Annotated in this window: 199 protein-coding genes, 7 pseudogenes and 1 riboswitch (1 of these 207 cut by a window edge); of the genes and pseudogenes, 93 read left to right on the plus strand and 113 right to left on the minus strand. The window is 64.3% G+C overall.

Annotated elements, in window-relative coordinates:
* From AB3X98_RS01505 to AB3X98_RS01515, 3 genes are all read right to left on the minus strand, one after another.
* On the minus strand, nt 1-89 hold the beginning of the coding sequence (locus AB3X98_RS01505; protein WP_069262261.1) for a hypothetical protein. 181 nt of this gene lie to the left of the window's left edge; 89 of the gene's 270 nt are visible here — the first part of the coding sequence; it begins with the start codon at nt 87-89; its stop codon lies off the left edge, out of view.
* A gap of 323 nt (nt 90-412) precedes the next feature.
* Nucleotides 413-838, minus strand: coding sequence for a DUF4399 domain-containing protein (locus AB3X98_RS01510; RefSeq protein WP_368604649.1), 426 nt, complete (start codon nt 836-838; stop codon nt 413-415).
* A gap of 51 nt (nt 839-889) precedes the next feature.
* The gene (locus AB3X98_RS01515) at nt 890-1,315 is read right to left on the minus strand and encodes a DUF4399 domain-containing protein (protein WP_069262263.1); all 426 of its coding nucleotides are present in this window, start codon (nt 1,313-1,315) and stop codon (nt 890-892) included.
* A 527-nt stretch (nt 1,316-1,842) separates the two neighbouring features.
* On the opposite strand from AB3X98_RS01515, the pseudogene AB3X98_RS01520 reads away from it, so the two are divergent.
* The 4 genes and pseudogenes from AB3X98_RS01520 to AB3X98_RS01535 form a co-directional block, all read left to right on the plus strand.
* Nucleotides 1,843-2,970 (plus strand): annotated as a pseudogene (locus tag AB3X98_RS01520) (formylglycine-generating enzyme family protein); the annotation flags it as partial.
* 36 nt (nt 2,971-3,006) lie between these two features.
* Nucleotides 3,007-5,736: a xanthine dehydrogenase family protein molybdopterin-binding subunit gene (locus tag AB3X98_RS01525; protein ID WP_368604650.1), complete on the plus strand. Its 2,730-nt coding sequence runs from the start codon at nt 3,007-3,009 to the stop codon at nt 5,734-5,736.
* Entirely contained in the window at nt 5,733-6,254 is a 522-nt protein-coding gene (locus AB3X98_RS01530; protein ID WP_069262265.1) for a (2Fe-2S)-binding protein, read from the plus strand. Before AB3X98_RS01525 ends, AB3X98_RS01530 begins: the two co-directional genes overlap by 4 nt.
* Nucleotides 6,182-7,267, plus strand: coding sequence for a hypothetical protein (locus tag AB3X98_RS01535; protein ID WP_368604740.1), 1,086 nt, complete (start codon nt 6,182-6,184; stop codon nt 7,265-7,267). The genes AB3X98_RS01530 and AB3X98_RS01535 overlap by 73 nt, the downstream gene beginning before the upstream one ends.
* An 11-nt stretch (nt 7,268-7,278) precedes the next feature.
* On the opposite strand, the gene AB3X98_RS01540 is transcribed toward AB3X98_RS01535, so the two are convergent.
* Nucleotides 7,279-8,220: a flagellar brake domain-containing protein gene (locus AB3X98_RS01540; protein WP_368604651.1), complete on the minus strand. Its 942-nt coding sequence runs from the start codon at nt 8,218-8,220 to the stop codon at nt 7,279-7,281.
* A 176-nt stretch (nt 8,221-8,396) separates the two neighbouring features.
* Here AB3X98_RS01540 and AB3X98_RS01545 point away from each other — a divergent pair, with 176 nt between their 5' ends.
* From AB3X98_RS01545 to AB3X98_RS01560, 4 genes are all read left to right on the plus strand, one after another.
* Complete coding sequence (locus AB3X98_RS01545; protein ID WP_342948367.1) at nt 8,397-8,966, plus strand: sigma-70 family RNA polymerase sigma factor; 570 nt, start codon at nt 8,397-8,399, stop codon at nt 8,964-8,966.
* A 16-nt stretch (nt 8,967-8,982) separates the two neighbouring features.
* Nucleotides 8,983-9,285, plus strand: coding sequence for a hypothetical protein (locus AB3X98_RS01550; protein WP_368604652.1), 303 nt, complete (start codon nt 8,983-8,985; stop codon nt 9,283-9,285).
* Nucleotides 9,286-9,353: 68 nt separating this feature from the next.
* Nucleotides 9,354-11,135 (plus strand): ABC transporter transmembrane domain-containing protein, encoded by a 1,782-nt coding sequence (locus AB3X98_RS01555; protein WP_368604653.1) that lies wholly within the window; start codon nt 9,354-9,356, stop codon nt 11,133-11,135.
* 268 nt (nt 11,136-11,403) lie between these two features.
* The gene (locus AB3X98_RS01560; protein ID WP_368604654.1) at nt 11,404-13,164 is read left to right on the plus strand and encodes a peroxidase family protein; all 1,761 of its coding nucleotides are present in this window, start codon (nt 11,404-11,406) and stop codon (nt 13,162-13,164) included.
* Between the two features lie 8 nt (nt 13,165-13,172).
* On the opposite strand, the gene AB3X98_RS01565 is transcribed toward AB3X98_RS01560, so the two are convergent.
* Nucleotides 13,173-13,913, minus strand: a complete 741-nt coding sequence (locus AB3X98_RS01565) for a hypothetical protein (protein ID WP_141710579.1) — start codon at nt 13,911-13,913, stop codon at nt 13,173-13,175.
* 265 nt (nt 13,914-14,178) lie between these two features.
* Between AB3X98_RS01565 and AB3X98_RS01570 the strand changes: the two genes are divergently transcribed.
* Nucleotides 14,179-15,549: an MFS transporter gene (locus AB3X98_RS01570; protein WP_069262271.1), complete on the plus strand. Its 1,371-nt coding sequence runs from the start codon at nt 14,179-14,181 to the stop codon at nt 15,547-15,549.
* Nucleotides 15,550-15,644: 95 nt separating this feature from the next.
* Here AB3X98_RS01570 and AB3X98_RS01575 read toward each other — a convergent pair.
* A pseudogene (locus tag AB3X98_RS01575) lies at nt 15,645-17,204 on the minus strand (phospholipase C); the annotation flags it as partial.
* Nucleotides 17,205-17,448: 244 nt separating this feature from the next.
* On the opposite strand from AB3X98_RS01575, the gene AB3X98_RS01580 reads away from it, so the two are divergent.
* Nucleotides 17,449-17,634 carry a hypothetical protein gene (locus AB3X98_RS01580; protein WP_368604655.1) on the plus strand — a complete coding sequence of 62 codons (186 nt, stop codon included), beginning with the start codon at nt 17,449-17,451 and terminating at the stop codon, nt 17,632-17,634.
* Between the two features lie 35 nt (nt 17,635-17,669).
* On the opposite strand, the gene AB3X98_RS01585 is transcribed toward AB3X98_RS01580, so the two are convergent.
* The 9 genes from AB3X98_RS01585 to sufB form a co-directional block, all read right to left on the minus strand.
* Nucleotides 17,670-18,416, minus strand: a complete 747-nt coding sequence (locus tag AB3X98_RS01585) for an SDR family NAD(P)-dependent oxidoreductase (protein ID WP_368604656.1) — start codon at nt 18,414-18,416, stop codon at nt 17,670-17,672.
* A 69-nt stretch (nt 18,417-18,485) separates the two neighbouring features.
* Nucleotides 18,486-18,701, minus strand: a complete 216-nt coding sequence (locus AB3X98_RS01590) for a hypothetical protein (protein WP_069262273.1) — start codon at nt 18,699-18,701, stop codon at nt 18,486-18,488.
* 143 nt (nt 18,702-18,844) lie between these two features.
* A complete protein-coding gene (locus tag AB3X98_RS01595; RefSeq protein WP_069262274.1) occupies nt 18,845-19,177 on the minus strand; it encodes a non-heme iron oxygenase ferredoxin subunit in 333 nt (110 codons plus the stop codon).
* 1 nt (nt 19,178) lies between these two features.
* Complete coding sequence (locus AB3X98_RS01600; RefSeq protein WP_368604657.1) at nt 19,179-19,505, minus strand: SUF system Fe-S cluster assembly protein; 327 nt, start codon at nt 19,503-19,505, stop codon at nt 19,179-19,181.
* 27 nt (nt 19,506-19,532) lie between these two features.
* Nucleotides 19,533-19,985, minus strand: coding sequence for a Fe-S cluster assembly sulfur transfer protein SufU (gene sufU, locus AB3X98_RS01605; RefSeq protein WP_069262276.1), 453 nt, complete (start codon nt 19,983-19,985; stop codon nt 19,533-19,535).
* Complete coding sequence (locus AB3X98_RS01610; RefSeq protein WP_368604658.1) at nt 19,982-21,235, minus strand: SufS family cysteine desulfurase; 1,254 nt, start codon at nt 21,233-21,235, stop codon at nt 19,982-19,984. The genes sufU and AB3X98_RS01610 overlap by 4 nt, the downstream gene beginning before the upstream one ends.
* Complete coding sequence (sufD, locus tag AB3X98_RS01615; RefSeq protein WP_368604659.1) at nt 21,232-22,557, minus strand: Fe-S cluster assembly protein SufD; 1,326 nt, start codon at nt 22,555-22,557, stop codon at nt 21,232-21,234. The genes AB3X98_RS01610 and sufD overlap by 4 nt, the downstream gene beginning before the upstream one ends.
* Nucleotides 22,554-23,366 carry a Fe-S cluster assembly ATPase SufC gene (gene sufC, locus AB3X98_RS01620; RefSeq protein WP_368604660.1) on the minus strand — a complete coding sequence of 271 codons (813 nt, stop codon included), beginning with the start codon at nt 23,364-23,366 and terminating at the stop codon, nt 22,554-22,556. The genes sufD and sufC overlap by 4 nt, the downstream gene beginning before the upstream one ends.
* A gap of 13 nt (nt 23,367-23,379) precedes the next feature.
* On the minus strand, nt 23,380-24,828 hold the full coding sequence (gene sufB, locus AB3X98_RS01625; protein ID WP_368604661.1) for a Fe-S cluster assembly protein SufB: 1,449 nt from the start codon (nt 24,826-24,828) through the stop codon (nt 23,380-23,382).
* A gap of 157 nt (nt 24,829-24,985) precedes the next feature.
* On the opposite strand from sufB, the gene AB3X98_RS01630 reads away from it, so the two are divergent.
* The 4 genes from AB3X98_RS01630 (at nt 24,986) to AB3X98_RS01645 (ending at nt 27,434) form a co-directional block, all read left to right on the plus strand.
* A complete protein-coding gene (locus AB3X98_RS01630; protein ID WP_368604662.1) occupies nt 24,986-26,242 on the plus strand; it encodes an MFS transporter in 1,257 nt (418 codons plus the stop codon).
* Nucleotides 26,243-26,325: 83 nt separating this feature from the next.
* Nucleotides 26,326-26,589, plus strand: coding sequence for a hypothetical protein (locus tag AB3X98_RS01635; RefSeq protein ID WP_069262282.1), 264 nt, complete (start codon nt 26,326-26,328; stop codon nt 26,587-26,589).
* An 81-nt stretch (nt 26,590-26,670) separates the two neighbouring features.
* On the plus strand, nt 26,671-26,931 hold the full coding sequence (locus AB3X98_RS01640) for a DUF1488 domain-containing protein (RefSeq protein ID WP_028204289.1): 261 nt from the start codon (nt 26,671-26,673) through the stop codon (nt 26,929-26,931).
* 347 nt (nt 26,932-27,278) lie between these two features.
* Nucleotides 27,279-27,434, plus strand: coding sequence for a hypothetical protein (locus tag AB3X98_RS01645; protein ID WP_169739106.1), 156 nt, complete (start codon nt 27,279-27,281; stop codon nt 27,432-27,434).
* Here AB3X98_RS01645 and AB3X98_RS01650 read toward each other — a convergent pair.
* Together AB3X98_RS01650 and hpnJ are read right to left on the minus strand one after the other, a co-directional pair.
* On the minus strand, nt 27,431-29,125 hold the full coding sequence (locus AB3X98_RS01650; RefSeq protein ID WP_368604663.1) for an ATP-binding protein: 1,695 nt from the start codon (nt 29,123-29,125) through the stop codon (nt 27,431-27,433). The two genes, AB3X98_RS01645 and AB3X98_RS01650, sit on opposite strands and share 4 nt — an antisense overlap.
* A 250-nt stretch (nt 29,126-29,375) precedes the next feature.
* Nucleotides 29,376-30,797, minus strand: a complete 1,422-nt coding sequence (hpnJ, locus tag AB3X98_RS01655; protein ID WP_342948275.1) for a hopanoid biosynthesis associated radical SAM protein HpnJ — start codon at nt 30,795-30,797, stop codon at nt 29,376-29,378.
* Between the two features lie 279 nt (nt 30,798-31,076).
* On the opposite strand from hpnJ, the gene AB3X98_RS01660 reads away from it, so the two are divergent.
* The gene (locus tag AB3X98_RS01660) at nt 31,077-31,433 is read left to right on the plus strand and encodes a hypothetical protein (protein ID WP_069262285.1); all 357 of its coding nucleotides are present in this window, start codon (nt 31,077-31,079) and stop codon (nt 31,431-31,433) included.
* Here the strand turns inward: AB3X98_RS01660 and AB3X98_RS01665 are convergent.
* From AB3X98_RS01665 to AB3X98_RS01675, 3 genes are all read right to left on the minus strand, one after another.
* Nucleotides 31,426-32,019: a recombinase family protein gene (locus AB3X98_RS01665; protein ID WP_069262286.1), complete on the minus strand. Its 594-nt coding sequence runs from the start codon at nt 32,017-32,019 to the stop codon at nt 31,426-31,428. The two genes, AB3X98_RS01660 and AB3X98_RS01665, sit on opposite strands and share 8 nt — an antisense overlap.
* A gap of 34 nt (nt 32,020-32,053) precedes the next feature.
* A complete protein-coding gene (locus AB3X98_RS01670) occupies nt 32,054-36,133 on the minus strand; it encodes a CheR family methyltransferase (RefSeq protein ID WP_342948277.1) in 4,080 nt (1,359 codons plus the stop codon).
* A gap of 73 nt (nt 36,134-36,206) precedes the next feature.
* Complete coding sequence (locus AB3X98_RS01675) at nt 36,207-37,196, minus strand: chemotaxis protein CheB (RefSeq protein WP_069262288.1); 990 nt, start codon at nt 37,194-37,196, stop codon at nt 36,207-36,209.
* A gap of 213 nt (nt 37,197-37,409) precedes the next feature.
* Here AB3X98_RS01675 and AB3X98_RS01680 point away from each other — a divergent pair, with 213 nt between their 5' ends.
* From AB3X98_RS01680 to AB3X98_RS01695, 4 genes are read left to right on the plus strand one after another with little or no spacing between them, the layout of a single operon-like run.
* The gene (locus AB3X98_RS01680) at nt 37,410-38,279 is read left to right on the plus strand and encodes a hypothetical protein (RefSeq protein WP_368604741.1); all 870 of its coding nucleotides are present in this window, start codon (nt 37,410-37,412) and stop codon (nt 38,277-38,279) included.
* Complete coding sequence (locus AB3X98_RS01685; RefSeq protein ID WP_368604664.1) at nt 38,276-38,947, plus strand: gluconate 2-dehydrogenase subunit 3 family protein; 672 nt, start codon at nt 38,276-38,278, stop codon at nt 38,945-38,947. The genes AB3X98_RS01680 and AB3X98_RS01685 overlap by 4 nt, the downstream gene beginning before the upstream one ends.
* Nucleotides 38,937-40,598, plus strand: coding sequence for a GMC family oxidoreductase (locus AB3X98_RS01690; protein WP_368604665.1), 1,662 nt, complete (start codon nt 38,937-38,939; stop codon nt 40,596-40,598). Before AB3X98_RS01685 ends, AB3X98_RS01690 begins: the two co-directional genes overlap by 11 nt.
* 60 nt (nt 40,599-40,658) lie before the next feature.
* Nucleotides 40,659-40,811, plus strand: a complete 153-nt coding sequence (locus AB3X98_RS01695) for a DUF6496 domain-containing protein (protein ID WP_176732830.1) — start codon at nt 40,659-40,661, stop codon at nt 40,809-40,811.
* A 55-nt stretch (nt 40,812-40,866) separates the two neighbouring features.
* Here the strand turns inward: AB3X98_RS01695 and AB3X98_RS01700 are convergent, their stop codons facing one another.
* Nucleotides 40,867-41,049, minus strand: coding sequence for a hypothetical protein (locus AB3X98_RS01700; protein ID WP_342923528.1), 183 nt, complete (start codon nt 41,047-41,049; stop codon nt 40,867-40,869).
* A gap of 101 nt (nt 41,050-41,150) precedes the next feature.
* On the opposite strand from AB3X98_RS01700, the gene coxB reads away from it, so the two are divergent.
* The 4 genes from coxB to AB3X98_RS01720 are packed head-to-tail and all read left to right on the plus strand — an operon-like array spanning nt 41,151 to nt 46,558.
* Nucleotides 41,151-42,176: a cytochrome c oxidase subunit II gene (gene coxB, locus AB3X98_RS01705; RefSeq protein ID WP_368604742.1), complete on the plus strand. Its 1,026-nt coding sequence runs from the start codon at nt 41,151-41,153 to the stop codon at nt 42,174-42,176.
* 1 nt (nt 42,177) lies between these two features.
* Nucleotides 42,178-44,832, plus strand: coding sequence for a cytochrome c oxidase subunit I (gene ctaD / locus AB3X98_RS01710; protein WP_368604666.1), 2,655 nt, complete (start codon nt 42,178-42,180; stop codon nt 44,830-44,832).
* The gene (locus AB3X98_RS01715; protein WP_368604667.1) at nt 44,829-45,263 is read left to right on the plus strand and encodes a cytochrome C oxidase subunit I; all 435 of its coding nucleotides are present in this window, start codon (nt 44,829-44,831) and stop codon (nt 45,261-45,263) included. Before ctaD ends, AB3X98_RS01715 begins: the two co-directional genes overlap by 4 nt.
* On the plus strand, nt 45,260-46,558 hold the full coding sequence (locus AB3X98_RS01720) for a cytochrome c (protein ID WP_368604669.1): 1,299 nt from the start codon (nt 45,260-45,262) through the stop codon (nt 46,556-46,558). The genes AB3X98_RS01715 and AB3X98_RS01720 overlap by 4 nt, the downstream gene beginning before the upstream one ends.
* Before the next feature lie 76 nt (nt 46,559-46,634).
* Here AB3X98_RS01720 and AB3X98_RS01725 read toward each other — a convergent pair whose 3' ends face one another.
* The 4 genes from AB3X98_RS01725 to AB3X98_RS01740 all read right to left on the minus strand — a co-directional run bounded on the left by AB3X98_RS01725 (nt 46,635) and on the right by AB3X98_RS01740 (nt 52,067).
* Nucleotides 46,635-46,934, minus strand: coding sequence for a hypothetical protein (locus AB3X98_RS01725; RefSeq protein WP_342948283.1), 300 nt, complete (start codon nt 46,932-46,934; stop codon nt 46,635-46,637).
* 293 nt (nt 46,935-47,227) lie between these two features.
* Complete coding sequence (locus AB3X98_RS01730; RefSeq protein ID WP_069262295.1) at nt 47,228-49,015, minus strand: glycoside hydrolase family 15 protein; 1,788 nt, start codon at nt 49,013-49,015, stop codon at nt 47,228-47,230.
* Nucleotides 49,016-49,286: 271 nt separating this feature from the next.
* Entirely contained in the window at nt 49,287-50,252 is a 966-nt protein-coding gene (locus AB3X98_RS01735; protein ID WP_069262296.1) for an NADP-dependent oxidoreductase, read from the minus strand.
* A gap of 21 nt (nt 50,253-50,273) precedes the next feature.
* Complete coding sequence (locus AB3X98_RS01740) at nt 50,274-52,067, minus strand: thiamine pyrophosphate-requiring protein (protein ID WP_368604670.1); 1,794 nt, start codon at nt 52,065-52,067, stop codon at nt 50,274-50,276.
* Between the two features lie 254 nt (nt 52,068-52,321).
* Between AB3X98_RS01740 and AB3X98_RS01745 the strand changes: the two genes are divergently transcribed.
* The 3 genes from AB3X98_RS01745 to AB3X98_RS01755 are packed head-to-tail and all read left to right on the plus strand — an operon-like array spanning nt 52,322 to nt 56,655.
* Entirely contained in the window at nt 52,322-53,494 is a 1,173-nt protein-coding gene (locus AB3X98_RS01745; RefSeq protein ID WP_368604671.1) for an HlyD family secretion protein, read from the plus strand.
* A gap of 10 nt (nt 53,495-53,504) precedes the next feature.
* On the plus strand, nt 53,505-55,085 hold the full coding sequence (locus tag AB3X98_RS01750) for a DHA2 family efflux MFS transporter permease subunit (protein ID WP_368604672.1): 1,581 nt from the start codon (nt 53,505-53,507) through the stop codon (nt 55,083-55,085).
* Nucleotide 55,086: 1 nt separating this feature from the next.
* On the plus strand, nt 55,087-56,655 hold the full coding sequence (locus tag AB3X98_RS01755) for an efflux transporter outer membrane subunit (protein WP_368604674.1): 1,569 nt from the start codon (nt 55,087-55,089) through the stop codon (nt 56,653-56,655).
* Here the strand turns inward: AB3X98_RS01755 and AB3X98_RS01760 are convergent.
* Entirely contained in the window at nt 56,652-57,476 is an 825-nt protein-coding gene (locus AB3X98_RS01760; protein ID WP_368604675.1) for a CHAD domain-containing protein, read from the minus strand. The two genes, AB3X98_RS01755 and AB3X98_RS01760, sit on opposite strands and share 4 nt — an antisense overlap.
* A gap of 24 nt (nt 57,477-57,500) precedes the next feature.
* Nucleotides 57,501-59,597: a catalase HPII gene (gene katE / locus AB3X98_RS01765; protein WP_368604676.1), complete on the minus strand. Its 2,097-nt coding sequence runs from the start codon at nt 59,595-59,597 to the stop codon at nt 57,501-57,503.
* Nucleotides 59,598-59,768: 171 nt separating this feature from the next.
* Here katE and AB3X98_RS01770 point away from each other — a divergent pair, with 171 nt between their 5' ends.
* From AB3X98_RS01770 to AB3X98_RS01790, 5 genes are all read left to right on the plus strand, one after another.
* Entirely contained in the window at nt 59,769-60,761 is a 993-nt protein-coding gene (locus AB3X98_RS01770; RefSeq protein WP_256094502.1) for a cation diffusion facilitator family transporter, read from the plus strand.
* A gap of 122 nt (nt 60,762-60,883) precedes the next feature.
* Nucleotides 60,884-61,465, plus strand: coding sequence for a (2Fe-2S)-binding protein (locus AB3X98_RS01775; protein ID WP_368610202.1), 582 nt, complete (start codon nt 60,884-60,886; stop codon nt 61,463-61,465).
* Nucleotides 61,462-62,493, plus strand: coding sequence for a xanthine dehydrogenase family protein subunit M (locus AB3X98_RS01780; RefSeq protein ID WP_368604678.1), 1,032 nt, complete (start codon nt 61,462-61,464; stop codon nt 62,491-62,493). The genes AB3X98_RS01775 and AB3X98_RS01780 overlap by 4 nt, the downstream gene beginning before the upstream one ends.
* Nucleotides 62,490-64,769, plus strand: coding sequence for a xanthine dehydrogenase family protein molybdopterin-binding subunit (locus AB3X98_RS01785; protein WP_368610203.1), 2,280 nt, complete (start codon nt 62,490-62,492; stop codon nt 64,767-64,769). The genes AB3X98_RS01780 and AB3X98_RS01785 overlap by 4 nt, the downstream gene beginning before the upstream one ends.
* Before the next feature lie 19 nt (nt 64,770-64,788).
* Entirely contained in the window at nt 64,789-65,886 is a 1,098-nt protein-coding gene (locus AB3X98_RS01790; RefSeq protein WP_069262307.1) for an enolase C-terminal domain-like protein, read from the plus strand.
* Between the two features lie 11 nt (nt 65,887-65,897).
* Here the strand turns inward: AB3X98_RS01790 and AB3X98_RS01795 are convergent, their stop codons facing one another.
* The 4 genes from AB3X98_RS01795 to AB3X98_RS01810 all read right to left on the minus strand — a co-directional run bounded on the left by AB3X98_RS01795 (nt 65,898) and on the right by AB3X98_RS01810 (nt 70,000).
* On the minus strand, nt 65,898-66,554 hold the full coding sequence (locus tag AB3X98_RS01795; protein ID WP_368604680.1) for a hypothetical protein: 657 nt from the start codon (nt 66,552-66,554) through the stop codon (nt 65,898-65,900).
* 111 nt (nt 66,555-66,665) lie between these two features.
* Nucleotides 66,666-67,634 carry an ROK family protein gene (locus AB3X98_RS01800; protein ID WP_368604681.1) on the minus strand — a complete coding sequence of 323 codons (969 nt, stop codon included), beginning with the start codon at nt 67,632-67,634 and terminating at the stop codon, nt 66,666-66,668.
* Between the two features lie 43 nt (nt 67,635-67,677).
* Entirely contained in the window at nt 67,678-67,995 is a 318-nt protein-coding gene (locus tag AB3X98_RS01805) for a hypothetical protein (protein ID WP_176732832.1), read from the minus strand.
* A 42-nt stretch (nt 67,996-68,037) separates the two neighbouring features.
* Nucleotides 68,038-68,141: riboswitch (SAM-I-IV-variant riboswitch) on the minus strand.
* A 104-nt stretch (nt 68,142-68,245) separates the two neighbouring features.
* Entirely contained in the window at nt 68,246-70,000 is a 1,755-nt protein-coding gene (locus tag AB3X98_RS01810) for an IlvD/Edd family dehydratase (protein WP_368604682.1), read from the minus strand.
* A gap of 223 nt (nt 70,001-70,223) precedes the next feature.
* On the opposite strand from AB3X98_RS01810, the gene zwf reads away from it, so the two are divergent.
* Both zwf and AB3X98_RS01820 read left to right on the plus strand, forming a co-directional pair.
* On the plus strand, nt 70,224-71,858 hold the full coding sequence (gene zwf, locus AB3X98_RS01815; protein WP_368604683.1) for a glucose-6-phosphate dehydrogenase: 1,635 nt from the start codon (nt 70,224-70,226) through the stop codon (nt 71,856-71,858).
* Between the two features lie 22 nt (nt 71,859-71,880).
* The gene (locus AB3X98_RS01820; protein ID WP_083245078.1) at nt 71,881-72,720 is read left to right on the plus strand and encodes an ROK family protein; all 840 of its coding nucleotides are present in this window, start codon (nt 71,881-71,883) and stop codon (nt 72,718-72,720) included.
* A gap of 16 nt (nt 72,721-72,736) precedes the next feature.
* Here AB3X98_RS01820 and AB3X98_RS01825 read toward each other — a convergent pair whose 3' ends face one another.
* Complete coding sequence (locus AB3X98_RS01825; protein ID WP_069262312.1) at nt 72,737-73,681, minus strand: LysR family transcriptional regulator; 945 nt, start codon at nt 73,679-73,681, stop codon at nt 72,737-72,739.
* A 138-nt stretch (nt 73,682-73,819) separates the two neighbouring features.
* Between AB3X98_RS01825 and AB3X98_RS01830 the strand changes: the two genes are divergently transcribed.
* Together AB3X98_RS01830 and AB3X98_RS01835 are read left to right on the plus strand one after the other, a co-directional pair.
* A complete protein-coding gene (locus AB3X98_RS01830) occupies nt 73,820-75,037 on the plus strand; it encodes an FAD-dependent monooxygenase (RefSeq protein ID WP_368604684.1) in 1,218 nt (405 codons plus the stop codon).
* 99 nt (nt 75,038-75,136) lie between these two features.
* The gene (locus tag AB3X98_RS01835) at nt 75,137-75,661 is read left to right on the plus strand and encodes a cytochrome b (protein WP_176732836.1); all 525 of its coding nucleotides are present in this window, start codon (nt 75,137-75,139) and stop codon (nt 75,659-75,661) included.
* Between the two features lie 3 nt (nt 75,662-75,664).
* Here the strand turns inward: AB3X98_RS01835 and AB3X98_RS01840 are convergent, their stop codons facing one another.
* From AB3X98_RS01840 to AB3X98_RS01885, 10 genes are all read right to left on the minus strand, one after another.
* Entirely contained in the window at nt 75,665-76,093 is a 429-nt protein-coding gene (locus AB3X98_RS01840; protein WP_069262315.1) for a biopolymer transporter ExbD, read from the minus strand.
* The gene (locus tag AB3X98_RS01845) at nt 76,090-76,788 is read right to left on the minus strand and encodes a MotA/TolQ/ExbB proton channel family protein (protein ID WP_368604685.1); all 699 of its coding nucleotides are present in this window, start codon (nt 76,786-76,788) and stop codon (nt 76,090-76,092) included. The genes AB3X98_RS01840 and AB3X98_RS01845 overlap by 4 nt, the downstream gene beginning before the upstream one ends.
* Before the next feature lie 13 nt (nt 76,789-76,801).
* Nucleotides 76,802-77,563 carry an energy transducer TonB gene (locus AB3X98_RS01850; RefSeq protein WP_069262317.1) on the minus strand — a complete coding sequence of 254 codons (762 nt, stop codon included), beginning with the start codon at nt 77,561-77,563 and terminating at the stop codon, nt 76,802-76,804.
* Nucleotides 77,564-77,576: 13 nt separating this feature from the next.
* The gene (pqqE, locus tag AB3X98_RS01855) at nt 77,577-78,695 is read right to left on the minus strand and encodes a pyrroloquinoline quinone biosynthesis protein PqqE (protein ID WP_368604686.1); all 1,119 of its coding nucleotides are present in this window, start codon (nt 78,693-78,695) and stop codon (nt 77,577-77,579) included.
* 1 nt (nt 78,696) lies between these two features.
* Nucleotides 78,697-78,984: a pyrroloquinoline quinone biosynthesis peptide chaperone PqqD gene (gene pqqD / locus AB3X98_RS01860; protein ID WP_069262319.1), complete on the minus strand. Its 288-nt coding sequence runs from the start codon at nt 78,982-78,984 to the stop codon at nt 78,697-78,699.
* Nucleotides 78,981-79,700 (minus strand): pyrroloquinoline-quinone synthase PqqC, encoded by a 720-nt coding sequence (gene pqqC / locus AB3X98_RS01865; protein ID WP_368604687.1) that lies wholly within the window; start codon nt 79,698-79,700, stop codon nt 78,981-78,983. The genes pqqD and pqqC overlap by 4 nt, the downstream gene beginning before the upstream one ends.
* A 2-nt stretch (nt 79,701-79,702) precedes the next feature.
* Nucleotides 79,703-80,626, minus strand: coding sequence for a pyrroloquinoline quinone biosynthesis protein PqqB (gene pqqB, locus AB3X98_RS01870; RefSeq protein WP_368604688.1), 924 nt, complete (start codon nt 80,624-80,626; stop codon nt 79,703-79,705).
* Nucleotides 80,627-80,692: 66 nt separating this feature from the next.
* Nucleotides 80,693-80,767 carry a pyrroloquinoline quinone precursor peptide PqqA gene (pqqA, locus tag AB3X98_RS01875; RefSeq protein ID WP_006410019.1) on the minus strand — a complete coding sequence of 25 codons (75 nt, stop codon included), beginning with the start codon at nt 80,765-80,767 and terminating at the stop codon, nt 80,693-80,695.
* A gap of 228 nt (nt 80,768-80,995) precedes the next feature.
* Nucleotides 80,996-82,984, minus strand: a complete 1,989-nt coding sequence (locus AB3X98_RS01880; RefSeq protein WP_368604689.1) for a sigma-54-dependent Fis family transcriptional regulator — start codon at nt 82,982-82,984, stop codon at nt 80,996-80,998.
* 280 nt (nt 82,985-83,264) lie between these two features.
* Entirely contained in the window at nt 83,265-85,580 is a 2,316-nt protein-coding gene (locus tag AB3X98_RS01885) for a TonB-dependent receptor (RefSeq protein WP_368604690.1), read from the minus strand.
* 406 nt (nt 85,581-85,986) lie between these two features.
* Between AB3X98_RS01885 and AB3X98_RS01890 the strand changes: the two genes are divergently transcribed.
* The 3 genes from AB3X98_RS01890 (at nt 85,987) to AB3X98_RS01900 (ending at nt 89,363) form a co-directional block, all read left to right on the plus strand.
* A complete protein-coding gene (locus AB3X98_RS01890) occupies nt 85,987-87,714 on the plus strand; it encodes a methanol/ethanol family PQQ-dependent dehydrogenase (protein ID WP_368604691.1) in 1,728 nt (575 codons plus the stop codon).
* A 94-nt stretch (nt 87,715-87,808) separates the two neighbouring features.
* Nucleotides 87,809-89,029 (plus strand): c-type cytochrome, encoded by a 1,221-nt coding sequence (locus tag AB3X98_RS01895; RefSeq protein WP_368604692.1) that lies wholly within the window; start codon nt 87,809-87,811, stop codon nt 89,027-89,029.
* 19 nt (nt 89,030-89,048) lie between these two features.
* Complete coding sequence (locus tag AB3X98_RS01900; RefSeq protein WP_069262325.1) at nt 89,049-89,363, plus strand: high-potential iron-sulfur protein; 315 nt, start codon at nt 89,049-89,051, stop codon at nt 89,361-89,363.
* Between the two features lie 20 nt (nt 89,364-89,383).
* On the opposite strand, the gene AB3X98_RS01905 is transcribed toward AB3X98_RS01900, so the two are convergent.
* On the minus strand, nt 89,384-89,542 hold the full coding sequence (locus tag AB3X98_RS01905; protein WP_368604693.1) for an SDR family oxidoreductase: 159 nt from the start codon (nt 89,540-89,542) through the stop codon (nt 89,384-89,386).
* Nucleotides 89,543-89,552: 10 nt separating this feature from the next.
* Between AB3X98_RS01905 and AB3X98_RS01910 the strand changes: the two are divergent.
* Nucleotides 89,553-90,153 (plus strand): annotated as a pseudogene (locus AB3X98_RS01910) (metallophosphoesterase); the annotation flags it as partial.
* A 37-nt stretch (nt 90,154-90,190) separates the two neighbouring features.
* Here AB3X98_RS01910 and AB3X98_RS01915 read toward each other — a convergent pair.
* Both AB3X98_RS01915 and AB3X98_RS01920 read right to left on the minus strand, forming a co-directional pair.
* Nucleotides 90,191-91,180: a zinc-dependent alcohol dehydrogenase family protein gene (locus tag AB3X98_RS01915; RefSeq protein WP_368604694.1), complete on the minus strand. Its 990-nt coding sequence runs from the start codon at nt 91,178-91,180 to the stop codon at nt 90,191-90,193.
* A 366-nt stretch (nt 91,181-91,546) separates the two neighbouring features.
* Nucleotides 91,547-93,268 carry a dihydroxyacetone kinase family protein gene (locus AB3X98_RS01920; RefSeq protein WP_368604695.1) on the minus strand — a complete coding sequence of 574 codons (1,722 nt, stop codon included), beginning with the start codon at nt 93,266-93,268 and terminating at the stop codon, nt 91,547-91,549.
* Nucleotides 93,269-93,653: 385 nt separating this feature from the next.
* Between AB3X98_RS01920 and AB3X98_RS01925 the strand changes: the two genes are divergently transcribed.
* Together AB3X98_RS01925 and AB3X98_RS01930 are read left to right on the plus strand one after the other, a co-directional pair.
* Nucleotides 93,654-96,401, plus strand: a complete 2,748-nt coding sequence (locus AB3X98_RS01925) for a putative bifunctional diguanylate cyclase/phosphodiesterase (RefSeq protein WP_368610204.1) — start codon at nt 93,654-93,656, stop codon at nt 96,399-96,401.
* A complete protein-coding gene (locus AB3X98_RS01930; protein WP_368604697.1) occupies nt 96,376-97,875 on the plus strand; it encodes a diguanylate cyclase in 1,500 nt (499 codons plus the stop codon). The genes AB3X98_RS01925 and AB3X98_RS01930 overlap by 26 nt, the downstream gene beginning before the upstream one ends.
* A 9-nt stretch (nt 97,876-97,884) precedes the next feature.
* Here AB3X98_RS01930 and AB3X98_RS01935 read toward each other — a convergent pair whose 3' ends face one another.
* The 4 genes from AB3X98_RS01935 to AB3X98_RS01950 all read right to left on the minus strand — a co-directional run bounded on the left by AB3X98_RS01935 (nt 97,885) and on the right by AB3X98_RS01950 (nt 104,141).
* On the minus strand, nt 97,885-99,360 hold the full coding sequence (locus AB3X98_RS01935; protein ID WP_368604698.1) for an efflux transporter outer membrane subunit: 1,476 nt from the start codon (nt 99,358-99,360) through the stop codon (nt 97,885-97,887).
* On the minus strand, nt 99,353-102,541 hold the full coding sequence (locus tag AB3X98_RS01940) for a multidrug efflux RND transporter permease subunit (protein ID WP_069262333.1): 3,189 nt from the start codon (nt 102,539-102,541) through the stop codon (nt 99,353-99,355). The genes AB3X98_RS01935 and AB3X98_RS01940 overlap by 8 nt, the downstream gene beginning before the upstream one ends.
* Nucleotides 102,542-102,553: 12 nt before the next feature.
* Nucleotides 102,554-103,714: an efflux RND transporter periplasmic adaptor subunit gene (locus AB3X98_RS01945; protein ID WP_342948303.1), complete on the minus strand. Its 1,161-nt coding sequence runs from the start codon at nt 103,712-103,714 to the stop codon at nt 102,554-102,556.
* A gap of 295 nt (nt 103,715-104,009) precedes the next feature.
* Nucleotides 104,010-104,141: a hypothetical protein gene (locus tag AB3X98_RS01950; protein WP_256094503.1), complete on the minus strand. Its 132-nt coding sequence runs from the start codon at nt 104,139-104,141 to the stop codon at nt 104,010-104,012.
* A 24-nt stretch (nt 104,142-104,165) separates the two neighbouring features.
* Here AB3X98_RS01950 and AB3X98_RS01955 point away from each other — a divergent pair, with 24 nt between their 5' ends.
* Nucleotides 104,166-104,495: an RcnB family protein gene (locus AB3X98_RS01955; RefSeq protein ID WP_069262335.1), complete on the plus strand. Its 330-nt coding sequence runs from the start codon at nt 104,166-104,168 to the stop codon at nt 104,493-104,495.
* Between the two features lie 85 nt (nt 104,496-104,580).
* On the opposite strand, the gene AB3X98_RS01960 is transcribed toward AB3X98_RS01955, so the two are convergent.
* Entirely contained in the window at nt 104,581-104,961 is a 381-nt protein-coding gene (locus tag AB3X98_RS01960; RefSeq protein WP_069262336.1) for an SHOCT domain-containing protein, read from the minus strand.
* A gap of 131 nt (nt 104,962-105,092) precedes the next feature.
* The gene (locus AB3X98_RS01965) at nt 105,093-105,653 is read right to left on the minus strand and encodes a hypothetical protein (RefSeq protein ID WP_368604699.1); all 561 of its coding nucleotides are present in this window, start codon (nt 105,651-105,653) and stop codon (nt 105,093-105,095) included.
* 114 nt (nt 105,654-105,767) lie between these two features.
* Between AB3X98_RS01965 and AB3X98_RS01970 the strand changes: the two genes are divergently transcribed.
* Nucleotides 105,768-107,579: a beta-galactosidase gene (locus AB3X98_RS01970; protein ID WP_368604700.1), complete on the plus strand. Its 1,812-nt coding sequence runs from the start codon at nt 105,768-105,770 to the stop codon at nt 107,577-107,579.
* Here AB3X98_RS01970 and AB3X98_RS01975 read toward each other — a convergent pair.
* Nucleotides 107,576-109,498: an enterotoxin gene (locus AB3X98_RS01975; RefSeq protein ID WP_368604701.1), complete on the minus strand. Its 1,923-nt coding sequence runs from the start codon at nt 109,496-109,498 to the stop codon at nt 107,576-107,578. The two genes, AB3X98_RS01970 and AB3X98_RS01975, sit on opposite strands and share 4 nt — an antisense overlap.
* Nucleotides 109,499-109,795: 297 nt before the next feature.
* On the opposite strand from AB3X98_RS01975, the gene AB3X98_RS01980 reads away from it, so the two are divergent.
* From AB3X98_RS01980 to AB3X98_RS01995, 4 genes are all read left to right on the plus strand, one after another.
* The gene (locus tag AB3X98_RS01980) at nt 109,796-110,092 is read left to right on the plus strand and encodes a hypothetical protein (protein WP_069262339.1); all 297 of its coding nucleotides are present in this window, start codon (nt 109,796-109,798) and stop codon (nt 110,090-110,092) included.
* 375 nt (nt 110,093-110,467) lie between these two features.
* Nucleotides 110,468-111,244: an ABC transporter substrate-binding protein gene (locus AB3X98_RS01985; RefSeq protein WP_368604702.1), complete on the plus strand. Its 777-nt coding sequence runs from the start codon at nt 110,468-110,470 to the stop codon at nt 111,242-111,244.
* A 94-nt stretch (nt 111,245-111,338) separates the two neighbouring features.
* Nucleotides 111,339-112,454, plus strand: coding sequence for a succinylglutamate desuccinylase/aspartoacylase family protein (locus AB3X98_RS01990; RefSeq protein ID WP_069262341.1), 1,116 nt, complete (start codon nt 111,339-111,341; stop codon nt 112,452-112,454).
* A 334-nt stretch (nt 112,455-112,788) separates the two neighbouring features.
* Nucleotides 112,789-113,484: a phosphatase PAP2 family protein gene (locus AB3X98_RS01995; RefSeq protein WP_368604703.1), complete on the plus strand. Its 696-nt coding sequence runs from the start codon at nt 112,789-112,791 to the stop codon at nt 113,482-113,484.
* 43 nt (nt 113,485-113,527) lie between these two features.
* On the opposite strand, the gene AB3X98_RS02000 is transcribed toward AB3X98_RS01995, so the two are convergent.
* The 3 genes from AB3X98_RS02000 to AB3X98_RS02010 are packed head-to-tail and all read right to left on the minus strand — an operon-like array spanning nt 113,528 to nt 117,980.
* Nucleotides 113,528-114,970 (minus strand): aldehyde dehydrogenase family protein, encoded by a 1,443-nt coding sequence (locus AB3X98_RS02000; protein WP_368604704.1) that lies wholly within the window; start codon nt 114,968-114,970, stop codon nt 113,528-113,530.
* 23 nt (nt 114,971-114,993) lie between these two features.
* The gene (locus AB3X98_RS02005; protein ID WP_368604705.1) at nt 114,994-116,172 is read right to left on the minus strand and encodes a fumarylacetoacetate hydrolase family protein; all 1,179 of its coding nucleotides are present in this window, start codon (nt 116,170-116,172) and stop codon (nt 114,994-114,996) included.
* Nucleotides 116,173-116,195: 23 nt separating this feature from the next.
* On the minus strand, nt 116,196-117,980 hold the full coding sequence (locus tag AB3X98_RS02010) for an IlvD/Edd family dehydratase (protein WP_342948370.1): 1,785 nt from the start codon (nt 117,978-117,980) through the stop codon (nt 116,196-116,198).
* A 325-nt stretch (nt 117,981-118,305) separates the two neighbouring features.
* On the opposite strand from AB3X98_RS02010, the gene AB3X98_RS02015 reads away from it, so the two are divergent.
* From AB3X98_RS02015 to AB3X98_RS02025, 3 genes are all read left to right on the plus strand, one after another.
* Entirely contained in the window at nt 118,306-119,658 is a 1,353-nt protein-coding gene (locus tag AB3X98_RS02015; protein WP_368604706.1) for an MFS transporter, read from the plus strand.
* Nucleotides 119,659-119,965: 307 nt separating this feature from the next.
* Entirely contained in the window at nt 119,966-120,748 is a 783-nt protein-coding gene (locus AB3X98_RS02020) for an ABC transporter substrate-binding protein (RefSeq protein ID WP_069262347.1), read from the plus strand.
* Nucleotides 120,749-120,756: 8 nt separating this feature from the next.
* A complete protein-coding gene (locus AB3X98_RS02025; protein WP_368604707.1) occupies nt 120,757-123,504 on the plus strand; it encodes an EAL domain-containing protein in 2,748 nt (915 codons plus the stop codon).
* Nucleotides 123,505-123,533: 29 nt separating this feature from the next.
* On the opposite strand, the gene AB3X98_RS02030 is transcribed toward AB3X98_RS02025, so the two are convergent.
* Both AB3X98_RS02030 and AB3X98_RS02035 read right to left on the minus strand, forming a co-directional pair.
* Entirely contained in the window at nt 123,534-124,439 is a 906-nt protein-coding gene (locus AB3X98_RS02030) for an SDR family oxidoreductase (RefSeq protein ID WP_069262445.1), read from the minus strand.
* A 40-nt stretch (nt 124,440-124,479) separates the two neighbouring features.
* Complete coding sequence (locus AB3X98_RS02035) at nt 124,480-125,232, minus strand: SDR family oxidoreductase (protein WP_368604708.1); 753 nt, start codon at nt 125,230-125,232, stop codon at nt 124,480-124,482.
* A gap of 117 nt (nt 125,233-125,349) precedes the next feature.
* Between AB3X98_RS02035 and AB3X98_RS02040 the strand changes: the two genes are divergently transcribed.
* Both AB3X98_RS02040 and dkgB read left to right on the plus strand, forming a co-directional pair.
* Nucleotides 125,350-126,264 carry a LysR family transcriptional regulator gene (locus AB3X98_RS02040; protein ID WP_368604709.1) on the plus strand — a complete coding sequence of 305 codons (915 nt, stop codon included), beginning with the start codon at nt 125,350-125,352 and terminating at the stop codon, nt 126,262-126,264.
* Between the two features lie 223 nt (nt 126,265-126,487).
* Nucleotides 126,488-127,293, plus strand: a pseudogene (gene dkgB / locus AB3X98_RS02045) (2,5-didehydrogluconate reductase DkgB).
* Between the two features lie 14 nt (nt 127,294-127,307).
* Here the strand turns inward: dkgB and AB3X98_RS02050 are convergent.
* Complete coding sequence (locus AB3X98_RS02050) at nt 127,308-128,447, minus strand: iron-containing alcohol dehydrogenase (RefSeq protein WP_368604710.1); 1,140 nt, start codon at nt 128,445-128,447, stop codon at nt 127,308-127,310.
* Between the two features lie 174 nt (nt 128,448-128,621).
* Between AB3X98_RS02050 and AB3X98_RS02055 the strand changes: the two genes are divergently transcribed.
* The 6 genes from AB3X98_RS02055 to AB3X98_RS02080 all read left to right on the plus strand — a co-directional run bounded on the left by AB3X98_RS02055 (nt 128,622) and on the right by AB3X98_RS02080 (nt 133,906).
* On the plus strand, nt 128,622-129,557 hold the full coding sequence (locus AB3X98_RS02055; RefSeq protein ID WP_069262352.1) for a LysR family transcriptional regulator: 936 nt from the start codon (nt 128,622-128,624) through the stop codon (nt 129,555-129,557).
* A 117-nt stretch (nt 129,558-129,674) separates the two neighbouring features.
* A complete protein-coding gene (locus AB3X98_RS02060; RefSeq protein WP_368604711.1) occupies nt 129,675-130,196 on the plus strand; it encodes a 2,4'-dihydroxyacetophenone dioxygenase family protein in 522 nt (173 codons plus the stop codon).
* Nucleotides 130,193-130,930, plus strand: coding sequence for an SDR family NAD(P)-dependent oxidoreductase (locus AB3X98_RS02065; RefSeq protein ID WP_368604712.1), 738 nt, complete (start codon nt 130,193-130,195; stop codon nt 130,928-130,930). The genes AB3X98_RS02060 and AB3X98_RS02065 overlap by 4 nt, the downstream gene beginning before the upstream one ends.
* 48 nt (nt 130,931-130,978) lie before the next feature.
* The gene (locus AB3X98_RS02070; RefSeq protein WP_342948317.1) at nt 130,979-132,280 is read left to right on the plus strand and encodes an MFS transporter; all 1,302 of its coding nucleotides are present in this window, start codon (nt 130,979-130,981) and stop codon (nt 132,278-132,280) included.
* Nucleotides 132,281-132,307: 27 nt separating this feature from the next.
* The gene (locus tag AB3X98_RS02075) at nt 132,308-133,036 is read left to right on the plus strand and encodes an SDR family NAD(P)-dependent oxidoreductase (protein ID WP_069262356.1); all 729 of its coding nucleotides are present in this window, start codon (nt 132,308-132,310) and stop codon (nt 133,034-133,036) included.
* Between the two features lie 54 nt (nt 133,037-133,090).
* Nucleotides 133,091-133,906, plus strand: coding sequence for an IclR family transcriptional regulator (locus tag AB3X98_RS02080; RefSeq protein ID WP_069262446.1), 816 nt, complete (start codon nt 133,091-133,093; stop codon nt 133,904-133,906).
* A 31-nt stretch (nt 133,907-133,937) separates the two neighbouring features.
* Here AB3X98_RS02080 and AB3X98_RS02085 read toward each other — a convergent pair whose 3' ends face one another.
* Together AB3X98_RS02085 and AB3X98_RS02090 are read right to left on the minus strand one after the other, a co-directional pair.
* Nucleotides 133,938-134,372, minus strand: a complete 435-nt coding sequence (locus tag AB3X98_RS02085; RefSeq protein ID WP_069262357.1) for a phosphate-starvation-inducible protein PsiE — start codon at nt 134,370-134,372, stop codon at nt 133,938-133,940.
* A 291-nt stretch (nt 134,373-134,663) separates the two neighbouring features.
* A complete protein-coding gene (locus AB3X98_RS02090) occupies nt 134,664-134,891 on the minus strand; it encodes a hypothetical protein (RefSeq protein ID WP_256094505.1) in 228 nt (75 codons plus the stop codon).
* Between the two features lie 572 nt (nt 134,892-135,463).
* On the opposite strand from AB3X98_RS02090, the gene AB3X98_RS02095 reads away from it, so the two are divergent.
* Complete coding sequence (locus tag AB3X98_RS02095) at nt 135,464-136,747, plus strand: sensor domain-containing diguanylate cyclase (protein ID WP_069262360.1); 1,284 nt, start codon at nt 135,464-135,466, stop codon at nt 136,745-136,747.
* Between the two features lie 44 nt (nt 136,748-136,791).
* Complete coding sequence (locus AB3X98_RS02100; protein ID WP_069262361.1) at nt 136,792-137,178, plus strand: MAPEG family protein; 387 nt, start codon at nt 136,792-136,794, stop codon at nt 137,176-137,178.
* A gap of 48 nt (nt 137,179-137,226) precedes the next feature.
* Here AB3X98_RS02100 and AB3X98_RS02105 read toward each other — a convergent pair whose 3' ends face one another.
* Nucleotides 137,227-138,582: an aspartate aminotransferase family protein gene (locus tag AB3X98_RS02105; RefSeq protein ID WP_368604713.1), complete on the minus strand. Its 1,356-nt coding sequence runs from the start codon at nt 138,580-138,582 to the stop codon at nt 137,227-137,229.
* A 33-nt stretch (nt 138,583-138,615) separates the two neighbouring features.
* A complete protein-coding gene (locus AB3X98_RS02110) occupies nt 138,616-139,875 on the minus strand; it encodes an MFS transporter (protein WP_368604715.1) in 1,260 nt (419 codons plus the stop codon).
* A 118-nt stretch (nt 139,876-139,993) separates the two neighbouring features.
* On the opposite strand from AB3X98_RS02110, the gene AB3X98_RS02115 reads away from it, so the two are divergent.
* Nucleotides 139,994-140,440 carry a helix-turn-helix domain-containing protein gene (locus AB3X98_RS02115; protein WP_342948371.1) on the plus strand — a complete coding sequence of 149 codons (447 nt, stop codon included), beginning with the start codon at nt 139,994-139,996 and terminating at the stop codon, nt 140,438-140,440.
* 12 nt (nt 140,441-140,452) lie between these two features.
* Here AB3X98_RS02115 and AB3X98_RS02120 read toward each other — a convergent pair whose 3' ends face one another.
* The 5 genes from AB3X98_RS02120 to AB3X98_RS02140 form a co-directional block, all read right to left on the minus strand.
* On the minus strand, nt 140,453-141,853 hold the full coding sequence (locus AB3X98_RS02120; protein ID WP_368604716.1) for an amidase family protein: 1,401 nt from the start codon (nt 141,851-141,853) through the stop codon (nt 140,453-140,455).
* 43 nt (nt 141,854-141,896) lie between these two features.
* On the minus strand, nt 141,897-143,087 hold the full coding sequence (locus tag AB3X98_RS02125; RefSeq protein ID WP_342948324.1) for an MFS transporter: 1,191 nt from the start codon (nt 143,085-143,087) through the stop codon (nt 141,897-141,899).
* Between the two features lie 149 nt (nt 143,088-143,236).
* Entirely contained in the window at nt 143,237-144,025 is a 789-nt protein-coding gene (locus tag AB3X98_RS02130; protein ID WP_368604717.1) for an alpha/beta fold hydrolase, read from the minus strand.
* A gap of 51 nt (nt 144,026-144,076) precedes the next feature.
* Nucleotides 144,077-144,442: a DUF4148 domain-containing protein gene (locus AB3X98_RS02135; protein ID WP_368604718.1), complete on the minus strand. Its 366-nt coding sequence runs from the start codon at nt 144,440-144,442 to the stop codon at nt 144,077-144,079.
* 270 nt (nt 144,443-144,712) lie between these two features.
* A complete protein-coding gene (locus AB3X98_RS02140; RefSeq protein WP_368604719.1) occupies nt 144,713-146,545 on the minus strand; it encodes a redoxin family protein in 1,833 nt (610 codons plus the stop codon).
* Nucleotides 146,546-146,861: 316 nt separating this feature from the next.
* On the opposite strand from AB3X98_RS02140, the gene AB3X98_RS02145 reads away from it, so the two are divergent.
* Nucleotides 146,862-147,425 (plus strand): thioredoxin family protein, encoded by a 564-nt coding sequence (locus AB3X98_RS02145; RefSeq protein WP_368604720.1) that lies wholly within the window; start codon nt 146,862-146,864, stop codon nt 147,423-147,425.
* A gap of 136 nt (nt 147,426-147,561) precedes the next feature.
* Nucleotides 147,562-147,972 carry a GFA family protein gene (locus AB3X98_RS02150; protein ID WP_368604721.1) on the plus strand — a complete coding sequence of 137 codons (411 nt, stop codon included), beginning with the start codon at nt 147,562-147,564 and terminating at the stop codon, nt 147,970-147,972.
* Nucleotides 147,973-147,977: 5 nt separating this feature from the next.
* Here the strand turns inward: AB3X98_RS02150 and AB3X98_RS02155 are convergent, their stop codons facing one another.
* Entirely contained in the window at nt 147,978-148,385 is a 408-nt protein-coding gene (locus AB3X98_RS02155) for a GFA family protein (protein WP_368604722.1), read from the minus strand.
* 291 nt (nt 148,386-148,676) lie between these two features.
* On the minus strand, nt 148,677-149,720 hold the full coding sequence (locus tag AB3X98_RS02160; protein ID WP_069262374.1) for an alpha/beta fold hydrolase: 1,044 nt from the start codon (nt 149,718-149,720) through the stop codon (nt 148,677-148,679).
* Between the two features lie 412 nt (nt 149,721-150,132).
* Between AB3X98_RS02160 and AB3X98_RS02165 the strand changes: the two genes are divergently transcribed.
* Both AB3X98_RS02165 and AB3X98_RS02170 read left to right on the plus strand, forming a co-directional pair.
* Nucleotides 150,133-150,381, plus strand: a complete 249-nt coding sequence (locus AB3X98_RS02165; protein ID WP_368604723.1) for a DUF4148 domain-containing protein — start codon at nt 150,133-150,135, stop codon at nt 150,379-150,381.
* A 40-nt stretch (nt 150,382-150,421) separates the two neighbouring features.
* A complete protein-coding gene (locus AB3X98_RS02170; protein ID WP_069262376.1) occupies nt 150,422-150,844 on the plus strand; it encodes an organic hydroperoxide resistance protein in 423 nt (140 codons plus the stop codon).
* 81 nt (nt 150,845-150,925) lie between these two features.
* Here AB3X98_RS02170 and AB3X98_RS02175 read toward each other — a convergent pair.
* A pseudogene (locus tag AB3X98_RS02175) lies at nt 150,926-152,227 on the minus strand (NAD(P)-dependent oxidoreductase); the annotation flags it as partial.
* Between the two features lie 195 nt (nt 152,228-152,422).
* Between AB3X98_RS02175 and AB3X98_RS02180 the strand changes: the two are divergent.
* The 3 genes from AB3X98_RS02180 (at nt 152,423) to AB3X98_RS02190 (ending at nt 155,517) form a co-directional block, all read left to right on the plus strand.
* Nucleotides 152,423-152,548, plus strand: a complete 126-nt coding sequence (locus AB3X98_RS02180) for a hypothetical protein (protein WP_256094506.1) — start codon at nt 152,423-152,425, stop codon at nt 152,546-152,548.
* 666 nt (nt 152,549-153,214) lie between these two features.
* Entirely contained in the window at nt 153,215-154,759 is a 1,545-nt protein-coding gene (locus tag AB3X98_RS02185; RefSeq protein ID WP_368604724.1) for a nodulation protein NfeD, read from the plus strand.
* Nucleotides 154,756-155,517 carry a slipin family protein gene (locus AB3X98_RS02190; protein ID WP_069262378.1) on the plus strand — a complete coding sequence of 254 codons (762 nt, stop codon included), beginning with the start codon at nt 154,756-154,758 and terminating at the stop codon, nt 155,515-155,517. Before AB3X98_RS02185 ends, AB3X98_RS02190 begins: the two co-directional genes overlap by 4 nt.
* Before the next feature lie 204 nt (nt 155,518-155,721).
* On the opposite strand, the gene AB3X98_RS02195 is transcribed toward AB3X98_RS02190, so the two are convergent.
* Nucleotides 155,722-156,063: a DUF4148 domain-containing protein gene (locus AB3X98_RS02195; protein ID WP_368604725.1), complete on the minus strand. Its 342-nt coding sequence runs from the start codon at nt 156,061-156,063 to the stop codon at nt 155,722-155,724.
* A 272-nt stretch (nt 156,064-156,335) separates the two neighbouring features.
* Complete coding sequence (locus AB3X98_RS02200; protein WP_368604726.1) at nt 156,336-157,532, minus strand: zinc-dependent alcohol dehydrogenase; 1,197 nt, start codon at nt 157,530-157,532, stop codon at nt 156,336-156,338.
* 744 nt (nt 157,533-158,276) lie between these two features.
* On the opposite strand from AB3X98_RS02200, the gene AB3X98_RS02205 reads away from it, so the two are divergent.
* The gene (locus tag AB3X98_RS02205) at nt 158,277-158,960 is read left to right on the plus strand and encodes a hypothetical protein (RefSeq protein WP_368604727.1); all 684 of its coding nucleotides are present in this window, start codon (nt 158,277-158,279) and stop codon (nt 158,958-158,960) included.
* A 334-nt stretch (nt 158,961-159,294) separates the two neighbouring features.
* On the opposite strand, the gene AB3X98_RS02210 is transcribed toward AB3X98_RS02205, so the two are convergent.
* From AB3X98_RS02210 to AB3X98_RS02240, 7 genes are all read right to left on the minus strand, one after another.
* Nucleotides 159,295-159,504, minus strand: a complete 210-nt coding sequence (locus tag AB3X98_RS02210) for a hypothetical protein (protein WP_368604728.1) — start codon at nt 159,502-159,504, stop codon at nt 159,295-159,297.
* 187 nt (nt 159,505-159,691) lie between these two features.
* Complete coding sequence (locus tag AB3X98_RS02215; RefSeq protein ID WP_368604729.1) at nt 159,692-159,946, minus strand: DUF6723 family protein; 255 nt, start codon at nt 159,944-159,946, stop codon at nt 159,692-159,694.
* 203 nt (nt 159,947-160,149) lie between these two features.
* Nucleotides 160,150-160,908, minus strand: coding sequence for a ParB-like protein (locus AB3X98_RS02220; protein ID WP_368604730.1), 759 nt, complete (start codon nt 160,906-160,908; stop codon nt 160,150-160,152).
* 605 nt (nt 160,909-161,513) lie between these two features.
* Nucleotides 161,514-161,684, minus strand: a complete 171-nt coding sequence (locus tag AB3X98_RS02225) for a hypothetical protein (protein ID WP_368604731.1) — start codon at nt 161,682-161,684, stop codon at nt 161,514-161,516.
* On the minus strand, nt 161,681-162,589 hold the full coding sequence (locus AB3X98_RS02230; RefSeq protein ID WP_368604732.1) for a manganese catalase family protein: 909 nt from the start codon (nt 162,587-162,589) through the stop codon (nt 161,681-161,683). Before AB3X98_RS02230 ends, AB3X98_RS02225 begins: the two co-directional genes overlap by 4 nt.
* Nucleotides 162,590-162,671: 82 nt before the next feature.
* The gene (locus tag AB3X98_RS02235; RefSeq protein WP_368604743.1) at nt 162,672-163,172 is read right to left on the minus strand and encodes a ferritin-like domain-containing protein; all 501 of its coding nucleotides are present in this window, start codon (nt 163,170-163,172) and stop codon (nt 162,672-162,674) included.
* 247 nt (nt 163,173-163,419) lie between these two features.
* Nucleotides 163,420-163,647, minus strand: coding sequence for a DUF2795 domain-containing protein (locus tag AB3X98_RS02240; protein WP_368604733.1), 228 nt, complete (start codon nt 163,645-163,647; stop codon nt 163,420-163,422).
* An 855-nt stretch (nt 163,648-164,502) separates the two neighbouring features.
* Here AB3X98_RS02240 and AB3X98_RS02245 point away from each other — a divergent pair.
* From AB3X98_RS02245 to AB3X98_RS02260, 4 genes are all read left to right on the plus strand, one after another.
* Nucleotides 164,503-166,362 carry an HAD hydrolase family protein gene (locus AB3X98_RS02245; RefSeq protein ID WP_368604734.1) on the plus strand — a complete coding sequence of 620 codons (1,860 nt, stop codon included), beginning with the start codon at nt 164,503-164,505 and terminating at the stop codon, nt 166,360-166,362.
* Nucleotides 166,363-166,552: 190 nt separating this feature from the next.
* Nucleotides 166,553-166,720, plus strand: coding sequence for a hypothetical protein (locus AB3X98_RS02250; RefSeq protein ID WP_342948337.1), 168 nt, complete (start codon nt 166,553-166,555; stop codon nt 166,718-166,720).
* 595 nt (nt 166,721-167,315) lie between these two features.
* Nucleotides 167,316-167,768 carry a nuclear transport factor 2 family protein gene (locus AB3X98_RS02255; RefSeq protein ID WP_342948338.1) on the plus strand — a complete coding sequence of 151 codons (453 nt, stop codon included), beginning with the start codon at nt 167,316-167,318 and terminating at the stop codon, nt 167,766-167,768.
* A gap of 246 nt (nt 167,769-168,014) precedes the next feature.
* Nucleotides 168,015-169,130, plus strand: a complete 1,116-nt coding sequence (locus AB3X98_RS02260; RefSeq protein WP_368604735.1) for an FAD-dependent oxidoreductase — start codon at nt 168,015-168,017, stop codon at nt 169,128-169,130.
* A gap of 1,258 nt (nt 169,131-170,388) precedes the next feature.
* Here the strand turns inward: AB3X98_RS02260 and AB3X98_RS02265 are convergent.
* From AB3X98_RS02265 to AB3X98_RS02290, 6 genes and pseudogenes are all read right to left on the minus strand, one after another.
* Complete coding sequence (locus tag AB3X98_RS02265; protein ID WP_368604736.1) at nt 170,389-170,676, minus strand: hypothetical protein; 288 nt, start codon at nt 170,674-170,676, stop codon at nt 170,389-170,391.
* Between the two features lie 57 nt (nt 170,677-170,733).
* Nucleotides 170,734-172,758 (minus strand): ATP-binding protein, encoded by a 2,025-nt coding sequence (locus AB3X98_RS02270; RefSeq protein WP_368604737.1) that lies wholly within the window; start codon nt 172,756-172,758, stop codon nt 170,734-170,736.
* A 255-nt stretch (nt 172,759-173,013) separates the two neighbouring features.
* Nucleotides 173,014-173,166 (minus strand): annotated as a pseudogene (locus AB3X98_RS02275) (Hsp20/alpha crystallin family protein); the annotation flags it as partial.
* 857 nt (nt 173,167-174,023) lie between these two features.
* Nucleotides 174,024-175,148, minus strand: coding sequence for a VIT1/CCC1 transporter family protein (locus AB3X98_RS02280; RefSeq protein WP_368604738.1), 1,125 nt, complete (start codon nt 175,146-175,148; stop codon nt 174,024-174,026).
* A 1,328-nt stretch (nt 175,149-176,476) separates the two neighbouring features.
* Nucleotides 176,477-178,138: an Nramp family divalent metal transporter gene (locus tag AB3X98_RS02285; protein WP_368610205.1), complete on the minus strand. Its 1,662-nt coding sequence runs from the start codon at nt 178,136-178,138 to the stop codon at nt 176,477-176,479.
* Nucleotides 178,139-178,249: 111 nt separating this feature from the next.
* Complete coding sequence (locus tag AB3X98_RS02290) at nt 178,250-178,399, minus strand: hypothetical protein (RefSeq protein WP_176732903.1); 150 nt, start codon at nt 178,397-178,399, stop codon at nt 178,250-178,252.
* A gap of 1,514 nt (nt 178,400-179,913) precedes the next feature.
* Between AB3X98_RS02290 and AB3X98_RS02295 the strand changes: the two genes are divergently transcribed.
* Entirely contained in the window at nt 179,914-181,401 is a 1,488-nt protein-coding gene (locus tag AB3X98_RS02295) for a carbohydrate porin (protein ID WP_368605068.1), read from the plus strand.
* A 266-nt stretch (nt 181,402-181,667) separates the two neighbouring features.
* Here AB3X98_RS02295 and AB3X98_RS02300 read toward each other — a convergent pair whose 3' ends face one another.
* The 5 genes and pseudogenes from AB3X98_RS02300 to AB3X98_RS02320 all read right to left on the minus strand — a co-directional run bounded on the left by AB3X98_RS02300 (nt 181,668) and on the right by AB3X98_RS02320 (nt 185,825).
* Entirely contained in the window at nt 181,668-181,970 is a 303-nt protein-coding gene (locus tag AB3X98_RS02300) for a hypothetical protein (RefSeq protein ID WP_368605069.1), read from the minus strand.
* Nucleotides 181,951-182,700 (minus strand): SDR family oxidoreductase, encoded by a 750-nt coding sequence (locus tag AB3X98_RS02305; RefSeq protein ID WP_342948343.1) that lies wholly within the window; start codon nt 182,698-182,700, stop codon nt 181,951-181,953. Before AB3X98_RS02305 ends, AB3X98_RS02300 begins: the two co-directional genes overlap by 20 nt.
* A gap of 48 nt (nt 182,701-182,748) precedes the next feature.
* The gene (locus AB3X98_RS02310; RefSeq protein WP_368605148.1) at nt 182,749-183,594 is read right to left on the minus strand and encodes an alpha/beta fold hydrolase; all 846 of its coding nucleotides are present in this window, start codon (nt 183,592-183,594) and stop codon (nt 182,749-182,751) included.
* Between the two features lie 231 nt (nt 183,595-183,825).
* Complete coding sequence (locus AB3X98_RS02315; RefSeq protein ID WP_368605070.1) at nt 183,826-185,025, minus strand: MFS transporter; 1,200 nt, start codon at nt 185,023-185,025, stop codon at nt 183,826-183,828.
* Between the two features lie 63 nt (nt 185,026-185,088).
* A pseudogene (locus AB3X98_RS02320) lies at nt 185,089-185,825 on the minus strand (SDR family NAD(P)-dependent oxidoreductase).
* Between the two features lie 150 nt (nt 185,826-185,975).
* Between AB3X98_RS02320 and AB3X98_RS02325 the strand changes: the two are divergent.
* The gene (locus AB3X98_RS02325) at nt 185,976-186,857 is read left to right on the plus strand and encodes a LysR family transcriptional regulator (RefSeq protein ID WP_069266910.1); all 882 of its coding nucleotides are present in this window, start codon (nt 185,976-185,978) and stop codon (nt 186,855-186,857) included.
* 848 nt (nt 186,858-187,705) lie between these two features.
* On the plus strand, nt 187,706-187,978 hold the full coding sequence (locus tag AB3X98_RS02330) for a hypothetical protein (protein WP_368605071.1): 273 nt from the start codon (nt 187,706-187,708) through the stop codon (nt 187,976-187,978).
* Between the two features lie 45 nt (nt 187,979-188,023).
* On the opposite strand, the gene AB3X98_RS02335 is transcribed toward AB3X98_RS02330, so the two are convergent.
* Both AB3X98_RS02335 and AB3X98_RS02340 read right to left on the minus strand, forming a co-directional pair.
* A complete protein-coding gene (locus tag AB3X98_RS02335; protein WP_342948348.1) occupies nt 188,024-188,671 on the minus strand; it encodes a glutathione S-transferase in 648 nt (215 codons plus the stop codon).
* Between the two features lie 75 nt (nt 188,672-188,746).
* Nucleotides 188,747-189,493, minus strand: coding sequence for an SDR family NAD(P)-dependent oxidoreductase (locus AB3X98_RS02340; RefSeq protein WP_069266914.1), 747 nt, complete (start codon nt 189,491-189,493; stop codon nt 188,747-188,749).
* Nucleotides 189,494-190,078: 585 nt separating this feature from the next.
* Between AB3X98_RS02340 and AB3X98_RS02345 the strand changes: the two genes are divergently transcribed.
* The gene (locus AB3X98_RS02345; RefSeq protein WP_368605149.1) at nt 190,079-190,471 is read left to right on the plus strand and encodes a VOC family protein; all 393 of its coding nucleotides are present in this window, start codon (nt 190,079-190,081) and stop codon (nt 190,469-190,471) included.
* A 193-nt stretch (nt 190,472-190,664) separates the two neighbouring features.
* Here the strand turns inward: AB3X98_RS02345 and AB3X98_RS02350 are convergent, their stop codons facing one another.
* Complete coding sequence (locus AB3X98_RS02350; protein WP_342948349.1) at nt 190,665-191,534, minus strand: helix-turn-helix transcriptional regulator; 870 nt, start codon at nt 191,532-191,534, stop codon at nt 190,665-190,667.
* Nucleotides 191,535-191,626: 92 nt separating this feature from the next.
* On the opposite strand from AB3X98_RS02350, the gene AB3X98_RS02355 reads away from it, so the two are divergent.
* Nucleotides 191,627-192,511: an SDR family oxidoreductase gene (locus AB3X98_RS02355; protein WP_368605073.1), complete on the plus strand. Its 885-nt coding sequence runs from the start codon at nt 191,627-191,629 to the stop codon at nt 192,509-192,511.
* Between the two features lie 232 nt (nt 192,512-192,743).
* On the opposite strand, the gene AB3X98_RS02360 is transcribed toward AB3X98_RS02355, so the two are convergent.
* On the minus strand, nt 192,744-193,082 hold the full coding sequence (locus AB3X98_RS02360) for an ArsR/SmtB family transcription factor (protein ID WP_368605074.1): 339 nt from the start codon (nt 193,080-193,082) through the stop codon (nt 192,744-192,746).
* A 90-nt stretch (nt 193,083-193,172) separates the two neighbouring features.
* Between AB3X98_RS02360 and AB3X98_RS02365 the strand changes: the two genes are divergently transcribed.
* Nucleotides 193,173-194,387, plus strand: coding sequence for an MFS transporter (locus AB3X98_RS02365; RefSeq protein ID WP_368605075.1), 1,215 nt, complete (start codon nt 193,173-193,175; stop codon nt 194,385-194,387).
* 421 nt (nt 194,388-194,808) lie between these two features.
* Here the strand turns inward: AB3X98_RS02365 and AB3X98_RS02370 are convergent, their stop codons facing one another.
* Together AB3X98_RS02370 and AB3X98_RS02375 are read right to left on the minus strand one after the other, a co-directional pair.
* Nucleotides 194,809-195,501: a CBS domain-containing protein gene (locus AB3X98_RS02370; RefSeq protein WP_069266918.1), complete on the minus strand. Its 693-nt coding sequence runs from the start codon at nt 195,499-195,501 to the stop codon at nt 194,809-194,811.
* Between the two features lie 889 nt (nt 195,502-196,390).
* Nucleotides 196,391-197,191: a LuxR C-terminal-related transcriptional regulator gene (locus tag AB3X98_RS02375; protein ID WP_368605076.1), complete on the minus strand. Its 801-nt coding sequence runs from the start codon at nt 197,189-197,191 to the stop codon at nt 196,391-196,393.
* A gap of 332 nt (nt 197,192-197,523) precedes the next feature.
* Between AB3X98_RS02375 and AB3X98_RS02380 the strand changes: the two genes are divergently transcribed.
* From AB3X98_RS02380 to AB3X98_RS02395, 4 genes are all read left to right on the plus strand, one after another.
* Nucleotides 197,524-198,399, plus strand: a complete 876-nt coding sequence (locus tag AB3X98_RS02380) for a sulfite exporter TauE/SafE family protein (RefSeq protein WP_368605077.1) — start codon at nt 197,524-197,526, stop codon at nt 198,397-198,399.
* Nucleotides 198,400-198,873: 474 nt separating this feature from the next.
* Complete coding sequence (locus tag AB3X98_RS02385; protein ID WP_342949458.1) at nt 198,874-199,188, plus strand: hypothetical protein; 315 nt, start codon at nt 198,874-198,876, stop codon at nt 199,186-199,188.
* A gap of 10 nt (nt 199,189-199,198) precedes the next feature.
* Nucleotides 199,199-200,098, plus strand: coding sequence for a papain-like cysteine protease family protein (locus AB3X98_RS02390; protein ID WP_069266922.1), 900 nt, complete (start codon nt 199,199-199,201; stop codon nt 200,096-200,098).
* Nucleotides 200,099-200,199: 101 nt separating this feature from the next.
* A complete protein-coding gene (locus AB3X98_RS02395; protein WP_368605078.1) occupies nt 200,200-200,760 on the plus strand; it encodes a Type 1 glutamine amidotransferase-like domain-containing protein in 561 nt (186 codons plus the stop codon).
* A 134-nt stretch (nt 200,761-200,894) separates the two neighbouring features.
* Here the strand turns inward: AB3X98_RS02395 and AB3X98_RS02400 are convergent, their stop codons facing one another.
* The gene (locus AB3X98_RS02400) at nt 200,895-201,902 is read right to left on the minus strand and encodes a serine hydrolase domain-containing protein (protein WP_368605079.1); all 1,008 of its coding nucleotides are present in this window, start codon (nt 201,900-201,902) and stop codon (nt 200,895-200,897) included.
* A 183-nt stretch (nt 201,903-202,085) separates the two neighbouring features.
* On the opposite strand from AB3X98_RS02400, the gene AB3X98_RS02405 reads away from it, so the two are divergent.
* Nucleotides 202,086-202,889, plus strand: coding sequence for a lipid II flippase Amj family protein (locus AB3X98_RS02405; RefSeq protein ID WP_368605080.1), 804 nt, complete (start codon nt 202,086-202,088; stop codon nt 202,887-202,889).
* 291 nt (nt 202,890-203,180) lie between these two features.
* On the plus strand, nt 203,181-203,660 hold the full coding sequence (locus AB3X98_RS02410) for a Type 1 glutamine amidotransferase-like domain-containing protein (RefSeq protein ID WP_368605150.1): 480 nt from the start codon (nt 203,181-203,183) through the stop codon (nt 203,658-203,660).
* 284 nt (nt 203,661-203,944) lie between these two features.
* Here AB3X98_RS02410 and AB3X98_RS02415 read toward each other — a convergent pair whose 3' ends face one another.
* Complete coding sequence (locus tag AB3X98_RS02415; RefSeq protein ID WP_368605081.1) at nt 203,945-204,166, minus strand: hypothetical protein; 222 nt, start codon at nt 204,164-204,166, stop codon at nt 203,945-203,947.
* A gap of 176 nt (nt 204,167-204,342) precedes the next feature.
* Between AB3X98_RS02415 and fusA the strand changes: the two genes are divergently transcribed.
* The 3 genes from fusA to AB3X98_RS02430 all read left to right on the plus strand — a co-directional run bounded on the left by fusA (nt 204,343) and on the right by AB3X98_RS02430 (nt 208,070).
* Entirely contained in the window at nt 204,343-206,397 is a 2,055-nt protein-coding gene (fusA, locus tag AB3X98_RS02420; protein ID WP_069266940.1) for an elongation factor G, read from the plus strand.
* A gap of 118 nt (nt 206,398-206,515) precedes the next feature.
* The gene (locus AB3X98_RS02425; RefSeq protein ID WP_069266941.1) at nt 206,516-207,073 is read left to right on the plus strand and encodes a TetR/AcrR family transcriptional regulator; all 558 of its coding nucleotides are present in this window, start codon (nt 206,516-206,518) and stop codon (nt 207,071-207,073) included.
* Between the two features lie 76 nt (nt 207,074-207,149).
* Nucleotides 207,150-208,070, plus strand: coding sequence for an alpha/beta fold hydrolase (locus AB3X98_RS02430; protein ID WP_368605082.1), 921 nt, complete (start codon nt 207,150-207,152; stop codon nt 208,068-208,070).
* Nucleotides 208,071-208,082: 12 nt separating this feature from the next.
* On the opposite strand, the gene AB3X98_RS02435 is transcribed toward AB3X98_RS02430, so the two are convergent.
* From AB3X98_RS02435 to AB3X98_RS02445, 3 genes are read right to left on the minus strand one after another with little or no spacing between them, the layout of a single operon-like run.
* Nucleotides 208,083-208,826 carry a response regulator gene (locus AB3X98_RS02435; RefSeq protein ID WP_069266943.1) on the minus strand — a complete coding sequence of 248 codons (744 nt, stop codon included), beginning with the start codon at nt 208,824-208,826 and terminating at the stop codon, nt 208,083-208,085.
* Entirely contained in the window at nt 208,789-208,953 is a 165-nt protein-coding gene (locus AB3X98_RS02440) for a hypothetical protein (RefSeq protein WP_176732956.1), read from the minus strand. The genes AB3X98_RS02435 and AB3X98_RS02440 overlap by 38 nt, the downstream gene beginning before the upstream one ends.
* Nucleotides 208,950-209,333, minus strand: a complete 384-nt coding sequence (locus tag AB3X98_RS02445; protein WP_368605083.1) for a GFA family protein — start codon at nt 209,331-209,333, stop codon at nt 208,950-208,952. Before AB3X98_RS02445 ends, AB3X98_RS02440 begins: the two co-directional genes overlap by 4 nt.
* A gap of 232 nt (nt 209,334-209,565) precedes the next feature.
* Between AB3X98_RS02445 and AB3X98_RS02450 the strand changes: the two genes are divergently transcribed.
* Nucleotides 209,566-209,931: a hypothetical protein gene (locus tag AB3X98_RS02450; RefSeq protein WP_133181087.1), complete on the plus strand. Its 366-nt coding sequence runs from the start codon at nt 209,566-209,568 to the stop codon at nt 209,929-209,931.
* Nucleotides 209,932-209,977: 46 nt separating this feature from the next.
* Here AB3X98_RS02450 and AB3X98_RS02455 read toward each other — a convergent pair whose 3' ends face one another.
* Nucleotides 209,978-211,294, minus strand: a complete 1,317-nt coding sequence (locus tag AB3X98_RS02455) for an ATP-binding protein (protein WP_069267047.1) — start codon at nt 211,292-211,294, stop codon at nt 209,978-209,980.
* 186 nt (nt 211,295-211,480) lie between these two features.
* The gene (locus AB3X98_RS02460; protein ID WP_368605084.1) at nt 211,481-212,401 is read right to left on the minus strand and encodes a LysR family transcriptional regulator; all 921 of its coding nucleotides are present in this window, start codon (nt 212,399-212,401) and stop codon (nt 211,481-211,483) included.
* 142 nt (nt 212,402-212,543) lie between these two features.
* Between AB3X98_RS02460 and AB3X98_RS02465 the strand changes: the two genes are divergently transcribed.
* Entirely contained in the window at nt 212,544-213,527 is a 984-nt protein-coding gene (locus AB3X98_RS02465; protein ID WP_368605085.1) for an aldo/keto reductase, read from the plus strand.
* Between the two features lie 295 nt (nt 213,528-213,822).
* Here AB3X98_RS02465 and AB3X98_RS02470 read toward each other — a convergent pair whose 3' ends face one another.
* Complete coding sequence (locus AB3X98_RS02470) at nt 213,823-214,113, minus strand: hypothetical protein (protein ID WP_368605086.1); 291 nt, start codon at nt 214,111-214,113, stop codon at nt 213,823-213,825.
* A 72-nt stretch (nt 214,114-214,185) separates the two neighbouring features.
* Entirely contained in the window at nt 214,186-214,578 is a 393-nt protein-coding gene (locus AB3X98_RS02475) for a LysR substrate-binding domain-containing protein (RefSeq protein WP_368605087.1), read from the minus strand.
* 656 nt (nt 214,579-215,234) lie between these two features.
* Between AB3X98_RS02475 and AB3X98_RS02480 the strand changes: the two genes are divergently transcribed.
* Both AB3X98_RS02480 and AB3X98_RS02485 read left to right on the plus strand, forming a co-directional pair.
* Nucleotides 215,235-217,157: a hypothetical protein gene (locus tag AB3X98_RS02480; RefSeq protein WP_368605088.1), complete on the plus strand. Its 1,923-nt coding sequence runs from the start codon at nt 215,235-215,237 to the stop codon at nt 217,155-217,157.
* Nucleotides 217,158-217,502: 345 nt separating this feature from the next.
* On the plus strand, nt 217,503-217,940 hold the full coding sequence (locus AB3X98_RS02485; RefSeq protein WP_368605089.1) for a hypothetical protein: 438 nt from the start codon (nt 217,503-217,505) through the stop codon (nt 217,938-217,940).
* A gap of 5 nt (nt 217,941-217,945) precedes the next feature.
* Here AB3X98_RS02485 and AB3X98_RS02490 read toward each other — a convergent pair whose 3' ends face one another.
* The 3 genes from AB3X98_RS02490 to AB3X98_RS02500 all read right to left on the minus strand — a co-directional run bounded on the left by AB3X98_RS02490 (nt 217,946) and on the right by AB3X98_RS02500 (nt 222,666).
* Nucleotides 217,946-219,316, minus strand: coding sequence for a sigma-54-dependent transcriptional regulator (locus tag AB3X98_RS02490; RefSeq protein ID WP_368605091.1), 1,371 nt, complete (start codon nt 219,314-219,316; stop codon nt 217,946-217,948).
* The gene (locus AB3X98_RS02495; protein ID WP_368605151.1) at nt 219,306-221,171 is read right to left on the minus strand and encodes an ATP-binding protein; all 1,866 of its coding nucleotides are present in this window, start codon (nt 221,169-221,171) and stop codon (nt 219,306-219,308) included. Before AB3X98_RS02495 ends, AB3X98_RS02490 begins: the two co-directional genes overlap by 11 nt.
* A gap of 118 nt (nt 221,172-221,289) precedes the next feature.
* A complete protein-coding gene (locus tag AB3X98_RS02500; RefSeq protein WP_069266951.1) occupies nt 221,290-222,666 on the minus strand; it encodes a 2-hydroxycarboxylate transporter family protein in 1,377 nt (458 codons plus the stop codon).
* 359 nt (nt 222,667-223,025) lie between these two features.
* On the opposite strand from AB3X98_RS02500, the gene AB3X98_RS02505 reads away from it, so the two are divergent.
* A complete protein-coding gene (locus tag AB3X98_RS02505; protein WP_368605093.1) occupies nt 223,026-223,325 on the plus strand; it encodes a hypothetical protein in 300 nt (99 codons plus the stop codon).
* 79 nt (nt 223,326-223,404) lie between these two features.
* Here AB3X98_RS02505 and AB3X98_RS02510 read toward each other — a convergent pair whose 3' ends face one another.
* The 5 genes from AB3X98_RS02510 to AB3X98_RS02530 all read right to left on the minus strand — a co-directional run bounded on the left by AB3X98_RS02510 (nt 223,405) and on the right by AB3X98_RS02530 (nt 228,383).
* On the minus strand, nt 223,405-224,544 hold the full coding sequence (locus AB3X98_RS02510) for a porin (protein WP_342949473.1): 1,140 nt from the start codon (nt 224,542-224,544) through the stop codon (nt 223,405-223,407).
* Between the two features lie 183 nt (nt 224,545-224,727).
* Nucleotides 224,728-225,408: a response regulator gene (locus tag AB3X98_RS02515; protein WP_069266954.1), complete on the minus strand. Its 681-nt coding sequence runs from the start codon at nt 225,406-225,408 to the stop codon at nt 224,728-224,730.
* Between the two features lie 18 nt (nt 225,409-225,426).
* Complete coding sequence (locus tag AB3X98_RS02520; RefSeq protein ID WP_368605094.1) at nt 225,427-226,803, minus strand: sensor histidine kinase N-terminal domain-containing protein; 1,377 nt, start codon at nt 226,801-226,803, stop codon at nt 225,427-225,429.
* Between the two features lie 64 nt (nt 226,804-226,867).
* Nucleotides 226,868-227,890: an ABC transporter substrate-binding protein gene (locus tag AB3X98_RS02525; protein WP_368605095.1), complete on the minus strand. Its 1,023-nt coding sequence runs from the start codon at nt 227,888-227,890 to the stop codon at nt 226,868-226,870.
* A 364-nt stretch (nt 227,891-228,254) separates the two neighbouring features.
* Nucleotides 228,255-228,383 (minus strand): hypothetical protein, encoded by a 129-nt coding sequence (locus tag AB3X98_RS02530; protein WP_342949443.1) that lies wholly within the window; start codon nt 228,381-228,383, stop codon nt 228,255-228,257.
* Nucleotides 228,384-228,489: the final 106 nt, after the last annotated feature.

Below are 228,489 nucleotides of genomic sequence, written 5' to 3' on the forward strand. Positions count from 1 at the left end.
CACAGGCCCAGGCCGCCGCGCACGGCGCTCATTTCACGGCGGTCGAGTTCTTGCGCGACGCTCAGGTCGGCGATCATCAGCTTGCTCATGGCAGTTCTCCAGGAATGGATGCAACACTGTTGGGATTGTGAGCTGCATGGTTGCGGGCTCGGGTCCAACAAGGCATGAGGCGTGCCAGATGCACGAGTGCGCGTGCGCACGGCGCGCATCGCCCGTCGCATAAGGACTGTTCTGGAATTCCCGGAGTCTCACGCGCGGCGCGTGGCGCGTGCGCGTCGTGCGTGGTGATGGGCGCGCGCCAACGCGTCGATCGGCTTATGTTGGCACGCTACGAACACTGTTTGCTGGGGGAAAGTGAAAGCGTCGCAAACGTTCGAATCATCCCGCAACATTCGCGGTCGATTCGTATGGATCACTTAACGTAAATGGTGATCTTCTTCGAGTACACCGGCGGGTTGTGCGGCACGTGGTGGGCGTCGCCCATCAGCAGCTGCAGCGTATGTTTGCCCGGCGGCAACTGCAGCATCGTTTCGGTCTGGCCAGCGCCGAAGTGAAGGTGATTGCGATCGGATGGAATGGGCTGATCCATCGGCGGCAAGTCCGTATCGACGAGCAGGTGGTGGTGGCCCGTATTGGGAAACTCGACTTCCGCGGGCGCCACGCCCATGTTGCGCAGGCCGAACCAGACGCGAAATGGCCGCCCGGCCGGCATGACCTGGCCGTCGTTGGGCCAGCCGATATAAACGTGCGCGTTCGGGTCGACCGGCGTCGTGCCTGCTTGCGCCGCACCGCCCGCGAGCAGCACGAGGCTGGCAGCAAAAACGAGGAACCTCTTCATGGCGTGCACTCCCGCTTCTTTTGCGCTGCGGCTAAAGCCGGATGTCCTTCGCTACTTGACCGTGACCGTGATCTTCTTCGAGTAGACCGGAGGATCGTGCGGCACGTGATTGTAGTCGCCCATCAGCAACTGCAGCGTGTGCTTGCCCGGCGCAAGCTCGACCCGGGCTTCCGTTTCGCCCGCGCCGAAATGCAAATGATTGCGATCCGACGGGATCGGCTGATCGAGCGGCGGCAGGTCCGTGTCGATGAGCAAGTGATGATGGCCCGTGTTCGCCTTGTTGATCCCCTTGGGGCAAACGCCCATGTTGCGCAGGCCCATGCGAACCCAGAACTTGCCGGTGGGAATCGTCGCGCCGTCGGGCGGCCAGATGATGTAGACCTCCGCGCCGGGCGGCGACGGGGTGCGCTCGGCAAACGCGAGGCGCGGCATCAGAACGGCCGCTGCCAGGGCCAACAGGGTTGCTCTTCGTTGCATCTTCGTGCTCCTTGTTCGGCAGACGGCGCGCCGCTTTGGAGTTCGGTGCGTGTTCTACAGCTTAGGACGGATTCAAGCGGACGGAGATAAATCGGCGCGGCGCGTGCGGGTGCCACCGAGTTACTGCATCGCGCGGCGTGCGTGCTATTTTGTAGTTGTGCGCAGGCAGTGCCTGTGCCGGCGGCGGCCCGCGTTTCATGCGAGCGCGGCTGGCGACTGCAGCGGGGTAGCGCACCGTCGGCATTGAAAGGCGATGACGCCTGGGTATGCACCCGGGTTGGCACCTGATAGGGAGAACGAACATGTGGCGGCTAGTGTTGCCTGTGTGCCTCTTGATCTCGCTAGGCCTGACTTCGACGCTACGTTCGGCCGCGCCGGCAGCGCATGACCGTTCGGCTCCGGCACGCGAGCAGCCGCGTCTCGAGCCGCAAGCTCCTGGCCGGTACGCAAGCGCCCACGCCGGACATGAGCGCCTCACCGAGGCCGGCGCAGCGCGGCAACGCTATGGCGTCGCGATCGTGCGCGTGGGCCTGATGCCGAAAGACACCTCCCAGGAATACGAAATCACGTTCTGGAATTCGATCAAGGACAGTCAATACGCGAGCGACTACGAGGCATATCTGAAGGCCTATCCGAACGGACGCTTCGCGCCGCTCGCGCAGGCCCGCCTGACGCGTTTGCGTGCGGAGGCATCGAAACCCGCTGCAGCCTCCGCCACGCCCGCTACGTCCACCCCGCACCCGGCTAGCAGCCCCGCTGCCGCCGCTCCCACACCGGCACCCGCGCCAGCGCCTCAGGCAAAGACACCGCCGCCCCCACCCGCGCAGACCACGGCAGCGCCCGCCTCCGCACCGCCGGGCGCCGCGACGACCGCGGCAACGGCTGCAGCTGCGGCGGCAGTTGCTGCCAAGGGCAATCCGGCCATTTCGAAGCCGGGTCCCCACGACATTCAGGACTGCCCATCTTGCCCGGTGCTGGTCGCGGTGACGCCCGGCAACTTCACCATGGGCATCGACACCGACGACGTCTCGGAACGGCCCGCGCACCACGTGACGATCAGCCATAGTTACGCGCTCGCGAAGTATGCGGTGACGGTGGCGCAGTGGAACGCGTGCGTTGCCGCGAGCGCCTGCCCGCGCCTGTCGAACGAGAACAACGCCTCGCCGAACGCCCCCGTGCGCGACCTGAGCTGGGACGACGCGCAGCAGTACGTGAAATGGCTTTCGAAGATCAGCGGCAAGCCCTACCGCCTGCCGACGGAAGCGGAATGGGAATATGCCGCGCGCGCCGGCACCGAAACGCGCTACTGGTGGGGCAACGACATGCGCAAGGGCACGGCGAACTGCAAGGACTGTGGCCCGCCGTGGCACGTCGAGGCGCCCGACGACGTCGGCTCGTTCCCGGCCAATGCGTTTGGCTTCTACGACATGGCCGGCGGCGTTTGGGAATGGGTCAGCGACTGCTGGCACAACTCGTACAAGAACGCGCCGAATGATGGCCACTCGTGGGACGAGCCCAACTGCCAGACGCGCGTGATTCGCGGCGGATCGTGGCGTGACGGCGCGGGCTATATGCTCGCCGCCACGCGCTTCAAATACGACAGCAGCGTTCGCTACGAAGCCAATGGATTTCGCGTAGCGCGCGACATGAAATAATGCGGATCGCGCTGCGGGTCTCGCCTGGAGACGCACATGGCTTGCGATGTTCCGATCACTCGCCGGACATTCCTCAAGGCCATGGGGAGCGGCGCGGTCACGATGTCGGTCAGCTCCATCACCGCGTTCACGGCCGCCAGCCCAACCGTACCTGGCGCGACGCGCGCCCACTCCGCACTATCGCCGCCGAACGGCACACCCGACTGGGCGCCGGAGCCTGGCAAGGCGCGCTGGCGCATCGAGGGCGTGAGCAAGGTCACGGGTGCGAAGATCTACGCGCGTGATTACAAGGCGCGCGACTTCGAAGGCTGGCCGAAAGAAGAAAACTGGCTATATGCGCTGAGATGCAATTGCGTCGACAAGAATTTCGAAGGCTTCGATCTGAGCGTATTGCCGCGCAATCTTCGCCCGATCGCCGTGGTATCCAACCAGACGTTGAATGACAATCGCATCTATCTCGCGGCCGAAAAGGATCCGGTCGCTAGCCAGGATATCTATCTTTTCGCGCAGAAGGGCAAACCTGCCAATTGCTACGGCCAGCCCGTCGCCTTGTTGATCTTCGAAGACTTCGATACGTATCGCCGCGCAAAGAAACTGCTCGATTTCAACGAGTCCGTGATCCGTTACGGCGCAACGGTACCGGAAAGCGCCATCACCACTTTGTATCCGTCCGCGTCCAAGGTTTATGTGCGCGACGACGCGAGGTCGTTTTCGAACCTCCAGCGTAGCAGCCTCCCCTTTGAGAAGTTCACCAAGGCACGCGACAGCGCAAGTAAAGAAATTTACGATCTGGCCAGCGCCAGGGTCGACAGCAAGGCCTGGCACCAGTTCGATGGCGCCTTCAGAACGCCCGCAATCGATCCCGTCTTCATGGAACCGGAGTCGGGACTCGCGTGGTTTCAGGCGGATTCCGGTTGTCTGAACCTGGTGCTCGGCACACAATCGCCGCGCGGCGACTGCATATCCGCATGTAAGTTGTTCAAGGACAGCAGTATCAACGTCAAGCACGTTCACGTGATCAGTTGCTACCCAGGCGGCGGATTCGGCGGCCGCGACGAATCGTATTTTCCTGTTTATCTCGCGCTCGCCGCCCCCTTCGCGAAGGGGGCGTTGCGCTGGCAGCAATCGCGCTATGAACAATTCCAGGTCGGATTGAAACGCGCGGAGACGGATTTCACGGAGTCCATCTGGCTCGACGAGAGCGGCAAGCTCCAGGCGCTCATCAGTTCCTTCAGCTTCAATGGCGGCGCCAAGGAAAATCTCACAGGCCCCGTTGGCGACCTTGCTGCCATGAGCGCCATGAGTTGCTACGACATTCCGCGCGCCATTGCGCAAAGCTCCGTGAGTTATACGCCCGCGTTGTTCGGCGGCTCGCAGCGCGGCTTCGGCGGTCCTCAGGCTTACCTCGCCATCGAAACGCTCATGGACGAGGCCGCCCAGGCGCTGCACAAAAGTCCATTCGACATCCGACGCACTAACCTGCTCCGCAAGCAGCACGGCAAAACGCTCACTGGCGCACCCATTCTGTTCCATCTGCAACTCGCCGAGCTGCTGAACCAGCTTGAGGCCCACGAGTTATGGCGCAACAGGGAAAGCGTGCGCGCGCAACGCCACGCGCTCGGCTTACGGTATGGCGTTGGGCTCGCCATGTCGAACCAGGCCTACGGTACCGGCAAAGATGCCGTATTCGCGATGGTGCAGATTCAGCCGAACGCGGGCCTGCATGTGCTCACGCATTACACGGACATGGGCAATGGCGCGGCGACGACGTTGGCCCTGGCTCCTGCGGCGTGCCTTGGGCAGAACGCGCAGAAAATCACCATGAACGAAGTCGAGGCGTTTCAGATACCGGGTTTCGATTACACAAAGCTGGGCATCCTGGATGCTACCGGAAGCAAAGCGATCTCGGCCCCCTTCGGTTCTTCGAGCGCCTGCCTCGGTGCGTTCCATCACTTTCAGGCCGTAGATCGCGCCGCGATGGTGTTGATGCTGCAAAGCGTGCTGCCTGCCGCACGCGCAATATGGAACAACCCGCACATCGAGCGGCATGACCTCACGTGGACAAATGGCAAGCTGACCGCGGCCGGTCACCCGGCAATCAGCTGGCCCGCGTTGCTCGACGAGATCAACCGCCAGCAGTTGCCTACCGTGGCCGCCGCCCATGTGACCTATGCCGGCGGATTCTGGAGAAGCCGGTACACGTTCGCCTCGGGCGCCGTCGAGATGGACTGCGACTTCATAGCCGTTGGCCCCGATACGCACCATCTCGAGGGCTTGCCTCACGGCAAGTTGCTGCCGCCACGCGATACGTTCAATTTCGGGCGCACGAACTATGCGCCTTCGGCAGCGCTCGTCGCGGTGTCCGTGAACCCCGAAAGCGGCCACGTAAAGGTCGAAGAGGTCGTCACGACACTCAGCGCCGGCCGCCTGATCTGTCCTGAAATCGTGCAAGGCCAGTCGCAAGGCGCGGTGGCCATGGCGATGAGCAATGTGCTGAGCGAAGCGTGTCCGCTGGGCAATCACGGCCCCGGCGACGGCACATGGAATCTCGACCGCTACCTCATCACGCGCATGACCGACGTCCCGCGGCAGGAACTGATCGCGCTGCCGCCGCCGGAAGGGAACCATCACAGCGCGCGCGGCATCGGCGAGGCCGTGATGTGCCCCATTGCGCCGGCACTGCTGAATGCGCTGGCCATGGCAACCGGGCATCGCTTCAGGGAAACCCCCGTCACGCCCGACAAGATACGCGAGGCCCTGCAGTGAGCGAAGCCGACGTCAAGATTCACGTGAACGGACGCGCCGTGACGGTACCGGCCGCCGATACCGATATGAGCCTCGCCGAATTCCTTCACGAACGCCTGGACCTGACAGGGACCAAGGTGTGCTGCGGCATTGGCGCGTGCCGTGCGTGCACCGTGGGCCTGCGCAGCAGCCAGGACACGCTGATGGAGAAGACTCTGGCGTGCGTCACACCAGTAAGCGCTGTCGCGAATCAATATATCTTTACCGTGGAGAGCCTCGCGGACGGCGACAGGCTTTCGCCGCTGCAGCAGACTTTCCTCGAATCTTTCGCGTTTCAGTGCGGCTACTGCACGCCCGGCTTTCTGATGGCCGCGACCGCCATGCTCGAACATGTGAAGGCGTACCGCATCAGCGGAGACCAGCTAGAAACGGAAATCGACACCTGGGTGGGCGGAAACCTGTGCCGATGCACAGGCTACGTGAAGTATCGCGAGGCGATTCGCAAAGTCGCGCAAATGCAGATGAAAAGCGGAGGATGACCATGTCTGTCCGCGTCCGCCTGTTCGCTCTATGCTTCCTCTTCGCCGTGCCGCTTGCCGCTTTTACGCATGAGCAGACCTTGCTCGAATACGCCGATCAGTGCGTGAAGGAAATTGGCGAAATCCCCCCGTTCAACTGCAATGACGGAACGGAGATTCCCATTACGATCGATGGAAAGCCGCCCGGGCCAAACGAGTCCCCGACGCGATGCGACAAGCCTTCATTGCTGAGTCCAACTTCGGAAGCAAAAGGTCAATGCATTCCGTTTTCGAAGATCCTGAATCTATCGCGCGGCAACACGCAAATTTCCGCGTATTGCCGGCGCGACGCGCTGCGCCCCGATAACGACCCGCACTATGACGGCGTAGTCGTCGTGATGCATCACTCAGGCAACGGCAAGACCTGCTGGTTCGAGGCGAAGCCACAACCGAAATCGCAAGCCAGCGTGTCCGCGAGTGGTGGATTCGTGGCGACCCGCGTGCCGCCGCCGAACGAGAGAAAGCCACCTGCAGGACACACCTCCGCAGTCGAATTCTGGGCGACACCCGCAGTGGTCGCCTCCGAAAAGCCCACCTGCCTCCAATGCCACGACGCAGGCCCCTTCATCTTCAGCCCGTATATCGGGCAAGTGTGGGACAAGGTGCCCACCGACCCATGGGGGAAGTATTCGAGCATCGGGCAGGCTTTCTCGTCGTTTCACCTCATGACGATGAGCACACCGGGCAACACCTGCATTGGCTGTCACCGCATCGGCAGCGAGCAGAGCTGCACCGCCTTTCTCGGGCTCTCTGTGGGCAATCAGAAAGCGCCTGGCAACGACCGGCTCGCCAACAGCTATCCATGGGACCACTGGATGCCGACCGACAACGCCATGAGCAATGAACAATGGGACAAGGCAAATCTCGCGTCGGTCAAGGCCTTGCTGGACTGCTGCAAAGACGCGGCGCACAAGGACCCGAATTGCACGTTCACACCCATGCCTTCGAGTTCGAACAACCGGTCATTGCATTGAGCGCGCCCGGTTCAGGTCGGCATGCCGGCCCAGTAAGACACGGCGTCCTGCCGATCGAACACGAACGTCTTGAGCGCGACCTGGCTCTCGGGAGAAAGCGTGTCGAATTCGAGTCCGTGCAGGGTGAGTCCTGCCTGCGGGTTATCGGCGCGCAGATTGCGAATCACGGCGACGGCCTGGAACGTCGACCCGACGCTCCCCGCTTCGATCGGAAACACCACGCATATGCGCTCGCCGACCTCGCCGATCTTGCGCCCGGCGGCGAGCGACATCCCCAGCACGCTGATATCGCAGCCAATGCCGAGCCGGTTCAGTTCCGAGCCCGTCAGGTCCACGCCATAGCGCACCGCGAGTTGCGTACGCACGCGCACGGCCCGGCGTTCGCGCAGCCGGCGTATCGTGCCCGGTTCGGAGAGCACGAGATAGCGGAACGGATGCGTGCAGACCGCCTCGACGGTGCAGACGAGCCAGAACACGGCTTGTGTTGCGATCGCAACGATCTCGACCTGTTCGCCCTGAAATGGCTCCCACGCGGGTTTGGCCGCGGCGGGCGGCGTGACGAACATCGCGCCGCCGGGCCGGAAACCGATCAGCCGGCACGGCAGCATCTCGCGCCCCATGCCCGCCTGGCTGCGTATGCCTAGCAGCGCGCCAATGGCGAGATTCATGTCGTCCAGCGTCAACGGCCCTTTGCCACGCTCGCCACGGTCGGCCAGGCTGTCTTGCGTGCTCGCTAGACTCGCCTCGTCTGCCGTGTTGCGATAAGGCTGGAAGTGCGCGAAGAGGAAGTCGCGCTGCTCGCCGTTCAGCATCCCGCCTTGCGGCAGCAGCATCGTTCCATCATGGTGAAACACCGCCAATGGCAGCGGCGTTTCGAGGGGCAACTGCCCGGGGTCCGCGAGCAGTTCCAGCGTTTTAGACGCAGTACCGCTGCCAGGCTCGTGAAGGTGCATGACCGATAGCGTGTGAATTTGTTGGTTTTGTTCGATGCTGCATTGTGACCGAAATATAGTGACAGATGTCAATAAATATGCGGCTATCTCGGGTCTTGTTTAACGAAATATCCATGCCACATAAAACCCGCGATTACGCGCCACAATATTTCTATTTCCGGATCGTCTACACGGGTATGGAACCGCCGCCCACCCCCAGCCCGCCGAGTACGCAGGACCGCGAAATCGCCGACACCGTCGCCCGCGAGCGCCCCAGGCTGCGCAATTTCATCCGCCGCCGCGTGATCGACCAGGACGAAGCCGACGACATTCTTCAGGACGTGTTCGAAGAACTGGTTCAGGCGTGGCGGCTGCCTGAGCCCATCGAGCAGGTTGGCGCGTGGCTCTTTCGCGTGGCGCGAAATCGCATCGTCGACCGGTTTCGCAAACGCAAGGAAGTGCCGCTCGTCGAGCCGCAAGAGGGCGAAAGCGAGTATCGCCTCGACCTCGCGCTGCCCTCGCCCGACGCCGGCCCTGAGGCCGCTTACGAACGCGCAGCGATGCTCGACGCACTGCGCGCCGCGCTCGACGAATTGCCCGCCAGTCAGCGTGAGGTGTTCATCGCGCACGAACTGGACGGGCGCAGTTTCAAGGAGCTGGCCGCCGCGAGTGGGGTGGGCGTGAACACGCTGCTCGCGCGCAAACGTTATGCGGTGCTGCATCTGCGCGAACGTTTGCGTGCGTCATGGGACGACCTCGAGATTTGAACCGAAGGAGAATGGAATGAAGTTTCGCCGCAAAATATTCGCCAAGGCGCTGCTGATGGTGGCGGTCATCGCACTGCTGGGCGCAATCGTCATGGGCCTGTGGAACTGGATCGCACCGGCGATCGTCGCCAATGCGCATGCCATCGACTATCCGCGCGCAATCGGACTGCTGGTGCTGTGCCGGATCCTGCTCGGCGGTTTCCGCGGGCATGGCGGCTGCCGCCGACGCATGCACTGGCACCAGTGGCAACAATGGCAGCACATGACGCCCGAGGAGCGCGAGCAACTGCGCAATGGCGCCGCGCCGCCCGCGCAATAAACCCGTGCCAGCCTCGCCCCGCCTCGGGCTGGCACAATCCCTTCATTGTCGATCCGCCAGGAAGCTCCATGCCAGATGTCGCCGCCCGCCGCCCTTCCCGCGTCGCGCCCCTCTTCGCCCTTTTGCCCTTCCTGCGCCCCTATGCGGGACGCTGGGCGCTTGCTTTCCTCGCGCTCCTGACCTCGGCGGGCGCGACGCTCGCGCTGCCGGTGGCATTCAAGTACCTGATCGACCGTGGGTTCGCGAGCGGCGATCGCACGCATATCGACCGCTATTTCATCGCGCTCTTCGTGGTTTCGCTGATCCTCGCCGCGGCGACGGCGCTGCGCTTCTACTGGGTCTCGTGGCTCGGCGAGCGGGTGACGGCCGACATGCGGCGCGCCGTGTACGACCACGTGATACGCATGAGCCCGCAGTTCTTCGAGACCACGCAGACGGGCGAAGTGCTCTCGCGCCTCACCACCGACACGACCCTGATCCAGACGGTGGTGGGCACCAGCCTCTCGCTGGGCCTGCGCAACGTGCTCCTCACGGTCGGCGGCGTGGCGATGCTCGTCGCGACGAGCCCGGTGCTGTCCGGCTACATCATCGCGACACTGGTCGTTGTGGTCGCACCTATCGTCATCTTCGGGCGGCGCGTGCGGCGGCTTTCGCGCGCGAGCCAGGACAAGGTGGCGAGCGCAAGCGCCCTGGCTGGCGAAGTGCTCAACGCCATGCCCACGGTGCAGTCGTATGCCCAGGAGTCGTTCGAGACAAAGCGCTTTGGGGGCGCCGTGGAAGCGGCCTTCGAAACGGCGCTCACACGCATTCGGGCGCGTGCCGGATTGACGGCCGTGGTGATCGTGTTCGTGTTCGCCGCCGTCGTGTTCGTGCTCTGGCTCGGTGCGCAGGCGGTACTGGCCGGGCAGATGAGCGCCGGCCAGCTCTCCCAGTTCATTCTCTACGCGGTGTTCACGGCCGGCGCCGTGGGCGCCGTTGCCGAAGTGTGGGGCGATCTGCAACGGGCCGCGGGCGCCACCGAACGGCTGCTGCAACTGCTCGCCGCGCGCTCGCCGGTGGCGCAGGCGGCGGCAACCGTGCCGCTGCCCGCTCATGGCGCGGGCATCCGCTTCGACAACGTTGGCTTCTCCTACCCTTCGCGCCCTGGCATTGCCGCGCTCGACGCCTTCTCGCTCGACGTGCGCCCGGGCGAACATGTCGCGCTGGTCGGTCCGTCGGGCGCGGGCAAGACCACGCTCTTTCAATTGCTGCTGCGCTTTTACGACCCGCAATCGGGCAGCCTCAGCATCAACGGTGTGCCGACGCAACAGGTGTCGCTCGCGGCACTGCGCCAGGCGATCGGCGTCGTGCTGCAGGAGTCGGTGATCTTCTCGGGCAGCGTGCTCGACAACATTCGCTACGGCTCGCCCGACGCGACGCTCGAAGCCGTGCAGCGCGCCGCCTCCATGGCGGCGGCAGCCGGCTTTATCGAGGAACTGCCGCAAGGCTACGACACGTTCCTCGGCGAGCGCGGCGTGCGCCTTTCAGGCGGTCAGCGTCAGCGCATTGCCATTGCGCGCGCGATCCTCAAGAACCCGCCCATTCTGCTGCTCGACGAGGCCACCAGCGCCCTCGACGCCGCGAGCGAACGCCTTGTGCAAACCGCGCTGGACAACGCTGCCCAAAACCGCACGACGCTCGTCATCGCGCATCGCCTCGCCACCGTGCAGCAGGCCGACCGCATCATCGTCATGGAGCAGGGCCGCATCGTGGCGCAAGGCCGGCATGCGGACCTGCTGCAGAGTTCGCCGCTTTATGCGCAGCTCGCGGCGCTGCAGTTCGGCGCGCAGCACGCGAATACCGTCACGTAACCATCAACCGGGCCGCCTGGGCGCGATTCGCGATTGCCTGCCTGCGTTGTCGAACGTTCGCAAATCGAAGCGCCGCCCAAGCGTGGGTTAGCGCACATTCAAAGCTTTCAGAAAAATTAATCCTGCTTCCTGTCAATCCGCCCTCTCCGTTTGCGGCGATCGTCGCCGCCATCACCTCAAAATAATCCGCTCAGCCTGAAGTCGAACGGGGTCCTTCGCCAGCATGCTTGCGAAGTGTCTTTTCTGCGATGAATTACTTAGGAGAACGATGATGAATCCCCAAGGTACACCGCGCAACCTCGTCGGAGCCCATGCGGGAATGAGCGGCCTGAACGAAGAGTTGACTTCGATTTTCCCGCCGCGCTTCAATCACTATGACCCTGCGCACCTCGCCGTACTCGCGCGAGGCATGCAGTCAGCAGCGGACACCGTATCGAACGATCCCGACCCGGAGGAGAACCTTTATGTACCGGCCGGCTACACGTATTTCGGCCAGTTCATCGATCACGACCTGACGCTCGATACCACGTCGCAGCTAACCTTGATCCAGGCGCGCAAGACCGGGCAGCTGCCCACGAACCTGCGCACGCCGCGCTTCGACCTCGACAACGTGTACGGCCCGGGACCCGACGACGCGCCCTACATGTATGCGGACGAAAACCACCCGCACAAAGGGATTTATCAGGGCGCCTCGCTGATCGAAGGTCACGACGATCTGCCGCGAACCGGGAATGCCTATAACGCTCGCGCGATTATCGGCGACAAGCGCAACGACGAGAATTCGATCGTCTGCCAAATCCAGATGCTGTTCCTGCGTTTTCATAACCGCGTGGTCGCGCGGCTCGCGAAAGCCGACGTCACGCTGCGCGGAAGCGATCTGTTCGAAGCGGCGCGCGCACAGGTGCGCTGGGCGTATCAGCGCGTGCTGGTCGAAGACTTCCTGCATCGGATCGTCGATTCGTCCGTCGTCGATGCATTCGTGACCGCGCACGAGCAGGACCGCGCGCATGCCTACAAGCTTTATGGTCCGGGCCCGGCGAGACGCAACCTGCCGCGCGAATTCACCGGGGCCGCGTACCGGTATGGCCACTCGGGCGTGCGCAACGGCTATGTGCTGAACGACAACTTCAGTGCACCGATATTCGACGGCACGAATGCCAACAAGGACAGCCTCGTCGGTTTCGACCGGCTGCCCGAAACACACGTGATCGACGACTGGCAGCGCTTCTTCCCGCGCGAGCATCCGTTGCCGGGCGAGAAAGGCGGGCCCGGACTCGATGGCGCGAACAAGGCCGCCACCGGCGTTGCCGACAATGCCTCGAACGACGTCAAGCGTCTGCAATACGCGTACAAGTTCGATCCATCGATCGTCGATCCGCTTTCGAAACTTCCGCACAGCGTGTCCGATGTGCCGATTCCCGACGCGGCAAACAATCTCGCATCGGCGAAGGGCTTTCGTTCGCTGGCCATGCTCAACCTGTTGCGCGGCAACGTCTATGGCCTGCCAAGCGGTGAAACGGTGGCGAGCGCGCTCGGCGTGACGCCGCTCGGTCCCGACGAACTCGTGGTGCGCACCCAGGTTTCGAGCGATCCGTCGAAGACCTTCCGCTTCGATCGCATTGCCTCGCTGAATGCGGATGGCGAGAGCCCGGCGCTTGGCGACACGTTCAAGGACGATACGCCGCTATGGTTTTATATCCTCGCTGAAGCGCAACGGCCGGTGCTCGAACTCGCGCCCGTCGGCGAGACGTTCAGTGAAGACGACATGCTCGGCACGCAGGACGGCAAGCTCGGCGTCGGCGCATTGACGCGCCTTGGCCCAGTGGGGGGCCGCATAGTCGTCGAGGTGTTTTACGGGCTGCTGGACGAGGACCCGGATTCGATCATCCATCGCATTGGTAGCGCGCCCGCGCTCGAAGCCGAGATCTTCAGCAACGCGCCCGCCACGTTCTCGCAGATCATCGCTTTCGCGACCGCCGGCGAATGGCGGCTGATACCGCTGAAGGCGGTCGTCGACCTGGCGGCCTGAAGTCCCCGCTACCGAGGGGCGGCCAGGCGCGCGACGCTGCGCACCTGGCGCGGCAGCACGATATACATGCCCCATGCCACGAGCAGTATCGCGCGCAGTGCGTTTGCAAGTGGCTGCGCAGAGGAGACCCCTACATTGGTAATGGCGAGGCTGGCCGGCAAGGTCCACGCATACGTGATCAAGCCGAGCAGCGTGGCGCGCCAGAAGCCGAAACGCCTGGGTGCGGGCATGGCGTGCGCGGCCAGTCCGCGCCGCACCATGTACCCCACGAGCGGCAGGCTGAGCAGCAAATATGCGAGCATGGGCACGATGAAGGGCATGCCGGCAATCGCAAGCGAAATGGCCGGCGAAGATTGCGCGAGGTCGTGCGGCACCCGGTTCGCGGCGAACGCCATGAGCGGCGTCGCGATCTTTCCGAGCGATAAGCGCAACACGGAGAAGGCCACCACGAAGAGCAGCGCGCTCGCGAGCCACTGACGCCAGGCGCAGGACCACCAGAGATAAAGACGCCGGCCGAACGACACCCCGGGATTCAGCGTAAACAGCGCCCACTTGTCCCGGCGCGCGCCGATGCACGCGAGCACGACGAACAAAATGCCGGCGACGACGAATACGTGCTCATTCCATACCGTCAATTGCGCGTGCTGATCGACACTCGCCGAAGCCGGCGTGTTCGAGGCGAAATTCTGCAGATGCCGCGCAATATACTCAGAAGGGCTGAGGGCCTGCGAGGATAGCGGTGGAGTCATCGCGCCTCCGTCTTCCGTGATGCACTGCCGCATGGCGATTTCGTTCAAAAGCGCACACTGCATCACAACGTGATATATCATCGAGCTGTATCACGACGTCTCAACCCATGCCGATCAGGATGGAGCGATAGCGAGGGACGTATCACTTCCACCCGATCCGGCGAAGCCAACATCCCGGCCGATCGGGGCACGTTTTTTGCGCACCACCGGGACCCTGGTCATGCGTTTTGCATTGGCCATATCGCCCTTGCCTTGGGGGTGCGAAATGAATGCCGATCAACCGGGAGCCACGCTCCTTTCGGACGAAGACGCCCAACGCCAGTTGCGCCGCGCCGTAATTGCCAGCACCATCGGCACGACGATCGAATGGTACGACTTTTTCCTCTACAGCATTGTCACCGGGCTTATCTTCGCGAAGCTGTACTTTCCTGAATCCGACCCGCTAGTCGGCACCCTGCAGGCCTTTCTGATCTATGCCGTGGGCTTCGTCGCACGGCCAGTCGGCGCGGCCATTTTCGGCCACTATGGCGATCGCGTCGGCCGCAAAGCCACGCTGATCGTCACGCTGCTGCTCATGGGAGTCGCCACCTTCGCCGTGGCCTTCGTTCCGACCTATGCCTCGATCGGCATCTGGGGCGCCGTTCTGCTCACGGTGCTGCGCTTCATCCAGGGCGTGGGCGTGGGCGGCGAATGGGGCGGCTCGGTCCTGATGTCGATGGAGTGGGCGCGCACCAATTCGCACCGCGGCTTCGTTGCTTCCTGGCCGCAATTCGGCGTGCCGGCGGGACTCTTCATCGCCAATCTCGTGGTGCTCGCCGTCAGCGCGTTCTCCGGAGACGCCTTCATGACGTGGGGATGGCGGGTGCCGTTCCTGCTGAGTATCGTGCTCGTCGCGATCGGCCTCTATATCCGGCTGAGCATTCTCGAAACGCCGATCTTCGCGAAGCTCCTCGCCGAGAACAAGATCGAGAAAACGCCGATGCTGGAGGTCATTCGCCGCCAACCCAAGGACATTCTCCTCTCGGCGTTGGCGCGCATGGCCGAACAGGCGCCGTTCTACATCTACACGGCCTTCGTCTTCACGTATGGCGTGAAGACACTGCACGTTTCGCGCGACCTCATGCTCACTGCGGTTCTGGCTGCCGCCGTGCTGCAGTTCGTGACCATTCCGTTCTTTGGGCACGTGTCCGACCTGATCGGACGCAAGCGCATGTACATGATCGGCGCGTTGGCCGCGGGCATCTTCGGCTTTATCTACTTCGGCATGCTGGATACGAAAAACACGGCTTTGATTTTCGCGGCCGTGGTGCTTTCGCTCGTGCCGCACGCCATGCTCTATGGTCCGCAGGCGGCCTTCATCGCCGAATCGTTCACGGGGCGGCTGCGGTACAGCGGCGCCTCGCTCGGTTATCAGCTGGCTTCCGTGATTGCGGGCGGCCCGGCGCCGCTGATCGCAACGGCGCTCTTCGCGTATTACCGCACGGGTTATGCAATCGCGATCTATATCGCCGTGTGCGGTGTGATCAGTCTGCTCGCCGCCTGGCGCATGGGCGATTACACGAACAAGGATATTTCGCGCGAATACGACGACGCGCGCGGAACAGGCGATCACGGGCACGCTTCCCGCCCCGCATGATCGGCTGCTGAAAAACACAGCGCGCCCCTTCCCGACGAATCCGGCAGGGGCGCGCTTCTTTCTACCGATCAACAACGATCAGCGATCCTCAACGGTCAAACCTTCGGTGCCTTGTCGAGCACCACGCCCGTCGTCGGATCGAGGTACAGCCTGCGATCTTCGTGGCCGCGGCCGCGGCGGTCGAAGTCGAACATGCCCATGATGCTGCCTGCCGTCGCATCGAACGAACCGCCGCCGATGCGCTGACCGTCAAGCCAGTTGTCTTCGATGAAACGCACCACGGAAGACTGGTCGATCAGCGTATGGTCGACGTAGTTCTCGCGCGCCCACGGCGAGATCACGACGAACGGAATGCGCGTGCCCGGACCGCAGCGGCCGTTCACGGGCTTGCCGTTCAGGCCGGCGGGCGCCGAACCCGTGCCGCAGATGCCGGCGGCCGTCAGCTGGTCGGCCACGCTGTCGTACGAAGCGCTGGTGGGCTGCGCGTAGGCATGGTCGTACCAGCCGTCCGAGTCATCCCATGCCACGATCACGGCCGTATCTTCCCAGTCATGCTGATCCTGCAGGAAGTTCACGACCTTCGTGACGAAAGCCTGCTCGTCGAGCGGGTCCGAATAACCGGCGTGGCCGTCCTGGTAGGCCGGAGCCTTCAGGAAGCTCACCGACGGGAAATTGCCCGCCTTCACGGCAGCGAAGAAGTCGTCGGTATCGTACTGGTGATTCGCCGGGTCGGGGTTGCCGTTCTTGCCCTCGGTGTGACCGATTGCGGCGAGCGAGCTCGGACGCAGATGCTGCGGGTTCGAGGTCGAAGCATAGTACTGGAACCAGTTGTGGTGCGGAATATAGTCGGCGGTAGCCGAGCCCACCACCGGCGAGACCGTGCTGCGCTTGCAGCCGGTCGTGCCGTTGCTGTTCGTCGTCGCGAGGTTGAAGCCTCCCATGAAGCCGCCCCACGAAACGCTACGCGCGTTCAGCAGGTCGCCGATATTCTTGCCGGTCATCTGCGCCTGGTCGGTCGCGCTCGAGCAGAGGTCGTAGGCCGGATCGACGTCGTTGATCATCGTAAAACCGTTCTGCCCGTCGTTCACATAGTACGAACCGGCGGTCGAAGGCTTCTTGGTCGTGAGCACAACCTTCATGCCGTTGGTCTGGCCCGAGACCACTTCGAGCGCACCGGGCGTCGACGGACCGTAGGTCGAAGTATAGGCGTTATCGCTCATCGCGAAGTGCTGCGCGTAGTTCCACAGCGCCGTGACGGTGTTGCCGTCGTAGTAGCCCATCACCTGGCCCTTCGTGCCGAACGCGCCGGCGCCGCCGCTCGTGCCGTTACCCGTGTACAACGGGAAGAGGTCGGCATGGCCGTCGTCGTACGCCTGCTGCTCGGCCGTATAGGCGTGGTTCTGGTCGGCCGTGGCCGCCTGGGTCCGATCCAGACGGAACGGATTGGCAGCGCCCGTGCCATTGGCCGCATTCGTGAAGTTCGGATTCTTCGTCAGCAGCGTGCCCGTCAGACCGTTCACTTCGGGCGTGCCCGGTTGCGCCTTGAATGCTGGCTCGCCGGACGGGTTGGTCGCATGCGGGTAGGTCGCGAAGTAATGGTCGAACGAGACGTTCTCGCCATAAATCACGACCAGGTGCTTGATCGGAGTGGCGGTGTGATTGTGTTCCGGATGATTCTTGTCGTGATCGTCACCAGCACTCCACGCAATTGTCGATGCGAATGCTGCGGCTGTGAGCGAACCAACTGCGACGTGACGCCATTGCATTTTCGGCTCCTGGTTGGTTTCGTATTGTCGGGATCACCGTGAAGCCGGGTGAAGGCGTTATGCAGCTCGCATCGTGGCGCTCATGCCAGCTGAATGCGGAGGCTACACGGCATGAGGATTAAAGCATCGGGTTATGAATGCTCAGCGTCAGACTCCTTACGAAATATTTTCGATTGGAAAGTTTGGCGCTGAATCGGGACTCGGCATTCGATTGGCACGCTCAGTTGCCGACGCAACGATAAAGGCCACCGGGATTTCAGGTATGAAGATTGCTAACCGCGCGCGCCGGTTAGCAAACGAGCTGAATAAAATGAATTGAGCCGCAGTGCGGCGGCCGGCAATGGAACAGGCGGCCTAGATGAAACTGACGCCGCCGTTGACGGCAATGGTTTGCCCCGTGACGAAGCCGTTGCCGACCACCATCAACACGACCTGTGCGACCTCATCGGCTTCACCGAGGCGGCCGACGGGCAGCCGCTCGGCGATGTTCGCGGCTTTCAGCGGCGCGGCCATCTCCGTGTCGATGGGTCCCGGCGCCACGGCGTTCACGGTCACGCCTTCCCGTGCCACGCGTGAGGCGTAGCCACGCGTCAAGCCTTCGAGACCCGCCTTCGAAGCGTTGTAATGAACGCCGACGAGGCCTGCGCCGCGCGCGGCGACGGACGAAAGATTGACGATGCGGCCCCAGCGGCGTGCGCGCATGCCGGGCAGCACCGCCTGCGTGCAAAGAAACGCCGACTTGAGATTGACGGCGAGCGTATGGTCGAATTCGGCCTCCGTAATCGACTCGATGTCGCTGAACGTGCCCGTGCCGGCGTTGTTCACGAGCACATCGACCGCGCCGAGGCGGCGCTCGATCTCGCCAATCATGCTGGTGACCTCACTCGCCGACGACACATCGGCGCGCACCGCGAGCGCGCGGCCGCCGGCGCTTTCGATCTGCGCGACGACCTGGTCCGCTTCGTCAGCGCGCTGCCGGTAGTTCACGCCAACCGCCGCGCCAGCCGAAGCCAGTGCCAGGGCAATGGCCCGCCCGATCCCGCGCGAGCCGCCGGTCACGAGCGCAACGCGATGATTCAGGTCGGGCAACAGAGCGGACATGGTGGGCTCCTTCTGCGGTCGGTTTGCATTTTACAGCCGCCGTTGCGCAAGACGCTCGCCTCGACGCGCTCACGGCGCCGTGCCAATGCCGCCGCCCGGGCCCGCCAGTTCGCCGTCTACGCCCAGCTCAGCCGCGTGGCCGTGGGCGTTCACGCGGCCGCCACGGCGCGAAAACGGCGGCGTGCGCAGCTTCGCGCGGCGACGCGGCCCGGAAACCGGGTCCAGATAGAACATGACGAGCGTGCCTGCCGCGGCGGCCGCTGCGAGATGGAACAGTGCCTTCATGGATGCCTCTCGATAGTTGCAACGCATGCAAAGCGCGGAATGCGGCGCGGTCGACTTGATTGAGTCGACCGGCCATTGCATCGATCCGCGCAGCCATTATGCCGCTGACAACTGTGCGTGAGGCGCCTGCATGGCTTCCGCTCTCAGGAAAAGCCCTCGTCCCAGCGTGTATCGCGCACTTGCACCATGCCCGCTTCCACGCGCACTGCGAACACCGCGACGTCCTCATACGCGGGCGGCGCGAGAACCTTGCCCGTCTTGATGCAAAAACGGGCGCCATGGCGCGGGCAAATCACCTCGTCGCCCTCCACGGCGCCGCCCGTCAGCACGCCGCCGTCGTGCGGACAGGTATCCTCGATCGCATAACAGGTCCCTTCGAGATTGAATACGGCGACCGCCGTGCCGTCCACATCGACGCTGCGTACGGAACCCGGTTCAAACTCGGCGTATGGCGCCACGTCCACCCAGTCGGCCATATCAGAGCATCCCCAGTTGCAGCAGCGCCGCTTCGGACATGCGCGCTCTCGTCCACGGCGGGTCCCAAACCAACTCGACGTTCGTTTCGCTCACGCCTTCCACCTCGTTCACGTATTCTTCGACCGTGCCAGGGAAGGTTTGCGCGACCGGGCAGCCCGGCGCGGTCAGCGTCATGCGGATCATCACGTGCCCCGTTTCGGCATCCACGTCGAGTTGATACACGAGCCCCAGATCATAGATGTTCACCGGTATCTCCGGATCGAACACCGAGCGCAACGCGTCGATCACGCGTTCGCGCAAGTCGTTGCTCGCCGTTTGCGTATTCATCGTCATATGCCTCCAGGCCGCGCGGCCTTATTCCGTCGATACGGTTCCGCGCTCGTCGCGCAACGCGGCGTGCAGCGTGTGCCACGCCAGCGTCGCGCATTTGATGCGCGCCGGAAATTCGCGCACGCCCGCGAGCACCGCGAGCTTGCCGAGACCTTCGGCAGAGGCCGGGCGGTCCGAAGGCGCCGTCGCCATCGCGTGGAAGCGTTCGAACAGCGCCTCGACTTCCGCCTGCGTGCGGCCCTTGAGCGCTTCGGTCATCAACGAAGCCGAAGCCGTGGCGATCGCGCACCCCGCGCCCTCGAAGCCGGCGTCCTTGACCACGCCGTCCTCGATACGCAGATACAACGTGACGCGGTCGCCGCACAACGGGTTGTAGCCTTCGGCGCTATGCGTCGCGCCGGGCACCGTGTGGCAGTTCCGCGGCCGCCGGTAGTGGTCGAAGATCGTTTCCTGGTACAGGTCGCGCAAGTCGCTCATAGCGGGAACACCTCTTCTACACGCGCGAGGCCGTCGAGCAGCGCGTCGACTTCGGCGCGTGTGTTGTACAGCGCAAACGAAGCGCGCACCGTGGCCGGCACGCCATAGCGGTCCATCACCGGCATCGCGCAATGATGGCCCGTGCGCACCGCCACGCCGCACTGGTCGAGTATCGTGCCGATGTCGTGGGCGTGCGCGTTCTCCATGACGAACGAGAGGATGCCGAGTTTTTCTTTCGCCGTTCCGATCCTTCGCACGTTAGGCATCCCACGCAATGCTTCGTCGGCATACGCGAGCAGATCGGCCTCGTGCCGTTGCGCGACTTCCAGGCCAATTGCACTTATATAGTCCAGTGCCGCGCCGAGCCCGATCGCCCCCGCAATGTTCGGCGTGCCCGCTTCGAACCGCCATGGAATCACGTTGTACTCGGTCTTCTCGAACGTCACGGAGCGGATCATGTCGCCGCCGCCCTGCCATGGCGGCATGGCTTCCAGTAGCGCAGACTTCGCGTACAGCGCACCAATGCCGGTCGGGCCATAGACCTTGTGACCCGAGAACGCATAGAAGTCGCAATCGAGCGCGACTACGTCCACGGGAACATGCGCGATCGCCTGCGCGCCGTCGACCAGCACCGGCACGCCGCGCGCATGTGCAAGTTCGATCATCTGTGCAAGCGGATTGACACTGCCCAGCGCGTTCGACGCATGCGACACCGCCACCATGCGCGTGCGTGGGCCGAGCAGGCGCGCGTAGGCGTCGAAGTCGAGCGTGCCGTCGTCGTCGATCGGCGCCACCTTCAGCACCGCGCCGGTCTGCGCGCAGACAAGTTGCCACGGCACGATATTCGAGTGATGCTCCATCGCGGTGATGAGCACTTCGTCGCCGGGCTCAAGGCGCGGCCGCGCGTAGCTTTGCGCCACCAGATTGATCGCTTCCGTGGTGCCGCGCGTGTACACGATCTCCTGCTCGTGCGTCGCGTGAATAAAACGCGCAATGCGCGCGCGGGCGCCCTCGTAGGCATCGGTCGCGCGCTGCGACAGCAGATGCACGCCGCGATGCACGTTGGCATTGTCGTGCTCGTAATAGGCCTGCTCGGCGGCGATCACGCTCGCGGGCTTCTGCGTGGTCGCCGCGTTGTCGAGGTACACGAGCGGCTTGCCGTGCACGCTTTCCCGCAGAATCGGAAAGTCGCGGCGCCAGGCCATGACCGCTTCGGCGTCGGGAATGCCCACCGGTTCGAGTAGATTCATGACAGTCCCCGCAGGTACTCGCCACCGGGCAGGCGCGCGAGCAACTGTTGCGTGAGCCGGCCGCGCAGCGCGGCGCTTTCCACGCGATCCACGCTCACGCGCGCGAACGACCACACGAGGAGCGCGCGCGCCATGCGCTCGTCTATGCCGCGCGAGCGCAGGTAAAAGAGCGGGCTCTCGTCGAGCTGGCCGACGGTCGCGCCGTGCGTGCACTTCACGTCGTCGGCGTGAATCTCCAGTTGGGGCTTCGTGTCGATCTCGGCGTTGCGCGAGAGCAGCAGATTGTCGTTGCCTTGATGCGCATTCGTCTGCTGCGCGTCCTGATGCACGATCACGCGGCCGTCGAACACCGCATGCGACGCGCCGTCGAGCACGCCGCGATAGTATTCCCGGCTGGTGCCGCGCGGCATCTCATGGTCGATGCGCGTGTGATGATCCACGTGCTGCCGCGCGCTGACGAAATACAGGCCGTTCAGGTCGACTTGCGCGTCTTCTGCGTCCAGACGCGTGTCGATCTGCGTACGCGACAACGCGCCGCCGAACGCGAACGAGTGCGAGGTGAAGTGGCTCGCCCGCCGCTGCGAAACACCGACATGCGCGATATGAAACGCGCTGCGCGCCTCCTGCTGGATGCGGCAATGCTGAACGTCGGCCTCTTCGTCGGCGACAATTTCCGTGGCGGTGTTGACGAAATAGGCTTCGTCGGTAATGCCCGCGAACTGCTCGACGATCGAGCAACGCGCCCCGCGCTCCGCGACCACCGCGTTGAACGGATGCATGGCAAGCGCAGCCTCGCTGCTGAAGAACAGCACGTGCAGCGGCCAGTCCAGCGCGCAGCCGGGCGGCAGCACGACCATGTAGCCGTCGCTGCGAAACGCGCCGTTGAGCGCCGCAAAGCCGTCCTCGGGCGCACGCCGCGCCATGATCGATTCGACCCGCTCAGGAATCCTGCGCATTGCCTGCGCGAGCGTGCCGACGAACGCGCCTTCCGGCAAAGGCGGCAACGACGAGAGCTTCGGCACGTGGCGGCCGTTCACGAACACGATACGCCCGCCCGCATCGGCGGGCACGAGGTCGTCGATCAGGCGGGCGTAGTTGGTCTGCTCGCCGTCCGAAGGCATGAAATGCCAATGCGGCTTCGCAATCGGCATCACATTGGTGTATTTCCACGCTTCGAGTTGCGTGCCGGGAAAGCCCAGCGTCTCGAACCGGTCGAACGCGTGCCGTCTCGCCTTGCGCAACCACGGCAGCTCGACGCCAGCCAGCGTCCCCGCCATCGTGCGGAAGGCGTCGCGGTAATGCTCGCGCGTTGATTCGCTCATCGTTGCTCCCTGGCGGCTGCCGTGTGTTGCGTGCCGGCGCCCTGCCCCGCTGCCGGTTCGTCGCCATCCTGGCCGCCGAGCCAGCCATAACCCTTGCGCTCCAGCTCGAGCGCAAGCTCATGCGAACCCGAGCGCACGATGCGCCCCTGTGAAAGCACGTGTACCTGGTCCGGCACGATGTAGTCGAGCAGGCGCTGATAGTGCGTCACGAGCACGATGGCCCGGTCCGCGCTGCGCATCTGGTTCACACCACGGGCGACGAGTTGCAACGCGTCGATATCGAGCCCGGAATCGGTCTCGTCGAGAATGGCGAGACGCGGCTCCAGCACCGTCATCTGCAGCACCTCGTTGCGCTTTTTCTCGCCGCCCGAAAACCCTTCGTTCACGCCCCGGTAGAGCAGGTCTTCCTTCATCTCCATGGCCGCCATTTTTTCCTTCACCAGTGCGAGAAAGTCCATGGCGTCGAGTTCCGCCTCGCCACGATGCTTGCGCTGCGCGTTGAGCGCGGCCTTGAGCAGATAGATATTGCTCACGCCCGGTATTTCCACCGGATACTGAAACGCGAGAAAGAGCCCGCGGCGCGCGCGCTCGTCGGGCGCCAGCGCGAGCAGGTCGCAGCTGTCGTACTGCACGCTGCCCCCCGTGACCACGTATTGCTCGCGCCCCGCCAGCACATGGGCGAGCGTACTTTTGCCGGAGCCGTTCGGCCCCATGATCGCGTGAACCTCGCCCGCATTCACGCGTAAATCCACCCCGCGCAGAATCGGCTTGCTTTCCACTTCGGCATTCAGATTGCGAATTTCCAGCATTCTTTCCTCCTTCTCAACCTACGCTGCCTTCCAGGCTCACGCCCAGCAGCTTCTGCGCTTCCACGGCGAATTCCATCGGCAATTCCTTGAGCACGTCCTTGCAGAAGCCGTTGACGATCATCGACACCGCGTCCTCTTCACTGAGCCCGCGCTGCCGGCAATAGAACAACTGGTCTTCGCCGATCCGCGACGTCGATGCTTCGTGCTCGACTTTCCCGCTCGGGTTCTTCACCTCGATATAGGGAAACGTGAAGGCGCTGCAGCGATCGCCGAGCAGCAGCGAATCGCACTGCGTGTAGTTGCGCGCGTTCTCGGCCGAGCGAGCCATTTTCACGAGGCCTCGATAGGCGTTCTTGCCGCGGCCGGCCGAGATGCCCTTCGAGAGAATCGTGCTGCGCGTGTTGCGACCGATATGCACCATCTTCGTACCGGTATCGGCCTGCTGATAGTGATTGGTGAGCGCCGCCGAATAGAACTCGCCGATCGAATTGTCGCCCTGCAAGATCACGCTCGGATACTTCCACGTAATGGCGGAGCCGGTTTCCACCTGGGTCCACGAAATCCGCGCGTTCGCCTCGCGGCAGTCGCCGCGCTTCGTCACGAAGTTGTAGATGCCGCCGCGCCCTTGCGCGTCGCCCGGATACCAGTTCTGCACCGTCGAATAGCGGATTTGCGCGCCTTCCAGCGCAACGAGTTCCACCACGGCGGCGTGCAGCTGGTTTTCGTCGCGCATCGGCGCGGTGCAGCCTTCCAGGTAGCTCACGTAAGCGCCCTTGTCGGCCACGATGAGCGTGCGCTCGAACTGGCCCGTGTTGCGCGCGTTGATGCGGAAGTACGTGGACAACTCCATCGGGCAGCGCACGCCCGGCGGGATATAGCAGAACGAGCCATCGCTGAAGACGGCCGAGTTGAGCGTCGCAAAGAAGTTGTCGGTGTACGGCACGACCGAGCCGAGATACTGGCGCACGAGGTCCGGATGGTCGCGCACCGCTTCCGAAAACGAGCAGAAGACGATGCCAAGCTCGCCCAGCTGCCGCCGGAACGTCGTGGCAACCGACACGCTGTCGAATACCGCGTCCACGGCCACCCCCGCGAGCATCTCGCGCTCCTGCAGCGGCACGCCGAGCTTTTCGTAGGTGCGCAGGAGTTCCGGATCGACTTCCGCGAGGCTCTTCGGGCGGTTTGCCTGGGTAAGCGGCGCCGAGTAGTAGGCGATGTCCTGGAAATCGATGGGCGGGTGTTCGATGCTCGCCCAATGCGGCTCGGTCATCGTGAGCCAATGCCGGTAGGCGGCGAGCCGCCATTCGAGCATGAAGTCCGGCTCCTGCTTGCGCGCCGAGATAAGACGGATCACGTCCTCGGACAAACCGCGCGGCAACGTGTCCGACTGCACGTCCGAAACGAAACCGTGACGATATTCCCGCCGCAGCAATTCCTCGAATGTTTTCGCTTGTGTATCCATGACGTTATTACGGTCTCCTTTACACTCATGACCTCATTCTAGAACCCCTGGCAAAACCCTGGCATGGCCGGGGTTTAAGCAGAGCACATGAGGCGCGAAGCAGGCACGCGCGATGCGGAAGACCCTGTTGACAAGAGAGAAATGACAACGCATCCGCGTGAAGCCGACCCTTCCACTACTGGCCGTCAGTTTCTTCGCCGCGGACGTGCAGGCGGGTGCGGGCCCCTTTCTCGGCATCTATCTCCAGGCGCATGGCTGGACGCCGGAAACGATCGGCACCGTGCTGACCATGGGCGCGGTGATCGGCACGCTCGCGACAGTGCCCGGCGGCGCGCTCGTCGACGCCATTTATCACCGCCGCGCGGTGATCGTCGGCGCCAGCCTGTTGACCATCGTGGCCGCTTGCGTCATCTGGCTTTCGCACGGCTACTGGCCGATCGCGTTTTCGCAGATCGCCACAGCCGTCGGGGGTTCGGTCATGGGCCCCGCGTTGACGGGATTGACGCTCGGCATGGTCGGCCGCAAGAACTTCGACCGGCAATACGGGCGCAACCAGGTCGCGAACCATGCCGGCAACATCATCGCCGCGGCGTTGTCCGGCGCGCTCGGATGGTGGCTCGGCATTGCCTATGTGTTCGTGCTGGGCGCGGCATTCGGTCTCGCGTGTATCGCGTCCGTGCTGCTCATTCCCCCGCGTTCGGTGCACCGGCACTACGCGCGCGGCCTCGTGCACGACGACGAAAAAGATCGTTCGCAGGTGCGCGCCGAACGCATGCGCATGTTGTTGCATTGCCGCCCCCTGCTGTTGCTCGCGGCGTCGCTTGCCGCGTTCAGTCTCGGCAATTCCGCCATGCTGCCGCTCTATAGTCTTGCCGTCGCGGCAGCCCATCACGGCGACGCTAACCAGATCACCGCCGCCAACATCATCATCTCGCAGATCGTGATGCTCACGGCCGCGGTCTTCGCAAGCCGCATCATTCGCCGCTGGGGCTTCTGGCGGGTCATTCTCGCGACGCTCCTCACGTTGCCGCTGCGCGGCGTGTTCGCCGCGTGGCTGGCGTCGCCGTGGGGCATCCTGCCCGTGCAGGTCCTCGACGGTCTCGGCTCCGGTTTGCAGAGCGTCGCCATCCCCGCGCTCGTGGTGCATTTGCTGCATGGCAGCGGCCGCGTGAATCTCGGTCAGGGTGCGGTGCTCGCGGTGCAGGCAGCGGGCGGCTGCCTGAGTCCGCTGCTGGGCGGGTGGCTCGCCAACCGCTTCGGCTATCCAGCGGCGTTTCTCGCGCTCGGCAGCCTCGCCGTCGTCGCGTTGGCCATCTGGGTCACGCAGGGCGCGACCATCCGCGGGTCGTGCGACATGCGCCGCGACGAACTGGAACAACTCGCCGACGTCGACACGTCGGCGTTGTTTCACTGACGACGATGGCCGCACGTCCACGCTTGCGGGCACGCGATTCGCGGCACCTTGCAGGGCATGACGATGAAGACCAGGGAGGAGCCATGAAGCCACTGCATGTTCCCGTCTGGGGCGCGATCGCCTGTTTGGCGCTCGCCGCCTCCTCGTTGTCCGTCAACGCACAGACCCAAACGCCCGCTCATCCCCCTGCGCCGCCGATGGTGAAACCGCCGGCAGCCGTGCCAGGCACGGCAAGCGAATCGAACCCCGCCAACCCCGATAACATGCCTGTGAAGAAACCCAAGGGGCCCGCCACCCACGACAAGATGATGCGCAGCGACCCCGCCAGCGACGCTCAGGCCAAATAGCACAAAAAGAAGCGCAAATAGGACTCACCCCTGGCTGCGCCAGGCTCTACCCTTTAACAATAGAACTCACGGAGGACCAGGATGAGAATCGAATTCACGAGTCGCCGTCACGCTGTGGCTGCCGCACGCGTCGCGTTCGAAGCCAACGTGGACAACCGCCCGGTATGGTGCAGCGTGTCGCTCGACGCGCTGAACGACCGCTTCGGCAACACCGGCACATCGGCGCATGCGCTATTGAGCGCCTTCGAGGCAAACCGCCCGAGCATCGAACTGGCCGCGCGGCACGCGCTGGAGAAAAACGGGGGCCAGTCCGTGGAGCTCGAAACGCGCGATCTCGAGTAAGCGCGCCGACGCAAGCGCAATGGCAATCGCAACCGGGTTCGAGTCGTCAGCCGAACGGGCCTGCTCCCGGCAGGGCTCGAGACTTCCCAAAGAACTGAAGAGCGCTCGCCCGAGTGCAAGTCTGGCGAAGCCGAGGTGTCCATAATGGCTGGCATCCGTACACTGCCGCTCGGTTCAATTGCGCATCGCAATCGGCTAATCTTTTCTTGCGTCCGCGACCAGCGCCACCCTTTCGTGTGCGTCGCGTTGTTTCCCCCGGCGCTTGCCGCGGAACGCACCTGCCAGCCGCACTACGCTTGAACCCGTTCGCCTCGACGCGACGGCCCTGACGTGACAAGGAGGCAGACATGGACGCATTACAGTGGGGAACCGCCATCGGCGTCATGGTATTGGTCATCGCGGCCACGGCCGTGATTGCGCACTATCGCCGCGAACGGCGCCGCGCAAGTCTGTTGCGCAACCTCCACCACCACAACGGCATCCGCTCTTCGCACCTGCGCTAGCCAGTCATACGCCAGCCGTCTTGCGCGCACATCTGGAGCATGGTGCGCAGCCGTCCGATATCGGCGGGCTTCGCGAGATGCGCATGGAAACCGGCCGCCAGCGCCGCCGCCCGGTCGCTGTCCGAAACATGCCCGCTCAGCGCGACCAGCATCACGTTGGCGTGATCCGGCATGGCGCGCATGCGCTCCGCCAGTTCGTAGCCGTTCATGCCCGGCATGCCGATATCGACGAGCGCAAGATGCGGCTTCCATTGCCTAAGCATAGTCAGTGCGCTCGCGCCGTCGCCGGCCGTTCTGACTTCATGCCCTTCCAGTTCGAGCAACGCGCCGAGTGCGAAACACGCGTCGGCATTGTCGTCGACGATGAGCACGCGCGCCGGGCCGTTGCCCGCCAGCACGGCGGGGAGCGGCTTGACGGTTTCGGCGCTGCCGGTTCGCACGGGAATCGAGAGGCGCGCCAGCGTGCCGCGTCCGATTCCCTCGCTCGTCACGAGAATCTCGCCGCCATGCAACTGTGCGAGACGCTGCGCAATGGGAAGGCCGATGCCGAGGCCCCCTTCCAGCCGCGCGCTCTTGCCCGCGAATTGCGCAAACGGCTCGAAAATGCGCGAGAGCACGGCCGGGTCGATCCCGATGCCGTTGTCGCGAATCGAGATCTCGACGCAGCGCGCGCCGCCCGTGCTCTTCTGTTCGACGACGAGCGCAATCTCGCCGCCGTCGGGCGTATAGCGCACGGCATTGGAAAGCAGGTTCACGATCACCTGCGTGAGCCGCGTCGGGTCTGCGAACAACCGCAGGTCGCCGGCAAGCGGCCGCACGCTCAGCGTATGCCTGCGCGCCTGCACACGCTCGCGGATGGAGGCGAGCGCGTCGGAGAGGATTTCGTTCAACGACGCGTCGGTGGGATCGACGTTCAACTTGTCATGGTCCAGGCGCGACGCATCCTGTAGTTCGTCCATCAGACGTTTGAGCTGCGCGATCTGGCGCTGCGCAACCGCGAAGTATTCGCGCTGCGGCGCGCGATCTTTGCAGATCATCTGGAGCGCCTGAAACGCGTTTTCGAGCGGCGCGAGCGGATTGCGGAACTCGTGTGCGAGCACGGCGATCACTTCCGAATAGCGCTGTGTCTGCATGCGGCTATGGTCGCGCGCCTCGACCAGATCGAGCGCCGAGCCGGCCACGGCGGCAAACTCGCCGAGCACCCGCTGGTCTTCGCGGGAGAAACGCGATCGTTCCTCGAGCGAGGCGACCCAGATCGCGCCCAGTTGCCGCCCTTTCGAAACGATAGGCAGAATGAGCGCCTCCTGGACGTCGGCGCATGCGGGGGCGAGAATTGGGAAATCGTCGCTCAACGCGGTGAAAAGCAGCGGCTTGCCGGCTTCGAGCACGGCGGCGCACGGACAGTCGCTCCAATGGATTCGGCTTCCGCACAGGTTCGCGAACTTGCCGGCCACGCTGTGCCAGCGAAAGTAGCGCTCTTCGCCTTCGCGCTCCAGCAAACTGATGCCGGCCGATTGCGCGCAGCACAGACGCATCGCAAAGTCTGCAATCCTCTGCAACAGCACTTCACGCGAGTCCAGTTGCGCGGTGACCAACGCGAGAAGCGCCTGGTTCTCGCGCGCATGGTCGGGCGCGCGAGACGGTCGCGCATCGATATCGGCGATAGCGGGCGACCTGCCTTTCGGTGCCATTGCGGTCTCCTCCGGTGGCCCGATGAAGCTATTTGTGTCGTGGTAATGGGGCTGAGACATTTTATGCACCGCCGAAGAGAATGTTAATTGCCGCAGGACGTTCGTAATGGCAGCATTCCGGACAGGTGCTCACTGCACACCGCAGCGCGAATGACGCGCAATACAGCGGACGAAAAAAACGGAAACAGTGACGGCGAGTGACAAAAACGCCCGGAATTCCGGGCGTTTTTTCGAAGGGGACGCTGCTGCTTCAGACCTTGCGCGCGCGGAGATATTTGAAGAATTCTGCGCCCTCCTGCAGGCGCCGCTTCATCATTTCCCAACTCACCAGCATCTCGCGGACGATCTCCCAGATCTTCGACGGCCGGAAATAAAAGCGCTTGTAGAACTCCTCGACGCCAAGGTAGATCTCTTCGCGCGACAGGTGCGGATAGCCGATCGTCGAGGCCTGCGTACCGGCCGAATTGATGAGCGTGATGACCTTGGTATCGTTCAGCCAGCCATTTTCGACCGCCTGCTTATGAAGCACGGTACCGGGATAAGGCGCGGCGAGCGAGACCTGGATGGTATGGGGATTGATCTCTTTTGCGTACTGAATGGTCTTCTGGATCGTTTCGTGCGTCTCGCCCGGCAACCCGAGGATGAAGGTCCCGTGAATCTTGATGCCGAGCTTGCGGCAATCCTCGCTGAACTGGCGCGCGAAGTCCGTGCGCACGCCCTTCTTGACGTTCACGAGAATCTGGTCGTCGCCGGATTCGAAGCCCACGAGCAACAGACGCAAGCCGTTGTCCTTCATCACCTTGAGCGTCGAGTACGGTACGTTCGCCTTGGCGTTGCACGACCACGTCACGCCCAGCTTGCCCAGCCCGCGCGCGATCTCTTCGGCGCGCGGCCTGAGATCGGTGAACGTGTCGTCGTCGAACATGATCTCCTTGATTTCGGGCATGTTGTCCCGAATCCATTTCACCTCTTCCAGCACGTGCTCGACCGAGCGCGTGCGATAACGATGCCCCCCCACCGTATGCGGCCAGAGGCAAAAGGTGCAGCGGGACTTGCAGCCGCGCCCGGTGTAGAGCGAGAGATACGGATGCTTGAGATAGCCGCTGAAATAATGCTCGGGCGTGAGGTCGCGCTTGTAGATCGGCGAGACGAAAGGAAGCTGATCCATGTCTTCGAGGATCGGCCGCGCGTCGTTGTGCATGATGCCGCCGTCGGGCAGCCGATAGCTCAGGCCCAGGATCGATTCGAACGGCCGCCCCTGGGAAATCTCGAGGCAGGTGAAATCGAATTCTTCGCGGCACACGAAATCGAGCGCGTCGCTCGCAGTCAGTGAACCATGCGGATCGACCGCCACCTTGGCGCCGATCATGCCGATGAGGACCGTGCTCTTGCGCCGCTTCAGGTGCTCGGCGAACTGGATGTCGCTCTGGAACGAGGGCGAACTCGTGTGAATGATAATGAGTTCGTATTCCTGTGCAATATCCAGGGTCGCTTCGAGCGTCAGGTCGTCTGCGGGGGCATCCACCACGCGACTGCCTTCGACCAGCGCGGCGGGCTGAACGAGCCACGTGGGATACCAGAACGAGCGGATTTCGCGCTTCGTTTGAAAGCGCGAGCCCGCGCCGCCATCGAAGCCTTCGTAGGAAGGTGCCTGCAGAAACAGCGTTTTCATGAATGCCCTCGGAGAAAAATCGTGAATTTGTCTCGAAGCCTACAAAAACATGACACTTTGCTGGATGGCAGCTTTGCCCGGGTCAAGAATACTACGACTTGCTGCCGCGGCACGTCGAAATAATGTCTGTACCACTTATCGAAACCCCCACTTAACAAGGCCGCCGCCGGTTGGAACACTGCAGAACAACCGCATTCGTCGGCATGAGCGATGCTTTCTGTACTATATTTTTTGACAGCCGCAGCAGCATTCACAGCGCTCCAACGCGGGAGGCGAAGTATGTCGCGACATCACGACATGCCGGAAGGCGTGCCGGTTGGCAATGGCCACCGTATCAGCCCAGCGGACTTTCTGTTGATGGCGGGCTTTCTCGCCTACCGCGCCCCGCTCGCGTCGGTCGATGCCCGCGCGGCGGCCCGGCGTATTCTCGATGCGGTTCTCTGTGCAGCGGCCGCGCACGGCTTCGCGGACTCGGCAGCGCTGGAATCCATGATGGCGAGTGCCGAGAAGTCGGCAGATGTGCGCAGTCTCGCGGAGCAAGCCAGCGCTGCAGTGGGTGACACGTTCGCTTACATGCAGGTGATCCGCGGGGCGGGCGTCGCGCTGGAAGCCGACCCTTATACGCTGATTACTTGAGATCCGGCGTTCCCGCGGCGGCGCGTATGCGCAGAACCGTCTGCCGCGAAGTGCCGAAACGCCGTGCCACTTCGCTCACCGAGAGTCCGCTGCCCAGCGAACTCATCACGCGCGCGCGGTCGTGCGCCGAAAGCGAGGCGGGCCTGCCCGTGGGACGCCCGCTGCGCTGCGCGAGCTTCAGGCCGTTGCGGCTGCGTTCGCTGCGCGCGGCCGCCTCCATGCGGACCACGGCGCGCAGCATCTTGACCGCTTGCGGCTCGGGGCGCCCCGTGAGATCGACGCCGCCCAGTTCGACACAGCGCACGCCAATCTTCCCCTTGCGGCAGTTGAGCAGCGTAGCGAGCACGTCGCGCGCGTTGCAGCCCAAAGCGGAAAGCTGCAGGACCACCAACTCGTCCTCGGCATCGATGCGTCCAAGCAGCCTCGTCAACGCGGGCCGTTCGGCGGCGGCTACATACGGCGCCACCGCGTCGATGGCCACGCGGCTGAGCGCCACGGTGTAGCCCGCCTTGTCGAGCTGGATCAGCTCCCGCTCGGGAAACTCGCCGTCGCTCGCGCCGTTGATGTAGAAGAACGTCCGTTGCACACGTGGCTCCCGTACTCGCCCGGAGGCTCGCGAACTAGCGTCTCAAGCGCGCGAAAGTCGCCAGCAGATCTTCGAGCTGTACCGGCTTTTTGAGGTGCGCGTCGAAACCCGCCTGCTCGGACTGCTCCACATCGGCCTCCTGGCCAAAGCCGCTCAGCGCGATGCAGATCACGGATTCGAGCGCGGGCTGCGAACGCAGCTTGCCAATGAACTCGTACCCGTCCATGCCCGGCATGCCGAGATCGGACAGCACGAGATCCGGCGCGTTGCCGTTGAGCAGCGTCAGCGCTTCCTCGCCGCTCGTGGCCGTCTGCACATTCGCGCCTTCGCTCTCCAGCAGCAGCTTGAACGTCTCGACCGTGGTGGCGTCGTCGTCGACCATCAGGATATGGAGCCCCTGCAGCGACGCCACGGCCGCGCCGTCGTGGCTTTCCGCATGCGCGAACGAACGCTGCATCGGCAGCGTCACCGTGAACGTCGCGCCGCGCCCCAGGCCCTGCGACTCCGCGCGCACGCTGCCGCCGTGGATCGTCACGAGTTCCCGCACGAGCGCAAGGCCAATGCCGAGACCCGAGCGCCGCGCGGCGGACTGCCGGCTTTGCTTGTACATGTCGAAGATATGCGGCAGGAGCGCCGGTTCGATGCCGGTGCCGGTGTCTTTCACGCGCAGCACGGCTTCGTCTTCGGCGACCTCCAGCGAGACGTCCACCGAACCGCGATGGGTGAACTTCATCGCATTGCTGATGAGGTTCCAGACAATCTGCTCGATGCGCGTGAAATCGGCATGCAGGATCACCGGCGTCTGTGTGACCGAGACGTTCAGCGCAATGCCGCGCTGCTGCGCCTCGAACTGCACGGCGTGGCAAACGCGCTGCACGATCTCGCGCATGTCCACCGCCGAGCGCATGACCGAAAGCTTGCCGGTACGCACGCGCGAAATATCCAGCAGGTCGTCGATGATCTGCGCCTGGCCGACCACGGTGCGCCGGATCGTGTCCGCCGCGCGCGTGAGGTTCAGGCTCTGGCGCGTTTCCGGCGCCCGCGCAATGAGTTCGGCGCTCGCCGAGATCAAGTTCAGCGGATGCTTGAGTTCGTGCGACACCACCGCGAGAAACTCGTCCTGGCGCCGCTGCCCGTCGCGCTCGCCGGCGTCGCGCACCTGTTCGAGCGTGGCGTTGTGCAGGTCCGCGTCCGCGGGCACGAGCTCGCCCAGGTCGCGCGCGATCTTGGCAAAGCCGCTGACGCCCGCTTCGTCGAGGCGCGAGAGCACGCCGCTCGCGAAAAAGCGCGTGCCGTCCTTGCGCAGGTGCCAGCGTTCCTCGTCGGTGCGGCCATGCTGGCGCGCGAGCGCGAACTCGCGGTCGGCGACCTTGTTCACGCGGTCTTCTTCGGTCGAGAGCAGATCGGCGGACTGACCGATCATTTCGGCCTCCGTATAACCGAAAATGCGTTCCGCGCCCGCGTTCCAGCTCGTGATGTAACCTTCGTCGTCGAACGTGATGATCGCGTAGTCCTTCGTGCCCTCGGCGACGATGCGCATGCGCCGCTCGCCTTCGCGCAACTGGTCTTCGGCCTGGCGGCGCCCGGTGATGTCGATGAACGAGAGCACCGCGCCGTCGATACGGTCTTCGGTCGTGCGATACGGCACGAAGCGCGCGAGATACCAGCGCCCGTCGTTGCTCTTCAGCTCGCGCTCGATCAGGCGCAGCGAGTCGAACGCTTCGGCGGCGTCGTCGGCGAGCTTGTCGTATTCGAGCCTGTGCGTGATGTCGAGCAGCGAGCGGCCGATATCCGAAGGAATGATGCTGAACACGTCGGTCGCGCGCGGCGTGTAGCGCTTGATGCAGATGTTGCGGTCCACGAAGATCGTACCGATATCGTTCGCCGCGATCAGGTTCTGCAAGTCGTCGTTGATCTTGCTGGTCTCTTCGACCTTCGACTTCAGCTCCGCGTTGACGGTGGTGAGCTCCTCGTTGATCGACTGCAGCTCTTCCTTGCTGGTTTCGAGTTCCTCGGTCGCCGAGCGCAGTTCCTCGTTGATCGCCTGCAGTTCCTCGTTGGACGCCTTCAGTTCTTCCGTCGAGGTTTCCGACTGCTCGATGGTCGACTGCAGCTGCTCCTTGGTGCGCTGCAGTTCGCGTTCGAGCTGGGTGATGATCGGGTCCTTCTGCACGTCTACGGAAGCCGTTTCCACCCCGCTCATGCTGTCTTCGACTTCGTCGAAGAGCACGAGCACGAAGTCGGCGTTCGCCTCGGGGTCGTGCACCGGCCGCGCCGTCATGTTGACGAAATACGAGCGCCCGTCGCGCTCCAGACGTACGCGCCGTGCCTCGACGCTGCGGTTCGTGTGCAGCGCCTGGTAGATCGCGGTGCGCAGCTCGAGCCGCAATTCCGGGCGCACGGCGGCGACGATGTTGTGCGAAGGCTCGCCGCCCGAATACTGGAGGAAGCGGCCCGCGCGGTCGGACAGATGCACGATTTCCGAATCGCGGCTCACCAGCACGCTAGGCGGCGCGTACTGTTCGACGAGGCGCTGGTGCAGGTCGCCGAACGAAAAGCGGCGGCGCCCCGGCGGCTGCACAGTCGCGACCACGGGCCGCGCGTTCATCGTGCCGGCAATCGCCACGGGCACGGGCGTGTCGCCGCGCACCGCCATGTTCGCCCGGTAAATGCGGTTGCGTTTGTCCACCACGGTGAACATCGAACTCACGCTGTCCGCGGATTCGGAACTGCCGAGGAACAGCACGCCGCCCGGCCGCAGCGCGAAGTGGAACATCTTGAGGATTTCGATCTGCGCTTCGCGGTCGAGATAGATCAGCAGGTTGCGGCAGCAGATCAGGTCGAGGCGCGAGAACGGCGGATCGCTCAGCACGTTGTGATGCGCGAACAGCATGTGCTCGCGCAGTTCTTTCTTCACACGATAATGCGCGGCGTCCTTGGAGAAGAACTGGCGCACGCGTGCCGGCGTGACGTCGGCGAGGATCGAGTCAGGGAAGAGCCCCGTGCGCGCGAACGAAATCGCGCGTTCGTCGATGTCGGTTGCGAACACCTGGAACGAGGTGCCTTCCGTCGACTTGAGCGAGCGCTCCTGGAGCAGCATCGCCAGCGAATAGGCTTCCTCGCCCGTGGCGCAGCCCACGGACCACACGCGGATGCGGTCCTGTTCGCCGCGCCCTTCGAACAGCTGCGGCAGGACCTCGCGCTCGAGCACGTCGAACGCTTCCTTGTCGCGGAAGAAGTTGGTGACGCTGATGAGCATGTCCTGCAGCAGCGCCTGGGTTTCCTCGGGATGCAGATGCAGATGGTCCCGGTACGCCTGCAGGTCGGTGATGCCGTTGACCTGCAAGCGCCGTTCGATGCGGCGCAGGACGGTGGCGCGCTTGTAGTGGCGGAAATCGTGCGCCGTGCGCGTGCGCAGGATGATCATGATCTCGCGCAGCGCCCGCTCGGCCGCCTCGTTGATATGCTCTTCGCGCCGCTCCTCGCTTTCCGCGACCGGCAGTTGAATTTCCTTCGTCGTCGACCAGAGGTCCATCAGCCGCTGCGGCATCTCCGCCGCCGTGGTGACGAAGTCGACCATGCCGGTGGCGATGGCGCTGCGCGGCATGCTGTCGTATTCCGCCTCCGAGGGATCCTGGGCAAACGTGATGCCGCCCATTTCCTTGACGCGCGAGAGGCCGGCGGAGCCGTCCGAGCCCGCGCCCGATAGCACGATGCCGATGGCGCGCTCGTGATGCGTTTCGGCGAGCGTGCGGAAGAACACGTCGATCGCCGCGCGGCGGCCCTCCTGAGGCTGACTGGGAGAAACGCGCAGATAGTCGTCCACCATCGCCAGATCGAGTGACGGTGTGATGACATACACATGGTCGGGCTCGATGGGCGTCGGGCTCGTCACCTCCACCACGGGCATGTCCGTCGCCTTGCGCAGCAGCGCGGCCATACTGCTTTCGTGGTCGGGCGCGAGATGGACGACCACGACGAACGCCATCGAGGTGTGGGAGGGAAGGGATTCGAAGAAGGCCAGCAGCGCGCTAAGGCCGCCTGCCGATGCGCCGATACCGACGATCGGATAATTGGTCTGGCTGCGGGGCATATGGCCACGTCGTTTCGGCATGATCGCCAGGTCCTGAAGTTGGAATGAATCGCGTTCGCACTCGCGCGCTCAGGCCGCGGGTGCTGCGCCGACATTATCCCTCCAGGAGCATCGACTGCAATAGTCCTGCCGCATCGCCCGCACGCCGCGCGGTTTCCTCCTCCCGCTGCTGCGCATCGCGGTCGCCGCACTGCCGGTAGTGTTCGCTCTGGGCACGGCTCATCGATTCGCGCTCGCGCAGCGCGCGCAGCGCGTCGCGCAGCGAGCGCTCCACGTCGCGGCTGCGGCCCCGGTTGAGCGAGGCCGCCGTGTAGGCGTGGCCCGTATGGCAGCGGTAGCGCAGCAGACGCGAGTAGTCGAGGCGCCAGAGCGTGCCGTTGCACTCGGGGCACGTGAACGTCGAAGGCGTGCCGATGCTGGTCAGATCGCCGGCCAGTCCATTGCCCTCGCGCCAGGCGCGCAGCTCCGTGCTGACGAGCCCGGCGGCGCGGCGTCTCGCGACGCCTTCCTCGGCCGTTGCGGGCGGCGCGCGGTCCGTCAATTCCACGAGCCGGTGGGCCACGCCCGCGAGCGGCAGGATGTAGTCGGCGAACGGCGCAGCGTTGAGCGGCATTTCGCTGGCGAAGGCGTCGGACGGGTCCTGGACGATCCCGGTGCCGCCGCAGGCCTGGATGGCCTCGAGACCGGCCGCGCCGTCGTCCAGCAGGCCCGTAAGAATCACGCCGATGCTGCGCGGGCCCAGTTCCGCGGCCACGCTGCGAAAGAGCGGGTCGATGGCCGGACGGGCAAAGTTTTCCTTCGCGGCATGCACGAGCCGCAGATGCGAGCCCTCCACGATCATGTGCTGGTCGGGGGGCGCCACGTAAATCCTGCCGCGCGCCCAGGTTTCGCCGTCCGCGGCATGCACTGCGCGCAGCGGGCCTGCGCTGTTGAGCAGCGAAGGCAGATGGCTGTAGTGGCTGCCCACATGGAGCACGATTGCGATCGTCGCCCGCAAGTCTGGCGGAAGCGCGGACACAAGACTTCGAAGCGCATCGACGCCGCCCGACGATGTGCCTATGGCGATGAAGTCTCGGTAGATCAATTGGTGTCCAGGCTGGCAGGTGAATCGGGATCAATCCGTCACTTTGCGCAATTGCCGTGCCTGCACGGGTGGCAGAGAGCGAGCGCGGGGGCCGCGGCATCTGCCTTGCTGTTTCGTCGGGGACTGACGAACAGGACGGAGGGCAGGCCGATGACACGATCCACGCGCGCCGCCGCGGCCATCGCGAGCGTCGCGGCGGGCGCCGCGCTCGCCATGTGGTCCACGCGCAGCCTGCGCGAAGCGGCGCACGCACGTGCGAGCGGCAACCACGTGGCCGCAGCGCGCAGCTTCAATCATGGGTCGGCGCTGCTCGCGCTCTCCGTACTGGCCGACAGCGCCATGGAGCACTATCGCGGCTCGTTCGAAAACCGTGCGATGTACCTGCCGCCCGCCGTGGCGCTCTGCTCGCTCGCCGCGGCGCTGCATGGCGGCGCGGACCGGCGCGCGGCCTCGCACGGGCTGCGTCACGCGATCCAGCTCACCAGCGCCGCGACCGGCGTGACGGGCACCGCCTTCCATCTTTACAACGTGACGAAGCGGCCCGGCGGATTCAGCTGGCATAACGCCTTTTACGGCGCGCCGGCGGGCGCACCCTTTGCGCTGGTGCTCTCCGGCGTGCTGGGCGCAGTCGCCGAGCAGTTGCGCGACAAGCCCGGGCACGACCCGCAGCTCTTCGGCATGCCCGCGGGCAAGGCGCTCGCGCTGGTGGCGGGCGTGGGGCTGCTCGGCACAGCGGCCGAGGCGGCGCTGCTGCACTTTCGCGGCGCGTTCCAGCATCCGGCGATGTACGCGCCCGTGACCATCGTGCCTGTGAGCAGCGCGTTGCTCGCGCATGCGGCGTGGGCCCCGCCCCGCCATGCGGCCCGCGCGAGCGTGTTCGCGCGCTTCTGGCTGCGGCTCACGGCGGCGCTCGGTTTTGCGGGCTTCGGCTTTCATGCGAACGGCGTGGCGCGCGCGCAGGGCGGCTGGCGCAACTGGTCGCAAAATCTGTTCGCGGGGCCGCCCCTGCCCGCGCCGCCCGCCTTCAGCGCGCTCGCGCTCGCGGGGCTTGCGGCGTTGCGCATGCGGGAGACCGAACGATGACCCGAACGCCGACCTATCCCGGCTACGACGTGCTTGCCAAACGCGACACGCCTTCGTGGGACGCCCCCACGCGTGCGGTGATCGCGGCGCGCCTGAACACCCCGAACCAGGCGCGCTATCTCGGTCCATCGCAGTGGCAAACGCTGCTCGCGCTGTGCGACACGATCGTGCCGCAGCCCGGCAACGTCAATGGCGTGCACGCTCCGCGCGTGCCGGTCGCCGCGCTCGTGGAAGGCAAACTGCTCGACGACCGCCGCGACGGGTTTCGCGACGCCCGCCTGCCGCCGTTGCGCGCCGCCTGGGAGACGGGGCTCGCCGCCCTCGATGCGGAAAGCGTGAAAGCCTGCGGGGAGCCCTTTGCACAGTTGGACGACGAACGGCGGCGTGCGCTCGTCGCCCGCATGCAGCGTGGCGAGCTGCGCAGCCGGGCCTGGCACGGCATGCCGTGCGACCTGTTCTTCGCGAAGCGCGTGCTGCACGACGTGAGCGCCGCGTACTGGTCGCACCCGCTCGCGTGGAATGCGATGGGCTTTGGCGGCCCGGCGAATCCGCGCGGCTACGTGCGCCTCTATACGAACCGGCGCGATCCTTGGGAAGCCGTCGAAGCCGCCGACGAAAGCGACGCGGCGCACGAGGCGGCCCGCAGGGAGAACGAGCGTGTGCGCTGATCTCGCCGACTCGACCGACGCCAGCGAAGCGCCGCGTGGCAAGCACGGCCGCGCGCCCGACGTGTTCCGGCGCGGCGGCTGGATGCGCATGCGCGAATACGCGCTCGACGATCCGGTCGATTTCGCCATCGTCGGCACCGGCGCGGGAGGCGCGACGCTCGCCTGCCGGCTTGCGGAGGCGGGCTTTCGCGTGGTGGCGTTCGACGCGGGCGCATGGTGGCGGCCCCTCGAAGAATTCGCCTCCGACGAGACCCACCAGGCCAAGCTCTACTGGACCGACGAACGCATCTGCGACGGCGAAAACCCCTTGCAGCTGGGCAGCAACAACAGCGGCCGTGCGGTGGGCGGCAGCACCGTCCACTTCGCCATGGTCTCGCTGCGCTTTCGGCCCGAGTGGTTTCAATCGCGCACCAAACTCGGCTATGGCGTGGATTGGCCGCTCGACTGGCGCGAGATGTGGCGCTACTACACCGAGGTCGAGCAGGCGCTCGGCATCTCCGGACCGGTGAACTATCCGTGGGGACCCAAACGCCCGCGCTATCCGTATCGCGCGCATGAAATCAACGGCGCGGGCCTCGTGCTCGCGCGCGGCTGCGAGGCGCTCGGCATTCCCTGGGCGCCCACGCCGCTCGCGACGCTCTCCGCGCCGCGCGGCGACGCGCATCAGTGCGTCTATCGCGGCTTTTGCGTGTCGGGATGCGCGACCAACGCGAAGCAGAGCGCGCTCGTCACGTGGATTCCGCGCGCCGTGCGCGCGGGCGCGGAAATTCGCGATCTCGCGATGGTGGGCCGCATCGAAACCGACGCGCTGGCTCGCGCCGCCGGCGTGCATTTTCATCGCGAGGGGCGCTGGCATTTCCAGCGCGCGCGCAACGTGGTCGTGGCGGGGTACGCCATCGAAACGCCGCGCCTGCTGCTGCTCTCCGCGAACGGTCGCTTTCCCGAAGGCCTGGCGAACCGCTCGGGACTCGTCGGCAAGAATCTCATGGTGCAGACGAACCAGGCCGCGTGGGGCGTATTCGACGACGAAATCCGCTGGTACAAGGGGCCGCCTTCGCTGGCGCTCACCGAACACTGGAACTATCAGGACGAAGGCAAGGACTTTCACGGCGGCTATTGCTACATGAGCCAGGGCCCGCTTCCGCTCGTCTGGGCGGCGACGCAAACGAGCCGCGGCCTGTGGGGCGACGCGCTCATGCGCGAGATGACGAAGTACAACCATCAGGCGGGTCTCAAGATGGTGGGCGAGACGCTCCCGCAGGAACGCAACCGCGTGACGCTCGCCGACGAGAAAGACGCGCTCGGCCTGCCCGTCGCACGCGTCACGTGGTCGATGGGCGAGAACGACCGCCGGCTCGTGAACCACGCGCTGGACTATATGAGCCGTGCATTGGAGGCGGCGGGCGCGCGCGACATCTGGACCCAGGACGACGACACCTGCCACCTGAACGGCACGGCGCGCATGGGCAGCGACGCGCAAACGAGCGTCGTCGATGCGGACTGCCGCTCATGGGACATTCCGAATTTATGGATCTGCGACGGCTCCGTGTTTCCGACCGTAGGCGGCGTCAATCCTTCGCTCACCATCCAGGCCGTTGCGTGCCGCACCGCCGACCGCATCAAGACGCTGGCCGCGCGCGGCGAGCTTTGATGACCATCGCGCGGGCACGCGTCGTGCGTTGACGCAGATGTTTTTCAAAAGGAGGCCATCATGCCACTCAGCAAGGGAAAAACCCGCGAAGCGATCTCGAAGAACATCAAGACGGAAGTGAAGCAAGGCAAGTCGCAGAAGCAAGCCGTTGCCATCGCGCTGAACCAGGCGCGCAAATCCGGCGCGAAGATTCCGAAGAAGAACCAGAAGTGATCGGGCGCGCCGCGCACGCGGCGCGTCTTTCATCACGCGTTTCGTGTTTCGTGAGTTAGCCATCCTCGCCGACTTCGGCAGGTTCCGGCAGGTCCGGCAACTCGTGCGGCTCCGCCTGAGGGGCGCCAGATTCGCGCTCGTCGGGTTCTGCGCCGCCGCCCGGATCGTTCTTTTTCGGCGGCGTGGCGGGCTCCATCTGGACGCGTCGAAAACGGGGCAGGTCGTAAGGGCTTTGCATGCTCGATCTCCATAAAAAACGCCGGTAAAAGCGCGTAGCGGGCCTGCCGGGATCGCGCAGCGCGTGTGCCTGGCTCGCACAGCGATGAGGCGTGCATGGGCATGCCGGGTGCGCAGGCGAAAAACGTTCTGGACGCCTACGCTGCTGCGCCGCTCATGACCCCACTTGCCTACTTCCTGCACAGCGCGGGCCCCGCATCGGGTCCGCTGCAGGCGCTCGACTGGGGCCTCGCCGTCCTGTGCGTGGGCGTGTGCATCGTCATAGCGTTGTTGCTCTATCTGGCGATCCGGCGCAGGCGTCGCGGTGGCGCGGCGCAAGATGAAGCTTGGTTACAAACCAACGTGGCCGACGAGCCAGGCGAGCGCACGGCGAACCGCATCGTTGCCGTCGGCACGGCCATTTCATCGGTGCTGTTGCTGGGCGCGCTCGTGGCGATGCTGCGCGTGCTGGCCGCCGTGGCCGACCCGCCGCGCGAGCCTTCGCTCACCGTGACCGTCACGGCTTACGACTGGTGGTGGAAAGTGAGCTATCGAACGCCCGAGGGCGCGAGCTTCGAAACCGCCAACGAAATCCACATTCCCACGGGCGAGCCCGTGCGCGTCGATCTGCAAAGCGCAGACGTCGTGCACGCGTTCTGGGTTCCGGCGCTCGCGGGCAAGACGCAGGCCATACCCGGCCAGGTCAATCACCAGTGGATCGAGGCCGACCATCCCGGCGTATGGCGCGGGCAGTGCACGCAGTTCTGCGGGGCCCAGCACGCGCACATGGCCATGGAAGTGGTGGCGCAAGCCCCCGCCGATTTCTCGAGCTGGCTCGATGCGCAACGGCAGCCCGCAGCGGCCGCGCAAAGCGGCGCGGCGCAGCGCGGCGAGCAACTGTTCGCCGCGCGCTGCGGCGGCTGCCATGCCGTGCGCGGCACGCAGTCGGGCGGCATGCAGGCGCCCGACCTCACGCATCTCGCCTCGCGGCGCCTGATCGCCGCGGGCACGCTCGCCAACACATCCGTCAACCGGCTCGACTGGGTCGCGCACGCGCAGCAGCGCAAACCCGAATCGCTCATGCCCGACATTGCCCTCACTCCGGCCGAGGCGAGCGACCTCGGCGCGTGGCTCGACACACTCCAGTGACATGAACGATATCCCGGCCTCCCCCGCAGCTTCCGACCGTCCCGCCAGCGCGACGGTGCCGCGCCGTCCGCGTGCCGGGCGCCTCTCGCGCGTGCCGGAAACGGGCACGGCGCCGCTCGACGAAGCCACCCTGCGCCGCCTCCAGGAGATGTGGGAAACGCGCGCCGGCTGGCGCGGCTGGCTCTCCACGGTGGATCACAAGACCATCGGCCTCCGCTATCTCGTCACGGCGTTCGTGTTCCTCGTGCTTGGCGGCGTGGAGGCGCTCATCATGCGCGCGCAACTCGCGCGCCCCAACGAAACGCTGCTCACGCCCGAGCAATACGACCAGCTGTTCACGATGCACGGCGTCACGATGATCTTTCTCTACGCGCTCCCGGTGCTGAGCGGGTTTTCGAACTACCTGTGGCCGCTCGTGCTCGGCTCGCGCGACATGGCGTTCCCGCGCCTGAACGCGCTCTCGTACTGGGTCTTTCTCGGCGCGGGCATTCTGCTCTACGCAAGCTTTCCCGCGGGACAGGGCGCCAATGCGGGCTGGTTCAACTACGTGCCGCTTTCCACGGCCGCCTACGACCCCGGGCCGAACATCGACGTCTACGCGCTCGGCATGGTGCTGCTCGGCATTTCCACCACATTGGGCGCGGGGAACTTCGTCATCACGTTCCTGCGCATGCGGGCCAGCGGCATGTCGGTCGCGCGCCTGCCCATCCTCGTCTGGGGCACGCTCACGGCTTCGGCCGCCAATCTGCTCGCCGTGCCCTCCGTGAGCCTCGCGTTCTTTATGCTCTGGCTCGACCGCAACGCGGGCTCGCACTTCTTCGATACGACAGCCGACGGGCGCCCCCTGTTGTGGCAACACCTCTTCTGGATCTTCGCGCACCCGTGGGTCTACGTGGTCGTGCTGCCCGCCATGGGCATCGTGTCCGACGCGCTGCCCACTTTCTGCCGCCGCCCGATCGTCGCCTACGCGGCCGTTGCGCTGTCAACGGTCGCGACCATGCTCGTGGGCTTCGAAGTGTGGCTCCATCACATGTTCGCCACGGGCCTGCCGCCGCTCGCCCTGGCCTTCTTCGGTGCGGCGAGCATGGTGATTTCCGTGCCGAGCGCGATTGCGGTGTTCGCGTGGATCGCCACGATCTGGACCGGCAAGCCCGTGTTCAAGACGCCGTTCTACTACTTCGCGGGATTCGTGCTGATGTTCACCGTGGGCGGCGTTTCCGGCGTGATGACCGCCGCCGTGCCGCTCGACTGGCAGCTCACCGACACCTACTTCGTCGTGGCCCACCTTCACTACGTGCTGCTCGGCATCAACGTGTTTCCGGTGCTCGGCGGCCTCACGTACTGGTTTCCCAAGTTCACCGGACGGCTCATGCACGAGCGCTTCGGCAAGTGGACCTTCTGGGTCACGTTCATCGGCTTCAATCTGGGTTTCTTTCCGATGCACATCTCCGGGCTCCTCGGCATGCCGCGGCGCATCTATACCTACCCGGAAGGCATGGGCTGGGACACGGCCAACCTGCTCACGAGCATCGGCGCATTCGTGTTCGCGATCGGCATCGCCATGTTCATCGGCAATGCGCTCGTGAGCGCGCGGCGCGGCGCACGCGCGAGCGCGAACCCATGGAATGCGGCGGGCCTCGAGTGGGCGACCTCGTCGCCGCCGCCTCCGTACAACTTCGCGATCCTGCCGAGCGTGCGCTCGCGGGACCCGCTCTGGCAGCCCGATGCAAATGTGCCGCGTCCCGGCTATCTGCTCCATCGCGGGCGCGAAGCGCTCGGCGTCACGCCCCTCATGGGCGAGCCCGACGTCATCCTCAAGATGCCCGAGGACAGCTACGCGCCCTTCGTGCTGGGCGTGGCTTCGACGCTCGTGTTCGTGGGGTTGCTGTTCCATTCGACTCAGTTCACCGCGCTTGCCGGGCTCGCGTGCGGACTCGCGCTGCTCTCGTGGCTGTGGCCGCGGCGCTCGCTAGGACAGCGCGAACCGTTCGCGCCGCAAGGCACCACGCCCGCCGGCAAAGTCGCCGAGACGACTGCCGAGTCGATCACGACAGGAAGCGAAGACGAAACCCTTGCCTTGCCCGTGGGCAGCGCCGGCGAACATGCGGGCGGCTGGTGGGGCGTGCTCACGCTCGTCGTGACGGAAACCGCGCTGTTCGGCTACCTGATCTTCTCGTACCTCTATCTCGCTTCGCAGAGCGCACAGCCCTGGCCGCCCGATGGCCTGCCCAAGCTCGGCATGAGCGGACTGAACACGGCGCTGCTGCTCACGAGCAGCGTGTTCGTATGGCTCGCGGGCGCGTTTGTGCGGCGCGCGCGCTCCTGGCCCGCGTTCTGGTCGATGATCGCCGGCATTGCGCTCGGCATCGCGTTTGTCACGATCCAGTTCTTCGAGTGGCACGACCGGCCCTACGGGCTCGCGACGCATCTGTATGGTTCGCTCTACTTCACGATCACGGGCTTTCACATGGCCCACGTGATGGCGGGTGTGCTGATGCTCGCCGCGCTCGCGTTCTGGATCGCGCGCGGCTACTTCGACGGCAGACGCGATGCGGCGCTCACCATTGGCGGCCTGTACTGGCACTTCGTCGACGTGGTGTGGCTCTTCATCTTCTCCGTGCTCTATCTCTCGCCTTACTGGATGCGAGGACGATGATGCAATCCGCCGCGTCTCCAGCATCCGTGCCCGCACGCATCCGGCCCACGCTGCGGCAGCATATTGCCGTGTGGTACGGCATTTTTGGCGTGCCGGCCATCTGGGCGGTCCACGTGCTGGTCTGCCAGACGCTCGCGGCCACCGCGTGTGCCGGCGGCGTCCCGCAACGCAATGGCGAGCCCTGGGAGGTCGTGCACTGGACGCTTGCGCTCGTCTCCGCCGCTGCGTTCGCTCTGGCGCTCACCGGCGCGCTGCTGGCGCGGCGCACGTGGCGCGAAAGCGCCGCCGTCGACACGCCGCAGCGCGACACCTTCCGCTTTCTCGCCTGGAGCAGCACGGCCGTTGCCGTGGCGTTCACGATCGCGCTCGTATTCACGATATCGGTGCTGTTCGCGTTGCCGCTCGAACGGCTATGCGGGGCGTTGCGATGAACTCCCGCGCCGGTTCGAGCGCTGTGCTCGCCGCCCTCGTGCTGCTCGCCGGCTGCCACCGCGACGAGCCGTTCGCGACGACGAAACCGCCGCCCGATGCCGCCCAGATCGCACTCGGGGAAAAGCTCGCGAAAGCGGGCGATTGCGCCTCGTGCCACGATTCCGCCAAACGCGAACCCTTCGGCGGCGGTCTCGCCGTGAATTCGCCGTTCGGTCCGATTTACGCGAGCAACATCACGCCCGACCCCGTGCACGGCATCGGCGACTACACGCCCGCGCAGTTCGCCGCGGCCTTGCAGCGCGGCGAAGCACGTGGCGGCAAGCGGCTCTATCCCGCGATGCCTTATCCGTCGTTTGCGGCGCTGGCGGCAAGCGACGTGAACGCGCTCTACCAGTACTTCATGTATGGCGTGAAGCCGGTGCCGAATGCCGCGCCGCAAACGCATCTGCCGTTTCCGTTCAACCAGCGCTGGGTGATGATGTTCTGGCGTCTCGCGTTCGCACAGCATGGCCGCTTCGAGCCCGACCCCGGGCAGACCGCGCAGTGGAATCGCGGCGCCTGGCTCGTGCAGGGTCTCGGCCACTGCGGCGCGTGTCACACGCCGCGCGGGCCCGCCTACAACGAAATGGGCTACACGCAAAGCAGCCCGCTCTACCTCACGGGCGGCGTGAACGACCACTGGTACGCGCCGAATCTCACGGGCGACCCCGGCAGCGGCCTGGGCCGCTGGAGTGCCGACGACATCGCCGCGTTCCTGCGCGACGGGCACAACGACCGCGCCTATGCATTCGGCGCGATGGCGCCCGTGGTGGGCGCGAGCACGCAATACCTGGGCGACGACGATCTGCACGCCATCGCCACTTATCTGAAATCGCTGCCCGCACGCGAGGCGAGTGGCCAGTATGCCGATTCCCCGGCCGCGCGCGCCTCGACCATGGCGGCATTGCACGGCGGCACGCCGGAGCGGCCCGGCGCCGGCCTCTATCTCTCGTACTGCGCAAAATGCCACGGCGCCGACGGCGCCGGCAAACCCGACAAGGCGCCGCCGCTTGCGGGCAGTTCGCTCGCGCTGTCGTCCGACGCGACAAGCGTACTGCGCCTCATCGTCGAAGGCAGCCAGAGTCCGCAAACCAGTAATGGCGGCACATCGCGCAAGATGCCCGGGTTCCGCACCCAGTTCACGGACAGCGAGGTCGCCCAGGTGGCGAGCTTCGTGCGCGGCGCGTGGGGCAACAACGCGCCGCCCATCGCACCCGCCGAAGTTACGCGGCTGCGCGGCGCGATCCACCGTTGAGCGTGCCTCCCAGTCAAGCATGGCGCGAGGTGGGGAACGACCGCGCGCCATCCGGGTCAGGGGCTATCTGACGAGCTTATTGCCCCTTGCTGTCGCTGCTTGCGTCCGCACCCGGGGTGTTGGTCGTGTCGTTCATCGGTTTGGACATCGCCTTCGTGTGCTTCTTGTGATGAGTCGACTTGTGTGTCGTACCGGTAGCGGCAGGATTCTGCTCGACGCCCTGAGTCTGCGCCGGATACACGTCACTCGCGCCGCCGGTCGCAGCGCCTGGACTCGTGCTGCTGCTGCCGCCGCCTGAACCCTGGGCGAGCGCGAGACCCGATGTAGCAAGCGTCACGCTCGCTAGTGCAGAAATGAAATAGTGTCGTGGCTTCATGGTTGGCTTTCCTCGTCATCGTCTGGATAGAAAAAACGGGCGGTGCGTGCTGAAAACCACCCGCGCGCTAGCCCTTCGCAGCGCACATGGTGTGCCACGCATGCGAGCGGCTGCCGCAGCGCAGGGGCATACGGCTTGCGCGCACGTTTGCGTCGCCGTGGGCCGAGCCTGCAATGAACCCCGCCGCACTCATGAACCCGATGCCGCTCGTCGTTACCTGGCCCGATTTCGCGGCGCGGCTGATCGGGGCGATCGTGGCCGGCGGGCTGATCGGCCTGACGACCCGCGCCGGCTCACCTGGCGCGGCGATGGCCCTTCGCCGATCCGCTCAGCAGCATTGCCGTCTTGACCACGGCCAGATGACTGAGCGCCTGCGGGAAATTGCCCGCCAGCCGCTGCGCCCCCACGTCATACTCTTCGGCGAGCAAACCGACGTCGTTGGCCACGGCCAGCACGCGCTCGAACTGGGCGATGGCCTCGTCCACGTCGCCGCGCAGGTAGAGACAGTCGGCCATCCAGCACGAGCACGCGAGGAAGGCGCCTTCGTCGGGCGCTTCGTCCCCGCCGAGCCGCCAGCGACGAATCAGGCCGCCTTCGCCAAGTTCGGCGCGAATCGCGTCGATGGTGGCCGACATGCGCGGCTCGTCGGCGCGCATGAAGCCCACGAGTGGCATGAGGAGCACGCTCGCATCGAGCGCCTCTTCGCCGTAACCGCGGACGAAGGCGCCGCGCCGCGCGCTCCAGCCGTGTTCGCAGACCTCCTCGTACAGGGCCTTGCGCATCTGCAGTGCGCGTTGCACCAGCGGGTCGCCTATGCCCGGGCCGTCTTCACACCAGTGTTTGATGAAGCGGTCGAGCGCCACCCACGCCATGACGCGCGAAAGCGTGTAGTGGCGCGCGTGGCCACGCGTCTCCCAGATTCCCGAGCCCGGCTTCCCGCCATGATCGAGCAGCCAGCCGATCAAGCGCGCTTCGAGTTCGGCCTCCTCCTGCGCCGCGACGATGCCGGCGCGCCGCGTGAGATAGAGGCAATCGAACGCCTCGCCGAACACATCCGGCTGATATTGCATGCACGCCGCATTGCCGAAGCGCACGGGCCTCGCGCCCTGCCAGCCCGCCAGGGCGTCGACCTCGCGCTCGCGCGGCACGTGGCAGCCATCGACGCAATACATGACGTGAATGTGTCCGCGCACATGGCCGATCGTACGCAGCAGCCAGTCGCGCCAGGCGCGCGCTTCGTCGTGAAAGCCCGCTTCGAGCAACGCTTCCAGCGCGAAACTCGCGTCGCGCAGCCAGCAATAGCGATAGTCCCAGTTGAGTTCGCCGCCCGGCGCCTCCGGCAAAGACGTGGTGGGCGCGGCGACCATCGCGCCCGTCGGACGGTAGACCAGCGCGTAGAGCGTGAGGAGCGAGCGCCGCACCGCTTGCGGCCAGAGCGTTCGATCGTTGTCGAAGTGGTCGATCCAGCGGCGCCAGTGACGTTGCGTGTCGTGCAGCGCCGTGACGGCCGATGCCGGATCGACGCCCACGGCCTCGCCCGGGCATAGCGTGAAAACGAAGCGCTCGCCCGCGCGCACCGTGAACGCGGCTTCGAGCGCCTGCGCGTGGACACGCAACGGCACCTCCGCGCGCAACGTCATCGGGCCACACGCGGCGTGCACGGTCGCCGCGCCGCTTGCGTCTATCGTGTGTGGCGCAGCGTGCCCATCCGCGCGGCGCGGCTGCGCGATCATGTGCATATCCACACTGCCGTCCACGCCTTCGACGATGCGCATGATGCACGGTTCAGCGCTATCAGCCGCCATGAAGTCGATCACACGCGCGCTGCCGTGCGTGCCCTTCCAGGCGGTTTCGACCATGAGCGTGTCGCGCCGGTAGCTGCGGCTCGCGCGGCGCGCCGGATCGGCGGGTGCAAGGCGCCAGTGGCCATCCTCTTCGCGGCCGAGCAGCGCGGCAAAGCAGGGTTCGCTGTCGAAACGCGGCCAGCAGAGCCAGTCGATCGAGCCATCGCGAGCGAGCAGCGCCGCGCTGCGGCCATCGGCAAGCAATGCGTAATCTTCGATGAGGCGTGTTCGGGTCATGGACGATAGCGCTACCCGCGCACGAATGGGCGCGCTCGAATCCGAGCGAGCACTTCGGATTCCCGAAAGGTTTGCAAGCCCAATGAGGGCGCGTCCCTTTGCAATGGCTGCGCACACCGTCTTTTCGCGCTGCAGTCGGCCGCGCGCGAACTTGCATCGATTACGTGTAAGGCTTGAAACGCGTGCGCAGCCCACACCCGGCTTGCCAATGCGACGAATACACTCCAGGACATCTCGCAGCGTCGCGTGCGCGCCGCGTGAGCATCGAAGATCAAAGGGCGTCGTGCCACTGACGCATCACCACGAGCTTGCCGCGCAGGTGCCCCCCGGCGAGCCGCTCGAAGCCCCTTGGCGTGTCGTCGAAGTCGAAGCGCTCGACCACTTCGGCCTTCACCGCGCCCTTCTCGACGAGCTCGACGATATGGGCGAGCTGCGCGCCGTCCGCTCGCGCGGTGTAGCGCGTAGCGCGCGCGCCGTGGCGGCTCGCTTGCGCCTGCGAAGGTTCGCCCAGCGTCGAGACCATCGCCCCGCCGTTCTTGACGACCTGCCACGAGCGTTGCTGGGCTTCGCCGCCCACGAGGTCGAACACGAGGTCCACCTCGCCTGCCTCCTCTTCGAAGCGCTGCGCGTGATAGTCGATGACTTCGCTCGCGCCGAGCGCTAATAGCGCGTCGCGTTCGCTCGCCGAGGCCGTCGCGACGACGCGCGCGCCGCAATGGCGCGCGAACTGCACGGCGAAGCGCCCGACGCCGCCGCTCGCGCCTTGAATCAGCACGCGCTCGCCGCCTTGCAGCTTGCCGTGCTCGAACAAACCCTGCCACGCCGTGAGCGCGGCGAGCGGAATGGCGGCCGCCGCGTCCACGGCGCAGGTTGCAGGCGCGCCCGCCAGCGCGGTTGCGTCGACCACCACGTAATCGGCGAGCGCGCCAGACCCCTGGCCCACGAACGCGCAGACGCGCGCGCCTTGCGGCCATGCCTGTGCGCCCTCGCCCCTGCTCACTACCACGCCCGTCACGTCGCGGCCCAGCGTATATGGCAAATCGCCTTCCGTAACGAGCGGATAGCGGCCTTGCAGCGTCTTGAGATCGACGGGATTGAGCGCGGCAGCCTGCACTTCGATCAGCACTTCTCCATGCGCGGGCTCGGGCACGCTCAGGCTTTCCTGGCGCAACGACTCTACGCCGCCAAAGCGCGGCACGCGCCACGCGAGCATCGTCTCGGGAATATCAGCGTCCATCGATGGCTCCTTGTGCGCCCATCACTTCTTGCCCGGAATGACGCTCGCCATCACCTGGCGCGCCGTGTTGGCAATCACGCCGCCCTCGTCCGGGTCGCCTTCCATGAGCGCGCGCGCGAAATGGCGCGCCTGCTCGATCGTCACGTGCGGCGGCAGCGGCGGCACGTCGGGATCGGTCTTCACTTCGAGCACCACGGGGCGCGGCGATGCGAGCGCCTGGTCCCAGGCGTCGCCCAGCTGCTCCGCGTTGTCCACGTAGATGCCCGTGAGCCCCACCAGTTCCGCAAACCGGTGATACGGCACATTGGGAATGTCCTGCGAGGCTTCGAATTTCGCGTCGCCCTGCATCACGCGCTGCTCCCAGGTCACCTGATTCAGGTCCTCGTTGTTGAACACGCAACAGATCCAGCGCGGGCTCGCCCATTGGCGCCAGTACTTCGCCACGGTCACGAGTTCGGCCATGTTGTTCATCTGCATGGCGCCGTCGCCCACGAGCGCGATCACGGGCCGTTCGGGATGCGCGAACTTCGCCGCGATGGCATAGGGAACGGCCGCCCCCATCGAGGCGAGACCGCCCGACAGCGAACACATCATGCCGCGCCGGATCTTGAGGTCGCGCGCATACCAGTTCGCGCACGAACCCGAGTCGCTCGTGACGATCGCGCCATCGGGCAGACGCGGCGACAGCTCGGTCACCACGCGCTGCGGGTTCACCTTGCCGCTCGTCGCCGCGTGCGCGCGATCCTCGAGTACGCGCTGCCAGCGCTCGCCAGCATGGATGAGGCGGTTGCGCCAGCTCCCGGCGTTCTTCTGCTCGAGCAGCGGCAAGAGCGCGCGCAGCGTGGCCGCGCTGTCGCCCACGAGGCTCACCTCCATCGGATAGCGCACGCTGAGCATGCCCGCGTCGATGTCGATCTGCACCGCGCGCGCGTCGCCTTCCTTCGGCAGGAATTCCGAATACGGGAAGCCGGAGCCAATCATCAGCAAGGTGTCGCAAGAGGACATCATCTCGTCGGTCGGCTTGGTGCCGAGCAAGCCGATGCTGCCCGTCACCCAGGGAATGTCGTCGGGCACCACGGCTTTGCCGAGCAACGCTTTGGCAACGCCCGCGTGCAGGCGCTCGGCCACGGCGAGCACCTCGTCGCCGGCGTGCATCGCGCCCGCGCCGACGAGTATCGCCACCCGGTGGCCCGCGTTGAGCACCTCGGCCGCGTGCTTGAGGTCGGCCTCGCGCGGCACCACTTCGGGTGCGCTATAGCCCACGCCGGAATGCGCCGTGCCGTGCTTGCGCGCGGGCGGCTCATATTCGAGTTCCTGCAAGTCGTTGGGCAGCACCATGGCCGTGACCGTGCGCCGCGAGAGTGCGATGCGCACTGCGCGGTCCACCACGTGGCGTACCTGCGCAGGCACGCTGGGCTGCTGCACGTAGGCGCCCGCGACGTCCTTGAACATCGAGACGAGGTCGAGTTCCTGCTGATAATGCGCGCCGAGCGCGGCGCGCGCCTGCTGGCCCGCAATGGCCAGCACGGGCATGTGGTCGAGCCGCGCGTCATAGAGCCCCGTGAGCAGGTGCGCCGCGCCCGGCCCCGACGTGGCGATGCACACGCCCAACTCGCCCGTGAACTTGGCGTGGGCGCTCGCCATGAAGGCGGCCATTTCCTCGTGGCGCGCCTGCACGAATTCGATCTTGCCCTGCGCGCGCTGCAGCGCGCCGAACATGCCGTTGATGCCGTCGCCGGGATAGCCGTAGATGCGTCGCACGCCCCATTCGTGCAGCCGCTCGATGATGAAGTCGCTCACCGTAGTCGTCGCCATGTGCCGTTCTCCTTGCGGATAGTCCGAGTCGTTTGCCGTGTTGGCGTCACCCGCGCAAACGCCGAACCTGGCGCCGGGTGAGACTGGCGGCTTTTGCGCCTCGACGCGCGTCTTTTTTCGTTCGACACCCTCTGCATAGGCATAGCGATTGCTGCCTGCAGGGAGTTGCCCTTTCGCGCAAATCGAATCCACCGGGAGCCGCATGAAAGCCTTCCCCCATTCAGCCGATTTCAACGGTGAGCCAGGAGCCGCGCATGGCTGAGCAAGAAGGCTCGGGCGGCGTGGGCGCCTGGTCGCGCGCACACCGGGGCAAAGCGCGCCGCACGGATGCCGAAAAATCGAAAAACGGTGCGAACCGCAGTGAGAAGAATGACAATCAGGGCCGCAAGCGACCCGGCAAGAAGCCGCTCATCGTGATCGGCATCGTGCTGCTCGTGATCGCCATTGGCGCGCTTGTCTGGTGGTTCGTCACGCGCAACGAGGTCAGCACCGACGACGCCTATACCGACGGCAACGCCATCACCATCGCCCCGAAGGTATCGGGCTATGTGACGCAACTCAACGTCGACGACAACGTCTACGTGCACAAGGGCGACCTGATGGTCGAGATCGACCGGCGCGACTACGCGGCCCAGGTCGACCAGGCGCGCGCGCAACTCGGCCTCGCGAAGGCCCAGTTGCTTTCCGCGCAAGCGCAGCTCGACATCGCGCGCGTGCAGTACCCCGCGCAGTACGACCAGGCGCGGGCGCAGATCGAAACAGCCAGCGCGAACTACGCGCGCGCGCAGGCCGACTACGAACGCCAGCACGGCGTCGATCCCCGCGCAACCACGCAACAGAACATCGACACGGCCAACGACCAGCAGCGCGTGTCGCATGCCGGCGTCATGAGCGCCCGTGCCCAACTGAAGACGGCGAGCCTCGTGCCGCAGCAGATCCGCCAGGCCGCGGCCGCCGTGGAGGCGCGCCGCGAAGAGGTGGCGCAGGCCGAGGCGCAGCTCGACACGGCGGAACTGAACCTCGCCTGGTGCGACATGCGCGCGCCCTCCGATGGCTGGGTCACGCGCCGCAATGTGCAGTACGGCACGTTCTTGCAGGCGGGTACGTCGCTTTTTTCCATCGTCACGCCGCAAATGTGGATCACCGCCAATTTCAAGGAGTCCCAACTCACGCGCATGCGCCCGGGCGACAAGGTCAAGATCAGCGTGGACGCCTACCCGAAGCTCGAATTACGCGGCCACGTGGACAGCATCCAGCTCGGCAGCGGCTCGCGCTTTTCGGCGTTCCCCGCCGAGAACGCGACGGGCAATTTCGTCAAGATCGTGCAGCGCGTGCCGGTGAAGATCGTGATCGACAGCGGCTTGCCGGGGAACCGGCCGCTGCCGCTGGGGCTTTCGGTCGAGCCTACGGTGTATCTGGCAGACTGAGGGCGCGGCCATGAGCGATTCGCAGAGCAACTGGCGCCCCGCCGGCAACCCCTGGCTCATCGCGATCGCGGTCACGCTCGCCGCGTTCATGGAAGTGCTCGACACGACCATCGTGAACGTCGCGCTGCCCCATATCGCCGGCACGATGTCGGCGAGCTACGACGAGGCCACCTGGGTGCTGACGTCCTACCTCGTCGCCAATGGCATCGTGCTGCCCATCTCGGCGTTCTTCGCCCGCGTGCTCGGCCGCAAGCGCTATTTCATGCTCTGCATCGTCGCGTTCACGGTGTGCTCGTTCCTGTGCGGCGTCGCCACGAGCCTCGGCCAGCTCGTGATCTTCCGCGTGGCGCAAGGCTTCTTTGGCGGCGGCCTGCAGCCGAACCAGCAGTCCATCATCCTCGACACCTTCGAACCCAGCCAGCGCGGCCGCGCGTTTTCGATCTCCGCCGTCGCCATCGTCGTCGCCCCTGTGCTCGGCCCGACGCTGGGCGGCTGGATCACCGACCACGTCTCATGGCGCTGGGTCTTCCTGCTCAACGTGCCGGTCGGCATTCTCACGACCCTCGCCGTGTTCCAGCTCGTGGAAGACCCGCCATGGGTCAAACGCGAGACACACCAACGCATGAACTGGCGCACGGTCGACTTCTGGGGCATCGGGCTCATCGCCCTGGGTCTCGGCTGCCTGCAGGTCACGCTCGATCGCGGCGAGGACGACGACTGGTTCTCGTCGCCGTTCATCGTCACCTTCGCCGTGCTCGCGGTGCTCGGCATCGTGGGGGCAACCTTGCGCCTTATCTACGCGAAGCATCCCGTCGTGGATCTGCGCTGCCTGCGCGACCGCAATTTCGCGCTGGGCTGCTGCATGATCGCTGCGTTCGCCGCCGTGCTCTATGGCAGCGCCGTGATCATTCCGCAACTCGCACAGCAGCAGCTCGGCTACACCGCCACCCTCGCGGGCCTCGTGCTGTCACCGGGCGCGCTGCTCATTACGATGGAGATTCCCATCGTCAGCCGGTTGATGCCGCATATCCAGACGCGCATGCTCATCCTGACCGGCTTCATCATGCTCACCATGGCGCTCATCTACGCGCGCACGCTCACGCCCGATATCGACTACCTCACGCTCGTGAAGCTGCGCAGCGCGCAGTCGCTCGCCATCGGATTCCTGTTCGTGCCTGTCACGACGCTCGCTTACCTCACCGTGCCGAAGGAGCTCAATAACGACGCCTCCGCACTGTTCACCATGTTCCGCAACGTGGCCGGCTCGATCGGCATTTCGGTCTCCACCGCGTTGATTCGCGAGCGCTCGCAGGCATGGATGGCGCATCTTTCGGCCCATATGTCGCCGTTCTCGCAGAACTACCAGGACACACTCGCGCGCGAGGCGCAAACGGTCATGCAAAGCACCGGAGCGCCGCTCGCGCACGCCATGCAGACGGCGAACGGCCATCTCTACGAGACCTTCGTTTCACAGGCCACCATCCTTGCCTATATCGACGTATTTGGCATACTCGCCTGCTTCTGCGCGGTGTTCGCGCCGCTCGCGCTGTTGTTCTCGCCCTCGAAAGCGGCGGGTTCAGGAGGCCATTGACATGCGAGCGCTCGCCGTCATTCTCGCCGCTTCACTGTGTGCCTGCACCGTAGGCCCCGACTTCCAGCCGCCGCAGGCCAACGCGCCCGCAGACTGGCATGCGACGCAACGCACGGCGAACGGACCGGGCGGCGCATCGACGCCCACCGTCGAATCGAATCCCGATCCGCAGTGGTGGCGCGGCTTCGGCGACCCCGCGCTCGACGCCCTGATCGAGCGCGCATTGAGCGACAACCCCGATCTGCAGATCGCGGTCGTGCGCATCGCGCAAGCACGCGAACGAACCCAGCAGGCCGCCGCACAAGGTCTGCCGAACGTGCGCGCGAGCGCGAGCTACAAGCGCGAACAACTGGGCGCGAAGGGCCTGCTCGAATCGGCGGGCGTCTACAACAAGGTCGATGCGCTCGGCGCGCCCAACTCGCCCATCAACCAGATCGCGCCGGGTGCGGGCCCAGGCGTGGAGCGCGGCGCGCAAAGCGCGCTCGACCGGCTCACCGCGCCCGTGGACCTGTGGCAAGCGGGCTTCGACGCGTCATGGGAACTCGACCTCTTCGGGCGCGTGCGACGCTCGGTCGAAGCCGCAAATGCGCAGGCCGATGTCGCGCTCGAGTCGCAACGCGATGCGCAGGTCTCGCTGGAAGCCGAAGTGGCCGAGACCTATCTGCAGCTGCGCGGCGCCCAGATGCTGCACGCGACGGCCCAGAACCTCGTCGCCGAGCAGCGCGAGACCGAGGACCTCGCGCGCAGCGCCGCGATGCACGGCCTCGAAAGCGAGCTCGATGTAGCGCGCGCGCACGCCGAGCGTACGCAAACCGAGGCGCTGCTGCCGCAATACGATCAGCAGATCGCGCAGTCGCTCAACGCGCTCGCGGTGCTCGTAGGCGAAGCGCCGGGCGCGCTCGACACCGAACTCACGCCGCCCGGCATACTGCCCGGCACGCCGCCCGCAGTGCCGGTCGGGCTGCCCGCCACGCTCGCGCGCCGGCGCCCCGACATCCGCCGCGCCGAAGCTTCGCTGCACGCGGCCACGGCCAACGTGGGCGTGGCCGTGGCGCAGTTCTATCCGGACATCTCGCTCACTGGGCAGGTCGGCACGCGCGCGACCTCGCCGCACGATCTCACGCACTGGGCGAACCTTTTCTGGTCATGGGGGCCGAGCGTATCGCTGCCCGTCTTCCAGGGCGGCGCGCTCGTGTCGAACTTGAGGCTGTCGAAGCTCCAGCAGGTCGAAGCCGCGCTCGATTACCGCAAAACCGTGCTCGATGCGCTGCGCGACGTGAACAACGCGCTCGATGTGTATCGCACCGATCAGACGCGCCTCGTCTCGCTCGACGAGAGCGCGGCAGCCCAGCGCCACGCGTTCGATCTCGCACGCGAGAGCTATCGCAAGGGCATTGTCTCGTTCATCGACGTGCTCGATGCGCAGCGCCAACTGAGCAGCGCCGAGCAGAACGCGCAGCAGGAGCAACTGCAGGTATGCACCGACCTCGTGGCGTTGTACAAGGCGCTGGGCGGCGGGTGGGAGCAAGCGGGGCCGATCGCCTCGTCCGCCCCTCCACCGCCGCGCTAATCGAGCAGCTTTGCCGCCATTCGCCGGCGCTTCTTGCGTTCGCGACGCAGCGTCGCGAGCGCGGCATCGGCCTTCGCACCGTCCGGGAAGATCTCGCGATGTTGCGCGAGCAGGTGTTCGCTCGCGACCGCATCGTTTAGCTTGCCGAAACGATCCTGAAGTTTCTTGAGCGACTTCATGCCCCGGTTTTCGCGGCGCGGCAGTATCGATCCGAAGAACTCGAGCAGATAGCGCAGGCGCTTCGCCCCCTTGCGCACCTCGTGCCACGAGGCGTAATCGCGGCGTTTTGCGCTGCGCGCTCGCCGCATGCGCTTAGCCAGCGACCGGCGCGCCGCTCGCACGCGTTCGCGCGCGAGGCGCTTGAGCGGCGTGCGGCGCGGCGACGTGTTCAACGCCCGGTTCACCTCATGCAGCATGTCGCGCAGCGCGTGCTTGAGATCGGCGGCAGAGAGCGTCTGCCGGGCGTGCTCGCGCGCCGCTTGTCGTACCGGCGCAAGGTGCCCGTTCGCGAGTGCGCCGCCGTCCGTGCCGAGCAGCGCGACGGCAATATCCCAATCGCGCACCTCGCCCGCGGCCGACGCCGCACGCTTGAGAAACGCCCGCTGCGGCTCGATGCTCGCGCGCCCGAGCAGCGGCCGCCACGCCCACAACAGCGTGCGCAGCCGCCGCAACGCGACGCGCAGCTGGTGCATCGTTTCCGGCTCGGTGTCGAGCGCGGTGACACGCGCAAGCGCTTCCCTCACCAGCGGCTGCGCATAGCGCGAAAACTGCGATTGCGCGTCGCTGCGCGCGTTCTTCGATCGTGTAGCCGGCTTGTCCATTTGCTTGTGCCCTCCCGTTGACGCTCACGCCGGCACCGCCAGCGTCTGCGCCACGCGCGACCATACGCGATGCTGCCCTGCCGCTTCGATGAATTCCTTGAGCACGCGCTCGAGTTCGGCTTCATCGCCGTTCGCGACGCCGTCCGCGTGATCGGGCAACTGCGCGGCGGACAGCACGAGCCGCCCCGTATCGACCGAGCCGATCGCCTTCAGATGCTTGAACGCTTCGAGCACGAAGTGACGCGCGTCGCCCGACTCGGCCAGTGCCTCCGTGGCCTTCTCGCCGCCGGGGACGAACACCGCGTCGAACATGACGGAGGGCATGCCGGTGATAGTCGCATCGGGCGCGAGATCGCCGATCGGCGCGAGCGTGGGCGCGATGACGAGCGCCGTTGCGCCCTCCAGCGCAAAGGCATCGCGCAGCCGCGTGAGCATGGCGGGGTCCGCGCCGGGCGCGGTGAGCAAGGCGATCTTGCGCGCCTTGATGCCGGGCTGCACGCGGTTGAGCAGGCTGAGCGCGGGCGAACTGGCCGTGCGCGGCTTGCCTGGTTTGGCGCCGGCTTTTGGTTTCGGCAAGCCGAGCGCCTGCGCCACGCTCGCAGCGAGGTCCGCGTCGATGTTCGCGAGAATGGCGTTGACCTGGCGTTCGCGTATTTCGGGCTTCGTGACCTTGCCCAGTTCGAAGGTATAGGCGGCCTTGATATGGTCCTTCTCCGGCTCCGACATGCTGTGGTAGAACATCGTGGCCTGCGAGAAGTGGTCCGCGAACGACTCGCTGCGCACGCGTATCTTCACGCCGTCCATGCGTTCCTGGTAGCTTTCGAAGCCGCCGTCCTTCGGCTGCGTTTCCTTCGGCCACCCGCCGCTCACCGAATTCGGTTCGTACGAAGCCTGGCCGACGTTGACGGTTTGCCGGTGCATCGCATCGCGCTGATTGTTCTGGTACGGGCAAACCGGCCGGTTAATCGGAATCTCGTGAAAGTTCGGGCCGCCAAGACGGCTGATCTGCGTATCGGTATAGGAGAACAAACGCCCTTGCAGCAACGGGTCGTTCGTGAAATCGATGCCCGGCACGATATGGCCCGGATGGAACGCGACCTGCTCCGTTTCCGCAAAGAAGTTGTCCGGATTGCGGTTGAGCGTCATCTTGCCGATGATCTTCACCGGCACCTCTTCTTCGGGCACGAGCTTGGTCGGGTCGAGCAGATCGAAATCGAAGCTGTGTTCGTCGCTCTCTTCGATGACCTGCACGCCCAGTTCGAACTCGGGATAGTCGCCGCGCTCGATCGCCTCCCACAAGTCGCGCCGATGAAAGTCGGGGTCCTTGCCAGCGATCTTCTGCGCTTCGTCCCACAGCAGCGAGTACGAGCCCAGCACGGGCCGCCAGTGCCACTTGATGAAGCGCGCGTGGCCCTTGGCATTGACGAAGCGAAACGTATGCACTCCGAACCCTTCCATGGTGCGCAGGCTGCGCGGGATCGCGCGGTCGGACATGGCCCAGATGACCGTGTGCGCGCTTTCCGGCACGAGCGAGACGAAGTCCCAGAACGTATCGTGGGCGGTGCCGCCCGTGGGCATTTCGTCGGGGGCCTCGGGCTTCACCGCATGCACGAAGTCGGGGAACTTGATCGCGTCCTGAATGAAGAATACGGGCACGTTGTTGCCCACCAGATCGAAATTGCCCTCGTCCGTGTAGAACTTGGTGGCGAAGCCGCGTATGTCGCGCACGGTGTCCGACGAGCCGCGCGGCCCCTGCACTGTCGAAAATCGCACGTAGACAGGCGTTTCCTTGGCGGGGTCCTGCAAAAAGCCCGCGCGCGTGAGTTCGGCTTGCGACTCGTATACACGAAAAACCCCATGCGCAGCGGAACCGCGCGCGTGAACGATGCGCTCGGGAATCCGTTCGTGGTCGAAGTGCGTGATCTTCTCGCGCATGATGAAGTCTTCGAGCAGCGAAGGGCCGCGCGCACCTGCACGCAAGGTGTTCTGGTTATCGGCGATCTTCACGCCCTGGTTGGTGCGCAGCGCCTCGCCGTCCGCATGCGCGCGAAACGATTCGAGGCTCTGCGATTTCGCGTCGGTGGGCTGATGCTTGCCTTGAGGGCTTTTGTGTTTTGTCATGGGGTGGCTCCTGGTGAGTGTTCCGAATGGCTCGCCACAAGGTGAAGGCGAGCGACAACATCATCCGGAGCGCAAGCGATGTGCCCTCGCAATCGCGCCGGCGCACGCGCGCAGGGGGCATGCGATTTGCGCGCCCGCAATAAGGGGGTGAACGGGAGGCACGATGGCTGCATGGACCAAGACGATAGACGTTGCGGCGCGCGACATCCCGGGGTCCTGATGGAGCGCGGCGCGACTGGGCAGGCCAGCGTGAAGGTCCCGCGCGCCGTCTACTACGCGCTCGCGTCCAACGTCGTGGTGGCGCTGTGCAAGTTCGCCGCCGCGGCCTACACGAATTCGGGCGCCACGCTTGCCGAGGCCGCGCACTCCAGCGCCGACTGCCTGAATCAGTTTTTGCTCATTGCGGGCCGGCGCGCGGCCCGCAACCGGCCCGACGAACAGCATCCGCTTGGCTTTGGCCGCGAGACGCACTTCTACGCCATGCTCGTCGCGCTGCAGTTTTTCTTCGTGGGCGGCCTGCTTTCGATGGCGATCGGTGCATGGCGGCTCTGGCATCACAGCGGCGTCGATCATGTGCAGATCGCCCTTGGCGTGCTGGCCGTTGCGGCGCTCGCCGAGGGCACCGCGTTGCGCGCATCGATCCGCTCCGTCGACCGGCGGCGCCGCGCGGGCGGTCTATGGCGCTGGTTTCGCGAAACCGGCGAACTGGAGAACATGCTCTCGATCGGCGAGGACGCCGCGGCGCTCGCAAGCCTCGTCGTCTCGATTGCCGGCACGGGGCTGGCCGCCCTCACCGGCTGGCCGGGCTTCGACGCGCTCGGCAGCATCGGCGTGGGCGGCGTGATGATGGCGGCGGCCGTGTTCGCGCTTCGCGAGATCAAGTCGCTGATCGTGGGCGAAGCGGCGCGCGCGAGCGTGCGCCGGGACATGCGCGCGTGGCTCGAAGCGCGCCCCGAGATCGGCCGCGTGGTCAGCCTCGTCGTGCTGCGCTGGTCGGACAGCCTGCTGGTAGCAGTCCAGGCCGAACTCGCCGAGCGCTGCGACGCCGTCGAGCTGGTGCGCATCATCGACCGTGTCGAAAACGACTTGCAGGCGGCGTTTCCTGCGGCGCGCTGGGTGTTTTTCGAGCCCGAGTTGCCGGAACACGGTGAGCATCCGCTATAGGTTCGAGGTAGGTTCGAGGGCGCGATCGGGCCCCCGCACGCACCCGAACCACCAGGCAAGCGCATTGCGCATTGCATGATCGCGACCATTCCAGCCCAACCCGCCCTGATAACGAGGCCGTTATGCACACAGCCACCCGCAACCCCGCGCCGCGCGCACACGACGCAAAGGCGAGGCACGATGACACGCATCTTCGCAGCGAAGCCGTACCGATCGAACTCACGATCAACGGCGCGCACCATGCGCTGCACGTGGAACCGTGGACCAGCCTGCTCGACCTGCTGCGCGAGCAGCTTCATCTCACCGGCACGAAGAAAGGTTGCGATCACGGCCAATGCGGCGCGTGCACGGTGCTCGTGAACGGCGTGCGCATCAACGCGTGTCTCGCGCTCGCCGTGTCGCACGACGGCGCGGAAGTCACGACGATCGAGGGACTCGCGCAAGACGGCGCGCTGCACCCCGTGCAGCAGGCCTTCATCGACCACGATGCGTTTCAGTGCGGCTACTGCACGCCGGGCCAGATCTGCTCGGCCGTGGGGCTGCTCGCCGAAGGCCACGCGCATTGCCGCGACGACGTGCGCGAGCAAATGAGCGGCAATCTTTGCCGCTGCGGGGCATACGTGAACATCGCGAACGCCGTGGAAGGCGTGCGCCGCGCGCAGGACCTCGCCGGCGGCGAAGAGGACGAAGGAGACGCACCATGAACCGCTTCTCGTACGCTCGCGCGAAGAGCGTGGACGACGCCGTGCGGCTGCACTACGCCACCCCCGGCGCCGAATTCCTCGCCGGTGGCACGAATCTCGTCGATCTGATGCGTGAGGACGTCATGCGCCCCGCCGCGATCATCGACATCACACGGCTGCCGCTGCGCGACATCGAGGCGACGCAGGACGGCGGCTTGCGCATTGGCGCGCTCGCCACCAATAGCGCGCTGGCATGGGACGCGCGCGTGATCGAGCGCTATCCGCTGCTCGCGCAGGCGCTGCTCGCCGGGGCGTCCGCGCAGATCCGCAACGCGGCGACCGTGGGCGGCAATCTGCTCCAGCGCACGCGCTGCCTCTACTTCTACGATCCCGCCACGTGCTGCAACAAGCGCGCGCCGGGCACCGGCTGCGCCGCGCTGGACGGCGTCAACCGCATGCACGCGATCTTCGGCGCGAGCGAACACTGCATCGCCACGCATCCATCGGACATGTGCGTCGCGCTCGAAGCGCTCGACGCCACGCTGCACGTGGCGGGCCGGCGCGGCACGCGCACGCTGCCCTTCGACAGCCTGCACCGCCTGCCCGGTCACACACCGCACCGCGAAACGACGCTCGCCGACGAGGAACTCATCACCGCCGTCGAATTGCCGCGCGAGGGCTATGCGCAGCACTTCACGTATCTGAAGCTGCGCGATCGCCAGTCGTATGCGTTCGCGCTCGTTTCGGTCGCGCTCGGCGTACGCGTGGAGGACGGCACGATGCGCGCGCTAGGCTGCGCGCTGGGCGGCGTCGCGCACAAGCCCTGGCGGGATCGCGAAGCGGAACAGCGTCTGATCGGCCGCGCCGTCGACGATACACGCGCCATCGAACGCTACGCCGACGCCGTGGTCGCGCGCGCCGACCCGCGTCCCGGCAATGCGTTCAAGGTGGATCTCGCGCGACGTGCGATCGTGCGCGCATTCGAACAGGCGCTGGCGCCCCGAGCCGAGGGCGACGGCGCAGAAGACTCCGGGGAGGAATCAGCATGAGTACCGCCTATGAAGCTCGCCGCGACGCGAACCCGGTCGCACGCATCGGCGCGCCGCTCTCGCGCGTGGATGGCCGCAGCAAGGTCACGGGCGCCGCGCGCTACGCCGCCGAGTTCACGGCCACAGGGCTCGTGCACGGCGCGGTCGTCAACGCCACCATCGCGCGCGGCAAGATCGTCGCCATCGACGCGTCCGCGGCGCTCGCGCTGCCAGGCGTGCTGCACGTGCTCACGCACGAGAACCGCCCCACGCTCGCCGAAGACGACGCGGCCTGGAAGGATCAGATCGCACCGGGCGGCAAGCCGTTTCGCCCGCTCGCCGACACGCACGTCGCCTTCGCGGGCCAGCCCGTCGCGCTCGTGGTGGCGCAGACGCCCGAACTCGCGCACTACGCGGCTTCGCTCGTGCGCGTGCGTTATCGCAGCGAGGCGCATCAGACTGAACTGGCCCGCGCCCTGGAGCATGCGGTCGACCCCTCCACCGAGAAGGGCGGCTTCGAGCCGCCGCCGGCACCGCGCGGCCACGCGTACCGGGCGCTCGCGCGCGCCCCCGCCCGCACCGACGCGTTTTACAGCATACCCGCGGAGTTTCATCAGCCTATGGAGATGCACGGCTGCACCGTCGTGCCTTCCGCCGACGGGCGTTACATCGTCTACGAAAAGACTCAAGGCGTGAGCAATACTCAGCAGTACCTGATGAAGGTCTTCGGCCTGTCTCAGGACCGCGTACGCGTGATTTCGCCGTTCGTGGGCGGCGCGTTTGGCTCCGGCCTGCGGCCGCAATACCATCTGCCGCTGGCGATGATGGCGGCGCGCGTGCTGCGCCTGCCCGTGCGGGTGGCGCTCACGCGCGCGCAGATGTTCACCTTCGGACACCGGCCCGCCTCGATCCAGCACGTTGCGCTTGCCGCGCAACGCGATGGCCGCCTCGAAGCGATCATCCACGAAGCCGTGGGAGAAACCTCGCAGTTCGAGGACTTCACCGACGTGGTCGTCAACTGGTCGGGCCGGCTGTATCGCGCGCCGCACGTCCAGCTCGGCTACAAGCTGGGGCGGCTCGACGTGTACACGCCGCTCGATATGCGTGCGCCCGGCGCCGCGCAAGGTCTCTACGCGCTCGAATGCGCCATGGACGAACTGGCCGTCGCGCTGGACATGGACCCGCTCGAACTGCGCATCCGCAACTACGCCGACGAGGACGCGAACAAGCAGTTGCCGTATTCGAGCAAGGCGCTGCTCGACTGCTACGCGCAAGGCGCCGAGCGTTTTGGCTGGGGCGCGCGCATTGCCACGCCGCGCGCCATGCGCGAGGGCCACGAACTGGTGGGCTATGGCATGGCCACGGGCATCTGGGAAGCGCTGCAGACCGAAGCGACCGTGCGCGCCGTGCTCAATGCGCAAGGGCGGCTCGAACTCGCCAGCGCCACGGCCGATATCGGCACCGGCACCTACACCGCCATTTCGCAGATCGCCGCCGACGCGCTGCACATGGCCATCGACGATGTCGAGTTCACGCTCGGCGACACATCGCTACCGCCCGCGCCGATCGAAGGCGGCTCGTGGACCGTGGCTTCCGTGGGCAGCGCCGCATCGCTCGCCTGCACGCAGCTGCGCTCGCGCCTCGCACAACTGTTGCCCGCGCACGGCGGCGTGGCGTTCGCCAATCTCGACCCCGGCATGCTGGACGAAGCGCTCGTGATCGAAGGCGGTGAGGTGAGGTTGAGCGAGAGCGCCGGCCGGCCCCAAACGCGCGCCCGCATTGCCGACGTTCTCGCCGACGCGGGCATGAAAACGCTCGAAGCGCAGGTCACACTGAAGCCCGAGGCGCTCCAGAAGCAGTATTCCATGGCGACGCATTCAGCCGTGTTCGCCGAAGTGCGCGTGGACGAAGCGCTCGGCATGGTGCGCGTGGCGCGCGTGGTGAGCGCCGTTGCGGCGGGCCGCATCGTCAACCCGAAGACGGCCGCGAACCAGATCGCCGGGGGCGTGGTATGGGGCATCGGTATGGCGTTGCACGAAGAAGCGCAGTTCGACCATACGCTCGGGCGCATCATGAATCACAACCTCGCGGAATATCACGTGCCGGTGAATCGCGACATCGGCGAGATCGACGTGCTGTTCGTGGACGAGCACGACGACGTGGTGAACCCACTCGGCGCGAAGGGGGTGGGCGAGATCGGCGTGGTGGGCGTGGCCGCCGCCGTGGCGAACGCGATCTACAACGCCACGGGCAAGCGCGTGCGCGATCTCCCGATCACGCTCGACAAGCTGCTGTGAGCCACGCGCGCGAGACATCATGAATGCCACCCGATTGACGCGCCTCGAAGCGCGCGCCTATACGATCCCCACCGACCTGCCCGAAGCGGACGGCACCATCGCCTGGCGTTCCACCACGCTCGTGCTGGTTGAAATCGATGCGCTCGGCTTCACCGGCGTGGGCTATACCTATGCGCATGCGGGCGCCACAGCGCTCGTGGAGAGCGTGCTCGGCGACGCCGTGCGCCAGCACGACCTCTTCGACACCGCGCGCATCAACCTCGAAATGCAGCGGGCCGTGCGCAACATCGGCCGGCCGGGCCTCGCGGCCTGCGCAATATCGGCCGTCGATGCCGCGCTCTGGGACCTCAAGGCGAAGGCGCTCGGCATCCCGCTGTGCGCGCTGCTCGGCATGCAGCGCGAGCGCGTGCCGGTGTACGGCAGCGGCGGCTTCACGAGCTACGACCTGAAAACGCTCACGAAGCAGTTGCGCGGCTGGGTCGAGAACGACGGCTGCGCGTGGGTCAAGATGAAAGTCGGCTCGCACCCGGCCGACGATCCGGCGCGCGTGGCGGCGGCGCGCGAGGCGATAGGCAGCACGGCGGGCCTGTTCGTCGACGCCAACGGCGCCTATGAGATCGAGGAGGCGCAGCGGCTCGCGCAATGCTTCGCGCAAGAGGACGTGCAGTGGTTCGAAGAGCCGCTTTCTTCGGACGACCGCCGCGGCCTCGCCGCGCTGCGCGCCGCCCTGCCCGCGCGCATGGCGCTCGCCGCGGGCGAATACGGCTATACGGCAGACGACTTCCGCGCGCTGCTGGAAACCCACGCCGTGGATGTGCTGCAGGCCGACGCCACGCGCTGCTGCGGCATCACCGGCTTTCTGCAGGCCGACGCGCTGTGCGATGCGTGGCATACGCCGCTCTCGGCGCATTGCGCGCCGGCGCTGCATCTGCATGTAGCATGCTCGGCGCGGCGCCTCGTGCATATTGAATGGTTTCACGATCACGCGCGCATCGAGGCCATGCTGTTCGAGGGCGCGCCGCGCCTGCACGCCGGACATATCGCGCCCGACCTCGCGCGCCACGGCCATGGCCTGACGTTCCGGCACGCCGACGCCGAACGCTACGCGGTGCGCTGACGCGCAGTCATTCAACTGTCAGGTGGCCGCGCGGGCACCTGCTGCCAGCCGCCTGGGCAGGTCCGCACGTACGGGTAGTAAGTCTGCGACGCGACGCAGTAGTACCAGACGCCGTAGGGCGCCTCGCCGCCCTGGCCGGTTTGATCGCCTTGCCCGTACTGCTCGTTTTGATCGTACATATTGGCGCCGCCGTACTGGGGCTCGGCCTGGGCCTGACCCTGGCCTTGTTCGATCCACTGCGTGGGCTGCGAGAAGTCGCCGGAAACGTAGGGGTAGTAGACGCTCGCGACGTACGGCGGATAGTAGTACGGATAGAACGGATAGCCGTAGATGAAGCCGGGGCCGAAGTAGAAGCCGACGCTCGCCGATCCGCAGCAGCCATACCAGCCGTGATAGTGGCCGCCGTGATACCAGCCGTAGCCGTGGTAGTAGCCGCCATGGTAGTAGCCGCCGTGGTAATAACCGCCGTGATACCAGGCGCCGCCGTTATAGCCACCGTGGTAGCCGCCGCTCCAGCCGCTGCTGTGATTCGCGCCGCCACCGCCACCGCCGCCCCAGCCACCACCGCCGCCATGCACCCAACCGCCGCCTCGACCCGCGCTTGCCCCGGCGCTGATGCATAGCGCCACGAGCACGAGCAGGAGCCTGCACAATTCACGCGCTTTCATGATGCTTACCCCGGTAGCCGCTGACCGAAACGCTGACCGATAGCCGTCTGGCTTCATAGATTAGTTTAGGCGTCGGAAGCCCATTTTTCCTGTGCGGGCGAACACGGCGCGCTACGGCTCGCGCCAGTCGTCCTGCCGCGCGATGATGGCCGCACCGATGAGTCCGCCGTCCTGCCGGAACGCGCCCGGAACGACGACGCGTTCGCGAAACTGCCGCAGCGTGCGCGTGCGCACGGCCGCGTCCAGCGCGTCGATCAATGGGGCCACATTTGAAAGGCCGCCGCAAACCGGGACGACCGAAGCGCCCGTGATATTGACCACGGCTGCGAGCGGTTCGGATACCAGCGCGAGCCACGCGCAAACGGTGCGCCGCGCGCGCTCGCCGCCTTGCTGCCAGTCGTCGAGAAGGGTGTGGCTGTCTTTCTGCTCGTCGTTCAGGAGTGCGTGGAGCCGTTCCAGACCGCGTGCCGCGCCGATGGTGTCGACGCATCCCACTCGCCCGCAGCCGCAACGCAATGCCATCACGGGCTCCGCGTGGCCCATGCCGTCGAAGTCGACGTGCGTGCTGACCGGCAGCCCGTGGCCCCACTCTCCCGCGATGCCGCTCGCGCCGCCCACCACGCGGCCGCCCACGACCAGCCCGCCGCCGACACCCGAGCCGAGGACCACGCCGAACACGACATCGCGGCCGGCACCCGCGCCCTCGACGGCCTCGGCCAACGCGAGGCAGTCCGCGTCGTTTGCAATGCGTATGCGCCGCTTGAGCCGGGAGGACAACTCCGCGCCGAGCACGCGGCCCGAGACACATGGGACGTTGGACGCGCAAATCACGCCGCTTGCGGGATCGATCGCGCCTGCCATCGAGATGACGAGAGGCGAGCGGGTCTCGCCAATATGCCGGGCCGCCAGGGCTTCGAGGGTCGCGCCGAACGCCTCCCAACTGTCGACGGGGGTCGGCACGCTTTCGACGAGGCGCACGCTGCGCGGACGGTCCGATACACCGAGCCTGATGTAGGAGCCGCCGATGTCTGCGACAAAGACGCGTGAGTGTTGCCCTTGTTCAACGCTGATGTCTGGCACCCTGGCTCCTCGTTAAGTGCATCGGCGACGCCGGCCTTTGGTTTCAGCGGGCGCGCACGAAATGATGCTCTATCTTCGCGCGCAACACGCCGTCGACGGCCGCGAGTTGTTCGCGCAGCCGGGCCGCCCGCCGTTCGGTCATGTCGCCAAATACGATTTTTTGCTCGAGCACGTCGCCGAAGCGGGTCACGGCCCATCGGTCGACGACCACCTGTTCGCCGTCGAGCACGCCGGCGGCGGTCGACACGACGCCGAGATCCAGACCGGACACCAGATGCACGGTGTGAGTGAGCGTGAAACCGGGGAGGCAGTGCGACAGGTCTTCACAGACGGTCGACGAGGAGGAGATATCTTGATGCATGGTGGCTCCGGATGAAGGTTGATCGAACCGGTGCCAGCCAGGCTGTTCCCGTTTCGTTGCCGTGAATCGGCCGCATCGCCTCGAGGGCTTCCACCTTGCCCGGGAGGGCAGGTTGGCGTCGGTCAGTCCGACTCTGGATGCTTTGCTGCTGCATGGTGTTTCTTGTTCGATATTCCGAACGAGCTTTCATTATACCGAAATCAGGACGCCGGGCAAGAAGTGCGGCCACCCGGCTCTCCCGGCCCGCAAGCTACTTCCTGGGCACTGCGCCACGCGATTCGACCGCCCTGAGGAAATCGAAATCGGCGCCCTTGTCTGCCTGGGTCACGGTGTCGAGAAAGAGCTTGTGATAACCGCGGCTTGCCGTGGGCGCAGTCACCGGGTTCGCCTGCGCCCGGCGCCGCAGTTCTTCGTCGTCCACGAGCAGCGTAATCTCGCGGTTGGCCACGCTCAAGCGGATGCGGTCGCCGTTACGGACCTGCGCTAGCGGGCCGCCGATGGCGGCTTCCGGCGTGACGTGCAGCACGATGGTTCCGAATGCCGTGCCGCTCATGCGTCCGTCCGAAATCCGCACCATGTCCTTCACCCCGGCCCGCGCCAGCTTCTTCGGGATCGGGATGTAGCCGGCCTCGGGCATGCCCGGCGCGCCTTTGGGTCCGATGCGCTTGAGGACGATCACGTCGTCGGCGTGGACGTCGAGATCGTCGGAGTCGATGCGGTTCGCCATATCGGTCGCGTCCTCGAACACCACCGCGCGGCCCTCGTGCTCCATGAGCGCCGCCGAGGCGGCCGATTGCTTGATGACCGCGCCACGCGGCGCGAGATTGCCGCGCAGCACGGCCAGGCCGCCCTGCGGGTAAATGGGCGCGCTGAGCGGCTTCACCACGTCCTGCGCGAAGCGCGGCCCGGCGCGCTCCATCTCCTCGCCGAGGGTGCGGCCGGTCACGGTCATGGCGTCGAGATGCAGCAAAGGCTTCAGTTCGTGAAGCAGCGTGGCCATACCGCCCGCCCGATGAAAATCTTCCATGTAGTGCTCGCCGGACGGCTTCAGGTTGAGCAGCACCGGCGTTTCGCGGCCCATACGGTCCACGGCGTCCAGATCGATGTCGAAGCCCATGCGCCCGGCAATCGCTGCGAGATGCACGATGCCATTGGTCGACCCGCCGATGGCCAGCAGCACCCGCAAGCCGTTTTCGAACGACTCGGCGCTGAGCACCTGGTCGATGGTGAGCCGCCGTCGCGCCATCTCCACGACTTGCGCGCCGGCCTGCTCGGCCACGCGCATGCGGTCCGAGCTCACCGCTGGAGGCGAGGCCCCGCCCGGCATCGTCATGCCCATGGCTTCCGCCACGCAGGCCATCGTGCTGGCCGTGCCCATGACGGCACAGGTGCCGACGCTCGGCACGAGGCGGTCGTTCACCTCGACGATCTCGTCCGCCGTGACTTCGCCCGCGCGAAACTTGCCCCAGTAGCGGCGGCAATCCGTACACGCGCCGACGCGCTCGCCGCGATGCGCGCCCGTCACCATCGATCCGGTAACGAGCTGAATGGCCGGAATGCCCGCCGACGCCGCGCCCATCAACTGCGCGGGCACCGTCTTGTCACAGCCGCCGATGAGCACGACCGCATCCATGGGCTGCGCGCGAATCATCTCCTCCGTATCCATCGACATGAGGTTGCGCATGAACATGCTGGTTGGCTGCGAAAAGCTTTCGTGGATGGAAATGGTCGGGAATTCCATCGGCAAGCCGCCCGCCAGCAGAATGCCGCGCTTGAGCGCCTCGAGAAGCTGAGGCGCGTTGCCATGGCACGGGTTGTACGCGCTGCCCGTGTTCGTGATGCCGATGACGGGTCGCGCCAGCGCGTCGTCGGTATATCCGGCGCCCTTGATGAAGGCCTTGCGAAGGAACAGCGAGAAGTCGGTGTCGCCGTAGTTCGTGAGTCCGCCGCGCATGCCCTGCGGATCATGGGGATCTTTTTCGTCGGGGGAGTGCTTATCGGACATAGCCACCATCCTCGGGTCGGTTCAATCAGCCTGGTCGAAGTTGCCGCCGCCGGTAAGGGTACTGCGAATTGCGCAATCAGCGCGGGGGAGAACGGCGTGACATGAGTGCCCACGATATTACAAAACGCCTTCGATGGCGGAATGAACTCAATGCGCGCAAACTCGGTCAGTCAAGGAACCGGACTTGCTCGCTGTATTCATTTCGGCCCACTGAAGCGAAATCATGTCGACGAAACCGACTCACCCCGCGACCCAGCCCCACGCTTCCAACGAAGCTTCCCGCGCGGCCCCCAGCGCGAAAGTGCCTGCGCATCCGCACGGCGCACCGGCCGCGCCCGCCTCGCCCGTTGGCAAGCATCCCGCACCGCCCTGCACGCTCGTGATCTTCGGCGCGGGCGGCGATCTGACCAAGCGCCTTTTGATGCCGGCGCTCTACAACCTCGCCGTCGACCGCCTGCTCGACGACGGCATGAAGATCATCGGCGTGAATCATGGCGAGCGCGAAACGAAGGCGTGGGTCGACGATCTGCACGCCGCGCTGGAGAAATTCGCCGCCGACAAGGCGAGTACCTTCCACGCCGGCAAGCTCGACGACGAGGCGTGGGACTGGGTCGCGCAGCGGCTCACCTACATGGCAGGCGAATTCGAGGACGACAGCGCGTTCGAGCGCCTCGCGCAGCAGCTGAACGGCAAGTCGCGCGGCAACGTCGTGTTCTACCTCGCCGTGGGCGCGCGCTTCTTCAAGCCGATTATCGAGCGTCTCGGCAAGGCGGGGCTGCTCGACGAGGGCAACGACCGCAACGGCGCGTTCCGCCGCATCGTGATCGAAAAGCCCTTCGGCGCCGATCTCGCTTCGGCGCGCGACTTGAACGAGCATGTGCTGCGCTTCGCGAGCGAATCGCAGGTCTATCGCATCGACCACTTCCTCGGCAAGGACACGGTGCAGAGCATACTCGCGCTGCGCTTCGCCAACGCCATGTTCGAGCCCGTCTGGCGGCGCGAGTACATCGACAGCGTGCAGATCACGGCTTCGGAAGTGATCGGCGTGGAAGGCCGCGGCAAGTTCTACGAGCAGACCGGCGCGTTTCGCGACATGGTGCCCAATCACCTGTTTCAGCTGCTCGGCATGGTCGCCATGGAGCCGCCCAACTCGTTCGACGCCGAAGCCGTGCGCAACAAGAAGGCCGACATCTTCGATGCGCTCAAGCCGCTCACGCCCGACGACGTGGTGTTCGGTCAATACGCGAAGGGCCCGGCGGGCGTGGGCTACCGCGAAGAACCGGACGTGGCGCAGGACAGCCGCACCGAAACCTATGCCGCCGCGCGCGTGCAGATCGACAACTGGCGCTGGGCGGGCGTGCCGTTCTATCTGCGTACCGGCAAGCGCCTCGCCGCGCGGCGCACGGAGATTTCGGTGCAGCTGAAGAGCGTGCCGTTTCTGCTCTTTCGCGACACGCCGGTCGATACGCTCACGCCCAACGTGCTGACGCTGCGCATCGATCCGTCGCATGGCACGAGCTTCGACTTCAACGTGAAGACGCCGGGGCCAGTCGTGCAGATCGGCCCGGTGCATTCGTCGTTCGACTACGACGACTTCTTCGCGGAGCGTGCCAATGTCGGCTACGAAACCCTGCTCTACGATTGCATGCTCGGCGACCAGACGCTCTTTCAACGCGCCGATGGCATTGAGGCGGCATGGTCGACGGTGGATGGCGTATTGCACCCGGAACTCGACGCCGCGCTTCCCGTGTACGAGTACGCCGCGGGCAGCGAAGGCCCGGCGCAGGCGGATGCACTGCTCGCGCGCGACGGCCGCGCGTGGCGCACCCTCGCGCCGGCGCCGGCGAAGAAGACGTGAACCAGACAGCCAAGGAGAACGTATGACCAAAATCGAAAAAGCGGTCAAGAAAAGCGCTGTGAAAAGCGCGGTAAGTGCAACGCACACCTCGAACGACATCGAAAATATTCTCGCGATCGACGTTGGCGGAACGGGCCTGAAGGCCGCGATCATCGACGCGAGCGGCGCAATGCGCACGCAGCGCGTGCGCGTGGCGACACCCCATCCGTGCCCGCCCGCCTTGCTGGTCGAAACGCTCGCGACGCTCGTCGGCCCGCTGCTCAAGCAGTATCCGGCGACCCACGTTTCGATCGGCTTTCCTGGTGTCGTGCGCAACAATCATGTGATCACGGCGCCGCATCTCGGCCCCGACGACTGGAACGACGTGCCGCTCGCGCAGATGCTCGGCGAGCGCCTGGGCATTGCGTCGGTGCGCATGATCAACGACGCGGAAATGCAGGGCCTCGCCGCGATCGAAGGGCAAGGCCTCGAATTCGTGATGACGCTCGGCACGGGGGTAGGCACGGCCATGTTCCGTGATGGCGAACTGATGCCGCACCTCGAACTCGCGCATCATCCGGTCAGCCGGAAGCGCGCCTACGACGAGTACATCGGCGACGCCGCGCGCAGCAAGGCGGGGAACAAGCGCTGGAACGCGCGCGTCGAGAAGATCATCGGCATACTCGACTCGCTCGTGCACTACGACAAGCTCTGGATAGGCGGCGGCAACGCGGCGCGCCTCACGTTCGATCTGCCGCCGAACGTGGCCACCGTGCCGAACGACCGCGGCATCGAAGGCGGCGCGCGCCTGTGGCATCCGCGTTCGGTGCGCGAAACGCGGCAGTTGCCCGCGGCCACGCAGCGCGCAGGCAAATTCCGCTAGCGGGATCGCTCGAGGCTTAGGCGCGGGCCGCGCCGCTACCCTTGCGCGCTTGCCCGCCGCCATCCGCGAAGAGTTCGATCACGCGTTCGCGCAGCCAGCGATTGCCTTCGTCGTGCTGCACGCGCGCGTGCCAGAGCAAATGAATCGGCGCGGCGGGCAGCTTCATGGGCAGCGCGCTCAGGCTCAGCGAAAACGGCTTCGCCAGTTGCAGCGCCAGCCGCTCCGGCACCGTGGCGATCAGATCGGTGCGCTCGAGGATGTAGCCCACGCTCATGAAGTGCGGCACCGAGAGCCGCACCTGGCGCTTCACGCCGCGCCGTTTCAGCCATTCGTCGACCTGTCCGTGCCCCGTGCCCGCCGACACCACCACCAGATGCTCGGCCTCGCGCCAGGCCGCGAGCGTGAGCGGCGCATTCTCCAGCGGATGCCCGCGCCTGAAGAGGCAGACATAGCGCTGATCGAAGAGACGCCGCTGATAGAAGCCGCCTTTGAGTTGCGGCAGCAATCCGATGGCGAGATCGACCCGGCCGTCGGCCATCTCTTCGCTGAGATTGACGCCCGTATTGCGCACGGTGTTGAGCGCGACGCCCGGCGCTTCGCGCGCGAGGCGCTCGAGCAGCGCGGGCAGGAACACGACCTCGCCGATGTCGGTCATGCCGATCGTCATGGTGCGCGTGGCGCGCAACGGATCGAACCCGGTCACGGGATTGAGCGCGCCGTGCAGCGTGGCGAGCGCCTGCGCGACCGGCTCTGCGAGACGCAGCGCGAACGGCGTGGGCACCACGCCGCCCGGCCCGCGCACGAAGAGCGGATCGCCCAGCAGGCGGCGCAGCTTCGCGAGCGCGTTGCTCACGCCGGGCTGGCTCATGTTCATCTGCTCGGCCACGCTCGCCACGCGCCGCTCACGCATGAGCCGATGAAAAAGCAGCAGCAGATTGAGATCGATGTCGCCCAGTTCCATTCATTCAATCCAGTGATGAAGCAGATTCCTTCCATTTTATTGTGGAATGAGAAGCGGCTGCCGAGAATACTGACACGGTGTGAGCGTGATGAAGCAGCGCCAGCCGACCCCACCTATATGAATATCGGAGACACAGTCATGAAATCACGTGATCTGAAGATTGCGATCGTCGGCGCTGGCATCGGCGGCCTCACACTGGCTCTCGCGCTGCGCGAGCATGGCATCGACGCGCAGCTCTTCGAGCAGACCGACGAGCTGCGCGAAGTGGGCGCGGCCGTCGCCCTCTCGGCCAACGCCACGCGCTTCTACGAGCGCATGGGCCTGCGCCCGGCCTTCGAGAAAGTCTGCGCGGAAGTGCCCGGCCTCGTCTATCGTGACGGCCGCAGTGGCGCGGTGATCGGCCACCATCGCGGCGCACCGGACTCCCGCGGGCAATTCGGCGGCTCGTACTGGGGCGTGCATCGCGCCGATCTGCAAGCGGTGCTGTCGGGCGCGGTCGGGCTCGAGCGCATCAAACTCAGCCATCGGCTCGTCGATCTCGCGCAGCAACCCGACCACGTGAGCCTGACGTTCGCCAACGGTGAACACGTCGATGCCGATCTCGTGATCGGGGCGGACGGCGCGCGCTCGGTCATCCGGCGCTGGATGCTGGGTTACGACGACGCGCTGTATTCGGGCTGCTCGGGCTTTCGCGGCGTGGTGGCCGCGGAGCGCACGGACCTGTTGCCCGATCCCGAGACCATTCAGTTCTGGGTCGGGCCGGGCGGCCATCTGCTGCACTATCCGATTGGCGACAAGGGCGACCAGAACTTCCTGCTGGTGGAGCGCCATCCGTCGCCGTGGCCGTCGCGCGAGTGGGTCATGCCTGCCCAGGAAGGCGAGCAACTGCGCCTTTTCAGGGACTGGCACCCGGCCGTCGTGCAGATGATCACCGCTGTGCCGATCAGCCAGCGCTGGGGGTTGTTCCACCGCCCGCCGCTCGGCCGCTGGAGCAAGGGCCGCATCACGTTGATCGGCGACGCCGCGCATGCGCTCGTGCCGCACCACGGCCAGGGCGCGAACCAGTCGATCGAGGATGCCGTGGTGCTGGCCGACCAGCTGGCGAAGGCGGGCTCGGGTAACTGGCGCGAAGCGCAGCAAGCCTACGAGCGCCTGCGCCGGGGCCGCACGCGCAAGGTGCAGTACGCTTCGATCACCACGGCGGACGTGCTGCATCTGCCCGCCGGCCCCGCTGCGCAGCAACGCAACGCCCGGCTCGGCTCGCGCGAGGGCGTGCTCAATCATCTGGACTGGATCCACGATTTCGACGCGCTTGCCCAGGAGCCGAACGAGCGCCAAGGGGGAACGTGGCTTTAAGGGTGACCGGCAAGCTGCACAGTTAATGATCCGTTAATCTCGGCACGCTAGAATCGGCGCTTTCAACCGACCCTTTCTGAGCACGGAGCGCCCATGCAAATCGCTGCCGATTCGCGCTACGACCTCGTAGCGCGCCTGCTTCACTGGCTCGTCGTCGCACTCGTCGCGGCGCAGTTCGTGATCGGCTGGACCATGCCCGATGTGCACCGCGACACGCGCCCCGTCGGCGAAATTGCGTGGCACCTGGGCGTCGGCACGGCGCTCGTCGCCGCCATGGTGTGCCGTCTGCTCTGGCGCGCCACCCATCGCCCGCCGCCCGACGACCAGACGCCGTTCATGCGTGCCGTGGCAGCCCTCACGCATGCCGGCCTCTACGCCCTGCTCATCGCGGTGCCCGTGCTCGGCTGGATCAACGCGTCGTCGCGCGCGTGGGACGTCACGCTGTTCGGCGCCATCCCGCTGCCCGCGCTCTCCCCTGCGGGGTCGTCGTTCGGGCACGCCATGGGCGACGTCCACAGCGTGCTCGCGTGGGTGCTGTTCGCGTTCATTTGCCTGCATGTGGCCGCGGCGCTGTTTCATCGCTTTGTGCTCAAAGATCGTGTGCTGCAGCGCATGAAGCTTTAGTCGTTACTGGCCACGCCGCGGCGGGTCCGGCTCGGTCACGAAGCCGACCTTCGCGAGTCCCGCGGCGCTCGCCGCCGAGAGCTGCTTCGCGACACGCCCGTACGGCGTGGCGCGATCGGCCGAGAGCCGGATTTCAGGCTGCGGCGTGAGCCGCGCGGCTTCTACCAGCCGCGCCGATAGAGCGGACTCCTGAACAGGCTGCCCGTTCCAGCTCATGTGGCCAAGCGCATCGACGACGATGTCGACGTGCGGCGCGGCCAGGTCCTCACGCTGGCTGCTCGCGCGCGGCAACGCCAGCTGCGCAGCATGGTGCAGAACCGGCAGCGTCACCATGAAGATGACGAGCAGCACGAGCATCACGTCGATGAGCGGCGTCATGTTGATGTCGGCCGTCGGCATCGCTTCGTCTTCCAGATCGCGATCGTCGTTCATACCCGTTCCTTCATCGTCCCACGCGGCGCAGGCGCGCTGCCTGTGAGCAACAGCGCGTGTACGCCGTATGCGAAGCGGTTGAGCTGCGCGACGATATCGCGCGAAACACGCGCAAGCGCGTGATACCCAAGCACGGCGGGAATCGCCACGCACAGGCCGAGCGCCGTCATGATGAGCGCCTCGCCAACCGGCCCCGCGACGTGTTCGAGACTGGCGTCGCCACTCGCGCCGAGTGCGAGCAGCGCATGGTAGATGCCCCACACGGTGCCGAGGAGGCCGACAAACGGCGCCGTGCTGCCGATCGAGGCAAGCAGGCCGAGACCCCGCTGAAGACGCGTCGAGCTCTCGTTCACCGAAGACCTGAGGCTGCGCAGCAACCACTCGCTCAAGTCGACGCGCCCGCGATGCGCAGCGCCGCTCGCCCCGTGGTGCGCCAGCGCGCGCTGGCCTGCGCTGGCCAACTCGAAGAACGGCGTGCCCGCGGGCCCCAATGCATCGACGCCATCGTCGGCGTCGACGGCTTCCCGGAAGCGTCTTTGCGCGAAGCCCGAATGGCGGCGCAGACGCGCGAACTCGAACGCCTTCACTACGATCACCGACCACGACACGACCGACATCGCGATGAGCAGCGCCGCCACGAAGCGCGTCATTGGATCGCCCTGGGTCCACAGGTGCGCGATTCCATAGGTTGGCATGAGATCCTCCGTTTCATTCGCTGAGGGTGAACGTGAACGGCACGTCGGCACGCGCTGGCGCCGCCTTGCCGTCCTCGGCATAGGGCTGGCAGCGGCTCGCGAGCGCCGCGTCGCGCGCCGCTTCGTCGAGCCTCGCGTAGCCGCTGGTCGTCGCTACACGCGCGGCGACTACGTGGCCGTCCGCTGCGGTATCGACTTCGATGATGGCCGTGCCCGCCTCGGCGCGGCGCAAGGACTGCGCGGGGTAGTCGGGCTTCGTGAGGGCGCAATCCAGATGGGCGACGCGGCGCGGCACGTCCACAGCAGGTGCCTGAGCGACGGGCGCAGGTTGCGATCGCGGCTGCGGTCCAGCTATGCGCTCCGTCGGCGTCGCGGCTTCGGGGGCAGCATGTGCGGACGGTGGTGGCGTTAGCGGTGGCGGCGTGCGTGTAATGCTTTGCGCACGCACAGGCGCTGGTGGACGGGTTCTAGCCGACTGCACACGATTATTCTGGATTGCTTCGTGAGTGGGTCGGCTCGGCGAAGACGTTCGCGCAGGCGCTTCGTTCTTGTTCGACACAGGCGGAATCGGCGCGATCAGCACGGCGTCAATGACCCTCACGCGCACCGGCATCGCGTGCGACGCGGGCGCCTCCCATCGCGCCACCGCAATCAGCGCGGCATGCAGCGCGAGCACGCCCGCGACCACACCGGCGATGGCGGCACGCCGCCCGAACGGGTGCTGGCCGAACGCCGCAGGCTCACCGCGATCGAAGCGCGCAACGACCGACGCCATGTCGATTCTCCACTCAAAGCGCGAGCGAGTTCTGCCGGCTGCGGAACACGATCGGCCGCTCGTCGTCGCGCGTTGGCCGTCTTGCGAATTCCACGGCCTGCACGATGCGGTCGTGATGCGGCGACTTCCCGCACACCGGGTCGACCGCGGCGGCGTCGCCGGTCAGCAGGTAGGCCTGGCATCGGCAGCCGCCATGATCGGCGTGACGCTCGTCGCAACTGCGGCAGGGGTCGCGCATCCAGCCATCGCCGCGAAACGCGTTGAACGTTTCGCTCTCGTACCAGATCTGCCGCAGCGGCACGTCGCGCACGTTCGGCAACACGAGGCCCGGCAACGAACGTGCCGCGTGGCAAGGCAACGCCGCGCCATCGGGTGCCACGCCGAGAAACACGCTGCCCCAGCCGCTCATGCACGCTTTGGGCCGCTGTTCGAAGTAGTCGGGCACGACGAACAGAATGCGGCACCGATCGCCAATCCGGGCGCGATAGCGGTTCACGGTCTCCTCCGCTTCGCGAAGCTGCTCGGCGGTGGGCATCAACTGATCGCGATTCAGCATGGCCCAGCCGTAATACTGCGTGTTCGCGAGCTCCAGATAGTCGGCGCCCAGTTCGAGCGCCATGTCGATGATCTGCGCGATGTGCGGCAGATTGAAACGATGCAGCACGCAGTTGAGGACCATGGGATAGCCATGCGCCTTCACGAGCCGCGCAACGTTGCGCTTCAGTTCGAACGTGCGCGTGCTCGTGAGAAAGTCGTTGAGTTCGCGTGTGGAATCCTGCATCGACACCTGAATATGATCGAGCCCGGCCGCCTTGAGCCTCTCGATGCGCTCAACGTTCAAGCCGATCCCGGACGTGATCAGGTTCGTATAGAAGCCAAGCTGGCGCGCATGCGCGACGAGCGCTTCCAGGTCGTCGCGCAGCAGCGGCTCGCCGCCGGAAAAGCCGATCTGCGCCGCGCCCAGTTCGCGAGCGGCGCTGATGGTCGCGCGCCATGTTTCGGTGTCGAGTTCTTCGCCGTGCCGCGAGAAGTCCACCGGGTTGTAGCAGAACGCGCAATGCAACGGGCAGCGGTAAGTCAGCTCGGCGAGCAGCCAGAGCGGCTTGGGCAGGGGGGCAGGAGCGGTCGCCATGTCAGTCGAGCCAGCCGCGCAGCCGCGCGTGATCGAGAAAGCGATAGACGTCGGGCGCCAGCTCGGAGGTACTGAAAAGCCGCTCCAGCTCGCCGATGATCTCGTCGAGTTCATGCGCGCCGTCACAACGCGCGAGTATCTCGCCCGCGCTCGAATTGAGCTGCACCATCCCTTCGGGATAGAGCAGAACGTAGGCGTCCTGGGCCGCCTCCCACTGCAAGCGGTACATGCCGCGCAAGCGCGGGCGCAGCGGCACGCCGCTGCCTGCATCGGGCACTATCGGATTCATATGGGCCACGCCTTTTCGACTGCATCGAGGATCGACCAGAGAATGTCGAGCTTGAACTGCAGGATCTCCACCGCACGCTGCTGTTCGGCGGGCGTGCGGAAATGGCTCAGCGTCACTTCGAGCCCGTGTTCGACGTCGCGCTGCGCGAGCGGCACGCGGCTGCGAAAATACTGAAGGCCTTGCGGCTCGATCCACGGGTAATGCGAAGGCCAACCCGCGAGCCGGTCCAGATGAATCTGCGGTGCGAACATCTCGGTAAGCGACGAACACACACCCTCCTGCCACGGCGCGCGCCGCGCGAAATTCACGTAGGCATCGACCGCGAAGCGCACGCCGGGCAGCACGAGTCGTTGCGACCACATCGTGTCCGGATCGACGCCAACGGCATCGCCCAGGCGCACCCAGGCTTCGATGCCGCCTTCGTTCTCGCCTTGCCCGTCGTGGTCGGTCAGACGCTGGATCCAGCGGCGGCGCGTGGCACGGTCGGGGCAGTTCGAAAGAATCGCCGCATCCTTGAGCGGAATGTTGATCTGATAGTAAAAGCGGTTCGCGACCCACCCGCGGATCTGCGCGGGCGAGCAACGCCCGCCGTTGAGCATGCGGTTGAATGGATGGTGGATGTGATAGCGCGATTCGAGGGCACGAAGACGCGATTCGAATTCATTCGCAGTCCATGATATTTCGTGCGGGTTTTCAAGCTTGAGAGGTGCGTTCATCGTCATACCTGAAACTGCATACCGTCGTGGGCCACGTCGATGCCGTGTGCACGCAGTTGGGCGTGCTCGACGGAATGCGGGTCGAGAATCGGATTGGTGTTGTTGATATGCGTGAGCACCTTGCGCGTGCCGCGCGGCAACGTGTCGAGCCAGTCGATCATGCCCGGCCGGCCGTCGTCACTGCGCTGCGCGAGATGCCCCATGTCGACCGCGTGCTTCGTCGAGAGGCCGAGGTCGATCATTTCAGTGGTGGTCCAGAACGTGCCGTCCACGAGCACGAGGTCGGCTTGGCGCATGGTGCCGAGCACGTCGGTGCTCATCTGCGCCAGACCCGGCGCATAGAAGGCACGCGTGCCCGCTGCGATATCCTCGATCAAGAGTGCGATATTGTCGCCCGGCGCGGATGCCTCGCGGCGTGGCGAATATGGCGGCGGCTTGCTCTCCACGGGCAGCGCGGTAAAACGCAGGCCGGCGCAAGCGGCAACCGTGAACGGCTCGCCCGGCGCGACCGTATGTGCCTCCACGCCGCAGTAGTGGCCGAGCAGCGGTACGAGCGGCAACCCGCTCGACAGATCGTCGAGCACCGGCGCACACGCATAGAGCGGCAACGGCGACGTGCGTTCGCGCAGCATCAGCAGGCCCGTTACGTGGTCGATCTGCGCGTCGGTCAGCACGACAGCCGCTAGCGCGCTATCGCGCGTTGCGCGAGCGGGCTGCAGATCGGGGTGCGAGCGCAACTGTGCAAGCAGATCCGGCGACGCATTGACGAGCACCCAGTCCACGCCGTCGCCGCTCACAGCGATCGACGACTGCGTGCGCGGCAGCACATCGCTGCACGCCTGCCGCGCGCGGCGGCAATTCGCGCAGTTGCAGTTCCACTGCGGCAGGCCGCCGCCCGCGCCTGAACCCAGTATCCTGATCTTCATGATCGTTCTCGCTGCATGCCGCCCGCCACGCCCTGATAGCCGCGCGGGCGGCACGCTGCCGTGCGCTCAGCGGTTGGCGATATACATCGTGATTTCGAAGCCGAAACGCAAGTCGGTATAAGCGGGGGTCGTCCACTGCATGACATGTCTCCTTGTTTGAGATTGAGGCTGCATACCGCATCGAGAATGTGCGGCCAGTCTCTTTAAAGCAAGGGGCATGCCGGTGTGAGCCAGCGTTCGCTCGATGCGGCCAGTGCTGCCGGCGCGGGAAGGAGTGTTGCGTTTCGGAACACGGGTGCTACAGGATGCAACACCCGTGGGACAGAGGAGGAGACAGGAAGTGGCCTGGCCGCGCGCGCGAATGGCGCTTCAGGCGTCGCCCGAACCGCGACCGGGATCGGCAGCGGGCATCTTGCGGTAGATGGTATTGCGCGACACGCCCAACGCCCGCGCCGCAGCCGATACGTTGCCGCCATGGCGCGCGAGTGTGGCCGCGATCGTCGAGGCGGTCACGTCTTCAAGGCGCGCATCCTCCGGCACCAGCGGCTCCGCGCGGGCATGCGCCGGGGGCAATGCCTGGGTCTGGCCGCAGCAGCGCAGATCGTCGAAGAAGTCGTCGGGCAGGTGCTCGCGCCGGATCTGGCCGTCATCGTCGACCATGGCTGCGGCCGTGCGCAGCAGGTTGCCGAGCTGGCGGAAGTTGCCGGGCCACGCGCAGCGCTCGAACAGCGCCATCACCTCCGCTGCGACGCTGAGCGGCTGCACGTTGGTACGCCCGTGCGATTCCCGGTGCAAGAGCTTTTGAATCACGACCGCGAGATCCGTGCGGTCGCGCAGCGGCGGCAGCCGCACCACGAGGCCATTGAGCCGGTAATACAGGTCCTCGCGAAAACGGTTCTGCGCGATCATCTCTCGCAAGTCGCGGTGCGTCGCGCAGATGATCGAGATATCGACGGGGATGGTCTTCGTCGAGCCGAGCGGATTGACCATGCGCTCCTGCAGCACACGCAAGAGGCGCACTTGCAGCGGATACGGCATGTCGCCGATCTCGTCGAGAAACAGCGTGCCGCCGTTCGCCTGCAACAACTTGCCCACCGCGCCCTTGCGCCGCGCGCCGGTAAATGCCCCCTCCTCGTAGCCGAACAGCTCCGATTCAATCAGCGTTTCCGGAATCGACGCGCAATTCACCGCCACGAACGGCTGGTCGCGGCGCGGCGAATCGTTGTGAATGGCCTGGGCGAGCAGCTCCTTGCCCGTGCCGGTTTCGCCGGTGACGAGAACCGGGATGTCCTTGCCGATCACCTTGCGCACCTTCGCGATCACGAGCGCCACTTGCGGATCGCCCGTGTCGAGGTAGCTCAGGCGCGAGAGGCCCATGGAAGGCGGCTGCGCCGTTCCATAGGCGGCCGGCTGCACAGCCGAGCCATGCACCGCAACGGGTCGGGCGCCTTCGGCCAACGTGGCGCGCCTGAACTGCACGCGCGCGCAAACCACCGCCCCGCTCGCCAGATTGAGCATGAAGTGCGATTCCAACCCCGCACGCATACTGTCGATCAGCTGCGCGCTGGTGGTCTGGAATAGCGACGAGAGCGTATGAGCGCGCAGCGCGGCGAGCGAGAGGCCGAGCTGAAACTGCGCGCTGCGGTTGGCCGAGAGAAAACGCCCGTCGCAGGTGAAAGCGGCGATGCCTTCCATGAGTGTGCCGAGGAATTCCGGGCGGCCATGAAACGAGACCTGCAGCGTCTCCTGAAAAGTCGTCGCAAACAAATGATTCTCAATCATTTGCACGGACATGCGCGCGAGCGCCATGGTGTGCTGGTGATAGCTGCGATGATCGCCCGTCACGTCCAGCACGCCGATCACGTCGCCGTATGGGTCGAAGATCGGCACGCTCGAGCAGGTGAGGAAGCGGTTCGCCGCGAGGTAATGCTGGTCGCCGTGCACGACCATCGCGCAGCGCTCGGCGAGCGCGGTGCCGATCGCGTTGGTGCCCTGGCGGTCCTCGGCCCAGTTGGCGCCCGGCCGCAGCGCGACCTTTTCGGCGCGCTGGAGGAAATCGTCGTCGCCGATCGAATGCAGGATCAAGCCTTCGGCATTGGTCAGCACGATCATGCTTTGCGTGTTGACGATCTGCTCGTGCAGCGTCTCCATGACCGGCGTGGCATGCATGCACAGCACGCGGTTCTGCTCGCGCTTGAGCTCGAGGCCCGCACCCGAAAGCACGTCGTAATCCGGTCTCGCGCTCGCGCGCAGACCGAAGGTCTCCGAGCGCTCGTGTGCCTTCTGGATGGCCGGTGCGGGCCAGCCATTGGACACCTGGACCGCTTGCCCCGCGGCCATCTGTACGTCGTCGCGCATGCTCTCCTCCACGATTGGCCGGTACCTTGCCGGACACTTCGGTATTTCTCGGTGTCCTCTATTAGCAAGCTCCGGGCCATCCGGCCATCGAATCCAGCCAGCCGGTTTGCGCCGAACGCACACGCGACGCGCAACACGCTGTGTAAGCGAACCGTATGCAACGCAACGTGCGTCGATCGAAACACGCGCCGCAGCGATTCGCCAGCCTGTGTATTACCGCAAATGGCCCGCGTGGAGGAATGCGGACTCACCCCGATGCGCGCATATGCAGCACATCCCTTCAATCCCATGCGTAATGCAGGCCCACCCAAAAACCGCGCGGCGCGCCTTGTCCGACGAATTGCTCGTTCACCGGATTCGCGCCGTCGAACGTGTGGCCGGGCCCGTTGAAGAAGTTCTGGCCCAGCACGCCGAAGCTCGCATAACGCTTGTCGAACAGGTTCGTCACGTTCGCGTAGACCTCCAGCCGCTTTGTGACGCGATAGCGCGTGTCGAGATCCACGAGCACATAGCCCGCGATCTTTCCATTGGCATCCTGATTGTTTTCGTCGCCTTGCGCATACACGCCGCTGCGCCATGTGATGTTCGTGCCGATGCTCCATTGCGCCGTGGCCGCGTAATCGAGCCGCAGCTTGACGGCATGCGCTGGAATGCCGGGCACGTGGTCGCCCGGCCGCACCGTGATGACGCCGTTCGCATCCGCCGACGAATTCGCGGAGCTTTGTTCGGTCCATGTCGAGCGGTAGGTCGCGTCCACGTAGCTGTAGTTCAGGCTGATGCCAACGGGGCCGAACGCCGTGTGACCCGCCAGCTCGACACCCTGGCGGCGCGTCTTGCCGACATTCTGAAAGTAGCCCTGCGTGCTGCCCGCCGCGCTCACGAACTCGATGTCGTTGGAGAGCGTGGTGCTGAATGCGGCGGCGCTCCACGTTGTCTGCGAGCCGATACGACCGCGCGCACCGGCCTCGAAAGTCTTCGAGACCACAGGCTGCAGCGCCGGATCGGCCACGAAGTCGTTCGGCAGCGAGCACGGCGCAGCGGGGTCCGCGCACGCAAGCTCGATTGCGGTGGGCGCGCGCATGCCTTCGTTGTAGGTCGCGTAGACCGTGACGGTGGGCAGCGGATTCCAGTTGAGCCCCACTGCGGGATTGAAGCGCGAGAACGTGTGATAGCCGTCGAGCAGCGGCTGCACGCCGCTTTCGTCTGCGATGCGCGCGCTCGCCCAGTCGTAGCGCCCCGACAGCGTGAGCGTCCATTGCGGCGTGAGCGTGAGCGTCTCGTTCAGGTAGAGGCCATAGTTAGCGTTGCGTGTTTTTGCATCGGTCTGCTGAACGAAATCGCCGATACCGACCGTCGCGCGGTCGGGCGTGAAGGCGGCATCCTGCGAAGACGAGACGTAGTGCGAGTTCGCGAAGTCCGCCGCCACGCCCGCAACGAGCTGGCTCCCGATGCCGCCCAGCTTGCCGAGCAGCGTCAGCTGCAGGCTCGCGCCAAAGCTGTCCGTCGTGACGATGGAATCGACGTTGCTGCCCTCCAGCGTATCGACGTTGCCGTCCGCGTCGATCGAGCCGTAATCGGTGTTGTTGTTGCTGCTCACGTTCTCGTTGCGCAGGTGCCGATAGTAAGCGTTGCCGCTCAACTCCACGTTGTCGTTGAAGAAGTGTTCGCCCGAGAGTGTGAGGTAGCCCACGCTGTTGCGGTTCAGGTCCGGAAACGTGTAGGCCTGTTTCGGGTTGTCCAGAAACGAGCGCGGAATGGTCTGGCTGCCGTATAGCTGGTTGTCCGCGCCGCCGCCCGAGATCGAGAGCGTCGTGTCGTCGTCGGTGTAGCGCAGCTTGCCGAATCCCTGGCGCACGCGGCTCGCGTTGTGGTCGGCCCAGCCGTTGTCGTTTGTGACGTTCGCGTTCGCATAGTAGTCAACATGCGGCCCGAGCGTGCCGCCCTGCTCGAACTGCGCACTCTTGCGTCCCCATGAGCCGCCCGATAGATCGATGTCGCCGCCGGGGCTCGTGCGCCCGTTCTTCGTCGTGATCGCGATGGCGCCGCCCAGCGTGTTGAGGCCGTAGACAGGATTCGAGCCTGGAATGAGTTGGATCTTGTCGATCGCGCCGGTCGGTATCAGGTCCCAGTTCACCACGTCGCCAAACGGCTCGTTCACGCGCACGCCGTCGACGAACACCGACAATCCCTGTGGGGTGCCAAGCACCGGCGAGGCCGTGAAGCCGCGATAGTTCAGGTTCATCTGGAAAGGATTGCCTTGTGCGTCGGTCACACTCACGCCCGGCAGGTTCGCGGCGAAAAAGTCGGTCAGCGTTTCGCGGTGCTGTGTCGCGATGTCCTGCGCGTTCACGGTCTGCACGTTGGCCGGCACCTTCGCTAGCGGCGTACCGATGCCGAGCAGCGGCGTCGTGCCGACCACCACGACAGCGGGCAGAACGAGCGGGGCCGCCGTCGCGCTCGCCGCGCTGTTATCCGCTGCGCTCTGTGCCTGCGCGATGGCCCGCGTGGATGTACCGCTGCACAGCGCGCCCAGGGCGAGGCTCGTGCCGAGCGTCGCATACGCGCGCCTGGCGCCCACCGCCTTCTTTGGAATCAACTTTCGTCTCCACCTGTTTTTTTCGCGCTCGTGTAGCTCGACGCCGTAGCGTCGAGCGCCGACCGCTGCGCACACAACCGTCTCCTCTTTGCCGTGATCTAGCCAGGAACGTGCCAGCGTGCATCGGCACGCGCGATTGCGCGCAGCGTCCTTCGGCGCGACCGGCCCACTGTCACGTTCGCCAACACTTTTCGCGGCGGCCTGTACCGGAATGCAACACATCGGCCACGCACGGGGCGCCTCGCCGGGAAGCCGGTCAACGGGCTGCATCGCCCGACACGCAACGCTTCGCGGCTAATGGCATACGACTTGCAAGAACGGCAGCGCACCCGGACCGGCCCCATCCCCCGCACATCCAGCCTGACCGCTTCCCGGCCGTGCATCGACAAATATTCAGGAGACGAAGATGAAGAGACGCTCGGCTGCGGCAAGCCGGCTTGCGACCTGCGCCATGGCCATCGCAGCGGCGATGTCCTTGAACGCGGGCCCAGTGGATGCCGCCTCGGACTATCCGCCCGTGACCTATGACCGCCTGACCCGCGCGCAAAGCGACCCGGGCTGGCTCACGTACTACCGCAGCTACAACGGCCAGTCGCACTCGCCGCTCAAGCAGATCGACGCGTCGAACGTCGGCGAGCTCAAACAGGCGTGGAGCTACCAGTTCCCCGCCGAACTGAAGCAGGGTTTCGAGGCGACGCCCATCGTCAACGGCAACTATCTCTTCGTCAGTACGCCGAAAGACAACGTCTACGCCTTCGATGCGAAGACGGGTACGCAACTCTGGAAATACGAGCCGAAGCTCGGCGCGGAGTCGTTCAAGACCGCGTGCTGCGACGTGGTGAACCGCGGCGTGGCGCTGTACGGCAAGAACGTCTATATCGCCATGCTGAGCGGCGAAATCGCCGCACTCGACGCGAAGACCGGCGACGTGGTCTGGAAGAAGCAGATGTTCGAACCGGGCCTCGGCTACGCGTTCTCGCTCGCGCCGCTTGCGCTCGACGGCTCGATCGTCGTGGGCACCTCGGGCGGCGAATACGGCATTCGCGGCTATATCGCCGCGCTGAACCCCGACGACGGCGCGATCGTGTGGAAGCGCTACACCATTCCGGGCTCAGGCGAAAAAGGCGCGGAGACCTGGCCCGACGGCATGCAGGCGCACGGCGGCGGCGCCGCGTGGCTAACCGGCACCTACGACGCCGCGAGCCGCACGCTGTACTGGGGCGTGGGCAACCCCGGCCCGTGGCTCGCCGCGCTGCGCCCCGGAGACAATCTGTACTCCGATTCACTACTCGCGCTCGACCCGAAGAACGGCAAGCTCAAATGGCATTACCAGTACACGAGCAACGACACATGGGACTATGACGGCGTCAACACGCCGATCCTCGCGAACATCCAGTACAAGGGCAAGGATTACGACGCCATCATCCACGCCGACCGCAACGGCTTCTTCCACGCCATCGACCGCCAAACGGGCAAGCTGATCTACGCGGAGCCATTCGTGAAGGCGAGCTCGGTCACGGGCTACACGGACGACGGCAAGCCGATTCAGGACCCGTCGAAATACCCGAAGGCCGGCACGACCATCGATACCTGCCCGAGCTTTCTGGGCGGCAAGAACTGGTGGTCGGTGTCCTACGATCCGGAGCGGCACATTGCCGTGGTGCCTTCGTTGCACGCGTGCATGAGCCTCTCGGGCAAGTCGGTGAGCTATATGGAAGGTCTCCCCTATCTCGGCGAAGGCTTCGAAATCAAGCCTGAACCGGGCAGCGAAGGCTACGGCGAGCTGCAGGCCATCGACGTGAACACCGGCAAGAAGCTCTGGGGCCACTGGAGCAAGATGCCCTGGAACGGCGGCGTGGCGACCACAGCCAGCGGTCTCGCGTTCAGCGGCTCGCTCGACGGCCATCTCTATGCGTTCGACGTCGCGACCGGCAAGGTGCTCTGGGAAAGCCCGCAGCTCGCGAGCGGCATCATCGCGCAGCCTTCCGTGTTCGAAGTCGACGGCAAGGAGTATGTCGCCGTGCTTGCGGGCTACGGCGGCGCGAATCCGATTTGGGGCGGCCCGATGGCCGATGTGGCAAAGGATGTCCCGCGCGGCGGCACGCTCTACGTGTTCGCACTGGACCGGGGCTGAACCTGGGCTGAACGACGTTCTCGCCTTTCGCCGCACGCTTGTGCGCAAGCCACCGCGCTTGCGTGCGGCCCCGACTTCACTGGAACACACGATCATGAATATCCGGATCACCTGGCTCGCCGTGGCCGCCGCGCTCGCGGCAGGCGGCGCGCATACCAGCGCCCATGCGGCGGCGAACGCCGTGCGTGTCTGCACGTTGCCGGGCAGCCCCACGGCCGCGCTCGACCAGGCCGTCGCGCGCGCCGTGCTGAAAACCGCTGGCGTGGTTGCGACGTTCGTCACCCACGGCATCGACGACGATGGCGGCGACGACGGCATCTCGGCGCACGAACTCGCCAGCGCGCTGGGCCGCGACTGCGATCTCGTTGCGGGCTTCCCGCGCTCGAGCGTCGCCGATGCATCGGGTTCGCAGATGATTTTCTCGCAAGGCTACTTGCGCTCGGGCTATGTCAGCGTCACGCTACGCCACCCGCGCGCCGCCACGCCCGCTGCCGACGGCAAGGAAACGGTCGCGGCGACCTGGTCGAGCCCGTCGCAACTCATCGCCGTGCAGGAGAAGAACGCGCGCTTCGACCTGGAGAACACCTCCGAACTGACCGTCGACGCGGTCGCGAAAGGGCGCGCGCAGCGCGCGATCGTCTGGTATCCGGCCGTCGTGGCTTACCAGCGCGCGCATCCGCAGCATCAATTCGCGGTCGCGGCGACGGCCTCGCCGTATGCCGACTGGCATCTCGTGTTCGCTTCCGGGGCCGGCATGCGTGCGCTGCAATCGCGCATCGACGACGCCCTTGCACGCATGAACGAAGACGGCCGTCTCGCCGCACTCACGCGCGGCTGGACGCTGCCGGAAAGCGCCGCGAGCGAGGCGCATTCGAGTGCGCCATCGCTCGAAAGCACGAAAGCCTCGTATGGGCGCAGCGCCATGCACGGCCCAGGCGCCATCATCAAGGTCGCTGCAACGACTGGCGGCAACGCGCCCGCATTCGATCACGAACAGGTCGAGCACGGCCAGCATCTTTATTCGGAATCCTGTGCGAAATGCCACGGCGCGCAACTCGAGGGCATTACAGCGCCCGCGCTGAGCGGCCCGGCCTTCGCCCCGGCTGCGAATTCGCATTTGACCATCGGCGGCATCTATCAGTACATGTCGACCAACATGCCGGCCGACCGCCCGGGCAAGATGACCGATCAGGAGTACGCCGATTTGATGGCCTTCCTGCTCTACACGAACGGCTATGACACGGGCGACGCGAAGCTCACTTCCGAAGCCGCGCAATTGTCGACCACGCCGCTCAACGCCGGACCGCGCCACTAACGCAACTCAGGAAACCAGCATGATCTCCCGCAATCGCAGAACCTTCATCCTTCACACCGCCGGTCTTTGCGCCGCGCTCGCCACGGCCGGGCGCGCACTCGCCGGCCCCGCCCTCGTCGACGAGAACGACACCACCGCGAAGTCGCTGGGCTACCGCGCCAAAGCCAGTAGCGTCGACGCAGGCAAGTTTCCGAAGTACGCAGCGGGGCAGCGCTGCGCGAGTTGCCGCTTCTATGCCGGCGCGGCGGCCGACGCCTCGGGCGCGTGCCCGATGTTCCCGGGCAAGGCAGTGGCCGCCGACGGCTGGTGCAACGTCTACGCCCCACGGGCCTGAGTGCCCGCCACCACGCGCGCTCACAGCGCCATGCCGCCGTCGATGGTGAGGCTCGACCCCGTCATATAGCCGGACTCCTTGCGCGCGAGCCACGCAACGAGCCCGGCAATCTCGTCCGGGTCCGCCGCGCGCTTGAGCGGAATGAGCGGTTTAATTACCTCGATGTGCTCGGCGGTCATGTCGGTGATCGCGCAAACGGCGGACCGGTTGATGCAGCTTGGGTTGCCCACGATACGCGGCAACCACGAAAGACAGCTGCTTGGCGCGGATGGCACTCGCATGGGGCCATCGGACCGCTTTGCGCGGCGTGCTGAGCGAAGCACAGCTGGAATGGGTCGGCGCATTGCCTGCCACGCTATGGCTCGAAAGCGACGTGCTGCTCGTGCACGGCACGCCGCAGGACGACCTCTCCTGTTTCCTCGAAACCGTCACGGCCAGCGGATGCCGAACGGCCACGCATAGCGAGGTCAGACGCCGCGCGGCCGAAGTCGAGGCGGCGTTGATCTTGTGCGGCCATACGCATCTCGCGCGCACGATGCAGCTGGCCGACGGCCGCCTCATCGTAAACCCAGGCAGCGTCGGCCTGCCCGCATACGAAGACACGCATCCGTTTGCGCATCGTATGGAAACGGGGACGCCGCATGCGCGCTACGCGAGCGTCACCCGTACCGCGCGCGGCTGGGACGTGGAGTTTCGCGCCGTGGAGTACGACTGGCACGCGGCGGCCGAACGTGCGGCCGCCAATGGCCGGCCCGACTGGGCAGCGGCGCTTCGCACCGGTTATTGCTGATCGTTTTTGCCGATGCTGGGCGCCGCGCATCGGCAGACTACACCGTCACCACGATCTTGCCGAACTGCCCATTGGTTTCGAGGTAGCGGTGTGCATCCACAATCTGGTCGAACGTGAACGTGCGATCGATGACGGGCTTGAGCGCGCCGCTTTCGAGTCCCTTTAGCACGTATTCCACCGCGGCCTTGCGGCGCTCTGCGTCGCCGCTGGTGAGCCAGATGTTGTGGGCCTTCACGCTCACGACCTTCGCGATCATCTCCAGCACGGGCAGCGTCGTGGCACGTTCATCGAGCGCGCCGTAGAGATACGCGATCCCCTGGAAAGACAGCGCCGAGATCAGCTTCGCGAAGTTCGGGCCACCGACCGGATCGAAAACGACACGCGCCCCCTTGCCGCCAGTGATGCGCATGATTTCGTCCAGCAGATCCGTCTCGTCGGTCACGACCACGTGCGCCGCGCCTGCGTCGAGCAACGGCTGTTTCTTGGCGGCGTGACGCGTGACTGCGATCGACGTCGCACCGGCGTAGTTCGCGATCTGGATCGCCGCGAGTCCGACGCTGCTCGACGCGGCCGGCACGACGACGTAATCGCCGGCGCCCACCTTCGCATCTTCGATCAACGCGCCGTATGCGGTGACGAACATCATCCACACCGACGCGGCCTCAGCGAACGAAAGCGATTCAGGATGCCTGACGACTGCATAATCCGGCACGACGATGCTTTCTCCATACGTGAAGTACTGATTCATCGAAAACGACGGGATCACGTTGACCTTGTCTCCCGGTGCGATGCCGACTACTCCCTCGCCCACGGCGTCGACGATGCCGGCCGCTTCGTACCCGAGTCCTGCCGGAAAGCGCACGGGTTCGATGTACTGGTCGGCGCGCCACATCGATTCCGCGCGATTCAGACCAATGGCTTTCACGTCGATGCGAACTTCGCCCTGGCCGGGGGCGCGTACCGGTTCGTCCACGAATTGCAGTACTTCCGGGCCACCTGCTTGTGCAAACCTGACTGTGCGTGACATGACTGACTCCTGCTTCGATTGATGAGGACGTAATGGGCGCATCACAGGCTCACCGCGGCCTGCGAGTTCGACTGATGAATCGGGAAATCCGGGTCATGCTTTTCGTCGCTGCCCCGGAATGCTGCGCGCACATAGGGCGTAAGCGGCAGTTTGTGCTTCAGACGATACGGCAAGTTCGGGTTTGACGAGAAATGCCTGCCAAACGCCACGATCGCTTCGGCGCGACGCCGTCTGCTGGACAATCGGCGGGCGCACGGCGGCGTAATGCTCGTTGCGCCGCGTCCGCATCGTGCCGTCCGTTCCGGGCGGCCCGCGCTACAGCATTTTCGAAGTGCTCTGAGCCACGCGCTGGGCCGCTGCCGAGCCTCACGCCGCGCCGATATGCGGCTGCAGCGCCTTGAGCCAGCACGCCACCACCACCGCCCCGCCATCGGGCGTCCCGATCGCCCGCGCGCCGAGATAGCTTGCCCGGCCCGCGCGCGGCGTCATTTGCGCCGTGCTTTTCGCACCGGACTCCGCGGCGCTCACCGCCTGCGCCCACGCCTCGCCCACGGGGCGCGCCGACTTCAAGGCGCTTTCGAGCACATCGACGGCGGGCACGAGCGCATCGAGCATCGTGCGGTCGCCGGGCTTCGCGCCGCCCAGTTCGCTGATCGCCTCAGCCGCGCCGCGCATGGCGGCCGCCCAATCCCGCGCGGCGGGCTGCGCCTTCGCGCCGAGCGTGCGCGAGGCGCGCAGCAGCGCCGTCGCGTAGAACGGCCCGGAACTGCCCGCTATCGCGCGGCGCAATGCCGTGCCGAGCGCGGCAAGCGCGCTGCGCGGCGAGCCGAGCGCGCCCGGCGGTAGGGCGAGCATGGCCTGCGCGGCGCGCTGCATGCTCGCGCCCAGATCGCCGTCGCCGGCTCGGGAATCGAGGTCCGTAAAAATCGCTTCGTTCTCGATCAATGCGTGCGCAACGGCATCGAGCGCCGGCTTCAGACGCTGCGCCCATGCAACGCTCGCCGCGTCCGCAGGCGTCGCGCCCGACTCGGCGCCCGCATCGGCTGCCGAAAACGCCGGCTCGATGCGGATTCGCCGGTTGACCGTGCCGACGCCGGGCCACGCGCGCGCTTCGGTGGCGGCGTCGAGCAGCGCCAGCTTCGCATCGTCGAGCCGCAGCACGGAGATCGAACAGCCCGGCATGTCGAGCGCCGAGAGAAACGTGCCGGTCCATGCCCGCTCGACGGTCACGTGACGGCGATTCAGGCTCTCGAATGCATCGCGCATGATGATCGCCAGCTCCATCGCCGGTGTCGCGCCCAGTCCGTTCACGAGCAGCGCCACGCGCTCGCCGCCTTTCAACGCCAGGTCTTCGACGATGTTGGCGAGCAGCGTTTCCGTCAATTCGCCCGCCGCCATCGGCACCGTGCGCTCCACGCCTTTCTCGCCGTGGATGCCCATGCCGAGTTCGATCTCGTCGTCGGCGAGGCGAAAGCCGGCTTGCTGAGCGCCGGGCAGCGTGCAGCCATCGAGCGCCACGCCCATCGTGCCGAGATTCTCGGCCACGCCGCGCGCAATCGCGGCCACGAGGCCCAGCGCGTCGCCCCGCGCCGCCGCCGCGCCCGCGATCTTGTGCACGAGCACCGTCCCCGCAATGCCGCGCCGCTGATTGCGCTCCGTATGCCCGCGCAGCGACACGTCGTCGGCCACGATGACGATTTCGACCGGAATACCCTCGGCTCGCGCCAGTTCGGCCGCGAGGCCGAAATTGAGCCGGTCCCCCGTGTAGTTCTTCACGATGAGCAGCGCGCCGTTCGGACCCGCGCTCGCGCGAATTGCGGCCAGCACGGCGTCGGTGGAGGGCGACGTGAACACTTCGCCGCACACGGCGGCGGTGAGCATGCCTTGTCCGACGTAACCGCCATGCGCGGGCTCGTGGCCGCTGCCGCCACCCGAAATCACGGCGACGTTGCGCTCGGCCGGGCTGGGCAGCGGGTTGCGAACGAGCACGTTTTCGTTGCCGAGCACGGCGACATGCGGCGCAGTACGCGCAATGCCCTCGAGCATTTCATGCACCACTGACGACGGATCGTTGACGAGTTTCTTCATGAAGAGTCCCTTGAACGAGTAACCGGGGGCAAAAACCAGGGGCAGAAGCGAGGGGCAAAACCGACGGGGCCGCGCGCGCTCCCTTCACAGCCATGAACGTATTGAAGCACGGGCATCGAATGCGTTCCGGATGCCTGCCCCACACGTAGCGCCAGCATCCAGGCCTCTAGGTAAAAACACCCATCAAAGAGGCACGCGGAATACCCGTTATTCAGACAGTATCGACCGATCACGGACTTGCCGTGCCTTCGCGGTCTGCATGCCTGGAACACATGGCCCCTCTGCCCGCCTCCCGCGCTGATGCGGGTGCATTCACCAGTAACCTGCCCACTCCGGCCGAGCAACGCGGCGCGAGTGGCGATGTGCCGAATCGCGTTGCGTGGCGATGAACGTAGAACTATCCGGAACCCCTCCACAGGCCCCGTCCCGCGCGCCCGGCAAGGGCGTCGCCGTAGCGCTGGCCGTGGCGCTGATCGTCTGCGTGGCAATCGGCGCGATACTGAGCGCGAACCTGTCGCGCGGCACGGCCGACTCGCGGCTTCGCCAGGAACTGAACACCACGTCGGAACTCGAAGCCCTGCTCACGCTGCACATCGCGGCGAATACGGACTTCCTCAAAGGCGTGGGCACGGCGGGCTATACGTCGCGCGCGTGGCCGATCAAGCGGGCCGCAGTCGTGGCCGGTACTTACGACCGGCTCGAGCACGACTTTGCCGGCGCGCCGCGCAACGAGCGCACGATCCGCGAGTTGCGGCAGTTGAGCGCCATCTGGCCCGAGCAGCTCGACGCGGCCGCGCGCAATATCGCGCTCGCAGACGCGGGCGCGAGGCTCGACCCCGCCCTGATGCAGCGCGCGAACGAAACGCTCAGCTCCATCATGTCGCTGCTCACCGAGCTGCGCTCCGAGCAGCGCGAGCAGATCAAGGTCGTGCAGTTCAGCGCGCAGGCGCAGCTCGCGCGGCAAAAGATCTCGCTGATCGGCACGGCGACAGCCGGCGCATTGCTGTTGCTCTTCACGTTGTTTACGAGCCACCGCGCCGCGCTTTCCCGCAGCGCCGCGAAGATCGTCGCGCTCGAGGCCGAGCGGCGCTTTCGCGAGTACTTCGAGCAGCATCCGGTTGCGATGCTCATTTTCGATGTGCGCTCCTACGCGATCCTCACCGCCAACGCCGCGGCCCAGCGCCAATACGGCGCGAGCCTTCAACAACTCAGGGCCATGTCGGTCGAGCAACTCCGCCTGCAGGCCGAAACCGGTGCGTTCCGCCGCGACCTGCACGGCTACGTCAATTCCGGGGCGCAAAGCGGAGCAGGCGGCGTGCGCCGGCACGTGCGCATCGACGGAGAAGTGATCCACGTCGATATCGCCTGGCATCTGCTGGACTATGCGGGTCAGGACGCGTGTTTCATCACTGCGCACGACGTCACCGCGCACGAACAGGCGAGAGAGCATTTGCGCATTCGCAGCCGGGCGCTGGAGGCTTCGAGAAACGCTGTGATCATTTCGCAAAAGGTCGATGGCGAAAGCATCGTTACGTACGCCAACGCGGCGTTCGAGCGCATCACCGGCCGCGCCGTGGCTACAGCGAATGGCGCCGGGCACTGGGACATGCTCGATTGCGATAAAGCGTCCGCCGATGCCAATATCGTTCGCACTGCCATGCAATCGGAGCGCGAAGGCGAGGGTCTGCTCAAATGCTGCCGGCCCGACGGCTCGCCCTACTGGATCGAGCTGCATGTCGCGCCGGTGCTCGACGAGCGCAATCGCCCCACGCACTGCGTGACCGTGTTCAACGACGTTTCCGAGCGCATCCGCTATCAGGAGCAGTTGCGCCTGCAGGCCAACGAGGACTCGCTCACGCATCTGCCGAACCGGCTCGGCCTCAAGGCGCGATTGCGCGAACTGGTCCGCACGGCGCTCGACGCGCAGCAGAAGTTCGCGCTGGTGTTCATCGACCTCGACAACTTCAAGGAGATCAACGACTCGCTCGGCCATACCGCGGGCGACGAGGTATTGTGCGAAGTCGCGCGCCGCCTTTCCGCCAATATCGCCCAGGGCGAAATGGTTTCCCGCTATGCGGGCGACGAGTTCGTCGCCGTGCTGTACGGCCGGGGCAGCGTCGATCACTTCGTCGCCGCAGCGGCAAGCATGCAGGAATCCTTGACACATGGCCTGCTGATCGGCAACAAGGTCATCGTGCCGCTCGCCTGTGTCGGCCTCGCCGTGTTCCCCGATCATTCGAGCGATCCCGACTCGCTGCTCAAGTACGCGGACTCCGCCATGTACCGCGCCAAGTCGATGGGACCCGGCAGCATGCAGGTATTCGACATGGCTATCGCCATGCAGAACCTGGAGCGGGCGAGCCTCGCGCAGGCGTTGCGGCTAGCCGTGGCGTCGCGCGCGTTTGCCGTTGCGTGGCAGCCGAGAGTCAACCCGAGGACAGGCGAGACGATGGGTTTCGAGGCGCTCGTTCGCTGGCACGACGCAGAGCGCGGCCAGGTGAGCCCGGCGCTGTTCGTGCCGCTCGCCGAGGAAAACGGCCTGATCGTGCAGATCGGCGAGTTCGTGTTCGAGGAGGCCTGCCGCCAGGCCCGCGAGTGGGCGCGCGAGCACCCGGACATCGTGGTTTCGGTCAACGTTTCGCCGGTCCAGTTCGTGCGAGCGGACTTGCCCGCGATGATGGCGCAAACGCTGGCGCGTACCGGCGTGAGCCCGCGCAATATCGAGCTGGAAATCACCGAAGGCGTGCTCATGGCGCCCCGTTCGCTCGCCACGCTGCGTGCCCTTCGCGAGTTGGGGCTCTCGGTCGCCATCGACGACTTCGGCTCGGGCTATTCTAGCCTCGGCTATATTCGCAGCTTCATGCCCGATCGCCTCAAGCTCGACATGTCGTTCGTGAAGGGCATTGGCCACTCGCGCGCGGACGAGGTCATCGTGAAGGCTGTGCTCGCGCTCGGCCATACGCTCGGCATGCGTGTGGTGGCGGAGGGCGTGGAAACGCTGCGGCAACTGGAATTCCTGATCGAGAACGGCTGTAACGAGGCACAGGGCTACTGGTTCTCCCGCCCTGTGGACGCAGCGAGCGCGCAGTCTTATCTGGAAGGGAGCCATGCGGCCGGCGTTCACCAGCGCTAACCTGCTCAGATGGCTCACCGGGCCGCGCGCGATTTTCTATGGCAGCCTCGCGGTCGCCTTCATCATGGCGTCGCTCTGTGCGACGGTGCTCTACGAGAGCCGCCACGACGCCCTGGAGCGCGCCCGGGAGAACTCGCGCAACGTTGCGCTCATCGCCGAACGCGACATCGAGCGCAACCTCGAGCTTTACGAGCTCTCGCTGCAAGCCGTGGTCGACGGCATCGGCCGGCCCGACGTCATGGCGCTGCCCGCGCCGCTGCGCAGCCAGCTGTTGTTCGACCACGCCATCACCGCGGAATATCTGGGCTCGATACTCGTGCTCGACGAAACGGGCAACCTCGTCATGAATTCGGCCACCGGCGCGCCGCTCAACGCCAATTTCGCCGACCGCGACTACTTTACGGCGCAGCGCGACAATCCCCATGCCGGACTCTACATCAGTGCGCCCTACCATTCGCGCCTGCGCAACGGCTCGCCCAGCATTGCGCTGAGCCGCAGGCTTTCGCATCCCGACGGGTCGTTCGCCGGCATCGTCATGATCGCCATTAACCTCGAGTATTTTCACCAGCTGTTTGCCGGGCTCTCGCTCGGCCGCCACGGGGCGATTTCGCTGATCGCGCAGGACGGCACCATGATCATGCGCCAGCCCTATGATCCGGCCGTGGTGGGACGCAACATCCGCAACGCAAGTACCTTCCGCCACTTTCTGGCTGCGAAGGAAGGCAGTTTCTCGGACACGTCGTCGATAGACGGCGTGCGGCGGATGTACTTCTTCCGCAATTTCCCGCGCCAGCCGCTCATTATCATGGTGGCGGAGGCCGAACCCGATATCTACGCCGCGTGGCGGCGGCGCGCGCTGACCATCGGCGCGCTCATGGGCACCTTCGCCATCGGCTTCGTCGGCCTCTCATTCCTGCTCGCCACGCAGTTGCGGCGCAGGATGCGTGCCGAGTCGGAACTGCAGCTGCTCGCACGCACCCACAGCCTCACGGGCCTGAGCAATCGCCGCACGCTCGGCGAAATCCTCGAACAGGAGTGGCGGCGCGCCAGACGAGCGCGCAGCGTGTTCTCGCTGCTGTTCGTCGATATCGACCGCTTCAAGGCCTATAACGACCAGTACGGGCATCAGGCCGGCGACGACGCGCTCGCCGCCGTGGCGCGCTGCATCGGCGAAAACATCCGCCGGCCCGCGGACACCGCCGCACGCTACGGCGGCGAAGAGTTCATCGTCGTGCTGCCCGATACGCTGCTGGACGGCGCCTGCGCGATCGCCGAGCAAATCCGCCATGCGATCAGCGACCTCGCGATCGAGCATGCGGGCAGCGAGTACGGGCGCGTCACAGCAAGCATCGGCTACGCAAGCTGGTCGCCGGATCGGGATGTCGATGTCACGCAGGTCATCCAGGCGGCGGATCAGGCGCTGTACGATGCGAAAGCGCGCGGCCGCAACCGCGTCGCCATGTGTGGCGCCTGACCCGCGCGGCTACGGGGTGCCGACACTACCGGAAGCGGCGCCTGCGTGCTCGGCCGGGCGCGCGTCCTGCCCGCCTCCCAGCGCCACATAGAGCGAAGCGCCGTTTTGCAGCGCCGCAGCGCGTAGCTGGATCAGTTGCTGTTGCGCCGCGAACAGGCTGCGCTTCGCATCGACGACTTCCAGGTAGATGGAAATGCCGTTCTCGTAGCGCAGTTCCGCGGCCTCCGCCAGGCGCGACTCGGAGGCCACCGCGCGCTCCTGTGCCGCGATTTGCTCCTGCAGGCGCTGGCGCGCGATCAGCGCGTCGGAGACTTCGCGGAACGCCACCTGAACGGCTTTCTGGTAGTTCGCCACGAGTTCGGTCTGACGCGCTTCGGACAGACGCACTTGCGCGCTGCGGCGCCCCGCGTCGAAGATCGGCAGCGCGACGAACCCGGAGATGAGCCATGCCTGCTTGCCGGGCACGAACAGGTCGCTCAACTCGGGAGACACATAGCCGAAATTGCCCGTGAGCGAAACACGCGGAAAATAGTCCGCACGCGCGGCGCCGATATCGGCGTCGGCGGCTCGCAGCGACTGCTCGGCCGCGCGAATATCGGGGCGCAGCGCCAGCAGCGACGAAGGCAGGCCCGCGTCGAGCGTGCCGAACTGGTCCGCGTCGGCCAGCGCGTGGCGTTGCGTCATGTCCGCGGCATCCGGCAAGGGACCGCCGATCAGGACCGCCAACTGATCGCGCTGCTGGCCTGTCGTTCTTTGCAGCTCGGCAAGCTGCGTCTGTGCCTGCGTAACGAGAATGCGCGCCTGCTCGTAGTCCACGAGCGAGGTCGCGCCCGCTTCGAGGCGCAGCCGCGCGACCTCCAGCGCATACTGGCGCGTTTGCAGCGTGTGCTGCGCGAGGTCGATGCCCTCGTTGCCAGAAAGGATCGCGTAGTACGTCGCGGCCACATTGCTGATGAGCGAGAGGCGAAACGCTTCGTTCGCCTCCACCGTCGCCAGATAGTTTCGCCGCGCCGACTCGCTCTGGTTGGCCACGCGCCCCCAGAAGTCGAGTTCGAACGACGTTACGGCCACCTGCACGCTGTACTGGTTGACGTGAATCGACGTGTTGTTGTTGGGCAGCTCGGGCTCGATGGAGTTGAGCGGAGTTTTGGTGCGGGTTGCGTCCGCGCCCACGGCCACTTGTGGAAACTGCGCGGAGCGCTGCACGCGATAAAGCGCCTGAGCCTGCCCGATGCGCGCAACCGATGCCGCCAGATCGCGATTATGCGCAAGCGCCATGGCGATCAGCTGCCTGAGCGCCGGGTCGCGAAAGAAGGTCTCCCACGTCAGCTCCGAGGCGAGCCGCTCGCCGCCCGGCGCGGCGATATCCGCACTCTCATAGCTTTGCGCAACCGGCAAATCGGGCTGCTGGTAGCGAGGCGCGAAGTTGCACGACCCGAGCGTCAGGCACGCGGTGATCGCCGTCCACCTGGCAGTCTTAAGCATCGTGCGCTCCCGCGGGCCGCGCGTCTGCTTCGTCATCGTCGCGCGTCCGTTTGCGGCTCAACCATCGGCGCGCGACCACATAGAACACGGGCGTGAAGAAGATACCGAACAGCGTGGCCGTGAGCATGCTGCCCATGATGCCCGTGCCCACCGCCTGCCTGCCCGCCGCGCCCGCGCCCGTGGCGAGCACGAGCGGCAGCATGCCGAGCACGAAGGTCACGCTCGTCATCAGGATCGGCCGCAAGCGCTGACGCGCACCGTTCACGGCTGCGCTCACCGTATCGCTGCCACCGGCCTCCTCCTTGATCGCGAACTCCACGATCAGAATGGCGTTTTTCGCCGCGAGCCCGATGATGGTCACGAGACCGATATTGAAGTAGATGTCTGCGGAAAAACGCCGCGCCATGGTGAAGAGAACCGCGCCCAGCACGCCCAGCGGAATGATGAGCAGCACGGCAACGGGAATCGCCCAGCTCTCGTAGAGCGCGGCGAGCAGCAGGAACACCACGACGAGGGAAAGCAGCAGCAGCGCACCGATCTGCCCGGCCGCCTGCTGTTCCTCGAACGCCGTGCCGGTCCATTCGTAGGTCAGGCTGCCGGTAAGGACGTGGTCAGCAATGCGCTCCATCTCCGCGAGTGCCGCGCCGCTCGAACGGCCCGGCGCCGCCTGCCCGGAGATCGTGGCCGAGGGAAAGCCGTTGTAGCGTTCGACCTGCTGCGGTCCCGCGCTCCAGTGCACGCTCGTGAACGCCGAGAACGGCACCAACTCCCCCACGTTGTTGCGCAGCCGCAGCGCGCCGATATCCTCGGGCCGCATGCGCTGGTCGGCGTCGGCTTGCATGAGCACGCGCAGCACGTTCCCCTCGTAGACGAAATCGTTCACGTAGTTCGAACCGAATGCGAGCGCGAGCGCGCTGTTCACCTGACCGATCTGCAGCCCCAGCGCGCGCGCCTTCACGCGGTCGATATCGACATAGAGCTGTGGCGCGGGCGGCAAACCGTCGGGACGCACGCCCACCAGCAAGGGACTGCGCGCGGCCTCCGCCAGCATGCGCGCGCTCGCCTGCTGCAGCGCCGCGCCGCCCACGCCGCTGCGGTCGAGTATCTTCATCGTGAAGCCGCTCGCATTGCCGAGCGCGGGAATGGCCGGCGGATCGAGCGCGAAGACGAGCGCTTGAGGAATATTGCGCAACGCTGCGTTCGCGCGCGCCACCAGCGCCCCCGCAGAATTGGCCGCGCCCGGCCGCTCCGACCACGGCTTCAGGTCGACGAACGACATTGCCGCCGACTGTCCCTGGCCGAAGAAGCTGAATCCCGTGACGGATGCGATATTGCGCACCTGCGGCTGCTGCCTGAGAAAGGCCTCGACCTGATCGACGACCTGTTGCGTGCGCTGCGCCGTCGCGCCGGGCGCAGCCGTGTACGCGACGAAAATGTGCCCCTGGTCCTCGCCCGGAATGAAGCCGCGCGGCAACTGGGTGAAGAAGAAACCGGTCGCCGCGCACACCACGACGAAGACGAGGAGCCAACGCACCGGCTTGCGCAGCATGGCCTGCACGGCCAGCACGTAGCGCTCGGTGGCGTTTTCCATGCCGCGATTGAAGGCATCGAACACGCGCTGTTGCATGCGGGCCGGCCAGTGTGTGGCGGCGGGCTTGCCTGTGCCGTCACTGGTCTTCGTCCGGCTGCCCAGCAGCGTTGCCGACATGGCCACGCCCAGCGTCAGCGCGAGCAGGGTCGACAGAAAGATCGAAACGGTGAGCGTGACCGAGAACTGGCGATAGATCGCGCCCGTCGAGCCCGGAAAAAACGCCATGGGAACGAACACCGCAATGAGCACGAGTGTGCTCGCAATGGCGGCGCCCGCAATCTGCCCGACGGCCTTGACGGTCGCGCGCCGCGAACCGAGTCCCTCTTCCTGGATCACGCGCTCGACGCTTTCCACTACCACGATCGCGTCGTCGTTGAGAATACCGATCGCCACGACCATGGCGAACAGCGAAAGCAGATTGATGGAGAGTCCGAACAAATAAATACCGACACACGTTCCGATCAGCGCGATCGGCACGACCAGCGTGGGGATGAGCGTCGCGCGCCATTTCTGCAGGAAGAGGAACACGATGACCGTCACGAGCAGCAACGCCTCGACCATCGTGCGCAGCACGCCGCTCAGCGAGGTCGTGATGAACGGCGTCGTGTCGAACGGCACGACCCATGCCACGCCCTTCGGGAAAGTCGGCTGCAATTGCGTGAGACGCTGCCGGACGGCGCTCGCCACGGCCAGCGCGTTCGCTCCGCTCGCAAGCTGGATGGCGATCCCGGCGGACTCCCTGCCGTTCACGCGAAAGCGAAAGCCATAGCTGTCGTTGCCCAGCTCCACGCGTGCGACGTCGCCCACACGCACCGTCGAGCCATCCGGGTTCGAGCGCACGATGACCTCGCGGAACTGCTCGGGCGTAGAAAAGCGGCCGCGCATGACGATCTGCGCATTGAGTTCGGCGCCCGGCGCAATGGGCTGGTCGCCGAGGCTACCGCCCGCAGTCTGGCTGTTCTGCTCCTGGATGGCCGTCATCACTTCGATTGCCGAAATCCCGAAGCTGCTCAGTTTTTCCGGATCGATCCATATCCGCATGGCATACGACGAACCGAACAGCTGTGCGTCGCCGACGCCGGGAATGCGGCGTAATTCGTTGACGATGTTATTGGCTGCAAAGTTGCCCAGCTCGACAGCCGGGATCGAACCATCGGCGGACTGCAGCGCAATGAGCATCAGAAAGCCGGACGACGCCTTCGTGACGCTCACGCCCACCTGCCTCACCTCCAGCGGCAGGCGGGGCTCCACGCGGCTCAGGCGGTCCTGGACCTGCGAGAGCGCGACGTCGAGATTCGTGCCGGGCCTGAGCGTGACGGTGATCTGCGCCGTGCCGTTCGAGCGGCTCTGCGACGACATGTAGAGGAAATTCTCGACGCCGTTCATCTCGTCTTCGATGATCGACGTCACCGTGCGGTCCAGCGTGTTCGCGTCGGCACCGCTATAGACCGCCGATATCGTGAGCGAGGGCGGCGCGACGTCGGGGTACTGCTCGACCGGCAGCAGCATGAGCGCGAGGGCGCCGAAGAGCGTGACGAAGAGCGCAACGACCCACGCGAAGACTGGCCGGTAGACGAAGAATCGGTTCATGAGGCGCGCCGCTCAGGAGTGGGCCGGCGCGGTGAAGGGATGGGCGTCCACGCGCTGCCCCGGCTGCACCCTTTGCCAGCCGTCGACGATGACGCGCTCTCCCGGCTCCAGCCCATCCTTCACGACCCATTGCCCCGCTTCCTGCGGGCCGAGCACGACATTGCGGCGCACGACGGTGCCGTCGTCGGCGACGAGCGAGAGGTTCGCACCGTTGCTGTCGAACTGCACGGCGCGCGCGGGGACGACGAGGCCGTTCGGTATCGTCCCGATCACGACGCGCCCGCGCACGAACTGCCCCGGCAACAAGATGCGCGATGCATTGCTGAAGCGCGCGCGCAGCACCTGCGTCCCGGTGGAAGGATCGACGACGAGATCGGTGAAGTCGAGCACGCCCGGCTCGCCATAGTCGTCGCCGTTCCCGAGCGTGAGCCACACTTGCGCGCGGGCGGCCGGCGCCGCGAGCGTGCCTGACGCGATCTGTTTGCGTACTTCCAGCAACGAAATATTCGACTGCGTAAAAACGGCATTCACCGGCGTTAGCTGGTTGACCTGCGTGAGCAAGGTTGCGCCCGCAGCACTGACCAGCGCGCCTTCGGTGACGAGCGCGCGCCCCACACGGCCCGCTATCGGCGCGCGAACCGTGCATCGATCGAGGCGAAGCTGCGCGAGCGTCACCGCGGCGCGTGCATCCGCAACATTCGCGTCGGCCTGCTGCAGTGCGGCCGTCGCGGCCTCGAACTCCTGGGCGCTCACGACCTGGCGTGCCACCAGCGGCTTGAAGCGCGCCACCTCCGAGGCCGCATTGCCCTGCACGGCCCGGGCCCGGTTGAGCGCGGCCTGGGCCTGCTGCAATGCAGCCTCGTAGTCGCGCGAATCGATCAGAAAGAGCGGCGCCCCGGCGCGCACGTCGGTGCCCTCCTCGAAGAGCCGCCGCTCGACGATCCCGTCCACGCGTGCGCGCACTTCCGCCGAACGGATCGCTTCGATCCGCCCCGGCAGTTCGATCTCGCGGGGAATCGTTTGCGCCGCAACCGTTACGACGAGCACGCTCGGCGGCGGTGGCGCCGCGCCGCTCTGAGCTTGCCTGTCGCGGCATCCGTTGCCCGCCAGCAGCAACATTGCCGCAATGCCGATCAGCCACGGTCTGCAGCGTCTGGGTTCGCAGTTTGGCACGCGAGGCTCCACCGAAAAATAGAGACGGTACGCGCGCGCCCCGAATGGCTCATTGCGCCGTACCCGACCGGATCATTGCGATGTTCACTCAAACTGCAAATCAGAGCCCCCGATGTGCGCAATTCGCGAATGCTCAAGCGCGCGAAAAACGCATAACGTTTCGATCGTTATCTAACAAGCAGCGCTTTCATGCATTCACAGGAATTACGCAAAACCGCCGCAAAATCAACCACTCGTAAATTACTTGAAGTCGGAATTCCGTTTACTACTATGGATAGACGCTTCACACCCTTATTCACACCGCTAGATTCGTTCGTTTTCCAGCCTTTGCCCATACGCTTTTAAGGGCACGTTCGCACAACTGGATATCACGGATTTCGGGATGTTCTATAACCGAAGAAGCCATAGTCATGGTGACGTCAATCATCTTCTTGCCTCCGGAGATCGAATCATGAAAAGCCAACTCGTCCTCTCAGTCATCGCTGCGCTCCTCCTCGGTGTTGCCTCTTCCGCAATGGCGCAAGACGCAGCATCGGGTGCAGACCAAAGCCAGGGGACAGGTCGCCAGCAGGTCATGCCGACCATGCCGCATCGCGACTGGCATGAGGGCCAACAGGTTCCCTCGAAGTATCGGCATTACAACTACCAGATGAAAGACTGGAAGTCGCATAACCTGGACGCACCGAAGCGCGGCCAGCAATGGCTTGGCGTGAACGGCGACTACGTGCTGGTGACGAGAAGCAACTGGAGGATCTCGAAGATCGTTTCGGGTACTGAATGACCGGATGACGCGACGGGCTACGTTGCCGTAGCCCGTGCTTGCTGCATGATTCAGGCATGGACGGTTGCCATGCCTGCTGCCCTTCTCATTCGACGAGCCGCGCGCGCAGGCGCTTGTACTCGTCGTCGGTAATCGAGCCCGTCGTTTTCAGCTTGTCGAGCTTCTCGATTTCGTCCGCGACACTGTAGCCCACTATGTGGCGCAGTTCTTCGCGCGCCTTCTGCGCCCGTTCCTGGTTGCGATGCGCCATGTCCCTGCCTTGCGTGAGGACATAGGCAAATATGCCGATATAGGGCAAAACAATCAGAAAGATCACCCAGACGATCTTCAGGAAGCCCGATATATCGGTTCGACGGAACAGGTCGCTCGTGATCGTGATGAACAGCCAGAACCACAGAATGAACATGAATATCGAAAACGTATCGATAATAAAGTTCGAAAACGTAAAGCCATTTGCGAAGATCATGAATCGCCTCCGTCGGTTTTGCGTGTGTAAAACGGCAACCGCACACTGACACGGGCATCGATGGCGATACCGTGTGCGCGCGAAACGTGATGCGCGGCCGTGACGCGGCCGCCGACTGCGCTTTCGTCAGGTCAGATCAGGTCGCGCCTGCGCTCCCGGCCGCCAAACGGCACCACGGCCATGGAAATGAGATCCAGCCCGAGGAACAATCCGAGCAAGGGCAACGGCACGCTCGGGAAATTGGCGGCCAGAAAAATGGCGAGCAGGAAAGACAGCGCCGCACTGACAATGCCGATGTTGTTGATCTTCACGTCCTGCCCGACGGAAGCAATGATCTTGAAGAAGCCGTCGAGCACGAAAAAGATCATCAGCATCACGGTAAGCCCGCGAGCCCGTGCGCTGTCATTGACCAGAATGAGAATGCCGATGAGTATGGGCACGATGACTGGCGGAATGCGCCTGATAGCGAGTTTCCAGTCCTTCGTCGTGAACAGATTCAAGGCATGCACGAAGCCGCAGAACAGCAGCATCCTTGCGATGAAAAGCGTTCCGATCAGGGACCTTGTCGAGAGTGACAAGACGATGCAGAAAATTCCCGCCGCGACGAGAAGCGTTGAACTGGCAATCGGAAAAATAGCACGCTTTTTCATATTCGAATGTAACTGCGTCAATACGGTTACATAGCTCGGCATATCTGACTTGCGCGTATTCTTGCCGAATTATAGGCTTAAGCGAAATTAAGCGTTCTACTATCAGCCGTCGAAGTATAGTGCGTGAGTGTGCAAATACAAGGGCGCGATTGCACCGTGAGTCTCGAACGCAGCCACACCTTCTCGTTCAGTCCCAACGGCGAGCACTTCCTGCTCGACGGCGAACCCTTGCAGATTCGCAGCGGCGAGATGCATCCCGCGCGCATACCACGCGAGTACTGGCTGCATCGCATTCGCATGGCCAAAGCGATGGGCATGAACTGCATTGCGCTGTACATCATGTGGAACTACCACGAGACGCGCAGGGGCGTGTTCGACTTCGAAAGCGGCAACCGCGATCTCGAAGCCTTTATCCGTCTGTGTCAGCAAGAAGCGCTGTGGGTGCTGCTGCGTCCGGGGCCTTACGTTTGCGCCGAGTGGGACCTGGGAGGCCTTCCCGCTTACCTGCTGTGCGAACCGGACATCCGGCTTCGCACCGACTCCGCCAGCGATGCCCGTTACATGGCTGCGGTTGCGCGCTACATCGGCGAACTGGTTCCCCGCATCAAGCCGTTGATGATCGATGCAGGCGGGCCGATCCTGATGATCCAGATAGAGAATGAATTCGGTTCGTACGCAAGTAATCCCGCTTACCTCGAAGAACTGAGGCAGCTCTGGCTACGGGGCGGCGTAACGGGGCCCTTCTACACCGAGGACGGCCTCGCGCAACTCGAGCGCAATCGCACGACGGTGACGGGTGGCGCCATTGCATTGAGCAACGGCAACGCGGCGCAAATCGCCACGGTGCGACGCGCGTTTCCTGCCGTTCCCGCGATGGCGGGCGAGGTCTACCCGGGCTGGCTGACGCATTGGGGCGAGCCTGAATTCGCGGGACTGCATTACGATCTTTCCGCCATCTTGAGTGCATTCATGCAGTCGCAATTGTCGTTCAACCTCTATGTCATTCACGGTGGCACGAGTTTTGGCTTTTATGCCGGCGCGAATATGGACGAGTCGGGCAACTATCAACCCGATATCACGAGCTACGACTATGGCGCGCCAATTAACGAGCAAGGGGCCGCCACCGCGAAATACCTGAAGTATCGCGACATCATCGCCCATTACCTGGCCGAGCCGTTGCCGGAGATCCCGGACGCCATACCCACGGTCGCGGGCCACACCCTGACGCCCACCCTCTATGCCTCGATCTGGGACAACCTCCCCGCGCCCTTGCCAAGTGTCGCTCCGTTGCCGTTCGAGCACTACGGCCAGCCATTCGGCTTCATGCTGTATCGAAAAACGTTGCGGTCGCAACCCGCTGACGCGCTGGATATCAGCGGCGTTCACGACTATGCAACGGTCTTCGTCGGCGAGCGCTACGCGGGCGGCGTCTCGCGTGCGTGGATTCCGCACGACTATTCACAGCGGCTACGCGTGACGCATCGCGCGTCGCTCGCATTGCCCGCCGCCGCGTCCGGCGCGTTGGAGATCCTGGTAGAGGCCATGGGCCGCGTCAACTTCGGGCCTGCGATCGTCGACCGCAAAGGCCTGCTGGAGCCCGTGAAAATACATTACGCCGACGGGTCCGTTTCATCGCTCGAGGAATGGGAAGCCTTTTCGCTGCCGATGGATGAGGCGTACTTCGCCGGGTTGCAGGCACGCTGCACGAATCCGCTGAAACCCGGGCTTTTTTTCAAGGCGCGCCTCGTTATCGATGAAATCGGCGACACCTGGCTCGATATGAGCCACTGGACCAAGGGCGTAGTCTGGGTCAATGGGCACAATCTCGGTCGCTACTGGAGTATCGGCCCGCAACAGCGCTTGTTTTGCCCCGCGCCGTGGCTCACGCAAGGCGAGAACGAGGTGCTGATCTTCGACCTGCACCAGATCGAAGCGAAGCCGGTGCATCTGGCGAATGCGTTGTATTAGCCCCCAGCGGTCGGCAGCAGTTCCAGCGTGAGCACTTCGAATGGCGCGAGCTGGATTTCGCACGGCACGTCCGCGTCCAGTATTGCGGGAATGCTGCTCTTGCCTGCATGCCAGAGACTCCGCACACGAAATCGTCCTGCCGCCTCGGCCGGCAATTCCAGTTGATGCCAGAGCGCCAGTGCAAAGCGCCGCGCCTGGTCGTGCGGATTGCGCAGTGTGACGAATGCCTTGTGCGGCGCCCACGCGGCCCAGCCGTAGATGGCCGCTTCGTCGGGCGCGCCGCCGATCCAGTGGCTGTCGCGCAATACATCGCTGTTCGCGCGCGCCCACCGGGCCGCTTGCGCGAGCACGTTCCAGTCGTCTTCGCCCAGCAGCGAAGGCGTGATGTATAGCTCCTGCAATTGCGTACCGCTCGCGAAGAAGGACCGCACCTCGTGCGCGAATGCGTCGCCTGCCGGCGCATTCAGGCGCGGATTGCACTGTGCCAGCACAATGCCGTGCAGCATCAGGGAATTGAGCGGAAAGAGCGGGCTGCGCAGCACGACGTTGCGGTACGTCTGCGCGTCGCGATACGTGATCCAGCGCTCGCGGTTCGTGCCGCTGCCCGCCTGACCGTCGTCACTACCACCGCGCCAGATCGCGTCGACGTAGCGCAGCCAGAACGGCGAGGGATGCGTGCCGGTCGAGAGATTGATGAAGGTTGCCGGTTTCGCCGCGCGAATGTCGCCGATGAGCTGGATTGCCGCGTCCCAGTCGCTATCGAAAAGGCTGCCTGGAAATACACGGTCCGCGTTGCCCGTGCCGTCGAACTTGAACTGGTTCACGCCGTCTGTCGCGAGCAGGCTCATCACGACTTCGCGAAAGCGCTCGTAATAGCGAGGCCCCGATAACGCAAAGCCATTGTCGATGATCTCATAGCCCGTGGCGCGGCCGTGCGTGACGCGTTCGTCCTTCGGCGCGCAATAGCCGCCCCAGGGAGACAGCCAAACGCCGGGCGCGCCGCCATAGCGCGCCGCCGCGTCGCGCAGCGGCGCAAAGCCATGAGGAAACGCCTGGCTGAAATGCCAGCCGCCGCCAAGGTCGTCCCAGCCATCGTCGAAAAGAAACGAATCGATCTGCACGCCGCGCGCGGTATGTAACTCGTGGCCGATTGCGTCGATACGCTCCAGCGCCTGCTCCTGCGTATAAGGCGTGAGATAACCGATATCCCACCAGCTGTTGTAGTGCAGAAACGGCTGATATGGGCGAGCGCGCTCCTGCTCGAGGTATGTGGAGAAATCACGCCGCAACTGTCCGTCGCGAGCCACGCCGGCCACGGCGGAGTAAGTCAGCGTCCGGTTCTTTTCCAGCGGCAACGCGCGATGCAGCGTAAAAGCGATGCTATCTGCCTCCACGTGGCTGGTTGCAAGCGGCAACTCGAAGCCCAGGTAGAAGCTGCCCGCGACGACCGGCGTGCCCTTGCGTTCACTGCCGGTCTGCGCGGCGGCAGCGCGCGCCTGCAGCAATGAAACGACGCCAATGGCTTCGTCCAGGCGCAGGGCCGTCACGTTTAGCGTCATGCGCAGATATCGCGCGCCGTCGCGCTGCTCTACGCTCCATTGAATCGCGAGACGCCCCTGGGCGTCGCCCAGCGTGATGCTCACGCGCTGGCCCTCACCGCGTTCGGCCAGGCGCGATGCGTGCGGGTTGGCCGCGAGCGCGTCTTCCCGTACCGGTGCAAGCACCCGCAGTCCGGCCAGACCGAGCGTGGTGCCATCCGCGAACGTCAGCGTGAACGGCGCGACGATCGGCAGCTCGCATGCTCTTGCGCAATCGACGAGCGAGAAGCGAGTGAGGTGTTCGTCCTCGAGTGTCCAGCGCAATGCAACGGCTTGATTCCCGAACGAGCAGACATCGCCCTGCGTCCGGAATTCAGGCATGGAGGCTTGCGTAGCAGTTCGATCGTCGGTGCACATGGGAAACCTGTCCCGGACGCGAGCAACCTCTGTAGGGTAATGGCAAAGGCATAACCGTGTAATGGCCCCAAAGCGGCGGCCCCACACAACCGGACATTCAGATCCGCGCAACTACCTTATGAGAACCTTAAGCTCGCTATTTTTTCGCGCGGCCTTACCAGCGGTTACACGATTGACAAATCTGCGCATCCCGTCCGTAAGCCCAGCGACTAGAATCCGCTTCCATCGCAACCGCGTCCGTTGACTGGAATAGAGATCATCATGAATCGCCTGACGTTTTATCTTCTCGCAGGACTCGCAGGGACGTGTGTCAGCACAGCGGCATCCGCCCATGCCGATATCGGTGTCTATCTCGGCGTTCCCGGTCCGGTCTATGCCGCGCCCGAGCCGGTGTACGAGGCACCGCCGCCCGTCGTGTATGCGGCACCGCCCGCTGCGGTTTACGAACCGGCCCCGGCCTACGGCTACTACCGCTACGACCACGACGAAGGCGAACACCACTGGCACGACCACGGCCGTCATCGTGGCTGGGAACATCACCACGGCGACGACGATTGATCGGCGCGCCCGCCAGCTCTTGTTCGTTGCGCGCGCAACCTCATGCGCGCGCCTGCCTCTCCCTACGTGTGCAAAGTCCGTCGCTCCCTCCCTGCGACAGCAGTCCTGTTCGGCCACGTCAGGCTAGGCCCATCAAAGTTGTCTAGCCAATAAACGCTTACAACGCACGCCCGACCCCACCTCCCGCCCTTCCTTCCCGTGTGCACCGCGCACATGTCTGCACGTTTACACCGTCCGCCAGCAAAAACCCTAGTTGTCTCAATATGTGAGAGCCGTTATCTTGTCTATACAACACGGCTGACGTGACAGCCCGCTGTTGACCATGCCGCCATCCGTCATGGCGGCGTCGAAAGCCATACTGGAGACTCCACGTCAATGAAGAAGTTTGCCCTGTGCATTGCGATGCTCGCCGTCGCCACCTCGGTCTGTGCGAAGGACTGGACCACCGTCCGCTTTGGCGTGGACGCAAGTTATCCCCCGTTCGAATCGAAGAGCACGGACGGCAAGCTGGTCGGCTTCGACATCGACGTCGGCAACGAAATCTGCAAACGCATCAACGCGAAGTGCGTGTGGGTGGAAAGCGAATTCGACGGCATGATTCCGGCGCTCAAGGCGAAGAAGTTCGACGCCGTCCTCTCCTCGATGTCGATGACGCCGCAGCGCGAAGCGCAAATCGCGTTCTCCTCAAAAGTCTTCCACACGCCTAGCCGTCTCGTCGCGAAGAAGGGCTCGAGCCTCCAGCCCACGGCGGATTCGTTGAAGGGCAAGACGGTCGGCGTCGAACAGGGCACGACCCAGGAAGCCTACGCAAAAGCCAATTGGGCGCCGAACGGTGTGAAGATCGTGCCTTACCAGGATCAGGACCAGGTCTATGCGGACCTGCTCTCGGGCCGCCTCGACGCCGCGCTGCAAGACGCCGTGCAAGCCGACCTGAGCTTCCTGAAGACCCCGCGCGGCGCAGGCTTCGCGTTCACGAACGGCGAACTGAGCGATCCCAGCGGCATTCTCGGCAACGGCGCCGCCATCGGCCTGCGCAAGGACGAGGCCGACCTGAAGGCAAAGATCGACAAGGCACTCGCGGACATGCTCAAGGACGGCACGTACAAGAAGATCGAATCGCGCTACTTCGCATTCGACGTGTACGGTTCCTGAGTCTGACCGGAGCACATGATTAGCGACGAAGGCGCGGGAAACTCCCGCGCCTTTTGCCCTTTCCGCCGCCCGCAACTTCCGTCCTCACGCCATCATGCAGATCCAGACCCATCCGCTCATTTCGCCGGCGCTCGGCACCGCGCGGCACCTTACGAGCTTCCACTACGGCCCCACCGGCGCACAGAAGATCTACATCCAGTCGTCGCTGCACGCCGACGAACTGCCGGGCATGCTCGTCGCCTGGGCCCTGCGCCAACGCCTTGCCGCGCTCGAAGCCGCAGGCAAGCTGCGCGGCGAGGTCGTCGTCGTGCCCGTGCCCAATCCTATCGGCCTCAATCAGCGCCTGCTCGGTCAGCTGCTCGGCCGTTTCGAAAGCGGCACCGCGGCCAACTTCAACCGCCACTTCCACGATCTCGCCGAACTCGTGCTCCCGCGTGTCGGCTCTCGCCTGAGCGGCGACGCACAGCAGAACGTGGCCGTCGTGCGCGCTGCGATGCGCGAGGCACTCGACGAACAGACGCCCACCACGGAACTCGGCTCGCAGCGTCTTGCGCTTCAACGCCTGTCGTACGACGCCGATGTCGTGCTCGACCTGCATTGCGACTTCGAAGGTGCGATGCATCTCTACACGAACCCCGACCTGTGGGCCGATGTCGAGCCGCTCGCGCGCTATCTGGAAGCGAAGGCGTCGCTCTTCGCGCTCAATTCGGACGGCAATCCCTTCGACGAGATTCACAGCTTCTGCTGGTCCGCGCTGCGCGAGCGCTACGGCGAACGCTTTCCGATTCCCAACGGTGCGGTGTCCGTGACGATCGAGTTGCGCGGCCAGGCAGACGTGAGCTACGACTTCGCCGAACGCGACGCGAACGCCATCGTCAACTACCTCACGCATCGCGGTGTGATCGAGGGCACGCCCGCGCCGCTGCCTGCGCTCGAATACGCGGCCACGCCGTTCGCGGGCGCCGAAACGCTCATTGCGCCGGCCTCCGGCGTGCTCGTGTTCCGCACGCCGGTTGGCGTGAGGGTCGAACCGGGTCAGCCGATTGCCGATGTGGTCGATCCGCTGACCGATCGCGTCGTCACGATCACGAGCTCCGTGACCGGCATGCTGTACGCACGCCAACGCACGCGCTTCGCCACGGCGGGGATGGAAGTGGCGTGGGTGGCAGGCGCCACGCCGCTGCGCAGCGGCTCCCTGCTGCCTGGCTAGGCGATGAAACCGGGCAAATCGCCCGAAACGATGTGGGGTCATACCCGATAACGGACACGTTGTGCGGCCCGGTTCGTTTGGAAACGAAACGATATGTGACGGGGCGTAACAGCGGGCCGGCAGGCACGCCGCACAGGACGATGCCTGCCGCTGCGGCGCAGTGAGGGCGGGAGCAAGCACGATTTACACTTGCTTTCGATTCTTTACCTATGCGCGCTGAATTGAAACTTACGATGGCTAGCGCCTGGAACATCGGGCCCCAAGGCGGCCGGAGACCTCCGTTTCCGGCCGCCTTGCTCATTCGTAAATAAGTCAGCGGAATGGCCCACAATAAATGAACAGCTTCGATACCGTCATTCTGGGAGCCCTCACCCAAGTCGATCTGCCGCCACTGCTCAATCATGCGATCCGGGTGATGGTGGGACTCTATACGTTCAAGGGGTATTTCCTCATCCCGCTCATCTGGTGGATCTGGTTTCAGCCGAACGAGCGGCGCGAGTGGCGGCGCGAGATGATGATCGCCACGGTGACGAGCGGCCTGATCGCGCTCGCCGTGGGACGCCTCCTCGCGCGTTTACTGCCGTTCCGCCAACGGCCGCTATTCAATCCCGATCTGCATCTGCATTTCGCCTCGTCGTCGCTGCGGGCGGCCGGGCTCACCGACTTCAGTTCGTTCCCGAGCGATCACGCCATGCTGTGGGTGGCGATTGCGATGGGGATCTTGCTGGTATGGCGTGTGGTCGGCGCGCTGGTGATGTTATACGTGGTACTCGTTATCTGCCTGCCGCGTGCGTATCTGGGCTATCACTACCCCACGGATTTGATCGCGGGCGCCGCAATCGGCGTGGTGATTACCTGGCTGATGACGCGCGACGCAGTCAGGAAGCGGACCGCCGAGCCCGCTCTGCGCCTGATGGTGCGCTTTCCCGGGGCGGCTGCCGCATTCACATTTCTCGTGTGTTTCGAACTGGTCACGCAATTCGACGATCTGCTGCGGCTCGCCCACTCCGTGGTGCACGGCATGATCTGAACACCGGCGCGGGCGGCGTCTTCCGTACGCCGCCCGCGCGGCTTCACACTGCGCCCGGATTGACGTACGCCGTCTTGACCGTGGTGTAAAACTCGCGAGCGTAGCTGCCCTGCTCGCGCGGGCCGTAGCTCGAACCCTTGCGGCCGCCGAACGGCACGTGATAGTCCACGCCCGCCGTCGCGGTGTTCACCATCACCATGCCGGCCTGCACATGGCGGCGGAAATGGTTGGCATGACTGAGCGAAGTCGTGCAGATGCCGGCCGACAGACCGAACTCCGTGTCGTTCGCCACGGCGAGCGCCTCGTGATAGTCCTTCACCTTGATGACCGAGGCGACGGGGCCGAACACTTCTTCGCGGTTGATGCGCATTTGCGATGTCGTGCCGGTGATCAGCGCGGGGGCAAGGAAGTAGCCGCGCGTGGCGCCTTCCACACGCTCGCCGCCGTACACCTCGCCGCCCTCTTCACGCGCGATCGCAATGTAGCGCTCGTCCTGCTGAAGCTGCTTGTCGTCCACCACCGGCCCGATATGCGTGCCGTCCGCCAGCGCGTCGCCCGTCTTCAGCGTTTTCATGCGCGCCTTCATCGCTTCGATGAAACGGTCGTGAATGCCTTCGGTCACGATGAGGCGGCTCGACGCCGTGCAGCGCTGCCCCGTCGAGAAGAATGCGCCGTTGATGCAGGCGTCCACGGCGACGTCGAGATTGGCGTCGTCGAGCACGACCATGGGATTCTTGCCGCCCATTTCCAGCTGGAACTTCTTGCCCGTTGCAAAACACTTCGCGCCGATCGCGCGGCCCGTCGGGACCGAGCCGGTGAAACTCACGGCATCGACATCGGGCGAGCTGACGATCGCCTCGCCCACCACCGAGCCGCGCCCCATCACGAGGTTGATCACGCCGGCCGGCGTGCCCGCTTCCGCAATGATTTTCACGAGCTCCCACGTGCTGGCCGGCACGAGGTCGGCAGGCTTGATGACGACCGTGTTGCCATAGGCCAGCGCGGGCGCGATCTTCCAGGCGGGAATGGCGATCGGAAAGTTCCAGGGCGTAATGAGCCCGATCACGCCGATCGGCTCGCGCGTCACCTCGACGGTCATGCCGGGCCGCACCGAAGGCACGATCTCGCCGCCAAGGCGCAGCGCCTCGCCGGCGAAGAACTTGAAGATCTGCGCCGCGCGGCCCACCTCGCCGATGGCCTCGGGCAGCGTCTTGCCCTCTTCGCGCGCCAGCACGCGGCCCAACTCGGCCTTGCGCGCGAGAATGACACTGCCCACCTGGTCGAGCAGATCGAAGCGTTGCTGCGGCGTGGAGAGCGACCATTGCGCAAAGGCCTTGCGCGCGGCGGCGATGGCGTCGCGCGTCTGCGCGTCGTCTGCCTGCGCGAACTCGCCGATCGCGTCGTCGAGATTGGAGGGATTGATGTTGGTGGATGCCGTAGCGCCGCGCACCCACTGGCCGCCGATGTAATTGTCGAACTGGTTCATGTCGCGTTTCCCGATTCAGTGGCTCACAGCAATCCGCGCGCAGCCAGATTGCGATAGAGCGCGCGCACGCCGAAGGTCCACGGCGCGAGAGCCGTGCTCAATTGCACGGTGTTGATCAGCGCGCCGAGTTCCGGCGCGGAAATGGTGACCTTGTCGCCAAGGTGGTGCGTAAAGCCGCCGCCTTGCGTGTCGCGATCCTTGATCGGCGAGAACATGGTGCCGAGAAAGAGCATGAAACCGTCGGGATACTGGTGATGCGGGCCCCACGTCTGCGCCACGAGGTCGGCCGGATCGCGGCTGATTTCGCTCATGTGGCTGATGCCTTCCAGGACGAAGTCGTCGTCCGTGCCCTCCACGCGCAGCGCGACGCTCGTCTTGCGCACCGTGTCGAGGCTGAACGACTGGTCGAACAGACGCACGAACGGGCCGATCGCGCACGAGGCGTTATTGTCCTTGCACTTGCCGAGCAGCAGCGCCGAGCGGCCTTCGATGTCGCGCAGATTGACGTCGTTGCCGAGCGTCGCGCCGACAATCTCGCCGCGGCTGTTCACGGCCAGCACGATTTCCGGCTCGGGGTTGTTCCAGACCGAAGCGGCCAGCAAGCCGACAGCCGCGCCAAAGCCCACCGCCGACATGGGCTGCGACTTCGAAAACACTTCCGCGTCGGGCCCGATGCCCACTTCCATGTACTGGGACCACGCGCCGCGCCGCTCGAGTTCCGCCTTGAGCTTCATCGCTTCGTCCGAGCCCGGCTTGATCTTCGAGAGATCGGTGCCGATCGTGGCCGCGATGGTTTCGCGCACCTCCTGCGCTTTCGCGGGATCGCCGCCCGCCTGCTCTTCGATCACGCGCTCGATCAGGCTCACCGCGAACGTCACACCGCAGGCCTTGATGGCCTGCACGTCGTTGGGCGCGAGCAGACGCAGCGCTGGCTCCCCGCTGCCGGGCAAATTCGCTTCGATCAGCTTCTGCACCGGGCCGAGCGATTCGCCGCTCACGGTGCGCGCGAATTGCGCGAGGTCCTCGCGGTCGAACAGATCCGCGGTGGTCGGCGCGCTGGCCGTGATATCGATGACTTCGCCGTTGCGCACGAGCACGACGGAGGGGCCTTCATGTTCGCCTGCCTTGCGCCACACGCGGCCAACGAGCAGCGCCTGCCCGACATCGCCGGGAAGCCAGTTTGAGGGGGTGTTCGAGGTCATGGTGCGTCCAGTTGAGTGTCCGGTTAATGCGAATGGCGCGGGTTGCCGCGCTCGGCGATCACTTTCAGATAAAGCGTGGCGGGTTCGAGGCATCCGCCCGTCGACAATTGCCCCACCGTCTTGCGGTAAAGCTCCTGCCAGGGCGTCTGTGCAGGCGGCACCTCGAAGTGCGCAGTTTCGCGGCGGCGCGCCAGCTCGGCTTCGTCGACCAGCACGTTCACGCTGCGCGCGTTCAGATCCACACGAATGCGGTCGCCTGTTTGCAGCAGCGCGAGGCCGCCGCCCACCGCCGCCTCGGGCGACATGTTCAGGATCGACGGGCTCGCCGACGTACCGCTCTGTCGGCCATCGCCCAGCGTGGGCAGTGACGTGATGCCCTGGCGCACGAGTTCCGCCGGCGGCGCCATGTTCACCACTTCGGCGCTGCCGGGATAGCCGACCGTGCCGGTGCCGCGAATCACCAGAATGCAGTGCTGGTCGATTTCGAGCGACGGGTCGTTGATGCGTGCATGGTAGTCCTCTGGACCGTCGAACACGATGGCGCGTGCCTCGAAGGTGTTTTCCGCACCCGGCTCGCTCAGATAGGTTTGCCGGAAGGCGTCGCCGACCACCGACATCTTCATGATCGCGCTGTCGAAGAAGTTGCCCGAGAGCACCATGAAGCCTGCGCCGTGCTTGAGCGGGTCATCGGTTGTCCTGATGACTTCGCGATCGGGCTCGGGCGTGCCGTCGGCGATGGCGCCGATGGTGCGGCCCGATACCGTGAGGCATTCGCGATGCACGAGACCCGCGCGATCGAGTTCGCGCAGCACGCCGGGCACGCCGCCCGCGCGGTGGAAGCTCTCGCCCAGATACTCGCCTGCCGGCATGCAGTTCACGATGAGCGGCACCTGTTCGCCGACGCGTTGCCAGTCTTCGAGGCTCAGCTCGATGCCCATGTGCCGCGCGATCGCGATGAGGTGCGGCGGGCAGTTGGTCGACGCACCCAGCGCGGAGGCCACGACGATGGCATTCTCGAACGCCTCTTTCGTCATGATGCGCGAAGGCCGCATGTCATAGCGCACGAGGTCGACAATGCGCTTGCCGGTTGCGTACGCCATCTGGCCTCGCTCGCGGTAAGCGGCCGGAATGCTGGCGCAGCCGGGCAGCGACATGCCCAGCGCTTCGGCGAGGCTGTTCATCGACAACGCCGTACCCATCGTGTTGCAGTGGCCGATGGAGGGCGACGAGGCCGTCGTGAGCTCCATGAAGCCCTCGTAGTCGATCTCGCCTGCCGCCAGCAGATTGCGCGCATGCCAGATGACCGTGCCCGACCCGACGCGCTGGCCGTTATGCCAGCCGTCGAGCATTGGGCCGCCCGACAGCACGATGGCGGGCATGTCGACCGTTGCCGCGGCCATCAGGCACGCGGGCGTGGTCTTGTCGCAGCCCGTGGTCAGCACCACGCCATCGAGCGGGAAACCGTGAAGAATTTCGACGAGACCCAGATAGGCCAGATTGCGGTCGAGCGCCGCCGTGGGCCGGCGGCTCTGCTCAGCGAGCGGATGGACCGGAAATTCCATTGGGATGCCGCCCGCGTCGCGAATGCCCGCCTTGGTGCGGGCCGCCAGCTCGATATGGTGACGGTTGCAGGGCGCGAGATCGCTCCCTGTTTGCGCAATACCGATGATGGGGCGGCCCGATTGCAGTTCTTCCCGGGTCAGACCGTAATTCATGAAGCGCTCGACATAGAGCGCGGTCATGTCCGCATGGGCCGGGTCGTCGAACCATTCCTGGCTGCGCAGGCGCCGTGCGTTGGGCTGGGTCATATCACTCACTTGCTTGTTCCTTGTCTCGACGATGTGGCACGCAGGTCCGCGCCATTTGTTATCGGTAACATTTCTGGATATTAGCACTTTGCATGCGCCCTGTGCACCAGGTGAGACCACGCGTTTTCCCGACTTCGGCGCCCGCGACCGACTTGCCGTGGCGCCTCGTCTCATGCTAATTTAGCGCCCGCTGTGTTACCGATAACAAAACAGTGCGCTGTTCACAGCCAGCGCAGAGATCCAGCAAGGCACACCACGAAGCTCGTGGAATCGCCTCCCCAGTACCGGGAGCGTTCAAAGGCATATGTGAAAGGAGACACATCCCATGCCAACCCTGACCCAGATTGCGGACTCGCCGGCCGCCGTCAACGAAGCCGAAGAACGGCTGTACCGCAAGGTACTGAAGCGCATCTTGCCGCTTCTGCTTCTGTGCTATGTCGTCGCCTACCTCGACCGCGTAAACGTCGGCTTTGCCAAGCTGCAGATGCTCGATTCGCTCGGTTTGAGCGACAGTATCTATGCGGTGGGCGCAAGCATTTTCTTCTGGGGATACTTCCTCTTCGAGATGCCGAGCAATCTGCTCCTGCATCGCTATGGCGCGCGTTTCTGGATTGCGCGCATCATGGTGACGTGGGGCATCGTGTCTTCGTCGCTCGCCTTTATCGCGCCGCTTGCGAGTTTCTTTCACGTGCAGACCTCGACGATGTTCTACATCCTGCGGTTTCTGCTCGGCGTCTGCGAAGCGGGGTTTTTCCCCGGCATCATTCTTTACCTGAACTACTGGTTTCCGGCGCGTCGCCAGAGCGTCGCGATGTCGGGGTTCCTGATCGCCATTCCGGTGAGCCTCACGCTCGGCGGCATTATCTCGGGCTGGCTGATGGAAAACACGCATGGCCTGTTCGGCCTGGGCGGCTGGCAGTGGATGCTGTTGCTCGAAGGCATTCCTTCGATTCTCGTCGCCTTCGTGGTGCTGCTGCGCATGGGCGACGGCATTCAGTCGGCGACATGGCTGAGCGCCGCCGAAAAAGCCGTGCTGCAAAAGAATCTCGAACAGGAAAGCGCGAAAAAAACGCATAGCGCCGTGGCAGCGCTGAAAAGCCCGCGTGTCTGGCTGCTGACGTTCATCCTGCTGACCTTCAATACCGGCTTCTATGGCCTGGCATTCTGGCTGCCTTCCATCATCAAGGCTTCCGGTGTGAAGAGCACGTTCAACATCGGCTTGCTGACCGCCATTCCCTACCTCAGCGCCGTCGTCGCCATGATCTGGAATGCGTCACACTCGCGCAAGACGGGCGAGCGCCGCCTGCATGCGGCCATTCCGGCCTGTATCGGCGGCGTCGGCCTGATTCTGAGCGCACTCTTCGCGCACAACGTGCCGCTCTCGATCGTATTCCTGACGATCGCCACCTGCGCGATCCTCGGGCTCATGCCGATTTACTGGACGTTCCCGGGGCAGATTCTCTCCGGCACGGCCGCGGCGGCCGGTATTGCGCTCATCAACTCGGTCGGCAATCTCTCCGGCTTCACGGGTTCCATGATCACCAGCGTGGCGAAGGACCTGACCGGCGACATCAACAACGGCACCTATGCGCTGGGCGCCTGTCTGCTGGTGAGCTGCGTTCTGATTCTGTCGATTCCGCAAAGCATGCTGAACCGCGACCCGGTGGAAGAGAACTGAACGTTATGCGAATCGGCTAGATCGTCCGTTGCGAGGGCCACCTTCCACCACCTTCCGGCTGGGCCCTCCTTACACGAACCCGTTTTGAAAATTGCGTCGGCCTTGCGCCGGCGCTTTTTTTTTGGCCTCTGCGCTTTGGCGGTCACGGGCAATCGTCCCACCTGAACACCCCAGCGCCCGCACGAAAAGCGTGCAAAAAAAACAATTGGAATTGTCTCAAGAATTGAAGCACGCTGCCGATAAGACGTGGAGTCTGTTTTCCGCCCAGTGCACCGCTATCGGGCCATTGACACGCAACGGAGACGCTGTGATTCGAACCTGCCTTGGCGGCCTGCTGCTCGCGCTCGGTTGCATTGGCACCGCGGTTGCCGCGGGCCCCGACTGCTCGCGCTCATTTACGCTCGCCTTACACGATCACGGGCTGCTCTACTCCGTCGACACCGACACGGGAATCGACAAGGACTTCGCTGACGCCCTCGCGCGGCGCAGCGGCTGCCAGATTCGCGTGAGCCTGATGTCGCGCGCACGCATCTGGAAGCTCATCGAATCGGGCGCGCTCGATTTCAGTCTGTCGGGCATTGCCAACGAAGAGCGCAATCAATACGCGGATTTTGCCTGGTACTTCAGCAACAAGTACTATCTGCTGGTTCGCAAGGATTCAGGCATTCATCAACTGGCCGATTTCGAGCACAACGACAAGTTTCAGCTCGGCGTGATCCGCAGCTTCCGCTATAGCGAGTCGGCCAACCGGCTGGTCGATTCGCTCTCGGCCGAAAACCGCGTGAGTCAGGCCGGGGGCCTCGAGCCGCTTTACCAGGCGCTGATCCTTGGCCGCATTCAGGGAATGATCATCGAGCCGTTCGATTATCCCGCCATCGATGAAGCGAAGATTCGGAGCGTGACCAATATCGTGGAGTTCGACGATCCACCCATTCCGCATGGACTCATCATGTCGAAGAAGGCGCTTTCGCCCGAGGAGCGGGACAAGTGGCGCGCCCTCGTCAACGAAATGATCGCGGACGGCACGGTGCGGCGCATCTTCACGAAGTATTTCAAGCCTGACCTCGCCGATTCGATGGTCCCCTTCTAGACGCCGCCATGACCCGGACGCGCCTCGTTCTGCTCCCGCTACTGGTTCTCGCCGCCGCGCTCGGCGTGACCTGGACGCTCTGGAACCACGAGCGGGAAGCGGCTCGCCACGAACTGCTGACGCAGTTCGATTACTCACTCGGCGACGTCGTGAGCCGCATCGAACAGCGCATGGGCACTTACCAGCTGTTGCTGCGCGGCGTGCAGAGCCTCTTTGCCGCCACCGGCGAGGTCGATCGCGACGCGTTCCGGGCGTACGTCAATACACTCACTCTCGACGCCAACTTTTCCGGCATCCAGGCCATCGGCATCGTCGCGTGGGTGCCGCAAACGCAAAAGGCCGCACATATCACGGCCATGCAGCAGCGCGGCGTGCCGGGCTACTCGATCCAGCCCGACGGTCCGCGCGCGAACTACGCACCCATCATCCAGCGCGAGCCGTATATCGGCGCCAACCGCGCGGCGCCCGGTTTCGACGCCTGGGCCGACCCGGTGCGCCGGCGCGCCATGGAGCAGGCGCGCGACACCGGCATGGCGACCATTTCAGGAAAGGTGCGCCTCTCGGTCGACACCGATCCCGCCGCCGACCCCGGCTTCGTGATGTATATGCCCGTCTACGCACGCGGCTCGGCGCCGGAAAACGCCACGGAACGCCAGGCGCAGCTGGTGGGCTGGGTCTATGCGTCCTTTCGCATGCACGACGTCATTGCCAGCCTTTACGGCGAGGAACCGCCCGGCCTTTCGGTCTCCATCTACGACGGCGTGGAATCGTCGCCGGACGCGTTGCTCTACAGAACGTCGGGTGCCCCGGCCCCTCACCTGCCCAGCGATCTTTCGGCAACCGAATATCTGGTGGTCTGCGGACACGACTGGATGCTCAAGCTGATGGCGCGCGACGGCTTCAAGGCGCGCTTCGGCCGCGACGCGGCAACGCTCATCGCGATCACCGGAACGGGTCTGAGCCTGCTGCTCGCGCTGCTCACGCGCCTCATGATGACGGGCCGCAGCCGCGCGATACGTCTTGCCTCGTCGATGACGAAGGAACTGCGCGAAAGCGAGGAAAAATTCCGCGCCATTGCGGACTGTACGGTCAACTGGGAAATCTGGTGGTCGCCGGAAGGCAAGCCGCGCTGGATCAATTCGGCGGTGGAGCAGTACATCGGCTATACCGTCGACGAATGCATGGCCATGAGCGACTTCGCCTGCACCGTGATCTATCCGGGCGATGCCTCCTACGTCGCGCCCGAGTTCCGCGGCGCGCAACTGGGCTCGCGTGGCGACAATCTGGAGTTCCGCTGCGTGCGCAAAGACGGCTCGCTCATGTGGCTCTGCGCCTCGTGGGTGCCGATTACCGACTCGAAAGGCGACTTCATCGGTTTCCGCACGAGCGGGCGCGACATCACCGAGCGCAAGATCGCCGACCAGCGCATCAAGGAACTGGCCTTCTACGACGCGCTCACCGGCTTGCCCAATCGCACGCTGCTGCTCGACAACCTGAAAGACGCCCTGACCGACAGCGCAAGAAACGGCACGAGCGGCGCCCTGCTGTTCATCGATCTGGATCACTTCAAGACGCTGAACGATACGCTGGGTCACGACAAGGGCGACCTGCTGCTGCAGGAAGTGGCCAAACGCCTGGCGGCGAGCATACCCGCGGGCGACACCGTGGCGCGCGTGGGCGGCGACGAGTTCGTCGTCGTGGTGGGCAACCTGAACCCCGTTCCCTGCGAAGCGGCCCGCCAGGCCGAGGCCCTGGGCGAGCGGATTCTCGCCGTGCTCGGGAATCCTTATCGACTCGACGAGATCGACTACCGCAGCACGGCGAGCATCGGCGCAACCGTATTCAAGGGCTTCCAGGCGACGACAGACGACCTCATGAAGCAGGCCGACCTCGCCATGTACAAGTCCAAGGAACGCGGACGCAACGCGGTGCGCCTCTTCGACCCCGACATGCAGACGGTCGTGGTGGAACGTGCCGCGCTCGAAGCGGCACTGCGCGAAGCCATCGAGAACGAAGAGTTCGTGCTTCACTACCAGATGCAGATCGACAGCGGCCGGGTCACCGGCGTCGAGGCGCTGGTACGCTGGCGTCATCCGCTGCGCGGGCTCGTGTACCCGGCCGATTTCATTCCCGTGGCCGAGGAAACCGGGCTCATCGCCGAGCTGGGCAGCTGGGTGCTGCGCGCGGCCTGCACCCAGCTGGCGCGCTGGGCCACGCAGCCCGACACGGAGCATCTGACCATTGCGGTCAACGTCAGCGCGCAGCAGCTGCACCAGCCCGACTTCGTGCAAAGCGTGCTGGCCACGCTCGAACAGACTGGCGCAAGAGCGGACCGGCTCAAGCTCGAGTTGACCGAAAGCGTGCTGGTCGACAACGTGCAGGAGATCATCGAGAAGATGGAGGCGCTCAAGGCGAACGGCGTCGTCTTCGCGCTCGACGACTTCGGCATCGGCTATTCGTCGCTTTCGTATTTGAGGCGCCTGCCGCTCGCTCAACTGAAGATCGATCGATCCTTCGTGCGCGATGTCCTCGTCGACCCGAACGACGCCGCGATCGCCCGCACCATCGTGGCGCTCGCGCACAGCCTGGGCCTCGGCGTGATCGCCGAAGGGGTCGAGACCGAAGAGCAGCGCGCCTTCCTCGCCTCGGCCGGGTGTTACGCGTATCAGGGCTATCTGTTCTGCCGCCCGATTCCTGTCGAGGAGTTCGAAGCGGCATTGCGCGGGCTCGAGGCGTCGGAGTGCCTCACGGAGTAAGCGCGCCCCGCCGCCCGCCGCCGGTGGCATCACGCGTCGCCGTGCCCGCGCGGCACGAGCAGGTCGGAGAGGCCCACGCGATGCAGCATCTCCGCCCGCACGCGGTCCAGTACGGCAAAGCCAACGTCCGCGCCATCCTGGGTCGGGTCCACGTGCACCCGGAAGGGCCGCTTCCCGAAGGGGGCATCGACCACATCGACGATCGCCTCGGCCACGAGGCCCACGTCGGCTTGCGGCGGCACGATGGCGGCAAACGCCTCCTGGATCTGCTCGCCGAACCCGGCATAGGGGCCGGCTTCATAGGCGGCGACGACGCCCTTGTCTTCCGGGCTGCCCGCATGCGAAAAGTGATTCGTGCCCGAGGTGAAGGCGCCCGGCACGATGATCGACGTTTCGATGCCCCAGCGCGCAAGCTCGCGTGCGTACTGCACCGCAATCGCATCCATGGCGGCCTTCGCCGCAAAATACGGCGCGAGATAAGGCGGCGTGCCGCCCGCGGAACTGCTGCTCGACACCCACACCACGAGGCCCTCCCGCCGCTCGCGCATGTGCGGCAGCACCGCGCGGTTCACCCGCTGCGTGCCCAGCACGTTGATGTCGTACAGGTGTGCATACTGCTCCGGGCTGAACGCTTCGGCCGGCCCGAAGGCCATGTGGCCCGCGTTGTGGACGATCACATCGATACGCCCGCTTGTGGCAATTACGCGGGCGATGCCCGCGTCCACGGACGCCTGTGACTGCACGTCGAGTTCGACGGTGCGCAGATCCACGCCCTTGTGCAGCGAAAATTCCGCCATCTGCGCGACGACCGGGGCGTTGCGCCCGGCGCTCGCGCGCATGGACGCGTAGACGGTATGACCGGCGCTCGCGAGTGCTTCGGCAGCGAGGCGGCCAAAACCGCTCGATGCGCCGGTAACGACAATGACCTTCTTCATGATGGGCTCCTTGTTCGTCATGAAACGCTTGATCAGGACATCAAACAATGCCGCCGTTCACACGGATCGTTTGACCGTCGATCCAGCCTGCGCCGTTGCCGACAAGGAACGAGACCACCTCGGCGATGTCGTCCGCCTGGCCGAGCCGTTCGAGCGGCGGCATCTTTGCGAGGCGTTCGATCTGCTCGGGCGTCTTGTCCTTGAGGAACAGTTCGGTTGCGGTAGGCCCGGGGGCGACCGCATTCACCGTGATATTGCGGCCGCGCAGTTCCTTGGCGAAGATGTTGGTCATCGCTTCCACGGCAGCCTTGGTGGCGGCGTACACCGAGTAGCCCGGCAGCGCGAGCGCCTGTATGCTGCTCGAAAAGTTGACGATGCGGCCGCCCTGGCGCAGCTTCTTCGCGGCAATGCGCTGCGTATTGAAGGTGCCCTTGAGGTTGATCGCGACGAGCCGGTCGAACAGGGCGTCATCGGTATCGGCCAGATTGACGAGGCCCGGCTGCATGATGCCCGCGTTGTTCACCACGATATCCACGCCGCCGAAGAGCGTAATGGCCTGGTCGAACATTGCGGCCACCTGGGCGGGCACGGCCACGTCTGCCTGAATCGCCGCGGCGCGACCGCCCGCGGCCTTGATGTCCTCCACGACCGCATTGGCGTCTGCGGCGCGGCCGGCGTAGTTGACGACGACTGCGATGCCTTCGCCCGCGAGGCGTCTGGCGATCGATGCGCCGATCCCGCGGGAAGCGCCGGTGACGATCGCGACTTTGCTGGTGTTGGCTTGCGTGCTCATGGTGACTCTCCGTTCCGGTTGGGTGGGTGATGCAACGTGATGCGATGGGTGCATCTTCCCGCCAGCCAACGCTCCACGGTAGCCGCATAACCAGAATATCGGTTATGCTCCCGGCGTATGACCATATTCAACGACCTGGGCCTGCTGCAGGCCTTCGTTGCCATCGTGGAGAGCGGCAGCATCTCCGCGGCGGCCCGCAAGCTGAATCTGAGCCAGCCCACGCTGAGCCGCCAGTTGCGTTCGCTCGAAGATCAATGCGGCGCGGCGCTGCTGCGGCGCGACACGCACCGCATGAGCCTCACCGAAACCGGCCACCAATTCCTTGCCGACGCCCAGGCGCTGCTCGCGCTAGCCGAGGAGTCCGCGCAGCGCATGCGGCGCGACCAGAGCGCGCTGAGCGGCAATATCCGCGTGTTCTCCACCATCGACTTTGGCCAGTCCGTGGTGAGCCGGATGATCAGCAGCTTTATCCAGGCGCACCCGGCAGTGAGAATGGAGCTGGCCTATTCGAACCGCCCGCTGCACATGATCGAAGAGGGCTGCGACGCGGGTATCGTCGCTGGCGTGCTCACTGACGATCGCGTCGTGGCGCGCTCGCTGGGCGAGATCCGCCGCTATCCGGTTGCCTCGCCCGCCTTCCTCAAGGATCACAAGTTCGCCAGCAAACCGGAAAGTCTCCAGGCCTTACCGTGGATCGCACTTTCGAGCCGGCAATTCGGCGGTTCGAGAGATGTCACGCTGTATTCGGGCGCGGCAACGTATACGTTGCAGATCGAGCCCGTGATGATCTCGGAGGGGGTGACGAGCATGCGCGAGGCCGCGCGCATGGGGCTGGGCCTGGCCGTGTTGCCGGAATGGCTGATCGAGGAGGATCTGATATCGGGCCGCCTCGTGCGCGTCTTGCCGAAATGGCAGGCGAAACCACTCGCCGCGCAAATCGTCTATCCCGTTCAAAGGCGGCTGCCGCTGCGCGTGCAGGCATTCACAGAATTCGCGACGGAATATATGACGACAGTGTTGAAGCCGCGATAACGCCGGACTTCGCTCATGCGAACGCTTCGGGCTAAGTGGCCCAACTAGCCGGTGCCCCCACCAGGCACGATGCCATGCTCGACCGCGACCTCGGTCTACGCTGCAGCGTTCGTCGCGCTTGGCGGCGTTGCACTCGTCCTCGTCCTGGATCGTCATGAGCCGGCGCTCGCGTTAAATCACTATTTTCGATTAGGTTACCCAATCATTTTTTGTGGAGAGCAACATGCGCAAGATTCCCGCATTCGGCCTCGGCACGTTCCGCCTGCAAGGTCAGGCTGTGATCGACTCCCTGCGTAACGGCCTCGAAGTCGGCTACCGCGCCATCGATACCGCGCAGATCTACCGCAACGAGGCCGAAGTCGGCGAAGCGATCGCCGCTTCCGGCATCGCGCGCGACAATCTCTTTCTCACGACCAAGATCTGGGTCGACAACTACGCGCGTGAAAAGCTGGTGCCGAGCCTGAAGGAGAGCCTGAAGAAGCTGCGCACTGACGCAGTCGATCTCACGCTGATTTATTGACCCGCGCCCAACAACGGCGTACCGCTCGAAGAATTCATGCGCGCACTGGCCGAGGCGAAATTGCAAGGGCTGACCGGACAGATCGGCATTTCCAATTTCAATATCGAGCTGACGAAGCAGGCTGTCGCAGTGGTCGACAAGGAAAACATCGCGACCAACCAGATCGAGTTGAGCCCTTATCTGCAGAATCGCAAGCTCGTTGAGTTCCTGAAGCAGGAAGGCATTCACGTGACGTCGTACATGACGCTCGCCTACGGCAAGGTGCTCGGCGATCCGGTCGTCGGCGCGATTGCCGAACGGCGCCACGCCACGCCCGCGCAGGTGGCGCTCGCCTGGGCACTGCGCCTGAACTACTCCGTCATTCCCTCTTCGACGAAGCGCGAGAACCTGACCAGCAACCTGCTCGCGCAAACGCTGGAACTCACGATGACGACATGGTGCAGATCGCCGCGCTCGAACGCAACGGTCGTGAAGTGCGCCCTATGGGCCTCGCCCCGCAGTGGGACTAAAACGCCGCGCCGCTTTACATCGACGATTCGAGCATGGCGCGGTAATCGTCTTCGGAGGCCTCGCGCGGATTGGTCTTGTGGCTGTGATCCTTGAGCGCGCCCCTGATGATCTCGGGGAACAGCCCGGCGTTCACACCGAGTTGCGCGAGGCCCGTCGGCAAACCGAGGCGTTCGGTCATCGTACGCACGGCAGGCGCCACTTCGGCGCCGCTGCCTAGCCCCATTGCCGTCGCGAGGCGGTCGAGCTTGCCTTCCTCGCGCACCGAAGACGCTGCCTCGTTGAACCGCAGCACAGCCGGCAGGAAAATCGCGTTCAGCGTGCCGTGATGCAAACGCGGGTTGATGCCGCCGAGCGAATGGCTCAGGCTGTGTACGCAACCCAGACCCTTCTGGAACGCAAGCGCGCCTTGCATCGACGCGCTCATCATGTTCAGCCGCGCCACGCGGTCGCCGCCGTCACGCGTCGCGCGCTCGATGTGACGCCACGCGCGCCACAAGCCATCCAGCGCAATGCCGTCCGCGGGCGGATTGAAGGCGGGCGCGAGGAAGGTCTCCATGCAATGTGCGATGGCATCCATGCCCGTCGCCGCCGTCAAACCGGGCGGCAAGCCCAGCGTGAGTTCCGGATCGCAAATCGCCACGCGCGGCACCACGTACGGGGAGATCACACCGACCTTGCGACCGTCGTCGAGAATCAGAATGGCGCCGCGCCCCACTTCGCTGCCGGTGCCCGCGGTCGTCGGCACGGCGATCACCGGCGCCGTCTTCGCCGTGATGTTCACCGCGCCGCCTTCGATCACCGCGAAGCGCTGCAGCGGTCCTTCGTGCGTCGCGCAAACGGCGACGCCTTTGGCGAGGTCAATGGCGGAGCCACCGCCAACGGCGACGATGCCGTTGCACTCCCCTGCAAGATAGGCCGCCACGGCCTCACGCACGGCCGCTTCGTTCGGATTGGGCGGGGTACCGTCGTAGATCGTTGCGGGCGCAACGCCTGCCAGAGCGCCCAGCACGCTATCGACGATCCCCGCCGCGCGTACGCCCTTGTCCGTGACGATCAATGGCCGGCTGATGCCCACACGTTCGCATTCGTTCCGCAGCAAATGAATGGCGCCGAAATCGAACTGGATTTGCGTGACGTAGTTGATGAGGGACATAGGATTGAGCTTCAGTTATAGTGAATTCGGCCGTTGCGGCGGCAAACGCTGGCAACGGCAATGCAATTACCGCATTTCGGCCGCATAGTGCTATTGTTTTGGGCCAGTATAGGGAGACACCTTATACGCGGTAATTGAGAAGATTTGATACAGCTATAACTTTTCCTCAACCCCATGACCCCGTCGCTAAACTCGATCATCTCCCGCCTCCATGTGAAGCAACTTCGGCTGTTGATCGCCCTGGGCGATCACGGCTCGCTGCTGAAGGCCGCCCAACAGGTCTCACTCACGCAGCCCGGCGCCAGCAAGGCATTGCAGGAGATCGAAACGACCTTTGGCACCGCGCTCTTCAATCGCACCAATCGAGGTCTCGAGCCCACCGAGGCCGGTCACTGCGCGATCCGCTACGCGCGCTTGATCCACACCGATCTCACGCATTTGCGCGAGGAGCTTGTCGGACTCTCGCGCGGGCGTGGCGGACGCGTAGCGGTGGGGGTCATCATGGGCGCGGTGCCGCTGCTGACCGACGCGATTTCCACGCTGATCGCGGCGCATCCGGAAATGTCGGTTGAAATCGTCGAAGACACGAGTGCTGCGCTGCTGAGCCAGATCGATGCGGGCCGGCTCGATCTCGCGATCTGCCGCACCACGGTCAGCCAGACGCCGCATCTCTACGAGAGCCTCAAGTTGCAGGACGAAACGCTCGCCGTGATCGCCAACGTGCGGCATCCGCTGCACCGCGCGAAGAAGCTCACCCTCAAGGACACGGAGAAGTATCGCTGGGTGGTCTACCGCGCCAACATGCCCATGCGGCTGTTGCTCGAACGCGAGTTTCGCGAGGCCGAACTGCGCTTTCCCACGCATCTGCTCGAAACGACCTCCGCGTTCGCCACGCTGGCGCTGCTGCAAGGCAATCCCTCGTTCGTCGCGCTGGTGTCGATCGACGTTGCGCAGTTCTTCGCGAGCCAGGAGATGGCCTGCATCCTGCCGCTGCGCCTCGCTTCCCGCAGCGAACCGTATGAGCTGGTCACGCGCCAGGGTGCGCCGCTCGCCCCCGCGGCGCGGCTGCTCATCGAAACGCTGTGCGACAAGCAAGGCATTGAATTCTGAAGCGCACGACAGCCGGCCCCGGGGAAACCCTGGCATTGACCTTAATCAAATCCCTCCCGCACAATGAACCATATCGTGGACTTAGCGTCCATATTATGGACATAACGAGAGCAATTGATGACGGACAAGCCCTACTCCCCCATGACGCCGTATCAGCTTCCGTTCCCCAAGGAAGCGCAGCAGGAAATCGTCATTCCCCACGCCATTCCCGCCGACGAGCGCGTGTGGGTACCCCAGGCCGAGAACGTATGGTTCCGTCCGCTGTGCCTGAACACGGCACAGGGCTACTGGATGAATTTGCTGCGCGTGCGTAAATCAGGTGTCCTGAGCAGGCATCGGCATCCGCAGGCCGTTCACGGCATGGTGCTCAAGGGCCGCTGGCGCTATCTGGAGCACGACTGGGAAGCGACCGAAGGCAGCTACGTGTTCGAGCCGCCCGGCGAAACGCATACGCTCTACGTACCGGAAGACGTCGAGGAGATGATCACCTACTTCCAGGTCAACGGCGTGATGTTCTATTGCGATCCGTGGGGCAACTACACGGGCTATGAGGACGTGTTCACGAAGATCGACATGTGCCGCAAGCATTACGCGGCGGTGGGTCTTGGCGAGGATTACGTGGACCAGTTCATCCGATGACCTGCGCCCGGTACGATTTCGCGGGGCGCGTGGCCGTCGTGACCGGCGCGGCGGGCGGCATCGGCCGCGCGATCTGCAATGCGTTCGCGCGCGGCGGGGCGCGCACGGTCAACTGGGACCGCGTGCCCGGCCCGCTGGATACGCAGGACGCACCCCCTCACATCGAAGCCGACGTCACGCGCCCCGAGACGATCGAAGCGGCGCTGGCAGCGACGCTCGCCGAGTTCGGGCGCATCGACTACCTCGTGAACAACGCGGGTTTCGCCGGTTCGACCGTGCCGCTCGATGCGTACGATCCCGCCGAATGGCAACGCATCGTCGACGTCAATCTGGTGGGCACCTATCACGTTTGCCGCTTCGTCGTGCCCGCCATGCGCCGCGCCGGTTCGGGACGCATCGTCAATGTGGCATCGCTCGCGGGCAAGGAGGGCACACCGAACGCGTCCGCCTACAGCGCGGCGAAGGCCGGTGTAATCGCGCTCACCAAATCGCTCGGTAAGGAACTCGCGCGAACGGGCATTCTCGTCAACGGCATTGCGCCCGCTGCCGTAGAAACACCGCTGCTCGCGCAGATGGCGCCCGCCCACGTGCAGACGATGATCGACAAGAGTCCGCTCGGGCGGCTCGGCACCGTGGATGAAGTCGCCGATCTCGCGCTATGGCTTTGTTCGGATTCCTGTACGTTCAGCACCGGCGCGATATTCGATCTTTCCGGCGGCCGCGCCACGTACTAATACACGCCCAAAGACACCCACACGATAACAGCCAAAAGGAGACGGCCCATGATCAAAAAATCGCAACGGCTCAAACGCACACAGACGATCGCCATCGCCTTTCTGACGATAGCGGGCATCGTGAACTATCTGGACCGCAGCACGCTTTCCATCGCCAACCATTCGGTGGCGGAGGAACTGCATCTGAACGCTTCGCAAATGGGCTTGCTGCTTTCGGCGTTCTCGCTCGCCTATGCGTTCGCGCAATTGCCGGTGGGCGCGATGCTCGACCGTTTCGGCTCGCGCGTGATGCTCGGGCTCGGCATGCTGGTGTGGTCGCTCGCGCAGGTCACGGGGGGCTTCATTCAAACGCTCAATCATTTTCTGGCGGCACGCGTGGTGCTGGGCATCGCCGAAGCGCCGCTCTTTCCGGCGGGCGCCAAGGTCATTCACGAATGGTTCGCCGTGCGCGAACGCGGCGCGCCAACCGGCACGTTCGTCTCCTCCTCGACCATCGCGCCGATGATCGCGCCGCCACTGCTCACCGCGCTGATGCTCTCGTTCGGCTGGCGTCCGATGTTCATCATCATGGGTGTGCTGGGTGTGCTCGTCTCGGTCGGCTGGTATGTGGTCTATCGCAACCGCGATCAGGTCGTGCTCACGTCCGAAGAAACGGCATGGCTCGAAGACGGCGCGACCGAAGCACCGAAGAAGAGCGCGCTGAGCTTCGCCGAATGGGGCATGCTGCTCAAGCAGCGCAACACGTGGGGCATGATCTTCGGCTTCATGGGCGTGATCTACATGGTGTGGCTCTATCTCACCTGGCTGCCCGGCTATCTGGAGAAGGAGCGCCATATCTCCATCGCGCATACGGGCTGGCTCGTCGCCATTCCCTATGTGTTCGGCACGATCGGCATGGCCAGCAGCGGCTTTATTTCCGATTACCTGCTCAAGCGCGGCATGGCGCCGATCCGCAGCCGCAAGTGGCCGCTGTGCGTCGGGCTGATCGGCGCGGCGGCCTTCACCGTGCCGGCCGCCTACACGCCGAGCACCGCGCTCGCCATTACCTATGTTTCCGTCGCGATGTTCTTCGTGAACATGTCGAGCGGCGCAGCCTGGGCCCTCGTGAGCGTGGCGGCCCCGCGCCATCTCGTGGCGTCGCTCGGCAGCATGCAGAACTTCGGCGGCTATTTCGGCGGCTCGTTTGCGCCGGTCATCACCGGCATCGTGGTCGACCAGACGCATTCGTTCGTGAACGCCCTGCTCATCAGCGCGGCGGTGGCGTTCGCCGCCGCGTTCGTCTATCTCTTCGTCGTCAGGGAAGTCGTGCCTGAAAACGAGCGCCGGACGGCAGCGACCCAACCCACCTGATTCATCTGTTCATACGCACTACGCATCATGACATTCAAGGACAATTTTCTCGCGGGCAAGGTCGCGCTCGTGACGGGCGGCCACTCCGGCATCGGCGCGGCCATTGCCAACCGGCTCGCACAACTCGGCGCACACACCACGGCCGCCGGCCTGCCGCCTCCCGCCGGCACGCCGGACGTACTCGATGCCGGCGTGCAACGCGCCTCGCTCGACGTGCGTTCGAGCGAAGACGTGACGCGACTGGTTAATGGCTGCGAGCGGCTCGATATCGTCGTGAACTGCGCGGGTGTGATCAGCCGCGGCGAAGAGCACCAGATCGAGGCGTTCGAGCGCGTGCTCGATATCAATCTCAACGGCACCATGCGTGTGTGTTCGAGCGCGCGCGAGCTGCTCAGGGCTTCTTCCGGCTGCATCGTGAACACGGCTTCGATGCTGAGCTTTTTCGGCGGCGGTCTCGTGCCGGCCTATAGCGCCAGCAAGGGCGGCGTGGCGCAGCTCACGCGCTCGCTCGCCATTGCCTATGCGCCCGACAATATCCGTGTGAATGCACTCGCGCCCGGCTGGATCGCGACGCCCCTCACCCAGGCGCTGCAGGACGACGGCGGCCGCTCGCAGGGCATCCTCGAGCGTACGCCGATGAAGCGTTGGGGGCAGCCCGAAGAAGTCGCGAACGTGGCCGCGTTTCTCTGCTCGCCCGCCGCTTCGTTCATGACGGGCGCGATCGTGCCCGTGGACGGCGGCTATCTGTGCGCCTGATCCGCAGGAATTGCGGGCATAATGGCGCCACACATGGCGCCCGCTAGCTTTCCGATGTCGACCACTGATTCCCCCACCTCCTCCCAATCCGGCGACGCCAAGGGCGTTGCTGGCACGGCCGCCTTTTCGAAGTTCATCGCCGTGCTGCAGCTCATCGCTGATGCCAGCACGCCGCCGAACATCGCGAAGCTCGTGGCCGCGAGCGGCTATCCGCGCCCGACCGTGCATCGCATCGTCGCCGCGCTGCAGGCCGAAGGGCTCGTCGCGGCGGTGGGCGGCGGCAATACGTTCGCGCTCGGGCCGCGTCTCGTGAATCTCGCGAGCCGCAGCTGGGAGCGATCCGACCTGCGCATCGCCGCCGTCGACGCGCTCATGGAACTGCGCAACACCACCTCGGAAACAGTGCACCTCGCCGTGCCCAGCGACGGCGCGATGGTGTACATCGAAAAGCTCGAAAGTCCGCACGCCGTGCGCATGGCTTCGCGTATCGGCACGCGCGTGGCGCTCACGTCGAGTTCGGTCGGCAAGGCCTGGCTCGCCACGCTCACGCCGCCCGAGCGCGAGCCAATGCTCGCACAGGCGCCGCGCGTGCGTTTCACCGAGCATACGATGACCGACCTCGACGCGATCCGCGACGAGATCGAACTCACGGCGCAACGCGGCTACGCGGAAGACCGCGAAGAAAACGAACAGTCGATCTGGTGTTACGGCGCGGCGATTCTCGGCGCCGATGGTCACGCAGTGGGCTGCGTGAGCGTCAGCATGCCGATGTTCCGCCGCCAGGCGGATGCGCAGCAGAGCTACATCGAACCCCTGCTCGCCGCGTGCCGCACCATCGCCGCGCGGCTCGGGCCGGTTTGCTTGCGATAACTCAAAACGGCACGACTTCAGCAGGACCGGCCTACTTCGCCTCTTCCACGCGCCGTTCATCGGTGTTGCTGGGATATTTCGCCTGCCCGAAGCGGATGATCAGCACGCCCAGCGCGATCAGCACGATCGCGCCCGCAGACGCCAGCAAATGCAGCTCGGTGTTCGCGCCCGCGCGCAGGATGAGGTCCCGCGCGATCGACACCATGGCGATATACAGCGGGAAGCGAACGGGCAACTGTCCAGCCTTGAGATACTGCCCGACCATGGCGAAGATCTCGAGGTAGAGAAACATCAGCAGCAGGTCGGTCAGCGTCACGCCGTCCGAATGCACCATATGCCAGATCAGGGCGCCCATGGCGGCCACGGTGCCAATGCCGATGATCAACAGACCGAACAGTTCGGCCAGCTCCATAGCGCGCTCGAGGCGCTCCTTGATCGCTCGTTGCAGAGCGTTCTCGTACTTCATCTTCGTAGGTTCCCCATGACACAGTAGGGGGATAGTAGCGCGACAAGATGAAAGTTCGAAAACGCGAAAAAAAATCCGCGAGGGCGCGGGCGCGAAACGAAATCAGGGCGAAGGCGCGGCGGTCACGCGCTCCACGTCGTTCAGGAGCGCCGCCTCGCCGGTCGTGCTGAGCGCGGCGATGCCGGCAACGCCGTCACTCGCGTATTCGTCGGTCAGGAGTTACAACGCCTCGACATCCACTCGCCATCGCGCAACGGCGTCACGATGGGCAACCGGATTCCCTCGAACATATCAGGCCCCCTTGTTGCCGGTACGCAGACGCAACGCGCCGATCGTGGCTTCCGGCACGCTGCCTATCAGCGTATGCATCGTGAAGTCGATGTCTTCGGGCGCGATATCGAGTAGCACACGCATGGCGCCGCGCGCGAAGGCAGTTTGCGCGACGTAGACGCCGAGCGGGGAATGCAGCAGCGCCGCGAGATGCGCCCGCGCGGCTTCTTCGGTATTCGCGGTCAGCATGACTTCGAGCCAGGCACGCGGGGCCCGCAACGGAACGACCTTTGCACGCGGCCGCGGAGCCGGCGCCACGATCTCGTAACGGGGGATGGGATTTGCGCAAGCCATGAGATTTGAATTGCTATTCGCAGGTTGTGAACACAACTTCAGCGTATTCCCGAACGCGTAAAAGCGGTGTTAAAAATAGCGGCGCGTCGTGTCTAAATCTCACATGCCTTGTGCGAGCTGCGGATTCAACTCGAGATGCAGCACGACGAGCCAGCGTCGCGGGCACGCGTTGGCAATTTCGAGTGGCGCTTCGTGCGCACTTCCACCGCTTCGTACAGGCCCGATGAAGCCCTGCTTCTTCGCACAAGAAAAAATGCCGTAAAAATGCGCGGCATTTACCTCCCATTCTGACTTCGGCGTTCGCATTCTTCGCGTTTTCGAATCACCCCGATTTCGCGCTGGGGTCTGCCCGAACGCGCGCGAACCCGCATGTTCGAAAACGTCCGTGGGACACATTACGCTGCCGCGCCGCGCAATGCGGTCTACTATATCGTCAGTGTATTGGGCAACCGGGCAAAGGAGGCTCGATGGCCGACTGGTCGAACATGATGCGCGATTTCGTCGACGAAATCGCTGCGAGCGTGGCCATGATCGGCCGCGACGAGCGGGGCCAGTTCGTGGTTTCGGCCTGCAACGATCATTTCATGCGCATGACGGGCGGCAGGCGCAGCGCGATCAAGTCGTTCCCGGCACCGTTCGATTCGCTCATTCCCAACTACGCCCGAACCGAATTCCGCAAAAAGCTGACCCAGTGCTTCGAATCCGGCGTCGCCCGGGAACTCGAGCAAGCCTATGACCTGAGGGACGGAACGCACTGGTGGCGCCTGTCGTTGAAGCCGATACGCCACGCCGAAAGCGGAGTCTCCGTACTCGAAATCATGGTCACAGGCCTTGAAATCACCACGAAGATGTTGCTGACGCACGAACTGGAAGTCAGCACGTCGCGCTTTCGTTCGGTCGTCGATGCAGCCTACGACGCCATCATCACGATCGACCAGCAGCATTGCATCACGCTATTCAATCGTGCCGCGGAAAACCTGTTCGGGTACTCTGCCGAAGAAATGCTCGGCCAACCGATCACGGACCTTCTGCCCGAGCGCTACCGCGCCAATCATTCGCAATACGTCCACCTGTTTGCGCGCTCGCCCGTGCGCTCGCGGCAGATGGACGAGCGCAACCGCGTGTATGGGCTGCATCGGGATGGGTCGCTGTTGCCCGTCGAAATTGCGATTTCGAAAATCAACGTGGGCGGGCTGATCGAATTCACCGCCGTGATTCGCGATATCGCCGACCGCGTTCGCTTGATGGATCTGCTTCAGAAGCAGGCCGTCACCGACGAGCTGACCGGCCTGCCGAACCGCCGAGAATTTGCCGATACCGTTGAACAGCTTCTCGAAGCCGACAAAACGCTTTCCGTCTTTATTCTCGATATCGATTACTTCAAGAAGATCAACGACAGCTACGGGCACGACATCGGCGACGAAGTGCTGCGCGTGCTGGCCAAAGTCGTGATGAACAGCGACAGGCGCATTGGCGTGTTTGCGCGCTGGGGCGGCGAAGAGTTCGTCGCCGCGCTGCCTGAGTTCAATATCGAGCAGGCAACGGCCGTGGCCGAGGAATTGCGCCAGACCATCGAGCAGCAGGACTTCGAGCATCAATGGCGGCTGGGCAAGCCCGTTCCGTTTACGGTGAGCATCGGCGTAACGGAGCGCCTGCCGGGCGAGGATGACTTCGGTGCGATCGTCAAACGCGCGGACGTGGCGCTCTATCGGGCCAAAGACAGCGGACGCAACCGCGTGGAAGTCGGCTAGCGCGCGCCACAATCGCATCGCGTTCTTTCGCCAGGGAGGCCGTCATGGACAGAATTGCGCTGGCCTGCGTGGCCGTGCTGGGTCTTTTGCTGTTTGGCCTCGGCCTGTCCATTTCCATGCTTCGCTTTCGCGAAGGCACGCTCTCGGGATGCGCGCCGGACCCGGCCAGCCTGCTGCACAAGTTCGTGCGCGCGCATGCGAACACGGCCGAATATGTGCCCTTCCTGGCCGCGCTGTTTCTCTATCTGGGCACACACTCGCCCTCGCCGGCAACGCTCGCGCTGATCGTGGCCGCGACCGTCTGCCGGTGCCTGCTCGTCGTCGGGCTGGTCGCGTTTCCCTCGATGGCAAAACCCAATCCCGCCCGATTTATCGGCGCGCTCGGCACTTACGCGGCCGGTATCGCGCTGAGTCTCGCGTTGCTACGTTGACTCGAGAATGGGCTTTCGCTGTGCGCGCAACGTTGTCGCCGGTGTTCGCTACGGCGCACGCGAATCGCCGCGCAGCGATGCCAGCAACTGCACGAGCGCCTCGATGTCTTCATCCCGCGTGCGCCACGACGACACGCTGATCCGCAACGCAGGCCGCCCTTGCCAGATCGTGCCGCCGAACCACGTTTCGCCCGAAGCCTGCACGGCGCTGCGCAGCGCCAGCGTCTGGGCATCCGTTGCGCCGCGGAACAGCACCTGGTTCAGCACGACCCGGTTGAGCACCTCGTAGCCCAGGCGTTCGAGTTCGGCGCCGATGCGCTGCGCCTGCGCGTGATGGCGCTCGACCATGGCCGCGACACCTTCGCGACCGAGCGTGCGTAGCGCCGCCCACACGGGAATGCCGCGCGCGCGGCGCGAGAACTCCAGTGTGAGGTTCTTCTGCGCGTCGGCGCTCGCAGACAAATAGGCCGCGTCGCTGTTCATCGCCTCGGCGAGCGCCGTTGCATCGCGGCAAATGACCATGGCGCAGTCATACGGCGTGTTCAGCCACTTGTGCGCATCGGTCGTCCAGCTATCGGCCCCTTCGATACCCTCGGTCAGCGCCGCCAGTGACGAGGTCCGCGCCCACAGGCCGAACGCGCCATCGACATGCACCCACGCGCCGGCCTCCCGCGCACGCGCGACGATCGGCGCAAACGGGTCGAATTCGCCGGTATTCACCTCGCCGGCCTGCAGGCACAGGATCGTGCGGTCGTCGAGCGGCGGGAGTCGCGCCGCATCCACGCCGCCGTGAGCATCGACGGCCGCGTAGACGATGCGCTCCAGCCCGAAGCCCAGGATGCGCAACGCCTTCTTTACCGTAATGTGAGCGAGTTCCGAGACCACGACCTTGATTTCGGGCGCGCCCATCAGCCCCTGGCGGTCGAAGTCCCAGCCTTGCCGTGCGAGCAGCGCGCGCCGGGCGGTAGCGAGCGCACCGAGCGTGCACGCTGTCGCGCTGGTGCCGAAGCCCACGGCGCTTTCGCGTGGCAGGTCGAGCGCTTCGAGCACCCAGCGCCCCGCGATGCGTTCCACCGTGGCTGCGACCGGCGAGTTGTCGAACGTGGAGGCGCACTGATCCCACGCCAGCATGAGCCGCTCGACCGCGGCCGCTGCAGGCAGCGCCGCGCCAATCACGAAGCCGAAATAGCGCGGACCGTTCGAAGCCGTCGTCGCCGGCGAGCCTACGCGGTCGAGCAGCGACAGCGTGTCTTCGGCGGGTAATCCGCTCGCGGGCAGCGGCTCGTCGAACGCACTGAGCGCCGCGATGGCTGCGTTCGAGGGGAAAACACGCCGTGTGGCGTTGCCTTCGAGATAGCGCAGGCCGCGTGCGTCGGCATCCGCCAGCAGTTTCAGTTCATCCATCCATGTCTCCCGGTTCGAGTTTCCATTCAGGCTTCAATTCGACGTACAGGCGCACGGGGACGCGCGCGGCATGCTGCGCACCGTGACGGCCCAGAACACGAGCGCCAGCAAACTCACGGCCGCGCCCAGCGTACACACACCATGCCAGCCCGCCGCGGCATACGTCGCCGTCGTGCCGATCGCGCCAAGCCCGCTGCCAACCGCATAGAACAGCATGTAAAGACTCACGAGCCGGCTATGAAGTTGCGCGTTGCTGCGAAAAATCAGGCTTTGATTGGTCACGTGCAGCGCCTGACCGCCGAGATCGAGCAGCACGATGCCGACCAGCAGCATCCATAGCGAGTGTCCCAGCATCGAGAGCGGCCACCAGGCCAGCAACAGCAGCGCCAGCGCGGCCGCACTGGTGCGCTGGCCCCAACCCCGATCGGCCCAGTGGCCCGCGCGCGCAGCGGCCAGCGCGCCCGCCGCCCCGGCTATGCCGAAGGCCCCGATCGCCGTATGAGAAAAATTGTAGGGCGGCGCACTCAACGGCAGCACCAACGCGCTCCAGAAGATATTGAGGGTCGCGAACATCAGCAGCGCGAGCACGCCGCGCGTCTGCAGCACGCGATCCGAGCGCAGCAACGCGAACATCGAGATGATCAGTTGTACATAGCTCATCGTGCCTGGCTCACCGCGTGCCAGTTTCGGAAGCCGGCGCCACAGCGGCACGGCCAGGGCGAGCATGACGGCGGCGGAACAGCCATACACGCCGCGCCAACCGGCAAGATCGCTCACGCCGCCGGAGAACACGCGAGCCAGCAGCAGGCCGATGAACACGCCACTGCCCGCTGCACCCACCACGCGCCCGCGCTCGTCGGGCGCGGCGGCGGCCGCCGCATAGGCGATCAAACCCTGCGTCATGGCCGTGCCGAGCATACCCACACCGAGCATGCCGGCCAGCAGCACCGTTACGGATCGCGCGAGACCGACCACGCCCAACGCGCCCGCCAGCGCCAGCAATTGCACGATCATCAGGCGGCTACGCTCTACCCTGTCGCCCAACGGCACGAGTAGCAGCAGCGCCAGCGCGCAACCGGCCTGCGTCGCCGTGACCACGCCGCCAACCGCGGCGCGCGTGATGCCGAAATCGCGCGCCAAGGCGTCCAGCAAGGGCTGCGCATAGTAGACATTGGCGACGCTCAAACCGCTGGCTACGGCGAACAGCAGTACGAGGCCGCGCGACAACGGCGCGCGCGGCTGCACGGGAGCGCCGCGGGCCGGCGGTGCAAGCGCAACGGAATCCGCGTCCATGATCTTCAATCCAGTTTCAAAACAAAACTGATTGAATGGTATGTCGACTGGTTTTAAAATGCAACTACGTGAGGCGTACGCATTACGTCAATACGTTCCAGCAAGAGAGAGAATCGCCATGGCAAGCCGCAAATCCATGCAGAAGGAAACCTGCCCCGTCGCGCGCTCGGTCGACGTGATCGGCGACCGGTGGTCGCTGATGATCCTGCGCGATGTCTTCGACGGCATTCACCGCTTCGGTGACATTCAGCGCAATCTGGGCGTGGCGCGCAATATCCTGTCAGGCCGTTTGAGCCATCTGGTCGAGGCCGGCATTCTCGAAACCCGGCCTGCCTCCGACGGCACGACCTATCAGGAGTACGTGCTAACGAAGAAAGGGGAAAGCCTCTTCCCCGTTATCGTGGCGCTTCAGCAGTGGGGCGAGCGCCATTTGTTCGGGCGCGGCGAACGGCATTCGTGGTTGATCGACAAAGCAACGGGCAAGCCGTTGCTGTCGATGTTTCCGCAGACCCGTGAGGGGCACGCTCTCACCCCTCACGACACCGTGGTCAAGAAGCCCGCATAACGCCCGCCCGGCTTACATGGCCGGGTCGATGGGCGAAGGCGGCGCGCCTCGTTCCTCGATGGCCTGGCCAGCCAGCAGACACAGGTCTTCGCGGAAGTGCCCGGCGACGATCTGCACGCCAACCGGCACGTCCTTCACCATCCCCGTCGAAACGACGAGCCCCGGCAAGCCCATCGCGGGCAATGCGCGCATGGTCAGCTGGGCGTCCCACACGCGCTGGAATCCCGCCGCGCCCTGCATGTCGAGGTTATTGGGGAACGGCAGTTCGCCCGAAACCGGCAGCAGCAGCACGGGATATTCCGCAAGGAACAAGCGCCATGCGCGCGTGAGCGTCGTGCGGCGCACCAGCGACGGGACCACCACGTTCTCGGGCATCGCCGCGACCTTGGCGCGCACGCCGTCCACGACCGCCTGCGCGCCCGGGTCGCCGTCACGCGCCACGGCGTCGGCGAGCGCCGGGAAGCCGTCGCCGAGCCACAGGCGTTCCTGCACTTCGCCGGCGTCACGCAGGAGCGGCACGTCATCGATCTGCTCGACCGTCCAGCCCGCGTCGGCGAGTCGGCGGCCGGCGTCGAGCAAAGCATCCTCCACCTCCTTCGTGATGCTCATGCCGCCCGGGCGCAGGCAGAGTGCCGCGCGCCGCGGCACGTCGGGCCCGATGAGCGGCGCCGGCGTCCACCACGGGTCGCGCAGGTCGGGCGCGGCAAGCGCCGCGAGCGCCACGCGCAGGTCCTCGACCGTACGCGCCATCGGGCCCGCGCCCGACATCATCTGCGCGCCGATCGGCCGCTCGGGCGACGACGCGTTGAACGCCGGCACCCGCCCGATGCTGGGCCGCAGGCCATGCACGCCGCACGCATAGGCCGGGTAGCGCACCGAGCCGCCAATGTCGGTGCCGAGCGCGATATGCCCGATGCCGGCCGTGACCGCCGCCGCCGCACCGCCGCTCGAGCCGCCCGGCGTGAGCGATGCGTTGCGCGGGTTCTTCGTATGCCCGTGGACCTGGTTGCTCGTGAACCAGCGCAGCGCGAAGGTCGGCGAATTGGTGCGGCCGAGCAGCACCGCGCCCGCGCGCACGAGGTTTTCGACGGCCGGGCTGTTGACCTGCGCGATCAGATCCTTTTGCAGGCGCGTGCCGTTGGTCGTCGCGAAGCCCGCCTGGTCGATGTTGATCTTCGTAGTGACGGGCACCCCCGCGAGCGGCCCCGGGTCTTCGCCGCGCGCTATCGCCGCGTCGATTCTGTCGGCCTGCTCGAAGACCCACTCGGGCCGGTAGTCGATCACCGCGTTGATGAGCGGATTGACGGCCTCCAGCCGCTCGAGCGCGGCCTTCGCGGCCTCGCGTGCCGACACCTCGCGCGCGCGAACCCGCTTGGCGAGTTCAGTTGCGGATAAACGCCATAGTTCAGTCACGATCCCTCCGGTTCGTTAGGAAATTAAGAGTTGCCAGACCTGTTCAGGCGCTGGCCGATAACGTCTCGACACGCTGCCGGTCGCGCAGAACCGCCAGCGCGAGCGCCGCGAGTCCGCATGCCGCGATGAGCGCGAGCAGCGCCGCGCGGCCGCCGTGCACCAGCACCCAGCCGCCGACGGTCGGAAACCCGAACGCGCCGACGAAGTACGCCGCGACGAACCACGTGAGCGCGGCGCGGCGGTGCGCGGCGACGGAGTCGTTGACGGCCTGAAGCTGGACGATCGGGTAAGCGAGCCCGTACCCGGTGCCCAGCAGCACCGCGGCCGCCGATTGAAACAGCACGTGAAACGGCACGACGAACATCGCCGCGCTGCCCATCACCATCATGACGAGCAGCACTTTCGTCGCGGTTTCGGAGCGCATCTTGATGACCACGCGCGAGAGCAGCCAGCGCGTGGCGATGACCGTCACCGTGTAGACGCTGAAGAAAGTCGTCGCCTTCGCCTCGGTGCCTTGCACGAGCGACATCTGGAACGTCATGAGGCCCGAGAACACGCAGCCGCCCAGCGCGATGATGACGATGGGATACACCGCGCGCGTGCGGGCGATCACGCCCATCTTCAGGAGCCACGGGTCCGGCGAGGCCGGTTCTTGCGTCGCGGTACTGGAGCGCACGTGCGGCGCGAGCCGGCCGAACAGCTCGAGCAGGACGGCCGCCAGCACGCACAGGCCGCCGATCGTGTAGAGCACGCCGCCAAGCGGCATGCGCCAGAAGCGGATCGCAAAGCCCGCCAGCGCCGGACTGCCGCCGATGCCCGTCATCTGCATGGTGGCGAAGCGCAGGAACCACAGGCCGCGCTCGGCGTCGTTCGTGCGCTCGGCGAGCGCCATGGGCGCGGCGAGGCAGAACGCGCCCCAGCCGAACCCCACGAGGAAGCCGGGCACGACGTCGAAGCTGCTCACCTGCTCGACGAGCGCGAAACTCACCACGCCCGCGCCCACGCAGAGCGCCGCGAGCGCGGCCATGCGCGCCGCGCCCACATGCTGGGCGACCCAGCCCGTGAGCGAGACGCCCACGAAGGTGCCGAGCGCCGCGCCCGCGAGCGCCACGCCGGTGTTGATATCGTTCCCGCCGATGGCGCGCACGTGCATGGAGAACAGGAACGTCGCGCCATAGCCTGCTGATGCGAGCAGGACGCCGACGAGCATGATGAGGGCACTGAATGGGCGCACGGCGGGCCTTCCGGACGATGACGGAAGTGTGCAGATTATCAGTCCCTGTACCCAGCGTTGCATTCAGGTGCTCCTCGGGTGCGATGTCGGCGGCGGGCGAGCGGTCGCGCGAGTCGAAGCGCTTCCGCCGCACGGCCGAGGCGGGCCGGTTACTGTGCGCCCTGCTGCGCGTGTTCCGCCGCGTCGATGATCGCGTCGGCCACGGCCTTCGGCTGGCTCAGCATCGAAACGTGGCTGCCGTTCACGCGCGTCACCTTTGCGCCAATATGCTTCGCCATCGATTCCTGCAGCGCGGGGGCGATCATGCGGTCGCGCGTCGTCACGACGAAGTACGAAGGCTTGTCGTGCCACGCGGCCTGCGTGACCTTCTGCGAGAGGGCGCCGCTGAACCACGGGCCCTGGGTCGCCGCCACGATGCGTTGCTGTGCGGGCGGCAGGTCGGGCGCGAAGTCCTCGCGGATCGCCTTGTCCGAAAGCGTCAGGTAGCCCGCCGAGTCCTTGCGCAGTTCGCTTGCCCAGGGCGCGTCCGGCTGGCCCTGGGTGATATCGGCGATCGACTGGCCGTTGTCGGGCGCGAAGGCCGCCACGTACACGAGCGACTTCACCTTCTCGTCGTTGCCGGCTTCGCTGATCACGACGCCTGCCCACGAGTGGCCGACCAGCACCACCGGGCCCTTCTGCTGCTCGATCACGCGCTTCGTTGCGGCAGCGTCGTCGGCGAGCGAGCTGAGCGGGTTCTGCACGGCGACGACGTGCAGGCCGCGCGCTTCGAGGAGCGGAATCACGCGGTTCCAGCTGGAGCCGTCGGCGAACGCGCCGTGCACCAGCACGACGTTGGTGCCTTTCAGGTCCTGCGGCGGCGCGGCATGCGCCGCTTGCAGCGCGAAGAGGCCGCCGAGGAACGCCACGGACGTAAAAATCTGCTTGATCGAAGCCATCGTTTTTCTCTCTTCTCTTATCGGGTCGTTCGGTGGGTCGGGAAAGGCGGATTACGAATGCGCGTAGATCGGGCCGAGGCCGGGGATATCGTCCTGCGCAGCGCGCGCGGCGTTCGTGCCGTTCATGGCGTGATGCGGCTTGCGCGGAGCGGACGCATCGGACGAGCCGGCCGTCACACCGCCATACGATGACGAAGCGGCTTGCTGCGCGACCTGCGTGGCTTCCACGCGCGCCAGCGCTGCCTGGATGTTGCGCGGGTATTGGGTTTCGTCGGCGGCCGGGTTGTAGCCGGCTTTCTGCAGCTGCACGAGTTCGGCGCGCACCTGCGCACGGGTGACGGGCTCGTTCGACTGAGCGAACGAAAGAACCGGGGCGGCGGCAAGAGCGGCGAGGGCGAGGAGCTTGAGGGCTTTCATGAGGTTCTCCAAAGAGGAAGGGGTAGACAGCGATCGGGTTCAAACCGGGTTCAGTTCAGCGCGAGGGGTGTATCGAGCTGGCGTAGGTGTATTTGAACGTCCCGATGTATCTGCCGTGTTTCCATTTGGGGCGCGGTTTGCATATGGACGTGTCCGAATTGCGCGCAGATACATTGCGCTACAAAAAGCCCTCCGCGATGCGCGGCACAGCCATAACGCAAACGCCGCCGGCCCACGAGGGCACGGCGGCGCGGCGTGGCGTGGCGCTTATCAGCCGAACGTGAAGCTGTAGACGTGCGCGCCCGGGTCGAGAAAGCGGATCTCGAAGGTGTGATCTCCAATGCGGCCGGACTGCCGCACGAGCTGATACAGGCGCGCGCTGGTGGCGACGCCGGTGCCGTCCGCTGCGACGTCGGCGCCATGCGCGGCTCCCGGAGGCGCGCCGTCGATGCTGACGCGAAAGCGCACGGGCTTGCCGTCGGCAGTGGGCGCGAGCACCAGATGCAGGTCGCGCGCATGGAAGCGATAGGCAATGCTCGCCTGCGGCGCGCCCGCCACGGCGGACTCGGCGCCCACGTTCCACTGCCCGCCGAACGCCCACTGGTTCAAGCCGAGCTGCCCCGGCAACGTGTACGCGGCGGCCGTATCGGCCTGCACGCGCTGCGCGTTCGCATTGCCCTGCGCCTCGCGATACCCCACATACGTTTCGCCCGAGCCGATGTCGCGTTGATCCGCGGGAGCCAGCGCGCCGCTTGACTGCGGTGCTGTCGGCGTGGCGGCGGGCGCGGCGCGGCCGTTGTCGGCCAGCAGTCGCTGGATCGCCTGCTCCGCCTGTGCGTAATCGCCTTCGCCGAAGTGGTGATAGCGCACGCGCCCCTGAGCATCGACGAGATAGAACGCCGGCCAGTACTGGTTGCCGAAGGCGCTCCAGATGCGGTAGTCGCTGTCCACAGCGACGGGATAGCGGATGTCCAGATTGGCCAGCGCGCGCTTGACGTTGCCCGTGTCATGCTCGAAACCGAATTCCGGCGTGTGCACACCGATTACGACGAGGCCGTCGTTACGGTAGCGGTCGGCCCACGTCTTCAGATACGGCAGGGTTCGCAGGCAATTGATGCACGAATACGTCCAGAAGTTGACCAGCACGACCTTGCCGCGCAGCGCTTCGGGCGTGAGCGGCGCGGAGTTGAGCCACGCGTTCGCGCCGTCGAGCGCCGGCAGGCGGCCTTCCACCGGAAGATCGACCGCGGGCGCCGGGGCCGGCAGCGACACGCGCACGATGTGGGCCGCTGGTTCGTCTCGTACCGCTGGACGAGCCTGGGCTACCCGCTCCTCATGACGCGCTGGCTCCGCGCTCGGCGTCTGCCGTGCCGCAGCGGGGCTCGCAAGCAGATCGACAAGGCGCGCTTCCACGCCATTGGTCGGCGCGCCCGGCACCAGCGCAAGCAGGCGCGTATCCACGCCCAGCGCGATCGCGCCGACCGTGAGGAGCACGAGCGCACCCATCGCGCGCCGCACATGCTCGCCCACGCCGAGCGAGCGCTTGAGCGCAGCCATCGCGCGATGGCCGAGCCCCGCCACCGCCGCGAGCGAACTGGCGGCGCCCACGGCATAGGCCGCGAGCGCGGCCCACGTCTGCCAGGTCACGCCGTGGCGGGCCACGCCGGTGATGATGAGACCGAGGATCGGCCCGGCGCAGGGCGCCCACAGCAGGCCAGTCGCGGCGCCGAGCAGCACGGCGGAACCGATGCGGCGCGACGCGCCGTCGTCCTGCGAGCGCGCCATGAAGCGGTCGGCGAGCACCGTGAGCGGGCCGGAAAGGCGCGTGGCGAGCGCGGGAAAGAGGAGCGCCGCGCCAAACAGCGCGAAGAGCCCGAGCGCGATCCAGCGGCCGTACTCGCTCAGCTGCGCTGCGCCGTTCAGGCCGGCGGCGCCGAGCCCCGTGAGCAGCGCGAACGTGAGCGCGAGGCCAAGCAGCATGGGCAGCCGGCCAGTAAGGAAAGGTTCTTCGGAACGTGCGAACACGAACGGCACGACCGGCAGGATGCAGGGGCTCAGGACGGTGAACGCACCGCCCACGAATGCGATGACGATGAGTAACATGAGTTCGGTCTCCAGACGAATGTCGGCGGACTTGCCATGTGCCGTATTTCAGCGCGGGCATGTATCCGGGGAATGTCCGGAACGCGGGCGTCGTGCATCGTCATGTATCGCGCAGGCGGCTGGATACATAGGGATACAAGCACGCGCACGGCGTGCAGCGGCCCGCGAAGCTGTGGCCGCGCAGTGGACGATTTGTATCCCTACGTATCGCGCCCCGCCGGCGACACACTACGTTTCAACAGTGCCGCAAGCGGGACACGAGCCAGATACGTGGGAGCGGTCCAATACGCTCGTCGTCCACACAAGGAGAACTCTCATGATCTCTCGTCTCAAGATAGCCGCTGTTGCCATCGGCCTCGCTGCCACCGCCGGGCTCGCCGCGTACGCTTCGGGCGAAGCGCCGTCGGGCGGCTCGGCCGCGCTGCAGACCGGCGCGCAGGCGCCCGACTTCAGCGGAATCAACAACTGGCTCAACAGCCCGCCGCTCGACCTCAAGCAACTGCACGGCAAGGTCGTGCTCGTCGACTTCTGGACCTTCGACTGCATCAACTGCGCGCACACTATCCCGCACATCAAGGAGCTGGACGCGCGCTATCGCGACAAGGGTCTCGTGGTGGTCGGCGTGCATACGCCCGAATATTCGTTCGAGCGCGATACCGGCAACCTGCAGAAGGCGATCAAGCAATACGGCATTACGTACCCTGTCGCGCAGGACAACGGTTACGCGACGTGGAACGCCTATGGCAATCAGTACTGGCCGGCGGTCTACCTCATCGACCAGAACGGCAAGCTCGTTTATACCCACTTCGGCGAGGGCGACTACGCGCAGACCGAGCAGAAAGTTCGCGATCTGCTGGGCATTCAGGGCAAGCAGGGATGATCGGCTGGCGCGGCGCCGCTCCGGCTGGCGGGGCGGCGGCGATCACGCGTTTGCCCGCGTAGATCCGGCAGCAGCGCGCGAAGAGACCGACTATACGCGTAACATGCGCGCGTACCCGCAAAAACGGAGAAGACCGATGTCGACAGACTGGAAAGGCCGCTGCCTGTGTGGCGCGGTGCAATACGAGGCTCGCGGCGCAGCGTTCGCGCAGCTCGTTTGTCACTGCCGCGATTGCCAGCGCGCTTCCGGATCGGCCGGGTTGCCGGTAGTCGTGGTGAGTGCGGCCGAATTCTCGTTCGAAGGCGAAATCCGCACTTACACGATAACGGGCGGCAGCGGCATGCCAACGACACGAAATTCCTGTGCGCATTGCGGCAGCCTGCTCTTTGGCACACCGCAGCATGCGCCGGATATCGTGACGATCTACGCCGGATCGCTCGATGACCCTTCACGGTTTCGCGCCGAATTCGTTCAGTTCACGTCTGAGCGGCATCAGCTGGACGCCCGCGAGCCCGGCATTGCTCAACATGCGGGACGAGCGCCCTGAGATACTCAAAGGTGCCGCGTTTCCGGAGGCGGATTGCCCCAATCATTCGCGAGACCGTTGGCATAGGAGATCGGTGCATCGAGGGCTTCGTTGAGGTCGAAGTCGTCGATGCACATGATATTCACGTTGATGTAAGGGTAACCCGTTCCATTCGGCATATCGACGCGGTCGAATACATGCACGCCGCAGTGTTTGCAGAACGGATGGTGGGCTACCGGGTTCTTCCCTTCGTAATGCGTGAGATCGCTTTCGCCCGAAAGCAGGACGAAGGCTTCCGGGCGAACCTGGACGAGCCAGAGGCGGAGCTTTCCGCAGAAACTGCAGTTGCATTTTCCCGTGCCGTTGCTGAAATCGATTAGGGCTTCGAACTTCACCGACTGGCAATGGCAACTTCCACGGTACGTCCGCTGCATGGGGCTCTCCCGATCAGTGTGAAGACAACTGCGGAATTATGTCACCGATCCTGAATCAGGAGCCCCTGCACCCTGTCAAGGTGCAAATCGAGTAAACAAGTAGTCGCGATCATTTCCCACTTGCGGTAGCCGGGCGCAATCGTCAAGCCGTAGATCGGCGATGCGGCCTGCCCCCGGCGCTTGCGTTCCTTGCTGGGCCCACGCAGCGGGAACCTGCGCGAGAGCCGCGCGCAGTGCGAGCACGACGGGCGCGCGATGCTTGAGAAAACGCGCTTGCATCGCGGCCCCCCGTCACAGATGCGTGACTTGCAGGATGGCCTGCGCGAACTCCTTGGGCGCTTCCTGGGGGAGATTGTGGCCAATGCCGCCATCGAGACTGCGGTGCAGATACTTGCCCGTGAACTTCTTCGCGTAGGCGGCCGGCGCGGGATGCGGCGCCCCGTTGGCGTCGCCTTCGAGCGTGATGGTCGGCACGGTGATGGCCGGCGCGGCGGCAAGACGCTGCTCGAGGCTGTCGTACTTCGCCTCGCCCTGTACGAGCCCGAGGCGCCAGCGGTAGTTGGAGATCACGATGGCCACGTGGTCCGGATTCTGGAAGGACGCTGCGCTGCGCTCGTAGGTCGCGTCATCGAAGTTCCACTTCGGCGAGGCGAGTTGCCAGATCAGCTTGTTGAACGCATCGCGATTCGCGGCATAGCCCTGCACGCCGCGCTCGGTCGAGAAGTAGAACTGGTACCACCACTGCAGCTCGGCTTGCGGCGGCAGCGGCTTGCGGTTCGCCTCCTGGCTGCCGATCAGGTAGCCGCTCACGGAGACCATCCCCTTCACGCGCTCGGGCCACAGCGCCGCGACGATGTTCGCCGTGCGCGCGCCCCAGTCGTAGCCGCCCAGCACGGCCTGATCGATCTTCAGGGCGTCCATGAACGCGACGAGATCGACGGCGGTGACGGCCTGCTGGCCGTTGCGCGGCGTGTCGTCGGAGACAATGCGCGTGCTGCCGTAGCCGCGCAGATACGGCACGAGCACGCGATAGCCCGACGCGGCCAGCATCGGCGCGACCTCGACATAGCTATGAATGTCGTACGGCCAACCGTGCAGCAAAATCACAACCGGACCGTTCTTCGGACCCGCTTCGGCGTAGCCCACATTGAGCAGGCCAGCGTTGACCTGCTTGATCGGGCCGAACGAGACGCCGTTGCCCGTGCGCGAGTTGCCTTCCGTGCCGCCGGCCGACTGTGCGTGCGCGAGACCGCCGAATGCGAAGTCCGCGAGCGTGAGGCCGGCAAGCGACGTGCCGAGAAGGCGACGGCGCCGGACGTTGACGGGATCTGACATGACCATTTCTCCTTGTTGTGCATGCAGGCCGCGCCCGAACGGCTTGGCCTCGTTGATGAGCCGGCGGCAGCAGATCGTTCGAACCGGTCGATCACGCTCGCGGCGGCAGGCAAAACGCCCCGGTGAATTTATAACCGGGCAGCAAAAGCGCCATGTATCCCAATGTGTCTGTTGCGAGCGCGTACACAAAACGAATCAAAAAAGCGTCGGCGTGCCAGGATCGATTCGGCGTGAGCGGGATTGCACGAGCGGCGCGTTTGTATCGCAATGTATAAGCGCCGGCCACAGACACATACCCTTGCAAAACGCGGCGTTCATGAAACACGGCAGATACGTCCGGTGGTTGTAATGCATCAACGCCGGAACTTGCTGTTGACCGGACGGATTTCCGAACCCTTCCCAGGAGAAAGTCATGAACGTCTCGAAGCTCGCCCTCGCCTTCGCCGCCAGCGCCGCAGTCCTCACCGCCGCTCCGGCCTTCGCCGCCATGCCCGCCCAGTCGGTTGCCGCGCAACCCTCGGTTCAGCAAAGTCAGGCATGGATGCCCGCCAGCAATGCGGCCAACGCAAAGATCACGCGTGCACAGGTTCGCCAGGAACTGGTTCAGGCGCAGCACGACGGCCAGCTCGCCGCGATCCAGCAACTGTACCGCGGCAGCTAATTCATTGTCCCGACGACGCTAACCCCAGGAGATAAATACCATGAGTCAGGCAGAAAAAGTGCTGTACACCGGCAAGACCCACACCACCGGCGGCCGCGATGGCGCGGCCCGCAGCGAAGACGGGCGTCTGGACGTGAAGCTCTCGCCGCCCGGATCGAGCGCACCGGGCACGAACCCGGAGCAGATGTTCGCGGCGGGCTGGTCGGCGTGCTTCATCGGCGCCATGGGTCGCGCCGCCACGAAACTCGGCACGACGCTGCCGCGCGACGTGGCGGTCGACGCCGAGATCGACCTCATCAACGCGGACGACGCGTTCAAGCTGCGCGGCCGTCTGAACGTGACCCTGCCGGGCGTCGATCGCGAGACGGCACAGCGCATCGTCGAAACGGCACACCAGATCTGCCCGTACTCGAAGGCCACGCGCGGCAACATCGACGTCACGCTCAGCGTCGTCGAGGCGTGATCGCGTAGCAGAAGAAAGCAAAAAAGCGCGGCGGCTTGCGCGCCCCGCTTCGCTTTTATGTGTTGCCGTGCGCGCTGCGCGCTAGCCGTGCGGCGCGTCCACGAGATTGACCGGCGAACCGCTGCGCCAGGCCTCCACGTTGCGCAGCGTCGTTTGCGCGATCTCGTTCATCGCCTCGCGCGTGAAGAACGCCTGATGCGACGTGACGATCACGTTCGGAAACATCAGGAGACGCGCGAGCACGTCGTCCTGCAGCGGCGCATCCGAGTGGTCCTCGAAGAACAGGCCGCCCTCTTCCTCGTACACGTCGAGGCCGAGATGCCCCAACTGGCCGCTCTTGAGCGCATCGACGAGCGCGGTGCTTTCCACCAGGCCGCCGCGGCCGGTATTGATGAGCATGGCGCCGCGCTTCGTCTTCGCGAGCGCGTGCCGGTCGATCAGATGCCGGGTTGCGGGCACGAGCGGGCAATGCAGACTCACTACGTCGGACTGCGCTAGCAACGTATCGAGCGGCACGTAACGCGCGCCGAGCGCCAGCAAGTCTGCGGCCGGCGGGCCGGGATCATGGGCGAGAACCTGCATGCCGAAGCCTGCCATGATGCGCGCGAAACACCGGCCGATGATGCCCGTGCCGATCACGCCGGCCGTCTTGCCATGCAGATCGAAACCGAGCAGCCCGGCAAGCGAGAAGTCGCCTTCGCGCGTGCGCGACACGGCTCGCGGCAGCTTGCGGTTGAGCGCGAGGATCAGCCCGACGGCATGCTCGGCCACCGCATGCGGCGAATAGGCGGGCACTCTCGCGACGGTGATGCCAAGACGCTGCGCCGCTGCCAGATCGACGTGATTGAAGCCTGCCGAGCGCAGCGCCACGAGGCGCGTGCCGCCCTTGTGAAGGCGCTCGAGCGTGGCGGCGTCGACCGTATCGTTGACGAACGGGCACACCACCTCGTAGCCATCGGCAATCACGGCGGTATCGGCGTCGAGATGCGATTCCTGGTAGTGCAATTCATATTCGAAAGCGCTGTTCGCCTCGGCGAACGTATCGACGTCGTACTGGCGCGCGCTGAACAGGATCATGCGTGGGCGAGCGGACGTGGGGATCTGGGTTCCCGGCATGTTGACCTCGTGCGAGCTTCGGGTGTGGGCGCGAAGTGCGCCTTGATGCGCATGGATGCGCCGTGAACTCGAACGTGAAAGCGTTCGCGTGAGCCGCGTAGCCACGCAAGCACATGGTAACAGCAGGTCGGCGGGGGATCGCGTGTTGTCGCTGGCGGGGTTGTAGCCGGCCTTCTGGAGTTGCACGAGTTCGGCCTTCACTTCGGCACGGGTCACCGGTTGGCTCGACTGGGCGAACGAGAGCGCAGGAACGGCAACGAGGGCAGCAAGTGCGCCGGCGCCGAGCGAGCGGGTGTGCGAGCTTCATGGTATCGCGTGGGCGGGGCCGGCTAACACGACAATAAGGGGCGAATCAAAAGTGTTGCTGCACCGCACACTTAGCTCCTCGCGCCTTGCATTCTGCCCTGAAATCTCTATAATAAGGGTTATCCCTTAGGCACTAACCCTAGCAAAGAGGAAATCATGGGTGCAATCGTCGAAAAACTGACTCAAGTTCTGGCTGCACTGCGTCGTCTTGGCGCCGAAGCGCTGAACCGTCACCTCGAATACTGCGAACTGCTCGCAGAAGCTCAGCGCCGCTGGTACTAATCCGCGCCTGACTGCAGCAAGCGTCCCTGCCCGTACAAACGAGGGACGAGAAGAAGTAACACGCGGCCGCATCGAGCGGTCGGGTTTTATGCGGCGCCCAGCCGTGCCTCGATTCGGGAGGCATCCGTGCGCGCCGCATCGGGCCGTGATCCCGGCGCAGCCAGAAATGCGCGTGTGCGGTCATAGGCTTGCGCAAGGCCACGCAGTTCCCGCGTGACCGGCCGGTCGTCCAGACCCCGCCGGGGGTGAGCGCGTAGCTTTCACCATGGCCACCGCACCGAATCCTGGTAGCGCACAAGCATGAAATGCGCGACCGCGTTCGAGCGGTACGCGGCCACATCCCGTTCGTCCTCGAAGCTCGCCGCAGCGAAGCTGCGACCATAGGGCTCGTCGCCGTATGGGTCCGTGCGCTTCCGCAGCCCTCTTGCCGTTTAGTTGCAATAGCAACGACTTGCCGGCCACAAGATGTGCGCGCCGCAGCCCGGCGCGCCAAATCCCGATTCCTCCATTGCTTTCGGAGCCGTGCAATCCGTGTGCGGCACAACATTCGGCGCGTTTTCCCGCCATTCGGGCCGGTTCGCGCTTTGGGCGGAAAGCGCCTAATCTTGAGGTATCGGCTCTTGCCCCATCTGTGAGCCGGAACGTGCGCCACCTTCCGGACTTCCGATGCGCGATCATCGCCCCTCGCATGCCGCGGTGCACGACGCGCCGCACGCTCACCCGCACCATCCGCTCACCGCGCGGCTTGCTCGCGCCGTTGTGTTCGTCGCCTTGCTGGTCGCGTGGGCCGCTGTGGCGGCCGCGCTAGCCGTGCCGGCTGCGTTCGCGGCGCCGAGCCCGCCCGTCGTCGTCATGACGGTGAACGGCGCGATCGGGCCCGCCAGCGCCGATTTCATCGTCCGCTCGCTGGAGCGAGCCGCGCGCGAGCGCGCGCCGCTTGCGATCCTCGAACTGGATACGCCCGGCGGCCTCGACACGTCGATGCGCCAGATCATCAAGGCGATTCTCGCCTCGCCGGTGCCCGTTGCGACCTTCGTCGCTCCCGGCGGCGCGCGCGCCGCGAGCGCGGGCACCTATATCGTCTACGCAAGCCACTTCGCAGCCATGGCGCCGGGGACGAACCTCGGCGCGGCATCGCCGGTGCAGCTCGGCGTGGGCGGCGGTGGTGGCGGTGGCGGTGGTTTTCCAGGCGGCCCGCCAGGCGCTCCCGAGACCGCCTCCGGCGCCTCGGCCCCGCACGCCGACGACAACGAATCGACGGAAGCCCGCAAGGTCATGCACGACTCCGCCGCCTACATTCGCGGCCTTGCACAACTGCGCGGGCGCAACGCCGCGTGGGGCGAGCGCGCCGTGCGCGAGGCTGTGAGCCTCTCGGATGAAGAAGCACGCGACCAGCACGTGATCGATCTGATCGCGCTGGACGCCGCCGATCTCGCGCGCCAGCTCGACGGCCGCACCGTCACGACCACGGCGGGAACGCTGCGCGTCGCCACCGCGCACGCGCCGCTCGAAGTCGTCGCGCCCGACTGGCGCAACCGCTTCCTCTCGATCGTCGCCGACCCGAACGTCGCGCTGATTCTGCTGACCATCGGCATTTACGGACTCTTCTTCGAGTTCGCCAACCCAGGCTTCGTGCTGCCCGGCGTGGCGGGCGCGACCTGCCTGCTGGTGGGCCTCTTCGCCATGCAGCTGCTGCCCGTGAACTACGCGGGCCTCGGGCTCGTGCTGCTCGGGCTCGCATGCCTCATCGCGGAGGCATTTCTGCCGACCTTTGGCGTGTTGGGCTTCGGCGGCATCGTGGCGTTCGCCATCGGCGCGCTCATGCTGATGGACACCGGCGCGCCCGGCTACGGCATCCCCATCCCGCTCATCGCGGGCCTAGCGCTAGGCGGCGCGGCGTTCGTCGCCACCGTCTCGAGCGTGGCGCTGCGCGCGCGGCGCCGGCCCGTGGTGACCGGCGCTGAGGCGATGGTAGGCGCCACGGGCGAAGTAATCGACGAGGGCCTGCGCCCCGACCCGCGGCCCGGCCACGCAGCTTTGTCGACGGGCTGGGCGCGCGTGCACGGCGAGCGTTGGCGTGTGGCATGCGCCACGCCGCTCGCCGCCGGCAGCCGCGTGCAAGTGAGCTCGCGCAGCGGTCTCACGCTCACCGTAACCCCGCTGCACGGCGCGGCACACGACAAGGCAAACGAGAAGGGAGAACATTCATGATCGGCTTCACGTTCGGCTTCACGGGCCTTCTGATCGCGCTGCTGGTGCTGATCGCCTTGTCGTCCATCCGCATCTTCAAGGAGTACGAACGCGGCGTCGTGTTCATGCTCGGGCGCTTCTGGAAGGTCAAGGGGCCGGGCCTCGTGCTCATCATTCCCGTGGTGCAGGTGGCGGTGCGCATCGACCTGCGCACTGTCGTGTTCGACGTGCCTTCGCAGGACGTCATCACGCGCGACAACGTTTCGGTGAAGGTCAACGCCGTGGTCTATTTTCGCGTGGTGGACCCGGAAAAGGCCGTGATTCAGGTCGCGCGCTACATCGACGCGACGAGCCAGCTCGCGCAAACCACGCTGCGCGCCGTGCTCGGCAAACACGAACTCGACGCCCTGCTCGCCGAGCGCGAGCAACTGAACGCCGACATCCAGAAAGTGCTCGACGCGCAAACGGACGCATGGGGCATCAAGGTGTCGAACGTCGAGATCAAGCACGTGGACCTGAACGAAACGATGATCCGCGCAATTGCCCGCCAGGCCGAAGCCGAACGCGAGCGCCGCGCCAAGGTGATTCACGCGGAAGGCGAACTGCAGGCGTCCGAAAAATTGCTGCAAGCCGCGCAATGCCTCGCGAAGCAGCCGCAGGCCATGCAACTGCGCTATCTGCAGACGCTCACCACCATCGCCGCCGACAAGAACTCCACCATCGTCTTCCCGCTGCCGATCGAACTGCTCAACGCGCTGATCGAGCGCTTGGGCAAGTGATCCGGCCCCTCGGTTTCGAGCCGCTTGCGCCCGGGCAGGCTTCCGCGCGGCTGCGGATCGAGGCGCATTGCTTTTCGCACTGAGCGTGGCCAGCCTTCACTCGCGAAAGTGCCTTGGGCACGACCGAGGCGCCAGGCCAGTTGCCCGGCCCGCTGCGCCGCGCGAGCACCGCCGCAGTGCGCACGATAGGTGACAGCCTATGTGTCAGTGCCCAAAGTAGACCGGCTTGATTCCAGCGGGGGCGTTCATTGGCTGCGCCCACTTCGCGGCCGACTCCGACGAGCCCGCGCTTACGCCGCCATAGCCGCTGCCCGCGATGCCCACCTGCTGGGCGCTAACGCGCGCTTCAGCCGCCTGCAGGTCGCGCGGATAAGACGCCCGGTCGCCCGCCGACGGTTCGTAACCCGCCTGCTCCACCTGAATCAAATCCTGCCTGACCTGGCCGCGGGTCAGGGAATCGCTTGTGGACACTGCAGCTTGCCCGAAAGCGGCAGCAGGAAACGTCAAAATCGCGGTGACTGTGACAATACGTTTAATCGTCTTCATTTAGTTATCCAAATCGTTGAAAAGGACACGTCCAAGAGAGCACGGGCCGTGCCGCACCTTCAACGGATGGCGACGGTCATTGGGGGCAAGGCCGGAGCGAGGACGACGGGTAGGCGGTCCGCGACCGCCGGCTCCCAAAAGACCGCAACGTTGCGGCGATGTCGTGCCTCGCGCTCGCGCTTCAGATCTATCGCAAACTCGGGCCATTGCCGAGCGGTGTTACCCATCGTGCGGAGCCAGCACGTGTGCGCCGGCACACGCCAGCACGGACATCACGGCTCTAGCTTGACCTTGATCCAGCCCGGCTCGCGCTCATCGAATGCCCGGTAGGCATCGAGCACTTCAGTAAGCGGTTCACGCTGCGTCAGCACGCTACGCGGATCGAAGCCGCGTTCCCGCACCAGGCGAACAAGCTCCGGTATGACTGTCCGGTGATTGCAATTCCCCAGTTTGAGGGTGAGATTGCGGTTCATCGCCTCCCCGATGGGAAAGAAACGGTCATTGGGCGGATATACGCCGATCACGCCCAAGGTGCCGGCCTTGGCGACCGTTTTCATCGCCCACTGCAGTACCTGCGATGGCCCGTTGCCGGGTTCCCACGCGCCGCCCCGCCCGGCGCCGTGGTTACCGGTGATCTCGTGCACCTCCTCGTCGAATTGCGCGTCTTTTGCGTCGCCGGCGTTGCTCGCCCGTACGGCGTCCACGCCCACCGCGTCGATCACCCGGTCAGCGCCAATGCCGCCCGTGAGCTCCGCCAGTGCCTCCGCCGGGTCTTCCTTCTCGAAGTTCACGGCCTCCGCGCCCAGCGCGCGCGCCATATCCAGGCGCGAGTCCACGCGGTCAACGGCGAAAATGCGGCCTGCGCCCATGAGCTGCGCGCTTGCGATCGCGAAGAGTCCCACCGGTCCGGCGCCGTAGACGACCACTACGTTTCCGGGCCGTACTTCCGCAAGCTGCGCGCCGAAGTAACCCGTGGGGAAGATATCCGAGAGAAGGATCGCACGGTCGTCGTCAAGTTCGTCAGGCAGCGGAATAAGGCTTGCGTTCGCGAACGGCGTGCGAGCGTATTGCGCTTGCAGTCCGTTAAACGGGCCCGTGCTCTGCGGGCCGCCGAAGAACGCGGTCCCGGCCTGGGCGCCATTCGGATTCGCCTTGTCGCATTGCGCTGTGTAGCCCGCGCGGCAGTAGGAGCATGTGCCACACGAGATCGTGGACGGGATCAGCACGCGGGTGCCGCGGCTCAGGTTGCGCACGCCGGGCCCCACCTCCTCCACGATGCCCACAGCTTCGTGGCCCAACACCGTGCCCGGTTTCATGCCGCCCAGGGTGCCGCGGACCATATGCAGATCGGTGCCGCATATCGCACTTGACGTGATGCGCACGATGGCGTCGGTGGGCTGCTGGATCGTCGGGTCCGGGACGGTGTCGAGCCGGATGTCACCGATGCCATGAAATACGACGGCTTTCATTCAGTCCTCCTTACTGGCTTTGCTGTTCGCGCATCGGTCTTGATGCGCGAGAGTCGTTACCTGTCATGCGGAAAGAACGTCTTTTCCGCGAGGCTCTGCGTCCGGATCCACGTGCGGTACTTTCCTTCGTCTTCCGGTGTATACGCGTCTCGCTCAGGATGATTCTTGCCCTTGGCACCTGCGTGCTGTCCATGTTGCCTGTTGCCATGGGGGCGTTGTTCAACCGTACGTCGGAACGCACGCTCACATCGCCTTCACGCTGCGTGTTTCGGCAAGCGTCGGCGCGCTCGACCGGCTTTTGGTTCGCGTCCCCCTTGAGTCGAGGTTGTCGGGTTCCGCGTATAGCGCATCGCCCGTGCCGCGCAATGTCGTCCGCCATGGACTCAATTCAATGCGCGAACGCATCAGAACGGCGCAGAGTCTCGGCCCCCGGCTTGGATCCGTTGGGCCGGTGGTTGTTGATAACTCTGTGGCCGACGCCCGACAGTCCCCACCGGGATCGCGCGCCTGCCGGTCGGATCTCTTCGACGCACATATTCGCCCCGGACGACCGCCAATCACCTATCAGCTGGCTTGTTCGATTAATACCTTTTAGCATCACCGTCACCGCCACCGGTTGATCGATTCATTTGAGTGCAAGAAAATTCATGATGACCGGGTCCCGCGATTGCGCGTCCTTAAATAAAAGTGATCGATCGACTGGGACATCTCCCTGCTTGTCTTCCTTAAATCCGGCAGAAAGTCATGAACGCATACGAACTGGACGTATGGTCATTGCGAAAGCGCTTCGACACCGCGTTGGAAGATGTCGAAATGCGGTCGAAAGCGATTGAGGATGCGAAGAACGCCAGGGCACCTGACCCTTACCAGATCGAAAGGGCGGAAAGCGCGTACAGGCGGTCGATGTTGCTTTATTTGTCGTGCGAACTGGACCTGCGACGCGTGGCAATAACCCACCGTTCCCGCTCTCGCTCCGCTTGCAGGGTTCTTCTTTACTGCCGTCAAAATGGCATTCAGGCTTCGTTGGAGGCACTGTTGCGTGTTCGCGGCTATGACATTACCGTGACTGCGACGCTAGCCGCAATCAAGACTGAAAAGTCGAAGCGAACGCATTCCGTGGTCGTCGCATATGTTCCACCCGGCAAGAGCGGTCATACCCACTTCGTCGATCTGATAGTGCAGGCCGCGCTGCCGCTGTCAGTCCTGGTGGTGACGGATGCAGTTCCGACCGTTCCCGTCCCTCAGGAGCCGAGCGCTCTTGATGGTAATGGACCAACCTTTAGAACCGTTTCAGTGCATTCGCTGGTCAGCGAACTTGATCAGCTTCTCGGACTGCCAGCAGCGGAAACGTCAAAACCGTTCGAGGATCCTTCGATCGGACGCGACCGCAGCCCGCTCTTCCGGGAACGCGCGCCGGTGCATCAGTAGCCGTGGCTCCCAGAGCGGCGGCGCGCGCAATGGCTCAAGTGTCGTTTGCGCTGAACAGCTAGCGTTGCGGAGCGCAAACGCGCTCCGTACCGATACCACGCCGCCGCTGAGAGTTGCGCGGATTCCTGCGGCGAAGTGTGGAAGCCCGCAACCTCGCTAGAAGTTGTACTAAAAAAGATCTGACTGAAGTTCGTACCTGGATTCGGCGCCTTGATATCCGCGTTCGACAACGAACTGAAAGGACGTCGACGTCGCGCGAACGGGCGTCTGCCGGACGTGCGAAAGAAAGAGAAAGCCCAGAAGTGCGCTTGCGCCCGCTGTCCGCGCTCACCGCTCAGTCTCCGGACCCAAGTTCATTGTGTTTGTGCGAATGCGTTGCGGCGTAGAGCAATTCAAAGTGCGCTCCCTTGCCGCTACGCGTCGGCGGGAAGTGCTCGCCTTCCACGCAGGTGACTTCAAAGGCGTGTCCTCCGTCACCTTCGTGAATGACCCTGTAGATACCGGACGTTTTTACGATCTCGCCGGGGCGGTGCTGTTCAGACATGGTCCTCTCCCAAAACGTAGCTCTGCGCATCGACCGCAAAGCACATGCCGCAAGAGTCCAGCGCCCTGGTCTCACGACCGGGACCAACAGGAGGAGCGCAAACCGTTGCCGCGCGCATTCTCGACGCGAAAGATGCAAGCGCGCAGCAGAGGCTGCCGGTGCCAAACAGCGTCGTCGCCTGCCCTCATTACTCGGGCATGTTCAGGTCGCCCTTGACGAGAACATCAGCCAAATCCCGTGCCGCACCGCGAGCCTCAGCTGGCGTCAGGAACACTCCGGGCGTTGGGCATCCATCGAACGGATAAATGACCTTTCCATCGCTTTTACGTCTAATTTTCAGATAGCCACAGTACCGGCCGAACATATCCACGCGTTGGCCGCAGACGACGTCGTATCCGGGAAAACTGTCTTGCGGTTCTTCCGCGCGGCGAGCTGGCGACATATCAAGTCAGACAAGCGAAAGTAGTTGCGCTCATTCTCTCGCTCGTGGTTGATCTCCGTTTGAGTGGACAGCCACGGGGCGCAACCATCATTCCAAACAAAGTTATCCTAACCAATTGGAGGACACAGATTTCATGAAACCACATCCAGCCCATCCAGCATTGATGCTATCCGCCGCCGCCATACCCGCTGACTCGCGCAAATTCAGCCGAGAAAGCCAGGCAACCGGCGAGCGGCACGGCTGCGCGCCAGCCTGATCGCAGACGCGAGTGCGAGCGAGAATGCGGCATCACTGTTGTCATCGAGGACAATCCGCTCCCTCAGAAAGTCCGCCCAGACAAAAGACGTCTCAGCGCTGGCTGTTTTCGCATAGGCGCCGGCGCGTCGCGCAAGCGCAGCTAGGCTCTGGTATGGATCGTCCAGCATTTCCCCCAACGATTGCGGCAGCGCGCCCAGAGGCTCGCGCACACCTGATGGACCGAACGGATGAACGCGCCGATGCTCGCGCATCAGCGCCCAAAAGTCCTCCGCCTCCAATAGATGGTGGTCCGCCACAACAAGTGCCGGCGCTGACGTCACCCCCATGAAGTGCCACGCCATCGCCCAGTGGTGATGGTCAACGATGTAGCAGGCATCGTCCGGTCCCAGCACGACCTGCACGGGATGCCGCAACTGGAACTGCGCCAACCGCGCCCGGTTGCGTTCGGAGATGACTTCCTTGACGCGAACATTCCGGATGCCCACCGTGATCTGCGTTGGCCGCATACAGGAGAGCGGCAGGTTTCGAAGATCGGTTTTCACGATATATACGGCATTGGCGTTCAAGCCACGGCTGTCATCCAGTGCTGGCACGCTGCGCACTACCGCTTCGGGCTTCTCTTCCCGGCATAGCACGGCGGGAAGGTTTCCCAGCCCCCATGGTATGCGGTGGCATCGCAGCGTCCGGCCGTATTTCGATGACATGCATGCTTCGCGCCGGCCGACGGCTATGGTTTCAGACAATTATCGATCAGCAAGTGATGTACCGCCCGCGCGGTCGATTGGTGTACGGATAGTGTGGGTTGTGGACAGGCGCGTGCTCATTTGGCTTCCACACATGGTAACGCGACTGCCAGCCGTGAGAATGGGTAACCTTATGACCTGCGACGCGCACGCTTTATGTTCCGCGCTCCATTACCGCGCGGCTGCGCGTTGAAAAAAAGATCCCCGCCGGCCTGGTCGGGGGACGTGGAGAAGGTTGAAACTGTGCTGCACTTCAATCCTAGCCGTCGGCTGCGTACCGAGCAAGCCAATGGTCGGCATCCATCTTGTACGCTACAGGAGCCTTTCGGACGGACACACGGCGTCGCCTGTCGCAAGCCACCGGCGTTCGGGGCTCCGCTGATCCTGACGTGCAAGCCGCGCTCCATGGCGGCCCGGAGAATCTGCGACGGCGCGACGTCCAGGTAGCCGCCCACTCGAGCTCCGCCTGGGAGTGGTTTACTCATGGGTGAGTCCCGCGACACGCCGCTGCAATCCCCTCCCCTCCTGCGGCCACGCTCGCTGCGCCAACTCCGTTTGCTTCGCCGTCAACGCTTCGCATCAGCGCGGTCGGCCGCGGAACGAGTAACGAATTTCGTAACCGTGTCAGGCAGATGGTCGAGCAGCCATCTGGCCATCGCGACCTCCTGCGGCAGGTGTTTTTCCATGGCGTACGCATCCCGCAGCCAGTCGACAATGTGTTCCTGGGGCGTGGTCATTTCAGATCTCCTTGAGGCGGCACCTGAGGGCTATCGGGCCGGATGGCTGCCTCGCCAAGCTCGGCTCCCGTCTGCGGGTCCACGGCGGTCTCCGAACTCAGTCGCTCGCGCATGGCTTTCAGCGCGGCCTGCTGGCTCTCGTCCAGGTTGACCCACGCGTTGCCGTCGCCGCCATCAACCGCCGGTTCACCCTGGCGCATCTCCAGGCCGTTGCCGCTGTTCCATGGCGCGGCGATCGTTTCGCCTCCGTGCGACATCTTGTAGTAGACGTTGGCGAATTCGGCGACGGGCGGACGCTTTCCCGGCGGGAAGTTGCCCTGTATCGCATACAGGGCCTTCTCGAATGACTTCTGGTGCGAGACCTCGCGCGTCATCAGGAAGCCCAGGGCGTCACGGATACCAGGATCGTCCGTGACATTGATCAGCCGTTCATACACGATCTTTGCCCGTGCTTCCGCGGCGATATTCGAGCGCAGGTCTGCCGTCGGTTCACCGATGGTGTCGATGTAACCTGCGTTCCAGGGCACGCCTGCGGAGTTGACCAGCGGCGGCCCGCCACCGAACAGGACCTGCGTGACATGGCTGTCGTTGCCAGCGCCGTTGAGCTTGCGGTAAAGCTCAGCCTGCTCATCTACGGCTTCGGCAAGCTCGCCCTTCGCACCCTTGTTGAGCATGGCGACGATCGACCCGATGATTTCCAGATGGCTGAGTTCCTCCGTGGCAATATCGAAGAGCATGTCCTTGCGGCCGGGATCTTCCTCGGCAACCGCCTGGGTGAAATAGCGCATCGCAGCGGCCAGTTCCCCCTGCGGCCCGCCGAACTGCTCGAGCAGCAGGTTGGCGAGACCAGGATTGGTCACGTCGACGCGGACGGTGTACTGCAGTTTCCCGTTGTGCATGAACATCAGGATCTCCCGGTATGACCGAAAAAATTACGCATTGCTAATCAGTCGTTGCCGCACGAAGCAGGCGCCGCTGCCGGGTCGCTCACCCCTTACCCGCCGCCTTCGCGTTGCCCGCCGACTCGGCAAACTTCGAGAGCTTCAGATCGGTAGCCTTTTCTTCCTCAAGCGTTTCCTTGAGCAGCTTCACCGCCTCGTCGTGACCGAGAAGCTTGCCCAGCGCACAGAGGCTGCCGTATGCCGCTATCTCATAGTGCTCCACCTTCTGTGCCGCCGCGATGAGGCCGGCATCGAGGACCGGGCCCTTTTCGATTTCCTCGATCAGTTCGTCGGCTTCCTCAATCAGGCCTTCCATCGCGACGCATTTCATGCGCTTCAGTCGCAATCCGGTGGATTCAACCGCCTTGTCGATGCGCTCGATCTGCCCGTGCGTTTCTTCCAGATGCGTCTTGAATGCTCCTGAAAGCTCAGGATCGCTGACCGTACGCGCGAGCTTTCCGAGGGCGCGGGTCAGCTGCTTTTCTGCGCTGTAGATGTCCGACAGCATATGGACGAACAGGTCGTCGACCGTCTTTCTCTGGCTCATGATCACCTCCGTGGTTTGGGTGATGCGCTTCACGCAACGGGCGTTCCTGAACGAAACTCAAATTCATAAGCGTTCCTATGTCTTTCGCAGGATTTTCCACGTCAACCGAAAGCAGTCCTAAAGTTCACTCCCATATAGAACTCGTTTGTGTCCTGTCAGGCTTCGCGAGGGGCGGCCTTGCCAGGCCTCCCGTGCGGTCAGCAGTTACCGTAGCGGACTGACAGGAGTGATGCGACGTGGGTGGCGTCTATGCCTCATTGCCTAGCGCCTTCGACACTGCCGCCGGGCTCTCGAACGACTCATTCCCAAGCGCGGCGAGCGCCTGCATGACCGCTTCATCAGCGTCGTTCTGTTTCGCTATTTTCAACAGGGCATCCTTACTCGCCGGATAGTCGGCACCTTTGAGCGCCTTTTGCACGTCAATGAATTTGCGAATTTCCGGGTTCTTTGCGTTCGACTTGCCTGATGATGTCATGATGCTGCTCCTTGTGCGGTAACCCACCCACAATGTTAAAAGGGATTTCTGCGAATCCACCCCTCAAGTGCAGGCGGTCAACCACCTTGGCCGCCATGTGCCGATCGCGCCGCTAGCTCGACGGCTAAAGCCTGCGCGGCACGTGCTGCAATATCAAGGGCGTCGTCACGCGAGACAGCGCCACACGTTCCCTTGCGCTCGATGAACCGGTCACACCCGTCCGCGCGCCGAGCGACTCGGACAACCCACAGGAACCGCCCTTCGGAATCGAATTCGACCGTCGGCGTTATCGACAGCTCTGCCATTTCTATACATTGAATTCTCATACCCCCTCCTTTCCAGTGTCTCTGATGCGGGCGGTCAGACTGTCCGATTCAGTTGCTTGCCGGGTTGATTCCCTCAGCCGACACGTCGCTCGATCAGCAAACCACGTTCCGCATGTGCAAGGCCCCGGCTGTACGAAACACAGCCTTTCCGGCCATGCGCGGTTTCTGGCGGTCGACTAAGCGTTGCCCGGCTCCGAAACCGCGCCCATTCGATGGGCCCTGCGCTACCCAAGAGATCGGGAAGCTTCCGCTCGGCCGCTTGCGCTATCGCGGCGAACTGGGTGAAGTAGAAGACGGGGCGAAGCGTGCCTCGAGGCTGTTTAGGTACGCGCGATGCGTATTCGTGAATTCGATATGCAGAGAGCGCTGAAGAGTGCCTATTGAAACCGCTAGAGCAAACGGTGCGACGACCTGATGTAACGCCTCGATGATTTGCCCGCGCAGGAATTTCAGAGGGCCGCCGACGTATCAAAGGGCGTCGGTAACGGGTAATCGTCAGGCGCTCCGCCAAGACCCGCAGGAGGGCCCGATGCAATTCTTTGCGCTTGCCACCGACTACGACAATACGCTGGCGAGTGACGGCCGCGTCGCCGATTCGACGTGGGACGCCGTCGAACGTCTTCGTGCATCGGGCCGTCACGCCGTTCTCGCGAGCGGCCGCGAGCTCGACGATCTTCTCGCGATCTGCCCGCGCCTCGACCTTTTCTCGCGCGTCGTGGCCGAGAACGGAGGCGTCCTGTATTGCCCTGCCACTGGCTCTCATCGTCTGCTCTCGCCCGCCCCGCCGGAAGCCTTCGTCGCCGAATTGCGGCGGCGCGCGCCCGGCGCGTTCAGCATCGGCGAGACGCTGGTCGCGACGGTGAAGCCGCACGAGCACGTCGCGCTCGACGTGATCCGCGACCTCGGTCTGGGCTTGCAGATCGTTTTCAACGGCGATGCGGTGATGATCCTGGCGCCGGGTGTTTCGAAGGCAAGCGGTCTAAACGCGGCGCTCGACGAACTCGAATTGGCGCCGCTGAACGTGGTTGGTGTCGGTGACGCGGAAAACGATCACGCCCTGCTCAGCGCATGCGGCCTGAGCATCGCAGTCGCAAACGCGCTGCCCGCATTGAAGAAGCATGCCGACGCCGTGATGCATGAGGTGGCCGGATCGGGCGTCGCGGAGTTGATCGGGATGCTGCTCGCCGACGATCTGCGCGCCATCGCCGCCGTATCGCCGCGCCGTCGCGTCCTGCTGGGGACACGCTGTTCCTTGCAGGACAATCAGAAGAGCCACGAGCAAGACCGTGAGAAAAACCGGGAGTGGCTACCGCTGCAAGGGAGCGTCTCACTGCTGGTCGGCCCGTCAGGTTGCGGCAAATCTACCGTGACGGCGGGCATGCTGGAGCGGCTCGCAGGCGCGGGCTGCCAGTTGTGCGTGATCGATCCCGAGGGCGATTATGCCAACGACGACATGACTATCGTGCTCGGCGACACGCACAGCGCGCCTTCGGTCGAAGAACTGATGCAGTTGTTGACCCGCCCAGCACGACCCGTAGTCGCCGTCAACCTTTTGCGCGTGCCGCAGGCGGATCGCCCCGTCTTCTGCGCGAACCTGCTGTTGCACGTTCAGCGCCTGCGCACGCGCACCGGTCGTCCGCACTGGGTCGTTTTTGACGAAGCACATCATCTGTTTCCGGCAGCTTGGGAAGGCGCGAGCCAGGCGATCCCCGAAACGCTCGAAACCGCGCTGGCCGTAACGGTATCGCCCGACCAGCTCGCGCCGGCATTCTTGCGTCAAGTCGGCGTCGTACTGGCAATGGGCGATGACGCCGAAGAGGCTCTGCACAGTTTCGCGTCGGTAAGCGCACGTCCGCTGCCGGCCTCGATGGCACCGGGGGCAAGTACGGGCACTGCGCTGCTTAAGCGTGGCGAGGCGCTGTTGTGGCGTGTCAATGACGCAGCCGCACCGCAGGCGGTTTGCCTCGAACCGGGGAACAAGGAAAAGCGACGCCATCACCGCAAATACGCGGAAGGCTTGCTGATTCCCGAGCGCAGTTTTTATTTTCGCGGCGAGCAGGGCAAGCTGAATCTGCGCGCACATAACCTGGTGCTCTTCATCGAACTGGCAGAAGGCATCGATGTCGACACGTGGCAATTCCATCGCCTGAAGGGCGACTATTCGCGTTGGTTCGAAGAGCAGATTGGCGATGACGATCTGGCCTCGGAAGCGCGTGCGATAGAGCGGGACGACTCGCTGGATGCCTGCGAGAGCCGTTTGCGCATTCGCGCTGCTATTCAGGCACGTTACACGCAACCGGAGAACCCGTCGTTGCCCGCAGTCCTGACAGCCCGGCAGCCTGGTGGAGGCGGCGTGTCGGACGGCGCACGCGAGCGGGCGGCGGAGTGACCGCTGCCCTGAAGGGTTTTCTGTACCTGCACTGATAGCGAAAACATGTGTATGGAGATTGCTTTCTGTTGCGCCGGCTCACGCGCTCGCTTCACATTTAATACGGCGTCCTGCCGTTATCGATCTATCTCGATCCCGCATTGAATTCGATTCAAGGCTCCATTGCAGCGACCGCGACAAGGCACGTTGATTGCACACTCCGAAGAAGCCCCGTCTGTTGCTGCTCGGACTGCTCGGCATCTGGTTCTATCTCAACATCGTCGTTGGCCACTCGGCGGTTGCGCGACCGATTCGCATAGTGGCAACGATCGCGGCCATCGTCTACGCACTTACCATCGTCGGTATGCTTTCGCCCTAAGTTCCGGTGTCCGTGGCGCAGCATCTTCGTTACCTGCCTGCATCGCCGCCCATGTACGGCGCGTCATCGTCCGGCAAGGGCGGCTAGCGCCACCAGACCTAGTGTCTTCCAGGTCCGCCGCCGGCCGCAAGATCAATCCGGGAGGACGGATCTGCCCGATCCAGTCGTCGACCAGGACGTCCATGCTGCACCCGATGAAATCGCATAGCCTCATATCTGCTATCTCGGTGTTGGGCCGGGTCAATGCGGGCAAAGAAGGACTCGAAGGGCCGACATCTTCCAGGTTCGTCTCGACTGACCCACCACTCAACGCGCACCCAAACTGGCCGTACTTGCGAGAGCTTCGCGACACATGCCCGGGATCAAAAGTTTCCGGGGCCTCCGGCGGCATCAGATACGCGCTCCGCACCTTTCCTTGCAATGCGAGTCGCGGCTGGCAGGATCAGATGATGCGCGCCTGTTTCCATTGCCAGCGGGAAACGCGAGACCCCTGGAGTCTCTTCCGCGCGCGGCAGCGCCGCAATGAGGCACTGGCGCGATCAATGAACGTCGGCGGCCGAACGCCGCACTGGCCGCCGCTCAACCGGAGTTCACCATGACCGACAATCTGAATCGAACCGCTCTGCCTCCTGATGTGGCCGCAGAGATCGAACGTATCTACCAGCAATGGGACCTCGCATGGTCGACCGACGATCTCGACGCGATGGTCGCGCTCTATGCACCGGAGGCGGTACTCGAAAGCCCACTCGTTCCTCACCTGCTCGGCGGCAGCGACGGTGTCCTTCAAGGGCGCGAGCGAATCCGTTCACTGCTTGACAGCGCGGCGCCGCGTAAGCCTGATGCCCGCTCCTTCCATCGCGAGGGCTATTTCACGAACGGTCGCCGGTTGATATGGGAATACCCGCGCGCGACGCCCAACGGCGAGCAAATGGACTTTGTTGAAGCGATGGACGTTGAGAACGGTCGGATCAGTCGGCATCGCGTGTATTGGGGCTGGCGCGGCGTCGAAGTAATCAAGGCTGATGCGTATTACAAGGGGCACCGCTAGCCGGCCGAATCATTTTCCCTAAGAGCGACCTTGAGTAGAGAGCGTCCTCCATTGAAGTTCAAGGCGATCAATAGATGCGACCAAAACGTCACGCCGACAAAACCGGTAAGCGCCGGACACTCTCCTCATGAGTCCTGGATGGGCTGGCATTGAGAGGGCGCCCCAGAGGTCAGGGCCGCCAAAGACCTGCTTTTATTGCGTTATTGCACGCGCGCCCGCGGCGGCGTGAGCGTGCGGAGATGGACCATGAATGACACGACGCTTGTCATCGGTGCTGGACCGGTCGGTCTCGCGGCCGCACTTTTTCTTGCTGACCAGGGCATGCGCACCCGCATCGTCGATGCCGCTCCGCAGGCTGCCACCGAATCGCGCGCTCAGGTCGTGAATCCCCGCGCACTCGAACTGCTGGAGTCCACGGGCGTCGCGCAGGCGATGGTCGCGCAAGGGCGTGCCATCCACCGCACGCGCTTTTACGACGACTGGAAACTGATTGCGGAACTCGAGTTCGCTGGCGCGCATCCGCGCTACAGAATGACGATCCTGTCGCAGGCCCGCAGCGAGGCATTGCTCGCGCAAGCCTTGCGCGAGCGCGGCGTCGTCCCCGAACGCGGCGTGCAGTTAGATGCGCTGCGCCAGGAGGCCGATTACGTCGAGGCGACGCTCATCCATGTCGGCGGACGGCGCGAGGTCATACGGTCGCCGCTGCTGCTTGGCGCCGACGGTGCGCACAGCCGCGTGCGCGAGCAACTCGGGATCGCTTTCGAAGGCTCTGCCTTTCCTGAAGCGTGGCCCCTGGCCGACACCGGTCTCGAGACGTCTCTTGACCTTGACAGCGCGCACGTCTGCTTCCTGAAAGACGGCCTTGTATTCCTCCTCGGCCTCGAGGGCAAGCTCTGGCGCGTATTTGGCAACGTGCCCGACATCCTGGACCACCTACCACCCGGCACGACACACGTCGGGCCGACGGCATGGACATCCAGCTTCCACATCAGTCACCGGCTCGCGGCAATGGAGGCGGTGGGCCGGGTGGCGATAGCGGGTGATGCGGCTCATATCCATTCGCCCGTGGCCGCGCGGGGCATGAACCTGGGAATCGAGGATGCCTGGGTTTACGCACACTGCGCGGCGGACTTTCTGGCGGATCAGCCTGGTCGCCTTGGGGACTACGGGCGGCTGCGCCACGCTGTACATGAGAAGGTCGTAAGCCACATCAAGCTGCTGACGGAACTCGCACGCGGTCGGCCTGATCTCGTCGGCCTTCTGCGCGACCATCTGATACCGGGTCTCACGAAGTTTGGCCCGTCGGCCCACGCCATGGTGGCGTTGCTGACCGGCCTTGATTCGGACGTGCGCCTGCACTGAGCAACCGGGAAATCGGGCGTCCCGGGCGGCAGGCAGTTGGCGGCCAATCGCGTGATTGGCGAAATGCTTGGCCAAGCTGTCAGCTTGCGACCCTGGCATCGTTACTGTCGGGGGTTACTTCCGGGGTTGATTGCCCTGCTTTCTGGGGACGCCGGCTTCGCGTGCATATGGCGCTTTCCCAGTGTTTCCTCGTGCGATGTGCTCGACCTGCCCGGCGCATCTGTCTCAGCCGTAGGCCCCACGACAGCATCTCCTGGGACACCTGAGGCGTTGCTGTTTCCGGTCCCGCCGCTTGCCGCATCCGGACTACGCTGAGCAAGCGCCACACCGCTTGAAACCATTACCGCCAGCACAGTCGAAATGAAGATCGCATTACCTGCTTTCATGAAATTCCCTCTCCGACGGAGCGCTCACGCGGCAACACTCGCAATACGCGCTGCGGGTCCAATTTTCGCCGGGAGCATTCCGTTTTACCGGTGGCGCGCATAGCGACAGATACAGCGTGACGCTGTTCGATCCATGCGATCGCGAGTTCTGTCGCCTGGGCGTGAGCGTCATCTGCTTGGGCAAAATCACCGTCGACGCCAAGCGTCCCGGCTTCATCCGTATGGTCCGTCACAGTCGCAGCCGCCTTACGGCGACCGTTTTCTGCAGGCGTTGCAACTGACCGGGTCAGCCATCCGCGGTATTCGGTAACTCTCGCCCAACCGCGCCTGCGGACGTTAGACAGCGCGCAAAAGGCTAAACATAGGCATCTGGCATGCTCGGGCACCGCAGTCTTTCAATGCAGTGAATCCCTCGCCGCAGCACGCTTGCCAAGCGCACCGGCTAGCGCCGCTGGACTCACCGGCGAACGTTCGCCCCGGAGCGGTGCGCCATCGCTCATTGACTGGCACCGGCAGCGCTGCTCGCCGCAGCAGGCGAACTGCTCATGCCAGTGTCGCTCTGTGCACTGGTGTTGTCGGCACGTTTGCATCCAGCAGCCGATAGCAGCGCCAGCAGCGCTGCAAGCACAATCCCTGTCACGCTGTGTCTCATTTGATACTCCAATGGCAGTCCCGCAATATGGCGCGCAACATTCATGCCGCGGGTGCGTCAACACACAAGTCCAGTGCGTCGTCCCGATGCAGCCGCTCAAACGAACTGGAACTCATCGGAACCCACTTTGCCTGTTGCATTACATCGACAGGGGCCACGCTCACTATCGAGCGCGCTGCACAGCGTATGCCATACGCGCGGGCACGCGCATGTCCAGCCGTCATTCGGCATAGGCGGCCATCACGATCCGCAGGTTACGACCGTCCTCGTGCACCTCTGCTGCCAGCGCGTATGCATCGTCCGGCCCGCAGGACCTTTCAAGCGCATGCCGAGCCCGGTCGGTGTCTGGAAATGGCTTGTCCGACAGGGCCCGAACCTCGTCGCGACCTTCGAACATCCTGCGATCTGTTCGATATATCAGCGGCTCTCGCTTCCACGCACGAAAGCATTCGCGCACGTGCCCGAAATCTCCGCCACAGACATTCACCTGGTAAAAAATGGCTTTCACCTATCATCAAGCTCGGAGCGATACTTGAACTGACTTCCGTTATCCTGGTGCTGTTGCTCAGCCGGTCCCGCATCTTGCATTCGCAAACGTCCGCAGGAAATCCAGCAACGTTTCCGGATCCACCGGTTTTACAAAATGCCGTGCGCACCCCGCATCGCGGGACCGCTCGACGTCTTCCGGTGCGCCGAACCCGCTGAGCGCAACCACCACGGCGTTCGCGCTTTCGGGCAGCGCCCGGAGTTCCCGTGCCAGTTCGTAGCCGCTGATTCCAGGCAACCCGATATCAAGGATGACGGCATCGGCACGGAAGCCTCTGGCGATCGCAAGGGCATCTTCCCCGTCGAACGCGCAGCGGACTTCATGTTCCTGCAGGACCATCGCCAGCGATTCCGCGGCATCCCGGTTGTCATCGACAATGAGCACACGCAACCGTTTTGCCTGCTGTTCCGGCCGTTCCGCCGCGTCGGCCATGCCGGCACCGGTCCCATGTGTGATGGGCAGCAACACTGTGAAGCGGGCGCCCTTTCCGGCACCGTCGCTTGCGGCCGTCACGTGGCCGCCGTGCATCTCCACCAGGTTCTGGACGACAGACAGTCCGATACCCAGCCCCGACTGGGCCCGCCCTTCTGGCGGCGCGAGCTGCACATACGGCTCGAACATGCGCACGAGTTGCGATGCCGGAATGCCAACGCCCTCGTCCGCGACGATGATCTGAACGCGGCCCTCCCGCACGGCTGCATCTACTGTTATCCGTGAGTCCTCGCCCGAATATTTGATCGCGTTGTCCAGGAGGTTGGAGACGACCTGAGTCAGCCTTGTCCGGTCGCCATCCATCAGTAGCGGTTCGGCGGGCAAGTTAACCTCAATACGGTCCCGGTGATCGTTCGCAGCCGGCAAATTGATTTCGACCGCGCTGTGGACAGACTCCCTGATGTCGAAAACTTCGCGGCGCAGACGGACCTTCCCGCTGCTGATACGGGACACGTCCAGCAAGTCGTCGATCAGACGCGTGAGGTGCGCACACTGCCGCTCTACCGTCAGGCGCGCCCATTCGACCTCAGGGGGTATATCAGTTTTCAGCTGCTTGAGGATCTGCGCCGCATTGCGGATGGGTGCGAGCGGATTGCGCAACTCATGGGCCAGGGTTGCGAGAAACGCATCCTTGAGACGGTCTGCCTCCCGCAGCGATTCTTCGGCGAGCCTACGGCGCGTGATATCGGTCAGCGTGCCAACAAAGGAGCGGATCGAACCATCGGCCTCTTTCCTGAACCGACCATGCATTTCAACCACCCGCGGTGCACGATCCTCGATCCGGAAAATCCGGAAGCTCGACTGGAAGTCGCCAACGCCATCCCTGGTCTCCCCGTGGTGTGTGACCAGGGCCTGCGCGTCGTCGGGATGAACGAGCTCGCGCACAAACGCCTCCCATGACAGCGGGCCCCGCGATTCCGGTTGTCCGGTTATCTCGTACATGCGAGTGTTTTCCCAGACACCCCTGCCGTCGGGAATATCCCACTCGAAAATGCCCGACCCGGCTGCAGACGCGGCCAGCCGAAGCCGTTCCTCGCTCTTGTGTTGGGCGGCCAGCGCCCGGTCGCGTTCGCCGAGGGTATGCGAGATCCGGCTGTCCTGTTCGTCGATCAGTTGCCTGATTGCGGCGCGTATGGTTGCGCTGAACAGATCTTCTATCACCTGGTGGGCATCCGCCTGGACATTGCGTGACACAGAGGTTCCCGCGAAGAACTCTCTTGTTGCCCGCTGTACGCAGCGCTGGAATTCGGTCAGTTCCCCGAACAGCTCGTCGAGCTGGTAGCCAAGCATCCAGCGCTCACTGCCATGTTTTCTGGCGTTGGCGTGTAGCCGCCAGAGTGTCTTCTGCGCCGGCGCGCTCCGCAACACTGCGCAGATTTCCTCGTATATCGAGGGAAGATGGTCGACCAGTTGGACCGTCGATAAGCGTCCGGTCTGCCCGCTCGCCGGATCGGACCGGACCGCGCGAAGCCATCGGCGCGTGATCAGGCCGCGTTTTTGTTCGAGATACGCCGCCAGCTGCTGAAGCGTGCTCGTGTGTGACGGCGTCATGGTCGTTTTCTGATGGCTATTTCAAGACCGATACCCGCGCGACGGCCAGAAAAGGCGACGGCGGCGCGGTGCTGCTTACAACGATGCGGCTTGCTCCAACATGGCACCACAAACGAGCGTTGTTCAGGCGATCGCAGCCGCCTTGCGCGTCGCGCGTGTCTGAGACTCGCGCCGGACTCCGCTGCGAGATGCCCGTAGCAAACGCCGTTCCCGGGAAGCATTGAGTTTCTTCCAATGGATCAGTCTGTCTGTCGGGTCGATGGAGACATCGATCGCTGCCGGGTCCAGATCTGGCGCGAAGGCGACGATCTCTACGCTGTCGTCGGTACTGCCGACGTTGACGTGAGGAAAGGCTTCGCTGCGCGCGGCGCGCAGGCTTGCGGGAAAACTCACGAAGACACTGGCCATCTGCCGTTGCAGTCGCGGCGTAGCCACCGCCCGGGCGGGCGCATCGGAAACCGACAATAGCGGTTCCAATCGCCACGGCGGCAATCGCCCGAATCACGATTTCCCAGCCTGGGGCCCTACGACATCAGCGAAGTGTCCAATGAACGTCCCTGCTTTCGAAAGGACTACATGAACAGCACCATTCAGCTCCGCAACCCGGGCAGCGGTAGTACTGGATGCGGATGTTGCCGAGATATGCCGGTTCGCCGACATCGCGCAGAGGGTGTGTCACATCGAAATCGGGGTGACTCAGCAGAAGACTGCAGGACGCGCAAAGATGTGATGGATCGCAAATCATTTCATTGCCCCTGCATTGCCTTCGATGCGCAACTGCCAGGCGTCGCACGATACTTTTCACGAAGGCAGAAGATCTTGGTGTCAAGGAACACGGAGGCTTGGGGAAAAAGCGGACTGTCCATTCGCGAAGAACGCCGTGTCCGTGAAGCGCTCGAAGTATAGGATGCGGTCCGGCGCGGGCAAGCGTACTAAATCCATGGGTTCCGCACACGCAGTTGACCGCACTCGGACGATCAGCTGTGCACGGACGCGTCAAGAAAGGTTGGACTCGACGGATTGCCATCTCCGCAGCGCGGCGGCGCATGGCCAGGTGAAACAGATCCCTTCAGGAGCCTGCAACTGCCTGGCCCCGTCAGCCTACCGCGCGCAGTCAGTTCGCTGCGGCTCATCTGAATACAGCGCCACTGGTCGCATGCTTGCAAACGTCTGCCCGACGACGACATCGGCGGCTCGACACCAATCGAGCGAATCCCACGCCGACAAACTAATCGCAAATAACGCCGTTCACGACCACATGTTCGTCATGAAACGGACACGCCCAACAGACGCCCAATGCCGTACGTGAACGCAGCAGCGACAAGCCCAATGATGACCTGGCGAACCGCGGAAAAACTGGCACTGCGTCCATTGAACAGTGACGTGAACACCCCGATGGCCGCCAATGCAAAAATACTCAGACCTACGCACTGCACGATCGCCGGGGTGCCGGACGTCCACAGGAATGGCATCGCCGGGAAGATGGCTCCGACCGCAAACAACAGAAAGGAAAATCCCGCTGCAGTCCACGGATTGCCACCGAGTTCCGCCGGGTCCAGCCCGAGTTCCTCACGCGTGAGCGCGTCCAGTGCCTTGTCCTTGTCGCGCATGATCTGTGCTGCCACGCGCTTCGCTTCGTCGCGCTCCAGGCCTTTGGCGCGGTAGATGAGCCTCAGTTCATGCTCCTCCGCATCGGGAGTGTGTTCAAGTTCGTCGGCTTCCAGCGCGATCTGCGTTTTCGCAAGTTCGCGGGCATTGGTGACGGACAGCCATTCTCCAAGTGCCATGGAACAGGCGCCTGCGATCAGTCCCGCCATTGCTGTGAGCAGAATCGCCTTGTTGCCTGTACCGGCGCCAGTGACACCCATGATCAGACAGAAGTTCGATACCAGTCCATCGTTGGCACCGAGCACGGCGGCGCGGAGGTCGTTACCGGATGACACGCCCCGATGCCAGGATTCCGCTTCGGCGATCTCGGCCCCCTTGGTCGGTTCCGGCTTGTCCGCGTTTACCATGCCCTGCACCACGCTAGCGTGCTGCCGTTCCTCTGCGGACATTGTGGCGGTCTCGGGGTTGCCCGCATATTTATTCCGGTCCGCAAATTCGGCGGCTGCAAGCGTAGGCAGCACAAATTTCGGACCAAAGACGCGAACCAGACTCTTCATCATGAAAGTCTTCACACTTTGTCCGTCCGGGACGGGCTGTCCGTTCGCTTTCAGCTTGTCGGCCCATACCTTTGCATGGGTTCGCTCCGCTGCGGCGAGCTCGCCGAAGACCTGCTTCCGGTGAGCGTCCTTTTCGACGTGCGCGAGCGTTTCATAGATCGCCGCGCTATGTCGTTCGTCGGCAAGATGCGCACGGTAACGCTTGAGTTCCTTTCTGGAGGCCATGATGTCGTCCGATTGGGTTGTCGGTAACGGAGCTGCTGCCCTGGACGCAGTCCAGCGCGCCGGCGGTGGCCGAGCCATTTGTGGACCGCAGCAAGAGCTGCGCCCATGTCATGTGAACTGCCGCACAGGGGTGAAATATCAGCGCCGGCGAAGAAGGTCAAGGGATGTCCTTCGAGCCACGCGCCAGCGACGGCAGTCATCGGAAGTGCAAGCAGAAGCAGAAAACGCATGGATTGGTTCCAGAGCTACCCATGGTTTTTTCAAGTTAGCAGCGTGCTACTACATTGACGCACGCGAATGAGCGACGGGCAACGACACAGTTCGTGGCGATTAATATTTTCCTCTACGAGCGTCGGCCCGCAAACAGGGTCTATATGCGTCATGTCGTTCAGTACCGGGTTTCCTGTCATCGGCTGCGTAATGCGTTACTAAGGCAGTATTTCCCGTAGACCAAACAGTGGTGCATTCCAACATTCGGCAATGCGTTTTCAGCGAAAATGCCAGTAACAGCCCGTGTCGTGTTCGTTGTGAATGCCGGACGATTTTGATTTATGGACTGGAATGCGATGACCAAGACCAGAGCAAAAACCATGCATATCGGTGGAATGTGCTTTTTCATCGTCGGTGCCTGATACGGTAACCCGAAACGCCCTGCCAAGGTGCGGCGGAGCTCGCTCTCAGTTCATGCCACTGAGTGACCTGTTATGCCACGTTCGCCAAATGAACATGACGTTGCTCTGCGCCGCCGTGGCGTCATTTGACTTGCACGGCGGAGCATGTACCTCGGCGCGCTGTCCGCGCTTCCACTCATTTCATACGGGCGCAGATTCGTGGGCCTGTCGACCAATCGAAGCTAGATACGCCGTTGTCCATGTCCATTCGGACCGCCAGGAGCATTAACGCGACCCCTCGGGCTGTCCGCGCCGAGGAGTCGCGGTCCCGGAGCGATACCTGCTGCGAACTGCGTACGAAATGTATCGCTTCAAATGACTGTCAGCCATCACGACCCGACCCGCAGGCGCCGTAGCAGAGCCCGTCCTGCCTCGGTTAATCGCACGGTGATCCAGTCAGGCGCTCGCTCCTGAGTTTCGACAAGCTTCCGACTCTGCAATGCCCTCATGTTCGGGTCCAGTGTGCGTACCCGCATTTCCCCGTTCGCAAGCGTTAGCAGCGTGCCGATCTCATGGTGGCTGAGCATCGAAGTCCCCGCAAATGAAGACATGTCGAGAGCAGAAGCCGCGTCACGTGCCCATATGCATACGCTTGCACGAAAAAGACGGGGCCGTGCGCACTAGAGAAGGGGCAGACTTGCGTCTGCCCGATGCACGTTAATGGATAGCCATCTGCACGACCTTCACGATCACGAGACTCACTGCGACGACGAGGTAGGTGCGCAGCACGCCCATCCACACGCGTGTCGACAGCGTCAGGTGCTGCGGCGCCGGCAGGTCTTCGAGCGGCGCCATGCGCCACGTGTTGCGCAACTCCTTGAGCGCTGGCTTGTTGAGCGGCAGGGCATCCTGGGTGCCATTCGCGCCGCGTGATTTGCGCGAGAGTTCCACCGCGGCGTACACGGCCACGGCAATTCCACATCCGCCCACGAGAATCTTGACGATCGCCGCGCCGCTGATATCCGGAAACACGGTGGCCGCCGTCAGGATGATCGACAACACGACGAGCACGGCAATCACTGCACCCGTGAACACGTTCAGCCTCTTCGAATTCACCCACGGGCCAAGCACCGCCTTGTCATTACAGAGCAGCAACAGGAACACCGTTGCGCTCGGCAGCAGCACGCCGGCCAGCGTCTGCACAGCCTCAGTCAAGAGGCCGAGCGGGCTGCCGGGAATCAGCACGAGGGCCGCCGCGACCGCGATGATGCCGAAGTAGACAAGATAGAAACCCTTCGCGTCGAGCACGCTGCGGTGCAGCGAGTGCTTGACCTTGAAGACATCGCCAATCGCATAGGCCGTCGAGAGCGAAACGGCGGCGGCGCCAATGATCGACGCGTCGAGCAGCGCCACGGCGAAGATCGTGGCCGAGGTCTGGCCGACGTACTTGTGCAGACCCGCAATCACGCCACCCGCGTCGGTGAAGTTGCCGAACTCGGGCTTGCCGTCAAAGAGCGCGGCGGTGAAGGCCATCATCGCCACAGCGCCGACGATCACGAACGCGATACCGATCCAGAGGTCCGCCTTTTCGTACTTCATGAAGCGCGGCGTGATGCGCTTGTCGATCACGTAGCTCTGCTGGAAGAACAGTTGCCACGGCGCGACGGTCGTGCCGACGATGCCGATCACGAGGAGCATCACGTCGGAGAGCTTCGAATTCGCCGGCCAGGTCGGCACGAAGAAGTCGCGCGCGATAACGCCCACGGGCGGGTGAATCGAAACGAGCACCGGGATCAGCAGCAGACTCAACAGGCACAGCACGATCGCGAAGCGTTCGAAGCGCCGGAAGTCGCCCGTACTGACCGCCGCCATCGTCAGTACCGCGGCGATGCAGACACCGAGAACCTTCGAGACGCCGAGAAAGTCGAGCGCAAACGTAATGCCGATGAACTCGGTGACGATCGTGAGCGCATTGAGCAGGAAAAGATCGATGACGCTGAAGGCGCCCCAGAACTTGCCGAAGCGTTCGAAGATGAGGCGTGCGTGGCCGACGCCGGTCACGGCGCCCAGGCGCAGGACCATTTCCTGGTTCACGTAGAGAACCGGAATCAGCAGCGCGAGCGTCCAGAGCAGCGACGTGCCGTAGTTCTGCCCCGCCTGCGTATAAGTGCCGAAGGCGCCGGCGTCGTTATCGCCGACCATGACGATGAGGCCGGGGCCAAGGATGGCGAGCAGCGTGCGCAGGCGCGCCATCCAGTTGCTGCGCGGAGCGGTGTCGTGGCGGGCGATCGTGCCGAGGGCGCCTTTGATATCGCCCACGTGCGCGTCGTCGAGCACGGCACTCCGACGTTGCGTGATGTTTGCAGGAGTGGTGGACATCGTTATTTATTCCTTAGTAGTACTTTTTTGAACTTAATGATTGAGACGTGGCGCTGCCCCGCCGACTGATGATGCGGGAGCAGGGGCAGAAGTCGGCGACGCCAGGCCGTGTCAGCGAACGAGCTTTTTGAATGCCGTCCAGACGGCAGCGACTACGCCGGTTGAGCCGTGCGAATGTGAGTCGAGCCCGAGCATGCCGTTGTAGTGCGTGCGAGCTTCTTCGACGTGCGGGAGTTGCGAAACGAGGAGAGCGAAGTGCATGGTGATTCCTCCAGATGCCTGAAACGTGGCGCCATCGATCAGGCGTGCCTTCGTTTCGCTTCACGCGGGGGGCGATATGCCCGGGCGTGTGGGAGGAACGTGTGCGGACTGATGTCAGGCGAAGCGGGCCGCGCCTTGTGGGAGCGCAGCGCAAGTCGTGCAGGGACAAGGCTCAGGGTCGGGCATTGTGAACTCCTCTGTTGTCAGGGTCAGGGTACGAGTCAAGCTTGACGGACGTGTTTAACCACACGCCAGGTCCCGCGCGCCAGTGCGCGAAAACGGCGTGAACGAGCGGCGTCGCGAGCCAATGGCTCGACGCGCCGGGTCGCGTTGACGAACGTGCGTGATAGCACACACGCCAACGACGGCGGCCAATCGAAAAGATGCGCGGGAGAGACTGCGGAAGCTACTGCGGCGCGCACCGTCTGCCTGCTGGCAGGACGGCGGCTAAGGAAGAATCCAGGCGGGCGTCGTGCCGGTCAGGCAGAAAAACGATTCGAAGGTCGACAACTACAACTGTCCAAGGCAAATGCCCCTTTCGTGGAAACAGGCGAATTCTAGTGACGACGCGTGAGCCGAGTCAACGACTATTTCAAAGATTTTTCTTTCGAATCCGTTACTTCCATTTAACGAAATTCATTTGCATTCCGTTTGTTATGCACTCCACAACAGAACCATTGCCCGTGCGTTTGTGTTTGCACACGTGCCGCGCCGCGCGCGCTCGTGAGCCTCCCAGAATGCCATTGAGCTGGCACAGTCCGGTGCATTTGGCATCCCTCTTCAAACTGCTATGCACTGCATGACAATTTTTACTTGCGCGCTCGCAGATGGCGCGCATAGAATCCGCCCTGTCTTAGAAACAGGAGAGTCCTTCGTGGACGCAAGCTCTAGTTGTCGATCTTGTATGCCGGCGTGTGCCGGCAACCAGACTGCAATCGCGCGTTAGCGACGCCGGACTTTCCCTCCTGCCGCTGACCCCGATTGACGGGTCAGCGCGCTTCTTCCGGACCGCCCGTGCGGTCTGTCTGTAGCTCGCTCCCTTTTTGCTTAAGTACGCCGACAGCGCCCGACTTCGCTGACGGTGTGCCACTTATCGAACGTTGCCCGGCCAGCCGGGCTCGACGGGAGTTGAATCATGCATATCGAACGCTTTCTCCTCGCCTCACGCGATTACCTGCGTGCAACGCCAGCAGTCGCACCGCAACGCGAACCTGACGGGCACAGCCAGCTCTGGCGGCACACAGGTGCCGACAGAGTCCAGGCAGTGCAACGCGGCACCTCGGTTGCAGCCCTCTGGAAGATGCCAGGACGCACCGGTGGCGGTACTTGGTGGCCCGCCTGACCGGGTCATCGTCGCAAATAGGCTTTGCAAGACTGCAGCCCCCACGGCGAGGCGGCGCCGGACACCCTCCTGCGTTGGCATCGCTTATTCATCAGTTCGCTTCCCAGAAGAACACAAAATGATCTCCTTTGGCACGCCCACACATAACGACAACAGCATTGACAGCCGATGTATGCTCGCTCCGCCCTCGCGCCTGAAGCCAGGCTGCGCCGCCGCAGCGCTCTTGGTGGTACTGGGCGCCAGCATCGCCATGCCGGCTTACGCACAGTCGGAGTCAGCCGCGCCCACATCGGCGGACCAGGGCTCTTCCGCAACCACAAACACCGACACAAGCGCGGCATCGGCCGGGGCCGCCGCCGCGCCGACCGGCTTCTGGGAGCGCTCTAACCTGCTCGGCGACATGGGCGGACTGCGCACGCTACTGGGCGACCACGGCATCACGTTCAACGCGCAAGAAACCAGCGAGCTCTACGGAAACTTCTCCGGCGGTATCTCGAAGGGCGCTTCATACAACGGCGCCACGCAGTTCGGCCTTAGCGTCGATACTGACAAGGCGCTCGGCCTGAAGGGCGGCACCTTCTTCGTCGATGCCCTGCAGATTCACGGACACGGCATCACGGCGGCACGCCTGAACGCATTGCAGGCCGTGAGCGGTGTCGAGGCCGAAGCGTCGACGCGTTTGTGGGAACTCTGGTACCAGCAGGCGATAGGTGACAAATTCGACGTCAAGATCGGCCAGCAGAGCCTTGATCAGGAATTCATCATCAGCCAGTACGGCAGCACGTTCGCGAACGCGACTTTCGGCTGGCCCGTCCTGGCCGCCACTGACATGCCTGCGGGCGGCCCTGCCTATCCGCTCTCGTCACTTGGCGTGCGCCTGCGGTTCAAGCCGAGTGACTCGATGACGATTCTCGGCGGCATCTTCGACGGCAACCCCGCGCCAGGCAATGGCGACCCGCAGCAACTCAACGCCAGCGGCACCCAGTTCAACCTGCACAACGGCGTCATGATGATCGGCGAGGTCCAGTACGCGATCAACCAGCCGCCGGCAGGCGGATCTGGTTCGGCACAGCCGGGCGGGCTGCCGGGCACCTACAAGCTGGGCTTCTGGTACAACAACAATCACTTCGCGGATCAGCACCTCGACACGAACGGCATCTCGCTCGCGAGCCCGGCGTCGAACGGCGTGCCGGCCACGCATCGCGGCAACTTCAGCATTTATGCCGTTGCAGACCAGATGGTGTGGCGCCCGAGCGCCGACAGCCCGCAATCGGTTGGCGTCTTCACGCGTGTGATGGGCGCGCCGGGCGACCGTAACCTGCTCGACTTCAATATCAATGGAGGCGTCGTCCTGAAAGCTCCGTTCAAGGGCCGGGACAGCGACTCGGTCGGGCTCGCGGTGAGCTACGCGAACGTCAGCTCGAGCGCGAGCGCACTCGACCGTGACATCGCAACGCTCCGGACGCCGGGCTACCCTGCGCGTTCGGCGGAGACGGTGATCGAGGCGACCTACCAGTATCAGGTTGCGCCGTGGTGGTTGCTGCAGGGCGAACTCCAGTACATCTTCCATCCGGGTGGCGGCATCCCCGACCCGAACAACAGCGGCGCACGCATCGGCAACGAGGCCGTAGCCGGACTGCGAACGGTCGTGACGTTCTGATGCCCTGACGTTCTGCAGTGTCCGGGCCTGCCGACGATTTGTCGAAAAGGCCCGGACAGGTCACTAATAGGACGCGTTCGTCTCGACTTCCGGCCACCGCATCAGTCGGTAGCCGGCCTGAAAGCGGCCGTTCGATCTGCTAACACCGTGATGCGTCGGCTGCTATTGCGCTTGCCGTCGAACCGGCTGAACTGAAATTACTGCGCTCATTCCCGTGCGACGGCTTCGAGCAGAAAAACGAGCAGATTCGGCGTTTCAGTTGGGAATCAGCGTCGCTCGTCCTTCGCAATGCGACGCAGGCCGAGCGCGAGTGCGAGCGTGGCGAAGCTCAAGGCGGCGATGACGCCGGCGCCCAGATACACGGCGAAGCCCAGTCCGTGAACCGTCGCCACGCGTCCCAGAATCGGCGCGAGTATGCCGGCGGCCAGATAATCAAGGAGATACAGCGCCGACAGGGTGCCGCCTCGTCCATCGCCGGGGGTCGCGCGGTTAATGAAATCGCGGGGGCAGTCGGGCAGGCTGTATGGGTCATGCCCGTCTCCCCCGGTATCAGAGCTTGGAGCCGCCATCGACACGCAGCGTGTCACCCGTCACCCAGCGTGCCGCATCGGATGCGAGGAACAGGGCAGCGCCTGCGATGTCGTCGGGTTGCGCCACGCGCTTGAGGGCCTGCATGCCGAGGGTGAAGTCCCGCCCGGCATCGGTTTTGGCGAAGTTCGACATGTCAGTTTCAACAACGCCCGGCGCGACGGCGTTCACGCGAATGCCGCGCTCGCCGAGCGCTGCGGCGAAATGCTTGACCAGGGTGTCGATTGCTCCCTTACTCGCGGCGTAGGCTGACAGATTGCCAACCGAAGCGCGGGCTGCAAGTGAGGACAGCAGGACTACGCTACTGCCCTCGCCCAGCACGGGCAGCAGTTGCTGGACGAGGAAGTATGGGGCGCGCACATTGACGGCGAACAACCGGTCGAAGTCCTCTACCGTCGTTTCCGCGATCGACGAGGCCTTCGAGATGCCGGCATTCGCAACGAGAATGTTGAGACGCTCGCCAATCAGCCCGCGTACCTGACGGGCCAGTTCGTGAGGGCCGTTCGCCGCGCTCAGGTCTGCCGCGACCTTGTCGGCCGAACCACCCGACGCACGGATCCCGTCGACGACGGAATTCGCAGCCTTCTCGTCGCTGCCGAAGTGCACGATCACGCGCGCGCCTGCTGCTGCCAGAGCCTGAGCGGTTGCGCGGCCGATGCCGCGCGAAGCGCCCGTGACGAGTGCAGTTTTGCCGTGAAGATTAGTAGTCACGATTAACTCCTGTTGAATTCGGGATCAAATGTGGGTGTAACTGGCGACTCAGGAAAGGAACCTGGAAACGTCTTCCACGAAACGCTCGGGGTATTGATAGAGCGAGCCGTGATTGGCGTCCGGATAGATGATCAGTTGGGCATTCGGGATGTGCTGGCGCAGAATCAGCGAATTGACCGTATAGATGATGACGTCGTCGTCACCATTGACGACCAGGGTCGGCTGGCTGAGTGCAGACAGGTAGGCGTACGGGTTGTCTTGCGGCGCGCCCCATTTCGCGAGTGCCGCGAGCTGGGCCGGTGCCACGGCTTCGTTGGCCACCGGATCACGGTTCTCCGTGCGAAGGCGGAAGCGTTCGAGGAACGCACGCCCGGCCGTCTGGCTGGTCCTGGTCGGCGAGAAATGGACGCGCAGCCAGAGATGGTCCGGTTCGGCATAGCTCGCGCCGAAGATTTCCTGCGCTTCGGGCGTCAGCGAGGCCATGCCTTCTCCGCTGCGCGGGCCCGTGCCGACGAGGATCAGGCGGCGAACCAGCGCGGGCTCCGCAATGGCGAGCGTCTGCGCAATCAGGCCACCCATCGAGAATCCCAGTACATCGACCTGTTCGAGACCGAGCGCACGAATGAATGCGGCAGCGTTGGCCGCCATTTCCTCGATCGATTCGGGAACGTTGCCTGAACTGCTCGAAATGCCGGCGTTGTTGAACAGGATGACCTCACGTCCGGCGGCCAGGCCGTCGGTCACGGCGGGGTCCCAGTGATCCATGGTGCCGGTGAAGTGAATGTTCATCACAAGCGGTACGCCCGCGCGATTGCCGAAGCGGCGATAGGCGAAGCGGGTACCGTTTGCTTCAACGTACTGCGTTGGTGCGGTCTGGTGCGTCTGGTGGCTCATGATTGCGATCCTTTCAGAAGTAAGTGCAGCAGTTGTTTTGCCGGTATGTTTGAAATGCATGGGGTGCTGCTTTGGCAATCCAGTCACGCGCCTGGAAATCTCGTGGGCGGTGCCTGCTGATGGGTACTGTATGCGGTGGCTGGCAAGAGGAAAAAGACTTTGTAGGCAAGTGGCCATGCCTGAAAGATATGGCACGTGCATGACTGCGCGGTCGCAGCCCGCGGGAATAGTTCAGGTGGACGCGGGCTCGTCAATCCTGCGAGGATGCCCGCCGGTCAGCGCGAGCGTCAGGATCGAAACCAAGGCGAGTCCGGCACCGAAGTACATTGCATTGAAGAGACCCAACCCGTCGACGATCCGGCCGCCGACGAACGAACCCAGTGCAATCGAGATCTGGAAATTGGCTACGAACAGCGCCATGCCACCTTCGCGGACTTCGCGGGTTGCCTGCGCCATCCACATCTGCAGTGCGACGGGCATGGCGCCGTACGCGGTTCCCCACGCGGCCAGCGCGACCAGCACCGACGGCCGACTGGTGCCGAGCGCGGGAAGCATGGCGAGCGGCAATGCGATAAACAGGATGCTCGCGATGAGCGTGGTCCTGACGTTCCGTTGCGCGAATGAACCACCGATGAAATTACCGAGCAGCCCGATGAACGTGTAGCCGAGCAGCAGCAACGAGATGACCTTGCCGCCAAATCCCGACACCGTTGCGAGGAACGGAGTGATATACGTATAGGTCGCAAACTGTCCGCATAGGGCCAGCGTCATCGCGATCAGCCCGATGCGTGCCGGTCGCGTACCGAAGATGCCGAGCAGTTCGCGTGTGCTTACCCGATGCTCTACGTTTAGCGACGGCAACGAAACCCACTGGGCCAGCAGCGCGGCAACGGACAGCGCGAGCGCTGCGCCAAATGCGGTACGCCAACGAGCCAGGTCCCCGATCAGTGCCCCGGCCGGCCCGCCGATCAGCATGCCGAGCGAGACGCCCGCGAAAATCAGCGATGTGGCCCGACCGACATTCTTCTCCGGCACGAGTCGGGCGCCGAGCCCCACACTGATTGCCCAGAATCCGCCGATTCCGAATCCGAATAGCGCACGGGCCGCGACGAGAATCGTAAAGTTCGGCGCCAGCATGGCCGTCAGATTCGAGATTACGAGCAGCAGGCCCAGGCCTAGTAGCACGCGCCGACGGTCGAAACGTCCGACCGCTACCGTAAGAAACGGCGCGGCAATGGCGGCCAGCAGCCCGGGCGCCGTGACCATGATGCCGGCGGCTCCAACGCTTACGCCCAGTCCCTGGCTGATGTAACGCAGTAGCCCGACGGGAAGGAATTCCGTGGTGCAGAACACGGTCGCGCTGAGTGCGACCGAAAGAACCGCGAGCCAGTTTCGCGTGCGCGGGGGCTGTATTGAGGTAGTTAGCGACATTGATATATCCGGGTGCGTGAATCGAACTGGATTGCCGAAATGGCGGCGTCGCGCTCGACTCGCTCAGAGCTTCGAGCCGCCATCCACATTGAGCGTCGCGCCGGTTGTCCATCTGGCCTGGTCGGATGCGAGAAAGGTGATCGCAGCGGCGATATCATCGGGTTCGGCGAGCCGTTTGATGGCCTGAAGGCTGAGTGTCATGTCGCGGCCTTCGTCGGTGCGGGTGAAGCTCGACATGTCGGTTTGCACCACGCCGGGCGCGACCGCGTTCACACGAATGCCGCGCGGTCCGAGGTCAACCGCGAAGTGGCGCACAAGGGTGTCCACGGCGCCTTTCGTGGCCGAGTAGGCCGATAGTTCGCCGACGGCCGCATGGGCCGCGAGCGACGAAAGCAGCGTGACGCTGCTGCCCTTGCACATGATCGGCAGCAATTGCTGAACGAGAAAATACGGAGCGCGGACGTTGACTGCGAACAGTTCGTCGAAATCTTCGACGCCTGTTTCCTCGAGCGTGGCTGCCTTCGCGATGCCAGCGTTGGAAACGAGGATGTCGAGCCGTTCACCGACGATTGCCCGGACATGGCGCGCGAGCCTGTGCGGCCCGTCGGATTCGGCTAGATCGGCCTGGAGCGAGTGCCCGTCGCAGTGATTTCGGCGACGACGGCCTTGGCCTCACGCGCACCGCGGCCATAGTGAACGATGATCTGAGCGCCTGCCTGCGCGAGCGCAAGCGCAGTGGCGCGTCCGATGCCACGGGAAGCGCCGGTGACGAGCGCGGTCTTTCCTGTCAGGGTGTTCATGATCGTCCTTCCAGCAGATAACTGACATTGGGGCGAGGTAGGGTTTCGTCCGGCTGATGTGATCGAACGATAGCCGCCACTTGTCCGCGCGAAAAAGACTTTGTAAGCTGATCCCCATACCTGTCATGCATGACTAAAAGGAACGCGTGAATGGAACTGCGTCATCTTCGTTATTTCCTCGCCGTGGCCGAAGAGGGCAGCCTGACCGTCGCGGCGGAACGTCGGCTGTACACGTCCCAGCCGTCTCTGAGCCGGCAGATCAGAGACCTTGAATACGAAGTAGGTGCGCAACTGTTCGTGCGTAGCGCGCGTGGCATTGAACTGACCGACGCCGGCAAGGCATTTCTGGTCCACACGCGTCTCGCCCTTGCACAAGTCGATGCGGCGTGCGAGGCAGCGCGGCGGGCGGCGCGACCGTCCAAGCCGACGTTTGCGGTCGGCTTCCTGAGCGGACAGGAAGTGACCTGGCTCGCGGAAGCGACTCGCGTGCTCGCGAGCGATCTGCAGAGCATCGAAATGACGGTATCGAGCGAGCACTCCCCTGAACTCGCAGAGGGATTGTCGACGGGACGGCTGGACGTCGCCTTCATGCGTGCCGAAGCCAACCGACCCGACCTCGATTACGTGACAGTCGCACGCGAGCCTTTCGTCGTGCTGATGCCAAGCGATCATCGCCTTGCGGCCTTCGATGAGATCGACGTGCACGAACTGGCGGGTGAATTATTCATAGGTGGTTCAGACGTAGCCGGTCCCATGCGCGGCGCGATCGAAAACTATCTGGCGACAAACGACGTCGTCATCGAGCCCGCGCATCGCGTGCACAACCTGACGATGGCGATGTCGCTAATCGCCTCGACGAGAGGCGTCGCACTACTGCCCTCCTATGCCGAGAAACTGCTGCCCTGGTCGGTAACAAGCCGACCACTCAAGGGCGAACCGCCGAGAATCGAGCTTGTGGTGGGCTATAACCGGAATAACCGCTCAGCGATTCTGTCGACGTTTCTGTCGCGCATCGACCAGATCAAGCAATAAGATGCACGACGCGGTGTGGCCTGTGCGGGGTGCAGTCCCGCATGCGTTGAAAGTGCTGAAACGCGCTGAAAGAAGCTGATGCTTACCGGTGTTCGCGCCGTTCGGGCGGCAGACAAAATTCTGACGACAGTCGTGAGGCCGGGCAATACTGTCGAAGCTCAGATTTCCGCACTTCGCCGCGCTCTCGGAGACGACCGGGCGGCAATACGTACGGTGACCGGGCGCGGATACCAGTTCATCGCAGAAGTGCTCCCGCAAGTCACGAATTCGGATAGGCCCCCTGCTGCACCTGCAGACGGACCGGCTTTTTCGGGCCTGCCGCTACCTGCAGAGGTCAGTCCTCTCATCGGCCGGGAAATTGCCGTACGCGAGATTTACCGTGGCCTGCAAACGCATCGTCTGGTCACGCTCGTGGGTACCGGCGGTGTGGGAAAGACGCGGTTGGCGCTCGAAGCCGCGCACGGGGCCGCCAGGATTGCCGAAAGGCTGCTTCGGATCGCTCCGCGAGCAGTCGTACTTGCAACAAGCCGCGAAACGCTGCGCGTTGCAGGGGAGCCGATCTATCGTGTTCCGTCGCTCGAGGTTCCCCCGGACGAAAATTGCGATGTCGCTCTCGACTACAGTGCGGTACGTCTCTTCGAGGAGCGTGTCGGACCGCATGCCGGGCTCAGCGTGGATTCACGGACAGCGTTGAGGCTGAAGTCGCAAATCTGCCGCCGGCTCGATGGAATTCCGCTGGCGCTGGAACTTGCTGCGGCATGTGTGCCGGCGTTTGGGCTCCAGGGCGTGGCCGACCGGCTCGGGAATCGCTTCCAGCTCTGCCTGAGCTATGGAGAGCGAAGGCGGAGGTGCTGGTCGCGATCCGGGGCGACGAAGCGATACCGGCGGCCGAATCGATTTTGATCGATGCTCTTGAGACGGCCCAGAAACACGGATTCCTTGCGTGGCAGTCGCGTTGCTCGTTGAGTCTTGCCCGGCTCCGACACATGAAAGGCGACGCGAAAGCCGCGCTCAATGCCATCTTTCCCGTGACGCAGCAGTCCGCGGGTGCGGGTGACATTGGCGCGGCAGGTCCGACGCTTACCGGCCGTGAGGCGAATCGCAGAAGCCGGCCGCGCTGATACTGAGCGCACGGCATCGGTCACGACAGGCTACCTTGCGGGCCGTCATGCCTTCGACGACGGACGTGCGTTGACTTTGTCGTACCACGCTTGCAGTGCGTCGAAGCCCGTAGGAATGCTCAGCTTCATGCCGCCCGCCGCGAAGTCGATCGCAACCAGCGTAGTAATGTCAGCCACAGAGAATGCGTCGCCCGCGACGAATGGCACTGTCTTGAGACGGTCGTTGAAATCGGCAAAGAAGTGCCCGACGCGCAGCTTGCTGCGCTCGACGATTTCGGGGATCTGCTCGTACGCATGCGGGCCTGAGAGCGCCCGACCTTTCAGCCCGGCAACGGCGTTCCTGACGCCCTCCATTACCGCCGAGAATCCGTCCAGCTCGGCACGTCGTTCCCACATCGTGACGAGCGCCTTCGTAGTTGGCGTCGTGCCTAGCAATGCGGGCTTCTCGGGGTAGGCCTCCTCGATGTAACGCCAGATTGCCGGGACTTCGCCAATCGCTGTGCCGTCTCGCAGCACGAGCGTGGGAACCTGGCGGCGAGGGTTGATCGCAACGTAGGCATCGGAGAATTGCTCTTTGGCGCCGAGGTCCACCGCCTTGGCAGGAAATTCGATGCCCTTCTCGGCAAGGAAGATGCGAACACGGCGAGAGTTCGGGGAAGCCTTCGATTCGAAGAAGGTGAGATCGGTGTTCATTGATGGTTCCATCCAGAAGTGTCGCTTGTATAGGGCTTCGCCGGTTCAGCAGGAAGCCTAAACCGCGTTGAAAGCTCAACCCGCTGTCTTGCCTCCGTCGACGGTGAGGATCTGCCCTGTGACAAACGCAGCACCGTCATTGGCCAGGTAGAGCACCGCCGCCGCGATGTCGTCAGGCCTACCGATTCGTGCGAGCGGAACCGTTGCCGCGAGCGAGGCCTTGTTCTCCGGCGTGCCGGTGAAACGGTCCAACATGCCCGTGTCGGTGGGACCAGGCGCTACGGCGTTGACGCGAACGCGCGCCGAAGCGGCCTCGAGTGCAGCCGATTTCGTGATCCCTTCCACAGCATGCTTGCTGCCCGCATACACCGAAGCGAAGGCCGCACCCTCATGACCATAAGTCGAGGATATGTTGATGATGCTGCCAGCTTGCTGTGCGGTCATCACGCGCAGTTCGTGCTTGAGGCTCAGCAACGTGCCGAGCACGTTGGTGTCGAAGGTATCAGCGTAGCTCTCGGCAGTCTGATCGACCACAGGTCCCGGCTTACCTTCCGTGCCAGCATTATTGACTGCAACGTCGAGCCGGCCGAAGCGAGCAACGGTTTCATCGACGAGGTGACGGACGTCTTCGTCGCGGCGTACGTCAGCCTGCACGAAGAAAGCTTGTGCGCCTGCTTCGCGCAATTCGGCCTCGAGCGCCGAACCTTCCGCGGCACGGCGGCCCGACACGACGAGACGTGCGCCCAAGCGGGCGAATGCAAAAGCGGTGGCGCGGCCGATGCCCGTGAGGGCGCCGGTGATCAGGACGACGGGTTGGTTCATTTTGCGGCTCCAGTTAGGTAAGTTCATGTCAAACGCAACGCAGAGAGAGCTTCGATTCCAGGGGCGCGCGCAATATCTATTGCTTAATATGCAGCTCCCGTCACTGGACGCGAGTTACGCGACAGCGACGGTGACGTCGTCCGGTGCGTGTGGAATGCTCTAACTCGTGCATGCAGAGTAGCGTTTCAGCTCGCAACGGAAAAAGACTTTCCAGGCTCACCGGCATGCCTGCGAAGCATGGCTCCGGAGCTGGGGATAGTGGGAAAGCATGACTACCGATCTACGTTAGCGCGTTACGGTCCCGAAGCAGCGAACCTCATCGCTGGTGGAGCCTGGGTGCAACTTCATCCATGGCGGCCATGGGTGAACACAGGCGACACCGCGCGCGCTCGATGGCGGCTGGTGCGCTCCAAAGCGGTCATGTGACTTTAAGTACGCCCAACGGCGGAAGCGGGTCGAGCTGAGCCGTCCACGGCCGGCGGCCTCGGCCACAACCGGTCGTTCGACACGGGCATGAAGATGGTTGACAATTGGTTCTTCGCCGACGATTGGTTGCCACATCCACTTCTTCGATTGGAACCCCTAATGCCAGTTCACGTACTACGTGTCGCTCGTCCAACGAATGATGTCGCTCGCGCGGCTGCGTTTTATATTCAAGGCCTTGGTTTCGAGGTATTGGCGCAATTTGTCGATCACCAAGGATTTGATGGCATCGTTCTCGGCCATCGAGAGTACGCGTGGCATATTGAACTGACTCACCAGCACAATGTGACGGTCCCGAATGCACCCACTAAGGAGCATCTCTTGGTCATCTATTTGCCGATGCCTGAGGAGTGGGAAATCGCCGTCGAAAGGTTCCGCGAATTGGGAAATGAACCGGTGCCAGCAGAGAATCCGTACTGGGATCGACGGGGTCTGACGTTCGAAGATCCCGATGGCTACCGCGTGGTCCTGCAGAATGCTTCTTGGACGCGCTAGCGCTGCTGTATCAGGTACTGCGCGGTCGTTCGGACGTGCGTTTGCGGCAGAGAGCCGCGTTCGGCCACGAACGGCCGTTCACAAGCCGAGCGTTAGTGCCCACAGCCGCTTGCCATATTCGGTGCCTGCGGGGCCCTGAGAGACTCTTGGGAATCGAGCCTCGAATGCCTGAACCTGCGTTACTGCGAGCGCCCTACGGCCCTCGCATGTCGGCCGACGGTAGTCGGTTCGAGAGCAAGCTGATCTGGGACGCTATCTTCTTCGCATCCTCCGGCGTCGCGGGATTGTAGACACACATGCTGAGATCAGTCCGGCCGTCGACGGAGAAGGTCGAATATTCGAAGGCGAGCGGGCCGAGCACCGGATGGCGGATGCGCTTGATGGCCTCGCCGTGGACCTCTCGAACCTCGTTGTCGCGCCACATCACCTTGAACTCGGGACTGAGCCGGCATAGCTCATCAACGAGAGGCGCCACCTCCGTTGCCGCTCCCGCACGCGCTGCATCGACGCGGAATGCACCGATGATGTGGCGCGCCACGCTCTCCCAGTCATACTGCACGGCGCGCGCACGCGGATCAAGGAAGATAGTGCGCAGCACATTGCGTTGGTTGGGCGGCAGGGAGCCATAGTCGCCCAACATGACAGTGGCCGCCCGATTCCAGGCAAGGACGTTCCAGGTGGCAGTGCGAATGAGGGCGGGGCTGGGGTCCAAAGCGTCGAGGACACGCTGCAGCCGAGGCGTGACACCTTCCTTCTCTTGGTAGCGGGCTTCGGGCGGCCGCCCGAGGCCAACTAGAAAAAGGTGCTCGCGCTCGACATCCGTCAGCATCAAGGCCCGCGATATTCGATCGAGCACATCCGCCGAGGGGGCACCGCCGCGACCTTGTTCAAGCCACGTGTACCAGGTGGGGCTGATATTGGCGCGCTGCGCCACTTCTTCACGGCGCAGCCCAGGCGTCCGCCGGCGCTCTGCGGGAAAGCCGAGTACTGCGGGATCAAGCTTCATTCGCCGGTCCCGCAAATAGGCGGCGAGGAGGTTTTCGTTGTCCTGGCGCGACTTCATGCTGTTAGTAGTCTTACCATAATAAGGTCACTACTTTACCGGAATACTCGCAAAGCTGACACTTGTCTCCAGCGAAACCTGGAGACAAGTTCATGCGCGTTTTCATCACCGGCGCTACCGGATTTATCGGCATTCCCACCGTTAAGGAACTGATTGCTGCGGGACATAAGGTTCTCGGCATGGCTCGTTCAGACGAGGGAGAAAAAGCCCTGGCAACTATTGGAGCGGACGTGCATCGCGGTTCGCTTGAAGACCTCGAAAGCCTTCGGAGGGGCGCAGCGGCGGCCGATGCCGTGATTCACCTGGGCTTTATTCACGACTGGTCCAACTTTGCAAGGTCTTGCGAGGTCGATCGCAGCGCAATCGAAGCTTTGGGCTCAGTCCTCGCTGGCTCAGATCGGCTTCTGATCGCCACGTCGGGAACGGCAGGACTAGCCGGGCCGGGCCAGATCGCGACCGAGGACCATGACGTGCCGCCAGATTTCCCCTTTCCCCGCGTCTCGGAGCAGACGGCGCTATCACTGAGGGGCGTGCGCGCCTCGGTGGTGCGGCTTCCCCAAGTTCACAACACAATGCGGCAAGGGCTTCTGACTTACGCCGTTGCTGTGGCGCGCGAGAAAGGCGTGTCAGCCTATGTCGGGGAAGGACGCAACCGCTGGGCGGCGGCACACATCTCGGATGTCGCCCGTCTTTACCGGTTGGCGCTGGAAAAGAACGAAGCGGGCGCGAAATATCATGCGGTGGCTGAAGAAGGCGTGCTGATGCTGAATATTGCCGAAGCAATCGGCCGCGGGCTGAAACTGCCCACAAGATCCATATCCGCGGGAGAAGCTTCGACGCACTTTGGTTGGCTGGCAATGTTCGCTAGCCGCGACCTTGTGGCATCAAGCGAAAAGACGCGGAGGACGCTCGGCTGGACTCCGACCGGGCCCGGGCTGATTGCCGATCTAGAACGGCTTGGCGCATCGAATAGCTGAAGCATGCGGGCGCGCCGCACGCTTTTTCGAAGGACCGCTTTCGGCGACCCCGAACGTCTCTGTGGGTCGGCTGAGGCCGACCGCATCGGTGGAGAGGTCGGGCCACGAACAGTCAGTAGCAACCGCTGCATTTGGTCACCAAAGCGTCGTTCCGCCCCCCAACAAACGCCCCTCTCGGCACATACGCGATGACTGATGCGGAGCCCCACTCCAGTTGTGGAAAGCGTATCGGTCAAGTGTGGCGTAGCGCGCGATCCAGGTCGTCGAGCAAGCATTGGATCGCCACGCTATTGGGCTTGTAGTACACCCAGTTTTTGATTTTCTTCGAAGTCACCAGGTCTGCCGCTGCCAGCGCCTGCATATGCGTAGTGACAGTGGGCTGACTGAGGCCAGTCTTCTCGGTGATGAAGCTGACACAGACCCCATCCTTCACAAGGTCCGCGTCCCGCTGCGGTGGAAAGTGCTTTTCCGGCTCGGTAAGCCAAATGAGTATCGTCAGCCGGTGGCGATTCGAGAGTGCATGCAGCGCCTCCTGCAGCTGGTTCTCATCGACATTGTCCATTTTCGACATTGCTCAGATTCTCCTTGACGGGACCAATCTATATTGTACTCTTTCTATATAGCTACTTATCGATATAGGTCGACTATGGCGACGCACGCAATGACTTCCACGAGAACCCAGTCGATCGTACGCACGATCAGCGTTGCTGTCGTCTTCACGCTGTTCGTGGCGGTCGTGTTCGGCTTTGGGCTCTATCTTTTTGTGCTGGTCGTGCCAGTGATGCGGCAAAGTCTCGGAATCGACTATACGGCGATTGGCATCGTAACTGGTGGGACCCAGACGGCGTACCTCGTTGCGGCGTTAGTTACTCCGCGCCTCACAACCCGCTTCGGCGAGGGGCAGGTCATTGTGGGCGCTGTCACTGCGGCAGCCTTGCTTTTGCTACTGTTCGCGAAAGTCCAGAGCGTAATGTCGGTCGGACTCGTTCTCGCCGGACTTGGGGCGATGGCGGCTTTCCTGATGGTCCCGAGCGTCGGTGCAATCTCCGGTACAGTTCCCTTCGGGTACCGTTCCCGCGTCAATGGTCTGGTTTCGAGCGGCACGGCCTATGGGCAATTCGCGAATGGTCTTCTTGTGTCGCGGGGCTTACCAGCACACAGTTGGCACTCCATATGGATTGTGGCGGGGTCGGTCTCGCTCGTCATCGCGCTTGTGGGACTGCTTGCGCTTCGCCGCTTCGCTCCACAGGTTTTCAGCCGCAAGGCGCCAAAGCGCGCCGTAAGTCGTCGCGCGTCCGGCGGCCGGTGGCAATTGATGACTCGCACCAACCTGACGGTCTGGATACTGCTCGCGTTGAGCGGAATGGCTTGCGGGCCGTGGCAAAACTACCTGTCGAGCTTTCTGGCCGATGAGGGACATTCCCTGGCAACTATCGGGCAAGTCTGGTCGACGATTGGCGCGGTGGGACTGTTCAGCGGATTTGCGGCGGGGATGGCTGCCGACAAGGCAGGGGCACGGATTGCGCTCGCATTCTCCTTCACTGCACTCGCCGGCTCCGGTCTCCTGATCGCTTTCCATTCCGAAGCATGGCAATTGCGAGCGGCCGCCGTGTGTTTCGGTCTCTCGTTCTATGCGATTTACGGACTGATTCCCGCGTATATCAGCAAGACTATGGACCCTTGCTCGGCAACCACGGTGTTTGGTGTTGCCAACGTCTTTCTCGGTCTTGGAACGACATTGGGCAACGTGATGGGGGGCAATTTCGTAGCCTGGTTTGGTTCGCTCAAGGACGTTTTTATCACCGCGTCGGCGATTGCATGCGTGGCGATGATACTCACGGCGACGCTCCGTGATGAACGAGCGGTTACCTCCTGATATACCGCTTGCACTGCCAATTCGCCGTCCACCGAGCGCCTGCCTGCTGGACCGCTCTGGCTCGCTTTCCGTCGATGGCACTGTGTACGGCATGCGACGGTGGTCGGCCAGAAGCTGCCTTTTACGATCGCACCCACTCAGTCATTCGAGTGGCTGTTCGGCAGCGAACAGCGGACCTTCTCTAAAAAGATCGAATCGAGAATCCGGCGCTGCAAGCCGCACCACGGACGCGCAGATCACTCGGCAGATTGAGCCGTGACATGGCGTCAGTGGTGTGATTGCCTACGTCGAGCGCTTGCCTGATTTGAAGCCCGCGATCGAAACCCGTCGATATTTCGACCCCCCGGTTTGACGTGACCGTCACGATCGCAGTGATTCGTCGTTCAGCCCGGACGATCGACACGCGTCTTGCGACCGTGACTTACAGGGCCGGAATCACGTTTGGATATTCAAGATGGTACTCCACACGCTTGACGCCCGGCACGCTCTCCGCCGCAACGCGGATGGCCCGCTTTTCCTCTACAGATTCGATCACCCCGCATAGATGCGCGACACCATCCTTGACGCGCACGCAGTTTTTGGGCAATCCCCAGCTCTGCCCGTGCATCGTCCGGACTATCTCTTCGCGCAGGCTCGCGTCATCGCGCGAAACTAATTCCACGACCGGAGCAATCCGCGCGAGTGCGCGAATCAGGTTCGAGCGACTTAGATTTCCGATCAGCGTGCCACTCTTCAACACTGGCACGCTGTCGAGACGTCGACGCTCCATGAGGTCCGCGATCCGCTGGAGCGGCATGTCCTCCGAGATCGAAATCACCTCTTCGCACATCACGTCGCCGACGACGCGCCCGTGCTCCTTCAGATACCTCGCGGCCTGAGCGCGGGGGGACGACAACAGGAGTTCGAGCCACCACTGGCGCTTTCTGTGGCAGGTGCTGTTCTCCACTCGATGCAGAAGATCGCGTTCGCCGACGATACCGACAACTTGTCCGTTCTCGTCGACGACCGGCATGCTTCCGATATGGTTTTCGACCAAAAGTGTTGCCGCTTCGTGGATCGTCATGTCCGGTGTGGCAGTGATGACGGACGCAGTCATGATGTCTTGCGCGCGCATAGTTGCTCCTCCTGCTTGTTTGCGACGGGTCCTCGTCTGGTGCTCCCATCACGTGGCTTTGGCAGACCGTCCCGAGCCGATCGCTCGGTGCTGAGGCGCCTTGATTCCACAACCTGATTCAATTCCCGGAGGGGTCGGTGCTCCGTGGGCAAACACCCGCCTTGGTTAGACTTTTCTTATCGTTGAGCGCGATCGCGCCGACTGCGCTATCGGACTGCGAGTGAACAATAGAGGTCGGGAATACAAAGGGCAATTGAGTCATCCAGTGCGGGCTGCGGAGCAAACGGAATCTGCGATGGGTCGAAGCGCGGAAACGGAGTGTTTCCCGAAGCACGGGAAAATACGGCGGAGTCTTCTAGCCCAGAATCGAAATCGTCGTTACCGGTCGCGGCAATACAGCATTGGACCCCGGCGGTGGCCATCGCCGTGAGCAGGCAGCAGGTTCGAACAATGTTGACCCGGCTCGCGCATCTCATGTCGAGGTTCCTTAAAAGGCCAGTTCAAAAAGAGCTCGTAACGGCACGCTGCAATGCAATAGCGGCATGGGTCTAATCGTAGATGATTCGCTGACACCCGAACATAACCTGAATAGGTGATCGCGTGACTCTCTCTCAGCCCGTGCCGGTGCGACCTGTCCAGTCCACTTCGGACAGCCAGCCTGACGACTCGATGTTCGCACTCCGGGATGAGCCCTCTGGCCGACCTGGCCGTCGGCCACGCAGACAGCATGTCAATGCGTTGCGACCTCAACGAGGATGTCCGCGTGCACATCTTTATCTTGCGCAGCGCGGAGGCTCCGCGATTTGCATCCACGGACAAGAAGCCTTTCGGCCTCGCCTTGCGCGGGTGCCTCGCCATCGTCGCCTGCAACGCCAGCGCCTGCAGTTCGCTATCTCAGCTTGCCGAGCCACAGCGCGGTGAGCGTTGAGCGATTCCGGACGTTGAATTTGGCGTAGATCGCCTTGATATGGACATGCGTCGTGTTCGGACTTTGGTCGAGCTTCTGCGCGATCTGCTTTTCCGTGAGTCCGTCGAGCAGCCACAGCAGCACCCTTCGCTCGGCCGTCGTCAGGGGCGCGTCGGCGATGAGCAGGCCGTGGCTGAGCAGTTGCTGCCGGTTGAACCATCTCAGCCCGTGCATCACGAAACCCAGACGCTCGAGATCCGGCGCAGAGAATCGGGGTGCCCGCACATCGCGAAACACGAAGAGATGAATCCGCACATCGTCATTGAGCGAGCAACGCACCTGAATGCTGTCGCCGTGGCCGACTTCGAGGTAGTGGCGCCGATAGTGCTCACCTTCAAACCATTCGGCGGGCATCGCCTCGAAGAGCAGGTTGGCGCAGAACGGCTCGTTCCCTGAGGCGGCCACGACATGTGACGAGTCGACGTGGCCGGACCAGAGCGTGTCGTACTGCTCCTGCACGGAAGCGACCATCGCCGGTACCGGATGCAGAAGCCGAACCAGTCGTGGACGCCAGCCGAACAAAGGATCCTTTGGCGCGAGCGAAGGCAATCGCACGACAACGGCCCAAAGCGCATTCTGTGCGTTGACCATGGCACAGAGCTTGGTTAGCAGATGGGACAGCGCGACATCGCCATCACCTGCTGAGAACTCGGCCAGCCGATCCCAGAGTGCATAGACGTCATCGTGCACCGGTGGATTGGTGGAATCCGCGAATGTAAGCATGTCGTCCTCAAGAAGAATGTGCGGATCACCGATCTTCGGTGAGCATGAGGGTATCACCTTTTCAGGTAGTACCGACGCGTACCACGGTGCTCGATACTGATGTGCCGCTCACAGCCGCGACCGTCATCAACTGGAACTAAACAGCACTGGACACTCGATGCTTCATGGGGCGACGACACCCAGCAGACGCGGGACAAGGCTGCCGCGCGCGACGTGGCGAGCCAGCGCACCCGCCGCACCGATGTAATCAATCCTTGAACGCGCGCTTCCCGCCACAACGGGCGGGAAACACTGGCCTTTCCGGTAATGTCCAACGCGGAGAGACACGGCAAATGGATAGCGAACCTCAGCCCGCGCCCGAGAGCGCCGCGGGACCAGCCCGGTCATTGACCCCGGCAACGGGATGGTACCGCTGGCAGGTCAAACTTCAGTGGGCGGTGCTCGTGCTCGCCACGGCACTTTGCCTGGCCTTGTCCATGCACGAAGGCGTCGAAGTCTTTGTCATCGGTGCCGTTTTTCTGGCGTCTGGCATATCCAGCATCGCGGGCTTCGCCTTCTCCGCAGTCTGCGGCGCAATGCTGTTCCATCTCTCCGCCGACCCGGTGCAGGTCGTCCAGATCATGATTGTCTGCAGTATCGCGAACCAGACAGCAATGGTCTGGTCACTCAAACGGGATATCCAGTGGCGGCCGCTGGCTGTTTTCCTGGTCGGCGGCGGGGTCGGACTGCCCCTGGGCATCGCCGTACTGCTCACGCTGGATCGTCACGTCTACACCCACGTGCTTGGTGTGTTCCTGGTTCTCTACGGGTGCTACATGCTCGCCAGGCGGCCGCTCGTCATCCGGCGCCAGGCGAAGGCACTCGATGTCTTGGCGGGATTTCTCGGCGGCGTCACGGGTGGCGCGACCGGCTTTCCCGGAGCATTCGTGACCATCTGGTGCGGGTTCAAGGGGTGGAACAAGGACCGCCAGCGTGCCATGTATCAGCCGTTTATCCTGATCACGCAGGTCGCTGCGCTCGCTGCAATTAGTCTCTTGCGACACTCCGCCGGCAAAACCGGTTTCACCCCAGCCATTCTGCTCTGCATACCCGGGTCGCTGCTCGGAACCGCGATCGGCATGACGCTCTATAAACGGCTGTCCGACAATCATTTCGTACGGCTTGTGAATCTGCTGTTGATTGTCTCGGGGATCAGCTATTTTGGATAACTAGAGAATCCGCCGCAGAACGTGCGCCCCGTCGAATCTGGCTGTCCGCTCAAATGACCTCTGAACCGCAGCGGAGCGGCCAGTGATGTCCAACAGCGCTGTGGTCCGCTATCGGGTCGCCTGCGGGCATCCGCGTCGGGCCGCAGGCGGCCCATGAAGGGCCACTCGCGCTCGGGCCGCCGCCGATGTTCGGATGACTCACACACCCCTTCCAGCGGCCGTTCACATGGGCGAGCCTTTATCGCTTGCCCTGGGACGGGGTTTATGTGTCCGCCTGCCGCTTATCTTATGTGCGTTGCCCTACATATACGCTTCGTCGCCCCTGGTCATCTACGTCAAATCATCTAGCCTTTTTCTGTCCGAAACGAGGATTGCGCGACGTCACGGTTGCCATATCCAGGCACCTCAGACCATCACAGGTCGACCCAGAGGGCGCTTGAGGTTACTACTCTCCAACGCGACAGGGGTGCCGACATGCCGCAAACCGTCCGAAAGTATTGGGGCCCCTTCCAGGGGCGCACGACGCTCAATTTCAACTGGGACGCCATCAACCACGACTCAACGGTCATCGTCACCGCCGCCGAGTACAAGGTGACTACGCCCGCCGACAGCGAGCACCGTTTCATCGGCGCGGCCACCATCACCGTCGACAACGTCTGCCCCCACGGGCCACCATTCGACTCCAACCACGGTGTCACCTTCGTCGTCAACGTCAATTGGGGGGCGCCGCTGAACATCGTCACGGACGTCACCGTTCTCGACGATGCGCCGATCGAGATCCAGTACTGAGGCTGGGATCATGCCGCTGACCATCCGCAAGTACTGGGGGAAGTTCCTCGGCCGCACGACCCTCAACTTCAACTGGGACGCCATCGACCACGACTCGACGGTCATCGTCACGGCGTCGGAGTACGCCGACAACAAGGTCCGGTTCATCGGTGCAGCAACGATCTCCGCCGACAACGTCTGCCCCCACGGACCGCCCTACGACCCCAACCACGGCGTCACCTTCGTCGTCAATGTGGACTGGAACTCGCCGCTGAACGTCGTCACCGACATCACCGTCCTCGACGCCAAGCCGATCGAGGTGCAGACGTACGTACCGGACGTGACCAACCGCCTCGCGGTGCGGTTGCAGTACCAGCAGAGTGACCAGTGGTGCTGGATCGCCTGCGGCGCCACCGTCGATCACTTCTACGACCCGGCAAGCACCTGGAAGCAATGCGAGGTGATGACGCAGATAGGACAGGAGATCAACGGGTTCCCGACGAACACCACTGCTTGCCCGTCGGCGCAGGCACTGATCCAGAACCCCGACCTGGCCGCTCGCTACGCCAACCCCTACGCCATCGGCGCCCGCTACGTGCTCGACGACGCCCGCCTGGGGATCGACACCCGCTATCTGAAATCCGGCGGGGTGACCGACGCGTTGAAGACGGTCGGCAACTACGCCAGCTATCACGGACCGGATCTGACTCTCGCCGACCTCAGAGCCGAGATCGACGCCGGGCGACCTGTTGTCGCCTCGATCACCTGGCTCAGCGGCGGGACCCACTTCGTCGTGATTGCCGGCATCCAGGGCGAGGGGCTGCTGATCCTCGATCCGGTCAACGGCGAGTGCTTCACGGAGTTCGGCGCGTTCCCCGGCACCTACTTCGGCGGAGCGACCCTGGACGGCTACGCCTTCACCAAACCCTGAGCCACCTCGAAGAGCACCGGCACTCCGATACGGTCGCCGGAATGCCGCACAGATGCGCGACACAGGGGTGGCGACCTCAGCGGACGACTGGTGAGGCGGCGATGGTGTCGAGCAGGGTCGCCAGACGGATCGACTGCCCCGCCGTCCACGGGCTGGGACCGCCTCTTGCGGACGTTCGACAACCTCATCGGGATCGTCGACAGCTTGAGCAGGACGCCATTTATGTCGGCGGTGGAAATACAAAATCAGCACTAGCTGTCTGGCGCGAGTGGGGGCTTGACACAGTTCTTCGGGAGGCGTGGGAGAGCGGCGTGCTGCTCGCGGGCATGAGTGCGGGCGCAATGTGTTGGTACGAGGCCGGTCTGACCGATTCGTTTTGGGGGGCAGCTTATCGTCCGCTCGACTGCCTTGGCTTGCTGCCCGGTGGTTGCGCCGTTCACTACAGCAGCGATCCAAAGAGACGCGAGACGCTGCATGCCGCGCAAAAAGCATATACGGTCCCACCTTCCATTGCCATCGATGATTTTGCGGCCGCTCTGTACTTGAGCACTTCTGTCGATAGCGTGTTTTCCTGGCGAGAGGGATCAACCGCATATCAAGTCTATCGCGAACACGAGACGGTGATCGAGACCGCGTTGCCGGTCAAGCGAATTGGCCGATAACGCCAACGATCCAATGGCGGTAGTGGAAATTTGCGGAGGGGCCGCTCAGGGGGACTTTAGTCGCCCGTGTCTGTGAACCAATCGTGTCAGTATGGGATTGCCGGTTTCGGTCGCTCAACGCCCGTGACGATGGGTCACAAGCTACCGATCCGAAGCCATTCGATGGCGGGGTGCTCGCCGGGAACGGCTTCTGGTAGGACCGTATGTACCAGCCTCATGCCTCGGGCCGAATTGGCGAACCAGACGACTGCATCCTGCGTCGCACGATTGGCGAGAACAAGCGCCCGGAATCCCGGGTTGTTTCCCCAGTGAAAGAAGCAATCTTCAAAGGGTTCGAGCCCCCAGCCCAATCCCCAGGCAACGTTCAGATCGGGCGGGTTCTGACCGATAAGGTCTTCGGCGTCGTCGCCTTGGCGCGTATTGATGCGCGGCACGAACCATTGATCGTAGCTCGTGGCCGCCAAGCCTCGGCGAGCCAGTACATGCTGAATGAAGCTGACATAGTCAGATGCCGTCGTCAGAAGTGACCAGGAGGCCTGCGCCGTTTGCACGCGACGCTTAGGCACTGGCTCGCCTTCCCATTCCTGGCCCTGCGCATGGTTGACCGCGAAGCGCTCCTGCCACTCAAGGCTCGAATGACGCATCCCCAACGGCTCGAATACGCGCTCTCGCGCCAACATTTCTCGTGGGCGTGTGCTTACGGCCTCCATCGCGCGCTGAAGCCATGCAAACGCACTGCTGCCATAGCTGAATCGCTCGCCGGGGACGAAATACGTACGGAGTGGAGCTTGGTCGCGGACAATATTCGGAAGACCACTCGTGTGAGTCAGCACATGAAAGGCTGTTATTCGCCGAGCATTCGAGTCTCCGGGTACATACTCTCCACAGATGTCGAACAGGGGTTTATGCAGATCCAGCAGCCCTTCTTCGGCAAGCTGAAGCGCAACGTAGGCGACGAGCGGTTTGGTGAGAGACGCAGCCTCAAAGACGGTCGCCGCATCGACGCCTGCGCGGTCGTGCGCACCACGAACGCCGAAGTAATGCTCGGCGCTTATTGTCCCCGCGTGAAGAACGGCTAGCGATACGCCGGGAATTTTGCCGCTGGCAGTCGCTTCCGCCAGAAATCGGTCGAGGTCGGTCATCGGTCCGCGCGTCGGCAGGGTTGTTGCCTAATTGTACCGGCTGCGACGGCGCAAAGCCCCTCTGCGAGGTTCGGTTCGGCTCGGCCAATTCCCGTCACACGACGAGTGAACCAACGTCGTCAACAATCGGAGCGGCAGTGTACAGTTGGAGGCTTCGATTCATGCCAACCGTATGCCGACGACATGGACATTCAGCTGTTGATGATATGCGGGCTTACATTCGTAATCCATGTGATTGCGACGCTAGCATATGCGGTTCGGATTGCCGGCGTTCGCACGCGCCGTATCGCCGTGTCATTTTCCCTATTCGGAATCATCGCCCTTGTTTCCCGGACGGCAAATTCCTTTCAGGGACCATTCATCGCGAAGCGGGTTGAGCTGGATATCGCGCGTCACCTGGAGCACGGTTTGCTCGGGGACTTTCGGCTCTTTCTGCTAACCGCCACGGCGGCAAGCACTGTCGGTGCGTTTCTGATTCCCACGTTTCAACGTTATTTCAGCCGCGCTGTCGACCACTTCCAGGCAAATCGCTCGATCCCTCGTCTGCTACTCCATATCTTCAGTCGCGGAGGCATCAACTACATTCGGCTTGGAGCGCGGCTCCCGTCCCGCCACAACGTCACCCAACTAGCGACTGGGGCGGGCGTTTCCTGGAAAGTCATCGGGCTAAACGTAGTCGCAATGGCGATCTGGACAGTCGGCGTTTTCGCGTCGCTCTACGCTGGATACCTCAATCCTGATCTGCGGGTTACATGTGCGAATCTGTCATCCGTTATCAATGGTTTTGCGACGGTGGTGTTGGCACTCGTCATCGATCCGCAAGTTTCAGTGATGACTGACGACGTAATCGAAGGCCGGATTTCGGAAAACAGCTTCCGGCGGGCCATTACAACCCTCGCGGGTGCGCGTGTGCTCGGGACGCTGTGCGCTCAGGCAGCGCTCGCTCCAGCGGCATTGATCATTGTTCGCATCGCCGAACTTATTTAGCGATGCGAACAATACCGGAAACGTGTCTGGCATCGGGCGGCGAGCAAGTCACATCCGACAAAGTATTCTTTTTCATGGACGATTCCAAAACATCTTAAGTTCGCCGGAGACTTCGCTGTGCGAGTGTACCTTTCTTCCTTCGATGTGGGCGCCAGACCAGAACAACTCGTCGGCTTGGTCGGTGGTCAATTGCGAGCGGCAATTGTCGTCAACGCACTTGACCATCGCGAAGCGGCGCGCGCCCAATGGCTGGAGAATCAAACAATCAAACTTCGAGCACTTGGCTTCACTGTGCAGGAACTTGATCTTCGGCAGTTCTTCGGAACAACTGATCGCGTAGATGAGACACTCGAGCAGTTCGACGCGGTATGGATCAACGGTGGAAACGCATTCATACTTCGCAGGGCGATGAAGCAGAGCGGATTCGATGTCGCTATAGCGGATTTGCTCGAACGTGACAGAATCGTCTACTCGGGATTCAGTGCGGCAGCGGTCGTTGCGTCGAGCACGCTGCGCGCACTCGATCACGTCAGCGATCCCACGGAAGTTCCTCCGGGATACGATCCGGCTGTGGTCTGGGACGGGCTCGGAATTTTACCGTTTTCCCTCGTCGTGCACTTTCAATCCGATCATCCCGAGTCGGAGGCGGTCGGTGAGGAGGTCGCATTCTATGAGCGCCACCAAATGCCATATAGGACCTTGAAAGACGGCGAGGCTTTTGTAATGGACAGCATGCGGAGCGAGATCGTTGGCCCGCGGCGTTGCGAATGAACGGTACGCCGCGAACGCCCATTCCATGATTGCGCTAGCACGCTGAAAGACGTTATCCGCGACACGCAGGCACTCGATCCATGCGGACGCGAGCGCATCGAAAAAGTCACGCGGCTTGAGCGTATCGACCCGGCGCTCCAGCAGCGGCGCCAGGTGCGCTTTCACGCTACTGAGCCACCGCCGCGCGTTTGTGCCGTCGGCTTGCTTCCAGGCACTCTTAGCCTTCTCATGCTTTTTCTCGGCGGCCTGCAAGAACGTGGGCACCTTCGCATCCCGCTCGATAATCACCTGCTCGCGTATGCGCTCCTGGATGGGGTCATGGCCACCATCGATCTGGCTGCGCATTGCCAGCGCACGCGCTCGGGCGTCGCGCAGCGACGTAGACGTAGCGCCCACTTGCCGCCGTTAGCATTGGGTCGAATCATCAGTCCGGGTACCTGACTATCACTGAGCGGCATGTCGCCGGGTTTCAGGTTGCGCAGCGCGCGGTCGGTCAGCATCGGCATAGGGTATTTCCCAGGATTTTGACCCACCATCTAGCCCACCACTGGACACATGGCAGCAGTCGGAACAAAATGGATCGAACCGGACTCATTATGTTGGCAACCTATTGATTATACAGTGAAATTTGGAAACGCTCGTGGGTCATACCGGATAAATCTGTACAACAATGGATCGACAAATGGATTACAGTCCCGAAGCCATCCGCACGATCGCTCTGGTCGGCCATGCCGGCTGCGGCAAGACCTCGCTTGCCGAAGCGCTCCTGCACCAGGGCGGCGCGCTGCACGCGCCAGGCAGCGTGAATCGCGGCACCGCCCTCTGCGATTTCGATCCCCTCGAACGCAAATACCACCACTCCCTCAACTCCGCCATCGCCCACCTCGACCACCAGGACACGCGCATCTACCTGCTCGACACACCCGGCTACCCTGACTTCGCCGGCATGTCGATGAGCGCGCTGCCTGCGGTGGAAACGGCGGCCATCGTCATCAATGCGCGCACCGGCATCGAGATGACGACGACCCGCATGATGGCGTACGCGCAGCAGCGCAAGCTGTGCCGGATGATCATCGTGAACGGCATCGACGCGGAGAAGGTCGATTTGCCGGGGCTGCTCGAGCAGATCCAGGAGACCTTCGGCAAGACCTGCCTGCCGATCAATCTGCCTGCGCAAGGCGGCCGCGAAGTGGTGGACTGCTTTTTCAACCCGGCTGGCGAGGCCGATTTCTATTCCGTGGAGGCAGCGCACAATGCGCTCGTCGACCAGGTGATCGAACTCGATCCCGAGTTGATGGAGTTGTACCTCGAACAAGGCGAAGCCATCAGCCCCGAGCAACTACACGAGCCGTTCGAACGCGCGTTGCGCGAAGGCCATCTCGTCCCGGTGTGCTTCACTTCTACGGCGACGGGTGCGGGCATCGCGCAACTGCTCGACGTGTTCGTGCGGCTCCTGCCCAATGTCACCGAAGGCAATCCACCGCTGTTCTACCGCGAAGTGGAGGGCAAGGAAGGCAAGGAGCCCGTGCGCGCCGAGCCGGATGCCGACAAGCACGTGCTCGCGCATGTGTTCAAGATCGTGATGGACCCGTATATCGGCAAGGTGGCGGTGTTTCGCATTCATCAGGGCACGGTGACGCGCGACAGCCAGCTTTATATCGGCAACGCGCGACAGCCGTTCAAGGTCGCGCATCTGCTGATGCTGCAGGGCAAGGAGCATACGGAGGTGCAGCGCGCGGGGCCCGGCAATATCTGCGCGGTGGCGAAGGCTGACGATATCGGCTTCGACGCCGTGCTGCACGACGCGCCCGAAGACGGCAACATCCACCTTACGCCGCCTGCGTTTCCCAATCCGATTTACGGTCTCGCTATCGAGCCGGCGCGACCCGGCAACGAGCAACGCGTGTGGGAAGTGCTGCAAAAGCTCGCGGCAGAAGATCCTTGCCTGCAGATCGATCACCCCGAAGGGACCAATGAAACCGTGGTCCGCGGCCTGGGCGAACTGCACTTGCGCTACATGCTGGAGCGGCTCACCGATCAGTACAAACTCGACGTCGTGACGCGTCCGCCGACGATTGCGTGGCGCGAGACGATCGGCGGCAAAGCCGAAGGCCATTGCCGCCACAAGAAGCAGACCGGCGGCGCGGGCCAGTTCGGCGAAGTCATGTTGCGCGTCGAGCCCTTGCCGCGCGGTGCGGGCTTCGAGTTCGTGGATGCAGTGAAAGGCGGCGCGATTCCTTCGCAGTTCATGCCTGCCGTGGAAAAAGGCATCTTGCAGGTGATCGACAGCGGGCCGCTCGCGGGCTTTCCCATGCAGGACGTGCGCGTGATCGTGTACGACGGCAAGCACCATCCGGTGGATTCGAAGGAAGTGGCGTTCGTTACCGCGGGGCGCAAGGCGTTTATCGATGCGGTATTGAAAGCGCAGCCTATCGTGCTCGAACCGATTGTCGATATCGAGGTGATGACGCCCGAGGCCGCGATGGGCGACATCATCGGCGATCTTTCGGCGCGGCGTGGGCAGGTGCATGGCACGCGCACGATGGGTGGGCAGGCCATGGTCATTGCGGGGAAGGTGCCGCTTGCCGAGCTCAACGATTATCAGTCGCGGCTGAATTCACTCGCGGGCGGGCATGGGAATTACAGCATTCAGCTGAGCCACTACGATCCGGTGCCGCCGACGCATCAGGAAAGGCTCGCGGCGCAGCATAAGGGGCGGGGGGAGAGTGTGGAGTGAGGTGTTTGAAATGAGGCTGTTGATTAGGAAATAAACATTTCCTATAATCTTCCCCATGGCATCCGAGCACCCATCCCAACCCCTGTCCCGCTCCCCCGGCCGCCCACGCGAGTTCGACATGGCAACCGTCGTGGACGGCGCCGTGCGCGTTTTCCGCGAGCGCGGTTACCACGCCACCTCCGTAGGCGATCTCAGCGAAGCAACGGGCCTGACAGCAGGGAGCCTCTACAAGGCATTCGGCGACAAGCGCGGTGTCTTTCTCGCCGCGTTCGACCATTACGTCACTACGCGCAACGCCGAACTGCGTCATCGCCTCGACAAGCAGTCCAAAGCAAGCGAGAAGATCCGCGTCATCTTCCTTTTCTACGCCGAATCTTCCCATGGCAGCGAGGGTCGGCGCGGATGCCTCGTGGTTTCCAGCGCAACGGCGCTCGCCACTTTCGACGACGAAGTCGCCACGCGCATCGAAGCCGCCATGCGGCGCACCGAAGAGATGCTGCGCGAACTCCTCCAGCAAGGCCAGCAAGACGGCTCGGTTGCAGCGGAAGTCCATGTCCCGGCGATGGCGCGCACGTTGCTCGCCCTGCTCCACGGCTTTCGTTTGATCGGCAAATCCGGGCGCACGCAGCGCGACATGCTTGCCGCGGCCGACGAAGCCATGCGCTTGCTGCGTTGAAAATTTTTTGGCCAATTTGGAAATGAATATTTCCAATCTTCGCCTACGTTCCTCAAAACCACAGGAGCTTCACGCCATGAATACGCCCTCACGCATCATCGACCACGGTCCAGCGTCGCTGGCCGACCCCGTCCTGCCCGGCTTCGCGCATCGCTTCGAAACTGTCGAAGGCACACGGCTCCATTACGTAATCGGCGGAAATAAGGATGGCGAAACAGTCGTGCTGCTGGCAGGCTATCCAGAAAGCTGGTTCGCGTGGCGCAAGGTCATGCCGCTGCTCGCCGGGCGTTATCGCGTGATCGCACCGGACCTGCCCGGCCAGGGCGATTCCGACCGCCCACAAGGTGGCTACGACACGCAATCGCTCGCAACCGCCCTGCACGCGTTGATCGGCGAGCTCGGAGCGCCCCGTTACCACCTCGCCGCCCACGACGTCGGCGCATGGGTCGCTTATCCCTATGCGGCGCTTTTCGGCGATGAAGTGTCGAGCCTCGCATTGCTCGACGCCGGCATTCCCGGCATCACGCTGCCGGAAGCGCTGCCAGTCGCGCCCGAGCGCTCGTGGCGCACCTGGCACTTCGCCTTCCATGCGGTGCCCGATCTGCCGGAGCTGCTGATAGCGGGCAAGGAGCGCGCGTATCTGGAGTGGTTTCTGCGCCGCAAAACGGCGAATCCGCAGACCTTCACGGATGCCGATATCGACGAATATCTGCGCGTGTTCACGAAGGAAGGCGGATTGCGCGCGGGGCTGGCCTACTACCGAGCGGCCGATGTTTCGGCGCGTCAGAATCGCGAGTTGAGCACGCGCGGCAAATTGCGGATGCCCGTTCTCGCGCTGAGCGCCGATCAGGGCTCGATTGCCGACATGGCCGGTCCGCTGCGCCCTTACGCCGATGAAGTGCAAGGCGCGACGCTGGCCCACTGCGGCCATTTCCTGCCGGAGGAGCAGCCCGCGGCCGTGGCCGAAGCACTGCTGCATTTCTTCGGCCGGACCTGACTCGGGCCGGCGTTACTCCGGCGCTTCGACCGTGGTCACCGCCGAGGAGAACACATACCCCTCGCTGCGCAGCGTCTTGATGTAACGCGGCTCGCGCGCCTCGTCGCGCAGGCGCTGGCGCAACCGGCTCACGAGCAGGTCGATCGAGCGGTCGAACGCGTCGGCCTGGCGGCCTTGCGTGAGGCTCAGCAGCTGGTCGCGCGTGAGCACGCGCTGCGGATGGTCGAGAAACACGCGCAACAGCCGGTATTCCGCGCCGCTCAGCGCGACGATCGTGCCCTCGGCGTCGAGCAGATGCCGCGCCGTGGTGTCGAGTCGCCAGTCGCCGAACGCGAGCAGTTGCGCCGCCTCGCTCACTTCCATGCCCGGCGGCAGCATGCGTGTGCGGCGCAGCACCGAGCGGATGCGCGCGAACAGTTCGCGCACGGCGAAAGGCTTGGGTAGATAGTCGTCGGCGCCCATTTCGAGGCCCACGATGCGGTCAGTCTCTTCGTTGCGCGCAGTGAGCATCACCACGGGCACGGCGCGGAACTTGCCCGCACGCAGCTCGCGGCATAGCACGAGCCCGTCGTCGCCGGGCATCATGAGGTCGAGCACGATCAGGTCGGGCGCGCCGCCCTCCAGCACCGAGCGCATTTCTCGCCCGTTCGCGGCCAGCGACACGCGCATGCCGTTCTTTTCGAGGTAGGCTCCGACCAGTTCACGTATGCCGCGATCGTCATCGACGATCAGAACGTGATCCATCTTTTCCGTCATTGGTATTTTTCTCCTTGCGCCCGAGGCGTGAACGGGTTTCTGCGATGCACGAACAGTACACCGGATGCGCAATCTCCGCAGCCAGGCCGCTCGCCGCGAAGAACAGGATGGCGAGCAGGCGTTTCATGCGTCCTCCACCAGGGAAAGACTAGCACCGTCGGCAACCGACGCTTCGAGCGCGTAGACGTCCACACCCTCCAGGCAGCCGAGATTGACGCGCCAGCGCGCCGGGTCCCTGCGCGTCTGATGAAACGGATAAATGCCGCAGTGCCTGCAGAAAAAGTGCTTCGCCACGCGCGTATTGAACTGGTACAGCGTGAGCGCGTCTTCGCCCGCGAGGATCGTCAGTTCGCGGCCCTCGAACGGCGGGCTCATCAGCGCGCCCTTGCGGCGGCACAGGCTGCAGTTGCAACGCCCGGCCGGCTCGATCGGGGTGTGGACTTCGAACTTTACCGCACCGCAATGACAGGAACCCTTCCAGCGGGTCGTGCTCGTCGACGTGCTCATCTTGCTCTCCATTATTTCGATGGGTGATGGATAGCGCGCCACCCGCCGCGTACAACCTGGAACCGCCCCGCCCGATTCGGGACGACAATGACCGCTAGCGCCCATCCGGCGCGACGCATATCGACCTGAAATGGCCGGCGATGACCACAGCCGGGCCAGCCACAAACCGGCATTGTTTATGCTCGCAAGCTGATAGCGAGCGAAACGCAGAGAACGGCTCCAGGAGGTCCCAATGAAATGTCTGCGCATCTACGCCGACGCCCAGGGTGAGTCCCATTTCGAGGACATCGATATCCCGCTCACGCCGCTCGAGCTCTTTCCGAACATCCCGCCCATTTACCTGTCGACGTGGGAGCCGGCGAAGGCGGTGCGCTTCGGCTGGGTGCCGGCCGGCCTCAAGGAGGCGGACTGGCACACCACGCCGGTTCGTCAGTTCGTGATCTGGATGACCGGCTGGGTCGAGTTCGAAACGAGCGACGGCGACACGCGCCACTGCGAGCCGGGCACGGTCGTGCTGTGCGAAGACACCATTGGCAAGGGCCATCGCTCGCGCCATCCCGAGGAAGGCCAGTTCAACGTGTTCATTCCGCTCGCCTGAGTAACCGCTTGATTCGCACGACCGGGCGCTCGTGGCGCGCCGCCATTCACGCCTGCGCGCCGCGCAGCACGAGCCGCCCTTCCAGGCCGCCTTCGGGCCGGTTGCGCAGCGTGAGCTCCGCGCCCATCGCCACGGCGAGCTGGCGCGAGATTGCGAGACCGAGACCCGTGCCGCCCGTGCCCCGGTTGCGCGAGGTCTCGAGCCGGTAGAACGGCTCGAACACCTTCTCGAGCGCTTCCTCCGGAATGCCGGGACCGCTGTCGAGCACCGAGATCGTGACGGTCTTGTCCCGCGGCGACGCGCTCACCTCGATGGCCGCCGTGCTCCCGTACTTCAGCGCGTTATCGACGAGATTGCCGACGATGCGACGCAGCGCCTGCACGCGCGTGACGATCGCCACGTTCAGGCGGCGCTCGAAGGTCACGGGCGAGCCCGCATCCACGTAGTCGCATACGAGGCTGTCGAGCAGCGCATCCAGGTCGACGCGGGCGGGCGCTTCGCCGGTGCCGTGCAGCGTACGCGCGTAGGCCACGCCCTCCTTCACCAACTGCTCCATCTCGTGCAGGTCCTGCGCGAGCTTGCCCGCTTGCGCTTCGTCGTCCATCTGGTCCACGCGCAGGCGCATGCGCGTGATCGGCGTCTGCAAATCGTGGGAGATGGCCGCGAGAATCTGCATGCGTTCGGCCACGTGCGCCGAGATGCGCTCCTGCATCGCGTTGAACGCTCGCGCCGCGCGCGCCACTTCGGAGGGCCCTTCTTCCTCCAGACGCTCCGCCTTCAGGTCCGGGCCGAGCGCGTCGGCCACGCGCGCGAGTTCGTGCAGCGGCCGCGTGGCGGTGCGCACCGCGAACCAGCAGCACGCCGCCAGCACGACGAGCTGGGCGATAAGCACGGCCGGCAGCCAGCCCGACAGGGGTAGCGCGGGACCCGGGCGGTAATCGATCGTGAGCGGCGAGCCGTCCGACAGCTGCAGGTGGATCTGCAGGCGTTCGTGCTTGCCGGGCACCGAATTGGTCGTGAGCGCGTACTTGTCACCCAGGCCCGCCGCGATGGCCGAGGCCACGTTCTTCGAGCGGCTCGCTTCGGGCGGCTCGCCCGGCGTGCCGGGACCGAGGATGAAGCTATAAGTGCGCCGCGCGAGCTGCGGCAGCCACGCGGCACGTTCGGCGGCGGGCAGATGGTCGAGCAGCGCCACGGAGATGGCGACTTCGCGCGAGATGTAATTGGTCATCATGTTCGCGGTGGCGTCGTTGCGCTCGGTCATCGTGAGCTTGAACGACAGCCCCTGCGCGAGCGCGAGGCCGACGCAAAGGATCAGGGCGAGGCGCGCGAACAGCGTGCGCGGCCAGTGCAGCGCGCGCATTGGCGCGCCGCCCGCTAAAACCGGCGGTGTGCGGCGGGCCGCAAGTCCATCGGCGTGCATGTTCGGACTCCGTGTGCAGGGAATGATGCGTTTATACCCCATGCCGCGAGCGGCTTTGTATCCCACTGTATCGGCGCGGGCACGGGACACAATACATTGCAGGTCGGTTCGTTTCACCGCGTCCTTTCATGTTTGCGGCTTGCGCTGCGGTGCGGCATCGGCCCATTCGCGCACGGCCTGCGCGAACAGCCGCAGCGCCGCGGGCGGATGGCGATTGGCCGGATAGTAAAGACAGAGCCCCGAAAACACCGGCCCCCACTCGGGTAGCAGGTGGACGAGCCGCCCGCCAGCCACATGCTCGGCCACGAGCGTTTCCGGGACCCAGGCCACGCCCACCCCGGCGAGCGCCGCCTCGACCATCAGGTTGAGGTTGCCGAGCGTGAGCGGCCCGTCCACGTCGATGCTGGCGCTCTTGCCGCGGTGCGCGAAATCCCAGCGGAACAGCGCGCCGCTCTCGAAGCGAAAGCGGATACAGCGGTGCTGCTCGAGGTCGTGCGGCGCGCGCGGCGGCGCATGCTGCGCCAGATACGCGGGCGAGGCCACCGCGCCAAAGCGCATGTCCTGCGTGAAGCGCACGGCGATCATGTCGCGCGGCACGTCTTCGAGCACGCGCACACCGGCGTCGAAGCCACCGGCCACGATATCCACGAGCCGCGAGTCCGCCACGAACTCCACACGGATGTCCGGATAGCGGGCGAGGAACCCCGGCAGCACATGGCGAATCAGCGGGCGCGCCCCCGATTCCGAGGCGCTGATGCGGATCGATCCCGAAGGCCGGTTGCTCGCGGTCGCGACGTCGTTGACGGCGTCTTCGAGATCGGCCATGGCAGGCCGAACGCGGCTGAGCAGCTGCTCGCCCGCCTCGGTCAGCGCCACGGAGCGCGTGGTGCGGTTCAGGAGGCGCACGCCGAGCTTCGCCTCCAGGTTGCGCACGGTGTGGCTGAGCGCGGAAGGCGAAACGCCGAGCACGCGCGCCGCGCCGCTGAAGCTGTGCTGCTCGGCGATCGTCACGAAGGCCGTCAGTTCGGATAAGCCGGTGCGCACCATCTGTGAATTTCCTTCAATACCCCATGCAAGTTTAGCGGCATTGTTGAGTGGCCTGCAGGAACCTACACTCGGTCGGGTAGAAGGCGGCTTCCGTGCGAACAGGAGCGCCGGTCATTTCAGTTCACGCAAAAAGGAGCAAGACATGCAAAAGCGCACACTCGGCAAGAACGGCCTCGAAGTTTCCGCGTTGGGCCTTGGCTGCATGGGCTTAAGCTTCGGCTACGGCCCCGCCACCGAAAAGAACGACGCGATCCGCCTGATCCGCACGGCGTTCGAGCGCGGCGTCACGTTCTTCGACACGGCCGAAGTCTACGGGCCCTTCGTCAACGAGGAACTGGTTGGCGAGGCGCTCGCGCCGATTCGCGATCAGGTGGCGATCGCCACGAAGTTCGGCTTTCAGGACGGCGACTCGAAGAAGCCCATGGACAGCCGCTCCGAGCGCATCCGCGCGGTGGCCGAAGCATCGCTCAAGCGCCTGAAGACCGACCGCATCGACCTGTTCTATCAGCATCGCGTCGATCCGAACGTGCCGATGGAAGACGTGGCCGGCACGGTGAAGGACCTGATCCGCGAGGGCAAGGTCAAGCACTTCGGCCTTTCCGAAGCGGGTGAGCAGTCGATCCGCTGCGCCCACGCCGTGCAGCCCGTCGCGGCGCTGCAGAGCGAGTATTCGCTCTGGTGGCGCGAGCCGGAGCACAAGGTGATGCCGGTTCTCGAGGAGCTGGGCATCGGTTTCGTGCCGTTCAGCCCGCTCGGCAAGGGCTTTCTGACCGGCGCGATCGACGAGCGCACGTCGTTCGACCAGAGCGACTTCCGCGCCATGGTGCCGCGCTTTACGCAGGAGAACCGCAAGGCGAACGCGGGGCTGGTCGACGTGCTCGGCCGCCTCGCCGACGGCAAAGGCGCGACGCGCGCGCAGATCGCGCTGGCCTGGCTGCTCGCGCAAAAGCCGTGGATCGTGCCGATTCCTGGCACCACGAAGCTTTCCCGGCTCGACGAGAACGTGGGCGCGGCCAGTGTCGAGTTGAGCGCCGGCGATCTCGCCGCGATCGAAGCGGCGCTCAACGAGATCCAGGTCGTGGGCGACCGCTATCCGGCCCAGTGGCAGCAGCGGGTGGATCGCTGAGCCTGCGCGCACGTGCCATGTTCGTCGGCAATGGGCCGGCTACAGATCCGCCGGTTCGACATTCCTCGCTATTCATCGGAACCGATAGAACCTGGCAGCTACTACGCGAGTCGAGAATCCGACCCGCGGCGAGGCGCGAAGGCAGAGGCGTGTTTTATCGCCGCGTGCAAGGGTCAGCTCGTGGAAACGCCCGCCATGGATGCGCCTGGCAAAAGCGAAGCCCCCGTTGACGAAAGGTCTCGGGGGCTTCGCGCTGATCAGTCGGGAAAATATTGGCGGGCCGTCCGGAACACACTCAGAGATCGGTGGCTGCCAGTGTGATCCGCTCGTTGACGAGTAGAGGATATCGATGCTCGATCAGGCGAACGAGCCTCGATTTATTGAGCGCAAATGCCAGCATGAGTTGTTTCGGGGATCCCTTGCCGTAGCGATTGCCGGCCACGGTCACGCTGAATCCGCCATTTAGTACGGAATCCATACCAACAGGATTGTGCTCGCCGGTCTGAAAGCCGAGATAAGGCACGCGGCCGAGGCGGTCGTCGAAGCGCGTGAGCACGCTCATCGGCGCAATCTCATCGGTCGACACGTGTCTTTCAATGCGTCCGGCGTGACGCCTGGCAGATCGGCGCCGTTCAATTGCCGCTCGACCTGCCCCGGGTCATTGCAAAGAAACAGTACGCGGCCGGTCAATTCCAGTGTTGCCATCCAATTTCTCCTTGAGGGGAAATCTAGACGGCGGCGTGCGGCGCGATGAAGTGCTCGATCGGCACCTGGCGCTCGAGGATATCCCCACGTCCGCGCGGTCTTCCATACAGGCCCGCACTACACCGTCGCTGATCTCTTCGGTCAGGGCGATCTGCACGAGCGGGTAGCGCGCCTGAAAGTCCTTGAGCCGTTCCGGCAGAAAACCAATGATTGCGGACGCGTTAGCGAACAGGCGCAGCACGGCCGCCACCTCGCCGCTGAGCGACCGGACTTCCCGCGCCAGCGACTGCAACTGGTCGTGCACCGCCACCGCGCTTGAAAACGCGTGACGGCCCGCCTCGGTCAACTCGACGCCCTACTTGCTCCCAATAATATCAATAGAGTCAATTAAAATCCGACCCGAATAAAACAGAAAGCAATTTAAAAGGGAAATATAGACGAAAGAATAAATTACATCGATACACTTCAGACCATCCCAGAACTGCCGATATAGCCGGCAATAGCAGGCGAAACACGCGATCCATGCAGTAAGCATTACCTTCTGCATTTGAGGTAATTAATACCTTGCTATTGGCGAAAATTGACTAAGTTTCGGTAATTGAAACTCGAGCCAATTCGTGTGACATTTTGTTACGTCTGATTTTCACATGGCAGGGGGAATTATCGGTAATATCCGCCGCGCGTCTGACTTCAAGCAGTGACTTCGTAATCTTCGTCCGAAAAAATTGCGCACGTCTCCCCTCCTTCAGGGATCCAGCGCAGGGCCGAATTCCCGACGGGGCAGCCGTAGCGAGGGTGCAAGATTTACCCACGTGAAAGCAAGGACAGATACGCACGTTCGCGCAATAGCGCGAGCCGCGCGGCGCACGTAGCGGGCGCAGGGCTCATCGAGCCGTTGTGCAGCGTCCGTTAAATCTCATTCTTCAGACCTTAGCCAGCATCCGAGCGCTATCGCGCGCCGTCGCCGGCTGGGCGTCGTTTTGTCTTTTTTTTCTTCGATCGATGAAACTTTTCTATCTCTTGCTGTCGTCGTCGTTGTTCCTCGCGGCGTGCGGCGGCGGCTCCGGAAGCTCCGGTGCGAATGCAACCAATGCCTCGGCCACGGCACAAAGCGCGAGTGACGCGACTGCCATGGACGCCACCGCAAATGCGGCCACCACCACGCGCGGCACACTGCACTGCGGCTCCGCCGTGAAATCGGGCGCGAGCTCCAGCAGCGAACTGGTGAGCGTCGATACGCCGACCACGCAGAGCGGCCGTGTCTTCGCCTCGGGCGCGGCATTTCCCCTCGCGTTCACTACCAACGCGCCCGCAGCCGACACCGTGAACTGGTCGATCAGCGACCATCTCGGCAAGGTGGTCACGAGCGGCAGCCTGCGCGTGACGGCAGGCCCGGTGACGACCACGCTGAGCTGCTCGTCGACGCTCGCGGGCTACTTTGCCGTGACCGCCAAGCTCGCGACCGCCGGCGGTCAACTCCCCGAACTGGGCACCCGCCCCGCCGGTACCGCGACCTTCGGCGTGCTGCCCAATCTGGCCGGCATCGTGCCGACTGTGACGTATTCGCATCAGGACCTGCACCGCTTCGGCATGCAAGGCGAAGACGACAACACTTCGGTGCTCTCCTCGCTCGGCATCTCGTGGACGTACGACCACCGCGAGCTGTACAACATGGAGCCGAACGGCCCCAACACCTTCAACCCGAACGTCAACAATCTCGACCCGTTCTACAACACGGGCAACGTGATGCGGCTCGTGCGTCTGGACGGCATTCCCGCCTGGGCGAGCCCGACCGGCGCGTTCGAGGACGAAGCCCTTCCGCCGAGTAACCTCTCGTACTACCAGAACTACATGAGCCGGATCGGTACGGAGTCGAACCTCATTCGGACGGCTTATTTTCCGAAGCAGGCGTCGAACTACTACCAGCTCACCTGGGAGCCGGACGCCCAATGGCAAGGCAACAACACGCAATTCGTGCAGCTCTATCAGGCCGTCTATCAAGGTATTCACTCGACCGACCCGCACGCAGTCGTGATGGGGCCGACCGATACGGCGCCGTCCGGCACGGCCGATCACCTCAAGGCCCTCGCGCCGCTCGGCTACGCGCAGGACATCGACGGCGTGACGACGCACGGCTACTACGACATCAACGGCAGCTCGCCTTCGTTCCCGCCCGAGCGTCAGGAAACCGATCCGGCCAACGCGTCCGGCTCGCTGATGGGACAAATGCGCGCGCTGCGCAGCGAAATGGCGGCTGACTACAAGCCGGGCACGAAGCTGTTCAGCACGGAGCTTGGCATCAGCTACGACAACGGTTCGTCGTACGGTCCCAACTATCCGACCGGCAATATCCTGTACGCGCAAGGCGCAGTGGTGGCGCGCAGCCACCTGATCATTCTGGGCGAAGGCGCCGATCAAACCTGGATCTTCTACGGTGCCGACTTCCCGGGCCTCGTGGGCTACGGCACGTTCTTCGATCTCGCCGACGCACAGGGTCAGTATGGCGCGCAGAACATCAGCCCGAAGCCCGCGGCCATGTCCGTCGCGGCCATGACGCGTATTCTCGACGGCACCAACACGCTCGGTCCGGTGAAGAAGACCCCCTCGGGCGTCTACGCCTACGCGTTCCAGCAGCTCAACAACGGCGCGGTCATCACGGCCTTGTGGACGCACAACAACAGTGTGTGGAGCGCGAGCGCCGGCTACAGCTCGACCTATAGCGTGGGCTACAGCCTCGCGGTGGATGCACCCGGCACGAGCGGCACGGTCACCGTGCTCGATGAAATGGGCAATCCGACCACGAAGAGCTACACCAACGGCAAGGTCGCGCTGAGCCTGACCGAGTCGCCGGTGTATGTGATTTCGCAGAACGCTTCGGTGGCGAGCGCCAATGCGACGCTGCCCACGGGCTACGTGGCGAACTGATCGAACCGGGCGGCCACCTGGTCGCGCGAAACAAGCTGTACCCCGAGGCGCCCGGCCCGCGGACATTGTTCTGCGGGCCGGGCGCCTCTTCCGTTTACCGTCGGCGAGGCATGCTTGCCGCGGTAGACTTGCGCTCTGTCCATCCGCGAGCCGGAACATGGAGAATTCGACGTCGACATCCGGCTGCACAGATCCTTCACGGCCTCATCGGTTAGTGATTGTCGAGGGCATCGCTCTGCACGGCGTACGTGATCGCGACGCCTGCTCGCGGCACCCTCGAACCCTAAAATTTTCGACGCAGCGACAGAAATGAACGAAAATCCTGCGAAGCCACTGGAAAGCAACATGAAACGACTGTTACTCGCCGCACTCACCGCCGCCTCGTTCGTGACCTGCGCTCATGCGCAAAGCGACGCGACCGGCTCGTTCGCCACCGCCGCAGGCACGGTGCAATTCGTGCGCGACGACCGCGACTTCGTGGCGGTCCTCGGCAAGGATATCTTCGACCGCTTCGACGCGAAGACGCTCGCGCACTTCGACGAAGCGGGCCACGACAACAGCACGATTACGCGCATGCTCGTGCAAACCGCATACGGCCCGGTGCTGTACGACTTTCGCCACAATCCGCCGCTCGTGCAGCACGTGAACACGCGCATGACGATCAAGCGCGTGTTCTGGCAACCCGACGAAGTCGTGATGCAAGGCTCGGAGGGCTGGTTCCGGCTCAAGAACGGCGCGCTCACCAGGCTGCAATCGTCGACGACCACGTACCGCACCAATTAATCCGGTCAGAGGTCTTTGTCGTCCTTCTCGTCGCCCTGCGTGTCGCGATCCGCGATCTTCAGCTGACGCAGCTTGTGATACAGCGTTTTCTTCGGCATCCCGAGCTCCTCGCTCGCCTGGGCGACGTTACCTTGATGGCGGCGCAGCGTGTTCTCGATCAGCATCCGCTCGAAATACGCCAGCTGGTCCGCCAGCGTCTCCCCTTTCACGGTAGCCGCGCCCGCTGAGAGCAGGCTGTCGCCAGTCAGCCCGAGCACGAAGCGGTCAGCGACGTTCTGCAGCTCGCGGACGTTGCCGGGCCATGCGTGCGTCATGAGCTCGGACACTTGCGCAGCCGTCACGACCGGCGCCGGCGTGCCGAAACGCCGCGCGGCCGCGAGCACGAAATGCTCGAACAGCAGGGGAACGTCCTCGCGCCGCTCGCGCAGCGGCGGCAATTCGATCTGCGCGACGTTCAGCCGGTACAGCAGGTCGGCGCGAAAGTCTCCTTGCGCAGACACTTCCGCGAGGTCGGCCTTCGAAGCGGCAACGATCCGGCAATCCACCGGAATCAGCTCGTTTGCACCGAGGCGCTCGACCACGCGCTCCTGCAGCACGCGCAGCATCTTGATCTGCAGCGGCATCGACATCGTTTCGATCTCGTCGAGAAAGAGCGTGCCGCCGTTCGCCCATTCGATCTTGCCGACGCGCTTCTTGATCGCGCCCGTGAACGCGCCCGCCTCATGCCCGAACAGTTCGCTCTCGAACACCTGCTCGGGCAAACCACCGCAATTCAGCGCCACGAAATGCGCGTCGCGCCGCGCGCTGAAGTCATGCAGGCTGCGTGCGATCAGCTCCTTGCCCGTGCCGGTTTCACCGGTGATCAGCACTGACACGGAGGTATCCGCGAGACGCAGAATTTTCTTGCGGACCTCCGCCATGGCCGGCGACTTGCCTAGCACCAGCGCCTCGATCCCCTGCCAGTTGTGCAGCGAAGCGCGCAAGCCCTCGACTTCGAGCGTGAGCCGCCGTTTCTCGACCGCGCGCGCCACGCGGCCCGCGATGACATCGGAGGAGAAGGGTTTTTCGATGAAGTCGTAGGCGCCCACGCGCATCGCGCTGACCGCCGTCGAAATGTCCGCATGCCCGCTGATCAGCAGCACCGGAATTTGCGGGTCGATCGCCATCACGTGATCGAGCAGTTGCAGGCCGTCGATGCCGGGCATGCGTACGTCGGAGACGATCACGATCGGCGCGCCCGGCGCGATGTCGGCATACGCATCGGCCGCCGACGCATAGGCGCTCACCGGAAAGCCCGCCAGCGCCACCGCCTGCTCGACGCCGATGCGGACATTCTCGTCATCCTCGACGACCAGCACCCGAATCTCATCTGCCATGTTCTGTCCTCTGCGGCTCGGCGGCCGCGAATTCGATCGTGAAGCGGGCTCCGCCTTCGTCGCGATTCGTTGCGGTGATTTTCGCGCCAAAGCCTTCGACGATGCGCGACGTGATCGCGAGCCCGAGCCCGAGTCCTTGCCCGCGCGGCTTGGTCGTCACGAACGGCTCGAACAGGTGCGCCAGCACATCCGGCGCGATGCCGGGGCCGCTATCCTCGAGCGTGAAGCGCACGCGGCCTTGCGCGTCAGGCTCACTCGCCTCGATCGCGATCACGCGCGTGCTCGCGTCGCGCACGGCGTCGAGCGCATTGCCGAGCAGATTGACGATCACCTGCTGCAGCTGACTCGACTCCGCATACACCGTCGTACCGGGCGCGATCCGCACATCGAGCCGCACCGCTTCGTCGCGGATTCGCGACTCGTAGATGAGCCGCGCATGTGCGACCGCTTCGCCGAGCGACACCGCCACGCGCTCCACTTCCGGCTTGCGCGCGAACGCCTTCAGCTCGCTCGTGAGCACCGCCATGCTGTCCACGAGACGGCCGACGCGTTCGAGATTGGCGATCGCTTGTGCGCCCTGATTGCGCTCGAAGAAGGTACGCGCATTGTCGCAGAGCGTGCGGATCGCGACGAGCGGCTGGTTCAGTTCGTGTGTGAGCCCCGCCGCCATCTGGCCGATCACCGCAAGCTTGCCGGCATGCACGACTTCCTGCTGCGTAGCGCGCAGACGCTGCTCGGTGCGTTCGCGCTCGGCGATCTCGCGCTGCATCTGCGCGTTCGCTTGCGTGAGCGCGGCGGTCCGCTGCGCCACGGTCGTTTCCAGCTGATCGTTCGCGCGCCGCAAGGCTTCTTGCGCCTTGAGCTTCTCCACGATCACACGGCGGCGCTGCACCGCATACAGCGCGTAGAGCGCGGCGATCAGAAACACGCCCGTCACGAACGCGAACGCAAGCCGTTGCTGGCGCCGCGCGCCCGCCGTGTCGAGCAGCACCATGATCGTGTCCTGCCCTTGCGGCGCGGGGCGGGACATCACGAGAAGGCGTGCCGTGCGGCCCGCGCGGCGCAGGTCGGGAAAGATGCCGATCCACGCGCTGTCATTCCGGTCGCCCACGCGCCGGTATTGCAGCGCCTCGACGATGCGCCCCGCGTATTGGCGCGATGCCTGGATATCGCGCTGCTGCGGCTCGGTCATCGCGCGCATCGCGGTGAATTTCCATTCGGGCTGGGTCGAGATCACGATCACGCCGTTGCTGTCGACGACGATGGCCGCCTCGCCAGGCGTGCGCCACGCGGATTCGAGCGCGTCGACGCTGACCTTCACGGCTGCCGCGCCGATCGCCGTGTCGCCGTCGTGAATCGCACTGGCGAAGTAGAGCCCGGGAATGCCGGTGTTCGTGCCGATGCCGAAGAAGCGGCCGCGGCCCTGCGCGAGCGCGTCCTTGAAGTACGGGCGATACGACACGTTGGTGCCGACGAAGCTGACCGGCTGGTTCCAGTTGCTCGCGGCGACCACCGTGCCGTGCGCGTCGATCACGTCGACCGCGCCGCTGCCGACATCGTTGTTGACCGCTTCGAGATAAGCATCGACCGCGGGCAACATGCCATGCGCTTCAGCGGGCGGCGCCTTGAGCAACGCGCGCACGCTGTCCTGGCGCGCCACGAGCGCGGGGACCATCTCGAAGCGTCCCAGCTCGCTTTTCAGGCTCGCCGCGTAGAGATCGAGCCGATGCTCGCCGACGTCGGCCAGCGCGTCGATCGCTCGGTTCCATGCGAACTCCACCGCGGCGGCGGCCGCACCGACATACACCACGGCCGCCGCTGCCCATCCCCACCATGGAATGCCCTTGTAACGCATCTGCACGTTCGCCCTCGTCGATTGGCTGCCGCCAGACGGCGGGTTCAGCGGATACCGCGCGCCGGATGCACCGGCGCCACGATCGCGAAGGCGCGTACGAGGGGCGCACAGCAGCGCGTCATGCGCCGAAATGCGCGAGCAGAATGAGCGTCACGGTCACGACGATGGCGCCGCCAATGCGCGTGGCGATCTGCGCGAACGGCATGAGCTGCATGCGGTTCGCGGCGGTGAGGATCGCCACGTCGCCGGTGCCGCCCTGGCCGCTGTGGCACGCGTTCACGATTGCGGTGTCGATAGGGTACATCTTCATCAGGCGGCCCACCACGAAGCCCGTGCCCATCAGCGTAACGACGGTCGCGGCGATCGTCACGACATTGACGAGCGTGAACGCGGCCATGAGCTTGTCCCACGGCGTCATCGCCACGCCGATCGCGAACAGCAGCGGATAGGTGACCGCAGTCGAGAAGAACTTGTAGACCACGAACGCGCCTTCCTGCAGCGGCGGCGAAACCGCGCGCGCGAGCTTCACGAGCACGGCGAGGAACAGCATCGCCACCGGCGCGGGCAGGCCGAACAGCTTGTTCGCCATCAGGCCGATGAGGTACAGCGTTATCGCGGTGATACCGGCCGCGGCGATGTGGCTCACGTCCACGTGCCCGCGAGCCTCGTCGTTCGACGACGCCAGTTCGTCGCTCGCGCCGACTTGCAGACGGCCGTTACCGGTGAGATGCGGCATACGCTTGCCCAGCATGTCGAGCATGCCCGAGAGGATGATCGCCATGAGGCTGCCGAGCATCACGGGCGGCAAGACCTGCGCGAACAGGTCGCCTTGCGCGACGTGCATGATTTCCGAATAGCCCACGGAAAGCGGAATCGCGCCTTCGCCCACGCCGCCGGCCATGATCGGCACGACGATGTAGAGCAGCGTGTGCTTGACGCCGAGACCGAGCGCCGCGCCAACCGCGGTGCCCACGATGGTCGCCGCCACCGTGCCGGCCGCAAGCGGAATGAAGATCTTCAGGAAACCTTGAATCAGCACGCGCCGGTCCATGCTGAGAATGCTGCCGACGATGATCGAGGCGATGAAGAGATAGAGGAAGTTGGTCTGCTTCGTGAACTCGACCGTGAGGTGCTGCACGGGCGTGGGCAGCACGTGGTAGTACACGAGCGCCGAGGGCACGAAGGTCGCGAGAATCGCCGCCGCACCGATATTGCGCAGCAGCGGCAGGCGCTTGCCGAGTTCGGCGCACGTGAAGCCGCAGAAAGCGAGCACGGCGATGGCCATCGAGATCTCGCCGGGCACCTTGCCGGTGACCGCGAAGCCCGCGATCAGCGCAAACAGGATCACGTAGATCGGCAGCGGAATGATGCCGATGCGAATTTCCATCAGCTTCCACCAGCCTTCGGGCCAGAAGCGGGTTTGCGTTGTTTGGGATGACTCGGGGACCGCCTGGTTGACCTGCGAGGCGGCGGATACGGATGCACTGTTCTGCACGGGATGTCTCCTTCGTTTTCGCGACCGGACTGCGTCGCATCTCCGGTGCTTGTTTAATGAGGGCTGCGGGCTATTCAGGGATAGGCCGTCGGAGCTCTATAAAGCAGTAGCCGTGCCAGCGCGCATCGATGTCTGGAACAATCCGCAACACATTGATTTCTTTGCCATTTTCCGGAACGCCACTCGGCTCGAATCCGCCATCGATCCGAGATTTCAGAATCGGCTCGAGCCGCAGGCCGAAATCTCGGCCTGCCTCGACCCGACCGTTGAGTGTATGGCAAGAGTGAGTTTCAGAATTCGCTCTGGAACGGCGCCGATCGTTGGCAGAAGATGGATCACCGCAATGTGAGGAGTGAGCCATGAAGATCGTCTTGCCAGGATGCGCCGTCGTTTGCGCCGCGGCGCTATGGAGTGCCGGCGCGCTGGCCGCGCCGCCGGGTTCGGCTTACCAGACGCCTGTGCAGTTATCGAGCGGAAGGAATCTGCTTTGCAGCGTGAACGCATCACAGCCTGCCGGCGAAGCGGCCGCGCTCACGCGTCGCGAGCAGGTGGAAGCCGATGTCCTCGCCACGCAGCCTTTGAGGCTCGTGAGCGGACCGGCATCGCCTTATCCCTCGGCCTATACGGCGCCGAGCGTTGCCTGCGTGGACGCGGGTTGATGCCGCAGAAAGCACCGCGGGGCTCGATTCGCCTGACGAATCGAGCCCCGCGTGCTACGAAGTTGAGTGAGAAGACCGATCAGAAGCGCGTGCGCACGCCCGTCGTCACTTCGACCTGGTTGGTCGCACCGAAGGTCGTGCCCACCGTGTAGCCGCCGTGCAGCTTCATGTAGTCGCCTGCCAGATACACTTCGGTGCGCTTGGACAGGTGATAGAAGATCGAGCCGTAGAGCGTTTCCTTGAAGCCGTTGTGCAGCCCGCTCGTGGGATCGAATGCGCCGATGTTGGCGTTCGGAATATTGCCATCGACGTTATACGCGGCGTTGTGCGTGCGCATTTGCTGGTAGCCCAGTTCGTAGTCGAGCGCGCCCTTCGGCACGAGCTTGAACGAGACCGTCCACGCATTGTCCTGACGCTGGCCGAGCGCCCCCTGATTGCCCCAGTAGCGGAAGTAGCCCGCATTGGCGCGCACGATGCCGATCGTGTAGTTGCCGCCAACCGAGAACGCCTGGTTCGTGTTGCCGTCGCGGTTCACGTGGTTATAGAAGGTCGAGGCCGTCCACGTCGGGGCGTTGTAGCCGAGTGCGAACTGATAGTTCGCGTTATTGCCGAAGCTCGTCGAATTGCCGAAAGCGTAGCCCGCTGCCGCGTAAATACCGTTATCGAAGACCTTCTTCCACGCGAGGCCGTTTTCGTAACGGGTGCCCGTTGCGCTCGCCGCGTAGAAAATCATCTGCTTGAAGTTGTTCGCGTTGGTCCAGCCGCCCTCTTCCGTCGTGAGCTTCGCGTTGCCGTACGGGTCGCCGTAGATGGCCGCGGCGTCACGCGCGATGGTGTTCTGGAAGCCCGCCGTGAGCTTGCCGAAGCGCTCGTCTTCCACGCCGACCCAGGCGTCACGGTCGAAGATCTGGCCCGGGTCTTCCATCTGGCCATCGCTCACGCGGTATTCGCTTTCGAGCCGGAAGATCACCTTCGTGCCGCCGCCGATGTCTTCGGCGCCCTTCAAGCCCCAGCGGCTGCCGCTGAACCACGGTTCGCCAGCAATGCCCATGCCGATCACGTGGTTGCCGTTGGCGTCCGCGTGCGATTGATAGGTGGGGACGCTCAGGTCGATGAGGCCGTAGAGTTGAACGCTCGATTGCGCGTGTGCGCCGCTCGCTGCGAGTGCGCCGAAGGTCGCGCCTACGGCAGCGACAGCAAGTTGTTTTCTCTTCAAGATCGTCTCCAGGGGTTGCTTCGTTGGAAGTTTTCATGGACCCGCTGCCATCACTCGCCGGTTTCGGCGAGCCGTGTGAATCAGCGGGTGAGACGAATAGTAGAGAAGTGAATCCTTCGCGATTCTTTCACGAACGATGGGTATTCCTAAGTAGATCCACTAATACCGTAAAAAAAGCCGGCCTGCTCAGGCCGCCACCGCCTCTTTCACGCGAAGGATGTAGCCGAGGCCGCGCAGCGTGGTGATCTGCACGCTGGATTCCGCCAGATGCTTGCGCAGGCGATGGATGTAGATGTCGATCGCGTCCACGCTCGGTTCGTCGCTCAGGCTGCAGATGCGATCCAGCAGCGCCTGCTTCGGCACAGCCTTGCCCTGGCGCAGCATGAGTGCTTCGAGGATGGAGTGCTCGCGCCGGCGCAGGGTGAGCGGTGCATCCTTGTGGCGAAACTCGCGCGTGTCGCAAACGTACTGCAGGTCGCCGCAGGTCAGCCAGCCCGACTTCTCGCCAGTCTGCCGCCGTATCAGCGCCTTGATGCGCGCAACCAGTTCGCGGCTGTCGAACGGCTTGACCACGTAGTCGTCGGCGCCCGCGCCGAAACACGCCACCTTGTCGTCTATCGAGCCATGCGCGGTCAGCATGAGCACGGGCACGTTGTTGCGCCTGCGCCGCAAACGATTGAGCACGTCCTTGCCGCTCAGTCGCGGCAGGCGCATGTCGAGAAGCACGAGGTCATAGCTCTGCGTGAGCAGCACGGAGTCCGCGGCTTCTCCATCGGCCACGCAGTCCACCGTGAAATTCTCGGCGCGCAGCAGGTTGACGATCCAGTGCGCGAGTTCGGCGTTGTCTTCTACGAGCAGCAGCTTCATGGACCTTCTTACCCCTCCTCATCCGGGCCAGACGGGCAAACGCACCGTCGCGACCAGACCCACCCGCTCGGCCCCCGCGGCAACGCTCACCGAGCCGCCGTGCGAGCGCGCGACCTGATGCACGATGGCGAGACCGAGCCCCGTGCCGTCGGTATCCGCCGCGACGCGATAGAAGCGCTCGAACACGTGCGCACGGGCCTCGGCTGGAATGCCGGGGCCGTTGTCCACCACCTGCAGCATGACCTGCCCCCCTTCGCTGCGGCACACGGCCGTCACGCGGCCGCCCTTGTGCGTATAGCGAATGGCGTTGTCGATCAGGTTGGACACGAGCGAGGCCAGCAGGCCGGTGTTGCCCGCCACGTGCACGTCGTCGTCGAGTTCCGCGCCGAGATCGATGCCGCGCCGCTCCGCCGCCTGGACCATCTCTTCGAGCACGGAAGACACGACCTCGGTGAGATCGACGCGCGTCTGGCTCGGCGACGATTGCGTCATCGATTCCGCCTGTGCGAGCACAAGCAGTTGATTCGTCAACTCCGCCATTTTCTGGCTGGTGCGGCGCACACCTTTGAGTGCGTCGAAAAGCGCGGGATCGTTCGCGTCGCACTGACTCGCGAATTGCGTTTGCGTGGTGAGCAGCGTGAGCGGCGTGCGCAGCTGGTGCGCCGCGTCGGCGATGAACTGCCGCTGCATGGCGGCATGCACCTTGAGCCGCGCGATGCACTGGTTGATCGCCTCGACAATCGGCCTCAGTTCCGATGGCAGATGATCCGGGCGGATCGGCTCCAGTTGCACGGGCTCGCGGTCCGCGACGTCGTCCTTGAGCTTCATGAGCGGCCGCAGCTCGAGCGTAAGCCCGAGCGGCACGAGCAGCGCGACGAGCGCCAGCATGAACCACTGGCGTGCGAGTTGCGGCCTCCACAAGGCGTTGATCATCGCCTCGCGCGACGCGATCGTCTTGCCGACGATCACCATGACGCGTTCGGCCCGGCCCGAGTCGTAGAGCATGCGCTCGTAGGCCACGGCGCGAATCGGCAATCCCGCATACGTGGTGTCGTAGAACACAGGCACCTCGGCGGTGTTCGCGCGCGGCAATGGCAAGTCCGGCGCGCCGCCCAGCAAGCGGCCATTGCCGGCGAGCACCTTGTAGAACACATGATCCTGCCACGGCGATTCGAACAGTTCCAACGCCGCCGGCGGGATCGTCGCTCTGAGGGAGCCGTTGTCCCAGTCGACGTCCTCGATGATCGTGCGCGCCGAATCCAGCAGCGAGTGGTCCTGCACGAGATCCGCGGTCTGCCGCGCGGCATCGTACGACTCGCAACTCGTCACAACGACAAACGCGGCGAGCGGCACCAGCAGCCACAACAGCAACCGCCCACGCAGGCTATGCACCATGTCGCGCTCGCTCAGATACCGGACCGCCAGACGGCGAGCGCAGGACGGCAGCTCCGGACCTGCTTCATTTCGCGCTGACGAATTCGTTCGTGTAGGTGCCGGACAGATCCACGTGCTTGCCCTTCACCGAGGGATTGAAACTGGAGAGCACCTTCAGTACGGTCGCCGGACCGTCGGCGGGCATCTTGCCGTCTGCGGTGTACATCGGCAGCGAGGCCTTGAGTGCGCTCACATAAAGCGCCTTGTCCTTTTGATAGTCGGCCGGCATTTGCGCGGCGATTTCCTCGGCGCTGTGCGTGTGAATGAATTGCATGGTGCGCACGAACGCGTGCGCGAGCTTCACCGCCTGAGCCTTGTGCGACTGGGCCCATGCGTCCTGCACGTAAAGGCTTGCGGCGGGATAGGTGCCGCCGAGCGCGGCGCGCGTGCCTTCGACCGTGCGCATATCGACGAGCACCTTTGCATCGCCGGCTTTTTGCAGCGCCGATACGGTCGGCTCGGTCGTCATGCCCGCGTCGATGCGCCCCTGCTTGATGGCCGCGATGAAGCTCGCGTCCGCGCCCACCGGCAACATGGTGTAGGCGCTGGAGGCGATGCCATGCTGGCTCGCCAGATACTGCGTGAGAAAACTGGTCGAGGACCCAAGGCCCGTCACGCCGAGCGTCTTGCCTTTGACGTCGGCCATCGACTTGATCGTGCCCGCCGCTTTCGACGACACCAGTTCCACTTCGCCCGGCACCTGGCCGAACACGACGATCGCCTTGACGTCCTTACCCTTGGTCTGCAGGTCGATAGTGTGATCGTAGAAGCCGACCACGGCCTGCACCGCGCCTGCGAGCAGTTCGTTCTCCGCATCCACGCCCGCGGGTTGCGAAAGCAACTCGACGTTCAGCCCTTCGTCGCGGAAATAGCCCAGTTGTTCGGTGAGGCGCGCGGGCAGGTAAATGAGCTTCGTGATACCGCCGACCATGATGGTGATCTTCTCGCCGGCATCGTCGGCGGCATGCGCGCCTTGAAGCGCCATGGCAAACAGCAGGCCACCAGCGAGTGCGACTCGACGCAGCGCGCCCCCAAAACTCAATTGCATTGATTGTCTCCGTCGGGATAGGCCGGTGGCGCGATGCTCGCCACTTCGATCGTTTCGGGGATTCTAGTGATTCAAACCCTTCCCGAAGCTTTCGCGGGTCAGGCGGATTTATACGGGATTTCCATGAGCGACGGTGTTATTTATGCTTTTAATTATTCTGAATAAAAATGGCTTTTATTCAGAATGACGACTGCGGCGCAGTCAATTCAAACAGGATTACTGATCGATTTGGTGCAAAGCCGAGAGACCCGGTTCGAGAGTCTCTGCCAAGGGAAATACCGGCAGGAGTTATTGCGGCAGTGCGCCCTTCATGACGCGCACCACGTCGCGGGGCTCAATTGCTGGCCTGCCGACCAGCGAGTCGTCACAGAACGCGCTGGACGGCCCGGGCGGAATCTGTGATGTCCTGCCCGAAACCGGCGACCGTGTTGCAGCCCGCCAAAGCGGTCAAAGCGCCGATCATCGATACCGCCGCCAGAATCCGTCCGATCATGTTCAACTTCCCCTAAGCTCGATTTTTGATTGTTGCGCGGGCGGCCGCTCATAGCCATTCGCCCGCGGAGTCCAGCCCGATTTGAGTCGGCCGGAATTTCGTATTC

Origin of the sequence: Paraburkholderia sp. BR14312, assembly GCF_040948675.1 — a bacterium.
Taxonomy (GTDB): Bacteria; Pseudomonadota; Gammaproteobacteria; order Burkholderiales; family Burkholderiaceae; genus Paraburkholderia; species Paraburkholderia nodosa_A.

Coding starts and splice junctions, on each gene's coding strand:
- AB3X98_RS02290 (WP_176732903.1), bottom strand. CDS start 178,399: ATGCACTTCGCTCTCCTCGTTTCGCAACTCCCGCACGTCGAAGAAGCT.
- pqqB (WP_368604688.1), bottom strand. CDS start 80,626: ATGAAGATCAGGATACTGGGTTCAGGCGCGGGCGGCGGCCTGCCGCAG.
- AB3X98_RS01585 (WP_368604656.1), bottom strand. CDS start 18,416: ATGTCCGCTCTGTTGCCCGACCTGAATCATCGCGTTGCGCTCGTGACC.
- AB3X98_RS02055 (WP_069262352.1), top strand. CDS start 128,622: ATGACCCCGTCGCTAAACTCGATCATCTCCCGCCTCCATGTGAAGCAA.
- AB3X98_RS02460 (WP_368605084.1), bottom strand. CDS start 212,401: ATGGTGCGCACCGGCTTATCCGAACTGACGGCCTTCGTGACGATCGCC.
- AB3X98_RS02440 (WP_176732956.1), bottom strand. CDS start 208,953: ATGAAACGCCTGCTCGCCATCCTGTTCTTCGCGGCGAGCGGCCTGGCT.
- AB3X98_RS01670 (WP_342948277.1), bottom strand. CDS start 36,133: ATGCCGAAACGACGTGGCCATATGCCCCGCAGCCAGACCAATTATCCG.
- AB3X98_RS02025 (WP_368604707.1), top strand. CDS start 120,757: ATGACCCGGACGCGCCTCGTTCTGCTCCCGCTACTGGTTCTCGCCGCC.
- AB3X98_RS02350 (WP_342948349.1), bottom strand. CDS start 191,534: ATGAAGTCGCGCCAGGACAACGAAAACCTCCTCGCCGCCTATTTGCGG.
- AB3X98_RS01635 (WP_069262282.1), top strand. CDS start 26,326: ATGAAGCCACTGCATGTTCCCGTCTGGGGCGCGATCGCCTGTTTGGCG.
- AB3X98_RS02100 (WP_069262361.1), top strand. CDS start 136,792: ATGGACAGAATTGCGCTGGCCTGCGTGGCCGTGCTGGGTCTTTTGCTG.
- AB3X98_RS01930 (WP_368604697.1), top strand. CDS start 96,376: ATGCGGCCGGCGTTCACCAGCGCTAACCTGCTCAGATGGCTCACCGGG.
- pqqD (WP_069262319.1), bottom strand. CDS start 78,984: ATGAATCCGATAGTGCCCGATGCAGGCAGCGGCGTGCCGCTGCGCCCG.
- AB3X98_RS02520 (WP_368605094.1), bottom strand. CDS start 226,803: ATGGTGCATAGCCTGCGTGGGCGGTTGCTGTTGTGGCTGCTGGTGCCG.
- AB3X98_RS02315 (WP_368605070.1), bottom strand. CDS start 185,025: ATGTCGCTAACTACCTCAATACAGCCCCCGCGCACGCGAAACTGGCTC.
- AB3X98_RS02135 (WP_368604718.1), bottom strand. CDS start 144,442: ATGAAAGCCCTCAAGCTCCTCGCCCTCGCCGCTCTTGCCGCCGCCCCG.
- AB3X98_RS02215 (WP_368604729.1), bottom strand. CDS start 159,946: ATGTCGCCAGCTCGCCGCGCGGAAGAACCGCAAGACAGTTTTCCCGGA.
- AB3X98_RS01830 (WP_368604684.1), top strand. CDS start 73,820: ATGAAATCACGTGATCTGAAGATTGCGATCGTCGGCGCTGGCATCGGC.
- AB3X98_RS02280 (WP_368604738.1), bottom strand. CDS start 175,148: ATGGCCTCCAGAAAGGAACTCAAGCGTTACCGTGCGCATCTTGCCGAC.
- AB3X98_RS02240 (WP_368604733.1), bottom strand. CDS start 163,647: ATGACATCATCAGGCAAGTCGAACGCAAAGAACCCGGAAATTCGCAAA.
- AB3X98_RS01535 (WP_368604740.1), top strand. CDS start 6,182: ATGCACAGGCTACGTGAAGTATCGCGAGGCGATTCGCAAAGTCGCGCA.
- AB3X98_RS02505 (WP_368605093.1), top strand. CDS start 223,026: ATGAAGATCGTCTTGCCAGGATGCGCCGTCGTTTGCGCCGCGGCGCTA.
- AB3X98_RS02335 (WP_342948348.1), bottom strand. CDS start 188,671: ATGAACACCGATCTCACCTTCTTCGAATCGAAGGCTTCCCCGAACTCT.
- AB3X98_RS02130 (WP_368604717.1), bottom strand. CDS start 144,025: ATGGCTTCGATCAAGCAGATTTTTACGTCCGTGGCGTTCCTCGGCGGC.
- AB3X98_RS02180 (WP_256094506.1), top strand. CDS start 152,423: ATGGGTGCAATCGTCGAAAAACTGACTCAAGTTCTGGCTGCACTGCGT.
- AB3X98_RS01645 (WP_169739106.1), top strand. CDS start 27,279: ATGGACGCATTACAGTGGGGAACCGCCATCGGCGTCATGGTATTGGTC.
- AB3X98_RS01735 (WP_069262296.1), bottom strand. CDS start 50,252: ATGGACGCTGATATTCCCGAGACGATGCTCGCGTGGCGCGTGCCGCGC.
- AB3X98_RS01570 (WP_069262271.1), top strand. CDS start 14,179: ATGAATGCCGATCAACCGGGAGCCACGCTCCTTTCGGACGAAGACGCC.
- AB3X98_RS01900 (WP_069262325.1), top strand. CDS start 89,049: ATGATCTCCCGCAATCGCAGAACCTTCATCCTTCACACCGCCGGTCTT.
- AB3X98_RS02015 (WP_368604706.1), top strand. CDS start 118,306: ATGCCAACCCTGACCCAGATTGCGGACTCGCCGGCCGCCGTCAACGAA.
- AB3X98_RS01760 (WP_368604675.1), bottom strand. CDS start 57,476: ATGGACAAGCCGGCTACACGATCGAAGAACGCGCGCAGCGACGCGCAA.
- AB3X98_RS02115 (WP_342948371.1), top strand. CDS start 139,994: ATGGCAAGCCGCAAATCCATGCAGAAGGAAACCTGCCCCGTCGCGCGC.
- AB3X98_RS02525 (WP_368605095.1), bottom strand. CDS start 227,890: ATGCAATTGAGTTTTGGGGGCGCGCTGCGTCGAGTCGCACTCGCTGGT.
- AB3X98_RS02195 (WP_368604725.1), bottom strand. CDS start 156,063: ATGAAGACGATTAAACGTATTGTCACAGTCACCGCGATTTTGACGTTT.
- AB3X98_RS02405 (WP_368605080.1), top strand. CDS start 202,086: ATGGACATTCAGCTGTTGATGATATGCGGGCTTACATTCGTAATCCAT.
- AB3X98_RS01680 (WP_368604741.1), top strand. CDS start 37,410: ATGTGGTCCACGCGCAGCCTGCGCGAAGCGGCGCACGCACGTGCGAGC.
- AB3X98_RS01540 (WP_368604651.1), bottom strand. CDS start 8,220: ATGCACCTTCACGAGCCTGGCAGCGGTACTGCGTCTAAAACGCTGGAA.
- AB3X98_RS02425 (WP_069266941.1), top strand. CDS start 206,516: ATGGCAACCGTCGTGGACGGCGCCGTGCGCGTTTTCCGCGAGCGCGGT.
- AB3X98_RS02340 (WP_069266914.1), bottom strand. CDS start 189,493: ATGAACCAACCCGTCGTCCTGATCACCGGCGCCCTCACGGGCATCGGC.
- AB3X98_RS02355 (WP_368605073.1), top strand. CDS start 191,627: ATGCGCGTTTTCATCACCGGCGCTACCGGATTTATCGGCATTCCCACC.
- AB3X98_RS02515 (WP_069266954.1), bottom strand. CDS start 225,408: ATGAAGCTGCTGCTCGTAGAAGACAACGCCGAACTCGCGCACTGGATC.
- AB3X98_RS01700 (WP_342923528.1), bottom strand. CDS start 41,049: ATGCAAAGCCCTTACGACCTGCCCCGTTTTCGACGCGTCCAGATGGAG.
- AB3X98_RS01515 (WP_069262263.1), bottom strand. CDS start 1,315: ATGCAACGAAGAGCAACCCTGTTGGCCCTGGCAGCGGCCGTTCTGATG.
- AB3X98_RS02210 (WP_368604728.1), bottom strand. CDS start 159,504: ATGTCTGAACAGCACCGCCCCGGCGAGATCGTAAAAACGTCCGGTATC.
- AB3X98_RS02205 (WP_368604727.1), top strand. CDS start 158,277: ATGAACGCATACGAACTGGACGTATGGTCATTGCGAAAGCGCTTCGAC.
- AB3X98_RS01840 (WP_069262315.1), bottom strand. CDS start 76,093: ATGAACGACGATCGCGATCTGGAAGACGAAGCGATGCCGACGGCCGAC.
- AB3X98_RS02255 (WP_342948338.1), top strand. CDS start 167,316: ATGACCGACAATCTGAATCGAACCGCTCTGCCTCCTGATGTGGCCGCA.
- AB3X98_RS01745 (WP_368604671.1), top strand. CDS start 52,322: ATGGCTGAGCAAGAAGGCTCGGGCGGCGTGGGCGCCTGGTCGCGCGCA.
- coxB (WP_368604742.1), top strand. CDS start 41,151: ATGCCGGGTGCGCAGGCGAAAAACGTTCTGGACGCCTACGCTGCTGCG.
- AB3X98_RS02345 (WP_368605149.1), top strand. CDS start 190,079: ATGCCAGTTCACGTACTACGTGTCGCTCGTCCAACGAATGATGTCGCT.
- AB3X98_RS02260 (WP_368604735.1), top strand. CDS start 168,015: ATGAATGACACGACGCTTGTCATCGGTGCTGGACCGGTCGGTCTCGCG.
- AB3X98_RS02080 (WP_069262446.1), top strand. CDS start 133,091: ATGTCGACCACTGATTCCCCCACCTCCTCCCAATCCGGCGACGCCAAG.
- AB3X98_RS02035 (WP_368604708.1), bottom strand. CDS start 125,232: ATGAGCACGCAAGCCAACACCAGCAAAGTCGCGATCGTCACCGGCGCT.
- AB3X98_RS01975 (WP_368604701.1), bottom strand. CDS start 109,498: ATGCCTGAATTCCGGACGCAGGGCGATGTCTGCTCGTTCGGGAATCAA.
- pqqE (WP_368604686.1), bottom strand. CDS start 78,695: ATGGCGACCGCTCCTGCCCCCCTGCCCAAGCCGCTCTGGCTGCTCGCC.
- AB3X98_RS02390 (WP_069266922.1), top strand. CDS start 199,199: ATGCCGCTGACCATCCGCAAGTACTGGGGGAAGTTCCTCGGCCGCACG.
- AB3X98_RS02170 (WP_069262376.1), top strand. CDS start 150,422: ATGAGTCAGGCAGAAAAAGTGCTGTACACCGGCAAGACCCACACCACC.
- AB3X98_RS02360 (WP_368605074.1), bottom strand. CDS start 193,082: ATGTCGAAAATGGACAATGTCGATGAGAACCAGCTGCAGGAGGCGCTG.
- AB3X98_RS01895 (WP_368604692.1), top strand. CDS start 87,809: ATGAATATCCGGATCACCTGGCTCGCCGTGGCCGCCGCGCTCGCGGCA.
- AB3X98_RS02435 (WP_069266943.1), bottom strand. CDS start 208,826: ATGACGGAAAAGATGGATCACGTTCTGATCGTCGATGACGATCGCGGC.
- AB3X98_RS02270 (WP_368604737.1), bottom strand. CDS start 172,758: ATGACGCCGTCACACACGAGCACGCTTCAGCAGCTGGCGGCGTATCTC.
- AB3X98_RS01785 (WP_368610203.1), top strand. CDS start 62,490: ATGAGTACCGCCTATGAAGCTCGCCGCGACGCGAACCCGGTCGCACGC.
- AB3X98_RS02165 (WP_368604723.1), top strand. CDS start 150,133: ATGAACGTCTCGAAGCTCGCCCTCGCCTTCGCCGCCAGCGCCGCAGTC.
- AB3X98_RS01650 (WP_368604663.1), bottom strand. CDS start 29,125: ATGGCACCGAAAGGCAGGTCGCCCGCTATCGCCGATATCGATGCGCGA.
- AB3X98_RS02085 (WP_069262357.1), bottom strand. CDS start 134,372: ATGAAGTACGAGAACGCTCTGCAACGAGCGATCAAGGAGCGCCTCGAG.
- AB3X98_RS02225 (WP_368604731.1), bottom strand. CDS start 161,684: ATGACCACGCCCCAGGAACACATTGTCGACTGGCTGCGGGATGCGTAC.
- zwf (WP_368604683.1), top strand. CDS start 70,224: ATGTCGACGAAACCGACTCACCCCGCGACCCAGCCCCACGCTTCCAAC.
- AB3X98_RS01510 (WP_368604649.1), bottom strand. CDS start 838: ATGAAGAGGTTCCTCGTTTTTGCTGCCAGCCTCGTGCTGCTCGCGGGC.
- AB3X98_RS02415 (WP_368605081.1), bottom strand. CDS start 204,166: ATGCCGATGCTGACCGACCGCGCGCTGCGCAACCTGAAACCCGGCGAC.
- AB3X98_RS02245 (WP_368604734.1), top strand. CDS start 164,503: ATGCAATTCTTTGCGCTTGCCACCGACTACGACAATACGCTGGCGAGT.
- AB3X98_RS01660 (WP_069262285.1), top strand. CDS start 31,077: ATGTCGCGACATCACGACATGCCGGAAGGCGTGCCGGTTGGCAATGGC.
- AB3X98_RS01820 (WP_083245078.1), top strand. CDS start 71,881: ATGACCAAAATCGAAAAAGCGGTCAAGAAAAGCGCTGTGAAAAGCGCG.
- AB3X98_RS02160 (WP_069262374.1), bottom strand. CDS start 149,720: ATGTCAGATCCCGTCAACGTCCGGCGCCGTCGCCTTCTCGGCACGTCG.
- AB3X98_RS02140 (WP_368604719.1), bottom strand. CDS start 146,545: ATGTTACTCATCGTCATCGCATTCGTGGGCGGTGCGTTCACCGTCCTG.
- sufU (WP_069262276.1), bottom strand. CDS start 19,985: ATGAGCGACTTGCGCGACCTGTACCAGGAAACGATCTTCGACCACTAC.
- AB3X98_RS01560 (WP_368604654.1), top strand. CDS start 11,404: ATGATGAATCCCCAAGGTACACCGCGCAACCTCGTCGGAGCCCATGCG.
- AB3X98_RS01565 (WP_141710579.1), bottom strand. CDS start 13,913: ATGACTCCACCGCTATCCTCGCAGGCCCTCAGCCCTTCTGAGTATATT.
- AB3X98_RS01920 (WP_368604695.1), bottom strand. CDS start 93,268: ATGAAGAAACTCGTCAACGATCCGTCGTCAGTGGTGCATGAAATGCTC.
- AB3X98_RS02325 (WP_069266910.1), top strand. CDS start 185,976: ATGGAACTGCGTCATCTTCGTTATTTCCTCGCCGTGGCCGAAGAGGGC.
- fusA (WP_069266940.1), top strand. CDS start 204,343: ATGGATTACAGTCCCGAAGCCATCCGCACGATCGCTCTGGTCGGCCAT.
- AB3X98_RS01990 (WP_069262341.1), top strand. CDS start 111,339: ATGCAGATCCAGACCCATCCGCTCATTTCGCCGGCGCTCGGCACCGCG.
- AB3X98_RS01600 (WP_368604657.1), bottom strand. CDS start 19,505: ATGAATACGCAAACGGCGAGCAACGACTTGCGCGAACGCGTGATCGAC.
- AB3X98_RS02370 (WP_069266918.1), bottom strand. CDS start 195,501: ATGCGCGCGCAAGACATCATGACTGCGTCCGTCATCACTGCCACACCG.
- AB3X98_RS02490 (WP_368605091.1), bottom strand. CDS start 219,316: ATGGCAGATGAGATTCGGGTGCTGGTCGTCGAGGATGACGAGAATGTC.
- AB3X98_RS01750 (WP_368604672.1), top strand. CDS start 53,505: ATGAGCGATTCGCAGAGCAACTGGCGCCCCGCCGGCAACCCCTGGCTC.
- AB3X98_RS01555 (WP_368604653.1), top strand. CDS start 9,354: ATGCCAGATGTCGCCGCCCGCCGCCCTTCCCGCGTCGCGCCCCTCTTC.
- AB3X98_RS02375 (WP_368605076.1), bottom strand. CDS start 197,191: ATGCTTACATTCGCGGATTCCACCAATCCACCGGTGCACGATGACGTC.
- AB3X98_RS01805 (WP_176732832.1), bottom strand. CDS start 67,995: ATGCATCAAGATATCTCCTCCTCGTCGACCGTCTGTGAAGACCTGTCG.
- AB3X98_RS01640 (WP_028204289.1), top strand. CDS start 26,671: ATGAGAATCGAATTCACGAGTCGCCGTCACGCTGTGGCTGCCGCACGC.
- AB3X98_RS02485 (WP_368605089.1), top strand. CDS start 217,503: ATGAAACGACTGTTACTCGCCGCACTCACCGCCGCCTCGTTCGTGACC.
- AB3X98_RS02030 (WP_069262445.1), bottom strand. CDS start 124,439: ATGAAGAAGGTCATTGTCGTTACCGGCGCATCGAGCGGTTTTGGCCGC.
- AB3X98_RS02065 (WP_368604712.1), top strand. CDS start 130,193: ATGACCTGCGCCCGGTACGATTTCGCGGGGCGCGTGGCCGTCGTGACC.
- AB3X98_RS02070 (WP_342948317.1), top strand. CDS start 130,979: ATGATCAAAAAATCGCAACGGCTCAAACGCACACAGACGATCGCCATC.
- AB3X98_RS02230 (WP_368604732.1), bottom strand. CDS start 162,589: ATGTTCATGCACAACGGGAAACTGCAGTACACCGTCCGCGTCGACGTG.
- AB3X98_RS02530 (WP_342949443.1), bottom strand. CDS start 228,383: ATGATCGGACGGATTCTGGCGGCGGTATCGATGATCGGCGCTTTGACC.
- AB3X98_RS02495 (WP_368605151.1), bottom strand. CDS start 221,171: ATGCGTTACAAGGGCATTCCATGGTGGGGATGGGCAGCGGCGGCCGTG.
- AB3X98_RS02310 (WP_368605148.1), bottom strand. CDS start 183,594: ATGAGCCACCAGACGCACCAGACCGCACCAACGCAGTACGTTGAAGCA.
- AB3X98_RS02380 (WP_368605077.1), top strand. CDS start 197,524: ATGGATAGCGAACCTCAGCCCGCGCCCGAGAGCGCCGCGGGACCAGCC.
- sufD (WP_368604659.1), bottom strand. CDS start 22,557: ATGAGCGAATCAACGCGCGAGCATTACCGCGACGCCTTCCGCACGATG.
- AB3X98_RS02185 (WP_368604724.1), top strand. CDS start 153,215: ATGCGCGATCATCGCCCCTCGCATGCCGCGGTGCACGACGCGCCGCAC.
- AB3X98_RS01915 (WP_368604694.1), bottom strand. CDS start 91,180: ATGTCACGCACAGTCAGGTTTGCACAAGCAGGTGGCCCGGAAGTACTG.
- AB3X98_RS01825 (WP_069262312.1), bottom strand. CDS start 73,681: ATGGAACTGGGCGACATCGATCTCAATCTGCTGCTGCTTTTTCATCGG.
- sufB (WP_368604661.1), bottom strand. CDS start 24,828: ATGGATACACAAGCGAAAACATTCGAGGAATTGCTGCGGCGGGAATAT.
- AB3X98_RS01770 (WP_256094502.1), top strand. CDS start 59,769: ATGGACCAAGACGATAGACGTTGCGGCGCGCGACATCCCGGGGTCCTG.
- AB3X98_RS02075 (WP_069262356.1), top strand. CDS start 132,308: ATGACATTCAAGGACAATTTTCTCGCGGGCAAGGTCGCGCTCGTGACG.
- AB3X98_RS01740 (WP_368604670.1), bottom strand. CDS start 52,067: ATGGCGACGACTACGGTGAGCGACTTCATCATCGAGCGGCTGCACGAA.
- AB3X98_RS01775 (WP_368610202.1), top strand. CDS start 60,884: ATGCACACAGCCACCCGCAACCCCGCGCCGCGCGCACACGACGCAAAG.
- AB3X98_RS01935 (WP_368604698.1), bottom strand. CDS start 99,360: ATGCTTAAGACTGCCAGGTGGACGGCGATCACCGCGTGCCTGACGCTC.
- AB3X98_RS02050 (WP_368604710.1), bottom strand. CDS start 128,447: ATGTCCCTCATCAACTACGTCACGCAAATCCAGTTCGATTTCGGCGCC.
- AB3X98_RS01985 (WP_368604702.1), top strand. CDS start 110,468: ATGAAGAAGTTTGCCCTGTGCATTGCGATGCTCGCCGTCGCCACCTCG.
- AB3X98_RS01845 (WP_368604685.1), bottom strand. CDS start 76,788: ATGCCAACCTATGGAATCGCGCACCTGTGGACCCAGGGCGATCCAATG.
- ctaD (WP_368604666.1), top strand. CDS start 42,178: ATGAACGATATCCCGGCCTCCCCCGCAGCTTCCGACCGTCCCGCCAGC.
- AB3X98_RS02190 (WP_069262378.1), top strand. CDS start 154,756: ATGATCGGCTTCACGTTCGGCTTCACGGGCCTTCTGATCGCGCTGCTG.
- AB3X98_RS02155 (WP_368604722.1), bottom strand. CDS start 148,385: ATGCAGCGGACGTACCGTGGAAGTTGCCATTGCCAGTCGGTGAAGTTC.
- AB3X98_RS02430 (WP_368605082.1), top strand. CDS start 207,150: ATGAATACGCCCTCACGCATCATCGACCACGGTCCAGCGTCGCTGGCC.
- AB3X98_RS02090 (WP_256094505.1), bottom strand. CDS start 134,891: ATGCTGACCGCGAATACCGAAGAAGCCGCGCGGGCGCATCTCGCGGCG.
- AB3X98_RS02060 (WP_368604711.1), top strand. CDS start 129,675: ATGACGGACAAGCCCTACTCCCCCATGACGCCGTATCAGCTTCCGTTC.
- AB3X98_RS02365 (WP_368605075.1), top strand. CDS start 193,173: ATGACTTCCACGAGAACCCAGTCGATCGTACGCACGATCAGCGTTGCT.
- AB3X98_RS01810 (WP_368604682.1), bottom strand. CDS start 70,000: ATGTCCGATAAGCACTCCCCCGACGAAAAAGATCCCCATGATCCGCAG.
- AB3X98_RS01890 (WP_368604691.1), top strand. CDS start 85,987: ATGAAGAGACGCTCGGCTGCGGCAAGCCGGCTTGCGACCTGCGCCATG.
- AB3X98_RS01880 (WP_368604689.1), bottom strand. CDS start 82,984: ATGCGCGACGACGTACAGATGGCCGCGGGGCAAGCGGTCCAGGTGTCC.
- AB3X98_RS01995 (WP_368604703.1), top strand. CDS start 112,789: ATGAACAGCTTCGATACCGTCATTCTGGGAGCCCTCACCCAAGTCGAT.
- AB3X98_RS02010 (WP_342948370.1), bottom strand. CDS start 117,980: ATGACCCAGCCCAACGCACGGCGCCTGCGCAGCCAGGAATGGTTCGAC.
- AB3X98_RS02040 (WP_368604709.1), top strand. CDS start 125,350: ATGACCATATTCAACGACCTGGGCCTGCTGCAGGCCTTCGTTGCCATC.
- AB3X98_RS01725 (WP_342948283.1), bottom strand. CDS start 46,934: ATGAAGCCACGACACTATTTCATTTCTGCACTAGCGAGCGTGACGCTT.
- AB3X98_RS02200 (WP_368604726.1), bottom strand. CDS start 157,532: ATGAAAGCCGTCGTATTTCATGGCATCGGTGACATCCGGCTCGACACC.
- AB3X98_RS02480 (WP_368605088.1), top strand. CDS start 215,235: ATGAAACTTTTCTATCTCTTGCTGTCGTCGTCGTTGTTCCTCGCGGCG.
- AB3X98_RS02450 (WP_133181087.1), top strand. CDS start 209,566: ATGAAATGTCTGCGCATCTACGCCGACGCCCAGGGTGAGTCCCATTTC.
- AB3X98_RS01545 (WP_342948367.1), top strand. CDS start 8,397: ATGGAACCGCCGCCCACCCCCAGCCCGCCGAGTACGCAGGACCGCGAA.
- AB3X98_RS01905 (WP_368604693.1), bottom strand. CDS start 89,542: ATGACCGCCGAGCACATCGAGGTAATTAAACCGCTCATTCCGCTCAAG.
- AB3X98_RS01550 (WP_368604652.1), top strand. CDS start 8,983: ATGAAGTTTCGCCGCAAAATATTCGCCAAGGCGCTGCTGATGGTGGCG.
- AB3X98_RS01720 (WP_368604669.1), top strand. CDS start 45,260: ATGAACTCCCGCGCCGGTTCGAGCGCTGTGCTCGCCGCCCTCGTGCTG.
- AB3X98_RS02395 (WP_368605078.1), top strand. CDS start 200,200: ATGGTGTCGAGCAGGGTCGCCAGACGGATCGACTGCCCCGCCGTCCAC.
- AB3X98_RS02095 (WP_069262360.1), top strand. CDS start 135,464: ATGGCCGACTGGTCGAACATGATGCGCGATTTCGTCGACGAAATCGCT.
- AB3X98_RS02220 (WP_368604730.1), bottom strand. CDS start 160,908: ATGTCATCGAAATACGGCCGGACGCTGCGATGCCACCGCATACCATGG.
- AB3X98_RS01940 (WP_069262333.1), bottom strand. CDS start 102,541: ATGAACCGATTCTTCGTCTACCGGCCAGTCTTCGCGTGGGTCGTTGCG.
- AB3X98_RS01525 (WP_368604650.1), top strand. CDS start 3,007: ATGGCTTGCGATGTTCCGATCACTCGCCGGACATTCCTCAAGGCCATG.
- AB3X98_RS01780 (WP_368604678.1), top strand. CDS start 61,462: ATGAACCGCTTCTCGTACGCTCGCGCGAAGAGCGTGGACGACGCCGTG.
- sufC (WP_368604660.1), bottom strand. CDS start 23,366: ATGCTGGAAATTCGCAATCTGAATGCCGAAGTGGAAAGCAAGCCGATT.
- AB3X98_RS01960 (WP_069262336.1), bottom strand. CDS start 104,961: ATGATCTTCGCAAATGGCTTTACGTTTTCGAACTTTATTATCGATACG.
- AB3X98_RS02385 (WP_342949458.1), top strand. CDS start 198,874: ATGCCGCAAACCGTCCGAAAGTATTGGGGCCCCTTCCAGGGGCGCACG.
- AB3X98_RS01925 (WP_368610204.1), top strand. CDS start 93,654: ATGAACGTAGAACTATCCGGAACCCCTCCACAGGCCCCGTCCCGCGCG.
- AB3X98_RS02150 (WP_368604721.1), top strand. CDS start 147,562: ATGTCGACAGACTGGAAAGGCCGCTGCCTGTGTGGCGCGGTGCAATAC.
- AB3X98_RS02285 (WP_368610205.1), bottom strand. CDS start 178,138: ATGTCCACCACTCCTGCAAACATCACGCAACGTCGGAGTGCCGTGCTC.
- AB3X98_RS01590 (WP_069262273.1), bottom strand. CDS start 18,701: ATGAAGGCACTGTTCCATCTCGCAGCGGCCGCCGCGGCAGGCACGCTC.
- AB3X98_RS01755 (WP_368604674.1), top strand. CDS start 55,087: ATGCGAGCGCTCGCCGTCATTCTCGCCGCTTCACTGTGTGCCTGCACC.
- AB3X98_RS01580 (WP_368604655.1), top strand. CDS start 17,449: ATGAATGCTCAGCGTCAGACTCCTTACGAAATATTTTCGATTGGAAAG.
- AB3X98_RS02235 (WP_368604743.1), bottom strand. CDS start 163,172: ATGAGCCAGAGAAAGACGGTCGACGACCTGTTCGTCCATATGCTGTCG.
- AB3X98_RS02295 (WP_368605068.1), top strand. CDS start 179,914: ATGCTCGCTCCGCCCTCGCGCCTGAAGCCAGGCTGCGCCGCCGCAGCG.
- AB3X98_RS01695 (WP_176732830.1), top strand. CDS start 40,659: ATGCCACTCAGCAAGGGAAAAACCCGCGAAGCGATCTCGAAGAACATC.
- AB3X98_RS02465 (WP_368605085.1), top strand. CDS start 212,544: ATGCAAAAGCGCACACTCGGCAAGAACGGCCTCGAAGTTTCCGCGTTG.
- AB3X98_RS01730 (WP_069262295.1), bottom strand. CDS start 49,015: ATGACCCGAACACGCCTCATCGAAGATTACGCATTGCTTGCCGATGGC.
- hpnJ (WP_342948275.1), bottom strand. CDS start 30,797: ATGAAAACGCTGTTTCTGCAGGCACCTTCCTACGAAGGCTTCGATGGC.
- AB3X98_RS02445 (WP_368605083.1), bottom strand. CDS start 209,333: ATGAGCACGTCGACGAGCACGACCCGCTGGAAGGGTTCCTGTCATTGC.
- AB3X98_RS01715 (WP_368604667.1), top strand. CDS start 44,829: ATGATGCAATCCGCCGCGTCTCCAGCATCCGTGCCCGCACGCATCCGG.
- AB3X98_RS01790 (WP_069262307.1), top strand. CDS start 64,789: ATGAATGCCACCCGATTGACGCGCCTCGAAGCGCGCGCCTATACGATC.
- AB3X98_RS01685 (WP_368604664.1), top strand. CDS start 38,276: ATGACCCGAACGCCGACCTATCCCGGCTACGACGTGCTTGCCAAACGC.
- AB3X98_RS02400 (WP_368605079.1), bottom strand. CDS start 201,902: ATGACCGACCTCGACCGATTTCTGGCGGAAGCGACTGCCAGCGGCAAA.
- AB3X98_RS01610 (WP_368604658.1), bottom strand. CDS start 21,235: ATGAATCTACTCGAACCGGTGGGCATTCCCGACGCCGAAGCGGTCATG.
- pqqC (WP_368604687.1), bottom strand. CDS start 79,700: ATGAACGCACCTCTCAAGCTTGAAAACCCGCACGAAATATCATGGACT.
- AB3X98_RS01850 (WP_069262317.1), bottom strand. CDS start 77,563: ATGGCGTCGGTCGTTGCGCGCTTCGATCGCGGTGAGCCTGCGGCGTTC.
- AB3X98_RS01965 (WP_368604699.1), bottom strand. CDS start 105,653: ATGCCGAGCTATGTAACCGTATTGACGCAGTTACATTCGAATATGAAA.
- AB3X98_RS02105 (WP_368604713.1), bottom strand. CDS start 138,582: ATGGATGAACTGAAACTGCTGGCGGATGCCGACGCACGCGGCCTGCGC.
- AB3X98_RS02000 (WP_368604704.1), bottom strand. CDS start 114,970: ATGAACCAGTTCGACAATTACATCGGCGGCCAGTGGGTGCGCGGCGCT.
- AB3X98_RS02300 (WP_368605069.1), bottom strand. CDS start 181,970: ATGGCGGCTCCAAGCTCTGATACCGGGGGAGACGGGCATGACCCATAC.
- AB3X98_RS01595 (WP_069262274.1), bottom strand. CDS start 19,177: ATGGCCGACTGGGTGGACGTGGCGCCATACGCCGAGTTTGAACCGGGT.
- AB3X98_RS01950 (WP_256094503.1), bottom strand. CDS start 104,141: ATGATTGACGTCACCATGACTATGGCTTCTTCGGTTATAGAACATCCC.
- AB3X98_RS02455 (WP_069267047.1), bottom strand. CDS start 211,294: ATGCGCGCGCTGCACTGGCCGCGCACGCTGTTCGCGCGCCTCGCCCTG.
- AB3X98_RS02005 (WP_368604705.1), bottom strand. CDS start 116,172: ATGACCTCGAACACCCCCTCAAACTGGCTTCCCGGCGATGTCGGGCAG.
- AB3X98_RS01795 (WP_368604680.1), bottom strand. CDS start 66,554: ATGAAAGCGCGTGAATTGTGCAGGCTCCTGCTCGTGCTCGTGGCGCTA.
- AB3X98_RS02145 (WP_368604720.1), top strand. CDS start 146,862: ATGATCTCTCGTCTCAAGATAGCCGCTGTTGCCATCGGCCTCGCTGCC.
- katE (WP_368604676.1), bottom strand. CDS start 59,597: ATGACAAAACACAAAAGCCCTCAAGGCAAGCATCAGCCCACCGACGCG.
- AB3X98_RS01980 (WP_069262339.1), top strand. CDS start 109,796: ATGAATCGCCTGACGTTTTATCTTCTCGCAGGACTCGCAGGGACGTGT.
- AB3X98_RS02110 (WP_368604715.1), bottom strand. CDS start 139,875: ATGGACGCGGATTCCGTTGCGCTTGCACCGCCGGCCCGCGGCGCTCCC.
- AB3X98_RS01955 (WP_069262335.1), top strand. CDS start 104,166: ATGAAAAGCCAACTCGTCCTCTCAGTCATCGCTGCGCTCCTCCTCGGT.